We start from the raw sequence: 228,866 nt of genomic DNA, 5'->3' as shown, positions 1-228,866 counted from the left end.
CCTGGACCACGAGCCGTCCTCCGGTCCGGTGTGCACCGACTGCGGCATCCTCGTGCCGCGCCCGGTCCTCACACCGCGGGCGCTGGAGTCCGCCCGCCGGGGGGCACTGCTGATGTCGGCCTGAGCACCAAGCCGCCGGCCAACGGGGGACTTTCTTGAAAAAAAGGGGGCGTGCAGGGGGTGCCGCGCCCTCTGCGCTGCCGGCGTTCCGGCCGGTTGTCGGTGCCGGCTGGCACCATCGGGGCATGGTGCAGGTGTGTCTCAACGGAAGCCGTTCGGCCGCCGAGGGCGCGGTGGTGCCGTTGTCGCCCGAGGAGCTGGCCCGTTCGGCGGCAGAGGCGGTGGCGGCCGGGGCCACGCAGGTGCACGTCCACCCGAAGACGCCGTGCGGGCGGGACAGTCTCTCCCCGCGCGTCCTCGCCGCGACCCTGGAGGCGATACGGTCCCGGGTGCGGGTGCCGGTCGGTGTGACCACCGGCGCCTGGGCGGAGCCCGACCCCGCGGCCCGGCTCGCCCGGGTGCGCAGCTGGTCCGTGCTGCCCGACTTCGCCTCGGTCAACTGGCATGAGCCGGGCGCCGAAGCGGTCGCCGGGCAGCTCCTCGCCCTGGGCGTGGGCGTGGAGGCGGGCATCTGGTCCGGCACCGACGGCGCGGCCCGGTTCACGGCCTCGCCTCTCGGGCCGAGGGTGCTGCGCGTCCTCGCCGAGGTGACCGACCCGGACCCGGCCACCGCCGAGGACTCGGCGCGCTCACTGCTCGCCGCCCTGGGCCCGGCCCACGGCCGCCCGGTGCTGCTGCACGGCGAGGAGGGCGGCGCCTGGCCGGTACTGCGGCTGGCCGGCCGGCTCGGCCTGGCCACCCGGATCGGCCTGGAGGACACCCTGTTCCTGCCGGACGGCCGGCGGGCGTCCGGCAACGCTCAGCTGGTCGCCGAGGGGCTGCTCCAGGACGGGTCGTTCCAGCGCTCGTCGTAGGGCAGCCCGACGAGCCGGGCGCGGATCGCCAGGTCCGTCTCGCCCCGGGCGCGCAGCCGCTCAGGAGCGTGCCGGGCGAGCCAGGACCGGAGTTCGGCGACTCCGGCGGCCTCGTCCTCCGGGGTCCACCAGGTCAGCGGCCAGTCGTCGTCGACCAGGTCGTACAGCCAGGCCCGGGCGCAGTCCACGAGGTGCGCGTCGGCGGCCGGAGCGGCCGGCCAGTGCTCGAGCAGCGGGGTCGTGGTGCGCAGGATGGAGGCGCAGGTCTCGAAGACGTCCTCGGCCCGGTACGGCGGCTCGGACGCGGCGAGCACGTCCTGCCACCAGGCGAGCACGAACGCCTCGACGGCCGCTGCCTGCTCGGCCGGCCAGGCCCGCCAGTCCACCCGGCTCAGCCCGTGCGGCGCCCAGCCGACGGCGTCCAGGGTGCCGTCCGCCATCGCGTGCGCGCACTGGGGCAGCAGGCGCCGCATGACGGCGGCGTGGTCCTCGAAGTGGTCCGGCGCCTTGCGCAGGAAGCGGCTCAGCAGGCCGGGCGGAAGGCGGGTGTGCGGCGTGCGCAGGCAGGCCGTCTCCTCCGGGGTGAAACAGCGCTCGCAACCGGTCTCGGCGGGGGCGGCGAAGCCGTTGAAGACGGTGTCGACATCCGCCAGAGCGGCGGCAAGTGCGAGCGTGCGCAGGGGAGTCCGGTCCCGTTCACTACTCCGTGCCCGGCGTCGCCGCCGACCGAAGAGGCCGACGCTACCAGCGGCAAATCCGCTCGCTCCACCCGATTGCCGTGCGGACAGTGGAGGCGATGAAACCGAACCCATGACCACGGGGAGTCCCATGTCCACGCTGCGGGTCACCGCCGAAGTGCTGACCGTCCACGAGCATCCGAACGCCGACGCGCTGGAACTGGCCCAGGTGGGCCTGTACCGCGCCGTCGTCGCCAAGGGCGCGTACCGCACCGGTGAGGCCGCCGTCTACATCCCCGAGCAGTCCGTGCTGCCGCCCGATCTGATCGAGGAGCTGGGGCTGACCGGGCGGCTGGCGGGCGGCGAGGCCAACCGGGTCAAGGCGGTACGGCTGCGCGGCGAGCTGTCGCAGGGGATCGTGTGCCGGCCGAAGGCGCTGGCGGACGTCGACCTGGCGCGGGCGGCGGCCGAGGGCACGGACTTCGCCGAGCGGCTGGGCATCACCAAGTGGGTGCCGCCGGTCCCGCCGACCATGGACGGCGAGGTGGAGTCCGCGCCGGGTCTGCTGCCGTGGGTCGACATCGAGAACATCCAGCGCTACCCGGACATCTTCGCACCGGGCGAGCCGGTCGTGCTGACGGAGAAGCTGCACGGCTCGGCCTGCCTGCTGACCCATGTCGCCGACGAGGGACGGGTGTTCGTGTCCTCCAAGGGCTTCGGCGCCAAGTCGCTCGCCCTGAAGGAGGATCCGCGGAACCTGTACTGGCGGGCGGTGCGCGGGCACGGCGTCGCCGAGGCGGCGGCGAGGCTCTGCGAGCGGCTGGGCGCCTCGCGCGTCGGCATCTTCGGGGAGGTGTACGGCGCGGGGGTGCAGGACCTGTCGTACGGCGCCGACGGGCGGCGGGACACGCTGGGGTATGCGGCGTTCGACGTATCGGCCGAGGTGGACGGCACCGTGCGCTGGCTGGACGCGGCGCAGCTGCTGGAGGGGGAGCTGCCGGTGGTGCCGCGGCTGTACGCGGGGCCGTACGGCATCGAGCGGGTGCTGGAGTTCGCGAGTGGCCGGGAGACGGTGTCCGGGCGGGGGCTGCATCTGCGGGAGGGCGTGGTGATACGGCCCGCCGTGGAGCGGTACAGCGCGGTGACCGGGGGGCGGGCGATCGCCAAGGCGGTCAGTCCGGCCTATCTGACGCGCAAGGGCGGCACCGAGTACGAGTGAGGTGCGGTCGGCCGGGGCTGCACCCCCTCCTCCGCGGCCGGGCCTCACCGTCCCTCGGCCAGCAACCGCGATCCGGTCAGCCGCTCGCCGAACACGTCGTCCGGGTTGGACAGCACGCAGTTCTCCAGCGAGAGGCACCCGCAGCCGATGCAGTCGGTCAGGTGGTCGCGCAGGCGGTTCAGCTGCTTGATGCGTTCGTCGAGTTCCGAGCGCCACTTCTCGGACAGCCGCGCCCAGTCCTCCCGGGTCGGCGTCCGCTCCTCCGGGAGTTCCGCCAGCGCGTCGCGGATCGTGGCCAGCGGGATGCCGACCCGCTGGGCCGCCCGGATGAAGGCGACCCTGCGCAGGGTGTCGCGGCTGTACCGGCGCTGGTTGCCGGATGTGCGGCGGCTGCTGATCAGGCCCTTGGACTCGTAGAAGTGCAGCGCGGACACCGCGGCGCCGCTGCGCGCGGACAACTGGCCGACGGTCAGCTCATGGATCTTCTCAGGAATCTGCGGCACTCCTCAGAGCCTAGCGGCAGCGTGCCGTTGACAGAGGCCCCGCGCCCGACCATGCTAAGCAGTTGCTTAGAGCAGGAGCGAGACGCGAGCGAGAGGCCGGGACATGGCAGAACCGAGGACCTTCACCTCCCCCGACGAGCTGAAGGCCGCCGTCGGCGAGCAGCTGGGGTACACCGACTGGCTGGAGGTGGACCAGAAGCGCATCGACCTGTTCGCCGAGGCCACCGGCGACCACCAGTGGATCCACGTGGACCCGGAGAAGGCCGCCGCGGGACCGTTCAAGACGACCATCGCCCACGGCTACCTGACCCTCTCGCTGCTGCCGTTCTTCGGACCGCAGCTGATCCGGGTCGAGGGCGTGAAGATGGGCGTGAACTACGGCACCAACAAGGTCCGCTTCCCCGCCCCCGTGCCGGTCGGCTCCCGGCTGCGCGCCACCGCGAAGATCACCGGCGTGGAGGACGTCACCGGCGGCGTGCAGGTGAGCGTCGCGTTCACCGTCGAGCGCGAGGGCGGCGACAAGCCGGTGTGCGTCGCGGAGTCGGTGGCCCGGTACTACCTGTAGCCGCCGGGGCTACTTGACCCCGACCATCCGGAGCACGAGGTCGGCGTAGAGCGCGCCGACCTCCTCGGGGGTGAACGGGCCGTCCACGTTGAACCAGCGGGCCACGTCGATGCACAGCGACAGCACGGCGAGCGTGGTGCCCTGGACGTCCAGCACGTCGAACTCGCCCGAGGCGACGCCGTCCTCGATGATCCCGCGCACCTCGGCGTCGACCTGCCGGCGCAGCGCGACGATCTCCGCGCGGGCCTCGGGGCCGAGCGCGTCCAGCTCGTACTGCACGACCCGCGCGGTGGTGCGCCGCCCCGCGTGCCAGCGGACGAAGGAGCTGACCGCGCCGGCCAGCCGCTCGGTGGCGGTGCCCTCCCGCCGCGCGGCGGTGCGCAGGATGTCGAGGGCCTTGTCGTGGCCGATCCGGCTGATCCGGTGGAGCAGCTCTTCCTTGGTCTTGTAGTGGATGTAGAGCGCGGCCGGGCTCATGCCGGCACGGCCCGCGATGTCGCGGGTGGTCGTCGCGTGGTAGCCGCGCTCGGCGAAGGCCTCCACGGCGGCGACGAGCAGCCGCCGGGCCGCGTCCGGGGTGACCTCTTCCCACGGCTCCACTTCGCCGCCGGTCGTCTCCTCCGCCGTACTCATCGCTTGCTCGCCCCTCTCGGTGACAGGAGCACCACCATACCGCCGACGGTGAGCGAGCGCTTAGCGTGGCTGTCCGGATCGTGCCCTCAGAGCTTCTCGAAGGGGTCGTGCTCGGCGAGGAGCTTCTCCAGCCGGGCCTGGTCGACCCGGCTGACGATCTGCCCGGCCTCCTGGCGGTCCCTGATCACCTTGGCGAGGGTGAAGGCGGAGGTGACCAGGTACAGGACCGCGATCGCGAGGAAGCCCCGGACCCAGGCGCTGGTGTCCAGCTGGTAGATGCCGATGGCCGTGGCCGACATGGCGACCGCGAAGGAGGCGACGGCCTGGCCGTAGAAGGCGGCCGTGCTCTGCTGCTTGACCGGTGTGTCACTCATGGGAAGAGCATCGGCGGACGTGGCCCGCGCCACATCCGCGCGGATACTCAGACCGGCTACTCAGAACGCCGACACCCCGGTCAGGGCACGGCCGATGAGCAGCTTCTGGATCTGGCTGGTGCCCTCGTAGAGGGTCATCACGCGGGCGTCGCGCAGGAGCTTGCCGGCCGGGTACTCGTCGATGTAGCCGTAGCCGCCGAAGACCTGCAGGGCGTTGTTGGCGGCGCGGACGGCGGCCTCGGAGGCGAACAGCTTGGCCTTGGAGGCCTCGACGGCGAAGGGCCGGCCGCGGTCGATCAGATCGGCGACCCGCCAGGTGAGCAGCCGGGCGGCGTCCACGTCGACGGCGATATCGCTGATCAGCTCCTGCACCAGCTGGTGCCGGGCGATGGGTTTGCCGAACTGCTCGCGCTCACCGGCGTAGCGCACGGCCGCGTCCAGTGCGGCCTGGGCGATGCCGACGCAGCCCGCGGCCACCGACATCCGCCCCTTGGCCAGCGCGGACATGGCCACGGAGAATCCCCTGCCCTCCTCGCCGACCATCGCGGACGCGGGCACCCGGACGTCTTCGAGGACGAGTTCGGCGGTGGCCTGGCCGCGCAGGCCGAGCTTGCCGTGGATGGTGCGGCGGGTCAGGCCGGGGGTGTCGGTGGGCACCAGGAAGGCGGAGACGCCCTTGTGGCCGGGGGCGTCGGTGGAGCGGGCGAAGAGCAGGACGACGTCGGCCCAGGTGCCGTTGGTGATGAACATCTTGGTGCCGTTGACGACGTAGTCGTCGCCGTCGCGTACGGCACGGGTGGCGAGGTTACCCGCGTCCGAGCCGGTGCCCGGCTCGGTCAGGCCGAAGCAGCCGACGTACTCGCCGGCGGTCAGCCCCGGCAGCCAGCGCCGCTTCTGCTCCTCGCTCCCCCAGGCGGCGATCGTCTTGGCGACGAGCCCGAGGGACACGGACACGATCCCGCGCACCGAGGAGTCGCCGCGGCCCAGCTCCTCGGTGACCAGGCAGTACGCCAGGTGGTCGCCGCCCGAGCCGCCGTACTCCTCGTCGACGGTCAGCCCGAGGAAGCCGACCTCGCCGAGCTTCTTCACGATGCCCCGGTCGACCTCCTCGGCGCGGTCCCACTCCACGACGTGCGGGGCTATCTCGCGCTGCACGAAGTCCCGGGCGAGCTGCCGTACCGCGGCCTGCTCCTCGCTCAGCTCCAGGTTCACCACGCGATCACCCCACAGAAGAACGGATCCGGGAAGGAATCCGAGCCAGATCTTGAAAGACGTACATTTAAATTAGCACTGCTAGTTTCCAGCCGCAGCCCTACTATGTGCGCCATGGCCCGACCGCGCAAGCCCCTCCTCAGCACCGACCGGATCGTCGAGACGGCCCGGGACCTCGTGGACCGGGAGGGACTGGCGGCCGTCTCCACCCGCCGGCTCGCCGCCGAGCTGGGAGTCAGCGGGCCCTCGCTCTACAACCACTTCCGCACCAAGGACGACATCCTGGAGGCGGTCGCCGACTCGGTCAGTTCCCTGGTGGACCTGTCGATGTTCGAGGACGGCCGCGACTGGCGCACCGCACTGCACGACTGGGCCGTCTCCTACCGGGCCGCCCTGCGCGACCACCCGAACATCGTCCCGGTCCTGGCGCGCGGCCCCGGCCGCAGGCCGGCCGCGCTGCGGCTCGCCGACGCGGTCTACGGCGCGATGGTCGACGCCGGCTGGCCGCCGGCCCAGGCGACCTCCATCGGCGCGCTGATGCGGTACTTCATCATGGGCTCCGCGCTGGGCTCCTTCGCCGGGGGCTTCGTGGACGACGCGAGCGCGTACGACCCCGCCGACTACCCTCATCTCGGCCAGGCCCATCTGCTCGCCGAGCAGCAGGAGAAGATCGACGAGCGGGCCTTCGAGACGGGTCTTACGGCGCTGCTGGACGGGCTGGCGCAGCAGTACGCGCAGGTACGGCAGAGCGTCCGGCGATGATTCGGCGCGGACCGAAGTGTCCCTGCCGCATGCTGGACCTATGACCGCCAAGGATCCGCAGGCCGCGGGCCTCGCCGCGCTGGCCTCACTGATCGCCGACGAGACCCGGGCCACGTGCCTGCTGGCCCTGCTCGACGGGCGGGCCTGGACCGCCGGCGAGCTGGCCCGGCACGCCGGGGTCGCCGCGTCGACGCTCAGCGAGCATCTGGGCAGGCTGGTCGCCGGAGGCCTGATCGCGGAGGAACGGCAGGGCCGGCACCGGTACGTTCGGCTCGCCGGCGCGCATGTGGCGCAGCTCGTGGAGGACCTCGTGGCGCAGCTGCCTCCGGCGGCCGGACGGCGGGCTCCGCGCAGCCTGCGCGAGTCGAGTGCCGGATCGGCCATGGCCCGGGGCCGTACCTGCTACGACCATCTCGCGGGGCGCCTCGGGATCGCCGTCACCGATGCGCTGACCCTGCGGGGGCTGCTGCGGCAGGACACGGGGTTCGCGCTGACGGACGCGGGGCTGGAGTGGTTCGGCGCGGCGGGGATCCCGCTCGAGGTCCCGGGCCGGCGTCCGCTGGCCCGTGCGTGCCTGGACTGGACCGAGCGGCGGCCCCATCTCGCGGGCGCGGCGGGGGCCGCGCTGTGCCGGCACGCGCTGAAGACGGGGTGGTGTGTGCGGATCGGCTCCGAGCGGGCGGTGAAGGTGACCCCGTCGGGGGAGCGGGAGTTGTCGGCGCTGCTCGGCATCTCGCGGGAAGAGCTGTGCTGAATCCGGCTGACCAGAGTGAGGGTTCTGCCCGTTGCCGGGTGCGGGTCCCCCGGGCCAGTGTCCGGTTTCCGCCAGCCACGACACCACGCCACACCTAACCTCGGGAGCATGATGAACACCGCCCCACGTCACCGCCTCCTCCCCGCCGCCGCGGCCGTCGTCACCGTCGTGCTGTGGGCGTCGGCCTTCGTGGCGATCCGGAGTGCGGGGCAGGAGTATGCCCCCGGTGCGCTGGCCCTCGGGCGGCTGGCGTCGGGGGCGCTGGCGCTGGGGGTCCTATGGGCGGTGCGCCGGGAGGGGCTGCCGCCCAGGGAGGCCTGGCGCGGCATCCTGCTGTCCGGGCTGCTGTGGTTCGGGTTCTACATGGTCGTCCTCAACTGGGGCGAGCAGCAGGTGGACGCCGGCACCGCGGCCCTCGTGGTGAACATCGGCCCGCTGCTGATCGCCCTGCTCGGCGCCCGGCTGCTCGGCGATCCGATGCCGCCGCGGCTGCTGGCGGGCATGGGCGTGTCGTTCGCCGGCGCGGTGACCGTGGGCCTGTCGATGTCGGGCGGCGGCGGAGCCTCCGTGCTCGGCGTGGTGCTGTGCCTGCTCGCCGCCGTGGCGTACGCCGCCGGAGTCGTCGCGCAGAAGCCGGCCCTGGGGCGGGCGAGCGCGCTGCAGGTGACGACGTTCGGGTGTCTGGTGGGGGCGGTGGCGTGTCTGCCGTTCGCCGGGCAGCTCGCGCACCAGGCCGCGCACGCGCCGCTGCCGGCCACCCTCGGCATGGTCTATCTCGGCGTCTTCCCGACCGCGCTCGCCTTCACCACGTGGGCCTACGCCCTGGCCCGCACCACCGCCAGCCGGATGGGCGCGACGACGTACGCCGTGCCCGCACTGGTGGTGCTGATGTCCTGGCTGGTGCTCGGCGAGGTGCCGGGCGTGCTGACGCTGGGCGGCGGTGTGCTGTGTCTCGCGGGGGTGGCGGTGTCGCGGTCCAGGGCGCGTGGGGGCCGGACGGTCCGGGTCGCGGCCGGCGAGGAGCCGCGCCCGGAGACGTCCGAGAAGGTCGGCTGAGCCGTCAGAAGACCACCAGTGCGCGGCCGCCCTTGCCCGCGAGCATGTTCTCGAAGGCGGCCGGGATGCCGTCGAGGGCGATGCGTTCGGTGACGAGCGCGGAGAGGTCCAGGCGGCCCTGCCGTACGTGCTCGGCGAGCACCGGCAGGTCGCGTGCCGGGTCGCTGTTGCCGTAGACGCAGCCGGACAGGGTGCGGCCCCAGTGGAAGATCTCCAGGGCGTTGAAGGTGACCTCCTGGTCCTTGCCGCCGATGCCGACGACCGTCGTACGGCCGCCCCGGCGGGTGGACTCCCAGGCGGCGCGGATCGACACCGCGCGGCCCACGCACTCGACGGAGACGTCGACGCCCTGCTTGCCGGTGAGGGCGCGGATCTCCCGGGCGGTGTTCTCCGAGGCGAGGACGTAGTCGGTGGCGCCGGCGGCGCGGGCGAGTTCCTCCTTCGCCGGGGAGACGTCGACGGCGATGATCCGCGACGCGCCCGCGATGCGGGCCGACTGGAGGGTGGCGAGGCCGACCCCGCCCACGCCGAACACCGCCACCGTCTCGCCCTCGCGGACCCGCGCCGAGTGGTGGACGGCGCCGTAGCCGGTGAGGACGGCGCAGCCGAGGAGGGCGGCGTCGGTGAGGGGGACGCCCTGCGGCAGGGGCAGCACGCAGGACGCGGAGACGACGGTCTCCTCGGCGAACGCGGCGACGTTCAGGCCGGGGTGCAGGTCGGTGCCGTCGGCGGTGCGGGCGTAGACGTCGGCGGCGCCGTTCAGGGCGTTGGCGCACAGCCACACCTCGCCGAGCGTGCAGGCATGGCAACTTCCGCAGGACGGGGCCCAGTTGAGGACGACGGGGTCGCCCTCGGCGACCTGCGCGACGCCCTCGCCGACGGCCACGACCGTGCCGGCGCCCTCGTGGCCGAGGACGGCCGGGACCGGGACGCGCATGGTGCCGTTGGACAGGGAGAGGTCGGAGTGGCAGACCCCGGCGGCGGCGAGGCGGACCCGGACCTGTCCGGGGCCCGGGTCGGGCAGCTCGATGCCGGTGATCTCCAGGGGTGCGCCGATGGCGGGCAGGACGGCGGCTCGTACGGCCATGGGTCGCGTACTTCCTTAGAACTGGAGGGACTTGGTCTGGAGGTACTCGCCGAGTCCGTGCGCGCCGAGTTCGCGGCCGACCCCGGACTGCTTGTAGCCGCCGAAGGGGGCCAGCGGATTGAACCGGCCGCCGTTGATGTCGACCTGGCCGGTGTCCATGCGCCGGGCGAAGGCCACCGCCTCGGACTCCTCGCCGGCCCACACGGCGCCCGCGAGGCCGTAGACCGTGCCGTTGGCGATGCGCAGGGCGTCCTCCTCGTCGTCGTACCTCAGGATCGACAGGACGGGGCCGAAGATCTCCTCCTGCGCGATCGTCATCTCGGGGGTGACGTCGGCGAACACCGTCGGGCTGACGTAATAGCCCTTCTCGCGCGGGGACTCGGGGCCGCCCGCGACCAGCCGGGCGCCCTCGGCGACGCCCTTCTCGATGTAACCGCGCACCCGCTGCTGCTGCTTGGCGTTGACCAGGGGCCCGATGCGGTCGCCGTACTTGGCGGCGGCCGCGGCGGCCAGCTCGACGGCCTGGTCGTACTGGTCGCGGTGGACCAGCATGCGGGTCCAGGCGCTGCACGTCTGGCCGGAGTTGGACATCACGTTGGCGACGCCGACGTTGACCGCCCTGGCGAGGTCGGCGCTCGGCAGGATGACGTTGGCGGACTTGCCGCCGAGTTCGAGGGCCACCTTCTTGACGGCTCCGCCGGCCACCGCGCCGATCCGCCGGCCCACGGCCGTGGAGCCGGTGAAGGAGACCAGGTCGACGTCGGGGTGCTCGGCGAGGGCCTGGCCGGCGACCGGGCCGAGCCCGGTGACCAGGTTGAACACACCGGCGGGCACGCCCGCCTCGTGCACGGCCTCGGCGAAGAGCTGCGCGGTGAGCGGCGTGTCCTCGGCGGGCTTGAGGACCACCGTGCAGCCGGCGGCGAGTGCGGGGGCCACCTTGGCGACGATCTGGTGCAGGGGGTAGTTCCAGGGCGTGATCGCGCCGACCACGCCGACGGGCTCGTGCAGGACGGTGGAGTTGCCGACCTTCTCCTCGAAGGAGTGGGTCGCGGCCAGCTCGGCGTAGGAGCCGGCCACCGCGATCGGCACCGCCGCGTGCACGGCCTGGGAGAACTGCAGCGGGGAGCCCAGTTCGGCGGTGACCGTCTCGGCGATCTCGTCCTTGCGGGCCGCGAGGACGTCCCGCAGGGCGCTCAGGCGGGCGGCGCGCTCGGCCGGGGGCGTGGCCGACCAGCCGGGCAGGGCGGCGCGCGCGGCGCGTACGGCGGTGTCGACGTCGAGGGCACCGCCGGCCGGCACGCTCGCGATGACCTGCTCGTCGGCGGGGTTCACGACCTCGATGACGTCCGTGGTCCCGGCGGGGCGCCAGGCGCCGTCGATGTAGAGGCCGTCGTGTGCCTTCATGCTGCTTCCTCCCGGCGGGTCTGCGTCGTCCGGCACACAAACTAGCGGTGTTAGTTTTCTGGCGCCAGAGGTACCAGGACATCATCGCCGGGGCGGGCGGTGCTCACGCGTCCCTGTGCCGGGGCTCACTCGTCCAGGTCGGGCAGCCGGTCCGGGGACGGGCAGATGCGCTCTCCCTGCTGGTCGAAGACGAAGAGATGGGCGAGGTCCACCAGGAGCGGGACCTGCATGCCGTGGTGCAGCCGGAGGTCGGGGGTGGTGCGGACCACCAGGTCGCCGGGGAGCCGGCCCTCCGGGGGCGCGGGCTCGGGTTCGGGCTCGGCGTCCCCGGGGTGGCCGAGCGTCACCACGGGTCCGGCCCGCCGCGCGCCGGCCCGCTCCAGCAGCCGGTCCAGCACCTTCGGTCCCTCTCTGCGGCGCCGCCGCACCGGCCGGGCGGCGGGGCGCGGGGCCTCCAGCTCGGGTACGACGGCGGGCAGGGAGCCGGTGTTGAAGTGGACGAGCATCTCGTGGCCCTGGAACTCCACGTGCTCCACGAGACCGGTGAGCGCGACCTCGCCCGGCCGGGCCGCGCTGTGCTTGGCGATGCGGACCGCCTCCGAGCGCAGCCCGACGATCACCTCGCGGCCCTGCTGCACGCGCAGCAACTGGTGGTCCAGCGAGAGGGGTTCGGGCAGCCGCAGGGCCTGCTTGCCCAGGCTGATGGTCATGGCGCCGTCCAGCGGGGCCCGCACCAGACCGCGCAGCAGGTTGATGCGCGGGGTGCCGATGAAGGCGGCGGTGAAGACGTTGCGGGGCAGTGCGTAGACGGTGCGCGGGGTGCCGACCTGCTGGAGCACTCCCCCGCGCAGCACGGCGACCCGGTCGCCCAGCGACATCGCCTCGGTCTGGTCGTGGGTGACGTACACCGTGGTGACGCCGAGCTCCCGGGTGAGCTGGGAGATCTCGGCGCGCAGGTGGTTGCGCAGCTTGGCGTCGATGTTGGACAGCGGCTCGTCCATCAGGAACGCCGACGGGCGGCGGGCGATGGCCCGGCCCATCGCCACCCGCTGCCGCTCACCGCCGGACAGCTGGCTCGGGAAGCGGTCGAGCAGTTCCTCGATGCCGAGCATGCGGGCGGTGGCGCCGACCCGCGGGCGGGGGTCGGCGCCGGGGTCCTCGATGCGCAGCGGAAAGCCGATGTTGTCGGCGCTGGTCATGTTCGGATAGAGGGCGAAGTTCTGGAAGACCATGGCCATGCGGCGCTCGGAGGGCAGCCAGTCGTTGGCGTACTCGCCGTCGAGCAGCAGCTCGCCCTCGTCGATGTCCTCCAGCCCGGCGATCATCCGCAGCACGGTGGACTTGCCGCAGCCGGACGGCCCGAGCAGGACCAGGAACTCGCCGGGCGCGATGTCCAGCGAGAGCCCGTCGACCACGCGTGGGCCGCGTGCGTAGGCCTTGCTCACGTCGTGCAGTGCGATGGCGCGTGTCATGGCTGCCGCCCCCGGGGACTGTCCGGAGCTACGCCGCTCCGTGGTCCGAAGGCCCCGTGCGGGTCGGACGGGGCCTGTCGGTCACGGAAGTTAACGGAATGTGCCCGGCGGGGGGAAGACTCGTGCGGCACGGCCGGTCACCTGGTCGCGGTCAGGTGGGCGAAGACCACCACGTTGCTCGTGTAGCCGGTCCGCCGGCTGTACAAGCCGCCGCAGGTCAGCACCCGCAGCTCCGGGCGCCGGGTACGGCCGTAGACCTCCCCGTCCGGAAAGCCCGTCTTGTCGAAGACCTTCACCCGGTCCACGGTGTACACGGCGGTACGGCCGTCGGCGCGGCGCACCTCGACGGTTTTGCCGGGTTTGACGAAGGCGAGCGCCGCGAAAACGGCGGGACCGGTGGTGGTGTCGCGGTGGCCCACGGCGACCGCGGTGCCGGACTCCCCGGGCGTGGCGCCGCCCTCGTACCAGCCGACCAGCTTGGGCCGGTCGACGGGCGGTGTCCGAAGACGCCCGTCCTGGTCCAGCCGGACGCCCTCGACCGGGGCCGCGATCCTCAGCGAGGGGATGCGGAAGGAGGTCGGCCGGGAGCGGGGCAGCGGGCGGGGCGGGGGAGTGGGGCGCCCGTCGGACCGCGCGGATCCCGGCCCGGCGGCCGCCGCGGCGTCGGGGCCGCCGCCCCCGGCGGCCCCGCCGTGCCCCCCGCACCGGCCGGTGACCGTCACCAGGACGGTGACCAGCAGGGCCGTCCTGGTGAGGCGGTAGGCGCGGGTCCGGTACCAGGGCCTTCTCCTCCGCCTACGCGGCGCCATGGGGCCGTCGGCGGCTGCGCCGGAAGTACACGGCACCGCCGATCGCGGTGAGGCCCACGGCGCCCGCGGCGGCCACCGGCGTGTAGGCCGCGGCCTTGTCGATCAGGCCGCCGCCGCCCGCGTGCACGCCGCCGCGCGGGTCGTTGTGGGCGCCCCGGCCCCAGGCGCCGTCGTCGCGGTGGTCGTCGGTGATCTGACCGCCCGGCCCGGGCCGCTCGTCGTGCCTCCTGCCGTGGCAGCTGACCCGGAAGATCTTCTGCTTGGTGGTGCTGCTGGGCGTGCCCACGATCCAGCCGAGCGTGTACTTCCCGTCGGCCAGCCCGATGACGTCCGTGCGACCGGCGCCCCCGCCGAGCTGGATGGTGCCGGCGGTGGTGGCCGCGCTGGGCAGCGGAGGCAGCGGGGTGATGGTGTAGGCGATGAGGGGAAGCGAGTCGAAGTTGACGGCGTCCAGCCTGAACTTGCACACCACCGGGGCGTCGTCGGTGCCGTCTTCGGAGTGGTCGCCCACGGGCTGGATCAGGATGTCGCCGTTCTCCCCCTGGGCGGCCGCGGTCGGTGCCACCACCCACGACACGCCCGCCGCGGCGAGGGCGGTGAGGATGACAGTGGCGCCCGCGCGGGGGCGGAGAACACGTGGTGAGGTCGAGGTGGGCATGCACATTCCTCCGCGTCAGACGATTTTCATACAAATCGCTCTTTCGCCTGGACTGTGCTTGATGCGCAGACGATCTGACGACCCGACACCCGGCGAGTCGTCAGAGATCGCTCGTGCGGCGCAATCCACCCCGGCCAGTCCCGCGACCAGGCCCGCGGCGGCCGGCGCCGCCACCTGGCCGAGCCGGTTGCCGGTCAGGTCACAGGCTTGCGTCCAGCTGGACGGGGACGCCGTTGAGGACCGCGTTGCCGGAGAGCGGGTCGAGCAGGCTGCCGTCGAGGAGCTGGTTGACGTTGACGCCCGGGTCCTTCGCGGCGTGGCTGATCCGGCTTCCGGGGCGGTCGTGGCCCCAGCCGTGCGGGAGGCTCACCACGCCGGGCCGTACGGCGTCGGTGACCTCGGCCGGCGCCACCACCTCTCCCCCGGCGCCCTTGACGCGGACGTCCGCCCCGTCGCGGACGCCGAGCCGGGCCGCGTCCTCGGGGTGGATGTGCAGGGTGCAGCGGTTGGATCCGCCGGTGAGGGCCGGCACGTTGTGCATCCAGCTGTTGTTGGAGCGCAGATGGCGGCGGCCCACCAGGACAAGCCCCTCGGGCCGCTCCCGCAGCGCCTCGCGCAGCCGGGGCAGGTCGGCGGCGATCGGCCCGGGCAGCAGCTCGACCTTGCCGCTCGCGGTCTTCAGCGGCTGCGGCAGGCGCGGGCGCAGCGGGCCGAGGTCGATGCCGTGCGGGTGGGCGAGCAGCCTGTCCAGGCTCAGACCGTCGGGCCGTGCGCCGAAGCCGTCGCCGTACGGGCCGAGGCGCAGCATCATGTCCAGCCGCCGCTCGGGACCGTTCTCCCCGGTCAGCTGCCCGGCGAGGTCCTGCGGGTCGCGCCCGTACACGGGCGAGTGCTCCTCCTGTACGGCCTTGGCGAGGGTCTGCTCGATGACCATGGCGTCGACGGCGGCCGGGTCGGCGCCGTGCATGCCGGTGGCCGCGAGGATCAGCCGGGCGAGGATCTCGCTCTCGGCCATCCGGCCCGGCTCCAGCGGGACGGCGGGGCGGCTGTAGCGGACCTGGTTGCGCACGGCGAGGGTGTTGAAGGCGAAGTCGTGGTGCGGGCTCTGGGACGGCGGGGGCGGGGGCAGGACGACGTCGGCGTGGCGTGAGGTCTCGTTCAGGTACGGGTCGACGCTGACCATGAAGTCGAGGGAGTCCAGCGCCTTGTCGAGGCGGTCGCCGTCGGGCGCGGACAGCACCGGGTTGGCGGCGACGACGATCAGCGCGCGGACCGGCTCGCCCTCGTCCGTCGCGGTGTCGATCTCCTCGGCGAGCGCGGAGAGCGGCAACTCGCCCTTGGCCTCGGGCAGTCGGCGCACCCGGGAGTGCCAGCGGCCGAGTTTGAAGCCCCGGCCGGGGCCCGCCGGGCGGGGCGTCCTGTCGGTGGCGGCCTGCGGGAAGAGGGCGCCGCCGGGCCGGTCCAGGTTCCCGGTGAGGATGTTGAGGACGTCCACCAGCCAGCTGGCCAGGGTGCCGTGCGGCACGGTGCAGCTGCCGATGCGGGCGTAGACGGCGGCGGTGGGGGCGGCGGCCAGTTCGCGGGCGAGGGTGCGGATGGTCGGCGCGTCGATGTCGCACGCCTCGGCGACGGCGTCGGGGGTGAAGTCCCTTATCGCCTCCCGGAGTTCGTCGAGGCCCTGGACGTGCGGGGCGAGGTGGGCGGGGTCGGCCAGGCCCTCCTCGAAGAGGGTGTGCGCCATCGCCGCGAGCAGCAGGGCGTCGGTGCCGGGGCGGATCGCCAGGTGCCGGTCGGCGAGCCGGGCGGTGCGGGTGCGGCGCGGGTCCACCACGGTGAGGTGGCCGCCGCGGGCCTTGAGCGCCTTCAGCTTGCCGGGGAAGTCGGGGGCGGTGCACAGACTGCCGTTGGACTCCAGCGGGTTGGCGCCGATGAGCAGCAGGTGGTCGGTGTGGTCGAGGTCGGGCACCGGGATGGCGTTCGCGTCGCCGAAGAGCAGCCCGCTGGAGACGTGCTTGGGCATCTGGTCGACCGTCGAGGCGGTGAACAGGCTGCGGGTGCGCAGGCCGGCGAGGAGCACCGGCGGGTAGAGGGCGCCGGCCACGGTGTGCACGTTGGGGTTGCCGAGGACCACGCCGACGGAGTCCGGCCCGTGCCCCTCCACTACCGGGCGCAGTCCGGCGGCGACCGCGTCGAAGGCCTCCTCCCAGGTGGCCTCGCGCAGTTCGCCGTCCCTGCGCACGAGCGGGGTGCGCAGGCGGTCGGGATCGGAGTCGACGGCTCCGAAGGAGGCGCCCTTGGGGCAGATGAACCCCTTGCTGAAGACGTCCTCGCGGTCACCGCGGGCGGCGGTGACCCGGGTGCCCTCGATGGTCAGGGTCAGCCCGCAGGTGGCCTCGCACAGGGGGCAGATTCGCAGGGCGGTGCGGGACACGGGTCCTCCCGGGGGTCGGCGGCGGTGCCGGGGCGAGCACGGACGGGCTCGGCCCGCCGGGGTGAGCATACCGACCGGTATGCATGGAGGGGAGTCCTTCCGGGGAGTCCTTTCCGGAGTTCTTTCCCGGCCCTTTCCGGAGTCCTTTCCTGGCCCTTTCCGGAGTTCTCTCTCCTGCCGCACCGCGGCGGGGACTCAGTCCAGCACACGCCCCAGATACGCCCGCAGCAGTTCGCGGGTCTCGGTGATGATCGCCTCGTCGCCGTCCGGGTCGGTGCGGAAGGCGAGCTGGACGAGGGTGTCCGCGCTTTCCACGGCGACCAGGAAGACGCGGCGCAGATGGTCGTCGGGGGTGCGGCCGAGGTAGCCGGAGAGCAGGTCGGTGAGGCGGTCGGCGACGCGGGTGTTGGGCTCGGCGTGGCGGGAGCCCACCGGTATCTGGTTGCCGAAGTCGACCAGGGAGAAGCCCGGCGCGGTGCGCTTCATGGCCAGGTACTCGTCCAGGACCGCGTCCATCGCGGCCCGCCAGTCCCCCCTGTCCGCCTTCTTCAGCCGCTCGGTGACCCGCTCGCTGTACCGCTCCAGGTTGCGCTGGGCGAGGGCGTCGGCCATCTGCCGCTTGTTGCCGAAGAACCGGTAGACCGAGCCGATGGGCACACCGGCGCGCTGGGCGACCGCGCGGGTGCTCAGGTCGTCGTAGCCGACCTCGTCGAGGAGTTCGGCGCAGGCGTCCAGGATCCTGGTCAGCCGTTCGGCGCTGCGCCGCTGGACGGGCGCGCGGCGGAGCGATGTCGCATGGGGCACGGACCTCATGATGCCTCCCCGCCGGGGTCGGGTGAACCTCACCCTCCTGTACGGAGAACAGTGGCCGGTGCACTCATCTCCGGGCGGCGGGGGTCGCCGTACCCGCCGGGGGACCGGCCGGGTCCGGGTCCGACACCGTGATGTCGGCGGTGGTCTGCACCGGTTTGCCGTGCACGGCCCAGGCGGTGCCGTCGTCGGCGTACAGGCGCGCGGTGATGTGGTGGGTGCCGTGCGGGACGAGGCCGTCGGGCAGGTGGTGGCCGTGGGAGCGCAGCCGGGCGATCCGGCGGCCGTCGACGAAGAGGTACACGAGCCCGCGCCCGCCGACCGCCGTCGCCCCGGCGCCGGGCGGGGAGCAGCGGAAGTGACGGAACGTCAGCCGGACGTCCCAGCCGCCGGCCGGGTCCGGGGTCACCTCGACGGCGACCTGAGGCGCGTCCTTCTTGCCGACCTCGCGCAGATGGCGGCCGGTGTCGTCGGTGCCGTCGAGGATCTTGCCGACCGGGGAGGGCGAGATCCCGCCGCCGCCGTGGTGACCGGACGCGCAGCCCGCCGCGCCGAGCGGCAGCAGGACGGCCGCCGCGAGCACGGCGAGCGTCCTGCGGGTCCACGACGTCCTGGGCATGCCGGGAGAGTAGGACAACGCGCCGGCCCGCCGAATCCGCCTGAAGTCGGGTTCCGGCAGGCTCCGGACGTCCGCCTGACGGAGTAGGCGCGGCGTCCCGGGAGGCGAGTGCGGGCGCTTGCGGCGGTGGAGCGCGTCTCCCTTCCTACACGGCGTGCGCCTCCCTTCGTACACGGCGTGCGCGTCGTCCTGTTTCGTACGCGGCGTGCGCGTCGTCCTGTCAAGTGGCCCCCGTCGCCCCCGTCGCCCTCTTGCATCCGCCCCCACCTATTCCTACGGTGTTGCATAGGAATAGGGAGCGCAAGGGAGCGATCATGAGCGGGGACGCGCGGAAGACCGCGGCGGGGCTGTCGTACCTGACCGGATTCGGCAACGAGCACGCCTCCGAGGCGGTGCCCGGCGCGCTGCCCGAGGGCCGCAACTCGCCGCAGCGGGCGCCGCTCGGGCTGTACGCGGAGCAGCTGAGCGGTACCGCGTTCACCGAGCCGCGGGCGCACAACCGGCGCTCCTGGCTCTACCGCATCCGCCCCTCGGCCGCGCACCCGGCGTTCACCCGCACCGACAACGGCGCGATCCGCACGGCCCCCTTCACCGAGACCGTGCCCGACCCGAACCGGCTGCGCTGGAACCCGCTCCCCGAGCCGCCGGCCGGCACCGACTTCCTCGAGGGCCTGTGGACGCTCGGCGGCAACGGCGACGTCACCCAGCGCACCGGCATGGCCGTGCACCTGTACCACGCCAACGCCTCGATGGAGCGCGTCTTCTCCGACGCCGACGGCGAACTGCTCATCGTGCCGGAGCGCGGCGGCCTGCTGCTGCACACCGAGTTCGGCCGGCTGGCCGTGGAGCCGGCCCATGTGGCGCTGATCCCCCGCGGGGTGCGCTTCCGTGTGGAGCTGCTGGACGACTCTGCCCGGGGCTATGTGTGCGAGAACTACGGCGCGCCCTTCCGGCTCCCCGACCTCGGCCCGATCGGCGCCAACGGCCTCGCCAACGCGCGGGACTTCCAGGCCCCGGTCGCCGCGTACGAGGACGTGACCGGCCCGGTGGAGGTGGTCAGCAAGTTCTGCGGCAACCTCTGGACGGCGACGTACGACCACTCCCCGCTCGACGTGGTCGCCTGGCACGGCAACCATGTGCCGTACGTCTACGATCTGCGCCGTTTCAATGTGATCGGCACCATCTCCTACGACCACCCGGACCCGTCCATCTTCACGGTCCTGACCTCCCCCTCGGACACCCCCGGCCTGGCCGGTGTCGACTTCGTCGTCTTCGCCCCGCGCTGGCTGGTGGGCGAGGACACCTTCCGGCCGCCGTACTTCCACCGCAACGTGATGAGCGAGTACATGGGCCTGATCGAGGGCGCGTACGACGCCAAGGCGGAGGGCTTCGTGCCGGGCGGCGGCTCCCTGCACAACATGATGTCGGCGCACGGCCCGGACCGGGAGACCTTCGACCGGGCCAGCACGGCGGAGCTGCGGCCGCAGAAGGTGGACGACGGCCTGGCCTTCATGTTCGAGACCCGCTGGCCGGTGACCCTCACCGCGCACGCGGCGTCCGCGGACCACCTCCAGCAGCGCTACGACGACGTCTGGAAGGGGCTCGAGAGCCGTTTCCGCGCCTGACAGCGGCGTGACAGCGCTGTTGCGCCTGACGTTCATCGACCGGTACGGATAGCCGAGTGACCTCCTTCGCCCCGGACTCCATCGTCCTGAACCGCAAGCTGCCGCTGTGGTACCAGGTGTCGCAGTCGCTGCGCGCCTCGATACTCGGCCGCTCCCCCGAGGACCCGCTGCGGCTGCCCACGGAGGAGCGGCTGGCGGAGCACTACGGCGTGAGCGTGCTGACGATGCGGCAGGCGCTGAAGGAGCTGGAGGACGAGGGACTGATCAGCCGGCACCGGCGGCGCGGCACGTTCATCGAGCCCGGCGTCCGGCGGGGCGCGCCGGTACGGCTGCTGGGTTCGGTGGACGCCATCGTGGCCCAGCAGTCGGGGATGACGACCGAGCTGCTGGACCACGGCAACGTGCCCGTGCCGGCCGCTCTCGCCGAGTACTTCCCGGACCTCGCGGAGGTGGCCGCCTACCACCGGCTGCGCAGCGACGAGAAGACCGGCGAGCCGACCAACCACGCCGTCAACCACGTCCGCCCCGAACTCGCCGCGCGGATCCACCTGGAGGACCTGATCCGCTGGCCGATGACGAAGGTGCTGCGGGACGTCGTCGGGGCGGACATCAGCCGTATCACGGACACCGTGGAGGCGCGGCTCGCCGACCCGGAGACCGCCCGGCTCCTGAAGGTGCCGCTGCTGAGCCCGATCCTGCACTACACGGGCGTGACGTACGACAGCGGCGGACGGGTGCTGGACGTCGCGGTCATCCACTACCGCGGGGACCGGTTCTCGTTCACCGTGACCCTGGACGCGACCTGATACGGGGCCCCGGTCAGGCCGTACGATGCCCTGCGTGACGCACGACGACGCTCCGCTGCTGGCGGACCTCATGCCGTGGTCCGTCGCACCGCTGCGGCCGGGCCGCGCCTGGCCGACGGCGCCCGACCCCGCCTGTCTGAAGGCCCGCTGGGACGCCCTGCTGAAGGCCGACGGCCCCGACCGGGAGGCGCTGTTCGAGCCGACCCGCGCCCGCACCCTCGACTCGGCGGTGGGCCAGCTCCCCGGCCAGTCCACCGGCACCGGCCGGCTCGCCCGCGCGGAGGGCCCCTGCGCCGAGCCGGTCCGCGTCCTCGCGGCGCCCTTCGACGAGCAGTGGCTGATCCCGGACCACCGGCTGATCGACGCCGCCCGGCCGGAGCTGTGGCGGGTGGCGGACGCCCACCAGGTCTTCACGGTGGAGACGGGCGGCGACGATCCCCTGCTGGCGACCTCGCTGCTCCCCACCCTCCGCACCGGCCGCATCCGCCCCCTGTACCGCCGCCCCGGCGGCGCGGAACCGAACCTCGCACCCGGCCTGGCGGCCCACCTCTCCGGCCGCCTGGGCGAGCCGGCCGCTCCGGTCGACGTCCTCGCCTGGATCCTGGCGGCCGCCGCCCCCGACCTGACCGTCCCGCTCACCGACGACCCCGCCGTGTGGACGGCCGGCGTCGAGCTCGGCCGCCGCATGCTGTGGCTGATGCGCCGCGACGGCGAACGCCCCAAGCTGCCCGGCGGCCGCCGCCCCTACGTCCGCGCGCCCCTGCCGGCCCGGCCCCTCACCCTGCGCTACGACCCCGACGAGGAGACCCTCCACCTCGACGAGGGCCGTATCTCGCCCGTGCCGCCGGAGGCCTGGGAGTACGAGGTGGCCGGATCCAGGGTGCTGGAGTCCTGGTTCGCGGCCCGCACGACCGCGCCGGAACCGGGCACCCTGGCCGCGATCCGCCCGGCCGGCTGGCCGCAGGCCTGGACGTCGGAACTGCTGGAGCTGATCACTGTCCTCGCCCTGCTGGCCGAACTGCGACCGCTGCGGGCCGAGTTGAAGGTGACCTCCGCGATCGGCGCGGCCGAACTGCGGCGGGCGGGCGTCCTGCCGGTGCCGGAGGCGTCCCGCCGCCCGGCCTCGGTCCTGGACCACCACGAGGAGGGGCCCGAGGGCCAGTTCGCACTGATCTAGCGGCGCTTCGGGGCGGCTTCCAGACGGGCATCATGCGCCTGGTCTCGATATGGGCGAGAGACTGACGATCGGCGCCTCGACGGCACCAGGGTGACGGACAAGGCGAACCGGTCGAGTGCGGGGCTACTGACAAACCCGCCGGTCACGGGCCATGATCCGGGCATGGAACAGCGCACGGACACCCAGCCCCTGCCCCTCGCGGGCCTCACCGTCGTCGCCGTCGAACAGGCCGTGTCCGCGCCGTTCGCGACCCGGCAGCTCGCCGATCTGGGCGCCCGGGTCATCAAGGTGGAGCGGGTCGACGGCGGCGACTTCGCGCGCGGGTACGACACGGCGGCCCGCGGTCTCGCCTCGCACTTCGTGTGGTGCAACCGCGGCAAGGAGTCCATCGCCCTGGACCTGAAGGACCCGCGGGGCCTTCAGGCCGTGCGCCGGCTGATCGCGGACGCGGACGTGTTCGTGCAGAACCTCGCGCACGGGGCGGCGGCCCGGCTCGGCCTCGACGCGGCCACGCTGTGCGCGGCCCATCCGCGGCTGATCGCCGTGGACATCTCCGGATACGGCTCCTCGGGGCCGTACGCGGACAAGCGGGCCTACGACATGCTCGTGCAGTGCGAGGCCGGTCTGGTGTCGGTGACCGGGACGCCGGAGCAGCCGGTGAAGGCCGGGATTCCGGCTGCGGACATCGCGGCGGCCATGTACGCGTTCTCGGGCGTCCTCGCGGCCCTGGTGCGGCGGGGGACGACCGGGCGGGGCGGGCCGGTGGAGGTGTCGATGCTGGAGGCGCTCGCCGAGTGGCTGGGGCACCCGCTGCACCACACGATGCACGGGGGTGAGCCGCCGGCGCGCACGGGGCTGGCGCACGCCGTCATCGCGCCGTACGACGCCTATGCGACGGCGGACGGCGGGCGTGTCCTGGTGTCCGTGCAGAACGACCGGGAGTGGCAGCGGCTGGCCGAACAGGTCATACAGCGCCCTGAGTTGGCGAGCGACCCGGCGTACGCGACGAACGCGGCACGGGTGGCGAACCGGGAGACGACGGACGAGCTGGTGGCGCGGGCGCTCGGCGTGCTGGACACCGAGGAGGCGCTCGCCCGGCTGGAGAAGGCGGGCATCGCCTGCGCCCGGCTGCGGGATCTGCGGGAACTGGCCGCGCACCCGCAGCTCGCGGCCCGGGAGCGGTGGCGTGAGGTGGAGTCGCCGGTCGGGCCGCTGAAGGCGCTGCTGCCTCCCATCACACTGCCGGGCGGGGACGAGGCTCGGATGGGTGAGGTGCCGGCGCTCGGGCAGCACACCGGGCCGCTGCTGCGTGCCGTGGGGATGACGGACGACGAGATCGCAGCGATGCGCCGGGACGGTGTGGCGGCCTGAGCGCGCGGCGCGCTCAGTGCCGGTGGCCGCCGAACAGCGAACGGCGCAGTCGACGCAGCGGGGCGAAGAGCGAGACCCGGCTCACCCGGGCACCCCGGCCCGTACGCTCGTGCGTGGTGTCACGCGCCGTCAGCTCACGCATCAGCGAGGTCGCCTCGACCGTCTCCCGCTGCGGTATGGCGGGGCCCGCCAGCACCGACAGATGGCGGTCGAGGCGCGAACTGGTCGCGCTGCTCCCGCAGGTGATCGCAGGGACCCTGGCCCTGCTGCGCACTGTTATCTGCTCCATGTCACTCCCCACCCGTACGAGTCCACCCGGCCCGGGCAGAGTAACCCTATCGCCCCAGTGGGGCACGCGTGTATCTCGGCCACAGGATTCACCTTCCCTGCAAGGCGGTTGACCATCCGTCGTTGACTACTCTCCGAATCCGACCGATTTCAGGGTGAGTTGGACAATCGGCTGACCAGTGGGCTCTGCTGACCCGCCGTCAGGCTCGACGGTCACGGCGAGTGACGTCGCGGAGGTGCCGAGACCTTTCGCGACCAAGGGCGTGTCGCCCGCGAAGAGCCCGAGGGAGCGCGGTTGCGCGCGGGGGCGCATGAGCCAGAGCTGGTGGACGCGGCCGGCGGGCGGGGCGCCGTATCCGCTGAGGGTGACGACGGCTTCGCCCTCCGCGGCGGAAGCGATCACTCCGATACCGCGGCCCCGGGCGTCCTGGCTGGTGGCGGCGCGGGCGTCGGGGGCGGCGAGAACGTGGGCGATCTCACGTGCCCGCGACCGCTCCGCGTCCAGCCGGCCCTGGCTGCGCTGGGCCTGCACGGCGAAGAGCGAGGCGACGACGAGGGCCGCCGCCGCGGTCGCCGTGGCCAGCGGCACGAACAGAGGGCGCGTGCGGGGCGTACGGGTGCGTCCCGGCGGTGGCTGGGCGCCCCAGACGTGCGGGGGCAGCTGGGCGGTGCGCTCCGGCGCCGGCGTCCGGCCCCGCTCCTGCGGGGTGGTGCGTACGGCGGCCAGCACCCGGTCGCGCAGCGCGGGGGGCGCGTGGGCCGCGGTGGACCAGGCGAGGCGCACGGCGTCCTCGGCCAGTTCCCGGACCTCGGAGGTGCAGCGGTCGCAGCCCCGCAGGTGTTTCACGAACCGGCGCCGCTCGGCCGGTTCGAGGGCGTCGAGGACGTAGGGCGCGGCGAGGGAGTGCGGGCCCTCGCGGCGCAGCAGGCGGCCGAGGACGCTCATACGGCTCCTCCCAGGCACTCGCGGAGCCGGGTGAGGCCGTCGCGCATGCGCGTCTTGACCGTGCCGAGCGGCAGCGAGAGCCGCTCGGCGACCTCACGGTAGGTGTAGCCGTCGTAGTAGGCGAGGGTCACGGACTGGCGTTGCAGGTCCGTCAGGCGGCGCAGGCAGCGGCGCACCCACTCGCGCTCCATGCCGGCCTCGACCTCCTCGGCGACCTGGTCGAAGGCGGGCTCCCCGGCGCGCAGGGCCTCGCGCTGCTCGCGTTCGCCGGCGGCGCGGGCGCTGCGCACCCGGTCGACGGCGCGGCGGTGGGCCAGGGTGAGGATCCAGGACAGCGCGCTGCCCCGGCCGGGGTCGTACCGGGCGGCCTGCCGCCAGGTCTCGAGCAGGACCTCCTGGGCGACCTCCTCGGACTGGGCGGGGTCGCGCACCACCCGCCGTACGAGGCCGTACACCGGCCCGGACACCAGCGCGTACAGGTCCTCGAACGCCCGCTGGTCACCGTCGGCGACCAGCACCAGCAGCTCGTCCGCCCGCTCAGCGGCGGCCTCTTTGTGCCCGCAGCCGGCTCTTCCGCGCACTCCACGCATCCGCACGAACGCACACCTCCCGCGGGTGATACGGATCGGCGGGCCGAAAACGCGGGTCGGAGCGTGCCCAAAGTTTTTTCCGCGGATCTTCTCCGTCCGGCCAATCCGATCGGCGGGGCCGCTCCGAAGACCCGTCCGTCAAAGGCAAGTCGGCACTGAGGACGGACGGCATGACACCTCTCTTCTCCAGGGGGCCCTTCGCACGGAGCGGCACGGGACGCACGGGCCTGGCCGCGCTCCTCTGCGGTGCGCTGGCGGCCGGCGGGCTCGCGGCCGCCGGCGCCGCCGCGCTGGAACCCGGGGCGGCCTCCGCCTCCTCCCACCGCGAGGCCCCGCTGATCTCGGGGACCCCGCAGTACGACAACACCGACCTGTACGCGTTCGTCAGCCCGGACAAGCCCGACACGACGACGATCGTGGCGAACTGGATCCCGTTCGAGGAGCCGGCGGGCGGACCGAACTTCTACACGTTCGCCGACGACGCCCAGTACGACATCCACGTCGACAACAACGGTGACGCCCAGGGCGAGTTGGTGTTTCGCTACACCTTCAAGACCCACACGAAGAACGGCAACACGTTCCTGTACAACACGGGCCCGGTCACCAGCCTGGCCGACCCGGACCTCAACATCACACAGACGTACGACATCGATCTGATCCGGCTGAAGAACCAGCACGTGATGTCGGACACCAAGCTCGCCGACGACGTGCCGGTGGCGCCGTCGGACGTCGGCAAGGCGTCCATGCCGGACTACGGCAAACTGCGTGCGCAGGCCGTGTACAAGACGGCGGGCGGCGCCGCGACCTTCGCCGGGCAGGCGGACGACCCGTTCTTCGCGGACCTGCGCGTCTTCGACCTGCTGTACGGCGGCAACCTCAGCGAGGTCGGCCGGGACACCCTGAAGGGCTACAACGTCAACACCATCGCCCTGCAGGTGCCGAACGACCTGATCCGCGAGTCGGCCGGGCAGCCGGTCGTCGGCATCTGGTCCACCACCCAGCGCCGCAACGCGCAGGGCTACTGGACGCAGGTCTCGCGCCTGGGCAACCCGCTGGTCAACGAGGTGGTGAACCCGCAGAAGGACAAGGACAGGTTCAACGCCTCCCAGCCCTGGTACGACGCCCAGTTCCTGAAGAACGTCACCAACCCCGAACTGCCCAGGCTCATCGAGTCGATCTACAAGATCAAGGCGCCCAGCGAGCCGCGCAACGACCTGGTCGACGTCTTCCTGAAGGGCGTGAAGGGCCTCAACCAGCCGCCGAACGTGCGCCCCGCGGAGGAACTGCGCCTGAACACCTCCATCAAGCCGGCCATGCATCCCAAGCGGCTCGGCGTGCTCGACGGCGACAACGCGGGCTTCCCGAACGGGCGCCGGCTCACCGACGACGTGATCGACGAGGCGTTGCAGGTCGTCGAGGGTGAACTGGTCGGCTCGAAGAACGACTTGGGCGACGCGGTGGACAAGAACGACAAGGGCTTCGAGAAGTACTTCCCGTACGTCGCCGAGCCCACCTCGGGTTCGCGCGGCCCGCTCGCCAAGGGCACGACGGCGGGCACGGACGTCCGAAGCCAGCTGGGCGACGCCCTGCAACCGGCCGGGTCCGGCGGCTCCGGTTCCGGCAACACGGTGCTGATCGCCGCGTCGGCGGCCTCGGGCGCGGCCGGAATCCTGCTCCTCGGCACGGCCGTCGGCTGGTGGCGCCGGCGCATACGCCGCCCGTACTGACCCGCCCCACCCCAGACCGGCGCGGCCCGTATCTTCCCCTCCCCCACGACGGGCCGCGCCTTCCACACGACCGACGCACGCAGGAGACGGCATGGGCCCGCGCAGACAGGACGACGACATGGACGGGCGGAAGGGCGACACCGGGCAGAACGGTGGCGCCGGGCGGAAGGGCAACGCCGGGCAGGAGGCGAGCAGCGGGCGCCAGGGCAACGCCGGGCCTGTGGTGAGCGCCGCCGAGGACGATGCGCCGGACGCTGCCGGCCCGGGCCGCTCCGATGCCGAAGGTGCGGAGGCCGGCTCCGGAACCGTCCCGGCCCCCGGGGCCGATCAGCGTGTGGCCGCCGTTCGGCGGTTCGCCGCTGCCGGGCGGCGTTGGCGGGCCGCTCAGCTCATCGGGTGTGCGGCGCTGCTGGCCGTGGCGGTGACCGGTGCGGCCGTCGCGCTCGGGGCCGGTCGGGCGCCCGTCACCGTGCCGGTCGCCTCGTCCGCCGTGGACCCCGGTGTGCTCGGCGGCGGTGATCTGGACGCGAGCATCGCGGCGCTTCAGGCGCATCTGCGGACCCAGCCCAAGGACTCCGGCGGCTGGGCCACGCTGGGTCTGGCATATGTCGAGCAGGCGCGGACCAAGGGGGACCCCTCGCGCTATCCGCAGGCGGACAGGGCGCTGGGGCGGTCCCTCGCGCTGGTGCCGGACAACGACCAGGCGCTGGCCGGCCGCGCAGCCCTCGCCGCCGCCCGGCACGACTTCAAGGACGCCCTGACCTACGCGGACCAGGCACTGCGACAGAACCCGTACAGCGAGCGCGCGCTGTCCTCCCGTATCGACGCCCTGGTCGAACTCGGCCGGTACGCCGAGGCCTCGAAGGCCGCCGAGACCGCCGACGCCCGCAAGCCGGGGGTGCCGGTCTTCACCCGGTACGCGTATGTGCATGAGCTGCAGGGTGACGTGGTGACCGCACGCCGGGTCCTCAAGCAGGCGCTGGCGGGCGCCACCTCCCCGGGCGACATCGCGTACGTGTCCGCCCAGCTCGGCCAACTCGCCTGGAACCAGGGGGACTACAGGACCGCGCTCACCTGCTACGCCCGTGCCCTCGCCGCCGACGACACCTACCTGCCGGCGCTGGAGGGCCGCGCGCGGGCGCAGGCGGCGAGCGGGGACCGCACGGCGGCGATCAAGGGGATGGAGACCGTGGTGTCCCGGTATCCGTTGCCCGGTCCGCTCGTCGAACTGGGCGAGCTGTACGAGGCGCGCGGCGCGGCCGGCGACCGGGCCAGGGCAAGGCAGCAGTACGCGCTCGTGGACGCCTGGATCGCGCTGGCCCGGGCCAACGGCGTCAACGCCGACCTCGACACCGCGCTGGCCGCCGCCGACCACGGCGACAAGGCGGCCGCCCTGCGCGCGGCCCGCGCCGAATGGGCCCGCCGGCCCACCGTGCACACCGCGGACGCACTGGCCTGGGCGCTGCATGTGAACGGCCGGGACGCCGAGGCGCTGCCGTACGCGCACCGGGCCACCGCCACCGGTTACCGCAACGCCGCCTTCCTGTACCACCGCGGCGTGATCGAGCTGGCCACGGGCCACCGCACGGCCGGCCGCGCCTCCCTCACCGCGGCCCTGCGCCTGAACCCCGGCTTCTCCCCGCTCGGCGCGACCGAGGCCCGCAAAGCCCTGGAGGCCACGCAGTGAAGCTCCGCCTGCCCTTCCTCCTCCTCGCCGGGTGCGCGCTCACGCTGCTGCCGGCCGGCCCGGCGAGCGCGCATCCGCTCGGGAACTTCACCGTCAACCGCTACGACGGCCTGGTCGCCGCCCCCGGACAGCTGCGCGTGGACCACGTCGAGGACCTCGCCGAGATCCCGGCGACCCAGGCCGGGCCCGACCTCAAGCGGTTGGGCACGGCCGAGTGGGCCCGGCAGCGGTGCGCGCGGGCCGCCGAGGGCAGCAGGCTCACGGTCGATGGCCGTACGGCCACGCTGACCGCCGTCGGCGCCACGGCGCGGCTGCGTCCCGGCCAGGCCGGGCTGCACACCCTGCGCGTGGAGTGCCGGCTGACCGCCCCGCTCCCCCGCGCCGCCACCGTGACCCTCGGCTTCCACAGCGCGGGCGGCACCGGCGGACCCGGCTGGCGGGAGATCACCGCGCGCGGCGACCGCATGACACTCACCGGGGCCGATGTGCCGGAGACGTCGGTCTCGCACGAACTGACCACGTATCCGAAGGACTTGCTGTCCTCACCGGCCGACACCACCGCCGCCTCCGTGCGCCTGCGCCCCGGCGGCCCGGCCCTCGCCGAGGAGCGGCAGGCGGCACCGGGGGCCGCGATCCTGCCGCGGGGCGCCGACCGCTGGACCCGCGCGCTGGACGACCTCGTGGCCCGCCACGACCTCACCGTCGGCTTCGCCGCGCTCGCGCTGCTCGTCGCGATCGTCCTCGGCGCGATGCACGCGCTCGCGCCGGGCCACGGCAAGACCCTGATGGCCGCGGCCGCGGCGGCCCGTGGGGGCCGGGCGAGGCTGCGGGACGTGCTGCCGCTGGCCGCCTCGGTCACCGTGACCCATACCCTCGGCGTGGTCGCCCTGGGCCTGCTCGTCACGGCCGGTTCGGCCGCCACGCCGTCGGTGATCGCCTGGCTGGGCATCGCGGGAGGGGTGCTGGTCCTGGCGGCGGGTGCGGGCCTCGTACGGAGGGTGTGGTCCGCCCGCCACCATCACCCCCCGCGCCCTGGAGAGCACACCCATGGAGAGCACACCCATGGGGGACACGCCCACGTGCACAGCCACTCCAGTCACCCCCACACCCACACCCATGAAGGGCACGCCCACACCCACGGCGGCCACACCCACACCCATCCCACTGCCCCCACCCTCCGCGGCACCATCCTGCTCGGTTTCGCCGGTGGGCTGGTGCCCAGCCCCTCCGCCGTGGTGGTCCTCGTCGGTGCCGCCGCGCTCGGGAAGGCCTGGTTCGGGCTGCTCCTCGTCGTGGCCTACGGCGCCGGGCTCGCGCTGACGCTCACGGCGGCCGGGTTCGCGGTGGTGCGGCTGGGTTCGGGGATGAGCCGGGTGCTGGAGCGGCGTCCGCGCTGGACCGCCCACCCGGTGGCCGCGCTGGTGCGCCGCTCGGTACCGCTCGCGTCGGCGCTGGCCGTCATGGCTCTGGGCGCCGGATTGGTGCTCAAGGGGGCCGCATCCGCGCTCGGCTGAGCTAACTTGGGGTGAAATCACGCGACGGGGAGAAATCACGCGACTTGCCTTGGGGGGCGCCGTGTCCGAAGAGCCGGGCCGCGAACGTGTGATCGCGGGCCGCTACCGACTGCTGTCCGCGCTGGGCGAGGGCGGCATGGGCACCGTGTGGCGCGCCCGGGACGAGGTGCTGCACCGGGAGGTCGCCGTCAAGGAGGTGCGGGCCCCGGCCGGGCTGCCGGCCTCCGACGTGGAGCGGATGTACGCACGCCTGGAGCGGGAGGCGTGGGCGGCGGCCCGGGTCGCCAACCGCAATGTGGTCACGGTGTACGACGTGGCCATGGAGGGCGGCCGGCCGTGGATCGTGATGGAGCTGGTGCGCGGGCTGTCGCTCGCCGACCAGTTGGAGGCGGAGGGGCCGCTGTCGCCGCAGCGGGCCGCGCACGTCGGCGCCGAGGTGCTGTCCGCGCTGCGCGCCGCGCACGCCGCCGGGGTGCTGCACCGGGATGTGAAGCCGGCCAACGTGCTGCTCGCCAACGACGGCCGGGTGGTGCTGACCGACTTCGGGATCGCCACGGTCGAGGGCAGCTCCGCGCTGACCATGACCGGCGAGGTGATCGGCTCGCCCGAATTCCTCGCCCCGGAGCGGGCGCTCGGGCGGACACCGGGCCCGGAGTCGGACCTGTGGTCGCTGGGGGTGCTGCTGTACGCGGCGGTGGAGGGCGTCTCCCCGTTCCGGTACGACACCCCGCTCAGCACCCTGCGCGCCGTGGTGGACGAGGAGCTGCCGCCGCCGCGCCGGGCCGGGCCCCTGGCCGGCGTCATCGAGGGGCTGCTGCGCAAGGATCCGGCGGAGCGCATCGACGCCGAACGGGCGGAGCACGACCTGCGGATCGTCGCGGCCGGGGGCGCCCCCTCCGGGGGAGGTACGTCCACGGCGGCCACGATGCCGGTGCCGCCGTACGCCACCCCGACGGTCGCCGCCCCGCACCGACAGCCCTCCCCCACCCCGCCGCTGCCCCCGCCCGGCACCACGGCACCCACGACGGCCACGACGTCCGACGAGCCGCAGCGCAACCGGCGGGCAGGCGCGGTGCTGGTGGCGGGCCTGCTCCTGGTCGCGCTCGCGCTGGCGGGGCTGACGTACGTGCTGCTCAACCGTGACAACGGCGGCGCTCAGAGGAACGCGGGTGACGGCACCCGGGCGAGCGGTGGCGCGCGGAAGCCGACCGCGCACGGCAGCACGGACTCGGGCACGACAGCGCCGCCATCGGCGCGCAACAGCACGTCGGCGAGCACCCGTCCGGCGCAGTCCGTGCAGGTCACCGTGGCCGGTGCGAACACGACGTACTCCGGGAGCTGTCCGCCGCCGGACGCGCAGACGCCCACCTTCACGGCGACGTTCACGGTGGGGCGGCTGCCGGCGCAGGTGGAGTACCGGTGGGTGACGGCACGGGGATCGGTGTCCGACCCGGGGTGGCACACGCTGTCGTTCCCGGAGGGCGGCGGGAAGACCCGGCAGGTGCGGGTGACGCTGACGGTGTACCGGGGTGGCGCTTCGAGCGGTGACCAGGTCGGCGTGAAGGTGCGCGCACCCGTGCAGACCACGTCGAACCTGGTGCCGTTCTCGGTGGACTGCACGACGGCGTCGCCGACGGAGACCCCGTCGGGCACGGCCTCCCCCTCGGGCTCCGGCTCGCCGGAGAGTTCACCCTGAGGGGCGAGGCCGTTCGGGTCAGGCGTTGTTGGTGAACACCGGCAGATAGCCGCCCGACTGGCCGGCCGCGGTGGGGTGGTACGACTCGCTGATGTCGAGCCAGTTCACGCTGTGCAGCCACGAGCTGCCGGAGCAGATCTCGTGGGCGGAGAAGGCGGAGCGGACGTCGCCGAAGACGAAGCCGTGGGCCTGGACGCGCTTCTGGATGGCGGCGTCGATGTAGTCGGCCGCGCCGTTGATCGCGGACCGCTTGGTGTCGGAGAGCCCGAGACAGGTCTGGCCGAGCAGGTAGAAGCGGGGATAGCCGAGGACGACCACCCGGGCGTTGGGGGCCTTGGCGCTGATCGCGTTGTAGACGGTGTCCAGCTTGCCGGGGAGCGTGTTGTCCACGTACGCCTCGGCGGTGGCGATCCTGGCGAGGCAGTCGCTGTCCGACTGGAGCACACAGGTCGTCATGACGTCGGAGAAGCCCGCGTCGTTGCCGCCGATGCTGATGGACACCAGTGAGGTGGAGGAGTTCAGGGAGCCGAGCTGGTTCGCCATGACGTCGTCCGTCGTGGCGCCCGAACAGGCGTTGAACGCGAACGAGGACGGGCTGTGGGCGGCGTTCCACAGGTACGGGTACGCCTTGGTGCTGCGGTCGCAGGAGCCGCTGGAGCCGATGTAGCTGCCCGCGCCGACTCCGGAGGAGTAGGAGTCGCCGAGGGCCACATAGCCGCCGGTCGCGGCCGTCGCGTGACCGGTTCCGGCGAGACCGAGGCCGGCGGCGAGGAGGAGCGAGGTCACGAATCCGGTAAGTCGGGAACGTCTCATGGAACCTCCCTTTAGCAGGATCTCTGCCAGAACTGTGGTAGCAACTACGCGTGTTGACGGGAAGTGTCCATGCCAAAACTTTTGTGGTCTCAACAGGATCAACGCGAAACATTCACCGCTCATCTATTGCACGTACATGTCAGATCTGTTGACGCCGCGTCAACACGGCGGGGCCCCATGAATGTTCAAAGACAGACCGTCCGTCTTGACGCCCTCCCCGGCGCTGGGCCACATTGAAGCCCGGCATCCGGCGCGTCGGGGGGCAAAGTCGCCAATGCAGACCATCCGCATCAAGACATCTTCATTGCCACTGCTCACGGGGGCCGCGACCGCCGTCGCGGGGTGCGGTGCGCTGCTCGCTCTCGCCGATTCCACATCCTGGCTGCGCGGCCCGTGCACCCTGTTCTTCCTGCTGGCTGCGCCGGCCGTGGCGCTCGCCGCGGCGCTGCGCGGGCTGGATCCCTTCGCCCGGGTGCTGTGCGCGCTTGCCGGCTCGGTCGTCGCCGACATGCTGGTTGCCCAAGGCATGCTCGCGGTCCACCGCTGGTCGGTCCGCGGCGGGGTGGTCGCGGTGACCGCGCTGAGCGTGCTGCTCCTGCTCCTGGTCGTACTCCGCGAACGAATTTCCGGAAAACGCACACATAGCCGAGCAACACCGGCCAAAGTTGTGTAACGGCCAAACCAACAAAACCGTGAGCCAGCCCCCAGGGGTTGCCGATACGGTTCAATCGTCAATACCGTCATACATCTCACCCGCACCGGCACGTCGGCACACGGCACCAGGGGAGGGCTCAGGGGCCGCGGCGTCCACCGGCGCGGGGCGCGGTAGGGGGGTGCCGTGCTCGGTGACCGCAACTGTGACCGAGCCGTGCCGCGCGACCGGCTGCCGTCTGGCGGACCGGCCAGCTTTGCCAGCTCATCGTCGTGCACGGAGACCAGTTCACCGCGCCGAAGATGAGAACCCCCCTTTCGAACCGGACACAGATCCGGGCTGCCCGGGGGTGGGCGGCCCACCGGACGAGAGGGAAAAGACTCATGAGTTCCGTCCTGCGCCCGCCGAGTTCCGGGCAAGATCCTTTAATCGCCGCCCACTACCGGCCGATCTCCTCCCACCTGGCGATCACTCCGCCGGTGAGCGTGGTGATTCCCGCCATGAACGAGGCGGAGAACCTGCCCTACGTCTTCAAGACGCTTCCGGACTGGATACACGAAGTCGTCCTGGTGGACGGCAATTCGACGGACGGCACCGTCGACGTGGCCCGCTCCCTGTGGCCGGACGTCAAGGTCGTCGAACAGCAGGGCCGGGGCAAGGGGGATGCCCTGATCACCGGCTTCGAGGCGTGCACCGGCGACATCATCGTGATGGTCGACGCGGACGGCTCGGCCGACGGCGGCGAGATCGTCAGCTACGTCTCCGCGCTGGTCTCCGGCGCCGACTTCGCCAAGGGCTCGCGCTTCGCCAACGGCGGCGGCACCGACGACATGACCTTCATCCGCAAACTCGGCAACTGGGCGCTGTGCACCGTCGTCAACCGCAAGTTCGGGGCCCGCTACACCGACCTGTGCTACGGCTACAACGCGTTCTGGCGGCACTGCCTGGACAAGATCGACCTCGACTGCACCGGCTTCGAGGTCGAGACGCTGATGAACATCAGAGTGGTCAAGGCCGGCCTGAAGGTCCAGGAGATCCCGAGCCACGAGTACCTGCGCATCCACGGCACCAGCAATCTGCGGGCCGTGCGCGACGGGTTCCGGGTGCTCAAGGTCATCCTCAAGGAGCGCTCCAACCGGCGTGAACTGCGCCGTCAGGAACACCACTCGCCGATGCTCGACACGGTACGGGGAGAGGTGTCTTGAGAGATCCCGGCATCTGTGTCGTGATCTGCGTGTACACCGAGGACCGCTGGGAGGACATCCTCGCGGCGGTCTCCTCGGTGCGCGCGCAGTCGTATCCGGCACTGGAGACGCTCCTGGTCGTGGACCACAACCCGGTGCTGAAGGACCGGCTGGAACGCGAGTACAAGGCGACCGAGGGCGTCCGGGTGCTGGCCAACGCCGGACCGCGCGGCCTGTCCGCCGGCCGCAACACCGGCATCGCCGCCTCCCGCGCCGAGGTCATCGCCTTCCTCGACGACGACGCCGTGGCCGAACGGGACTGGCTGCGCCGCTTCGCCGAGGGCTACGCCGACCCGCGCGTCATGGCGGTCGGCGGCCGCACGGTGCCCGTCTGGGCCTCGGGCCGGCGGCCCGCCTGGTTCCCGGAGGAGTTCGACTGGGTGGTCGGCTGCACCTACCGGGGGCTGCCGCCGGGCCGGGTCCGGGTGCGCAACGTGCTCGGCGGGAACGCCTCCTTCCGGCGCACGGCGTTCGAGGCGGCGGGCGGCTTCGCCACCGGCATCGGCCGCGACGGCGACCGCCGCCCCCTCGGCTGCGAGGAGACGGAGCTGTGCATCCGCCTCACCCGCGTCCGCCCCGACGCCGTCCTGCTCATCGACGACCGCGCGGTCATCCACCACCGGGTCCCCGAACCGCGCGAGCACTTCGCCTACTTCCGCACCCGCACCTACGCCGAGGGCCTGTCCAAGGCGCTGGTCGCGAAGAGCGTCGGCGCGGACAAGGGCCTGGAGTCCGAACGCCGGTACACCAGCCGGGTCCTGCCCGCAGGGGTCGCTCGTGGCCTGCGGGACGCCCTGCTGGCCCGGCCGGGCGGCGCGGGCCGTGCGGCCGCGATCGTCGCCGGGGTGCTGAGCGCCGCCGGCGGCTACGCCGTCGGCAGCCTGCGGGCGCGGCGGGGCGGTACGACGTTCTCGGTGGCGCCGCTCGAGGAGGGCGTTCATGGCTGACACCCCGGTGCCCATCCTCATGTACCACTCCGTGGCGTCCGCGCCCAACGACGCCACCCGCGCTCTGTCTGTCGCGCCGGAGGCGTTCGCGGAGCAGATGGCGCTCATCGGCGACCTGGGCCTGACCCCGGTCACCACCGCCGGTCTCGCGGCCCGCTGGCGCTCCGGCCGGCCGCTGCCCGCCCGGCCGGTGCTGATCACCTTCGACGACGGCTACGAGGGCGTGCACCGGCACGCGCTGCCCGTCCTCGCCAAGCACGGTTTCCCGGCCACCCTGTTCGTCTCCACCGGCTGGATCAGGGGCGGGTACGACACCGGGGGCGGCCTGGACACCATGCTGGACTGGCCGCAGGTGCGGGACCTCGCCGCCGCCGGCGTCGAGATCGGAGGGCACAGCCACACCCACCCGCAGCTCGACCAGCTCGACGACGCCGCGCTGCGCACCGAGCTGACCCGCTGCACCGAGATCGTGGCCGGCGAACTCGGCGCCCGACCGGCCTCGTTCGCCTACCCGTACGGCTACTCCGACCGCCGGGTCCGCGAGGCGGTGCGCGCGGGCGGGTACGCCCAGGCGCTCGCCGTCGGCAACGGCCTCGCCCGCCGCCGCCAGGGGCCGTACGCGCTGCAGCGGGTCACGGTCCGGCGCGCCACCGGCGTGGAGGAGTTCGAGCGGCTGCTCCACGGCCGGTCCATCGCCCGCACCTTCGCCAGGGACCGTGCCCTCACCAAGGGGTACGCCCTCGTCCGCAGAGCCCGCCAGGTCCGCCGGAAGGCCATCCGTTCCCGTGTCTGACACGACCACCACGACCGAGTCCGCGACGACCGGTGCCGAGGCGCCCGAGAAGTCCGGGCGCCGCCTGCGGCTGCCCGGCACGGGCCGGTCCCCCGGCGGCAGCCCGCTGTTCCGCAACGCCTACGCGCTGATGCTGAACACCGGCATCTCCGCCGTCCTCGGGCTGGGCTTCTGGCTGGCCGCGGCACGCTGGTACTCCGAGTCGGCGGTCGGCCAGGGGTCGGCCGCCATCGCCGCGATGAAGTTCCTCGCCGGGCTGACAGCGGTCACCCTCACCGGCGCCCTCGCCCGCTTCATCCCGATCGCCGGGGCACGCACCGGCACGCTCATCTTCCGTACGTACGCGGGCAGTTCGCTGCTGGTGGCGGTGGCGGCGGGCGTCTTCCTGGTCACCCTGGACACCTGGGGACCGTCGTACCGCTTCCTGCACGGGACGGTCAACGGGCTCGGGTTCGTCGCGGCCGTCATCGCCTGGAACGTGCTCACCCTGCAGGACGGGGTGCTGACCGGGCTGCGCAGCGCGACCTGGGTGCCGGTCGGCAACACCGTGTTCTCGGCGGTGAAGCTGGCCCTGCTCGTCGCGTTCGCCGTCGCCATCCCGACCAGCGGCGTCTTCGTCTCCTGGGTGGCCGCGATCGCCACCTCGGTGGTGCCGCTGGGCTGGCTGGTGTTCCGGCGGCTCGTGCCCCGGCACACCAAGGCCACCGAGGGCCACGTCCAGCCGCCGACGCTGCGCCAGGTCGGCCGGTTCCTCGCCGGGGACTACACCGGTTCGCTGTTCTCGCTCGCCGTGATCTACCTCGTCCCGGTGATCGTCGCCGCGCAGGTCAGCTCGGCGGAGAACGCCTACTTCTACATCGCCACCACCATCGGCGGCACCACCGACCTCCTCGCCATCAACATGGGCGCGTCCCTGACGGTCGAGGGCTCGCACGACCCGGCCCGGCTGGCCGCCTTCACCCGCGCCGCGCTGAAGCGGATGGCCCGGATCATGCTGCCGATCGCCGCCCTGTGGATCATCGGCGCGCCCTGGATCCTCGGCGTGTTCGGCTCGGGCTACGCGCACGCGGCGACCCCGCTGCTGCGCTGGCTCGCGGTCGGCTCGGTGCTGCGCGTGGTGATCGAGACGTACTTCGCGGTGCTGCGGGCGCGTAGCCGCACCGCGGGACTGGCCTGGCTGCAGGGCCTGCTGTGCGTGCTGGTTTTGGGGCTGACGCTGCTGCTCCTGCCGCGGATGGGGCTGACCGGCGCGGGCCTCGCCGAGGCCGGCAGCCTGGCCGTGGTCGCGGCGATCGCCGCGCCGAAGCTGTGGAAGACGGTCCGCACCGGGGCGGACGCCGTGCCGAACACGGCGCCGCCCGACGGCGACCTCGCCGACCTGGGGGCGCCCGAGGTCCCGGCCGGTTCCCCCGCGCGCCGGCACAGCCCGGCCTGGGCGCTGGACTCCGACACCCTCGCCCTGGGCGTCCACGTCGACTTCGACCATGTGGAACGCCGCCCGGACGTCCGCCCGGGCCCCGGCACCCCGCCCGCCGGCACGCCGGTGCCCCCGCTGGGACTGCCGGTGGAGGAGAGAGAACCGCGCAGCGAGGCCTCGCCGGGCCCGGAGGCGGTGGAGGTGGACGCGCCGTTCACCGAGGAGGAACTGCAAGCGTCGGTGGGCAGGATCGACCCCATGGGGACGACCGACCCGCCCGTGCCGGAGCCCGCGCAGCCGGCCGTACCGGACGCACCCGCGCCCGAGGAGCCGCCGGCGCCGGTGTCCGCGCGGCGGCTGCCGCCCACCCGCAGCGGTGTCGTCCTCGGCTGTCTGCTGATCGCCGCGCTGCTGCTGTACTGGGTGCCCGCGCTGCGGCTCGGCGAGGCCGACCTGGACCGCGTGGGCGGCCTCGGGCTGGTGTCGGTGCTGCCGCTGCCGACCCTCGTCGGAGCGGCCCTGCTGGTCACCGTGTTCGCCGCGCTGCTCTGGCTGCGCCGCGAGCACCGGGCGCTGCTGCTGCTCACGCTGCTCGCCACGGTCGTGTCGCTGCACGCGCTGCCCGCCGTGATCGAGACGGAGCCGCGGTTCCCGACGGCCTGGCAGCACCTGGGGTTCCTCGACTACATCGACCGCACCGGGTCCGCCGTACCCGACCTGGACGCCCGCTGGAGCTGGCCGGGATTCTTCGCGGTGGCCGCGTTCGTCGGCCGGGCCTGCGGGGTCACCGACTTCACCGAGGTGATCCGCTGGTGGCCGACGGCGATCCAGCTGGCCTACCTCGCCCCGATGTTCCTGCTCACCCGGTCGCTGAGGGCGAGCTGGCGGGCGAAGTGGACCGGCGTCTGGCTGTTCGTGCTGTGCGGCTGGGTCGGCCAGGACTACTTCTCCCCGCAGGGCTTCACCTATCTGCTGTACCTGATGTTCGTGGCGGTCCTGCTGGTCTGGTTCCGCCCGCCCCGCGTCATCTGGACGAGGTTCCGGCCGGGCGAGGCCGAGGTGGAACCGGCCGGCCGGCGGCAACGGGCCGTGCTGCTGCTCGTGCTGATCGGCCTGTACGCGGCGAGCGTGCCCGCGCACCAGCTCACCCCGTTCGTCATGCTCGGCGTGCTCGCCGCGCTCGTCCTGCTCGGCCGCTCCGAGCTGCGCGGCCTGCCGCTGCTGTTCGCGGTGCTGGTCGCGGTCTGGGTGGGCTTCATGGCCGAGCCGTACTGGTCCGGGCACTTCAACGACCTGTTCGGCGGGGTCGGCGGCGTCGGCAGCAATGTCTCCACCTCCGTCTCCGGCCGGATCCAGGGCGGCGACTCCACCCACAAACTGGTGCTCTACACCCGGGTGCTGCTGGCCGGCTCGGTCATGGCGTTCGCCTGCTGGGGCTGGTGGCAGCGGCGCTTCCACCGCTACCGCGAACGCTCGCTGCTGGTGCTGACCTTCGTGCCGTTCCTGGGCTTCGGCATGCAGTCGTACGGCGGCGAGATGGCGCTGCGCGTCTTCATGTTCGCGGTGCCGGGCGCGGCCCTGCTCGGCGCCCTCGCCCTCTTCCCGCGCACCGGGGCCACGGCCGAGGAGCGTGCCAGGGACCGGGTGAGCCTCGCCCCGCTGGCCGCGCTGCTCGCCGGGCTGCTGCTGATCGGCGGGTTCCTGGTGGCCCGCTGGGGCAACGAGTCGTTCGAGCGCACCCGGCCCGGCGAGGTCGCGGCCATGAACTGGGTGTACGCCCACGACTGGCCGACCGTACGGCTGCTGTGGCTGACCCAGGACACGGTCAACGACGTGACCCCGGCGATGCCGTGGGGCGCGAAGGACATGGAGCGGGTGGACTATGTGCCCACCCTCGCACCCGTCGACCCGGTGCTGGTGTCGGGCCTGGTCAAGGCGCTCAAGGACGCCGGCCCGAACTCGTATCTGATGGTCAACCGCAGCCAGGTGACCTATCTGCAGCTCGACGCCGGCTATTCGGCGGCCTGGGAGCCCCGGCTGCTCGAGAACCTGGACAACCGGCAGGAGCTGACCAAGGTCCTGGTCAACGACGACGTCACCGTGTACGCGCTGCGCAAGCGGCCGGCGGGCGCCGTACCGCAGCCGCACCCGGGTCCGATCGGGCCGCGGATCACCTGGACCCCGTGGTCGGTGGTCGGCGCGCTGGCCGCCGTCGTGCTGATCCTGCTGCTGGCCGCGCGGGAGGTCGTACGGGTCGCGGTCCGGCCCGGCGTTCGCCGGCTGCGGCTGCTGCAGGGCACGTTCTGGTTCGCGCTGCCGCTGCTGGCGGTGGTGCTGGCCTCGTTGGTGCAGCGGTTCCTGACCCTGAAGTGAGGAAGTGGGGGCGGGTGGCCCGGCCGCTCAGCGGTCGAGCCACTTCACCTCGTACGGCCCCATGTCGAACCGCCTGCCGTCGACCTGGGCGCTGATCGTCCGGTTCAGGGTGTTGACCACCAGCGCCGTCCTGGCGGTGGCCAGGACGCGGACGTTGGGCACGTCGTCCGGTGCGACCGGCACCGTCTCGTATCGGGTGCCGGGCGGGAACGCCCTGGCGAACCGGGACACCAGGTCGAACATGGGCAGGGCCGTGCCGCCGCCCGCGCTGTCGGTGGGCGTCCACAGGCAGCCGGCGCAGCCGGAGCCGGTCTTCTCCTCCGGGTTCCAGTAGAAGCCGGAGTCGGCGCCGCCCTTGACCAGCGCGATCATGCCCGTGGCCTGCACGGCCACCCGGTGCGGCTCGGTCCAGCCCTTGCGGTCGTCCTTGCTGTCGGCGGGCTCCACGTAGTACTCGGCCCACCACAGCGGCAGGTCGTGCGTCTGCCGCCGTACCCACGCGCCGACGGCCGTCAGCTTGCCGGTGGCGGCGAACTCGTCGGGCAGCAGCTCGTCGTCGTTGGTGTAGCTGGAGCCGTCGACCACGGTGAAGTCGGCGCCCGCCTTGTGCGCGTTCCAGTAGGAGAAGGCGTCGAGGACCCGCTGGTCCATGGCGCCCCAGGGCCCCTTCAGCGCGCCGGAGGCGTTCGGGTCGCGCGGGTCGAGGCTGTCCATCACCAGGTACGGCCCGCCGACCATGATGTCCTTGTCGACCTTCTTCAGCGCCCGGTACACGAGGTTGTACATCGTCGTGTAACCCTCGTAGTCCCAGCGCGACTTGGTGTCGTTCCAGAAGCCCTTGAACTCGTTCCAGACGATGAAGTGCTTCACGTCCGGATAGCGCCGGGCGACGGTCGCGGCGAGGTCGGCGAAGTCCCGGTAGTGGCCGGGGGTGGGCGCCGTCTCCAGCGCCGCCTGGCTCCAGTTCGTGTTGTCGACGCCGGGCTTGCCGCCCTTCATCCAGTCCGGGGAGCAGCACAGGGTGATGACCGGGGTGCCGCCGGAGGCGCGGATGAAGTCGACACGGCGGTCCAGCGCGCCGAAGTCGTAGTGTCCCTCGACCGGTTCGGGATTGTCGGCGCCCCAGCCCATGATGGCCTGGTTCTGCGCCAGCCCGCCGTCCTGCGCCAGCAGCTTGCGCACGCGCTCCGTGGCCGCGCCGGCGCCTTCGTCGGCGCTGTACTGGGTGTGCGTGAAGCCCCAGCCGACGTACGGCTCCGGTGTCGCGCGGGGGCTCGCGGGGGTGCCGTGCACCTTGTCGCCGTCGCGGATGGTGCCGGCCGTGCTGGGCCCGCCGGACAGCGTGCCGAACAGGGTCACCGCCAGCGCCAGTACGGCGGCGCCCACACCGAGCAGGGCGGTGAGCCGCCACCGCCGAGTATCAGAATCCCACCCATGACGTCCCATCGGGGACACAGTAACGGCGGAGGCGTGGCCTCCGGCAGGGATTGCGCGGTCTTGAGCCGGACGAGCGGCTCGATCCCGGGATGCCGGCCGCCGTGCCCCGTGCCGGCGGGCCCAGGAAGTCGCTGTAGGGCTTGTGGACTGCTCTGTTACGGCCGGCCGCGGGACTCCGGTGCGACTTGCGGAACCTGCCTGTAAAGCAATGATTCGCAGCTCGTGCCCCCATTCCCCGGCCGGCGTCCGCGCCTACCGGGGAGCGCGCCACGCTGATGCCGCCGGTGCGGGACTTCCGGGCCCGCATCCCCGGCGCGCGCATCCACTCCCTGGCCCGCCTGCGCACGGCGGTTGCGGAACAGGAGCACTCCTGGGCGCGTTTCCACGAGCAAGGGCGGACCCGGGCCGGATGAGAGGGGCGCGGTCAGCCGGCCGGGCGGGAGCGGCGGCCACGGACGGCCCACGGCCGGCGAGCCACTCTTCGCGCCCGAGCCGAAATACCGTGCGCGGAGCGCACCTGTGCCGGATCATGGCCGCATGTCTGCGAACCCACACGACGCTCTGCCGATCCGGCTCAACGTCGACGACTCCGACTCGCCCTCCGACGTCGTCGACGCGCTGTTCCTCGGCCGCTTCGCGACGGGCGAGCAGCCGTACTCGCACGCGGTGAACATCGACCGCGTCCGCTCCGGCGCGACCCTGCTGCCCGACGGCGCCCGGGTGCTCCGGGTCGCCCGCGACGACGACCGCAGCGCCACCCTCGCCGAGGGCGACGGCTGGACCCTGCTGGTGTCCCGCTGGAGCCGCGGCGCGGACGTCACGGTGACCGCGACCAGCGCGGAACTCGCCGAGAAGGTCCTCGACCAGGCCACGGACGGCGCCGCCGACGAGCCCGAGCCCCAGCCCGAGAACGTGACGATGGGCTTCTGGTACGTCTCCCCGCGGCGCGGCCCGCACCGCACCACCCGGCAGATCTCCGCGGGCACCTGGGACGAGGTCCGGCCCAACTACACCGCGCCGGTGGCGCAGGCGATGGACCGGCTGATGCGGACGACCCCCGAGGACATCGCGGGCCGTCTGCTCCTGCTGCACGGACCGCCGGGCACGGGCAAGACCTCCGCGCTGCGCACGCTGGCCCGCTCCTGGCGCGACTGGTGCCAGGTCGACTGCGTCCTGGACCCGGAGCGGCTGTTCAGCGACGTCGGCTATCTGATGGACATCGCGATCGGCGAGGAGGACGGCGCGGGCAAGGGCCGCTGGCGGCTGCTGCTGCTGGAGGACTGCGACGAACTGATCCGCGGCGAGGCCAAGCACACCGCGGGCCAGGCCCTGTCCCGGCTGCTGAACCTCACCGACGGCCTGCTCGGCCAGGGCCGCAACGTCCTGGTCGGCGTCACCACCAACGAGGACCTGGAGCGGCTCCACCCGGCCGTGGTCCGCCCGGGCCGCTGCCTGGCCCGCATCGAGGTGGGCCGGCTGACCCGGCGCGAGGCCGTGGAGTGGCTCGGCACCGAGGAGGGCGTCGGGCGGGACGGGGCGACGCTGGCCGAGCTGTACGCACTGCGCCGGGGCACGGCGCCGGCCTCGGTGCCGGGGGCGCGCGACGGCGCGGACGCGGGCCTGTACCTGTAGTGCTTTGATGGTCCTGTGACCTTGCTCGTCGGCACCTCCGGGTGGCAGTACAAGGACTGGCGGGACCTCGTCTATCCGGCCGGGGTCCCGGCGCGGCTGTGGCTGGAGGAGTACACGCGCCTCTTCGCGACGGTGGAGATCAACAACGCGTTCTACCGGCTGCCGTCCTACGAGACCTTCGCGGCGTGGCGGGAGCGGGTGCCGGAGGACTTCGTGGTCGCGGTCAAGGCCAGCCGGTTCCTCACCCACATCAAGCGCCTGAAGGAGCCGGAGGAGCCGGTCCACCGCCTGATGAGCCACGCGGCGGGCCTCGGCGACCGCCTGGGCCCGGTCCTGCTCCAGCTTCCGCCGACCCTGCGCGCGGACCCGGCCCTGCTGGACGCCTGCCTGGCCTGCTTCCCGTCCGGCACGAGGGTCGCGGTCGAGCCGCGCCACGAGTCCTGGTGGACACCCGAGGTGCGCGCGGTCCTGTCGGCCCGGGGCGCGGCCCTGTGCTGGGCGGACGTCCTGGCCCGCCCGGTCACCCCGCTGTGGCGCACCGCCGACTGGGGTTACGTCCGCTTCCACCAGGGCCGCGCCCAGCCGTGGCCCCGCTACGGCAGGCGGTCCCTGGAGACATGGGTCGACCGCATCAGGACGGTGTGGGAGCGGGGAGAGGACGTGTACGCCTATTTCAACAACGACCCGGGCGGCGCGGCGGTACAGGACGCGGTGGCATTCGGAAGGGCGGCGGAACGGGCGGGGTTGACGGTCACACGCGTTCCGGAGCCCGCGCAACGCCGGTGATGCCCCGCCGCCGGCTCCTCTCCGCCGCAACGGCGCCCGGCCACACCGGTGCGGTCCGGCGGTGCCGGACCCTCCTCAGCCGGCGTCCGGCGAACACCTACCCCCCGTAAGCCGCCCGCAGGGCGTCCCGCACGGCGGCCAGCGCCTCCGGCTCCCCCAGCCCCAGCCGCCGCACCCGCTCGACGTACGCCTGAGCGGCCAGGGACGCCTCACGTTCCGCGGCCGAGCCGGCGGCGGCCACGAACGTTCCGTTGCGCCCCCGCGTCTCGATCACCCCGTCGCTCTCCAGCGCCCGGTACGCCTTGGCCACCGTGTTCACCGCGAGGCCCAGGGACTCGGCCAGCCCCCGCACGGTCGGCAGCCGGTACCCCACCGGCAGCGCCCCGGACCGCGCCTGCTCGGAAATCTGCGCCCGCACCTGCTCGTACGGGGGCGCGCTGTCATCGATGCGGATCTTCAGGCTCACGGGCCGATTGTCCCGTACCCCGCGGAAAATGGGGGGCATGCCCGCGCGCCTGCGCCTAGCGTGCTGACCCATGACTGTGACCGTGCGCGACCTGCGCCCCGACGACCGGTCCGATGTGGAGACCTTCGCACACGTACGGCATCTCGCTCTGCCGTACATCCTGTGGACCCCGGCGGGCATTCTGCACACGCTCACCCGCACCCCGCCCGAGGCCCGCTTCAGGTCCCTCGTCGCGGAGGAGGACGGCGAGGTGCTCGGCACCGCGCAGGTGAGCCTCGCGTACGACAGCCCGGAGCCGGGCCAGGGGCTGCTCAACATCTACGTGCACCCGGACCGTGTCCGGCGCGGAGCGGGCGGGCTCCTGGTCCGCGCGGCCGAGGAACACCTGGCCGGGCACGGTGCGACCAGGTTGTTCGCCTGGCTGCTGGACACGCCGGCCAACCGTGCTTTCGCCGAGCGGCGCGGCTACCACGCCGGCCGCTCGGCCCACTTCCTCCGCCTGGACCTGAGACGCACCCCTCTGCCCCCGCTGCCGGCGCTCCCGGCAGGCGTCGAGCTGCGCACCGCCGCCGACTTCGCCGAGGACCCGCGTCCGCTGTTCGAGCTGGACGCACAGACGACGGCGGACGAACCGAGCGACGTGGACACCGAGTTCACCGACTACCAGGCCTGGCTCGCGGAGACCTGGGAACATCCGCTGCTCGACCGGGAGCTGACGACGGTCGTCCTGGCCGACGGCCGCCCGGCCGCCTTCAGCGTGGCCTACACCGACGGCGGATCACGGTACGGCACCGCCATGACCGGCACCGCCCGCGCCCACCGCGGGCGTGGCCTGGCCAAGCTCGCCAAGATCCACTCGCTGTACCGGGCCCGCGCCGCCGGTCTCGCCGAGGCCTTCACCGGCAACGACGCGGGCAACGGGCCCATGATCGCGATCAACAAGCGGCTGGGGTACGAGATCTGCGCGACGGAGGTGCGCTATGTCCGCGAACTGGCCTGAACCGGCGGACCGGTTGGAGGTCGTCCTGGTCAAGGCTGGCCGGACGAAGATCCGTTACCCGGCCGAGCTGCTCCAGGACGACGGCACCCGCATCGCCGTACGCGCCCCGTGGGCGGGCTCCGGCGTCCGCGACTTCGGCTTCGTCCGCTTCGAGCCGGGCGACCTGTTCACCGAGTACTACTGGCGGAACCGGTGGTACTCGGTGAAGGAGGTGCGCGCCGTCGACGGCACCGTGAAGGGCTGGTACTGCGACATCACCCGTCCGGCCGTCCGCACCGGCGGTGAGCTGGTCGTGGAGGACCTCGACCTGGACCTGTGGCGCTCCGCGGACGGCACGGACGTACGGCGTCTGGACGAGGACGAGTTCGCCGAGAGCGGTCTGGCGCGGACGGATCCCGAGGCCGCGTCCGCCGCCGTGGCCGCCCTCGAGGAGCTGGAGGGACTGGCCCGCACCGCCGGCTTCGACGGCCTGCTCGCCTGACCCGAAAGCCGGGGCCCGGCGCGGAGCACCGGGTCACACCGTCGCCACCAGCGCGTACCGTTCGTCCTCCACCTCCTTCCCCCACAACACCGAGTCGCCGGACAGTCGCTCCACGCGTATGTCCGCGGCGAGCGGCGCCAGGAGGGCGGCGAGCCGGCCGGCGGGGATGCCCACCGGGTGCGCCGCGCCCCAGACGCCCTCGACCAGCACGAAGCGGCCTCGGGGGCGCAACAGGTCGCGCCAGTGCCGCAGCACCCGGTCGGGCCGGGGCAGCGTCCACAGCACGTGCCGTACGAGGACGACGTCGAAGCGCTGCTCCCCGACCGGCGGGGACGCGGCCTGGCCGTGCAGGACGACGGCGTCGCGGCCGGCGAGCTTGGCGCGGGCCCGCTCGACCATCGCCGGTGACGCGTCGACGCCCGTCACCCGGTGTCCCTGCTCGGCCGCGAGGAGCGACAGGCTGCCGGTGCCGCAGCCGAGGTCGAGGACGTCGGCGGGGCGCCCGGGCAGCCAGGAGCCGAGCCGCGCCGCCCAGGCCGCGCGGGTCGCGGGGTCGCGCAGGCCGTGGTCCGGCTCCTCGTCGAAGGCCGCGGCCTCGGCGTCCCAGTCGATCTCGGGGGCACCCGGCGCATCCGTGTTCTCCTGCGGATTCGTCATGCTCACAGAGTGACACCCGCCACTGACAATCCGGCTGCGATGAGGAACTCTCGCCGAAAGCGTCTACCACCGTGACAACACGGAAACCCGGTAGGCACTGAAGGAGGCAGCCATGCGCCGTGTCACCGTGCACAAGCCCCTGAAGAAGACGAACGGCCGCCGCGTCCACGACGAGCCGGAGGACCGCCCCGTGGGCCGTCCCGAGGTGCGCAAGGACATCGCCCGTACCTGGTGGCCCGACGGTTGATCCGGCGAGTGCCCGCAGCGGCCGTCAGTCCAGCCGCTTGCGGTAGTGGATCCGGTCGTAGGGTCCGTCGACACGGCGTTCCACGACCTCGTATCCGTACTTCGGGTAGATCTTCTGGTTCTCCCACATCAACGCGTTCGTGTAGAGCCTGATCTCGCCGAGGCCCAGCTCACGCGCGCGTGCGTCGACGAAGTGCAGCAGACGGCGTCCGGCGCCGGTGCCGTGGGCGTCGGGGTGGACGGCGATGCTGTCCAGGAAGAGATGGCCGGGGCGCGCCTCGATCACGACCAGCCCGTGGACGGGCTCGCCGGTGACGAACACCTTGCCGGCGGCCACGTTCGCGGCGTGGTCGGCCTCCATGGGCTGAGGCACCACGCCGATGCGCTCGGTGTAGGGGCGGTAGGCCGCGTCCGTCACGGCCTCGACGGCCGCCACATCGGCGGCGACGGCCGCCCGGACGCCCTCCGCGTTCTTCTCGATCATGGGCGCACGCTATCTACCTGAGCGCAGCCTGAGCACCCCTTAACGGCACGATAAGATCCAAAGGCCCAGCAGAGCAGCGTTTCCGCAGTTCAGAGACGGGCCTTTGGGGCTCTTCTAGAGGTTGTCCCGTATGGGGCGTGAGTTACCCAGAGAGCGCCACGTTGTGGAGCCGGGCGATGCCGAGCATCGCTTGGTGAACGCCGCGGCCCTTGAGTCGGCAGTCCCGCAGGATCTTCCAGTTCTTCAACCGTGACAGGGCGTGTTCCACCCGCGCTCGCGCCCGGCGGTGGACGGCGTTCTCCGCTTCTTGGTGTGGGGTGAGGTGCGTCTGACCTCGTCGTTTGCGGTGCGGGATGAGCAAGCCGGTGCCCTGGTATCCACCGTCGGCGATGGTCGGTGCACCGCGGCAGACCCCGTCGACTCCGGACTCCGTGAACGCCCTGCAGTCGTTGCGGCTGCCGGGCAGCGGCAGGCCGATCGCCACCACCAGGCGGCTGTTGGCGTCGATCACGACCTGCAGGTTCGTCGAGTACCGATAGTTCTTGCTGGACGCGGCCCGGTTGTGATCACGTGTGGGCACCAGGGTGCCGTCGACGATGTAGACGGTGTCCTTGCGGGGCCGCCGGGCCGGCGAGATGGCCGGCAAGGGCGCCAGGTGATCGAGGATGCGGTCGGCCGCCGACTTCGAGACCCCGAACAACGGCGCCACCTGTCGCAACGTCAGGTTCGTGCGCCATTACGTCGCCACCAGCAACACACGGTCCTCAAGCGGCAGCCTCCACGGCCGGCCGCGCTGCACGTCACCACCACGACGCCGCACCAACGCCACCAGCCTGGCGAACTGCGACTCGCTCAGCCCGGTAAACGGCTCGATCCACCTCGGATCATCCGCTGAGATCACCCCACCCATGCCCAGCCAACGCACCAACTGCCCCACCGGTTACGGGACAACCTCTAGTCGACTCCCTTGTGCCGTCGGCTCGGATGGCGTTGATCGTCGCATCGGCTAACCATGTGCACGCCTGAAGACCGATTTGATAGCAAACTTCACCGCAACTTGAACTCCGCTGCCAGGTGGGGACGACTGGCGAGCAGTAGTTCCAAGTGACTGTCTGGCCACATCTCAATATGCGGGTGCTCGTCGTTCTCGTTGTGCTTCTCGACCCATGCAACAGCATCGGCAGTGAACCGGCCGCTCGTTGCGAACACGAGCGCGTGAACCGCTGGTGGTTCCCAGAGACTCATCTGTGCGGTGGCTTCGGAGATATCAGCGACGGTTACTGACTTGCTCTGCCAGTGCTTCGCCTGAATGATGACCCGCTGATTCTTCGTGCCGCTGAGGCTATCGACGGCGATGCGTTCAACCGAGATGTCACGCCCGCGATCAGGAGCATTGGTGTGCATGAGCCACTGCGGGTTGGTGTAGTCCCTTGCATCCGCGACCAGGTTGAACAACAGTCGTTCAAAGTCGTCAGCAGAGATCGCACTCCAATTCAACTTGATTGTGACCGGCCCAGTTGGCTTTGCAGCGACGAGTGATGCCAGGTTGTCGACTTGCACAGGAAGCGCTTCAAACTCCGAGTAGAGGCTGTTCTGAATCTCCTTCCAAACTGAGGGCCAATCAAGCCTCGCGATGTCGTGCAGGTCTTGTCCCTGACCCCAGGCAATGTGTCTCCGTACATACTGCCAACGAGCCTTCTTGGGCACCGAGCCACCAGTCAGCCGCTCGATCTCGGTGTACGCCCGGACAAAGCTGTGCCAGTCGTCATCCTCTACTGGCTGATTGTCAGAAGCGACGCGATCCTTCAGTTCTGGGAGCAAACTGTTTATCTGGCTCGCCAGCTGCAGCACACGTTCACGGATGAGTTCGCGTCGTGCTTGATTGAGGCGAAAACGGTACTCATCAATCTCCTGCGCGGGTTGGTCGATGCCTTCTTCCACTGATACGAGCGCTTCAGAGAAGCCGACTTCTTGGGCGTCCAGCCGATTCTGTGCAATGACGTTAAGGCTCTCTGGCGCGGATGTGATGCAGAAGTCACCGATTGGTGGGAGGCCGGTCAGGATCTGGCGATAGGCGCGGCAGAGATCTTGGTAGCGGCGATCTTCAGGGCTGCCACCGGCGAACACAACGCCATCGGGGACGAGTTGGCGCAGCTCCTCCCATACCTTTTCGAGTCTCCGAAGGTTGGCGTCTACGGCGTCGAACTGTTCGAGGGCTTGTTCCAGATCCACCCTGTACCCCTATGCGAGTTGGACACGTAGTTCCCCCCACAGGATGCCCAGCACCACTGACAAGCGCTACCAACTGTGCAGGTACGGGTTACGTGATGGCGTCCGGCTACCGCCGCACCGACGTCCACTGGTCGCCCGGTGTCCCTGCGCAAGCACGACACCCTCACACGGATAGCCGCCGGCTTCGGGAACTCCGACCGAACCGCTCACGCTGACGGACTGGCCGACTACTCCCACAAGCACCGTCGGCACGCTGCACCTCCGCCGTGATCGCTCTCCTCGCCGGCCAGGCTCCGAGCCTGCTCAAGGTTCTGCGCGAGAGCGATCCGGAGTGTCGCAAGGTGTAGGCGGCCGGATAGGCATCGGATGCCCGGGAGCACACGGTGAACCAGCGGAACGAGGAAAGGAACTACCTCTACAACCTGCGATGGGGCCGCGGCTGGGCAGGCCGCGGGCAGGGCGGTGCTGGCGCCGGAGGGGTCGGGAAGGCATGCCCGTGCTCAGCGTAGTCACCGCCGATCGCCACCGCCCAACGCTCAACGAGCCAGCCGTACGTGTTCCGGGGCTCAAGGCTGACATCGGGGCAGGCGGGTGGGCTCCAACCGGGCTCAACTCACGAGCTCGTCAGTCAGCCGAACGGCGATCCTGAGCCTCCTTCAAGAAAGAGTGGATCATCCGGGTCAACTCTGTGCTGGATGTAGTGATCTGCGCGCCGAGCCGGTTGCTCTGCTTGACGCGGTTTGGGGTGATCCGGCCGGTGTAGAAGACCGCTGGCCCCAGATAGCGCCCGCTGTCACGCCAGTGCCGGAGCGCGACGAACCCCTCATCCCCGTCCTGGCTGCGCGCGATGTCGGAGAGCAACAGATCAACCCGAGTGCTGGCCAGAACACGCTCGGCCTCCTCTTCATCATGGGCAAGCCACACCCGCACCCCCAGCGACTCCAGCAGCCCCACATGAAAACTGATGCTGTCTGGGTTGTCGTCCACCCAGAGCACGTGAGCTCCGGTGTAGCGGGTCGAAGGGCTGGGGCTCTCCTCATCTGGGGCGAGACGCTCTTCACCGGGGTACGCCCCAGTGACCGACGCGACGCCATGCTGGAGAAGGCGCAGCAGTTCGTCGGCGCCGTCCAGGTCCATCAGCTCCTGAAGTAGCGTCACGAACGTATGGTCCCGCTCCAGTGCCGGGAAGCCAGTGGGGAGATATTCCTCCAGCCGGGCCAGCAACGGCTTCCACTCCTCAGGCTGGTCCCGGACTGGCGCAGACAGGCCGTGCTCCGAGAAGCAGGAGACCGTGATCCGCCAGTCCTCCGGATCCGGCGGCACCGACGGCCGGCTTAGCACCCTGTGGGCCCTGCGGTAGTCCAGGAACTCCCGGACCGCGTCGGGATGATACCGGTCGCCCGTAATCAGGGTCCGGTAGAAATCCGCGTACAGGTGCTGGAGCAGCAACGTCCTGATCACTGCTTCCGGGGCGAACCGGGCCCACACAGGGTTGAGGCTGTATTCCAACCCGAAGCCGTTGATAAGTCGCTTGATTCGGCGCGGGTTGCGGGCAGAGCGCTCGGCAATCAGCTTCACCAAGTCGTTGTCCAACAGCTCACGCAGACCAGAACGGAGCGCGCACCGGCGGACGTACACCTCTACGTCGTCCGGCCCCGGGGCCGGTAGCCGATAGCTCGTCTGGAAGATCTTCTCCATGAAGGCCGACCCAGCCGGTGACAGGTCCCGCAGCAGGCCCGACGGCCCGAGGGCCGAGCGGTCGCAGCCAACCACGAAAGCGAGGCCCGGCACGTCGAGGTAGACCTTCACTGCCTCGCACACCGCGAGCACCGTCTCTTCCGAGCAACGATCCAGATCGTCGACGAAGACGACAAGCAGCCGCCGGGGCACGTAGGTGGCCGACTCTGCCCACTCCGTGGCCAGTTCACGCAGCGCGTCTCGCATCGCATTGCGGGACGTGGCGTCGACGGACAGTTCCTGCCATAACCGATCAACCAACCCGGCCACCCCCAGCGGGGCTGCTGCCACGGCGATCGCCGTACGGGCCGCTGTGATCAGCGTCCGCCGCTCGGTCAGACGGTTCAACGCACGCCTCAGCACCCGTCGGTCAAAGCGCATCAGGACGGACTTGATCAGCCCCTCCAGCGCATCCGCCCCGGTCGAGGTCCACGCGTTGTACCAGACAGTCGCCGTGTCACTCCGTCGGTGCAGCTCCGCCTCGACCAGCCGCATGAGACTACTCTTGCCCATCCCCCACCCGGCGTCGACGGCCAGCGTGAAGGGTGTCGAGTTACGGGAGTCGTGCAGCAGCCGGGCGAGCTCCCCGGCGGCCCGGCCGACGCCGAGCAGGTCGCCGTCCGGCTCAGATACCGGTTCGTCGTTCAACAGCGAGAACTCCATACCTGCCCTCTCCCTCGGCTGGTTCAAGTTACAGGGCTGCACACCTACTTGGACCTCTCATCGGCCCTGTCTTGCTGGCGCACCTTCCAGTTGTGGGACAACCTGCAGGGTCCGAAGGCGTCGCCGGAATGCTGCCCGCCGGTGAATGCGCGGCAAAGTCCGGCACCCTCGACATGCGGCCATCAACAAACGTGCACGTGAGAGGCCTAGTTGAGTGGAAGTGTGCAACTCTCTTCTAAGCGCCCGGTCGCTCAGCGCGAGCCACAACCGTGCCCGTTCGCAGCCAAGGCGCCCACTGCAGGCGCTAGACCGCCGTAGCGCTCACCCTGTGGACCCGACCTCCGAGTGAGCAGCGAGTGAGGGACACTCAGCAAGGCAACACGTGCACGCACTGCCTGGAGCCAATCGGGGAGCCAACCGGGGCGTCCGGCGGCGAACGGACCGAACCGAAGCGGACAGTCGCACTGCTCGGGCGCAGGTGGGCCACCGGGTTCCTCTTCCTGAGCCCCCGGTTAGTCCGGCCTTAACGGCACCATAAGGATCTCCTCCACCGGCCTCCAGCAGGCGATTTCCCGGTTTTCCGGGGCTAGTTTCGGATGCGCCCCCCACGGGCTCCCGCCCCGCCGAAGGACCGTCCGCCGAGGAGTTCCGCATGCCCGCACGCGCCCGCCGTACGCCCGCTCGTGCCCGTCGTACGCCCGCTCGTGCCCGGCGCGGTGCCGCCGTCGCGGCCGTGCTCGGGGCGGTGCCCCTCGCCCTGACCGCGCTGGCCGCCGCCCCGGCATCCGCGCACGGTTCGATGGGCGACCCGGTCAGCCGGGTCGCCCAGTGCTACGCGGAGGGTCCTCAGAGCCCGAGGTCGGCGGCGTGCAGAGCGGCGGTGGCGGCCGGCGGCACACAGGCGCTGTACGACTGGAACGGCGTCCGGATCGGCGACGCCGCCGGACAGCACCGCAAGCTGATCCCGGACGGCAAGCTGTGCAGCGCGGACAACGAGGAGTTCAAGGGCCTCGACCTGGCCCGCGCCGACTGGCCGGCGACGAGCGTCCACAGCGGGTCGTACACCTTCAGGTACCGGGTGACGGCCCCGCACAAGGGGACCTTCACGGTCTACCTGACCAAGCCCGGTTACGACCCCGCCGAGCCGCTGTCCTGGTCCGCGCTGGATCTGGAACACCCGGTGGCGACGGCCACCGACCCGGTCGCCTCGGGCGGCTTCTCCAGCTTCTCCGGCACTCTGCCCGAACGGTCCGGTCGGCAGCTGCTGTACGCGGTCTGGCAGCGCTCGGACAGCCCGGAGGCGTTCTACTCCTGCTCCGACGTGGACTTCGGCGGCTCCGGTGCGCGGGACTCCAGCCCCGCCCCGGCCGCCTCCGCGCCCTCCGACCGGCAGATCGCGGCCGGTGCCGGCCGGTCGACGATGCGGCACCACGGTCACGGCAGCGACCGAACGGCCGCTCCCGCGGCACCGCCCTCCACCGCGCCGAACCGGCCGCAGGCAGCGGGGACTTCGCAGGACCTCGCGGAGACCGGCGCCTCACCCGTCACCTCGTACGTCGCGATCGGCGGCGCGGCGGCGATGGCGCTCGGTTCGGCGGCGCTGTTCCTGTCGGTGCGGAGGCACGCGGCGGACGGCGGCCGCCGCCGGTGAGATTTCCGGGGCCTGTGCGGCGGCTCAGGCCGGACAGGCCCCGGCGGCACGTCAGCTGAGCGCGGACGCGCAGGTGGTGGCGGTGGCGTGGGCCGGGTCGAGCGCGTTGGCCACCTCGTGGAAGGCGATGCGGTCGAACAGGCCGATGACGACGTGCTCGGACAGGTCGACCGGGCACAGGTCCTGCAGCAGGACGTTGCGGACGTCGGAGCCGCTCAGGTACTGGCTCCGCCAGGGCGTCGCCACCTCGTCGTACTTGGTGGCGATGACGGTGTAGTGCACTCCGGGTACGGTGTCGCCGCCCGCGTTGAGCTTGGTGAGGAAGTCGGAGCCGGGGACCTGGTCGGCGAGGCCCGGGGTGGTGGCCTTGATCAGGTCGGAGGCGCCGGGGAAGTACGGCAGCAGGTTGGTGAAGCCGCTCAGGGTGGCGCCGTGGTTGTCGGGGGCGATGCCGACGAGGGCGTTCACCTTGGCGGCTCCGCCGAGGAACTTCAGGTAGTAGCGGGGCATCATGCCGCCCTGGGAGTGCCCGACCAGGTCGGCCTTGGCGGCTCCGGTCGCGGCGAGCACCTTGTCCACATAGGCCGACAGCTGCTGCGCCGACGCGGCGATGGGGCCGAGGCCGTAGAAGACGGGGACGCCGGACAGTTGGCCGTAGTCCAGGGAGTAGACGCAGTATCCGCGGCTCTCCAGGTAGGGGGCGAGGGAGAGCCAGTTGTCGACCGAGTTGCCCAGGGTGCCGTGCACCAGGATCACCGGGCGGGGGTGGGCTGCGGAAGGCCGGCACGAGAAGTCGTTCCAACCGCTTGAGGGGGCGGAGTCGGCGGCAGCGGTGGCGGTGGCGGCGGGGACGGTGAGGGCGGCGGCGGTGAGGAGCAGTGCGGCGAGGGGTCTGAACGCTCGCTTCCAAGGCAGCATCGGGTGATCTCCTTGCGGCTCAAGGGAGGTGGGGGCCTTACCCTGTGATCCGGATCACGGGATGCTGTTCACTCGTCAAGTTACGGGCGAGTAGGGCGCATGTGAAGTTACGTGTCGGTAAAAAACTTCCAGTGACAGCCGAACGCCGACGGATCATCACCAGGCAGGCGCGATCGGACCATAGGGAGTGATCCGCGCCAAACGCGCGGCCGACACGCGCACTTCACCCTCGCCCGGCAGTTCGGCCCGTCCCCTCACGCGGGAGGCGGAGCCGGCCGGCGCACCCGCGTCACGCCGCCCGTGGCCAGTTGACCGACGAGGAGCCCCCGCCGCGGCGCCCCAGCGCCCCCGGCATCACCGCCCTGGGCCCGAACTTGGCCCGCGCGCGGTCCGCGACCTCCTCGACCCGGCGCACCTTCTCGTCCACGGGATCGAAGGTGAGCTGGTAGGAGGCCTGGTCGGCGGGGGCCAGGCCCTCGGCCCGCAGGACGAGCGCGCGGACCCGGGCGCGCTGCAGGCCGAGCGCCTCGTACATGCCGTAGGCCGCCCTGGTCAGGGCCGCCGAGTGCGCGGTCGGCTCCTTCAGGGTGCGGCTGCGGGTGGTCGAGGACCGGTCGGCGTAGCGGACGGTGAGGGTCAGGGTGCGGCAGATCTTCCGCACCGCGCGCAGCCGGGCGCCCAGTTCCTCGGCGGCCGACAGCAGGGCCCTGCGGTGCAGGTCGGGGTTCAGCTCGTCGAGGTCGAAGGCGCGTTCCGTCGCCAGCGACCGGGACACGGCGTTCGGCACGACCCGGCCCCGGTCGACGCCGCTCGCCTTCTCGCGCAGCTCGCGGCCGGCCTTGGCGCCGATCAGCCGCTGGAGCGTGGACAGCGGCGCGGCGGCGACCAGGCCCAGGGTGTCCAGGCCGTACTCGCTCAGGGTGCGGGCGGTCGCCGCGCCGACACCGGGCAGCGCGGCGACGGGCTTGTCGGCGAGGAACTCGGCGACGGCGTCCTCCGGCACCGCGCAGGTCACCCCGGGCCGGGCGTCGCCCAGCGCCACGCGGGCCAGCATCGGCCCCGGACCGGCGCCGATCACGCAGTCGACGCCGAACCGCGCGAGCGCCCGCACCCGGATCACCGAGGCCAGCTCCACCGCGCTGCGCCCGAAGTACCGCTCGGCGCCGCGCAGATCGGCCAGCGCCCCGTCCGGGGGCAGCGCCTCCACGACCGGGGTGAACTCCTCCAGCAGTCCGAGCAGTCCCGGCAGGGCCGCCTCCTGCGCCGGCGGCAGCTGGAAACGTACGCAGAGAATGGTCATCCCGCACTCCCCGGACTCTGGTGCCACAACTTCCGTACGGCAGCAGGCCCTTGCGAGGCCTCCTGCCCCGCGGGCCGCAGGTCGGCCCACGGATGCATCTGGTACCCGGTCGGCAGCTGGATCCGCCGCCCGCCGGTCGGATCGCCGCCCGCGCCCTCGGCCACGGGCTCCGCGAGCCGCGCCGCCACCTCCTCGAGGCCGCCCTCGGCCCGCAGTTCCACCAGCTCGGCGAGGTTCCAGGCGGCGGAGCCCACCACGCTCAGGCTGCGCGGACCGCGCCGCTGCACCACTCCCCGCACCAGCAGCAGCCACGAGTGGAAGACGGTGTGGGCGCAGGCGTCGTGCGAGTCGTCGAAGAAGGCCAGGTCGACCAGGCCCGTGCCGTCGTCCAGCGTGGAGAAGATGACCCGCTTGCCGGAGCGGATCGGCGGCGTCTGGGTGGCCGCCTTGGCGCCGGCGACCAGCACGGTCTCGCCGTGCCGCGCCTCGCGCAGCCGGCGCGCGGAGACCACGCCCAGCTCCTGGAGGAACTCCCGGTGGTCGTCCATCAGATTGCGCGAGGCGTCCATGGACAGCACGCCCAGTTCGGCGCTGAGCCGCTCCGCCGAGGTCAGGTCCGGCAGCCCCGCCGGCGCGGTCTTCCGCCCTCCGGCCAACGGGAGCTGACCGCCACCGCCGCCCCGGGCGCCCCGGTGCAGCTCGGCCAGGTGCAGTTGCAGGTCACGCCGGTTGGCGCCGAAGGCGTCCAACGCGCCCACCTGGGCGAGCCTTTGTGCCAGCGGCCGGCTCGGCCGGGCCCGCTCCCAGAAGTCCACCAGGGAGGAGTACGGCTGTCCGTCCGCGATCCGCTTCGCCTCGGTCTCGCTGATGCCGTGCACGTCGGACAGGGCGAGCCGCAGTCCCCACACTCCTGATTCAGACACCAGTTCGATCCGATGGGCGACCCCGGACACATTGACGTCCAACGGCAGAATCGGCACCCCGCGCCGCCGTGCGTCGGCCAGCAGCAGCCGCTTGGGATACATCCCCGGGTCGTGGGTGAGCAGCCCGGCATAGAAGGCGGCCGGGTGATGGGCCTTCAGCCAGGCCGACTGATACGTGGGCACGGCGAAGGCGACCGCGTGCGCCTTGCAGAATCCGTACGACCCGAAGGCCTCCACGATCTCCCAGGTACGCCGAATCGTTTCCGCGTCGTAGCCCCTGGCCGCGGCCTGCTGTGCGAACCACACCTTGATCCGCCCCTGCGACTCCGGGTCGGACAGCCCCCGCCGCACCCGGTCGGCCTCGCCCCGTCCGCACCCGGTCATGATGGCGACGATGTCGATGACCTGCTCGTGGAAGACGACGACCCCGTACGTCCCCTTCAGCGGCTCCTCCAGATCGGGGTGCGGGTAGCACACCGGCGACCGCCCGTGCCGCGCCTCGATGAACGGCCGCACCATGTCGGCGGCGACGGGCCCGGGCCGGAACAGCGAGATGTCGACGACCAGATCGTGGAAGGTGCTCGGCTGCAGCCGCCCCACCAGGTCACGCTGCCCCGGCGACTCGATCTGGAAGCACCCCAGCGTCTCGGTGGACCGGATCAGCCGATACGTCTCCGGATCCCCGGCCGGCACCGCGTCCAGGTCGATCCGCTCCCCCGTCACCCGCTCCACCTCGGCGACCGCGTGCGCCATGGCCGACTGCATCCGCACGCCCAGCACATCGAGCTTGAGCAGGCCGAGATCCTCCACGTCCTCCTTGTCGAACTGCGACATCGGCAGCCCCTCACCGCTGGTCGGCACCACCGGCGTACGGGCGAGAAGGGAGGCGTCGGACAGCAGCACCCCGCACGGGTGCATGGCGACGCCGCGCGGCAGGGCGTCGAGCGCCTCGACCAGCTCCCACAGCCTGCCGTACCGCTCCTTCTCCGCCGCGAGCCGCTTCAGCTCGGGCAGCTCCTCCAGCGCGGCGCGCGCGTCCCGGGCCCGGATGTGCGGGAAGGACTTGGCGATGCGGTCGATCTCCGCCGGGTCCATGGACAGGGCGGCGCCCACGTCCCGGATGGCGTGCCGCACCCGGTAGGTCTCCGGCATGGACACGGTCGCCACCCGCTCCTCGCCGAACCGGCGGATGATCGCCCGGTACACCTCCAGCCGCCGGGCGGACTCCACATCGATGTCGATGTCGGGCAGCACCACACGCTCCTTGGACAGGAAGCGCTCCATCAGCAGCCCGTGCTCGACCGGATCGGCATGGGCGATACCCAGCAGATGATTGACAAGGGATCCCGCCCCGGACCCCCGGGCGGCCACCCGGATCCCCATCTCCCGCACGTCGTCGACAACCTGGGCAACCGTCAGAAAGTAGGAAGCGAACCCGTGATGGGCGATGATGTCCAGCTCGTGGTGCATCCGCTCCCAGTACTCGCGCCGTCCGCCGTACCCGAGCCGCACCATCCCCGCCACCGCCCGTGAGGCGAGCGCCCGCTGGGCGGTGCGACGGCCGGCCCCCACCAGATGCGCCTCGGGAAAGTGGACGGTCCCGAGCCCCAGATCCCCTTCGGGATCGACCCGGCACTCCTCGGCCGTGGCCAGGGTCTGCTCCACCAGCCGCAGGGCGGTGTCCCGCCGGTACCCGGCAGCCTCCACCACCCGCTCGGCCACTCTCGCCATCGCCTGCGCGTCCTTCAGCCAGGCCTCCCCGGAGTCCAGCTCCCCGCGCGGATCGATCGGCACCAGCCGCCGCGCCGCATCCAGCACGTCGGCGACGGGCCCCGCCCCGGGATCGGCATACCGGACGGCGTTGCTGAGCACCGGCCGCACCCTCTGCTCGGCAGCGAAGCCGACGGTACGGGCGGCCAGCCGCAGCGAGCCGGGCCCCGTACCCTCACGCCCGTGCCAGACGGCCTCCAGCCGCAGCGCGTCGCCGTAGACCTCCCGCCACGCCGCGAGCAGCCGCGCGGCCCGGTCCGGCCGCCCCGCCGCAAGAGCCCGCCCCACATCCGACCCGGGCCCGAGCAGCACCACGAGCCCGCCCCCCTGATGCGCGGACCAGGGCAGCAAAGGCGCACCCTCACCGGCATGCGCAGCCGTGACGATCCGGCACAGATCGGCCCACCCCCGCCCTCCGTCCCGGGCGAGAAAGGTCACGCGAGGAGCCGACTCGTCCACAAAGGCGCCACCCCGCACCGGCGTCTTCCGCCGCGCAGGCCGTACGGCCTCGCCGACCGCCAGATCCACCCCGAACACGGGCCGCACCCCGACCCCGGCACAGGCCTTGGCGAAGCGCACGGCACCGGCGAGGGTGTCGCGATCGGTGAGCGCGAGGACGTCCATCCCCCGCTCCGAGGCACGCTCGGCCAGCCGCTCCGGGTGGGACGCCCCGTACCGCACGGAGAACCCGGAGACGGTGCGCAGATGCGCGAAGCCCGGCACACGCACCTCCCGCACTCGCACGCCTCTCGAACATCAGTTCCCTACTGCCACCCCCACCATACCCCCATTCCCGAACACGTGTACGACATCCGCTCACCCCCCTCCCACCTGCACAAACCCACCGCAAGGCCCCCATGGCCGCAGCCCCGCACGGCGGGGGAGGGGACGTGTCACCCCCGTCAGGCGCGACACCAGCCACCACGGCGAGCGAGAGGCCGCCGCAGGCACACGACGAAGCCCCGCCCCCACATATCCGCGGGACGGGGCTTCATGGACGAACTACGACAAAGCTACCCGATCTGCGCCCCCGTGGCGGACAGCGCGGCGGTCACCGGCTGGAAGAACGTCTCCCCGCCGGAGGTGCAGTCGCCACTCCCTCCGGACGTCAGCCCGATCGCGTTGCTCCCCGAGAACAGCGACCCGCCGCTGTCCCCGGGCTCGGCGCACACGTCCGTCTGGATGAGCCCGCTGACGGAGCCCTCCTGATAGTTCACGGTGGCGTTCAGCCCGGTGACCGTCCCGTCGTGCACATGGGTCGTCGACCCGCTGCGCGTCACCTTCATCCCCACCGTGGCCTCGGCGGCACCGGTGATCTGCTGCGTGGACCCGTTGTACAGGTCGACCTCGCTCGGATGGTCGACCTGCGACGTGTACTTCACGAGCCCGAAGTCCGTCCCCGGGAAGTGGGACTCCGCGTTCTGCCCGATCGCGTTCCCGCTGGAGTCCGACCAGGTGGAGATGGCGGCGGTGCAGTGCCCGGCGGTCAGGAAGTACGGCTGCCCGTCCTTGACCACGTTGAACCCGAGCGAGCAGCGCCCACCGGACCCGCTGATCGCGTCCCCGCCGGCGATGAAGGGCTTGAACTCCCCCTGCGACCGCTTCAGTTCCGCCTTGCCGCCGAGCCCGTCGACGACCTTGCTCAGCTTGGCCCACTCGGCGCCGGACACCGTCTTGTCGGCGGTGACGACGACCTTGTTGCTCACCGGGTCGGTGGCCCAGGACGTCCCCGGTATGGTCGCGTCCTTCTTCAGCGTGGTCCGCGCGCCGTCGAGCGCGGCCAGCGAGTTGGCGACGAGTCTCGCCCTGGCTCCGGCCGCCTCGACGGCCTTCGCCGCGCTCTGGTCGACCACGTCGACGACGAGGTTCCTGGCCGAGGCGTCGTAGTAGCTGCCCGCGGCACGGGATCCGAGGTGGTTCAGCAGCGTCGAGGCGAGGTTTCCGGCCGCCGGAGCGGACAGGACCTTCACCTCCGGAGCCGGCTTCGCAGGCTCGCTGGCGTTCGCGTTCTGCAAGGTGACCCCCGCGGCGACCAGTGCGGCGATTCCCGCACCGGCCACGGCGGCCCGCCGCCTGGGTATGCGTCGGTGCTTCAACTCACGTCCTCCTGTGGGGGGATGGTCCGCGAGTTGTGGGGACTCGACGGACCGGAAGGCTGGTTGACGAGGGCCCACTCTTCCGAACGACACAGGGAGCACACAAGGTTGACTTCCGGACGCGCGTAGAGAGGGCTTGCACGCCCCTGCGTACTTGACTGCACACGGTCACACCAGAGCAATTCGCACAGCAAACACAACCCGCACGGAACCCACACCGAGCGCGTCCGACACCACCTGTCCAAAACCCAACGCCTGCACCCCGCACCCGATATCCGGACCGCCCCACCCCACGAAGAAGCCCCCGCACACCACAAGGGCATGCAGGGGCTCCCGGAAAGCCGGAGTCGGACCCGCTACGGCAGCGTGACGCCGTAGTAGTTCAACGCCTCGGTCACCGGCTGGAAGAACGTCGTACCGCCGGAGGTGCAGTCACCGCTGCCCCCCGACGTCAGCCCGTACGCCACGGTCCCGGCGTACAGCGGACCACCGCTGTCGCCGCCCTCGGCGCAGACCGTGGTCTGGATCAGCCCGTAGACCACGTCCCCGCCGCCGTAGTTCACGGTGGCGTTCAGCGCGGTCACCCGCCCGCTGTGCGTACCGGTGGTGGAACCGCGCCGGTACACGGTCTGTCCCACGGACGGCGTCGCCGCGCTCGTGATGGACTGGCTGCCCACGGCACTCGGGTGCGAGACCGAGGAGTTGGTGTACCGCACCAACGCGAAGTCGTTGCCCGGGAAGCTGTAGCCGACGTTGGTGCCGAGCACGGTGGTGTGGCTGGAGTTGCTGTACCAGGTGGACGCCACCTGGCCGCAGTGCCCCGCGGTGAGGAAGTAGTACGTGCTGCCGCTGTGCACGTTGAAGCCGAGCGAGCAGCGGTACTGGCCGCCGTAGATGGCGTCGCCGCCGCTGATCAGCTTGTTGAACCTGCCGGGGGTGTGCTTGATGGTGAGCGCGCCCGCGTTCGCGCCGGCCTGCTGCTTGATCTTGGCGATCTCGGCCTTGGACACCGTGCTGTCGACGGTGACGACGACGCGGTCGTTCTTGCCGTCCACCGCCCAGGCCGTGCCCGGTATGTCGGCCTTGAGGACGGCGGAGCCGGCCTTGTCGAGCTGGGCGGCGCTGAAGGTGTGCGCGTCGCTCGCGTTCGCCGTGGGGGCGGCGAACGCGCCCGCGGCCAGGAGGCCGGTGGCCACGGCGATCAGCCGGGTCCGTCTCGCGAGACCGCTGCGGGGAGTGGTGCGCTTGATCCTCACGTGTCGTTCCCTCCCAGGGGAAGTCGGGGGCCCGCGTGGGGTCGGGGCCCGGTGAGGCGCAGCCAGGAGGAACGGCGGGGTTCCGAACACATATGCCCCCTGGCAAGCGCTGAGGGGGAGTATTCGGCCGAACGACCGGTCGCCACAAGAGTGCCTTTCGGCCGTTGGCCTTTAAACCACCTTTACGCGGCGACGCCCCGCACCTCCCCGGCCCGCCCTCCGCTCCCCCATCACCCCACCGGCGCCGCCACCCCTCAACTCAACCCCCGCTCCCCCGCCTCGATCGCCACGTCCAGCGTGTTGCCGGGCGGCGGGAAGGGGCACAGGAAGTGGTCGGCGAAGGCGCACGGCGGGAGTTGGGCGCGGTTGAAGTCGACGGTCGTACGCCCCTGCGCGTCCGGCGCGGCCGGGTGGAGGAAGCGGAACCGGAAACTGGTGTCGCCGCTGGTGCCGTCGGCGAACACCGCCCACAGCGACCCGTCGCCCTGCCGCGCGACCCGCAGCGTCAACTCCCGCCCGTCCAGGGCGAAGGCCAGCTCCCCGGCGAGGGCGAGCCCCCGCTCGCGCCCGTCCGCGTTGCCGACCCGCACGACGCGTTCGCCGTCGTACGGCGTGAAACGCCCCGGCACCGACCAGCGGGGATCGTACGGGGTGGCCTCGATGCCCCGGAAGGACCGCCGGGCCGCGGACCCGGGGTCGTAGACCCGCACTCCCCAGACGCCCTCGCGCACCAGTGTGAAGAGCCGCTGCTCACCGAACGCGACGCGTGCCTCCGCCTCCGGCGGACGGTCGGCCGCGAGCCGGACCTCGCCCGCGAAACGCCGCCCGTCCACGGTCAGGCCGTCGCTCTCGGCGGCGGTGAGCACGATTCCGTCGCCGTCCGCCACCCAGATCCCGGGAATGTCCGGAAGTCGGCCCTCCGGATAGTCCTCGACCCAGTGCGTGGCGGTCAGCGCGAGCGGTCCGTAAGGTGCCGAGACCGTCTCGACACGCCGCTCGTGCCACTGCTTCCACGCGTCGGCCGGGTCCGTCGTCATGTCGTGGTTTCCTTCCAGCCAGATGTCTCGTCCGTACAAGCCGTCACCCGTCCGCCCCGTGCCGGGAGCGCCGGCCCGCGCCAGGCCCAGGTGCTCGCGCAGGGTGCTGCCCGGGTAGAACGTGCGGAACAGGCCGCGGTGCTGGAGCACCGCCACCGTGCCGTTGACCAGCCGCTCCAGGTCCCGGCGCGGCTCGACGGGGACGAGGTGGAAGCCGTCGGCGGCCCCCTCGGCGTGCCAGCGGGCGACCAGTTCGGCGAGGTCGACCGGACCGCCCCGGTACAGCGGCCCCCGCGCGGTCGGCCGCGGTCCCCCGCCGCCGTGTCCGGGCGCGGCCGCGTACTCGCCGTCGCCGAGGTCGACCAGCAGGCTCACCAGGACCCGCACGCCGTCCGGGTCCCGCCCCGACTCGGCGGCTCCGGCGCGCAGTTCGTCGCGTACGGCGCCGGCCTGCTGCACGGTCGCGGCGCGGACGAGGGCCACGTCCGCGTGCCGGGCAGCGGCGGTACGGTTCTGGCTCCCGGTGGCGTCGACCAGGCGGACCGGCAGGACGTCGGCGCCCTCCCTCTTCCTTCTCCCCGGCACCGTCTCCGCCGGGCCGTTCCCGGTGTCGCCCGCCTCGATCCGCCACCCGGCCCGCCCACCGGTGAGCCGGTCCAGCGCCGCCACGGCGGCCGGCGCCGGGAACGGCCCGGTGCGGGTGGCCGGGACGGCCGGGACCAGGCCGATGCGCCGGGTGGCGAGCGCCGCCCGGGAGAGCACGGTGAGCGCGTCGGGACCGGTCCGGGCGAGCGTGTCGTCCAGCGTCACGAAGTCCAGCCCGCCGCGCTCGGCCAGCCGGACCAGCTCGACGTACGGTTCGGCGTCCGGACAGTCCGCCATGTCGACGGCGGCGGCGAGATGCAGCAACCCCCGTGGCCCCATCACACCGCCCCCGGGTCAGCGCCCACACCCGGAACCGTGACGCTCATCGTGCGCCGCCCTCCGTCCGTGACCTGCTCAGAAAGGCCAGCGCCGAGCGCGCCGCGGCGTCGTTCTGCCGGAACGCGGGGCCCCCGGTGCGGGGCCGGGTGAAGGCGCCGGGGGTACGGGCGTCGGTGTACGGGCCGAGTGCGAAGCGCCGGGGATGCGGCCGTCCGGCGCCGTCGAGGATCCGGCCGTCGACGGGGTCGACCCGGAGCAGCCCTTCGGGGGTCTCGGCCGCGCCGTCGGCGTGCAGATGGCGCAGCAGGCTGTCGCGGGCCCGCCGGACGGTGGGCTCGGGCAGCCGGGCCTCGACCAGCGCGCGGGTCTCGACGCGGAAGCCGGGCACGGTGGGGCTGCCGGCCCGGAACACGCCGTGCTCGGCGGTGACGGTCATGTCGGCGCCGACGAATCTGAGCAGGCCGGCCCGGGACAGCGCGAGCATCTGCCGCAGCCGGGGTCCGGGCGGCCCGGACGCCAGATGGCTGAAGAAGCCGTGCCACCAGGGGCCGATGTTCCCGAGGCGGACGAGCTGGCCGTAGACGGAGAGCAGCCCGAGGAAGACGCCCAGGTCGGCGCTGTGCGAGGGGTCGTGACGCCGCTTCAGGTCGCCTTCGATGTAGGCGCGCAGGCCGTCCTGGAAGTCCTCGTGCGAGGCGTAGCGCACTCCGTCGAGCGGGCGGTCGAGCGCGGTGAGGTCGAGCCGGTCGGCGGGGTCGGGCACGGCGGCGGCGACGAGCGCCCGGGTCTCGGCGGGGCCTGTGGCGGCCGCGTACTTCTCCTCGAAGTCGGCCCAGGCCATCGCCGTGCGCTCGGCGTGGGCGGTGAACAGCCGGTGGTAGTGGGCGAAGCCCAGTTCCTTCTCCACCAGCGGCCACACATCGCGCCGGAAGTCGAAACCCTCCGGCCTGGCCAGCAGGCCCTCGATCTCGGCCGGCCCCAGGAAGCGGGGCAGCGGGGGGCGGTCGCCGGTCCAGTCGTAGCCGATCTTCGAGTGGTACGGCACTCCGCGCCGGGAGCCGACGTAGAGCACCGGTTCCCGGCCCGAGGGCAGATAGGCGTCGCCCTCGTACCGCCCGCCGCGCCCCTCGGTGAGCAGCACCATGAGGTCGACGAAGGCCAGCCCGAAGCCGCGCACGAGGACGGGTTCACCGGGCCGCAGCGCGCTCAGGTCGGTGTCGGCGGTGAAGTCGGGCGGCAGGTGCACCAGTTTGTGGTCGCGGGCGTAGGCGGCCAACTCGGCCTGTTCGTCGTCGAGTTCGGCGTCGAGGTGGCCGATCGCGAGGATCACGAGGTCGGCGAGGAGGGGCTGCGGCCGGCCCTCCAGCCAGACCTGCTGGCGTGCGTCGCGCGGCCCGCTGATCCGCACGGCGCGCCGGGCGTGGTGGTGGACGGCGATGCTCTCGGGCAGCTCCGCCCGTGCGCGCTCGTACACCCAGCGCAGATAGCGGCCCTGAAGCTGCCGGTCGGCGAAGGCGGCGCCGTCGAGGCCGGCCCACTCGTGCAGGGTGGGGCCCTCGCGCACCGGGCCGTCCATGGTCACCGTCTCGTCGGTGAACATGGTGACGTCCTCGGCGTGCGAGTTCATCCACAGCAGCGGTGACTGGGCCTGGCGCCAGATGCGGCCGCCGCCCGGCGGATGCGGGTCGACCAGATGGATGTCGAGGCCCGGACCGGCGTACAGCTCGGGCGCGTTGGCGGCGATGCGCTCCAGGAGCCCGGTCCCCCGCGGACCGGCTCCGACGATCACCAGCGAGGGCCTCGACGGGGCGTGCGCGGGGTCGGGAGTCCCCGGTGCGGCGGGGGAAGGGGCGAGGGTGTCGGATGACATGCGAAGGCTCCGTGACGCGAAGAGACGTCAGAACGCGGGTGGTGCCTTCACACGGGCGCGCCGTGCGGCGCGGTACGGCCGAGCCCCTCAGCAGGACCGTCCGTCGAGAGTACGCGTGCGTTTCGGTGCACTGTCAAGGCTGTCCATACTGTGAGCCGTACGTCTCATGTCAGTTGACGCGGAACCGGATGCCTGTTCCACTTGGCCCATGCATCCGCAGCAGTGGCTGGTCACGCGCTCCCACATCGACTTCGGTCGCGTGTGGTCCTCTTCCTGTTGAGCCGACCCCCTGCATGCGTCCGTCCCGCGGGCGGGCGCACACGCGTTCCCTCCCTTCTTCCTTCGCCTTCACACGCGCACCCCTCCCCTCGCGCCCGGCAGTTCCCTCACCCGCAGTCACAGCACGAACAGCACTCGCAGCACTCGCAGATCTCGCAGCACGACAGGTCGCAGTCGCCGCAGTCGCAGGTGGCGCAGGCGCCCTCGCGCCGCTTCCGCGACCAGGGGCCCTCGAACTCGTCGGCGCAGCACACCTTGCAGGTGCAGCACAGGCCGAGAGCGGCCGCGCAGCCGGCCCAGAAGCCGCGCCGCTCCGGGCCCTGGTGCTGCCCGCCGAAGGGGTCGCCGTAGGGGTGGCCCGGGGGCGTGGGCGCCTGCCGGCCCGGCGGCGGCCCGAACGCGGCCTCGGGCGCGTGTCCGCACGCCTGCGTGCCGAAGGCCCGGTCGACGGAGCGCCGCAGCTCGTGCACGAGCAGCAGGTGGACCAGCCTTCCGTCGGTGAAGTCGGCGTCGCGCAGGGCGAGCCGGATGCCGTGCACGGCGTCGTCGGCGAGCCTGCGGGCCTCGGCCCGGGAGGTGCCGGTGGCGGTCAGCGGGTTCCAGGCGCCCGACGCGGCGTCGGCCTGCTGGTCCTCCACGGCGTCCAGCAGATGCGCGAGCCGCCCGAAGAGCCGGCCGGTCTCCGCGAGCGGCGCGGCGTTGCCGGGCCGGCCGGCCAGCACCGCGGTGTGGGCGAAGGCGGCGGCGGTCGCGGTCTCGGTCGGCTCGGTGACGGTCAGGATCGGGGTGCCGTACCCGGCGAGGGCCTCCAGGCCGAGCTGCCGGTCCACGGCCTCGACGAGGACGCCGGTGTCGAAGCCGACCGCGGCGCCGCTGTCGGCTCCGGCCCTGCCCCAGCCGGCGGCGACCCGGCGGGCGGCGGCGGCCACGGGCCTGCGGGCCAGCAGTCCGTCCCGGTCGGCGACGTGGTCGCGCACCTTCGCCGCGGCCAGCACCAGCGAGACGGCGGCCGCGAGCCGGGCGCCCTCGCCCCGGGCGACGGACGCGGTGCGCAGCCCGCGCAGGGCGCACGGCCCGGCCGTACGGCGGCCGTCGGCGGTCCGTCCGGTCTGAGCCTCTGTCAGGACCGAGAGGAGCAGCCCGTCGTAGTTCGTCACGACTCTCGCGAACTGTCCGTGGTCGCGACGCAGCGCGAGGCAGAGCCCGCACAAGTGCGCCATCCACTCGGCCTTCAGGCTCTCCCCGAGTCGATGAGCGCACGGTCTGACGATTCCGAACACGACGATCCCCCGTGATGTGGTACGACGTTGACGTTCACCCGGACGCACCGATCATCACCCGTCCGCCGCCGACAATCATATTTCACTCTCAGTCAGCAGCCGTATGAGTCACGACCCTTGGGGCACAAGGACTCTCGACGGATCGGCTGTGCACCAGTACCGTCACAAACCCCCCGCGCGGCGTCTATTCACTTGGCGCGCCGTCCGCATCATGGATGACCATAGGGACGCGGAGAGCAGAAAAAAGACCGCTGTGAGAGGAGGCGTCCATGGGATCGGTACGCAAGGCGAGTGCGTGGCTCGGCCTCGTCGACGACAACGATGACGAGCGTTACTACGACGACGAGTACTCCGAGGGCACCGAGTCCGGGGACGCCTGGGTCACGGACCCCCGGGTGAAGGTGGCGTCGGACACGGCCGAGGAGAAGGGCCGCCGGATCGGCACGGTCACCCCGGACAGCTTCCGGGACGCCCGCGCCATCGGCGAGCTGTTCCGGGACGGCGTCCCGGTCATCATGAACCTCACGGCGATGGAGCCCGCCGACGCCAAACGCGTGGTGGACTTCGCGGCGGGGCTGACCTTCGGTCTGCGCGGCACGATCGAGCGGGTCGCGACCCGGGTCTTCCTGCTGACGCCGGCGAACACGGAGATCGTCAGCGGCGAGCCGGCCGCGCACCGCGAGGACGGCTTCTTCAACCAGAGCTGAGGCAGGGCCGCTCACCGGCCCTGCCTCCGTCAAGGCTCACCGGAAGGCGTCGAGCCCGGTGAGCGCCTTGCCCAGCACGAGCTGGTGCATCTCGACGGTGCCCTCGTAGGTGAGCACCGATTCCAGGTTGGTCGCGTGCCGCATCACGGGGTATTCGAGGGAGATCCCGTTGGCACCGAGGATCGTCCGCGCCGTACGGCAGATCTCGATGGCCTCGCGGACGTTGTTGAGCTTGCCGAAGCTGACCTGCTCCGGGCGCAGGCGGCCGGCGTCCATCCGCCGCCCCAGATGGTGGGCGAGCAGGATCCCCTTGTGCAGTTCGACCGCCATGTCGGCGAGCTTGGCCTGGGTGAGCTGGAAGCCCCCGATGGGACGCCCGAACTGCTCCCGCGTCCTCGCGTAGTCCAGAGCCGCCTCGAAGCTGCTGCGCGCCGCGCCCATGGCGCCCCAGACGATGCCGTAGCGGGCGTGGGACAGACAGCTGAGCGGGCCGCGCAGTCCGGTGACCTCCGGGAGTACGGCGTCTGCGGGCAGCCGTACGTCGTCCAGTACCAGTTCGCTCGTGACGGAGGCGCGCAGGGACCACTTGTGCCTGATCTCCGGCGCCGAGAAGCCGGGGGTGTCGGTGGGGACCACGAAACCGCGGATGCCGTCCTCGGTCTGCGCCCAGACGACGGCCACCCCGGCGACCGAGCCGTTGGTGATCCACATCTTCCGGCCGTTCAGCACCCAGTCCCCACCGTCGCGCTTGGCGTGGGTGCGCATGGAGGCGGGGTCGGAGCCGTGGTCGGGCTCGGTCAGCCCGAAGCAGCCGATGACCTCGCCGGCCGCCATCCGCGGCAGCCACTGCTGCTTCTGCTCCTCGCTGCCGAACCGGTGGATCGCGTACATGGCGAGGGAGCCCTGCACGGAGACCAGGGACCGGATGCCCGAGTCCGCGGCCTCCAGCTCCAGGCAGGCCAGGCCGTACTGCACGGCGCTGGCCCCCGCGCACCCGTATCCGCTGAGCGACATCCCGAGCGCCCCGATCCCGCCCAGTTCCCTGGCCAGTTCGCGGATGCCGGGCAGCTCGCCCCGCTCGTACCACTCGGCGATGTGCGGCAGGACCCGGTCCGCCGCCCAGCTCCGCACGGTGTCCCGTACGGCCAGGTCCTCCGATTCCAGCAGGTCGTCGATCCCGAGCGGATCGGCGGGGTCGAAGGCGGGCGGCTTCGGCGACGCGGACATGGGACACCCTCCGGCACAAGAAAACTAGCACCGCTAGTCACGTTTCGGGGCCGACGTTACGGCGCGCTCTCCCGCACGTCCAGTGCGTCAGGCCGAGACCCTCGGCTCGGCCGCTTCCACTTCCCTCGGCGCGGGCAGCTCCACCGCCGCCGGCGGCTCCGCGCACTGCATGACCCGCGGCAGCCGCAGCGCCATCAGCCCGCCCAGCAGCAACAGGCCCGCGCTCACCAGCAGCGTCACATGCAGCCCGTGCACGAAGGCGTCCCGCGCGACCCGGCGCAGCGCCTCGCCGGTGGGTCCGCCCAGCCGTCCGGCGACCTCGTAGGCCTCGCCGAGCGAGTGACCGGCCGCCCGGGAGGCGTCCCGGGGAACGCCGGGCACCTGGCGCAGATGCGGCGCGTAGGCGGCGTTCATCACGCTGCCCAGCAGCGCGATGCCGATGCCGGCGCCGAGCTGGTACGACGTCTCGCCGATCGCGGCCCCGCCGCCGGCCTGGTCGGCCGGGCACTCGCTGAGCATCGACTCGTACGCCCCGAAGAGCGTGGTCTCCAGACCGAAGCCGAGCAGCACGAAACCGGACAGCAGCAGCGGCGCGTCGTCGGCGGCGCCCATCGCGGTGAGCATCAGCACCGCGGCGGCGGTGAGGCAGAAGCCGAAGCACACCATCCGGCGCGGCCCGAAGCGGCGCAGCATCCGCGCGCCCGCCAGGCCCGCCGCCATCGCCGCGACGGTCAGCGGCAGCAGCCGCAGACCGGTCTCGAGCGGGGAGAGCCCGAGCACCAGCTGCAGGTACTGGGCGGCGATCAGCTCCAGGCCGACGAGCGCGAGCATCGCCAGCACGATGCAGCCCACCGCGGTGCTGAACCCGGGCCGGCGGAACATCCGCAGGTCCACCAGCGGGTGCGCGAGCCGCCGTTGCCGCCGTACGAACAGGACGAGGAGGGCCGTGCCGGCCAGCAGCGGCAGCACGGTGAAGGGGCTCGCCGGCGCCTCACCGCCGCCCAGCCGCTTCACGCCGAGCACGACACCGAAGAGACCGCCGGCCGCCGTCAGGGCGCCGACGACGTCCCAGGGGCCGTCCCGGTCGCCGTACGACTCGGGCAGCAGGATCCGGCCCACCGGCAGGCTGACCAGCATCAGCGGGATGTTGACGAGGAAGACCGCGCCCCACCAGAAGTGCTCCAGCAGGAAGCCGCCGAGCAGCGGGCCGACGGCCGCGCCGACGGCGGCCACCGCGCTCCAGATGCCGATCGCGAGCGCCCGCTCCCGCCGGTCGGGGAAGACCTGGCGCAGGATCGACAGCGTCGCCGGCATGATCATGGCGCCGCCGACGCCGAGCAGCGCACGGGCCAGGATCAGCGCCCCGGGGGTCTGCGCGAGGGCGGCCACCGCCGAGGCGACGCCGAACAGGCCGTAACCGAGCAGCAGGACGCGTCTGCGCCCGACCCGGTCGCCGAGGGTGCCGAAGAGGATCAGCAGCGAGGCGCAGACCAGCGGATAGACGTCCACGATCCACAGCAGCTCTATGCCGCTGGGCCTGAGGTCCTCGGCGACGGCGGGGACCGCCACGTGCAGCACGGTCGCGTCGAGGGCGACGAGCAGCAGGCTGACGCAGAGGACGACGAGGACGACCCAGCGGTTCGCACCGGGCCCGGCCGTCCTACGGCGTGGCCGTACGGCAGCCGTGGTCGTCCCGGACATGTACGTACCTCCCAGATGTGCCTCACGCGGGGCGGACCGACGGGGTGGGGACTCCCTGTCGTACGGCCGGAGAGGAGCGGGGTCTCCGGCCCGCGCAACCCGGCGCGGGTGACTCGTCAGCGTACGCGAGTCCGTGACAGGGGTACGTGGCGGACCTCTCACACGCAGGACGGAACCCGTGTGGCGTACGCCACGTCGGCCCCTCCCGACCACGCCCCGGCGGCCGGTCCGGTTCCGCCGCCCGTCGATAATCGGGTGCGTGACCGATCTTGACACGCGCGTGGCCAGGCCCCACGCCCCTCTCCTGCGGCGCGCCGCCCCGGCCCTGCTGGGCTACGCGGCGGTGCGGGCCCTGGGGCTCGTGGTGCTGGTGCTGTGGAGCGCCGCGCGCGGCAAGAGCGCGTACACCCTGCTGACCGCGCGCTGGGACGCGCTCTGGTACACGCGGGTCGCCGAGCTGGGGTACGGCTACGAGGTACGGCTGCCGAACGGCGACGTGCACTCCAACCTCGCGTTCTTTCCGCTGCTGCCGTGGCTGGAGCGGTCGCTGCACGCCCTGACGCCGCTGTCGTACGCGGACGCGGGTTTCGCCGTGAGCCTGCTCGCCTCGCTCGCCGCGGCCTGCGGGATCTTCGCCGTCGCCGAGCGCGTGTACGGGCCCCGGACGGGGCTCTGCGCCGTGCTGCTGTGGGCGGTGCTGCCGGTCGGGGTCGTGCAGTCGATGGCGTACAGCGAGTCGCTGTTCACGGCGCTGGCGGCCTGGTCGCTGTACGCGCTGCTGACCGGCCGGTGGATCACCGCCGGCGCCCTGGCGGCGCTGGCGGGGCTGACCCGCCCCGTCGGGGTCGCGGTGGTCGCGGCGGTGTGGGTGTCGGGCCTGCTGTCGTACGGGCGAGACCGGAGGGGGATGCGCACGCCCAGCGCGCAGGGCACCGCACACGCCCCAGCGCGCGAGCCGGGCGCGTCCGACGGTCTGCGCGCATCGGTGCGCACGCTGGAGTGCATGGTGGACACACCCCCGCCCTCAGGGGCCACTTCGACCTCCTGGTCAACAGCGGCCCCACAGGCCCCGCCCTGGCGGCGTGCGCTCGGCATGCTCATCGCGCCCCTGGGGGCCGCCGGTTACGTGCTCTGGGTCGGACAGCGGACCGGGAAGGGACCGCTCGGATATCTGGACGTCCAGGCCGGCTGGCGCAACGGGTTCGACGGCGGTTACGCCTTCGCGCGCTTCGTGGCCGACAAGTTCACGTCGATTCCGTCCGCGTTCGCCGGCATAGGGCTGGTCACGGGCGTCGCCCTGCTGCTGTGGCTGTACCTGGCCGGCGTCCGCCGGCGCCAGCCGGTCGAACTGCTGGTGTACACGGGTGTCGTCCTCGCGCTCGCCCTGTGCGCGTCGAGCTACTTCGGTTCCAAACCGCGGCTGCTGATGCCCGCCTTCCCCGTGCTGCTGCCGCTCGCCGGCGCCCTCGCCCGGCTGCGCACGTCCCGATCCGCGCTGGTCACGGCCGTACTGGCGGTCGCCGCGGCGGTCTACGGAGCGTTCTGGCTGAACGGTTCCGGTCCCCCGTGACCGCCCCGGCCGGCCGATGACGCTCCGGAGAATTCCACCCCAGGACCGGGTTAACGCATTCATAAGCGCGATATAAACAACACCCGGCATGATCAAAGGAATTGCAGGGAACCCGCTCACAGGATTGCGGAATCACCGGAATTCGGGCCGCCCTTGAGAGGTTTCCCACATCACATCGTCATCACAAAGCCGCTGTTTCGACCGGGACCACACCTCACTCGCTGTAACGTCGATTGGGTGCGTACCGAACGAAACCTCACCCGGCGTCTGGACCGGGTGTTCGCCAGACTCGACCGTGAGCCGGAACGACCGGCCCACATCGATGTGCCGAGGATGAGCCGGCACCGGGTCGTGCTGTTCACCGCGACCCTGGCTTTCTACCTCGCGATCGTGTGGGCCGTGGTCATCACGTCCTGGCTGGTCCGGCTCGACTGGCAGGTCATGTTCTTCCGGCCGTACCAGCAGTGGCCGCAGATCCACGCCTTCCTCGACTACTACGTGGTGCTCGGTCAGCGCGGCCCCACCGCGGTGATGGTCGCGGCCTGGCTCGGCTGGCGCTCCTGGCGGCAGCACACGCTGCGCCCGCTGCTCACCCTGGCCACCTCGCTGCTGCTGCTGAACATCACGGTCGGCGCCGCCAAGTACGGCATGGGGCGCCTCGGTCCGCACTACGCGACCGTGATCGGCTCGAACGAGATGGGCCTGGGCGGCGATATATTCCCCAGCGGCCACACCGCCAACGCGGTCGTGACCTGGGGCATCCTGGCCTATCTGGCCTCCACCCCGCGAGCGCGCCGCTGGCTGTCGGCGCTGTCCGCGATCACCTCGCTCGGCGTCGGCCTCACCACCGTCTACCTCGGTACGCACTGGCTGAGCGACGTGCTGCTGGGCTGGGCCGCCGGCCTGCTGATCCTGCTCGCCCTGCCGTGGTTCGAGCCGCTGATCGCCCGGGCCGAGGTGGGGCTGTTCGACCTGCGCGACCGCTGGCGCGCCCGCCGCAGCCGGCCCGTGCCCGAACCGGCCGTCCCCGTCACCCCGGTGGTGCTCAGGCCGCGCGGCGGGCCGGCGGAGCAGCCCGCTACGGTGCGCGAACCGGTCGCCTCGGCCCGCGCCGCCAGAGCCCCGGCGCACCTGGCCCCGGGACCGCACACGACCCGCGCGGAGCGCACCCCGGTCACGCCGGCCGGCAGCCGCCGCCCCCCGCACACCGACCACCGCCTGCCCCGCGGGCAGGGGCAGCCGGCCCGCCCGCTGACGGGCGGCTGACCACCCCGGCCTGCAGCGGGCCCGGTACGCACGACGGCCCGCGCACACGGCGAAGGCCCCGCTCCCGGAAGAGGGAGCGGGGCCTTCGCCGTGTGCGCGGGGTGCCCGGTGGCGGCCCTCAGCCCTTCCACGCACGGGCCACCACGCCGTCCCGCACCTCGAAGTTCAGCCGCCCCACCCGGTACTCCATGGTGATGATCGCGCCCGGCGGCAGCGACCGCACCGTCGACCACCCCCGTTGCCGGGCCAGCCGCTCTGCGTTCTCGGCATCCAGGCCGACGTACCCTTCCGGACTGTCCTGGGGCTCCGCTGGCGGAGTGGGAATCGATGCCATGCCGCCACGCTACCGCGCAGCGCCAGGTAAGAGCCGTATCCGGCTCCCGTCACACTTCTGTCACAGCTTCCCGGCCTTCGATTCCCCCGAACCCGGTCACACGTACGGGGGTTTCCGGGCGGCCCGCTGCGGTTATCGGACAGAATTCACGCACGCCGGAGCGACCCGTCGAATTGCCCCGCGGAAAGTTCCGCGACCGCGCCGGGGACGGATCTGCGGATGCGATTACCCGCGCAATCCGGCGGTGATGCGAGGGCACCTGACGCGGCATAGGAATTTTCACGGATTCAGCACATCTGCGCGTACGCCCCCCTGTCGGAGCGGGTGAGCCCGGAGCATCATGGCGGCTGCCCGCGGGTACGCGGGTCGGCGGGCCCGGGCGCGGCGATGCGGAGGGGCGGCGAGCGATGGGGACCGAGACCGTAGGGGCGACGGCAGGGCGGGGGCACGGCTCGAAGCGGGCCGGCCGGGTGGTGGTCGACTGGCTCACCACCACCGACCACAAGAAGATCGGGCACCTGTACCTGATCACGGCGTTCGGCTTCTTCCTGGCCGGCGGCGTCATGGCGCTGCTGATGCGCGCGGAACTGGCCCGGCCGGGGCTGCAGATCATGGGCAACGAGGAGTACAACCAGCTCTTCACGCTGCACGGCACGATCATGCTGCTGCTCTTCGCGACGCCGAGCTTCGCGGGCTTCGCCAACGAACTGATGCCGTTGCAGATCGGCGCGCCGGACGTGGCGTTCCCACGGCTGAACATGCTGTCGTACTGGCTGTTCGCGTTCGGCGGGCTGATCGTGCTGGGCTCGCTGCTCACCCCCGACGGCCCGGCCGACTTCGGCTGGTCCGCCTACGCGCCGCTGAACAACGCGGTGCACTCCCCCGGCATCGGCCCGGACCTGTGGATCATGGGTCTCGCGCTGTCCGGCTTCGGGACGATCCTCGGCGCGGTCAACTTCATCACCACGATCATCGGGATGCGGGCGCCGGGCATGACGATGTTCCGGATGCCGGTCTTCACCTGGAACACGCTGTTCACGTCGATCCTGATCCTACTGGCGTTCCCGGTGCTGGCGGCGGCGCTGCTGGTGCTGGAGGCGGACCGGCGGTTCGGCTCGCAGGTGTTCGAGGCGGCGAACGGCGGGGCGCTGCTGTGGCAGCACCTGTTCTGGTTCTTCGGGCATCCCGAGGTCTACATCATCGCGCTGCCGTTCTTCGGGATCATCACGGAGATCATCCCGGTCTTCAGCCGCAAGCCGGTCTTCGGCTATCTGACGCTGGTCGCCGCCACCATGGCGATCACCGGGCTGTCGGTGGTGGTGTGGGCGCACCACATGTTCGCGACCGGCGCGGTGCTGCTGCCGTTCTTCTCCTTCATGTCGTTCCTGATCGCGGTGCCGACGGGGGTGAAGTTCTTCAACTGGACCGGCACGATGATCAACGGCTCGCTGTCCTTCGAGACGCCGATGCTGTGGGCGATGGGCTTCCTGGTGACGTTCCTGTTCGGCGGTCTGACCGGGGTGATCCTGGCGTCCCCGCCGCTGGACTTCCACGTCACGGACTCGTACTTCGTCGTCGCGCACTTCCACTACGTCGTCTTCGGCACGGTCGTCTTCGCGGTGTTCGGCGGCTTCTACTTCTGGTGGCCCAAGTTCACCGGGAAGATGCTCGACGAGCGGCTCGGGAAGATCCAGTTCTGGACCCTGTTCGCCGGCTTCCACACCACGTTCCTGGTGCAGCACTGGCTGGGCGCCGAGGGCATGCCCCGCCGGTACGCGGACTATCTGGCGGCCGACGGCTTCACCGCGCTCAACACGGTGTCGTCGATCGGCGCGTTCCTGCTGGGCCTGTCGACGCTGCCGTTCCTCTACAACGTCTGGAAGACCGCCCGGTACGGCGAGAAGGTCGAGACCGACGACCCCTGGGGCTACGGCCGCTCCCTGGAGTGGGCGACCTCCTGCCCGCCGCCCCGGCACAACTTCGTCACCCTGCCCCGGATCCGCAGCGAGTCCCCGGCGTTCGACCTGCACCACCCGGAGTACGCGCAGAAGGCGCCGGAGCCGCGGCCCGAGCCGGAGCCGCGCCGAGCCGGTCCCGGATCCACCTGATCTCCTCCGTCAGCGCGGCGGGCCCGATCACCCGGTCCACGACCGGCGGACGGTGCGCGCGGTGACGGCGGGGCTCCCCCGCTGCCTCGAGGGCGTGGGCGGTGCCCCCGGTGGTGGGCCCGGAGGAGCGGGCGCGGCAGACGTGCCGCGGTGTCCGCCATGCGGTGGGGTCTGTCGGGGAACGCGGACAGCCGCTGTCCTCAAGGGGCAGCGGCTGTTTCGCGCGGGTGCCGGCGGTCAGAGCGCGAGACGCTGGCCGGGCACGATCAGGTTCGGGTCGTCACCGATGACCTTCTTGTTGGCGGCGTAGATCCGCTGCCAGGTGGTGCCGTGCCGGAGGGCGATGGTGCTCAGGGTGTCGCCCTCGCGGACGGTGTAGTCACCCGTGCCGCGGGACTCGCTCCGGTTGGTGTGGCCCGTCGGACGCTGCGGGGTCTTCGCCGGAGCGGACTTCGTCGTCACGCTGCCCTTGTCGACGCTCGTACCGGTGGTCGCGGCCGCCGGGGCCGCGCCGGAGGCTCCGGCGCGGGCCGAGCAGACCGGCCAGGCGCCCCAGCCCTGGGCCTGCTGGACCTTGGCGGCGACGGCGATCTGCGCCTGGCGGGAGGCCTGGTCGGCCGTCGGGGCGTAAGCGGTGCCGCCGTACGCGCGCCAGGTGCCGGCGGAGAACTGGAGCCCGCCGTAGTAGCCGTTGCCGGTGTTGATGTGCCAGTTGCCGCCGCTCTCGCACTGGGCGATGCGGTCCCACACTCCGTTGTCCGCCGCGGCGGCGTTGCCGGTGGCGGCGAGCAGTCCCAGCGGGGCGAGCAGCGCGGCTCCGGCCAGCGCGGCGGTCGTACGGCCCTTGCGGGCGCCCTCGGGACGGGCGGTGCTGCGGGTGGTATCGGCACACTCGGACATGTAATTCCCTCTCCACGAACCCGGGCTCCCCCAGGCGGAGCACGCGTCGCCGCGCAGGACCGCGGTTCCTCGTGCCCGCCCCGTCCGCGTGACCGGTGCCGGCGATGGTGCTGTGCCGGTGCCGGGCGTCGGACGTACCCGAGCGGTGCTCGTTGCACACGGCGGAGGAATGTAGGGAGGACGAGCCGCCGGAATCAACCAACACCCCGTCATTCGAGGCCAGTTGCCCGTTACCGCCGGTATCGGCGATTTTCAGCCACCCACTACATTCCCTGATTTCCGGATTTTTCGACCAACGGCCGCAGCGATCTGTGACCCACTTCACCTCTTCAAGTTCCTTGACACAGCGACGAGTTGACCGTGAGTAGCGGATTCCGGAGTTCCGGTGACCGTGTGCGCCGGTTGGTTCGAACAGGTCGCCCGTGGGGCGTGACTCCCACCACAGGACGTCCGTTGTCTTCTTCATGAGCCCGGAACCCCGGGACTCAGCGGCCGGGAGCCACCCGGCCGACCCAGCACCACATCCCGAGGGAGCCACCGTGCCGCGCATGCTCGACGTCAGCGACGCCGTACGCGCCGAGATCGGCGACGAAGAAGCCGACCGGCTGCTCGCCGGAGAGAACGCCCCGGGCAGTTACGACTGCACGTCCTGCCGCACCCCGGGCGACTCCGAGCAGGAGCGCACCAGCACCGTTCTGTTCGTCGGCGACGAGACCGCCGTCCTCGCCTTCGCCCATGCCAGCTGCCTGCCCTCGCAGGTCGTCCAGGTCACCGAGGAGCAGTTGCAGGGCGCCGTCCGCTCCATCGGCGGCGTCGCCGACGGCTCGGGCTCCGCCGCCGCGGCCGAGCCGCGGCGGGCCGTGCCCGAGCAGGCGGTGCTCGGCGTGACCAGCGGACTCGTCCTGGTCGAGGGCGAGTTGCACCCCGCGCTCGTCGTCGAGCCGACCTCCCCGATCGTCCGGCCGGGCTCCACCGGGCCCGGCGACGAGTTCCTTGCGCTGCTCATCGAGCAGGGGTTCATGCCGGTGACCGCGCTGACGTCCGTGCCGCCGGTGCTGCACGGCTGGTCAGTGCTGCTCGCCGTGGGGCAGCTGCACGCGGTGCTGCAGCCCTCGGCGCACGGGGGCCGGCCGGTCGCCTGGTGGCAGGCGCACCAGCCGCTGCAGGTGACGGACAGCTGGCGGGCCGCCGCCAACAAGCACCAGCAGGTGCTGCTGTTCGCGGCGCCGGTGGGGTCGATCGGGCGTCAGCCGCGGGAGGACCTGCTACGGGAGTCCCTCGACAAGGCGGCGGCGAACGGAAGGCTGGTGGCGGCGGCGCTGCCTCTCGCGGGCACGTGAGCCCTTCCGTCCGAGCGCCCGGACGGCCGGGTCGCGCATCCACCCGGCCCCGCGGCCCTGGAAAGTAACAGAACCGCATCTCTTCGGGGATCTGCTCGTTTGGACATACGTGCACGCATACGACACCTCCCCGCCCCGCCGGTCCGCCTTCGTCTCTGTTCCCTCCGCCCGGTTGGCGCAGGACGGGGGTGGTGGAGGCTCGGCCACGCCGATCTACGACTCGCTCTACGCCGAGTGGGTCAAGAGCTTCCGCACACTGCCGGGCGACCGCAGCGGGGAGGAGGGGCTGCGGTTCTGCCCCTTCGGGCACCTCCCGGACCGCACGGGGGGCTACGGCGGGCACCGGGCGGGCTCGTTCAGCAGCTCGTACAGCGCCTACAGCGCGGGGGCCTACAGCGCGCGGCAGCAGTCGCAGTCGCAGTGGCAGCGGGTCGGCACGCTGGGGCGGCAGCAGGACACCGGGATGCAGCACGTCCCGGCGGCGCTGCCGCCGGGACCGCGCCGGGGAGCGTGACCGGCATACGGCGTGAAGGGCGGCTCCTGGAGGACCAGGCGCCGCCCTTCACTCGTACCGGCGTCACTTCTTCTTCGCGCCGCGCTTCTCGCGCACCCGCACCGAGATGTGGATCGGGGTGCCCTCGAAGCCGAACTCCTCGCGCAGGCGGCGCTCGATGAAGCGCCGGTAGCCCGCCTCGATGAAGCCGGAGGCGAACAGGACGAACCGCGGGGGCTTGGTGCCGGCCTGGGTGCCGAAGAGGATGCGCGGCTGCTTGCCGCCCCGGATCGGGTGCGGGTGGGCCGAGACCAGCTCGCCGAGGAAGGCGTTGAGCCGGCCGGTGGGGACGCGGGTCTCCCAGCCGGCGAGGGCGGTCTCGATCGCCGGGACCAGCTTCTCCATGTGCCGGCCGGTGCGCGCCGAGACGTTCACCCGCGGGGCCCAGGAGACCTGGCCCAGCTCGGTCTCGATCTCCCGCTCCAGGTAGTAGCGGCGCTCCTCGTCGAGGGTGTCCCACTTGTTGTAGGCGATGACCAGCGCGCGGCCCGCCTCGACGGCCATGGTGATGATCCGCTGGTCCTGCACCGAGATGGACTCGGAGGCGTCGATCAGGACGACCGCGACCTCGGCCTTCTCCACGGCGGCGGCCGTGCGCAGGGAGGCGTAGTAGTCGGCGCCCTGCTGGAGGTGGACGCGCTTGCGGATGCCCGCGGTGTCCACGAACTTCCAGGTCTTGCCGCCGAGTTCGATGATCTCGTCGACCGGGTCGCGGGTGGTGCCCGCCAGTTCGTTGACGACGACGCGCTCCTCGCCGGCCACCTTGTTCAGCAGCGAGGACTTGCCGACGTTCGGCCGGCCGATCAGGGCGATGCGGCGCGGGCCGCCGATGCCGGTGCCGCCGAAGGTCTCGCGCGGCGCGTCCGGCAGCACCTCCAGGACGGCGTCGAGCATGTCGCCGGTGCCGCGGCCGTGCAGCGCGGAGACGGGGTGCGGCTCGCCGAGGCCGAGGCTCCACAGGTAGGCCGCGTCCGCCTCGCCGCTCGGCCCGTCGACCTTGTTGGCGCACAGCACGACCGGCTTGCCTGCCTTGCGCAGCAGCCGGACCACCGCCTCGTCGGTGTCGGTCGCGCCGACCTTGGCGTCCACGACGAAGACGACCGCGTCGGCCGCCTCGATCGCGTACTCGGCCTGCGCGGCCACGGAGGCGTCGATGCCGAGGACGTCCTGCTCCCAGCCGCCGGTGTCGACGACCTTGAAGCGGCGGCCGGCCCACTCGGCCTCGTAGGTGACGCGGTCGCGGGTGACGCCCGGCCGGTCCTCGACGACCGCCTCGCGGCGGCCGATGATCCGGTTGACCAGGGTCGACTTGCCGACATTGGGGCGGCCGACGACGGCGAGCACGGGCAGCGGGCCGTGGCCCGCCGCCTCGATGGCGCCCTCGACGTCCTCGATGTCGAAGCCCTCTTCCGCGGCGAGCTCCATGAACTCCGCGTACTCGGCGTCGCCGAGAGCCCCGTGGTCGTACTCGTGCTCAGCCGAGTCGCCGGGCTGGATGTCGTCGTTCATGAAGTCCGTACCTCGTCGTTCATTCGTGGTGATCGGTGGAAAAGCCCCGCATGGGCTGATCCACTACTCAAGTGTCGCCTGACGCCCGGTGAGGCGCCTGGCGTTTTCCAGGTGGCTGGTGAGCTGCTTCTGGATGCGCTCGGTCGCCTCGTCCAGCGCCGCGCGGGTACGCCGTCCGCTGCGGTCACCCGCGTCGAAGGGGTCGCCGAAGACCACGTCGATGCGCGAGCGCAGCGGGGGCAGTGCCTTTATCAACCGTCCGGACCGCTCCGCGCTTCCCAGGACCGCGACGGGCACGATCGGCGCCCCGCTGCGGACCGCGAAGTAGGCGAGCCCGGCGCGCAGCGAGGCGAAGTCGCCCTCGCCCCGGGTGCCCTCCGGGAAGATGCCCAGCACTCCCCCGGCCTGAAGCACGCCCAGTGCCTGGCTGATCGCGGCGCGGTCGGCGGACGAGCGGTCCACCTTCAGCTGGCCGATGCCGGTCAGGAAGGGGTCCAGGGGGCCGACGAACGCCTCCTTCTTGATCAGGAAGTGCGTCGGCCGGGGCGCCACGCCCATGACCATCGGGCCGTCGATGTTGTGGGAGTGGTTGACGGCGAAGATCACCGGGCCGGTGGCGGGCACCTTCCAGGCGCCGAGCACGCGCGGCCGGAACAGCCCGTGCATCAGGCCGACGCCGATGCGCCGCCCGACGTCGGCGCCCCTGGCGGAAGGCAGGCTCACTTCCCGGCCCGCTTCTCCTCGACCAGGGTGACGACGCACTCGATGACCTGGGCGAGGGTGAGCTCGGTGGTGTCCACCTCGACCGCGTCGTCGGCCTTGGCCAGGGGCGAGGTCTTGCGGGAGGAGTCGGCCGCGTCCCGCTTGATCAGCGCCTCGCGGGTGGCGTGCAGGTCGGCGCCCTTCAGCTCGCCGTTGCGGCGGGCCGCACGGGCCTCGGGGGACGCGGTGAGGAAGATCTTCAGGTCGGCGTCCGGCAGGACCGTCGTACCGATGTCACGGCCCTCGACCACGATGCCCCGCGCGGCGCCGGCGGCGATCGAGCGCTGCAGCTCGGTGATCCGGGAGCGCACCTCGGGCACCGCGCTGACCGCGCTGACCTTGGAGGTGACCTCCTGGGTGCGGATCGGGCCGGCCACGTCCACGCCGTCGACCGTGATGGTCGGGTTGGCCGGGTCGGTGCCGGAGACGATCTCCGGCTTGCCCGCGACGGCGGCGATGGCGGACGGGTCCTCCAGGTCGATGCCGTTGTTCACCATCCACCAGGTGATCGCCCGGTACTGGGCGCCGGTGTCCAGGTAGCTCAGGCCGAGCTGCGCGGCGACGGCCTTCGACGTGCTCGACTTGCCCGTGCCGGAGGGACCGTCGATCGCGACGATCACGGGCTTGGCGGACGGGGCGGCGCCGTTTTCCACGGAGGGACACCTTCCTGGTGCGGTGCGGGCGGGTGCGAGGGGCGAGAGCGCCCTGCACAAGGTTACTGGGTACGGGTCACTCGTCCGGACGCATGCGCCCGCGTCACCGGGCGCCCCACGGCCGCAGCGCCTGCCCCGCTCGCCGGGCGCCCTACTGCCGCAGCGCCCAGCCCCGCTCCCGCAGCGCCTCCGTCAGCACCGGCGCCGCCTTCGGCTCGACCATGAGCTGCACCAGACCCGCCTGCTGCCCGGTGGCGTGCTCGATCCGCACGTCCTCGATGTTGACCCCGGCCCGTCCCGCGTCGGCGAAGATGCGGGCCAGCTGGCCGGGCTGGTCGTCGATGAGGACGGCGACGGTCTCGTACACGCGCGGCGCGGACCCGTGCTTGCCGGGTACCCGCACCTGGCCCGCGTTCCCGCGGCGCAGCACGTCCTCGATGCCGGCGCTGCCCTCGCGCCGCTTGGCCTCGTCGGAGGACTGCAGGGCACGCAGGGCCTCGACGGTCTCGCCGAGGTCGGCGGCGACGTCGGAGAGCAGGTCGGCGACCGGACCCGGGTTCGCGGAGAGGATGTCGATCCACATGCGCGGGTCGGAGGCGGCGATCCGGGTCACGTCCCGGATGCCCTGCCCGCACAGCCGTACGGCGGCCTCCTCGGCGTGCTCCAGGCGGGCCGCGACCATGCTGGACACCAGGTGGGGCATGTGGGAGACGAGGGCGACGGCGCGGTCGTGGGCGTCGGCGTCCATGACGACCGGCACCGCCCTGCAGTGCGAGACCAGCTCCAGGGCGAGGTTCAGCACCTCGGTGTCGGTGTCCCGGGTCGGGGTGAGCACCCAGGGACGGCCCTCGAAGAGGTCGCCGGTCGCGGCCAGCGGGCCGGACTTCTCCCGCCCGGACATGGGGTGGGTGCCGATGTACGCCGACAGGTCCAGGCCGAGCGCCTCCAGCTCGCGGCGCGGGCCGCCCTTGACGCTGGCCACGTCGGCGTAGCCGCGGGCCAGCCCCCGGCGCATGGCGTCGGCGAGGACGCCGGCGACATGGGCCGGCGGGGCGGCCACGATCGCCAGGTCGACCGGGCCCCCGGGCGCCTCGTCGGTTCCGGCGCCCAGCGCGGCGGCCGTACGGGCCTGCTCGGGGTCGTGGTCGGCGAGGTGGACGGTGACCCCGCGCTGCGTCAGGGCCAGGGCGGCGGAGGTGCCGATCAGGCCGGTGCCGATGACGAGGGCGGTTCTCACTGGGCGATGTCCTTGCGCAGGGCGGCCGCGGCGCCCAGGTAGACGTGGTTGATCTCGGAGCGGGGCCGGTCCGACTCGATGTGCGCGAGGAGCCGTACGACGCGGGGCATGGCGCCCTCGATGTCCAGTTCCTGGGCGCAGATCAGGGGGACGTCGACGATGCCGAGCTTGCGGGCGGCGGCCGCCGGGAAGTCGCTGTGCAGGTCGGGGGTGGCGGTGAACCAGATGCTGATCAGGTCGTCGGTGCCCAGCCCGTTGCGCTCCAGGACGGCGGTGATCAGGGCGCCGACCTGCTCGTCCATGTGCTCGGCCTCGTCCCGTTCGAGTTGGACGGCCCCCCGGACCGCTCGTACCGTCACGGCGCTGCTCCCTGCTGACATGCGGATCTGTTCCTGGTTCGTCAAGCGTAGTCAGCCCGCGCGCCCGAGATGCGCGGCGCCCGATCGCTGAGACGATACGGAGAGTCCTTTGCATCGATTTCTGCAGATATCGACTGATGTACGGAGGCGGCAGTGACCGAGGATGTGAGGCGGCGCACGGTTCTGGTGACGGGTGCGGCGGTGGCGCTCGCCGTGCCCGTCGCGGCATGCGGCAGCAACAAGAGCGGCGGCGGCAGCACCACGGAGAGCGGCAGCGGCGTCAAGAGCGGCGGGGATCTGGGGAAGACCAGTGACATCCCGGAGGGCGGCGGCAAGGTCTTCAAGGACCGGAAGGTCGTCGTCACGCAGCCGAAGAAGGGCGACTTCAAGGCCTTCTCGGCGATCTGCACCCACCAGGGCTGCACGGTGAGCAAAGTCGCGAACGGCACCATCGACTGCCCCTGCCACGGCAGCAGGTTCCGCATCGCCGACGGCTCGGTGGCGCACGGCCCGGCGACCCGGCCGCTCCCCCCGAAGTCGATCAAGGTGCAGGGAAGTTCGATCAAACTGACGTGAGGGAACGTCGTACGCTCCGGGCTTGCGGCCCGAGACCCCGGGACGCGACCACACGGCGGTCAGCTCTCCAGGCGGACCCGGATCACGAAGTCGTGCAGGGCGTCGTGGGCGCTGGGCGCGTCGGGGAGGGGCGATGCCGCCTGCGCCTCGTCGAGCACGGCGTGCAGGCGCTCCACGTCGGCCTCCACGCGCGCGTGGTCGACGTCGGCGGCGCCGTGCTCCCGTTCGCGCTTGGCGGCTATCAGCTCGGGCACGTACGCGGGAGCGCCGACCGTGTCCAGCAGGGTGGGCAGATGGGCCTGCACGTCGCCGCTGCGCATGAGGTGGATGCCGGTGAGCAGCACCCGGAACGTGTAGAGCAGCGGCTTGAGTTCGCCGGTCTTCTCGAACAGCCGCCACTGGGTCACCGCGAAGCCCCGGTAGTGGTGGGCGTGGTGGCTGGAGAGGACGCCGGGGGCGAGCGCGGCCAGCTCGCGGTGGGCCTCACCGGTGTGCACGACCAGCGGCGAGAGCAGCTGCTCCAGCACATGGCCGTTGCGGCGGAGCAGCAGCCGTACGAACTTGCGCAGGTCGTGGGTGACGAGGTCCAGTTCGACGCCGTAGCGCACCCAGGCCCGGGAGCGGGTCTCCTCCGGCTCGCGCAGCCCGACGAGGTCGGCCGCCGGGAGCAGGTGGACGCCGCGCAGGTCCACGTCCGAGTCCTGCGAGGGGAAGCCGTAAAGATGGGCTCCGGAGACGGTCGCGAACAGCAGGGGGTCGGGCTGTTCCGCGACCACGGGCCTCAGGTCGATGTCGAGGTCGTCGATCATGGGCCTAAGCGTCCCAGAGCGCTCCCAGCGCCAACAGGTCGCCCCGGTACTCGATCCGCTCGGCCCAGTCGGCGGGCCAGGCGTCGGCGCCCAGCCAGGCGCCCGCGAAGGCGCCGGTGAGACAGGCGATGGAGTCGGAGTCGCCGGAGGAGCAGGCCGCCCGGCGCAGCGCGGTGACGGGCTCGTCGGGGAAGAGCAGGAAGCACAGCAGCCCCGTGGCGAGGGCCTCCTCGGCGATCCATCCGGCGCCGGTGGCCAGGCACGGGTCGGTCTCCGGGGAGACGGTCCGCACGGCCTCCTGGAGCCGGTCGAGGACGGCCAGGCACTCGTCCCAGCCGCGCGCGGCGAAATGCTCGGGGCTGGGGTCCTGGGCGCGGGTCCACAGGTCGCCGAGCCAGGTGTGGTCGTAGACGGTGCGGTGGTCGAGGGCGTAGGAGCGCAGCCGCCCGACCAGCCCGGCCGGGTCGGTGCCCTGGGCGAGCAGGTGGACGGCGTGGGCGGTGAGCTCGGAGGCGGCCAGCGCGGTGGGGTGGCCGTGGGTGAGCGCGGACTGCAACCGGGCGGCGCCGGCGCGCTGTTCGTCGCTCAGACCGGGGACGAGTCCGACGGGGGCGACCCGCATGTTGGCGCCGCAGCCCTTGGAGCCGGCCTGACTGGCGTCCTGCCAGGCCCGGCCCTCCTCCTTCAGCAGGCTGCACGCGGTCAGGCAGGTGTTGCCCGGGGCCCGGTTGTTGTCCGGGGAGTGGTACCAGTCCACGAACTCCTCGCGCAGCGGCCGCTCCAGCCGCTTCGGGGCGAGATACCCGCGTTGCATGGCCGTCCCGAGCGCGCGCCCGACGGCGAGGGTCATCTGGGTGTCGTCGGAGACGAAGGCGCGCTTCGGCAGCTCCATCTCCCGCCAGGGCCCGCACTTGGCGAGGATCTGCGGCACGTCGTTGAACTCGGTCGGGAAGCCGAGGGCGTCCCCGAGGGCGAGGCCCAGGAGTGCCCCGGTGGCGGCGCGCTTGGACATAGGATCATCATCCCCCTTTATCGTCACCCTGACAATAAAGGGGGATGGTGATCAACGCAAGGCGTTGTGAAGGCCCGCCTAGAGGTCGACCTCCTTCATCAGCATGCCGACCTCGGTGTTGGACAGGCGCCGCAGCCAGCCCGACTTCTGGTCGCCGAGGGTGATCGGGCCGAAGGCGGTGCGGACCAGCTTGTCCACGGGGAAGCCGGCCTCCGCCAGCATGCGCCGCACGATGTGCTTGCGGCCCTCGTGCAGGGTCACCTCGACCAGGTAGTTCTTGCCGGTCTGCTCCACGACCCGGAAGTGGTCCGCGCGCGCGTACCCGTCCTCCAGCTGGATGCCGTCCTTCAGGCGCTTGCCGAGGTCGCGCGGGATCGGGCCGACGATGTGCGCGAGATAGGTCTTCTTCACGCCGTACCGGGGGTGGGTGAGCCGGTGCGCCAGCTCGCCGTGGTTGGTGAGCAGGATGACGCCCTCGGTCTCGGTGTCCAGCCGGCCGACGTGGAAGAGCCTCGTCTCGCGGTTGGTGACGTAGTCGCCGAGGCACTGGCGGCCCTCCGGGTCCTCCATGGTGGAGACGACGCCGGCGGGCTTGTTCAGCGAGAAGAACTGGTACGACTGCGTGGCGACCGTCAGGCCGTCGACCTTGATCTCGTCCTTCTCCGGGTCCACCCGGCGGCCCTGCTCCAGCACGATCTCGCCGTTGACCTCGACCCGCGCCTGCTCGATCAGCTCCTCGCAGGCCCGCCGCGAGCCGTAGCCGGCCCGGGCGAGGACCTTCTGCAGCCGCTCGCCCTCCTGCTCGGCGCCGGGGAAGGTCTTGGGCAGCCTGACGTCCTTCTTGCCGGCGTACCGCTGCCGGTTGCGCTCCTCGACCTGCGCCTCGTACTCGCGCGGGCGCGCCGGGGCCGTACGGCCGCGCTGCTGGGGTTTCTTCGGGCCGCCCTTGGCGCCGCCGCGGGCCGCGCCGCCGCGCCCGGCCTTGGGGCCGTCCTTGGTGGCGCCGGGGCCCACGTCGTAGCGGCGCTCCTCGGGGCGGGGCTTGCGGGGACGGCCCTGCCCCTGCCGCTCGTCCCGGTTGTTGCCGGCGCCGCGGTAGTTACCGCGCCCGCCACTCTTGCCGCTGCCGCTGCTTCGCATCAAAGTTCCGTCTTAGTCGTCTGCGTCCTCTACGCCGGGCGCGTCGGGCGCGTCCGGGTCGAACGACGGAACCCCTTCCTGGGTCTCGGCCTCGATCGCCTCCGCCTCCGGGAGGAAGGGCGCGAGCTCCGGAAGCTCGTCCAGGCCGCGCAGGCCCATCCGCTCCAGGAAGTAGTTCGTCGTCCTGTACAGGATCGCACCTGTTTCGGGTTCCGTGCCCGCCTCCTCGACCAGACCCCGCTGCAGGAGGGTGCGCATGACACCGTCGCAGTTCACTCCGCGTACCGCGGAGACCCGGCTGCGGCTGACGGGCTGGCGGTAGGCGACCACCGCGAGGGTCTCCAGCGCGGCCTGGGTGAGCCGGGCGGTCTGGCCGTCCAGGACGAGCCGCTCCACGGCGGGCGCGTACTCGGCGCGGGTGTAGAAGCGCCAGCCGCCCGCCACGAACCGCAGCTCGAAGCCGCGCCCCTGCACGGTGTACTCGTCGGCCAGTTCCCGCAGCGCGTCCGCGACCTGCCGCCTCGGCCGCTCCAGCAGCCTGGCGAGGTGCTCCTCGGTCGCGGGCTCGTCCACGACCATGAGCATCGCCTCCAGGGCGGGCTTGAGGCCGAGATCGGCGACGCCCCGCAGCCCCGGGGGCAGCTCGGTGGTCTCGCTCATGCCTTCTTCTCCTCCTCGGGCCGCTCGGGCGGGCGGTCGAACTCGTCGGTGACCATCGGCGCCGTGTCGGCGTCGCCGCCGGTCCAGCGCACGAGCAGTTCCCCGAGCGCGGCCTCCTGCTCCAGGGCGACGGCCTTCTCGCGGTACAGCTCCAGCAGGGCGAGGAACCGGGCCACGACGGTCAGGGTGTCCTCGGTGTCCTCGATCAGCGCCCGGAAGCTGGCCTCGCCCAGCTCCTTCAGCCGGGCCACCACGATCCCGGCCTGCTCCTGCACGCTGACCAGCGGGGCGTGGATGTGGTCGACGTACACCTGCGGCTTCGGCTTGGGCTGCATCGCCTTGACGGCGAGCTTGGCGAACCCCTCGGGGCCGATGCTGATGACGACCTCGGGCAGCAGCTCGGCGTGGTGCGGCTCCAGGCCGACGGTGCGGGGCCACCGGCGGGCCTCGTCGTCGAGGCGGGCGCTGAAGATGTCCGCGATCTGCTTGTACGCCCGGTACTGCAGCAGCCGCGCGAACAGCAGGTCCCGCGCCTCCAGCAGCGCCAGGTCGGCCTCGTCCTCCACCTCGGCGGCGGGCAGCAGCCGGGCCGCCTTGAGGTCGAGGAGGGTGGCGGCGACGACGAGGAACTCGGTCGTCTGGTCCAGGTCCCAGTCGGGTCCCATGGCCCGGATGTGCGCCATGAACTCGTCGGTGACCTTGGACAGAGCGACTTCGGTGACGTCCAGCTTGTGCTTGGAGATCAGCTGCAGGAGCAGGTCGAAGGGGCCCTCGAAGTTGGCGAGGCGGACCTTGAAGACACCGTCGGAGGGCGGCTGGTCCCCGGAGGGGGCCGACTCCGGCTCCGGTGCGACGGCCTCCGGAACCGCCTCTTCCGGCTCCGGCTCCGGTGCGACGACCTCCGGAACGACCTCCTCGGGTTCCGGCTCCGGTGCGGCCGCCGGCTCGACCCGCGGAGCGCCCGGTCCCCGCCCCAGCGCACGCCGACGGCCGGCGCCGGCGCCGGGGAGGGGATGGTCGTTCGAGGTCATGGCCCCCGCAGGCTACCCCTACCGCCCGCGCAGCCGCCGTACGAGGATGCTCGCGTCCCCGCGGGACTCCAGGTCGGCCAGGACCACGGCCACCGCCTCGCGGACGATCCGCCCGCGGTCGACGGCGAGACCGTGCTCGCCGCGGAGCACGAGACGCGCGTGCTCCAGGTCCATCAGCTCCTCGGCCGACACATAGACCGTGATCTTCTCGTCGTGCCGTTCGCGTCCGCTGGGCCGCCGTGCCGCCGCCCGCCCGCGCTTGCGCGGCTGCGCGGCGGCGGAGGGGGCGCCGGAGGCGTCCTGCGCCGGCTGCCGCCGCGCCGGGCGGGTGCGGGACTCTCCTGCCCCGTCCTGCTCGGCCTCCGCCGCGACGTGTTCGGCGCCCTCGCCGTCGCCGCCCTGGACCGGCACCGACTGCGGTGCGTCCTCGGCGGCGGCCACGTCGTCGCTCTCCCCCGCCGGTGCCGGCACCCGGGCCTCACCGCCCGCCGCCCGCCGGGGAGTCGACGGCTGAAGCGCCATCCCTCCTGTCGTACGGAAGAGTTCGTCGGCCCCGGGCAGACTCACTCGGCGTGACACCGGGCGAGCACCTCCCTGGCGAGCTGGCGATAGGCGGCGGCACCGACGGAGTTGGAGGCGTAGGTGGTGATCGGCTCGCCGGCGACCGTGGTCTCCGGGAAGCGGACCGTGCGGCCGATGACCGTGTGGTAGACGTGGTCGTCGAACGCCTCGACCACACGCGCCAGGACCTCACGGCTGTGGACCGTGCGCGAGTCGTACATCGTGGCGAGGATGCCGTCCAGTTCCAGCTCGGGGTTGAGCCGCTCCTGGACCTTCTCGATGGTCTCGGTCAGCAGGGCCACACCGCGCAGGGCGAAGAACTCGCACTCCAGCGGCACGATCACCTTGTGAGCGGCCGTCAGGGCATTCACGGTGAGCAGGCCGAGCGAGGGCTGGCAGTCGATCACGATGTAGTCGTAGTCGGGCATCAGCGGCTTCAGGGCGCGCTGCAGCGTCGACTCGCGGGCGACCTCGGAGACCAGCTGGACCTCGGCCGCCGACAGGTCGATGTTGGAGGGCAGCAGGTCCATGTTGGGGACCGCCGTCTTCAGCAGGACCTCGTCGGCGGACATGCCCCGCTCCATGAGCAGGTTGTAGACCGTCAGGTCGAGTTCCATGGGGTTGACGCCGAGACCCACCGACAGCGCGCCCTGCGGGTCGAAGTCCACGAGCAGCACACGCCGGCCGTACTCCGCGAGCGCGGCGCCCAGGTTGATGGTCGACGTCGTCTTGCCGACGCCGCCCTTCTGGTTGCACATCGCGATGATCTTCGCGGGGCCGTGGTCGGTCAGCGGGCCCGGGATCGGGAAGTACGGCAGCGGGCGTCCGGTCGGGCCGATGCGCTCGCGGCGCTGGCGGGCCGCGTCGGGCGCGAGCGTGGCCGCGTACTCGGGATCGGGCTCGTACTCGGCGTCGGGGTCGTAGAAGTGCCCCTCGGGCAGTTCGTCGTAGTCGGCGAAGTGGTTGTGGGGCGCGCCACTTCCGTCGCCGGCCATGGCGTTCACGTGATGGCCATCCATGCTCTGGTGTGCTGTCCCGGCCGCCTGCGGACCGGAACTCTGGTGGGCTGCGAAGGTGCGCACAGCTACGGAGCCGACAGCCTCGAATCCCGCGGGGCCCTGGCCCCGTGCGGGCATTCCTGGTTGACCACCCCCGGGAGAAAATGTCGACTCATTCACAAGTCGTCTTACCTCCTTGGTGACCAGGAAACTTCTAGACAAGGTCAGCGTGGCACCATGCCGACGGTTGGCGACTCTATGGCGTGTCGGCGGTCCGCAGCAACACAATCCGCCGGACCCGGCAGGATGTGTCGGCAATGAAACATCTCGCTGTCAAGGGCGTACGGCCGTCGCACAGCAGGTTTCACCGGTGTACGAATCGGTCGAAGGGTTGCGTTCGAGGCGAGTTGACCAAGAGTCGCCAAGTGACCATACACACATCCGGCCGGACCTTGTCGGGCAAGGTCCGGCCGGGTGCGCGCTGTTGACGAGACGTGTTGACGAATCGCCTTTCACACCCTGGTGATTTAGCGACTCGGCAGGTCAGAGGGTCAGCCGAGCAGAGTCTCCAGCTCCACGTGCTCCAGGCCGTGCGCCTCGGCGACCTCCTTGTAAACGACCTTGCCGTCATGGGTGTTGAGACCCTTGGCGAGCGCGGCGTCACGGCGCAGCGCCTCCACCCAGCCGTTGTTGGCGAGGGAGACGATGTAGGGCAGCGTCGCGTTGGTGAGGGCGTTGGTGGAGGTGTTGGGCACCGCGCCGGGCATGTTGGCGACGCAGTAGAAGACCGAGTTGTGCACCTGGAAGGTCGGCTCGGCGTGCGTGGTCGGGTGGGAGTCCTCGAAGCAGCCGCCCTGGTCGATCGCGATGTCGACAAGGACACTTCCGGGCTTCATGCGGGCCACCAGCTCGTTGGTGACCAGCTTCGGGGCCTTGGCGCCGGGGATGAGGACCGCGCCGATGACGAGGTCGGCGTCGAGGACGGCCTTCTCCAGCTCGAAGGAGTTGGACATGATCGCCTTGACCTTCGTGCCGAAGATCTTGTCGGCCTCGCGCAGCTTGTTGATGTCGCGGTCGAGCAGGGTCACGTCGAAGCCCATGCCGACGGCGACCTGGGTGGCGTTCCAGCCGGAGACGCCGCCGCCGATGACGACGGCCTTGGCCGGGGTCACACCGGGGACGCCGCCCGGCAGCACGCCACGGCCGCCGGCCGCGCGCATCAGGTGGTAGGCGCCGACCTGCGGGGCCAGCCGGCCCGCGACCTCGGACATCGGGGCGAGCAGCGGCAGCGCGCGGTTCGGCAGCTCGACGGTCTCGTAGGCGATGGCCGTGGTGCCGGACTCGATGAGCGCGTCCGTGCACTCCTTGGAGGCGGCCAGGTGCAGGTAGGTGAAGAGGATCTGGTCCTTGCGGAGACGGTGGTACTCCTCCGCGATGGGCTCCTTGACCTTCAGCAGCAGGTCGGCGGTGGCCCACACCTCGTCGGCGGTGTCGAGGATGGCGGCACCGGCGGAGGCGTACTCCTCGTCCGTGATCGACGAACCGAGGCCGGCGCCCCGCTCGACGACGACCTGGTGTCCGTTGCGCACCAGCTCGTGCACACCGGCGGGGGTGATGGCCACCCGGAACTCGTTGTTCTTGACCTCGCGGGGGATGCCGACCTTCACGTCGATCACGGTCCTTGGCTCAGAGGGTATGGGGGTGCTTTACAGACGTACCCAGACATGCGGGGGCATACCGGGAGACACCGCAGGAACGTGCGGCAGAGCCAGTTTAATGAAGGTGTTCCGGCTGTCTAGCCTTTCATTGCATTAATCTTGGCTGGATGCACTACGGATTTCGCAGGCATTAGCGTCCTGTTCCGGGCCTGTCTCGTCCTCCGGAGCCTCTTCGGCCAGCATGCGCTCGGCCGCCACGCGGTGCAGACGGGCGGCGGTGGGGTCGCCGAGGTGCTCGAGGGTGTCGGCGAGCCGGAGCTGCAGCGCCGCGTGCAGTCCCGGGTCGTCGGCACGGCGCGCGCACTCCACCGCCTCGTGGCAGGTGCGCAGCGCCTCCTCGGGCCGCCCCGCGTGCTCCTGCACGCGGGCCAGCTCGCTCAACGCCCGCGCGTGGGAGGCCGCATCGCCGCTCCTGCGGTAGCCGGCGACGGCGGCCCGCCAGTTCCTGAGGGCCTCGCCGTAGCGGCCCGCGTGCGTGTGGGCGGTGGCGATGCGGCCGTAGAGCCGGGCGGCCTGCTCGTCTTCGCCGCGGGCCAGCCGCTCGGCCAGCGCCCGGCCGAACCAGTCGGCGGCCCGGTCGTGGTCCCCCAGCTCCTGGTGGGCGGCACCTACGGATTCCATTGCGCGGCCGATCGCATACGGGTCATGTGCTCTGCGTCCGGCGTCCAGAGCCGACCGGTACCGTGCCAGCGCCTCGCGGGTACGGCCGGTCCGCGCGTCCACGTCGCCCAGGTTGAGCAGGGCCGCCGCCTGCTCCCGGGCCAGTCCCTGCCGCTCGGCGACGTCCAGGACGAGGCCGTGCACGTCGTACAGGTCGGCGGCCGCGGCCTGGGTGCCCTCGTGCGCCACCATGGCCCTGACCAGCTGGGACATCAGCCGTCTCGCGAGGTTGTCCAGCCCTCCGTCGGCCACCGCGAGCCGCGCGGACGCCAGCAGCGCGGGGCGCCGGACGCGCAGCCAGTCGGCGGCGGCCCTGGGGTTCGGGAAGCGGATCTCGCGGGGCATCGCGTTCAGCTTCTCCCGGGCCTGCGGGCTGTCCGTCTCGGTGATCGCCCGGCAGGCCTGCAGCAGCCGTACCGTCCGCTCCAGCATCCGGGCGCGGGCCAGCTGCAGCTCCGCGGGCCGCTCCTCAGCCTCGGCGCGGGCGCGCAGCAGCGGGTGCAGCCAGCCGGGGACGTCGTACTGGGGCAGCGGGGAGGCGACCGTGCGCAGCAGGCCGAGGGCGACGAAGTCGTCCAGGGCGGCGCGGGCGGCGTCGACCGAGCAGCCGGCCAGGGCGGAGGCGGTGTGCGGGTCGACGAGGCCGGCCGGGGCGAGACAGAGCAGGCGCAGTATCCGGGCGGCCGGGGCGGCCAGGTCGGCGTGGACGTGCCGGAAGAGGCGGGCCGGCGGGGCGGCGTCCGTGCCGTCGTCGGTGTTCAGCCGCTTGGCGAGGTCGGACACGGCGGCCTGGGGCCGGGCGGCGAGCCAGCCGCCGGCCAGTACCAGGGCGGCGGGATGGCCCTGGCAGGCCTCGGCCAGGCTCTCGGCGGACCTCGGGTCGACCGTGATGCGCACGCTGCCGGCGTAGCGGGTGAGGAGTTCCACCGCTGACTTGGTGTCCAGGCCGCCCAGGGTGCAGGGGCGGACGTCGGCGATGCCCGTGAGGGGGCCGGAGGAGACGGCCACCACCAGGCAGTCGGGGGCCTCGGGGAGCAGCGCGTCGACCTGCTCGGCGCCGGCCGCGTCGTCCAGGAGCAGCACGGCGCGCCGGCCGGCGAGGGCGGTGCGCAGCGCCTCGGTCAGGTCGTCCTCGGCGGCGCCGGCGGGGGCCGGCAGCTTCAGCGCGGTGAGCAGGTCGCGGGCGGCGCGCCCGAGCGGGACGGGGGTGCCGTCGGGCTCGCTGAGCCGGGTCCGCAGCACCCCGTCGGGGTAACGGTGGGCGACCTGGCGTACGAGTTCCTCGGCGAGGGCGGTGCGGCCGGAGCCGGGGCGGCCCGCGATCAGCAGCACGCGCGCGCGTGGCGCCTTGCGGCCGGAGAGGGTGTCGAGCCCGGCGCGCTCGATGTCCGCGCGCAGCTCCTTCAACTCCCGTACGCGGCCCAGGAAATGGTCGTGCGCGCCGCCCTGCGCCGAGAGTCGTACGCCGCCTGCGTCCACCGCCTGATCCGTCACGGGCCACGCTCCCGTCCCACCTCACGCAAGCCCGCCGGATCTTCCGGGACGAGCCCTTCAGAGCCTAGTTCACGCTCTGCGACGTGCCGTGACGGGCGCGACCGAAACGTCCCCTGATCGGATCGGGCGATCGTCACACCAGTGGGCCGAACGGCCGCGGTTCAGGACGGAAGGGACGCGGTCAGGACTGGAAGGGGCGGGCCGGCCACGGGGCGTCGGCCGGGCGGAGCGCGTCGAGGCCGTCGCCGGCCTGGGCGGCCACCAGGGACAGGACGCCGACGACCAGGCAGTTGTTGTGCACGTCGCCTGCCAGCACCCGGCGCACCAGTTCCTCGACCGGCACGCGCGCGTGCTCCATGTCGGTCTCCTCGTGCTCCGCGGCGAACCGCTCCCCCTCGGCGTCGGACAGGCCGCGGGCGAGGAAGATCCGTACGGCCTCGTCGCAGCCGCCGGGCGTGGTGTACACGTCGGTCAGCACCCGCCAGTCCTCGGCCTTGACGTGCGCCTCCTCGTACAGCTCGCGCTGGGCGGCGTGCAGCGGGTTCTCCCCCGGCACGTCGAGCAGGCCGGCCGGGATCTCCCACAGCTTGTGCCGCACCGGGTGGCGGTACTGGTTGATCAGCAGCACCCGGTCCTCCTCGTCCAGGGCGAGGACGGCGACCGAGCCGGGGTGGACCTGGTAGTCGCGGCGGGCCACCGAGCCGTCGGGCATGACCACGTCGTCGGTGCGCACGGAGGTCTTGTTGCCCCGGAAGGGAATCTGGGTCGCCCGGATCTCCCACTCCTCGGGGGTGTCCTTGATCGTCATGCCCTGTCCTTCCACACGTGCGCGAAGCGGCCGGGGCGCGATCGTTGTGAACCCGCGCGCCCCGGCCACCGTACAACTGTTGTGTTACTGCGAGATCTTCCGCTCGACGGCGGCCTTCACCAGGCCGGCGAACAACGGGTGCGGACGCGTCGGCCGCGAGCGCAGCTCCGGGTGCGCCTGCGTGGCCACCAGGTAGGGGTGCACGTCGCGCGGGTACTCCACGTACTCCACGAGCTTGCCGTCGGGCGAGGTGCCGGAGAACAGGATGCCCGCCTTCTTCTCCAGCTCCGCGCGGTAGGCGTTGTTGACCTCGTAGCGGTGGCGGTGCCGCTCCTCGACGTACTCCTTGCCGTCGTACACCTCGCGCACGATCGAGCCCTCGGCGAGCTTCGCCGGGTACATGCCGAGGCGCATGGTGCCGCCCATGTCGCCCTCGCCGGCGACGATGTCCAGCTGCTCGGCCATGGTGGAGATGACCGGGTGGGCGGTGGCCGGGTCGAACTCGGTGGAGTTGGCGTCCGGGATGCCCGCCAGGTTGCGCGCGGCCTCGATCACGATGCACTGCAGGCCGAGGCAGAGGCCGAGCAGCGGGATCTTGTTCTCGCGGGCGTACTTGATCGCGCCGACCTTGCCGAGCACACCGCGGTCGCCGAAGCCGCCGGGGATGCAGATGCCGTCCACGTCCGCCAGCTGGGCCTTGGCGCCGGCCGGGGTCTTGCAGTCGTCCGAGGTCACCCACTTGATCTTCACGCGGGCGCGGTTGGCGAACCCTCCGGCGCGCAGCGCCTCGGTGACCGACAGATAGGCGTCGGGCAGGTCGATGTACTTGCCGACCAGCGCCAGGGTGATCTCGTGCTCGGGGTTGTGGACGCGGTCCAGCAGGTCGTCCCAGGTCGTCCAGTCGACGTCGCGGAACGGCAGGTCGAGCTTGCGCACGACGTAGGCGTCCAGGCCCTCGGAGTGCACGACCTTCGGGATGTCGTAGATCGAGCGGGCGTCCGGGCAGGCGACGACGGCGGCCTCGTCGACGTCGCACATCAGCGAGATCTTGCGCTTGATGGCGGTCGGGACCTCGCGGTCGCAGCGCAGCACGATCGCGTCGGGCTGGATGCCGATGTTGCGCAGTGCGGCCACCGAGTGCTGGGTCGGCTTGGTCTTCAGCTCGCCGGAGGGGCCGATGTAGGGCAGCAGCGAGATGTGCACGACGAAGACGTTGTCCCGGCCGACCTCGTGGCGGACCTGGCGGACGGTCTCCAGGAACGGCAGCGACTCGATGTCGCCGACGGTGCCGCCGACCTCGGTGATGACGACGTCCACCTCGTCCGTCGCCATACGCCGGATGCGGTGCTTGATCTCGTTGGTGATGTGCGGGATGACCTGCACGGTGTCGCCCAGGTACTCGCCGCGCCGCTCCTTGGCGATGACCGTGGAGTACACCTGGCCTGTAGTGACGTTGGCGGTGCCGTCCAGGTCGCGGTCGAGGAAGCGCTCGTAGTGTCCGATGTCCAGGTCGGTCTCGGCGCCGTCGTTGGTGACGAACACCTCACCGTGCTGGAAGGGGTTCATCGTGCCCGGGTCGACGTTCAGGTACGGGTCGAGCTTCTGCATCACGACGCGCAGGCCGCGGGCCTTGAGCAGCATGCCCAGGCTGGAGGCGGTGAGGCCCTTGCCGAGCGAGGAGGCGACACCCCCGGTGACGAAGATGTGCTTGGTCGTCGTAGATTTCGGCGGCATGGCCAAGAGGGGGCTCCCGTGGTCGCGGTCTGTCGTGCGGTACGGCCTTCGGTCCGGACGAGTCCGGGGGTGCCGTCGCTGCGGTTCGGGGGACGCCCCTTTTTCCTTCGGGGCCCACCGGTCCACGGGCTACCAGGGTATCAGCGCCCGGCCGGGATGGCTCCCGGCCACGCTCCGCGTCCGGCCGGGCACGGGGCGCCTCGCCCGCCGGCGTCCAGGGCCCGCGCGCACCCGGGAGCCGGCCCCGCCCGCCACATGTGTCACAGCAGGCACGCGCAGGTCACACGGCTGTCACCCGCTCCTCACCCGTTCGGCCCACACGGGTTGCCCGGAGCGGCACGCAGATCATCTACGTGCGTCGTATCCTGCTCGGACACTCGCTGCCGAGCCCGGCCGGAACGACGGCACACCCCCGCCACCATCACCCGGAACAACGAGAGCGCGGCAGTTCGTTGAGCAAAGACTGTCGTGTTGCCTCAGGGCTCGGCGGGCTGCTTTGCTTCACCGCTCAACGAGCACAACAAACGACCCCTTGACCGCACTAGCGACAGCCCCCTGCGCGGGGGTGACGTGGCCGTTCGACTGGAGTTGCACGTGGCCGGGCGCATCGAAGACTACGCACTCATCGGAGACATGCAGACCGCGGCACTGGTCTGCCGGGACGGCACGGTGGACTGGCTGTGCCTGCCCCGCTTCGACTCGCATGCCATCTTCGCCGGCCTGCTGGGCACCGAGGAGCACGGCTTCTGGCGGCTCGGCCCGGCCCACGCGGCGGACGCCCAGCCGCCCACGGCCGCCCGGCGCGGCTACCGCGGCGACTCGCTGATCCTGGAGTCCGAGTGGGACACCCCGCGCGGCACGGTCCGCGTGACCGATTTCATGCCCCCGCGCGACGGCGCCCCGCAGCTGATCCGGATCGTGGAGGGCGTCACCGGCCGCGTGCCCATGCGCTCGGCCCTCAGGATGCGGTTCTCCTACGGCCGGGTCATCCCCTGGGTGCACAAGCACGAGGGGCGCACGGTGGCGGTCGCCGGGCCGGACTCCGTGTGGTTCGACACGGAGGCCGAGACCTACGGGAAGTCGCTGACCACGTACGCCGACTTCACGGTCGCTCCGGGTGACCGGATCGCGTTCACCATCTCGTGGGAGCCCTCGCACAAGCAGCCCCCGCCGCTGCCGGAGCCGGAGGCCTCGCTGGAGGCGACGGAGGAGTTCTGGCGCGAGTGGGTGGAGCACTGCACCTACCACGGGCCGTACCGCGAGGCGGTGATCCGCTCCCTGATCACCCTGAAGGCGCTGACGTACGCCCCCACCGGCGGCATCGTCGCCGCGCCGACGACCTCGCTGCCCGAGGACATCGGCGGCGTGCGCAACTGGGACTACCGCTACACCTGGCTCCGGGACGCCGCGATCACCCTGTCGTCGCTGCTGCGCACCGGCTACCGCGAGGAGGCCCGCGCCTGGCGCGAGTGGCTGCTGCGCGCGGTCGCCGGCGACCCGGACAACCTGCAGATCATGTACGGCATCGCCGGCGAGCGGGAGCTGGGCGAGGCCGAGCTGGACTGGCTGCCCGGCTACGAGAACTCGGCCCCGGTCCGGGTGGGCAACGGCGCCGCGCACCAGCTCCAGCTGGACGTGTACGGCGAGGTCACCGAGGCCCTGCACCTGGCGCACATGACGGGCCTGGCCCGCAACGACTATGCCTCGCTGCTCCAGCTGAAGCTGATCCGCTACCTGGAGGACCACTGGCAGGAGCCGGACGAGGGCATCTGGGAGGTGCGCGGCCCGCGCCGGCACTTCGTGCACTCCAAGGTGATGGCCTGGGTCGCGGTGGACCGCACCATCAAGCTGATCGAGTCCGGCGACGCGGACGGCCCGCTGGAGCGCTGGAAGGAACTGCGCGACGACATCCACCGCGACGTGTGCGAGAAGGGCTACGACAAGGAGCGCAACACCTTCACCCAGTCCTACGGCTCCCAGGAGCTGGACGCCTCGCTGCTGCTGATCCCGCAGATGGGCTTCCTGCCCCCGGACGACAAGCGGGTGATCGGCACCATCGAGGCGATCCAGCGCGAGCTGTCCACCCCGGACGGCTTCATCCTGCGCTACCCCACGGAGGGCGCCGACGCGGGCGTCGACGGCCTGCCGGGCGACGAGGGCGCCTTCCTGGCGTGCTCGTTCTGGATGGCCGACGACCTCGCGATGATCGGCCGCGTCGACGAGGCGAGGAAGCTGTTCGAAAAGCTCCTCGCGCTGCGCAACGACCTCGGCCTGCTCGCCGAGGAGTGGGACCCGCGGCGCCAGCGGCAGGTCGGCAACTTCCCGCAGGCGTTCAGCCATGTGCCGCTGATCGACACGGCGCTGCGGCTGACCGCTTCGGGGGCGTACGGCGGCTGAGCCGTGCGCCTAGGCTGAAAGGCAGCACCCTGCTCGAAGGGGGCTGCCATGGCTGTCCGTTCCAAGGCGCACACGGCCCTCGCCGCGCTCCGCGAGGATCTGGCCGGCGAGGTGTTCGCCCCGCCGGACCCGGGCTACGACGAGGCCCGGGGCGGCCGCGGCGCGCGGATCGACCGGCGCCCGGCGGTGATCGCCCGGTGCGCGCACGCGGCCGACGTGGTCCGTGCCGTCCGCTTCGCGCGCGAGCTGGACCTGCACATCGCCGTGCAGGGCGGCGAAGACGGACCGGCAGGGCCCAGGGTCGACGGCGCGCTGGTGGTGGATCTGCGCCGGATGCGCTCGGTGACCGTCGACCCGGCCGCCGAGGCGGTCCGGGTGGAGGGCGGGGCCACGATGAGCGACCTGGACCGGGCGACCCAGCCGTACGCGCTGGCGACCACCGGCGGCCGCGTCTCCACCACCGGCGTCGGCGCACACGCCCTCGGCGGCGGCACCGGCTGGCTGGACCGCGCCTTCGGCCTGGCCGTGGACCATCTGCTGGGCGTCGAGCTGGTGACCGCCGACGCCGAGCGGGTGCACGCCAACGCCGACGAGAACCCGGAGCTGTTCTGGGCGCTGCACGGCGGCGACGGCGCCTTCGGCGTGGTGACGGCGCTCACCCTGGCGCTGCGCGAACTGCCCGAGTTCTCGGCGGCGCTGCTGCTGTGCCCGCCCCAGTCCGGCCCGGCGCTGGTGCGCGCCTTCCGCGAGACCGTCGGTGCCGGGCCCGACGAGGCCGGCGGCGCCGTGCTGTACCTGACCGGCCCGCCGGCCGAGTCGGGGCTGTGGTGCGCCGCCCTGCTGACGTACGCGGGCGGCGAGTCCGGCCTGCGCAGGCTCGCCGAGCCGCTGCTGGCGCTGCCGCACGAGACGGAGATCGTCGGCGCCGTGCCGTACGCGGACGTGCAGTGCCTGCTGGACCCGCCGCCCGGCCTGCGCCGCGAGGGGTCGGCCGAGTGCCTCGCGGACCTGCCCGACGAGCTGGTGGACCTCTTCCACGCCCGCGCGGAGCGCATGCCCGCCTCCCCCGGCAGCCGGCACGCGCTGTTCCCGCTGGGCGGCGCGGTCGCCGCCGGCCCCCGTGAGTACCCGGTGGCGTACCGGGACGCGTCCTGGATCGCGCACCCCTTCGTCTGCTGGGCGGACCCGGCGGACGACGAGCGGGAGACGGCCTGGGTACGGGAGGCGTGCGCGGAGGTACGGCCCTGGAGCACCGGGGACGTCTGCCTGGACTTCGTTGGCGACGAGGGCCCCGAGCGGCTCCGGGCGGGCCTGGGCGCCGGGAACCTGCTGCGCCTGGAGAAGGTCAAGCGGCGCTGGGATCCCGACGACGTCTTCCGGTTCGGCCGCGCCGTCAAGCCGGTGTGACCGGAAGATGTTCTCCGGGCGTCTTCGCAGGTAGCGTCCGCTGCATGGACAGCCGTACGGACAACCGACCCGACAGTCAGGGCGCCGGGATCACCGTTCAGCGGGCGCTGGAGCTGCCCGGACTGCGCAGCGGGCTGCCGGAGATCCTGGCGGGCGCCGACCGGCTGGGGCGCACGGTGCGCTGGGTGCACGCGGGCGAGGTGCCGAACATCGCCTCACTGCTCAAGGGCGGCGAGCTGCTGCTCACCACCGGCTACGGCCTGGGCACCCGCCCCGCCGAGCAGCGGGCGTTCGTGCGCACCCTCGCCGAGCGCGGGATCGCCGCCCTGGTGGTGGAGCTGGGCCCGCGCTTCAGCCGGCTGCCGGCCGCCCTGGTGGACACCGCCCGCGCCGCCGGGCTGCCGCTGGTGCAGCTGCACCGCGAGGTGCCGTTCGTGACGGTCACCGAGGAGATCCACACCGAGATCGTCAACGGCCACTACGCGCTGCTGCAGCGGGCCGAGGAGGTGCACCGGCGTTGCACCGAGGCGCTGCTGGGCGGCGGCGGGGTGCCGCAGGTGCTGGGCATCCTGGCGGACTTCGGCGGCAACCCGGTGTTCCTGGAGACGGCCGACGGCCGCCTGCTGTATGCCGCCGGGGAGGGTCCCGAGGGAGCGGACCCGCTCCAGGTGTGGGAGGGGCTGCGCGGGCCGCGCAAGGACGCCCCGCCGCCCGCCGGCTCGGTGCTGGTGGACGTGCCCGGCGGCGGTCCCGGCACGGCGGGCTCGGTGCGGGCCCGCCTGGTGCTGCTGCCGGTGCGCGGCGCGCTGGCCCCCGTGCACCGGATCGCCGCCGAGCGGGCCGCGGGCATCCTGGCCGTGGTGCTGATGCAGGCCCGGCAGGAGGAGGAGCTGGCGGCCCGCGGGCGCGGCGACTTCCTCACCGACCTCGCCGAGGGCCGCATCACCGCGGAGGACGCCCCGGCGCAGGCCCGGGTCCTAGGCTTCAAGCCCGGCGACAGCCCGCTGCTGCCCGTGGTGATGCGGATCGGCGACAGCCTCTCCCCCGGCGGGGGCTGGGCGGTGCTCGCCCGGGCCGTGTCCGAGGAGCTGGCCGCGGTCGGGGTGCCGGTGCTGCTGGGCGTACGGCCGGTGGAGGGCCGGGTGCTGGTGCTGCTCGGCCTGCGCTCGGAGTCGGAGCGCCCGGCCGTCGCCGACCGGGTGGCGGCGGCGCTGCGCACGGGCGTGGAGCGGGCCGGGATGCGCCGGCCGGGCTCGCCGCCGCCGGTCGTGGTGGTCGGCGTGGCGGGCGGCTGGGCGGCCGCGTCGGCCGGGCTCAGGCACGCGGCGGAGACGGCGACGGCCGCGCAGGGCCTGACGGACCGGCCCTGGTACGACGCCCGCCGCCTCGACATCGACCTGCTGCTGTGGCGGCTGCGCGACCACCCGGACCTGGCCGCGTTCGTGGACCGTGCGATCGGCCCGCTGCGCGACCACGACAACCGCTCCAAGCCGCCGCTGCTGCCGACGCTGCAGACCTATCTGGCGCACGCGGGCCGCAAGGCGGAGACGGCCCGCGAGCTGCACCTGAACCGGCAGACCCTGTACAACCGGCTCGCCCGCATCGGGGAGTTGCTGGGCACCGACCTCGACGACCCGCAGACCGTGCTGGCATTGAGCCTCGCCCTGCGGGCCCGCCGGCACGTGCCCTAGGCCAGCGGTGTCGGCTGGGTCAACTCGTCGTAGACGCTGAGCACTTGGGCCACCGTCTCGTCCTCGGTCGGCCAGGTGGCGGCCTGCCTCAGCCCCGCCGCGGCCAGCTCCTGGCGGCGCTCAGGGTCCGCGAGCAGCCGTACGACGGCGGCGGCGAGCCCCTCCGGGTCGCCGTACGGGACGAGTTCGGCCGCGTCGCCGACGAGGTCCGGGATGCCGCCGACCCGGGTGGCGACGAGCGGCACGCGCGCGTACAGCGCCTCCTGGGCGAGCACGGACCGCGACTCCCATCTGCTCGTCAGCAGCGCCAGGTCGGCGGCGGCGAGCAGCTCGGGCACGTCGTCGCGGTGCCCGACGAGCCGCACCGGAAGGTCCTCGTCCTCGATGCGCCGCTGCAGCTCCGGCCGCAGCGGCCCCTCCCCGGCGATGACGACCAGCGGCACGGGGTCCAGGCCCCGCCAGGCGCGGGCCGCGTCGAGCAGGACGTCGTAGCCGCGGTGCCGCTCGAGGGAGCCGACCGCGAGGAGCAACGGGCGTCCGGTGGCGCCGAGTTCGGCGAGGACCTTGGGGCGCAGCGGGTCGGGGTCGTCGAGGACGGCGGGCCGCCGCTGCCCCGGCAGGCCGACGGCGCCGAGCCGGGCGTCCCGTGCCCCGGTCTGCCTGGCCCGGTCCACCAGGTCGGGGCTGGTGCCGAGGACGACGGCCGCCGTCCGCACCACCCGCCGCTCCAGCAGCCTGAGCAGATGCGCCCGCGGACCGTCGGCCCAGGCCCGGTTGTGCCAGGTGACCACCAAGGGGGTGCGCCGGCCGCTGAGCGCGAGGACGGCCCGGAAGGAGGCGTGCAGCCCGTGCGCGTGCACCAGGTCGGCGTTGGCGCAGGCCGTTCGCAGCGCGGCCACCGCGACGGGGTCGCTGCTGCGCGGCACGTGCACGTGTTCGGCGCCGACGCCGGTGAAATCGTAGGCGCGGTCGGCTTCGGCGGGGGCGCACACCGTCACCCGCACGCCCCTCGCCACGAGCCCCTCGGCCAGCGAGCGCACATGCGCGCTGCTGCCGGCGTTGCCTCCGCCCAGCACCTGCACGGTGCGCAGCGGCTGCTGGCCGTGCGGTGCGTTGCTGCTCAGGGGGCTCACGAGGCCGGGACTCCTGGTTCGGCGTGGGTGGTCACGAGGAAACGTACAGAACGTAGCGGGCTCAGGAGTGCGGAAGGACGTACACCGCGCGCCTCCCGCGCGGACCACATGCTCTTCAAGCATGCCAGGACGCAGAGCCGTTCAGGGAAATCCGGGGGCGCACCGTGCGGCGGGCCGGAGGCAATGCGCCGGAGCACGTCACCCACACGGGGGAACCGAGTCCCGGCGCGGGCGAACCCCGCACTGATACATACCGCGAGGTCAGACGCTCACAGTGCCCGCGCCCAGGCACTCACCCGGTCCCCGTGCACGGCGGCGGCCACAACGGCGACGGCGTGCGCGAGCAGCCCCGCGCGCCGGTTGCCCGCCACGACGGCCGCCCCCAGCGCGGCCCCGAGGGCGTGCGCCCCCGTGTCCCCGATCATGGCGCGTTCGCCCAGGTCGTCGGGGAGGACGGCCGCGGCGGCGCCCATCGCGGCCGCCGACAGCCCGGCGGCGGGCCCCTCGCGGAGCAGTCCGGGCGCCCCCAGCGCGAGTACCGCTCCGGCGGCCCGCCCCGGCCGCACGTCGACGAGGTTCACGAAGTGTGCGGCACCGGCGATGACGACCCCGGCGAGAAGCCTGTCGAGGGGCCGCTCCTTCATCAGCGCCCCCGCGACCAGCCCGGCGGCCGATATCCCGAACAACTTCACGGCCCCGCTGGTGACTTCACCGTCCCTCAGCGCCCGCAGATGCGCCCGGAAGCCGCGCCGGTGGTCCCCGGCGACATCGTCGTACGCCCCGCACACCCCGGCGGCCAGCACGGCGAGCCCCGCCCCGGGACACTCCCGCGCGACGGCGCCGGCCGCACCGAGCGCCGCGGCGGGCCCGGCGTACAGCTCGACGCTCCGGCCCGCGTAGTTCTCACGCTGCCAACGCCGCGCGCCGCCGGGCGGGTTGCCGCGCAGCAGGGCGAGGCCGGCCCGGGTGAGCGCGGCGGACAGCAGGAAGGAGCGGAACTCACGCTTGACGATCATCCCGCCACCCTAAAAGCCGACCACGCCTGCCCTGGAAGCCGAGCCCGTCTACAGGTCCGCCCGGGCCGTCGCCAGTAGTTCCTCCGCGTGGGCGCGGGCCGTCTCGGAGTCCTCCTGGCCGGCCAGCATGCGGGAGAGCTCGCGGATGCGTTCCTCGCCCTCCAGGACCTTCACCCCGGAGCGGGTGACCGAGCCGTCGTTCGTCTTCTCCACCAGCAGCTGGCGGTCGGCGAAGGCGGCCACCTGGGGCAGGTGGGTCACCACGACGACCTGCGCCGTCTTGGCGAGCTTCGCCAGCCGCCGGCCGATCTCGACCGCCGCCTTGCCGCCGACACCGGCGTCGACCTCGTCGAAGAGGTACGTCGGCACCGGGTCGGTGCCCGCGAAGACGACCTCCACGGCGAGCATCACGCGGGACAGCTCACCACCGGACGCGCCCTTGGCGATGGGCCGCGGCGGGGCGCCCGGGTGCGGGGCGAGCAGCAGCTCGACCTCGTCCACGCCCGACGGCCCGTACGCGACCGTGCGCCCGCCGACCTCGACGCCCTCGGGGTCCTCGGTCTGCCGGATGTCGAAGGACACGCGCGCGTGGGGCATCGCCAGCGAGGCCAGCTCGGCGGTCACGGCGGCGGCGAACCGCTCGGCGGCTTCCCTCCGCGCGTCCGACAACGCCTGTGCGAGACCGCCCAGTTCGGCCCGGAGCGCGTCCCGCTCGGCGGTCAGCTCCGCGATCCGCTCGTCGTCGCCGTCCAGCTCGGTCAGGCGCGCGGCGCTCTGCTCGGCCCAGGCGAGCACGGCGTTGACGTCCTCGCCGTACTTGCGGGTCAGCGCGGTCAGCGCGGCCCGCCGCTCCTCCACCGCGGCCAGCCGCAGCGGATCGGCGTCCAGGTCGTCGGCGTACCCGGCCAGCTCGCCGGCCACGTCACCGAGCAGGATGCCGATCTCCCCGATCCGGTCGGCGAGCGAGGCGAGCGCCGGATCGTGGCTCCGAACGGCCTCCAGGGCCCGGTGGGCGCCCGCGACGAGGGTGGAGGCGTCGATCCCCTCGGGGTCCTCGGGATTGCCCGCGAGAGCGGCGTGCGCGGCCGTCGCGGCGGACGACAGCGCCTCCGCGTGCCCCAGCCGCTCGGCCTCCTCGGCCAGCTCGGCGTCCTCCCCGGCGCGCGGCTCGACGGCGGCGATCTCCTCCAGGCCGTAGCGCAGCATGTCGGCTTCCTGCGCCCGCTCACGCGCGCGTGTGGTGATCTCCTCCAGCTCGGCGGAGACGGCCCGCAGCCGCCGGTAGGCCTCGGTGTACTTGGCGAGCGGCACGGCGACGGCGTCGCCCGCGTACCGGTCCAGCGCCTGCCGCTGCCGGGACAGCTTCAGCAGCCCCTGCTGGTCGGTCTGCCCGTGCACGGCCACCAGGTCGTCGGCCAGCTCGGCGAGCAGCCCCACGGGCACGCTGCGCCCGCCCAGGTGCGCCCGGGAGCGGCCCTCGGCGGAAACGGTACGGCTGATCAGCAGGGCGCCGTCGTCCAGCTCGGCCCCCGCCTCCTCGGCGCGTACGACGGCGGCGGCGTCCGCGGGCACGGTGACCCGCCCCTCCACGACCGCCTTGTCCGCCCCGATCCGCACCAGCGCCGGGTCGGCCCGGCCGCCGAGCAGCAGCCCCAGGCTGGTGACCACCATGGTCTTGCCCGCACCCGTCTCACCGGTGACGGCGGTGAACCCCGGCGACAGCTCGACGACGGCGTCGTCGATGACCCCGAGCGACCGTATCCGCATCTCCTCCAACACGGAACAGACCATACGAGGTCCGGGCGGGGGAGCGCACATGGCCCGCCATTGTCACCCGGGCGAGCCAGGGGGTTTCGTTCGGATCAGCCCGGGTCCGACCTGATCCAAACGAAACCCCCTAGTGCGGCGCCCCTCGCCATCCCGTCGTCGGCAGCGCAAACTTCGCGACCAGCCGATCCGTGAACGAAGAGTGATGAAGCCGAGCAAGCCGTACCGGGACCGCGCCCCGCCGCACCTCCACCCGCGCCCCCGGCGGCAGCTCGACGGTCCGCCGCCCGTCGCACCACAGGACGCCCGGAGGGATGTGCGGCAGCACCTCCACCGCCAGCACGGACTCCGGCGAGGTGACCAGGGGCTTGGCGAACAGCGCGTGCGCGCTGATCGGCACCATCAGCAGCGCCTCCACCTCGGGCCACACCACCGGCCCGCCCGCGGAGAAGGCGTACGCCGTGGACCCGGTCGGCGTGGACAGGATCACCCCGTCGCAGCCGAACTCCGACACCGGCCGCCCGTCGATCTCCAGCACGACCTCGAGCAGCTTCTCGGCGCCCGCCTTCTGCACGGCCGCCTCGTTCAGCGCCCAGTCGGTGTGCACGATGTCCCCGTTGCGGTGCACGACGACGTCGACGGTCATCCGCTCCTCGACCTCGTACGACCGCGCCACCACCCGGTCGACCACCCGGTCGAGGTCGTCGCGTTCGGCCTCCGCGAGGAACCCGACCCGGCCGAGGTTGACGCCGAGCATCGGCACCCCGGACGCACGGGCGAACTCGGCGCCCCGCAGCAGCGTCCCGTCACCGCCGAGCACGATCAGCAGCTCGCACCCGTCGAGGCACTGCGGGGTCGCCTCCTTGACCAGCGCCACCTGGTCCGGCAGCGGCAGGTCGCGCGCCTCCTCCTCCAGCACCCGCACCCCGATGCCATGCCGCAGCAGGCCCTTGACGACGAGTTCCGCACTGCGGACCGCCGCGGGCCGCCCGGTGTGGGCGAGCAGGAAAACAGTACGCGCCAGGTTCTGTGTCAACGCGGCCCCTCCGCCACTGCACGGTCGACGTCGGCCGGGTCCACCTGGGGTGCTCCCGCCCGCAGCCAGAGAAAGTACTCGACGTTCCCCGAGGGGCCGGGCAGCGGACTGGCGGTGACCGACTGCACCCCGAGCCCCAGCTCCCAGGCCTTCTCGGCCACACCACGCACGGCCTCCGCCCGCAGCTGCGGACTCCGTACGACACCCCCGCTGCCGAGCCGCTCCTTGCCCACCTCGAACTGCGGCTTGACCATCATCACCAGGTCGGCGTCCGGCGTCACGCACCGCTTCAGGGCGGGCAGCACCAGCCCGAGCGGAATGAAGGACAGATCGCCCACGACAAGATCCACCGGCTCCCCATCGATCGCTTCGAGCGTCAACTCGCGTACGTTCGTACGGTCCTTGACGGTGACGCGTTCATCGTTCCGCAGCGACCAGGCGAGCTGTCCGTAGCCGACGTCCACGGCGACGACGTGCGCGGCGCCCGCGCGCAGCAGCACGTCGGTGAAGCCACCGGTGGACGCCCCCGCGTCCAGCGCGCGCCGGCCCTCGACCACGAGCCCCTGCGGAACGAAGACCTTCAGGGCGCCGGCGAGCTTGTGCCCGCCGCGGGAGACGTAGTCGGGGTCGCTGTCGTCGGCCTGGACCACGATCGCCGCGGCGGTCTCCACCTGGGTGGCCGGCTTGGTCGCCACGGTCTTGCCGACGGTGACCCGCCCGGCGGCGATCAGCTGGCTGGCGTGCTCGCGCGAGCGCGCGAGCTTCCTGCGGACCAGCTCCGCGTCCAGACGGCGGCGTGCGACTCCTGCCACGTTCGGTTCAGCTCCTGCTCTGGTGGTACGAAGGCGGGGGCACCGGAGGTCCCGGGCGGGCGTCGAGCGCGGTGAGCGCGTCGCGCAGCCCCCGGTGTACATCCTCGTACACCTCCATGTGCCCGTCGGTGGCGAGGTGGTCGGCGTCTGCGAGCCGTTCCAGCTGGGCGTCGACCTCCGCGTTGCCGGTGGGGGTGCGCGGGACCCCCAGAGGGGCGGGCGCTGCGGGGTCGTACTCGGGCTCGGCCTCCGTCACGGCTTCCGCCGGGGCCTCGGTCACGGACTCGCTCATGGGCAGACGCTACCCCGAACGGCTGGGGTACGGTCGGTGGCGATGGCCACGATCGAGGAGTGCCGCGCCGCACTGGGAAAGCTTTCGGACAACATGCAGGGCGCCGAGGGCGACGTCCGCGCGGCCGCCGCGCTGGACCGCTCGGTGAGCTGTCACATCACCGACCTGGACGTCACCTTCGCCGGCCGCATGACGGGCGGGCGGATCGAGGTGGACGACACCCACCCCGGCCCGCCGCGGGAGAAGGCGCAGATCAGGCTCGCCTTGGCGGGCGACGACCTGGTGGCGCTGGTGGGCGGGGAGCTGAACTTCGCGACCGCCTGGGGCTCGGGCCGGGTCCGGCTGGAGGCGAGCCTGCTGGACCTGTTCCGGCTCAGGAAGCTGCTGTGAGCCGCTCCCGCCGGGTCCCGCGCGCCGCGGGGACGACCAGCGGGGTGCCGGTCTCCGGGTCGTCGATGACCTGACAGCGCAGCCCGAACACCTCCTCCACCAGCTCGGCCGTGACGATGTCGTTCGGGGCGCCCTCGGCGACGACCTCGCCGCCGCGCAGGGCGATGAGGTGGGTGGCGTAGCGGGCCGCGTGGTTGAGGTCGTGCAGGACGGCGACCAGGGTGCGGCCCTGGGTCTCGTGCAGCTCGGCGCACAGGTCGAGGACGTCGATCTGGTGCTGGATGTCCAGGTAGGTGGTCGGCTCGTCCAGGAGCAGCAGCGGCGTCTGCTGGGCGAGCGCCATCGCGATCCACACCCGCTGCCGCTGCCCGCCGGACAGCTCGTCGACGTACCGGTCGGCCAGCGCCTCGACCCCGGTCTGCCGCATGGATTCCCGTACGACCCGCTCGTCCTCGGCCGACCACTGGCGCAGCAGGCCCTGGTGCGGGTAGCGGCCCCGGCCGACGAGGTCGGCGACGGTGATGCCGTCGGGCGCGACGGCCGACTGCGGCAGCAGGCCGAGGGTACGGGCGACCTTCTTGGCGGGCATCGACTGGATGACCTGGCCGTCGAGCAGCACCCGGCCCTCGCTGGGCCTGAGCATCCGCGACAGCGCCCGCAGCAGCGTCGACTTTCCGCACGCGTTGGGGCCGACGATCACCGTGAAGGAGTTGTCGGGGATCTCCACCGACAGCTGTGCGGCGATGACGCGCTGGTCGTAGGCGAGGGTGACGTTCTCGGCGGAGAGGCGGTTCACGGTGCTCCCGGTCGTCTTCGTGGGGGTGTGGCTCATATCCGGCCCGCCCTGCGCTCGGTGACCAGCAGCCACAGCAGATAGCCGCCGCCGAGGACGCCGGTGACCACCCCGACGGGCAGCTGGTCGGCGCCGAAGGCGCGCTGCGCGGCCCAGTCTGCGGCGACCAGCAGGGCGGCGCCCATGCACAGGGAGGGCACCAGGTTAGGGCCCGGCGAGCGGGTCAGGCGGCGGGCGAGCTGCGGCGCGGTCAGCGCGACGAAGCCGACGGGTCCGGCGGCCGCGGTGGCGGCGGCGGTGAGCAGCACGGCGCAGACCGTCAGCACCAGCCGGACCCGCTGCACCCGCACCCCGAGGGCGCCCGCGACGTCGTCGCCCATCTCCAGCATCCGCAGGCCGCGCGCGTTGACGAGGACCAGCGGGACGAGGACCGCGCACACGGCGAGCAGCGGCCAGACCTGGTCCCAGTCCCGGCCGTCCAGCGAGCCGGTCATCCACACGACCGCGCGGGCCGCGTCGACCAGGTCGGCCTTGGTGAGCAGATAGCCGTTGACGGCGGTGCCGATCGCGGAGACGCCGATGCCGACCAGGACGAGCCGGTATCCGTGCACGCCCTGCTTCCAGGCGAGCAGATAGACGGCGAGCCCGGTCACCAGACCGCCGGCCAGCGCGCCGGCGGTGACCTGGGTGGTGCTGCCGGACAGCAGCACGATCACGACGAGCGCGCCGGCCGTCGAGCCCTGGGACAGGCCCAGCACGTCCGGGCTGCCGAGCGGGTTGCGGGAGACGGACTGGAACAGCGCGCCGCCGAGGCCCAGCGCGGCGCCGACCAGCAGGCCGACCAGCACCCGCGGCAGCCGCAGCTCCTTGACGATGAAGTCCTGGTACGCGTTGCCGTTCCCGGCGAGGGTCCTGAGCACGTCGGCCGCGGGGATCTTCGCGTCGCCGGTGCCGATCAGCGCCACCCCGGCCGCACCGGCGGCGGCCAGCAGCAGCACGACGACGACCAGGGCCCGCAGGTCGAGGCGCAGGGAGAGCCCGCCGGGGGCGCGCACGGCCCGGTGCGTGGTTCGGGTCTTCACAGCTGGGCCGTCCTCCGCCGTCGTACGAGCAGGATGAAGACCGGGCCGCCGATGATCGCGGTGACGATGCCGACCTGGAGTTCCGAGGGCCGCGCCACGACCCGGCCGACGACGTCGGCGCCGAGCAGCAGCACCGGCGACAGGACGGTGGCGTACGGCAGGATCCAGCGCAGGTCGGGGCCGGTGAAGGAGCGCACGACGTGCGGGACCATCAGGCCGACGAACACGATGGGTCCGCAGGCGGCGGTCGCGGCGCCGCACAGCACGGTGGCGGCCAGCATGGCGAGCGCGCGGGTGCGGCCCAGGTGCGCGCCGAGGGCGCGGGCGGTGTCGTCGCCCATCGCGACGGCGTTCAGCGGGCGGGCGAGCGCGAGCGCGAGGACCATGCCGGCCGCGAGGAACGGCAGCACCTGCACGACGGTCGAGTAGCCGGCCGAGGCCAGCGAACCCACCGTCCAGAAGCGCATCCTGGCCAGCGCCACGTCGTCCAGGATCATCACCGCCTGGAGGTAGCCGTACAGGGCGGCGCTGATCGCCGTGCCGGCGAGCGCGAGCCGCACCGGGGTGGCGCCCCGGCTGCCGCCGAGGAACCACACCAGCGCGCCGACCGCCGCCGCCCCGAGGAAGGCGAACCACACATAGCCGGTGAGGCTGGTGACGCCGCAGTAGGTGATGGCCGTGACGACGGCGGCGGAGGCGCCCGCGTTGATGCCGAGCAGCCCGGGGTCGGCCAGCGGATTGCGGGTGAGCGCCTGGAGCACCGCGCCCGCGAGACCGAGCGCGGCACCGGCCAGCAGACCGAGGACCGTGCGCGCGAGCCGCTCGTCCACGACCACGTCGCCGTAGGTCCCCGTGTCGTGGAACAGGCCGTGCCACACCTGGTCCGGCGACAGCGCCTTCGCCCCGACCGCGATGCTCGCCAGGGCGACGAGCAGCAGGAACACGGCGGAGAGCAGGAGCCCAACGGCCCTTGCCGTCCGACGAGTTGGGGGCGCGGGGGAGTTCTCCGCGCGCTGTTCCGGGGGACTGTCGACCAACACGAGGTTAGGTTAGCCTACCCTCGCTGCCGGTTTCGATCCCCGGGGTGGGTCCGCCGCAGTCACGGCCCCCGGCCCCGATCCCCGTCAAGCCATCGCCGTCGCCTGCCCTCAAGGCCCGGTCACAGTCCGAGCCTTCGCCGGCACCTGCTCCTCAGTGCCCGCTCACAGTCCGAGCCGTGCCAGCGCCTTCCCCCCGTCCAGCGTGCAGGAGCCGTCACCGGCCGCCGTCCAGGCCGCGGCGCACAGTGCCCGCAGCCCGTCGAGTGCCTCACCGTCGCCCTCCAGCTCCAGCCGGTCCGCCCGGGCCGTCGCCGTGAACCCGCCGCAGCGGAAGCCGTCGCCGTCGGCGGTGACCTCCGGCTGGCCGGTGAGCAGGCCGCGCAGATCGGCGTCCACATAGGTCGGCCGGTGCCGCGGCGGCGCGGCGAGCAGCTGGGCGGCGTCGGTGACGCCGGTCAGCACCAGCAGCGAGTCGACCCGGCCGTTGAACGCCCCCTCGATGTCCGTGTCCAGCCGGTCCCCGACCACCAGGGGCCGCTTCGCGCCGGTCCGGATGATCGTCTCGCGGTGCATCGGCGGCAGCGGCTTGCCCGCCACCTGCGGCTCCTTGCCCGTGGCGATCCGGACGACCTCCACGGCCGCTCCGTTGCCCGGCGCGATGCCCCGCCCGCTCGGGATCGTCAGGTCGGTGTTGGACGCGAACCACGGCACCCCGCGCGCCACCGCGTACGACGCCTCCGCGAACCGCCCCCAGGTCAGGTCCGGCCCGCCGTAGCCCTGCGCGACCGCCGCCGGATCGTCGTCCGCCGACTCCACCGGCACCAGGCCCCGTTCGCGCAGCGCCACCCGCAGACCCTCGCCGCCGACCACCAGCACCCGCGCCCCGGCCGGCACCTGCTCGCTGATCAGCCGGGCGACGGCCTGGGCGGAGGTGATGACGTCGTCGGCGCCGGTCGGTATGCCCAGCTCCGTCAGATGCCCGGCCACGGTGTCCGGCGTCCGCAGCGCGTTGTTGGTGACGTACGCCAGATGCATGCCGCCGGAGCGCGCCACCGCCAGCGAGTCCACCGCGTGCGCGATCGCCCGGCCGCCCGCGTACACCACCCCGTCCAGATCGAGCAGCGCCGTGTCGTACGCCTCGCTCAGGGGCTGCCCACTGCCCTCGGGCCTCGTCCTGACCGCCTGGCTCATGTCCACATCGCTCCTCGTCCCACCGCGTCGTACCAAGGCGTTCTCCCGCCTTTCCCCCGATCATCCCGCACGCCACTGACACACGTACGATGCCGGGATGAACACTGCAGGTCACTCGGAGGCAACGGCGCGCCGGGGTCTGGAACTCAGCCCGTTCCGCGGCCTTCGCTACGACCCCGACCGGGTCGGCAGCCTGGCCTCCGTCACCTCCCCGCCGTACGACGTCGTCGTCCGTCCCGACGGGGTGCACCACCTCCAGTCCGCCGACCCGTACAACATCGTCCGGCTGATCCTGCCCCAGGCCGGCACCCCGAGCGCCCGTACCGAGCAGGCGGCGGACACCCTGCGCCGCTGGCTGGACGAGGGCGTCCTCACCGCGGACCCGGAGCCCGGCCTGTACGTCTACGAGCAGCGGGACGGCAACGGCCTGCTCCAGCGCGGCATCATCGGCGCGCTGCGGGTGTCGGAGCCGGCCGAGGGCGTGGTGCTGCCGCACGAGGACGTCATGCCGCCCGTGGTCGCCGACCGCGCGGCCCTGATGCGCGCCACGCGCGCGAACCTGGAGCCGCTGCTGCTGACCTACCGCGGCGACGGTACGGCGGACGAGGTCGTCGAGCGCACGGCAGGCACGCCGCCGCTGCTGGCCACGACCACGGAGGACGGCTTCCGCCACCGCCTGTGGTCCGTCACCGACCCCGCCGACGTGGCCCGGATCCAGTCGGACCTGGCCCACCAGCAGGCCCTGATCGCCGACGGCCACCACCGCTGGGCCACCTATCTGCGGCTGCGCGCCGAGCATCCCTCGCCCAGTCCCTGGGACCACGGCCTGGTCCTGCTCGTCGACACCGCCCGCTACCCGTTGCGCGTCCGCGCCATCCACCGTCTGCTGCACGGCATCCCGGTCGCCGACGCGCTCGCGGCCGTGCAGGGCCTGTTCCGGGTGCGGCGCCTCGACACGCCGCTCGCCGAGGCCCTGGAGGCGCTGGCGGACGCGTCCTGCGCGGGCAACGCCTTCCTGCTGGCCGGCGACGGCGCCTTCCACCTGCTCGACCGCCCGGACCCGGGCCTGCTGGCCCGCACGATTCCCGCGGACCGCCCCTCCGCCTGGCGTTCCCTGGACGCCACGGTCCTGCACGCCACCCTGCTCGACCATGTGTGGCACATCCCGGAGGACTCCCCCGCCCACATCGCGTACATCCACGACACGGCCGCGACGGTCGCCAAGGCGGAACGCGACGGCGGTACGGCCGTGCTGATGCACCCGGTCCGCGAGGAGGTCGTACGCGACCTGGCCCGCCAAGGCGTGACGATGCCCCGCAAGTCGACGTCGTTCGGCCCGAAGCCGGCGTCGGGGCTGGTGCTGCGGGCGCTGGAGATCTGACCGCCCCGGACACGAGGAGGGCGGGCTCCCGTGGGGGAACCCGCCCTCGTCTCTCTGAACTCCGTGACGGTCGTCAGTCCTTGTCGTCGCCGTCTTCCACGGACGGCTCGGCGGACTCGGGCTCGCCCGCGTCCTCGCTCTCGTCCAGGGCGTCGAGAAACTCCACGCCGTCCAGCTCGGCGAGCCGGTCGGAGGCGTCCGTGCTGCCGTCCCGGTCGGCCTCGACGGCCTTGGCGAACCATTCGCGCGCCTCGCCCTCGCGGCCGGCGGCCAGCAGGGCGTCGGCGTACGCGTACCGCAGGCGCGCGGTCCACGGGTGTACGGCGTTCGACGCCAGCTCGGGGCTCTGCAGGGTCACGATGGCCGCGTCCAGCTGGCCCATGTCACGCCGGGCGCCGGCCGCGACGAGCCGCATCTCGACCTGCCCGGCCTTGTCCAGCTTGTGCACCTCCGGGGCGCCGGCCATGTCCAGCGCCTTCTCCGGCCGGCCGAGACCGCGCTCGCAGTCGGCCATCACCGGCCACAGGTCCACGGTGCCGGTCATCCGCCGCGCGGCCCGGAACTCGGCGAGGGCCTCGCTGTACTTCTGGTTGGCGTACGCCGCGAACCCCGCCGCCTCGCGCACGGCTGCCACGCGGGACGCCAGGCGCAGGGCCACCTTGGAATAGCCGTAGGCGCCTTCCGGGTCCTCGTCGATGAGCCGGGCGACCATCACCAGGTTCCTGGCGACGTCGTCCGCGAGCGTCTTGGGCAGGCTCTGCAGCTCCTGCCGGACGTCCTTGTCGATCTCCTCACCGGTGACGTCCTCCGGGATGGGCAGCCGCTTGATCGGCTCGCGGTCCCGGTCCCGGTCGCGCTCGCGCTCGTCGCGGAAGCGGCCACCGCCCCGGCGGTCGTCCCTGCGGTCGTCCCGCCCCCGGAAGCCACCGGGCCGCCCACCCCGGTCGTCCCGACGCGGCCCGCGGCCACGGTCGTCCCGGCCACGGAACCCACCGCGGTCGTCGCGCCGGTCATCGCGACGGTCGTCACGCCGCTCGTCACGGCGGAAGCCGCCGCGGTCGTCGCGACGGTCGCCGTAACCGCGCTGGTCGTCACGCCGGCCGTAACCACCACGGTCGTCGTCGCGACGGTAGGACGGACGGTCCCCGCCACGGTCGTCGCGGCCGCGGAACCCGCCCCGCTCATCGCGCCGGTCGTCCCGACGCGGCCCACGGTCACGGTCGTCCCGCTGGAAACCGGGACGCGAACCCCGCTCCCCCTCACGACGATCGTCCCGCCGGCCATAACCACCACGGTCGTCCCGGCCACGGAACCCACCGCGGTCGTCGCGCCGGTCATCGCGACGGTCGTCACGCCGCTCGTCACGGCGGAAGCCGCCGCGGTCGTCGCGACGGTCGCCGTAACCGCGCTGGTCCTCGCGCCGGCCGTAACCACCACGGTCGTCGTCACGGCGGTAGGACGGACGGTCCCCGCCACGGTCGTCCCGGCCACGGAACCCACCCCGGTCATCGGGCCGGTCGTCCCGACGCGGCCCACGGTCACGGTCGTCCCGCTGGAAACCGGGACGCGAACCCCGCTCCCCCTCACGACGATCGTCCCGCCGGCCATAACCACCACGGTCGTCCCGACCACGGAACCCACCCCGGTCGTCCCGACGGTCATCGCGACGGCCGTCACGCCGCTCGTCACGGCGGAAGCCGCCGCGGTCGTCGCGACGGTCGCCGTAACCGCGCTGGTCGTCACGCCGGCCGTAACCACCACGGTCGTTGTCGCGGCGGTCGTTGTCACGGCGGAAGCCGCCGCGGTCGCTCCGGTAGCCGCCGCGATCACCGCGGTCACCACTGTCCCGTCGCCGCTGGTCGCGCTCCGGTCGGTCGTCGGGAGAGTTGGTGGACATGGTGACTCCTGTCTTCGGTACCACAAGCATTGTAAAAACGAAAGGACCCCTGGTCCCAGCTGAACGCTGGTGACCAGGGGTCCTTCCCTAAAGATTGTTCGGCGGCGTCCTACTCTCCCACAGGGTCCCCCCTGCAGTACCATCGGCGCTGTAAGGCTTAGCTTCCGGGTTCGGAATGTAACCGGGCGTTTCCCTCACGCTATGACCACCGAAACCCTAATGGTTTCGAGCGAACAAGCACACTCTGTAGTTATGCGTTCCAGCTCAAAGCCGGCAACTGTTCGTTGCCTCAGAACTGACACAGTGGACGCGAGCAACTGAGGACAAGCCCTCGGCCTATTAGTACCGGTCACCTCCACACGTTACCGTGCTTCCAGATCCGGCCTATCAACCCAGTCGTCTACTGGGAGCCTTACCCCATCAAGTGGGTGGGAGTCCTCATCTCGAAGCAGGCTTCCCGCTTAGATGCTTTCAGCGGTTATCCCTCCCGAACGTAGCCAACCAGCCATGCCCTTGGCAGAACAACTGGCACACCAGAGGTTCGTCCGTCCCGGTCCTCTCGTACTAGGGACAGCCCTTCTCAAGACTCCTACGCGCACAGCGGATAGGGACCGAACTGTCTCACGACGTTCTAAACCCAGCTCGCGTACCGCTTTAATGGGCGAACAGCCCAACCCTTGGGACCGACTCCAGCCCCAGGATGCGACGAGCCGACATCGAGGTGCCAAACCATCCCGTCGATATGGACTCTTGGGGAAGATCAGCCTGTTATCCCCGGGGTACCTTTTATCCGTTGAGCGACGGCGCTTCCACAAGCCACCGCCGGATCACTAGTCCCGACTTTCGTCCCTGCTCGACCCGTCGGTCTCACAGTCAAGCTCCCTTGTGCACTTACACTCAACACCTGATTGCCAACCAGGCTGAGGGAACCTTTGGGCGCCTCCGTTACCCTTTAGGAGGCAACCGCCCCAGTTAAACTACCCATCAGACACTGTCCCTGATCCGGATCACGGACCCAGGTTAGACATCCAGCACGACCAGACTGGTATTTCAACGACGACTCCACACACACTGGCGTGCATGCTTCACAGTCTCCCAGCTATCCTACACAAGCCGAACCGAACACCAATATCAAACTGTAGTAAAGGTCCCGGGGTCTTTCCGTCCTGCTGCGCGAAACGAGCATCTTTACTCGTAGTGCAATTTCACCGGGCCTATGGTTGAGACAGTCGAGAAGTCGTTACGCCATTCGTGCAGGTCGGAACTTACCCGACAAGGAATTTCGCTACCTTAGGATGGTTATAGTTACCACCGCCGTTTACTGGCGCTTAAGTTCTCAGCTTCGCCCACCCGAAAGTGAGCTAACCGGTCCCCTTAACGTTCCAGCACCGGGCAGGCGTCAGTCCGTATACATCGCCTTACGGCTTCGCACGGACCTGTGTTTTTAGTAAACAGTCGCTTCTCGCTGGTCTCTGCGGCCACCCCCAGCTCACGGTGCAAGACCGATCACCAGGACTGGCCCCCTTCTCCCGAAGTTACGGGGGCATTTTGCCGAGTTCCTTAACCATAGTTCACCCGAACGCCTCGGTATTCTCTACCTGACCACCTGAGTCGGTTTAGGGTACGGGCCGCCATGAAACTCGCTAGAGGCTTTTCTCGACAGCATAGGATCATCCACTTCACCACAATCGGCTCGGCATCAGGTCTCAGACTACGTGCAGGGCGGATTTGCCTACCCTGCGTCCTACACCCTTACCCCGGGACAACCACCGCCCGGGATGGACTACCTTCCTGCGTCACCCCATCACTCACCTACTACCAGCTCGGGTCACCGGCTCCACCACTCCGAGACACGTCAAAGACGCGCCCCGGCGGCTTCACGGGCTTAGCATCACTGGATTCGATGTTTGACGCTTCACAGCGGGTACCGGAATATCAACCGGTTATCCATCGACTACGCCTGTCGGCCTCGCCTTAGGTCCCGACTTACCCTGGGCAGATCAGCTTGACCCAGGAACCCTTAGTCAATCGGCGCAAACGTTTCTCACGTTTGTATCGCTACTCATGCCTGCATTCTCACTCGTCAACCGTCCACAACTACCTTCCGGTGCTGCTTCACCCGGCAGACGACGCTCCCCTACCCATCCGTGCACCCGTTAGGGCTATATGCACGAATGACACGACTTCGGCGGTACGCTTGAGCCCCGCTACATTGTCGGCGCGGAATCACTTGACCAGTGAGCTATTACGCACTCTTTCAAGGGTGGCTGCTTCTAAGCCAACCTCCTGGTTGTCTGTGCGACTCCACATCCTTTCCCACTTAGCGTACGCTTAGGGGCCTTAGTCGATGCTCTGGGCTGTTTCCCTCTCGACCATGGAGCTTATCCCCCACAGTCTCACTGCCGCGCTCTCACTTACCGGCATTCGGAGTTTGGCTAAGGTCAGTAACCCGGTAGGGCCCATCGCCTATCCAGTGCTCTACCTCCGGCAAGAAACACACGACGCTGCACCTAAATGCATTTCGGGGAGAACCAGCTATCACGGAGTTTGATTGGCCTTTCACCCCTAACCACAGGTCATCCCCCAGGTTTTCAACCCTGGTGGGTTCGGTCCTCCACGAAGTCTTACCTCCGCTTCAACCTGCCCATGGCTAGATCACTCCGCTTCGGGTCTTGAGCGTGCTACTACAGCGCCCTGTTCGGACTCGCTTTCGCTACGGCTTCCCCACCCGGGTTAACCTCGCAACACACCGCAAACTCGCAGGCTCATTCTTCAAAAGGCACGCAGTCACGAGAAGCACCGAAGTGCTTCCGACGCTCCCACGGCTTGTAGGCACACGGTTTCAGGTACTATTTCACTCCCCTCCCGGGGTACTTTTCACCATTCCCTCACGGTACTATCCGCTATCGGTCACCAGGGAATATTTAGGCTTAGCGGGTGGTCCCGCCAGATTCACACGGGATTTCTCGGGCCCCGTGCTACTTGGGTGTCTCTCAAACGAGCCGCTGACGTTTCGACTACGGGGGTCTTACCCTCTACGCCGGACCTTTCGCATGTCCTTCGCCTACATCAACGGTTTCTGACTCGTCCCACGGCCGGCAGACCGTGGAAGAGAGATCCCACAACCCCGCATACGCAACCCCTGCCGGGTCTCACACGCATACGGTTTGGCCTCATCCGGTTTCGCTCGCCACTACTCCCGGAATCACGGTTGTTTTCTCTTCCTGCGGGTACTGAGATGTTTCACTTCCCCGCGTTCCCTCCACATACCCTATGTGTTCAGGTATGGGTGACAGCCCATGACGACTGCCGGGTTTCCCCATTCGGAAACCCCCGGATCAAAGCCTGGTTGACGACTCCCCGGGGACTATCGCGGCCTCCCACGTCCTTCATCGGTTCCTGGTGCCAAGGCATCCACCGTGCGCCCTTAAAAACTTGGCCACAGATGCTCGCGTCCACTGTGCAGTTCTCAAACAACGACCAGCCACCCGTCACACACCAGCTTCACTGATGCTTCACCGGGGCCGGCGACTGAGGAAAGTTTCGTTCCCTCAGACACCCAACAGCGTGCCCGACACCCTCGCCTCTTCACCGTTCCGTTCCACGCCGAAGCAGTACTAGGAAGAGAAGCAGACCGAGTGTGCCGAGTAGTCAACGTTCCACCCATGAGCTAACCACCGCCAGACACTCGCTGGCGTAGTGGCTCTGGCTGCCTTGCGGCAGCTAGATGCTCCTTAGAAAGGAGGTGATCCAGCCGCACCTTCCGGTACGGCTACCTTGTTACGACTTCGTCCCAATCGCCAGTCCCACCTTCGACAGCTCCCTCCCACAAGGGGTTGGGCCACCGGCTTCGGGTGTTACCGACTTTCGTGACGTGACGGGCGGTGTGTACAAGGCCCGGGAACGTATTCACCGCAGCAATGCTGATCTGCGATTACTAGCGACTCCGACTTCATGGGGTCGAGTTGCAGACCCCAATCCGAACTGAGACCGGCTTTTTGAGATTCGCTCCACCTCACGGTATCGCAGCTCTTTGTACCGGCCATTGTAGCACGTGTGCAGCCCAAGACATAAGGGGCATGATGACTTGACGTCGTCCCCACCTTCCTCCGAGTTGACCCCGGCGGTCTCCCGTGAGTCCCCAGCACCACAAGGGCCTGCTGGCAACACGGGACAAGGGTTGCGCTCGTTGCGGGACTTAACCCAACATCTCACGACACGAGCTGACGACAGCCATGCACCACCTGTACACCGACCACAAGGGGGACCCTGTCTCCAGGGTTTTCCGGCGTATGTCAAGCCTTGGTAAGGTTCTTCGCGTTGCGTCGAATTAAGCCACATGCTCCGCCGCTTGTGCGGGCCCCCGTCAATTCCTTTGAGTTTTAGCCTTGCGGCCGTACTCCCCAGGCGGGGCACTTAATGCGTTAGCTGCGGCACGGACAACGTGGAATGTTGCCCACACCTAGTGCCCACCGTTTACGGCGTGGACTACCAGGGTATCTAATCCTGTTCGCTCCCCACGCTTTCGCTCCTCAGCGTCAGTATCGGCCCAGAGATCCGCCTTCGCCACCGGTGTTCCTCCTGATATCTGCGCATTTCACCGCTACACCAGGAATTCCGATCTCCCCTACCGAACTCTAGCCTGCCCGTATCGACTGCAGACCCGGGGTTAAGCCCCGGGCTTTCACAACCGACGCGACAAGCCGCCTACGAGCTCTTTACGCCCAATAATTCCGGACAACGCTTGCGCCCTACGTATTACCGCGGCTGCTGGCACGTAGTTAGCCGGCGCTTCTTCTGCAGGTACCGTCACTTTCGCTTCTTCCCTGCTGAAAGAGGTTTACAACCCGAAGGCCGTCATCCCTCACGCGGCGTCGCTGCATCAGGCTTGCGCCCATTGTGCAATATTCCCCACTGCTGCCTCCCGTAGGAGTCTGGGCCGTGTCTCAGTCCCAGTGTGGCCGGTCGCCCTCTCAGGCCGGCTACCCGTCGTCGCCTTGGTGAGCCGTTACCTCACCAACAAGCTGATAGGCCGCGGGCTCATCCTGCACCGCCGGAGCTTTCCAACCCGGGAGATGCCTCCCAGGCTCGTATCCGGTATTAGACCCCGTTTCCAGGGCTTGTCCCAGAGTGCAGGGCAGATTGCCCACGTGTTACTCACCCGTTCGCCACTAATCCCCTCCCGAAGGAGGTTCATCGTTCGACTTGCATGTGTTAAGCACGCCGCCAGCGTTCGTCCTGAGCCAGGATCAAACTCTCCGTGAATGCTTCCCCGTGATCGGGGCGACACATCACGAGAGCGGAACAGTCAGGCGGAATAAGCCCGACCGTTCACAGCGTCCTCGCTGTGTTTTTTCAAAGGAACCTCGCCACCGGAAACCATCCGGTAGACGGGGTATCAACATATCTGGCGTTGACTTTTGGCACGCTGTTGAGTTCTCAAGGAACGGTCGCTTCCTTCGTACTCACCCTCTCGGGCTTTCCTCCGGGCGCTTCCCTTCGGTGTTTCCGACTCTATCAGATCCTTTCGGCGTCTGATTCCCGGTCGGCGGGCTGTCGGCGGGGTTTTTCGGCTTTCGCCGTCCGCCCTTTCGACATTCACTACGTTAGCTCATTTCCCCGGCGACTCATAATCGAGTCCGGGAAGTCGAATTCGGGCACGCGAGCGCACCAAAATCGACCCCGTCGAGGGGTGGTAGCTAGGTAGTGGGTTGGCCGCTCCGGCTGCAGGCGATCGCCGTACCCGGTTCAGCGGCTCGGGATACGTTACGCATCTTCGCGGGGCGCGTCAACTTCGGCGGCGCCTCGGCACATGGGCCCGATAGGGGCTCACCGTCGGGTCCCCCGCCACCCAGTAGCGCCAGGGATGGGCGTCGCCGTTCCCGCCCTCGCCGGCGACTCCGGTGCGGGGGCCGTTGCGTACCTGGTCAGTGGCTACCGGCGTACCGGTCAGCATGCGCAGCGGGGTCTCGCCGGAGGCGCACGCGTCCGTGCCGTCCAGGGCCCGGTCCACCTCGAGGGCCGTCGCCAGGCGGGCGGGGCCCTTGGCCAGTTCGTTGTCGTTCCGGGCCGAAACTCGCCGTTTGCGGGCCAGTTCGACGCCCTCGACGACCTCGCCGGCGCGGAGCAGGACGGCGCTCGCCCGGCCCTCGGGACCGCAGACGAGGTTCATGCAGTGCCACATGCCGTAGGTGAAGTAGACGTACACGTGTCCGGGCTCCCCGAACATCACGGCGTTGCGGGCGGTACGGCCGCGGTAGGCGTGGGAGCCGGGGTCGTTCGGGCCGTCGTACGCCTCCACCTCGGTGAGGCGTACGGCGATCGGGCCGTCCGGTGTCGTACGCACCAGGATCCGGCCGAGCAGGTCCGGGGCGACCTCCAGGACCGGGCGGTCGAAGAACTCTCGGGGCAGTGGCGTACGGTCCGGGGGCGCGATCATGCCCTCCGAGGGTAGTGCAGACGCGGAACCGCTCCGGCGGAACCGGTCGGGGGGTGGATCGCGTTTGTAGGGGTCGAGGGTCTTCGTAAAGGGAGAGTCAATGGCGTTCAAGAAGCTGCTCGCGAGCCTCGGTGCCGGTGGGGCGTCCGTGGAGACGGTGCTGACCGAGGTCAATGTCGTGCCCGGCGGTGTCGTCCAGGGCGAGGTGCGGATCCAGGGCGGGTCCGTGAACCAGGACGTCGAGGGGTTGTCCGTCGGTCTGCAGGCCAAGGTCGAGGTGGAGAGCGGCGACCAGGAGTACAAGCAGGACATCGAGTTCGCCAAGGTGCGGCTCGGCGGGGCCTTCGAGCTGCAGGCGGGTGCGGTGCACGCGGTGCCGTTCGGCCTGGAGGTGCCCTGGGAGACGCCGGTCACGATGATCGACGGGCAGGCGCTGCGCGGGATGCACATCGGCGTGACGACCGAGCTGGCGATCGCGCGTGCCGTCGACTCGACGGATCTCGACCCGGTCAACGTGCATCCGCTGCCGGCGCAGAAGGCGATCCTGGACGCCTTCATCCAGCTCGGCTTCCGCTTCAAGAACGCGGACATGGAGCGCGGCCACATCCGCGGAACGCGGCAGACGCTGCCGTTCTACCAGGAGATCGAGTTCTACCCGCCGTCGCAGTACCGGGGGCTGAACCAGGTCGAGCTGAGCTTCGTGGCCGACGAGCACGCGATGGACGTCGTGCTGGAGATGGACAAGAAGCCGGGTCTGTTCAGCGAGGGCTCGGACACCTACCGGTCGTTCCAGGTGGGGCTGAACGACTGGATGGGGACCGACTGGGCGGCTTATCTGAACCAGTGGCTGTCCGAGGTCGGCAGCAAGCGCAACTGGTTCTAGGCTCGGGAACTGCTGGTTCCAGATCATCGATCAGGAGGTACCGAGGTGACCGAGCTCAAGCGGCGGCCGCTCCCCCACGACTTCCATCCGCCCGTGCCGTCGTTCACGGTGACGAGTGACGACGTCCAGGAGGGTGCGACGCTCAAGAGCGCCCAGGTCCACGCCGAGGGCAACACCTCGCCGCACCTGCGCTGGGAGGGCTTCCCGCCGGAGACCAAGAGCTTCGCCGTGACCTGCTACGACCCCGACGCGCCGACCGGCAGCGGGTTCTGGCACTGGGTGCTGTTCGACATCCCGGCCTCCGTGACGGAGCTGCCGGCGGGTGCGGGCAGCGGCAAGTTCGAGGGGCTACCCGAGGGCGCCGTACACGCGCGCAACGACTACGGGACGAAGGACTTCGGCGGCGCCGCGCCGCCGCCCGGGGACGGGCCGCACCGGTACGTCTTCACGGTGTACGCGGTCGACCAGGAGAAGCTCGGTCCGAACGCGGACGCGTCGCCGGCCGTCGTCGGCTTCAACCTGCGGTTCCACACCATCGCACGCGCACAGCTCATCGGGGAGTACGAGAACCCGGCGCAGGGCTGAGCGCGGCGCCGCGATTCAGCCGAGCGTTCACGGAACGTTTGCCCGCCTCCGGTCTTGGAAGTGATCGGAGGCGGGCATTTTTTATTGCGTTGTCCATCACGGCGCGCCCGTCCAGAGTTGATCCAAGCCCGCCGGGGGGTGGGCAGGTGCACACGGGAGGTGGGCTGGATGCGGGACACGCTGGTGCTGAACGCGAGCTTCGAGCCGCTGTCGACGGTGACGTTGAATCGAGCCGTCGTTCTGGTGCTGCAGGACAAGGCCGTCGTCGAGCAGGCCCACCCCGAACTGCGCATGCGTGGCGCCGATGTGGACATACCCGCGCCCCGGGTGATCCGGTTGTGCAGGTACGTACGGGTGCCGTTCCGAAGACAAGCCCCATGGTCGAGGCGGGGAGTGCTGGTCCGGGACCGGCACCGGTGCGCGTACTGCGGGCGCAGGGCCACGACCGTGGACCATGTGGTGCCGCGGGCGCAGGGCGGGCAGGACACGTGGCTGAACACGGTGGCCGCGTGCGCGGAGGACAACCACAGGAAGGCCGACCGGACTCCGGAGCAGGCCGGGATGAAGCTGCTGAGGGAGCCGTTCGAGCCGACGCCGGCGGATGCGATGCTGCTCGCGCTGGGTGCGGACGACTTCGAGGCGCTCCCTGAGTGGCTGGCCCGGGATGCGGCCTGAGCGTCTGCCAGGCGCTCGATGACGGCAACCGCAGGTTGGGTGCGGTTTCTCGCGCAGTTCCCCGCGCCCCTGTCGGGGCGCGGCAGGAACCCGGCGTTCTCCGGTAACCCCTAGTCGATGCTGGGCTTCTCGCGGCGCTCCGTGCTCGGGCCGTTGTTCTGGGCGGGCACGTTGGCTCCGCCGTTGCCCTGGTTGCCGCCGCCCAGGGGGCCGAAGTTGCCCATTGCGCCGGAGAGGCCCTTCAGGGCGTCGCCGATCTCGCTGGGGACGATCCAGAGCTTGTTGGCGTCGCCCTCGGCGATCTTCGGGAGCATCTGGAGGTACTGGTAGGACAGGAGCTTCTGGTCCGGGTCGCCGGCGTGGATGGCCTCGAAGACCGTACGGACCGCCTGGGCCTCGCCCTCGGCTCGCAGGGCGGCGGCCTTGGCCTCACCCTCGGCGCGCAGGATCTGGGACTGCTTCTCGCCCTCGGCGGTGAGGATGGCGGCCTGGCGCGTGCCTTCGGCGGTGAGGATGGCGGCGCGCTTGTCACGGTCGGCGCGCATCTGCTTCTCCATCGAGTCCTGGATGGAGGTGGGCGGTTCGATGGCCTTCAGCTCCACGCGGTTGACGCGGATGCCCCACTTGCCCGTGGCCTCGTCGAGGACGCCGCGCAGTGCGGCGTTGATCTCCTCGCGGGAGGTCAGGGTGCGTTCGAGGTCCATGCCGCCGATGATGTTGCGCAGCGTGGTGACGGTCAGCTGCTCGATGGCCTGGATGTAGCTGGCCACTTCGTACGTGGCCGCGCGGGCGTCGGTCACCTGGTAGTAGATGACGGTGTCGATGTTGACGACCAGGTTGTCCTGGGTGATGACCGGCTGCGGCGGGAAGGGTACGACCTGTTCGCGCAGGTCGATGCGGTTGCGGATGGTGTCGATGAACGGGACGACGATGTTCAGGCCCGCGTTCAGGGTGCGTGTGTAGCGGCCGAAGCGCTCGACGATGGCCGCGCTTGCCTGTGGGATGACCTGGATGGTCTTGATCAGGGCGATGAAGACCAACACCACCAGAATGACCAGGACGATGATGACCGGTTCCATCGTGTTCCCCGTACCCCTCTCCGCCTCGGCGCCTTCGGCAGATCCCGTGCCTGTAGAAGATCTTGCTGGTCGAGTCTGACAGACTTCGCCCAACTCGTGGGCGTGTTGCCTCAGATGACGATGGCGGTGGCCCCTTCGATGTCCACGACGTCCACCTCCTGGCCCACTTCGTAGGCGCGGCCGGTGTCGAGCGCGCGGGCCGACCAGACCTCTCCGGCGAGCTTGATACGGCCGCCGGAACCGTCGACGCGTTCCAGGACGACGGCCTGCCTGCCCTTCAACGCGTCGATGCCGGTGGCGAGTTGGGGGCGCTGTCTGCTGTGCCGGGCCGCGATGGGGCGGACCACGGCGATGAGTGCGACCGAGACGACGACGAACACGAGGACCTGGAGCACGGCGTCGAGGCCGAGTGCGGCGGCGACGGCGGCCGCGACCGCTCCGACCGCGAGCATGCCGAACTCCGGCATGGCGGTGACGACGAGCGGGATTCCGAGTGCCGCCGCGCCGACGAGCCACCACACCCATGCGTCGATGTCGTTCACATGGTCATGGTAGGGCCGGGGTCGGGCGGCGGACAGGGCGCGAAGGGGAAGCGCACGGGGGGTCAGGACAGGGGCAGGCCCTGGGCGGTCCAGCGGTCGCCGACCTGCTCGACGACGAGCGGCAGGCCGAAGCAGCGGGAGAGGTTGCGGGAGGTCAGTTCCAGCTCGATGGGGCCGGCGGCGAGGACCTTGCCCTGGCGGATCATCAGGACGTGGGTGAAGCCGGGGGCGATCTCCTCGACGTGGTGCGTGACCATGATCATCGAGGGGGCGATGGGGTCGCGGGCGAGCCGGCCGAGGCGGCGGACCAGGTCCTCGCGGCCGCCGAGGTCGAGGCCGGCGGCGGGCTCGTCGAGCAGGAGCAGCTCGGGGTCGGTCATCAGGGCGCGGGCGATCAGGGTGCGCTTGCGCTCGCCCTCGGAGAGGGTGCCGAAGCGGCGGTCGAGGAAGTCGCTCATGCCGAGGCGGTCGAGGAAGGCGCGGGCGCGCTGCTCGTCGACCTCGTCGTACTCCTCCTGCCAGTGGGCCGTCATGCCGTACGCGGCCGTGAGGACCGTCTCCAGGACCGTCTGGCGCTTGGGGAGCTTCTCGGCCAGGGCGATGCCGGCCATGCCGATGCGGGGGCGCAGCTCGAAGACGTCGACCTTGCCGAGGGTGTCGCCGAGGATGGTGGCGGTGCCCTTGCTGGGGAAGAGGTAGCTGGAGGCGACGTTCAGGAGGGTGGTCTTGCCGGCGCCGTTGGGTCCGAGGATGACCCAGCGCTCGCCCTCCTTCACCGACCAGGAGACCTGGTCCACGAGAGCCCGGCCCTCGCGGACCACGGATACGTCCTGAAGCTCCAGAACATCGCTCATGAGCGCGTTGTCTCCCCTTGCAGTGTGCCGGTCTCGGCTGGTCGCGTACGCCTGTGGCTCGGTCCGCCGCGCCTGTGGGCGCAGCCCTTATGAAATCTACGCCACGCGCGCGCCGCTCCATTCCTTCGGTCCGGTCCTTAGGGTGGGGGCATGCTCTCGGAACCGCGTTCAGGACGCCTTGCCGCATGGGGAAATGCCCTTTTGGCCGGACTTGTCTCCCCGGATGACGCCGCAATCGCCATTGTGGGCGAGGACACGGTGCACCGGGTGGAGGGGCTGCCCGGGGAGTCCGCGCAGGTCGGGCTGACGCTGGCGCTGGGGCGGCTGCGGGCGCTGGGGGCGACAGGGCTGCGGGTGGCGCTGCCGGCGCCGGGGCATCCGCTGGGGCTGAGCGGTCCGCCCGAGTTCAACGCGCGGGCCCTGGAGGCCGAGGAGGCGGTGGTCTGCTTCGGCGCCGCGTTCGGGCTCGTGCCGGAGGTGTACGAGGCCGGGCCGGAGGGTGATGTGCATGCCGAGGTCGTGTGGCGTGTGCTGCCGGTCCGGGAGGCGCCGCCCGCGGATGTGCCGTCGCTGGGCGAGGCCGAGCGGGAGCTGGCGGAGGCGCTGCGCGAGGCGACCGAGGTACTGGCGAAGCTGGACGTCGCCGGGTCCGGTCCGGTGGCGGAGGCGGCGATCGACGCGTACCGGGCACGGGCCGAGCGGGGCCGTGAGGTGCTGGCGCCGGGATATCCGCCGCGTGCGGTGCGGGTGCTGGAGCTGGCGCAGCGGGTGGCGCTGCTGATCTCGCTGGCGTACGACCACGGGCACGGGGGTGCGGTCAGCTCGTCGGAGATGGCCGCCCGGGCGGAGGCCTTGCGGCCGGTGGAGCGGACGGCCCGCCGGGCGCAGGTGGCGGCGTACAACTCGATCGTGGAGGAGCACGAGCGCGGGGTGCGCTGAGGGCCTGGGCTGCCCGCGCGGTGCCGGTACCGACGGCGGGTGGTGGCCGCCTGCGTCCGGGCGGGGCCATACCGGGGTGGGGAGCGCGGGGAGTGACGACCGGGGCATGCGGTCTGCGGTGCCGTACCGACGTGCGGACCGCGGGATGTGCTGAGCGAGACGTGCGGCCTGCGGGGTCGTACCCCCGCGCGGCCGCGGGATGCGCTGAGCGAGCCGTGCGGCCTGCGGGGAGCAGGGCCGTGCCGGCCTGAGGGATGCGGGGTGGGGGCACAGGGTGCGCCGAAACCGGGCTGTGGAGTCTGCGTGAAAAAAGGCCGCGCTGACCGGGCCATGCCGCCTGCGGGGCTGCGGGGCATACCGGGGTGCGGCTCCGCTGGGAGTCGACCGGCCCGGCGGCCTGCATGGAGCCGGGCCGTGGGCCTGCGTCCCGGAGGGCGACACGGCGACAGGCCTCCCGGGCGGTGCCGGGAGGCCTGGGGTCGGTGTCGGCCGGGACTCAGTGGTTGAGGCCGAGGTTGCCGAAGGCCGGGTTCAGCACGCCGATGACGCTCACGCTGTTGCCGACCGCGTTCACCGGGACGTGTACCGGGACCTGGACGACGTTGCCCGAGCCGACGCCCGGGGAGCCGTGGGCCTCGCCGCAGGCCCAGCTGCCGGTCGTGGCGGAGGCCAGGCCCGCTCCGGCGGCCACGAGGCCACCGGCCACCATCGTCACGGCGGCTGCCTTCTTCAGGTTCTTCACTTTCCAACCCCTCCTAGGCGGTCACCGCGGCGGTCCGCCGCGGCACGCACTGGAGAACGGCGGAGATCGCCGGAGGATGCGCCATCCGGGTGACATTCCCACGACGGTATGAATCTCAGTCCGGAGCGGAACCCTCCGTATTGCCGGTCGCACCTGCGCGCACGGCGCGTTTCAGCCGGTCACGCCGTGGCGCACGGCCCACAACGCGGCCTGCGTGCGGTCGGCGAGGTCGAGTTTCATGAGGATGTTGGAGACGTGCGTCTTGACGGTCTTCTCGGAGAGCACGAGGGCGCGGGCGATCTCCCGGTTGGAGCGGCCGTCCGCGATCAGGCCGAGCACCTCGCGCTCCCGCTCGGTGAGCGAACCGGCTCTGCCCTGGCCCGAGTTGGCCTCCTCCTGGGAGAGCAGGGCGCCGGCGACCTCGGGCTGCAGCAGGACGTGGCCGGCGTGCACGGAGCGGATGGCCCCGGCGAGGGCGTCGGGGTCCACGTCCTTGTAGACGTACCCGGCGGCGCCCGCGCGCAGGGCCGGTACGACGGTGCGCTGCTCGGTGAAGCTGGTGACGATGAGCACGCGCGCGGGGTGGTCGAGCTCGCGCAGTCGGCGCAGGGCCTCGATGCCGTCCATGCCGGGCATCTTGACGTCCATCAGGACGACGTCCGGCCGCAGTTCCTCGGCGCGGGCGACTCCCTCGGCACCGTCGGCGGCCTCGCCGACGACCTCTATGTCGTCCTGCACCTCCAGAAAGGTGCGCAGGCCCCGCCGGACGACCTGGTGGTCGTCGACGAGCAGCACCCTGATCGCGTCAGCCACCGGGCACCTCCATCTCGATCGTGGTGCCCTTGCCGGGCGCCGATTCCACGGTCAGCGTGCCGCCGACCCCGCTCGCGCGGTCCCGCATCGAGACCAGGCCCAGATGCCGTCCGGCGCGGCGGACCGCGCCGGGGTCGAAGCCGCTGCCGTCGTCGGTGACGCGGAGCACGGCTCCGCAGCCGCGCCGCCCGACGCTCACCTCGACGTGTTCGGCGCCGGAGTGGCGCAGTGCGTTGTGCAGAGCCTCCTGGGCGACCCTGAGCATGGCCTCCTCCTGGGCGGCGGGCAGGGCGCGGAAGCCGCTGCTGGTGAAGGTCACGCGCGCGCTGTGGGCCCGGTCGAGGACCTGGGTCTGGGTGCGCAAGGTGGCGACCAGGCCGTCCTCGTCCAGTGCGGCGGGGCGCAACTCCACGACGGCGGCGCGCAGTTCGTCGGCGGCCTCGGCGGCGAGCGCGGCGACCTGGTGCAGCTCGCCCTTGGCGCGGGCGGGGTCGCGGTCGACGAGGGCCACGGCGGCCTGGGCGGTCAGGCGCAGGGAGAACAGCTTCTGGCTGACGGCGTCGTGCAGTTCGTGGGCGAGGCGGGAGCGTTCCTCGGCGATGGTCAGTTCGCGGCTGCGTTCGTAGAGGCGGGCGTTGGTCAGGGCGATGGCGGCGTGCTGGGCGAGGATGGCGAGCAGTTCCTCGTCCTCCTCGGTGAAGCCGCAGCTTCCCTCCGGCTTGGGGCAGCGCTTGTTGGCGAGGAACAGCGCCCCGATGACCTCCTCGCCGTCCTTGATCGGCAGGCCCAGGAAGTCCGCCAGGTCGGGATGGGCGCCCGGCCAGCCCTCGAAGCGGGGGTCCTTGCGCACGTCGGCGAGGCGCTCGACCTTCGCCTCGCGCAGCATCGCGGCGAGGATGCCGTGCTGGCGCGGGAGCGGTCCGATGGCGCGCCACTGCTCGTCGCTGACGCCGTCCACGACGAACTGGGCGAAGCCGCCGTGGTCGTCGGGGACGCCGAGGGCGGCGTACTGGGCGTCGAGCAGCTCGCGGGCGGAGGCGACGATCGTCTTGAGGACGTCGCGCACCTCCAGATGCCTGCTCATGGCCAGCAGCGCGGAACTCACCGCTGCCAGGCCGGACCGGGGGCCTTGACTCATGTCCTCACGGTACCGGCGGGGTGTGACACCGCGGATCGGACCACTGGCCGCCGGACCACGGCCGCTGGTCCTAGGGCGGCGGGTCTAGGGCCCGGGGCCCCGGGCGGGCGGTGTACGCCGAAGGGCCCCTGCGGTTTGCGGCCCGCGCCCGAGGCGGCGGGTGCGGCGCCGTTCCTAGGTTGTGCCCATCGCCCGGTGGGGGCGGTGAGCGACGAGGGGACGGTGGTCATGCCGGTAGGGATCGTCACGGGGGCTTCGAAGGGCCTGGGGCGGGCGCTCGCCGAGGCGCTGGCCGCGCGGGGCTGGGATCTGGTGCTGGACGCGCGGGGCGCCGGCGCTCTCAAGGAGGCGGCGCACAGCGTGGCGGGGCACGGCACGCGTGTGGAGGCGCTGGCGGGTGATGTGACGGACGCCGGGCACCGGGCCGCGCTGGTGGCGGCCGCGCGCGAGCTGGGCGGTGTCGATCTGCTGGTCAGCAACGCGAGCGCGCTGGGCGCCGAGCCGCTGATGCGGCTGGCGGAGCTGCCGGTGGAGGGGCTGCGGCGGGCGCTGGAGGTGAACGTGGTGGCGGCGCTGGGCCTGGTCCGTGAGGCGCTGCCGCTGCTGCGGGAGTCGCCGGCCGGGACGGTGATCGCCGTCAGCTCGGACGCGGCGGCCGAGGCGTACGAGACGTGGGGCGGCTACGGCGCCTCGAAGGCGGCCCTGGACCAGCTCGCGGCGGTGCTGGGCGTGGAGGAGCCCGGCCTGCGGGTGTGGGCGGTGGATCCCGGGGACATGGCGACGGAGCTGTACGCGGCGGCCGTGCCCGGTGACGACGATCCGCGGCCGGCGCCCGCCACGGTCGTACCGGCCTTCCTGCGGCTGCTGGACGAGCGGCCGGCCAGCGGGCGGTACACGGCGCCGGCGCTGCTGGAGAAGCGGTGAGCAGGGGCACGGGGGTCCCTCCGCTCGCGCGGAGGCGGACGTGGGGGAAGGTGCCGGAGGGGCTGTCCGCGCGCGTGCCCGCCGAGCAGCGGGGGCCGGGGCTGGACCGGGACGCCGTACGGCTGCTGGTGTCGCGCGGTGAGGAGGTGACGCATCACGCGTTCGGTGAGCTGCCGCCGCTGCTGCGGGCCGGGGACCTGCTGGTGGTGAACACCTCGCCCACGCTGGCCGCGGCGGTGGACGGGCGGATCGGGCACGCGCGCGTGGTGGTGCATTTCTCCACGCGCGGCGACGACGGCCGGTGGGCGGTCGAGCTGCGGGAACCGGACGGACGGGGTACCACGCGCGCGCGTGCGGGCACGCGTACGGGTACGGAGGTGAAGCTGCCCGGGGCCGGCCGGCTGGTGCTGGAGGAGCCCGTGAGCCCGCGCGGGGAGCGGCTGTGGTGGGCCCGGCCGGATGGTGACGTCCTCGGGCTGCTGCGCGCGCACGGGCGGCCCATCCGCTACGCGTACACGGAGCGGGATCAGCCGCTGTCGGTGTACCAGACGGTGTTCGCGCTGCCGTCGGCGGACGGGTCGGGCAGTGCGGAGATGCCGAGCGCGGCGCGGCCCTTCACCACGCGTCTGGTGACGGAGCTGGTGAGCCGGGGGGTCCTGTTCGCCCCGGTCACCCTGCACACGGGCGTGGCGTCGGCGGAGGCGCACGAGCCGCCGTATCCGGAGCGGTTCGCGGTGCCGGAGGCGTCCGCGCGGCTGATCAACGCGGTGAAGGCGCAGCAGTCGGGGCACGGCGCGTCCTGGGCCGGCCGGGTGATCGCGGTCGGTACGACGGCCGTGCGCGCGGTGGAGTCGGCGACCGGGCCGGACGGGAGGGTGCGGGGGGCCGCCGGCTGGACGGATCTGGTCGTGACGCCGGAGCGCGGGGTGCGGGTGGTGGACGGGCTGCTGACCGGGCTGCACGAGCCGGAGGCCTCGCATCTGCTGATGCTGGAGGCGGTCGCGGGGCGGGCCGCGGTCGACCGCGCGTACGAGGAGGCCGTCCGGGGGCGCTATCTGTGGCACGAGTTCGGCGACGTGCATCTCATCCTGCCGGAGGAGAGCCCTCACTCAGAGCATTGCGATGGCAACACTTGGTGAGTTCATTACCTCTGGGAATGTGAGCCCGCGCATAGGGTCCACATCACGTACGAACAGGCATAGGAGATAAACCATCCCCAGATGAACGGGACAGACGGTCGCGTCTGTCCCGTTTTGCCCTTCCCGGGTCCACTATGCCGGATCGTACGTCACACCTTTGCCTGGACTTTTTGCGCCAGCTAAGAATTGCTCCCGTCGCTCAACGCCGTGGGTTACCGGCCCGCGGCGTTCGTGTGGGAGGAGCCGATTCCCCCGGCGGACGCAGGAGCGACCTCCGCGCCAACGAAGAGGTCCATCAGCCATGCCCAAGAACATCCTCAATCGTGCTCATAGTCTGGTCCTGACCAAGCAGCGCCAGATCGCCGTCGCCGGCGTCGCCGCGCTCGGCACCGCCGCCATCGCCCTCTCGGCCGTCCCCGGCAACTCCGGCACCGTCACCACCGGCGCCTCCGCCGCCGACACCGCCCAGGTCGCCGCCGACGCCCAGGTCGCCGCCGACGCCCAGCTGAAGAACGTCAAGGGCACGGTCACCGACCAGCTCGCTCCCCAGACGGTCAAGCTCGACGCGTTCGCCGCGCAGAAGAAGGCCGCCGACGCCGCCGCCGCCAAGCAGCGCGCCGAGGCCGCCGCGAAGAAGGCCGCCGCCGACGCCGCCGCCAGGAAGGCCGCGCAGGACCGAGCCGCCAAGGAGGCCGCGAGCCGCTCCGCCGAGCGCCCGCAGATGGAGCTGGTGTCCGCCAAGACGTACGCGAACAACCTCGACGGCTGGATCCGGCACTCGCTGGACATCATGCGCGCCAAGGGCATCCCCGGCAGCTACAACGGCATCTACCGCAACGTGATGCGCGAGTCCTCGGGCAACCCCAACGCCATCAACAACTGGGACATCAACGCCCAGAACGGCATTCCGTCCAAGGGTCTGCTGCAGGTCATCGACCCGACGTTCCGTGCCTACCACGTGGCCGGCACCTCCTGGAACATCTACGACCCGGTCGCCAACATCACGGCCGCCTGCAACTACGCGGCGCACCGCTACGGCTCCATGGACAACGTCAACAGCGCGTACTGAGGGCTGGCGCGGACCTCTGACACGTGACGCCGAAGGGCGGCACCCCAGCACGGGGTGCCGCCCTTCTTGTCGTACGCCCGGCTACTTGCGCATGACCTCCGGCTCGTGGCGCCGCAGGAATCGGGCCACGAGGAAGCCGCAGACCACGCCGAGCGCGATCAGCGCGACCATGTCCAGGCCCCAGGCCCCGGCGGTGTGGTTCCACAGCGGGTCGGTGCTGCCCGGGTCGTCGGTGTTCGGGGCGATGTTGTTGAAGTCGAGCGTGGCGCCGGCGGCGGCCACCGCCCAGCGCGACGGCATCAGGTACGAGAACTCGTTGACCCCGAGCGTGCCGTGCAGGGTGAACAGGCAGCCGGTGAAGACGACCTGGATGATCGCGAACATCACCAGCAGCGGCATGGTCTTCTCCGCGGTCTTCACCAGCGAGGAGATCACCAGGCCGACCATCATCGAGGTGAAGCCGAGCGCCATGACCGGCAGGCACAGCTCGAGGAGGGTGTTGCCGCCGAGGACGAGCCCCTGGTCCGGGATCTCGCGGGGCGAGAAGCCGATCACGCCGACCATCAGGCCCTGGAGCACCGTGACGACGCCGAGCACGACCACCTTGGACATCAGATACGCCGACCGGGACAGGCCGGTCGCGCGCTCCCGCTCGTAGATCACCCGTTCCTTGATCAGCTCACGGACCGAGTTCGCGGCGCCCGCGAAACACGCGCCGACGGCGAGGATCAGCAGCACGGTGGTGGCCGTGCCGTTGGGGATGTGCTGGCCGGTCCTGGGGTTGATCGCCTCGTTGACCAGCAGGCCGCGGTTGTGGTCGATCAGCAGGCTGACCGAGCCGAGCACCGCCGGGAGGATCACCGTCAGCGCGAGGAAGCCCTTGTCGGAGACGATGACCGACACATAGCGCCGGATCAGGGTCATCAGCTGCGAACCCCAGGACTGCGGCTTGGGCGGCTTCATGGCCTGCGGCGGAGGCATCGGTACGGACTGCGGGGCCACCGCGTCCACGTCCGCGGCGTACATCTGGTAGTGCTGCGAGCCCTTCCAGCGGCCCGCCCAGTCGTAGTCGCGGTAGTTCTCGAAGGCGGAGAAGACGTCGGCCCAGCTGTCGTAGCCGAAGAAGTTCAGCGCCTCCTCCGGCGGGCCGAAGTAGGCGACGGCTCCGCCCGGCGCCATCACCAGCAGCTTGTCGCACAGCGCCAGCTCGGCCACCGAGTGGGTGACCACGAGCACCGTACGGCCGTCGTCGGCGAGGCCGCGCAGCAGCTGCATGACATCGCGGTCCATGCCCGGGTCGAGACCCGAGGTCGGCTCGTCCAGGAAGATCAGCGACGGCTTGGTGAGCAGCTCGAGGGCCACCGAGACGCGCTTGCGCTGGCCGCCGGACAGGGAGGTGACCTTCTTGTCCTTGTGGATGTCCAGCTTGAGCTCGCGCAGCACCTCGTCGATGCGCGCGTCGCGCTCGGCGGCGGTGGTGTCGGCCGGGAAGCGCAGCTTGGCCGCGTACTTCAGGGCCTTCTTGACGCTCAGCTCCTTGTGCAGGATGTCGTCCTGCGGGACCAGACCGATGCGCTGGCGCAGCTCGGCGAACTGCTTGTACAGGTTGCGATTGTCGTACAGCACCTCGCCCTGGTTGGCGGGCCGGTAGCCGGTGAGCGCCTTCAGCAGAGTGGACTTGCCGGAGCCGGACGGGCCGATGACCGCGATCAGGGACTTCTCCGGGACGCCGAAGGAGACGTCCTTCAGGATCTGCTTGCCGCCGTCGACCGTGACGGTCAGATGGCGCGCGGAGAAGGAGACCTCACCGGTGTCGACGAACTCCTCGAGCCGGTCGCCGACGATCCGGAAGGCGGAGTGGCCGACGCCGACGATGTCGGCCGGGCCCAGCTGCACCGAGCCGCCCTTGGGGATCGGCTGGCCGTTGACGTAGGTGCCGTTGTGCGAGCCGAGGTCGCGGATCTCCAGCCGGCCGTCGGGCGTGGCGTGGAACTCGGCGTGGTGCCGCGAGACCTGCAGGTCGGAGACGACCAGGTCGTTCTCCAGGGCACGGCCGATGCGCATCACGCGGCCGATGGAGAACTGGTGGAAGGTGGTCGGGCTGCGGTCGCCGTAGACCGGCGGCGCCCCCGCGCCACCACCGGGTGTCTTCTGCGCGTACTGGTCGCCGGGCCCCGCCTGCTGCGGGAACGCGGGCGCCTGCTGCTGCCAGCCCGGCTGCTGGGCCTGCGGCTGCGCGGGCGCCTGGTGTGGTACGGCCTGCTGCGGGGCCGCCTGCTGTGGAGCGGCGGCCTGCTGGGCCCAGCCCGGTGCGCCGGCCGCCTGGCCTGCGGCCCCCTGTGCGGCGTACGGCGCCGGCTGCGGGTGGCGGGCCGCGGCCCCGGTCAGATTCAGCCGCGGTCCGTCGGTCGCGTTGCCGAGATGCAGCGAGGCGCCCGGCCCGATCTCCATCTGCTGGATCCGCCGGCCCTGCACGAACGTGCCGTTGGTGCTGCCATGGTCCTCGATGACCCAACTGCGGCCGTTGAAGCTGACCGTGGCGTGCCGCCAGGACACCCTGGCGTCCTCGAAGACGATGTCACCCTGCGGATCGCGGCCGAGGGTGTAGGGCCTGGACGGGTCCAGCGTCCAGGTCCGTCCGTTTGATTCCAGTACGAGTTCCGGCACTCCATGCCCCACTGAGTTGTCCCCCGAGTTACCCCCATCACAGGGAGTCTAGGGATGTCGAACATCGGGGGGAACTATTTCAGGCCCGGCCCTCTGACCGAAACCCGGGCCTTGTCACGGGCGCCCGCGCGCGCTTCAACTCGCCCCCGTTGACGGGGTTGAAAACGGGCCGGAGAGTGGTAATCCCGACGAGGGGGACAGAGACGGCTTCGGTGCCGCACCGCGGATCGGGGGGCTTGCCCATCAGGTCTGCCATATCGGGGGGTCTGTCATGAGGTCAGCCACGAACGCCGGGGCCGCCGCCGGGACCGGACGACACCCCGCGACGGTGCCCTGGAAGGACGTCCTGCTGTCCGCGATCGCCGCGGTGAGCTGGGCGTTGGCCGGGATGGCGGGCACGGCCGCGCTCGGGCTGCACCTGCTCCAGGCGGACTCCACCGCCTCATTGGGCCCCATGACAGCGGCAGTTGTGGCACTCGCGGCGGGTGGTTCGGTCTCGCCGTCGGGCGATGTCTCCGCCTTCGGGCTGAAGGGCGCCGAGGCCCACACCGCCGTCGAGATCACGCCACTCGGGGTCAGTCTCGCGGGTGCCCTGCTGCTGTCGTGGTTCTTCCTGCGGTCCCTGCGCAGGGCGGGAGTTGTCGTCGCGCCCGCCGAACTCCTCGCCCGCGCGGGCACGGTGGTCGTCCTCTTCGTGGCGGTGCTGGGCGGTCTGGCCTGGGCCGGTCATGACGTCGTCACCCTCGACGGCGGCTCGCTCGGCCTGGACAGGCTGCCGGGCACGGGCGGCAAGGGCGGCGGACTGAGCATCCCCGGCATCGGCGACGTCGGCGGACTGCTGCCGGACCGGCTCGGCGACCTCGTCCACGCCAAGGCCTCGGTCGGCTTCACCGTGGACACGACGGCCACGCTGCTCGGCGGCGCCCTCTGGTGCGCCGGTGTCCTGCTGATCGCCCTGCTCGCCTCCCGGCGCGCTCCCCTGCCGCCGGGCTGGTCCGTCGTGCACCGGGCGGTACGGCCGGCGGTGTCGGCGCTCGCCACCGTGCTGCTGGTGGCCGTCGCGGCGGGGCTCGCGGCGGCGGCGTACGCGGCCGCCGGGGACGACCACCCGGCGCGGATCGCCGGCGCGGCCCTCCTCGGCGATCCGAACGGGGTCTGGCTCGGTCTCCCGCTCGGTCTCCTCGTCCCCTGGGACGGCCACGCCACCGGCGCCCTCGCCGCGTTCCTCCCGCACCCGCTGGACCGACTCCTCACCGCGCACGCCGACCGCCCCGTGACACTCGGCCGGCTGGCCGGCCTGGACAGCCGGGTGTGGCTGCTGGCCGTGGCCGCGAGCCTGGCCATGCTGCTGGCGGGCACCCTGACGGCGGTGCGGACACCGGTGGGGCGGTCGGTGGTGGGGCGGCAGGCCGAGGGTGCCTTCGGCTTCGCCGCCCGCTGCGGCCTGCGGCTCGGTCTCACGACCGCGCTCGCCCTGCCCCTGCTCGTCCGGCTGACGGGCGTGTCCGTGTCCTCCTCCCTGTCCGTCCTCGGCTTCGACGCCTTCGACGCGGACGTCGACCTGCACGGCCGCCTCGGCCCGGCCCTCCTTCTGGGCGCGGCCTGGGGCGCGGCCGCAGGGGTCCTCGGCGCCCTCGCGGCGTGCGCGGCGGGCGCGGCGGGGGCGCGTGCGGTGCCGGCGGCTCGGCTGGCGGCGGGGGCCGGCCGGGGCGAACGCGGCGCAACGGCGGAGGCGGCGGCCGCCGGGGCGGGCGGCGACGGGGCCCGGGCGGACCGGGGTGCCCTGGGCGGGGACGGCGGGGACTCGGCGTACGGGGGTGGCGGCGGTGCAGGGCCGTACACGCCGGGTACGCCGTACCGGCCGCCGAACCCGGACACGAATCCCTATCTCCGGGTGCCCGAGGATCCCCGGGCGCCGGAGTACGTGCGCGAGGAGGCTACGGGGGCCGGGCCTGCGGAAGTCCCGGACGACGTCTACGGCGCCCCGACCATCGCGGGGCCCCTCGACGGCGCTCCCCCTCCGCGGCGCCACGGCACGGCACGGCGCCGTGACCGCTCCCAGGGCACGGACGGCACCGAGTGGCCGCCCCCGCCCCCGCCGCCCCCGGCACCACCGGGGAAGCGGAAGCCCCGCGGCTGAGGACCGGGGTTTCCGCCCCGGAGGCACCGCCCGTCCCAGGACCGCTCGTTGCGCTGACCCTCCCTGGCCCTGCCCCGGCCGTGCCCTGGCCCTGCTCGTCAGGGCATCTCGTGGGACAGTCGTGATGGGGCCGCGGGCCGCCGTCTGCCGGTGGGCCGGTGTCTCCCGGTGGCAAGATCCCTGACACCGACGCGCCATCCATTGTTCGGTGTCCGTCAGTCGGACCTCGGCGGCGGACGGCACTGGGTGCCGGATACGGTGGTGACACCATGAGCGCTTCGCAGACCTCCGCCGCACAGAACCCCGAGGCTCCCACTCTCCTCGTCAAGATCTTCGGCAAGGACAGGCCGGGCATCACGGCGGGCCTCTTCGACACCCTCGCCGCCTACTGCGTCGACGTGGTCGACATCGAGCAGGTCGTCACCCGGGGCCGCCTGGTGCTGTGCGCACTGGTGACGCAGCCGCCGGCCGGCCTGGAGGGCGACCTGAGGGCCACCGTGCACAGCTGGGCCGAGTCGATGAAGATGCAGGCGGAGATCATCTCCGGGCACGGCGACAACCGCCCGCGCGGACTCGGGCGCTCGCTGGTGACCGTGCTCGGTCATCCGCTGACCGCCGAGTCGACGGCCGCCATCGCCGACCGGATCGCGAAGGCCGGCGGCAACATCGACCGTATCTTCCGGCTCGCCAAGTACCCGGTGACGGCGGTGGAGTTCGCGGTCTCCGGTGTCGAGACCGAGCCGCTGCGCACGGCCCTGGCCACGGACGCGGCGGCACTGGGTGTCGATGTCGCGGTCGTCGCGGCGGGCCTGCACCGGCGCGCTCAGCGCCTGGTGGTCATGGACGTGGACTCCACGCTGATCCAGGACGAGGTCATCGAGCTGTTCGCGGCGCACGCGGGCTGCGAGGACAAGGTCGCCGAGGTGACGGCGGCGGCGATGCGCGGGGAGCTGGACTTCGAGCAGTCGCTGCACGCGCGCGTGGCGCTGCTGAAGGGGCTGGACGCCTCCGTCGTGGAGAAGGTCCGCAACGAGGTCCGGCTGACGCCGGGCGCCCGCACCCTGGTCCGCACGCTGAAGCGGCTCGGCTACCAGGTCGGCGTCGTCTCCGGTGGCTTCACCCAGGTCACCGACGATCTGAAGGAACGGTTGGGCCTTGACTTCGCGCAGGCCAACACGCTGGAGATCGTCGACGGCAAGCTCACCGGCCGGGTCACCGGCGAGATCGTGGACCGCGCGGGCAAGGCACGGCTGCTGCGCCGGTTCGCCGCGGAGGCCGGGGTGCCGCTGTCCCAGACGGTGGCGATCGGCGACGGCGCCAACGACCTCGACATGCTGAACGCGGCCGGCCTGGGCGTCGCCTTCAACGCGAAGCCGGTGGTCCGCGAGGCCGCGCACACGGCGGTGAACTTCCCCTTCCTCGACACGGTCCTGTATCTGCTGGGCGTCACCCGGGAAGAGGTCGAGGCGGCCGACACGCACGACGAGGGCTGAGCAGGCCCGGATGCGTGAGGGCCCGGCGCCCGAGCGGTGCCGGGCCCTCACGCCTGGGTCGCGTCACTCGGCGGGCGCCCAGTAGTCCGTGAGCGTGGCCACGGCCGGCTCCAGGCTCTTCCAGGGGCCCTCGAAGGACAGCAGCGCGAAGGCGGCGGCGGGGAAGCCGCGCCGGTTCATCCGCGCGCGGGCCTCCCCCTCGGCGCTGCCCGACAGGATGTCGGCGAGACCGTGGATGCCGGGGTTGTGGCCGATCAGGATCACGTTCCGCACGTCGTCCGGAATCTCGTTCAGCACGGCGATCAGCTCGCCGGGCGAGGCCTCGTAGACCCGCTCCTCGTAGACGGTCTTCGGCCGGTGCGTCAGTTCGTGGACGGCGAGCTTCCAGGTCTCGCGGGTCCGGACGGCGGTGGAGCACAGGGCCAGGTCGAAGGTGATGCCGGTGTCGGCCAGCTTGCGTCCGGCGACCGCGGCGTCCATGCGGCCCCGCTCGGCGAGCGGGCGTTCATGGTCGGACACCTGCGGCCAGTCGGCTTTCGCATGCCGGAGGAGGACGATGCTGCGAAGGTCTGCGGCGCTCATGCGTCCCAGCTTCGCATGAAACAGGCCATGCGGGCGCGGGGAGTTGGCATGGGGATTCACCCCTGCGCGAGCTGAGGATTCACCGTCGGCACGAGCTCCGGACCCGCCCTCGGCGCAGGCTCCCGATCAGCGTATGAGGAGCTGCTGGGCGCGGGTGAGGAGGTGGGTGATCGCCGGGTCGCCGCTCGCCGCGTGGGCGTCGGACGGGTTGAGTATCAGCATCAGCAGGGCGACGAAGGCGAGCGCGGGCAGGGCGAGGGCCCACCAGGGCAGCCGGATGTCCACGCCGCCCGTGGTCGCCGGGTGGGGCCGGGAGTGGGTGCGGGCCGACATGATCTCCTCCGTGGGTCTTCGAGCGGGTCCGTGACCGTGTGCCGCGGTCACATCTCGACGCTACGGAATCCGGGGCCGCCAACCCATCCGGAGTTCCACCCAGTTGACCCTGACCCTTACCCCCTAGGGGATGGTGGAGCTAGCCCCACCATCCGCCGGGGGCCGTGGCCGGGAGCCCACGGTCCGGAAGGTGGCCGTCACGGGGAGGCGAGGGTCGCGATGACGGCGATGACGGCGAAGATGGCGAAGAACGCGCCGAAGACGAGCAGCATCTTCTTCTGGCCGTTCTGCGGATTCGGGTCGAGCACAGGCTGCATGCGCCCAGTCTCGCACCCTCCGCTCCGCGGGGTTCGGCCGGGGCGCGTGTCCCGGAGGCCGGCCGGGAACGGCGTACCGTGCGGCCTGCCGACCCCGCGCGCTCCCGGCACAAGCCGGGCCACCCGGCCGCCGGTCCGGGAGCCGTGCTTCCCCGAACCGGGCTGCCTCCGCAGCTTGGCCCTCCCCGGGCCCACCCCGAGCCGGCCGCATCCCAAGTCGGGCGCACCCCGAGCCAAGCCGTCCCTGGGCCCAACCCCCAGCCGGGTGCACCCCACGTCGGGCGCACCCCGAGCCGGGCCGCACCCTGAGCCGGAACACCGCGTGCCGGGCCCATACCAGGCCAAGGCCGTCCCAGGGCTCTCAAGCCAGGCCGCCCCAGGGTCCGAGCCAGGCCGTCCCAGGGTCCCCGAGCAGGCCGTCCCAGGCCTCCGAACCAGGCCAACCCGAGCCAGGCCGTCCCCCGGCCCACCCCGAGCCGCCCGCCCCGGGACGGGGTCCGTCCCGGTCCCGGCCGACCGGGCCCCGCCGGCCCCCGTCAGCGGTTCGCTTCGTCCTCCACCGTGCGGTCGCGGCCTGCCAGGAAGCCCACCGCCATCTGGGGCAGCATCAGGCCGGTCATCAGGGCGATCGGCAGGCCCCAGCCGCCGCTGTGCTGGTAGAGGACGCCGACCAGCAGCGGGCCGGGGATGGAGATGAGATACCCGGTGCTCTGCGCGAACGCGGACAGCTGGGCCACGCCCGGACCGCTGCGGGCCCGCATGCCGACCATCGTCAGGGCCAGCGGGAAGGCGCAGTTGGAGACGCCGAGCAGCAGGGCCCAGGCCCAGGCGCCGGCGGCCGGGGCGAGGTACAGGCCGGCGTATCCGACGAGGCCGCACGCGCCCAGGACCAGCGCGATCGGGCCCTGGTGGGGCAGCCGGGCGGCGACCCTGGGGATGACGAAGGCCAGCGGCACGCCCATCACCATGGTGACGGCGAGCAGCACGCCCGCGGTGCCGGCCGGGACGCCGGCGTCACGGAAGATCTGCGGCATCCAGCCCATGGTGATGTAGGCGGCGGTGGCCTGGAGGCCGAAGAAGACGGCGAGGGCCCAGGCGGTGCGGCTGCGGGCGATACGCAGGGGCGCATGCCGCTCCGGCCCCGCTTCTCGCTGCGCCCCGGCGTCTCGCTGCGCCCCGGCGCCTGGCTGCGTCCCCGCTTCTCGCTCCGCCGTCCCGCGCTTCGGGTCCGCCGTGCGCTCCCCCTCCCCCGGCCGCGCGGGCGCCGTACCGCGGTCGCGGTCGCGGACGAGCGGCAGCCAGGGCAGGACGGCGGCGCCCGCGAGGGCGGCCCACACGGTCAGACCGGGCTGCCAGCCGCCCAGGGCGTGCGCCACGGGCACGGTCACCGCGGCGGCCGCGGAGGTGCCGAGGGCGAGGGCCATGGAGTACAGGCCGGTCATGGACCCGACCCGGTCGGGGAACCAGCGCTTGACGATGACCGGCATGAGCACATTGCTGACGGCGATGCCCATCAGGGCGAGCGCGCTGGCGGCCAGGAAGCCGGCCGTGCTGCCGGCGTACGGCCGTATCAGCAGGCCCGCGGTGATGGCGGCCATGCCGGCGCACACCACGGCGGCCGGGCCGAAGCGCCGGGCCAGCCGGGGCGCGGTGACGCCGAAGACCGCGAAGCACAGCGGCGGCACGGACGTGAGCAGGCCGGCCACGCTGCCGCTCATGCCGAGGCCGTCGCGCACCTCCTCCAGGAGTGCGCCGAGGCTTGTGATGGCCGGGCGGAGGTTCAGCGCGGACAGCACGATGCCGACGACGACCAGCCGCGTGGCCCACGCGCGCGTGCGTCCGGCGCCGGCGGTCGTCTCGGGGGTGCTCGTCGCGGCGGCCGCACCGCGTCCGGCCGGTGTCATCGCCGTACGGATCTCCACTGTCCGGGTTTCCTCACGTGCCATAAGATCCATCATAGAATGATGGGATGATTGGCTGTCCATTCCCACGGCGTCTGCGCCCGGGCCTCGCCTGCGAAGGTGTGCCATGCCCCTGAGCCACCCGCGCCGTTCGGCCTTGTCCGAGCAGGTCATCGCCGAACTGCGCAACCAGATCACGTCCGGCGAGTGGCCGGTCGGCTCGCGCATCCCGACGGAGCCGGAACTCGTCGAACAGCTCGGCGTCGCCCGCAACACCGTCCGCGAGGCCGTCCGCGCCCTGGCCCACAACGGCCTGCTGGACATCCGGCAGGGCTCCGGCACCTATGTGGTGGCGACGAGCGAGCTGGCCGGCGTGATGCACCGCCGGTTCGCCGGCGCCGACCCCCGGCACATCGCGGAGCTGCGGGCCGCGCTGGAGTCGGCAGCGGCGAAGCTGGCAGCCGAGCGGCGCACCGAGAAGGACCTCAAACAGCTGGACGCCCTGCTGGAGCGGCGCGAGCTGGCCTGGGAGACCGGCGAGACGGAGGCCTTCGTGACCGCCGACGCCACCTTCCACCTGGCCGTCGTGGCCGCCTCGCACAACGACGTGATGACGGCCATGTACGCCGATCTGGGCGAGGTGCTGCGGGACTGGCTGCGCGCGGACGTGGGCGCGGAGCTGACGCCGGAGACGCACATGGACCACACGGGTCTGCTGGACGCCATCCGCGCCCAGGACGCCGAGGCGGCGGCGGCCGAGGCCGCGAGCTATCCGTTCCTGTGCCGCCCGGGCCGCTTCAGCGCACCTTCTGGTGGCTGATCCACACCGAGCGGACTTCCTTCCAGCACCGGCCGGTGAGCCGTACGGTCATGGCCGGCGCGGCGTCCACCGGTGCGCTGTCCGTGTCGATGTCCCACCAGCGGGCGCACTCGATGTGCAGACGCACGCGATCGGTGTCCACATAGGGGTTGTGGCAGTAGACCACCACATGGGAGCCCTGGACGGTCGTACGGCAGGCGGCTCCGAAGAGGTCCGGCGCGGAGTGCTCCGCGTCGCCCACGCGCGCGTGGGGCATCGCGTCGTACGGCAGCGACAGCGCGAGGGCGAGGGCCACGGTCACCGGGGCGAGGCTGCGGGACAGGCGCACAAGGGGGACCTCCTCGGCCGGGCTGGGGAGGGACGCGCGGATGGACGCGTAGGTCCAGGGTGTGCCGCGCGGGGCGGTGGGCGCCCGGCGGGTGGGCCGAACGGGTGACGCGGCCCGGCCCCGGCCCGCCCTCGTGCACGGCGAAGGCCCGCACCCCCGAAGGAGTGCGGGCCTCGGCTGTCCGTCCGGTCCCGGCGGGGGTCAGGCGCCGATCGCGTGCAGACCGCCGTCGACGTGGATGATCTCGCCGGTGGTCTTCGGGAACCAGTCGCTGAGCAGGGCGACGATGCCGCGGCCGGCCGGCTCGGGGTCCTTCAGGTCCCACTCGAGCGGGGAGCGGGTGTCCCAGACGGAGGCCAGCTCGCTGAAGCCCGGGATGGACTTGGCGGCCATGGAGCCGATCGGGCCCGCGGAGATGAGGTTGCAGCGGATGTTCTGCTTGCCCAGGTCGCGCGCCATGTAGCGGTTGGTGGCCTCGAGAGCGGCCTTGGCCGGGCCCATCCAGTCGTACTGCGGCCAGGCGTACTGGGCGTCGAAGGTGAGGCCGACGACCGAGCCGCCGTTCTGCATCAGCGGCAGGCAGGCCATGGTGAGCGACTTCAGGGAGAACGCCGAGACGTGCATGGCGGTGGCCACGGACTCGAACGGCGTGTTGAGGAAGTTGCCGCCCAGCGCGTCCTGCGGAGCGAAGCCGATGGAGTGCACGACGCCGTCGAGGCCGCCCAGCTCCTCGCCGACGAGGTCGGCCAGCCGGCCGAGGTGCTCGTCGTTGGTGACGTCCAGCTCGATGACCTTGGTGGGCTTGGGGAGCTTCTTGGCGATGCGCTCGGTCAGCGTGGGCCGCGGGAACGCGGTCAGGATGATCTCCGCGCCCTGCTCCTGCGCCAGCTTGGCCGCGTGGAAGGCGATGGAGGACTCCATCAGCACGCCGGTGATCAGGACGCGCTTGCCCTCGAGGATTCCGCTCATGGTGATCAGTGACCCATTCCCAGTCCGCCGTCAACGGGGATGACGGCTCCAGTGATGTACGAGGCGTCGTCCGAGGCGAGGAACCGCACCGTCGCGGCGATCTCCTCCGGCTGCGCGTAACGGCCGAGCGGCACCTGCGAGACGATGCTCTGGCGCTGCTCGTCGCTGAGCACCTTGGTCATGTCGGTGTCGACGAAACCGGGCGCGACGACGTTGAAGGTGATGTTGCGCGAGCCCAGCTCACGGGCGAGGGAGCGCGCGAAGCCGACGAGGGCGGCCTTGGAGGCGGCGTAGTTCGCCTGGCCGGCGGAGCCGAGCAGGCCCACCACCGAGGAGATCAGGACGACGCGGCCCTTCTTGGCGCGCAGCATGCCGCGGTTGGCCCGCTTGACGACACGGAAGGTGCCGGTGAGGTTGGTGTCGATGACCGAGGTGAAGTCCTCCTCGGACATGCGCATCAGGAGCTGGTCCTTGGTCACGCCGGCGTTGGCGATCAGGACCTCGACCGGACCGTGCTGGTCCTCGATCTCCTTGTAGGCCTGCTCCACCTGCTCCGGGTCGGTGATGTCGCACTTGACCGCGAGGAAGCCGGCCGGCGGCTCCCCCGAGCGGTACGTGATCGCGACCTTGTCGCCTGCGTCGGCGAACGCGCGGGCGATGGCGAGGCCGATGCCCCGGTTTCCTCCGGTGACGAGAACCGAGCGGCTCAACGGATCACCCTTTCGATAGCGGTCTGCAGATACCGGACAACCCGCCCGGACACCTGGATGACAGGCGGCTTCATCGGAAACCTATCGGTACGGCCGGGCCCGTGGGCAATCGGGCACCGACAGTGGCGGAGGACAGTCGCTGTCGGATCCCTACAGAATGCTCCCGGTCACGGCGTGAAACGTGTGGTCCGCCGGCTGCCGCCACGACATGATCGGAGCCGACAGGCCACGACAGCAGGGAGACCTCCGTGCCTCATTCCATCGACGAAGCCTTCACGGCGCTTCCGCTCAGGTCCCTCGCCGACGCGGCGCTGGCACGCGCGCGTGCGCTGGGTGCCGAGCACGCGGACTTCCGGTTCGAGCGGGTGCGCAGCGCGGCCTGGCGGCTGCGGGACGCGAGGCCGTCCGGGTCGTCGGACACCACCGACCTCGGGTACGCGGTGCGGGTCGTGCACGGCGGCACGTGGGGCTTCGCGTCCGGGGTGGACCTGACCATGGACGCCGCCGCCCGGGTGGCCTCGCAGGCGGTCGCGATGGCCAAGCTGTCCGCGCAGGTCATCAAGGCCGCGGGGTCGGACGAGCGGGTGGAGCTGGCGGACGAGCCGGTGCACGCCGACAAGACGTGGGTGTCGTCGTACGAGATCGATCCGTTCTCCGTGCCCGACGAGGAGAAGGTGGCGCTGCTCACGGAGTGGAGCGCGCGGCTGCTGGCGGCGAAGGGCGTCGACCACGTGGACGCCTCGCTGCTCACCGTGCACGAGAACAAGTTCTACGCCGACACCGCCGGGACCGTGACGACCCAGCAGCGGGTGCGGCTGCATCCGCAGCTGACGGCCGTGTCGGTCGACGAGTCGAGCGGGGAGTTCGACTCCATGCGGACCCTCGCGCCGCCCGTGGGGCGCGGCTGGGAGTACCTGACCGGTACCGGCTGGGACTGGGACGGGGAGCTGGAGCGGATCCCGGAGCTGCTCGCCGAGAAGATGCGCGCGCCGAGCGTGGAGCCGGGCCTGTACGACCTGGTGGTCGACCCGTCCAACCTGTGGCTGACCATCCACGAGTCGATCGGCCACGCCACCGAGCTGGACCGCGCCCTCGGCTACGAGGCCGCCTACGCCGGCACCTCCTTCGCCACCTTCGACCAGCTGGGCAAGCTGAAGTACGGCTCCGAGCTGATGAACGTCACCGGTGACCGCACCGCCGAGCACGGCCTGGCGACCGTCGGGTACGACGACGAGGGCGTCGAGGCGCAGTCCTGGGACCTGGTGAAGGACGGCACGCTGGTCGGCTACCAGCTGGACCGCAGGATCGCCCGGCTGACCGGGTTCGACCGGTCCAACGGGTGCGCGTACGCCGACTCCCCCGCGCACGTGCCGGTGCAGCGCATGGCCAACGTCTCGCTGCAACCCGATCCGGCCGGGATGTCCACCGAGGACCTGATCGGAGGCGTCGAGCGGGGCATCTACGTGGTCGGCGACCGGTCCTGGTCGATCGACATGCAGCGGTACAACTTCCAGTTCACCGGGCAGCGGTTCTTCAGGATCGAGAACGGGCGGATCACCGGCCAGCTGAAGGACGTGGCCTACCAGGCGACCACGACGGACTTCTGGGGCTCGATGACCGCGGTGGGCGGCCCGCAGACCTACGTCCTCGGCGGCGCCTTCAACTGCGGCAAGGCCCAGCCGGGGCAGGTGGCCGCCGTGTCGCACGGCTGCCCGTCCGCCCTCTTCCGGGGCGTCACCATTCTGAACACCACGCAGGAGGCCGGCCGATGAGCGCCCGTACGAACAAGCCGCACGAGATCGTCGAGCAGGCGCTGGCGCTGTCCCGGGCCGACGGCTGCGTCGTCATCGCCGACGAGCACTCCACCGCCAACCTGCGCTGGGCGGGCAACGCGCTGACCACGAACGGCGTGACCCGCGGCCGTACGCTCACCGTGATCGCGACCGTGGACGGCGCCGAGGGCACCGCCTCCGGCGTGGTGTCCCGGTCCGCGGTCACCGCCGAGGAGCTGGAGCCGCTGGTGCGGGCGGCGGAGGCCGCCGCGCGCGGCGCCGGGCCCGCCGAGGACGCGCAGCCGCTGGTCGCCGGCGTGCCCGCGTCGCCGGACTTCACGGACGCGCCGGCCGAGACCTCCTCCGCCGTCTTCGCCGACTTCGCGCCGGCGCTGGGCGAGGCGTTCGCACGCGCGCGTGCCGGCGGCCGGGAGCTGTACGGCTTCGCCAACCACGAGCTGGTGTCGACGTACCTGGGCACGTCCACCGGGCTGCGGCTGCGCCACGACCAGCCCACCGGCACGCTGGAGCTGAACGCCAAGTCGCCCGACCGCACGCGCTCGGCCTGGGCGGGCCGCTCCACCCGGGACTTCAAGGACATCGACCCGGGCGCGCTCGACGCCGAGCTGGCGGTGCGGCTCGGCTGGGCGGAGCGGCGCGTGGAGCTGCCCGCCGGCCGCTACGAGACGCTGCTGCCGCCCACGGCCGTCGCGGACCTGCTGATCTACCAGCTGTGGTCGGCGTCGGGCCGGGACGCGGCCGAGGGCCGGACGGTGTTCTCCAGGCCGGGCGGAGGCACGCGGGTGGGCGAGAAGCTGTGCGAGCTGCCGCTGACCCTGCGCAGCGACCCGAACGAGCCGGGCCTGGAATGCCCGCCCTTCGTGGTCGCCCACTCCTCCGGCGGCGACCAGTCCGTGTTCGACAACGGGCTGCCGGCCCATGCCACGGAGTGGATCTCCGAGGGGGTCCTCACGCGTCTGACGACCACCCGGCACAGCGCGGGCCTGACCGGGCTGCCGGTGGCTCCCGCCCTCGGGAACCTCGTCCTGGACGGCGGGGAGGACCGCTCGCTGGAGGAGATGGTCGCGGCCACCGAGCGCGGTCTGCTGCTGACCTGCCTGTGGTACATCCGCGAGGTCGATCCGGCGACGCTGCTGCTCACCGGCCTGACCCGGGACGGCGTGTACCTCGTGGAGAACGGCGAGGTGACCGGGCAGGTGAACAACTTCCGGTTCAACGAGTCGCCGGTGGACCTGCTGCGGCGGGCCACCGAGGCGGGCCGGACCGAGAGGACCCTGCCGCGCGAGTGGAGCGACTGGTTCACCCGGGCCGCGATGCCGCCGCTGCGCATCCCGGATTTCAACATGAGCTCTGTCAGTCAGGGCGTATAACCTCGTAGGCGTTCGTGGTCGGGTGTCACCCGGCCGCCCGAAGATCATCGAGGAGACACGAGAACCGTGACGGACATCGTCGACGAGCTGAAGTGGCGTGGGCTCATCGCCCTCTCCACGGACGAGGACGCACTGCGCAAGGCGTTCGCGGACGGCCCCGTCACGTTCTATTGCGGCTTCGACCCGACCGCGCCCAGCCTGCACCTGGGCAACCTGGTGCAGATCCTCACGATGCGCCGCATCCAGGAGGCCGGGAACCGGCCGCTGGCGCTGGTCGGCGGTGCCACGGGTCTCATCGGCGACCCCAAGCCGACCGCCGAGCGCACGCTGAACGCGCCGGAGGTGGTGGCCGGCTGGGTCGAGCGGCTGCGCGCCCAGATCGAGCCGCTGCTGCACTTCGACGGGCCGAACGCCGCCGTCATGGTCAACAACCTGGACTGGACCCAGGGCCTGTCGGCCATCGAGTTCCTGCGGGACATCGGCAAGCACTTCCGCGTCAACAAGATGATCGCGAAGGAGGCGGTCTCCCGGCGGCTGAACTCGGATGCGGGCATCAGCTACACCGAGTTCAGCTACCAGATCCTGCAGGGCATGGACTTCCTGGAGCTGTACCGGCGGTACGGCTGCACGCTGCAGACCGGCGGCAGCGACCAGTGGGGCAACCTCACGTCGGGCACCGACCTGATCCACCGGGTCGAGCCGCACGCCGTGGTGCACGCGCTGGGCACCCCGCTGATCACCAAGGCGGACGGCACCAAGTTCGGCAAGACCGAGTCCGGCACGGTCTGGCTCGACCCGGAGATGACCACGCCGTACGCGTTCTACCAGTTCTGGGTCAACGCGGACGACCGTGACGTGTCGAAGTTCCTGCGCATCTTCAGCTTCAGGTCCCGCGAGGAGATCGAGGAGCTGGAGCGGCAGACCGAGGAGCGGCCGCAGGCACGGGCCGCGCAGCGGGCGCTCGCCGAGGAGCTGACGACGCTGGTGCACGGCGCCGACCACACGGCCAAGGTGATCGCCGCGTCGCGCGCCCTGTTCGGCCAGGGCGAGCTGGCGGAGCTGGACGGACGGACGCTGGCGGCCGCGCTGTCCGAGGTGCCGCACATCCAGGTCGCCGAGCTGGGCGCGGTCGTGGACCTGTTCGCCGAGGTCGGGCTCGTCGCCAGCAAGTCCGCCGCGCGGCGGACGGTCAAGGAGGGCGGGGCCTACGTGAACAACGTGAAGGTCGCCTCCGAGGACGCGGTGCCCTCGTCCGAGGACCTGCTGGACGGGCGGTGGCTGGTGCTGCGCCGCGGGAAGAAGAACCTCGCCGCGGTGGAGGTCGTGGGCGCCTGAGCGTCGTCGGGGCGTGGGTGATCCGGCGGCTGCGGCTTCGCCTGCGCTGGTTGCTCCCCCAGGTTCTCGGCTTCGCTCGACCCCAGGGGACCCCCATCGCGGCGGAGCCGCATACCGGCACAGCCCCGCGCCTGTGGCGGGGGTGCCGCCCGCACGGCGTTGTCAGGCTCGGGCGCGCTGCTGCTTGCGCTTGCCGAGGGTCGCCATGTAGAGCGCGTCCACGGCAGCGACGATGATGATCGCGGCCACCAGCTGGAAGATGTGCCGGCTCCAGTCGATGCCGCGGGTGGAGGCGACGCCCACGGCGCGGGCGACCGCGTTGCCCACGATGGCGCCGAGCATGCCGCAGATGGTGGTCAGCCACAGGGGGCTGTGCTGCTTCCCCGGGATGACGGCCTTGGCTATGACGCCCAGCACGAATCCCACGATGATCGCCCACAACCAGCCCATGGCTGCCTCCTCGTACGGCTCGACGTGAGCATTACGGCCAGTGTGGGTCGGTCGCCCGTACGGCGCATGTCGTGGTCCCCCGTACGGGCGCCGGCCACGCATCACCGCAGGCAGCGGGTGACCCGGTCTCGTGAGCGGTGCGGGCGCGGCGTAACGTTGGAGGGTCGGGGAGATTCCGATGCGGGCGGATGGTGGACTGTGATGCGGAAACAGCACGGCGGCGTCCAGGTGTTCCGGATCACCGGAGCCCGGACGGGTCTCGCCGAGGACGTGCGGGGCCGGCAGCGGCGGTACGTCATCTCGATGACGATCCGTACGGTGTCGGTGATCCTCGCGGTCTCCTTGTGGAATGTCGAGCGGTACGTCGCCATCGTGGCGCTCGTCGCCGGGGCGGTGCTGCCCTATGTCGCCGTGGTGATCGCGAACGCCGGCCGGGAGCGGCCGCCGTCCCTTCCCTCGACGTTCATCACCACGCCGATGCGGCCGATGATCACGCCGCCGCGGGCGGAGGAGACGCGGGCGGAGTCCGTCCCCGGGGACACGGCGGCGCACCCGACGGGGGCGGGTGAGCGGAGCGACCCCGGGTGACCACGGCGCATGCGCGGGAAGCGGAACGTCGTCGCCCGGCAACCTCAAGAAATGCTCAGATCGATGTGCCGTTCCAGTGCCGGGCGGCGGGGTTGCCGTGACATACTGCATACGCGCTCCGCATCCCCCGTCGGAGCGACGGACCGACGCCGGGCAGCTCCCCCCGTGGCTGCTCGGCGTCGCCTTGTTTGAGCCCTGTTCCGTCGACAGACCAAGACACAGACCAAGACGACAAGCCGAAACGACAACCGAGACGAACCCGTGAGTGCCGAGACCCCGATCTGCTCCGCCAAGGGCTGCCGTGCCGACGCCGTGTGGGTGCTGGCGTGGAACAACCCGAAGATCCATACGCCGGAGCGGCGCAAGACATGGCTCGCGTGCGAGGAGCACCGCGAGCATCTCTCGCAGTTCCTCGGGGTCAGGGGCTTCCTGAAGGACGTGGTGAAGTTCGCGGACTGGCAGGAGCCCGAAGGGGCCTAGAGGGCTTGCCCCTAGAGGGCTTGCTCCTAGCCGCCGATCGCCGACATCGGCCGGTCCGGCTGCACGAACGACGGGTCGTCCAGGCCCGCCCCCGCCTTCTTGCCCCACATGGCCAGCTTCCAGATGCGGGCGATCTCCTCGTCCGGGGCGCCGGAGCGCAGGGCCGCGCGCAGGTCGGTCTCCTCGGTGGCGAACAGGCAGGTCCGTATCTGGCCGTCGGCTGTGAGCCGGGTGCGGTCGCAGGCCGCGCAGAAGGGGCGGGTGACCGAGGCGATGACGCCGACCCGGTGCGGCCCGCCGTCCACCAGCCAGCGCTCCGCCGGGGCCGAGCCGCGTGCCTCGGCGCCTTCGGGGGTGAGGTCGAAGCGGGTGCGCAGGGAGGCGAGGATGTCCCCGGCGGTGACCATCCCCTCGCGCTTCCAGCCGTGCTGGGCGTCGAGCGGCATCTGCTCGATGAACCGCAGTTCGTAGTCGTGCTCCACGGCCCAGGCGAGCAGGTCGGGGGCCTCGTCGTCGTTCAGGCCCGGCATCAGGACCGAGTTGACCTTGACGGGGGTCAGACCGGCGTCGCGGGCGGCCTGGAGTCCTTCGAGGACGTCCTTGTGGCGGTCGCGGCGGGTCAGGGTCTTGAAGACGCCCGGGCGCAGGGTGTCCAGGGAGACGTTGACCCGGTCCAGGCCCGCGGCCTTCAGGGCGGCCGCGGTGCGCCTGAGGCCGATGCCGTTGGTGGTGAGGGACATCTGGGGACGGGGGGTCAGCGCCGCCACGCGCTCGACGATCCCGACCAGGCCCGGCCGCAGCAGGGGCTCACCGCCGGTGAAGCGGACCTCCTCGATGCCGAGCGTGCGCACGGCGATGTCGATGAGGCGGACGATCTCGTCGTCGGTGAGCAGGTCGGGCTTGGCGAGCCACTGCAGGCCCTCCTCGGGCATGCAGTACGTGCACCGCAGGTTGCACCGGTCGGTCAGCGAGACCCTCAGGTCGGTGGCCACTCGGCCGTAGGTGTCGATGAGCACGCAGGCCCCCTCCCTGAAGTCCCGGCCATCGTGTTCCGTCACCTGCGAGCCTACGTGACGCCACCGACAACGACAGCAGCTTGATCCGACGAGGTGCGGCGCGGCCGCGTCGTAGGACCGTACAGTCCCTTGCCGACGCGGCCGCGGAAGGTCAGTGTGCCCCGGTGCCGGTCAGGGACCGCACCTCCAGTTCGGCGTACTTGCCGGTGTCCGGGACCTCCTTGGAGAGGAGGGTGCCCAGGACGCCGAGCAGGAAGCCGACCGGGATGGAGATGATGCCGGGGTTCTCCAGCGGGAACCAGTGGAAGTCGACGTCGGGGAACATCGAGGCCGGGCTGCCGGAGACCACCGGGGAGAACAGCACCAGGCCGACCGCGGTGACCAGGCCGCCGTAGATCGACCACAGGGCGCCCGCGGTGGTGAACCGCTTCCAGAACAGGCTGTAGAGGATGGTCGGCAGGTTGGCGGAGGCGGCGACGGCGAAGGCGAGGGCGACCAGGCCGGCCACGTTCAGGTCGCGGGCCAGGGCGCCGAGGAGGATCGAGACGGCGCCGATGCCGACGGTCGCCCAGCGGGCCGCGCCGATCTCCTGTTTCTCGGTGGCCTGCCCCTTCTTGATCACGTTCGCGTAGATGTCGTGCGCGAAGGACGAGGAGGAGGCCAGGGTGAGACCGGCGACGACGGCGAGGATCGTGGCGAAGGCGACCGCCGAGATGGTGGCGAGCAGGATCGCGCCCCAGTTGGAGTCCACCCCGCCGAGGTGGAGGGCGAGCAGGGGCGCGGCGGTGTTGCCGGCCTTGTTGGAGGCGATGATCTCGTCCGGTTTGATCAGCGCGGCGGCGCCGAAGCCGAGGGCCAGGGTCATCAGGTAGAAGACGCCGATCAGGCCGATCGCCCAGATGACCGACTTACGGGCGGCCCTGGCCGAGGGAACGGTGTAGAAGCGGATCAGGATGTGCGGCAGGCCCGCGGTGCCGAGGACCAGGGCGATGCCGAGCGAGATGAAGTCCAGCTTGGTCGTGCCGGTGGCGCCGTACTTCAGGCCCGGTTCCAGGAACGCCGCGCCCTTGCCGCTGTTGTCGGCGGCCTTGCCGAGCAGGTCGGAGACGTTGAAGTGGAACTTCAGCAGGACCAGGAAGGTCAGCAGCACGGCGCCCGCGATCAGCAGCACCGCCTTGACCATCTGGACCCAGGTGGTGCCCTTCATGCCGCCGATGGTGACGTACACGATCATCAGGACGCCGACCAGGGCGACGATGCCGATCTTGCCCGCGTCGCTGGTGATGCCGAGCAGCAGCGAGACGAGGACGCCGGCGCCGGCCATCTGGGCGAGCAGGTAGAAGATCGAGACCACGATCGTGGAGGTGCCGGCGGCGGTGCGCACCGGGCGCTGGCGCATCCGGTAGGCCAGCACGTCGCCCATGGTGTAGCGGCCGGAGTTGCGCAGCGGCTCGGCGACCAGGAGCAGCGCGACGAGCCAGGCGACGAGGAAGCCGATGGAGTACAGGAAGCCGTCGTAGCCGAACAGGGCGATGGCGCCGGCGATGCCGAGGAAGGACGCGGCGGACATGTAGTCGCCGGAGACGGCGAGGCCGTTCTGGAAGCCGGTGAACTGCCGTCCGCCGGCGTAGAAGTCGGCGGCGTCCTTGGTCTGGCGGCCCGCCCAGACGGTGATGACGAGGGTCGCGGCGACGAACACCGCGAACAGGGTGATGATCAGCGGCCGGTGCTGGCTCGCCTCACCGGCGGCCAGGGTGATCGCGGGGTTCATGCGCCGCCCTCCATCCGGGACTTGATGGCCTGCGCCTTGGGGTCGAGCTTGGCGGCGGCGTGCCGGGCGTACCACCAGGCGATGAGGAAGGTGGTGAGGAACTGGGCGAGGCCCAGGACGAGGGCCACGTTGACGTTGCCGGCCACCTTGGTGCCCATGAAGCCGCCCGCGTAGTTGGAGAGCAGCACGTACAGCAGGTACCAGGCGGTGAAGGCGAGGGCGAGCGGGAAGGCGAACGAGCGGTGGGCGCGGCGCAGTTCACCGAACTCCGCGCTCTGCTGCACCTCGGTGAACTCCTCGGTGGAGGGAAGTGGGGCCCCCGGTGTGGCGGGGGGCGGTGTCTCGGTGGCCACGGAGTCTCCTCGCGTTGCGGAAGCGGTCTCGGACGGGGGCTCGATGGTGCTGGCGGTCCCCGTCCAAGGTCCACGGCGCCACGCGAGGACCGGTTCAAGTCCTATGAGTTGTTTCCGCAAGCCGACTTGTCGAGCCATTGCCAACTCATTGCCGTCCGGTGGGCCGTGGGATAGCTTCTGCCTGCACCACCGTCATGTACCTGCCCGAGCGCCACCGTGTCTCGGGCTGTTCTGTACCCGGATGATGTGGAGATCCCATGGCTCATCTGCGCTCCAGACGCCGGCTCGCGCTCGCCGTGCCCGTCGTGCTGTCGCTGACCGCCTCGCTCGGCTTCCTGCCGGCGGCGGCCTCGGCGGCGCCCGCCACGGCCGGCGCGGTGCGGGCGGCGGACGCCGGTCCGAACCTCTCGTACGTGGTCAACACGCGTACGGACCGCCGCACGATCGAGTCCGTGCGGCGGGAGATCTCCCGCAACGGCGGCTCGGTGGTGGCCGCTTACGACACGATCGGCGTGATCGTCGCCCACTCCGCCGCCCCGGACTTCGCCGCGCGGATGCGCGCGGTGCACGGGGTGGACTCGGCCGGGGCCACGCGCAACGCGCCGCTGCCCGCCCAGTCCACCACCGACGTGGGCACGCCGAAGGTGCTCGGCGCCGAGCAGGCAGCCGAGGCCGGCGCACAGGCGACGGCGGGGCAGGACCCGCTGGAGCCGCTGCAGTGGGACCTGCCCGCCATCAAGGCGGACAAGGCGCATGAGAAGACACTGGGCAGCCCGGACGTCACGGTCGCGGTCATCGACACCGGCGTGGACGACACCCACCCGGACATCGCGCCCAACTTCGACCGCGCGGCCTCCGCCAACTGCGTCTCGGGCAAGGCCGACACGACGGACGGCGCCTGGCGGCCGAGCGCGTCGGAGAGCCCGCACGGCACGCACGTGGCCGGGGAGATCGCGGGCGCCAGGAACGGCGTCGGCATCACGGGCGTGGCGCCGGGCGTGAAGGTGGCCGGCATCAAGGTCGCCAACCCGGACGGGTACTTCTACACCGAGGCCGTGGTCTGCGGCTTCATGTGGGCGGCCGAGCACCACGTCGACGTGACCAACAACAGCTATTACACCGACCCGTGGTACTTCAACTGCACCACCGACCCGGACCAGAGGGCCCTGGTGGACGCCATCACGCGGGCCTCGCGGTACGCGGAGAAGAAGGGCACGGTCAACGTCGCCGCGGCCGGCAACGAGAACTACGACCTCGCGTCCGACTCGATCACCGACCCGGTCTCCCCCAACGACGGCACCCCGTCGGACCGCGTGATCGACCCGCACACCTGCTACGACATACCGACCCAGCTGCCGGGTGTGGTGACGGTGGCCGCGACCGGCGCGAAGGGCCTGAAGTCGTCCTTCTCCAACTACGGCCTCGGCGTGATCGACATCGCCGCCCCCGGCGGCGACTCGACCGCCTACCAGAAGCCGGCGCCACCGGCGACCAGCGGTCTCATCCTGGGCCCGCTGCCGGGCGGCAAGTGGGGCTACATGGCCGGTACGTCGATGGCGACGCCGCACGTGGTGGGTGTCGCCGCATTGATCAAGTCAACCCACCCGCACGCCCCGGCCGCCGCCGTCAAGGCGCTCCTGTACGCGGAGGCCGACGCCACGCCGTGCACGGACCCGTACGACATCAACGGTGACGGCAAGGTCGACGCGGTGTGCGAGGGGCCGACGAACCGCAACGGCTTCTACGGCTTCGGCACGGCGGACGCGCTGGCCGCGGTGACCAGGTAGGAGTTGCCGCCCGGGCGGACACATATTGAGTCAATCAATATTGATTGATCCATGATGCATAGTGAAGCCATGACTGCTGACATCGAGGTGGCATGGTCTTCGCTGGGCGGCGACCCCGCCCTCGTCTCCCGGGTGGCCACGGTCGGCCGACCGGGTGCTCTTCCCGCGCGGCTGCCGGTGCGCGAGCTGGCACGCGCGTGCGTCGGGGCCTGCGCGCTGGCCGCCGCGGAGCTGGGGGCGCGGCGCGCGGGGCTCGGCGAGGTGCCCGAGGTGCGGGTGGACGACGGGGCCGTGGCCGCCGCCTTCCACAGCGAGCGGCTGCTGCGGGTCGACGGGCGCGCCCCGGCCGTCTTCGCACCGCTGTCGCGGTTCTGGCGGACGGCCGACGGCTGGGTGCGCACCCACGCCAACTACCCGCACCACCGGGCCCGGTTGCTCACCCGGCTGGGGCTGCCCGCGGACGCCTCCGTGGCGGCGGTGGCCGCCCGGCTCGCCGAACGGCCGTCCCTGGGCGTCGAGGAGGCGGTCTGCGACGCCGGCGGTCTCGCCGTGGCCCTGCGCACGCCCGAGGAGTGGGCGGCCACCGGGCAGGCCGCCGAGCTGGCCGCACGGCCGCTCGTCGAGCGGGAGCGCCTGGGCTCCGCGCCGCCGCGCGCGCTCACCCCCCTCGATCCGGCCGCCTCTGCCCTGCTGCCCGCCGCCGGGCTGCGCGTGCTGGACCTGACCCGGGTGCTCGCCGGCCCCGTCGCCACCCGCACCCTCGCCCTGCTCGGCGCGGACGTGCTGCGCGTGGACGCGCCGTGGCTGCCCGAACTGCCCGACCTGCACGCCGACACGGGTTTCGGGAAGCGGTCGGCGGCCGTCGACCTCGCCGCCGACCGCGACGCCTTCGAGGCGCTGCTCGCCTCGGCCGACGTCGTCGTCACCGGCTACCGCCCGAGCGCCCTGGACCGGTTCGGTCTCTCCCCGCGGGCGCTGGTCGCGCGCCGCCCCGGCCTGGTGGTGGCGCAGATCTCGGCGTGGGGCGCGTACGGCCCGTGGGGCGGGCGGCGCGGCTTCGACAGCCTGGTGCAGGCCGCGACCGGCATCGCCGTCACCGAGGGCTCGGCGGCGGAGCCCGGCGCGCTGCCCGCGCAGGCGCTGGACCACGGCACCGGCTATCTGCTGGCGGCGGCCGTCCTGCGGGCGCTGACCGAGCAGTCGTACGACGGGGGCGGCCGGATGGTGCGGCTGGCGCTGGCCCGGACCGCGCACTGGCTGACGGATGGGATCCGGCCGGGCACGGCCACGGGTGCGCCGTACGACGGGCCGGATCCCTGGCTGACCGAGACGGACGGCCCGCTGGGCCGGCTGCGGCACGCCCTGCCACCGGTGTCCTTCGCCGGCGGCCCCGCGAACTGGGCGCGGCCCCCAGTGCCGTGGGGGTCGGACGCCGCCCGCGGGTGGTGAGCGGGCGGGCGGCCGGAAACGTGCGGCGGGGCGGAATGCCGTACTGCCAGTTGTTTTCGGGCACTTGCCCGGTTCTGCCACACCTCGCGAAGATCGCGGGGTGAGGCTGACCGGACCGACCGCCGAAACGACCGGCGACGAAGGCGTCCGCGCCCGGCGACCGGGCTTCGGGCGTGCCGCCGCCCTGCTGGCCCTGGTGACCCTGGGCGCCCTGATCCCGCTGCTCGGGCCGTCCGCGGCGCTGCACGGCACCGGGGAGGCCGCCGCGCCGGGCGCCGGCGGCATCGGGCTGCTGCGCGCGGTGCTGTTCGCCGGCCTGAGCGTGCCTCTCGGCGAGCTGTTCGTGCACCGGCTCGCCCGGCGGCTGCCCGGCATCCCGCCCGAACGGCCGTACAGCTGGGCGCCGTTGGCCGCCTGTGCCGGTTTCGTCGCCGCGCTGGCGCTCGCCGCGGTGGTGTCCGCCGGCGATCTGATCCCGCGCGGCCCGGGCGACATCGACATCGGCGGCCTGTACGGCTCCCGGGACGGCAGGCTGGCGCTGCTGGAGGTCAACGCCTTCCTGCTGGCTGCCCTGTGCGCGTTCCTGCGGCGTCCTGCGGCGCAGATGGGGGCGCTGGCCGCGGTGGTGGCCGCCGAGGCGCTGCGCGCGCATCCCACGACCGAGCAGAGTCCGCTGACCGGCTCGGGTCTGACGCTGGTGCACCTGACGTGCGCGGCCCTGTGGGCCGGCGGCCTGCTGCACGCCCTGCGGCTGCTGAGGCTGTGGCGCGGGGGTCCGGCGGGCGCCGTGCTGCTCGGCCGCTACGCGCGCGTGGCGGCCGTTCTGCTCGCGGCCATCACCGCGACGGGCGTGTGCAGTTCGCTGCGCCGCATGCCGCCGGGCACGGTCCTGGACCAGCTGACGAGCACGGCGTACGGGCGCACGCTGCTGGCCAAGACGGTCCTGGTCGCCGCCGTCGCCCTGCTCGCGCTGTGGGCGCGCATCCGGCTGCGCCGGGCCCCCGACCCGCTGACCGCGTACACGCCCGCGCGGGCGGAGCTCATCGCGCTGGGCGCGGTCGTCGCGGTCTCCGGCCTGCTCACGGCGCTGCCGCTGCCGATCCGCTGGACCTAGGCCTGTCGTCGAACTCCCTCCCCCAGAGCACGCACCTGCGGCATGCATCAGCTGCTCCGCAGCGGGCGCGAGGCCCGCCCTCCGGGCGGACGGCGGGAGTCTGACGACACCGCCCAGACCGCTCGCCGGCGACCGGTGACCTCAGGGCGGCGACGCCGGGGAATGGCGGGTCAGACGCCGGTCGCGCCCAGCAGGCGGCCCGCCGCGTAGGTGACCGCCATCGCCAGCGCGCCGCCGACGACGTTGCGCAGCACCGCCCGTTTCGGGTGCGCCGCGCCGAGCCGGGCGCTGGTCCAGCCGGTGAGGACGAGCGCGGCCAGTACGGAGCCGACGGTGACGCCCAACCGCCGGCCTGCCGGGGGCAGGACGATGGCCAGCAGCGGCAGCAGCGCGCCCACCGTGAAGGCGAGGAAGCTCGCCCAGGCCGCGTGCCAGGGGTTGGTCAGCTCCTCCGGGTCGATGCCGAGTTCCACGCGCGCGTGCGCCCTGAGCGGGTCCCGCGCGGTGAGCTGTACGGCGGCCTCCCGGGCCACCTCGTGGGACAGTCCGCGCTCTTCCAGCAGCGTCGTCAGCTCCCGCAGCTCGGCGTCCGGCTGCTCGCGCAGTTCACGTCGCTCCACAGCCAGCGCGGCCATCTCGGAGTCGCGCTGGGTGGAGACGGAGACGTACTCGCCGGCCGCCATGGACATCGAGCCGGCGAGCAGGCCGGCCAGTCCGGCGGTGAGCAGCGCGGACCGGCTCGGTGTCGCGCCGGCCACGCCGACGACGATGCCCGCGGTGGAGACGATGCCGTCGTTCGCGCCGAGCACGGCGGCCCGCAGCCAGTTCAGTCGCGAGCCGAGCGCGCCCCCGTGGGCCTCTTCGTGGGTGGGTTCGGTCACACCGGCGAGGATCCCACTGCCCGGGCCGCCCGCGCCGCACCGACGCTCCTCACCGGGGTCCGCTGCGGGGCGCCGGGGCCGGGACGCTCGTCTCCGCGGGTGCCGTGTGCCTGGGCGCTCGTAACGGCGGTCGCCGGGGGCCGGGGCGCTCGTATCGGCGGCCGCCGGGGCGGCGGTGAAACCGCGTCACCGTTCCTGCGGCGAACGCGCGTGCGGTGCCGGCGGCGCCATCGGTACCTCTGGGACCGCGCTGTCAGTCGTGGCCCGTATCCTCAGTGACCATGCTCGAAGACCGTGCGACCGCAGTGTCCTCCCCCACCCAGTGGCCGGCCGCGTATCCCAAGGGATACGCGGTCGTTGACGTGGAGACCACCGGCCTGGCCCGGGACGACCGCATCATCTCGGCGGCCGTGTACCGGCTGGACGAGCGCGGCGAGGTGGAGGACCACTGGTACACGCTGGTCAACCCGGAGCGCGATCCGGGACCGGTGTGGATACACGGCCTGACGAGCGAGGTACTCGAAGGGGCCCCGCTCTTCGCGGACATCGCCGAGGAGTTCGCGGCCCGGCTGGAGGGCCGGGTGCTGGTCGCGCACAACGCGGTCTTCGACTGGCAGATGATCGCCCGGGAGTACGCGCGCGCGGAGCGCCAGGCGCCGGTGCGTCAGCGGCTGTGCACCATCGCGCTGTCGAAGGAGCTGGGGCTGCCGCTGCCCAACTTCAAGCTGGAGTCCCTGGCGGCGCACTACGGCGTCGTCCAGCAGCGGGCGCACCACGCGCTGGACGACGCGCGCGTGCTCGCGGAGGCGTTCCGGCCCAGTCTGCGGGCCGCGGCGGCGGGCAACGTCCGGCTGCCGCTGCTGGAGTGCCGGCCGCTGACGGAGTGGTCGGACCGTCCGGTGCCCCGGCAGGCGTCCGGCGGCTACGGCGGCTACCGGCCGGGCAGTTGGCGCCCCTCCCGCAGAAGGCCGGCGTGCCCCTATCCCAACCCGGGCCGCTACGAAGACGGCAAACCCCTCAAACAGGGCATGCGGGTGGCGTTCTCCGGGGACACCTCCGTCGACCGCGAGCTGCTGGAGGACCGGGCCACCGAGGCGGGCCTGCACGTGGCGTCCAGCATCTCCCGGCTGACCAGCCTGCTGGTGACCAACGACCCCGACTCGGGCACGTCCAAGGTGGCCAGAGCCCGGCAGTTCGGCACCCCGATCGTGGACGAGGCGGCGTTCGGGCAGCTGCTGCGGGACGTCGAGCCGGCCGACGGGTGAGGCACCGCTCGGCGCCGGAGGACGGTCATCGTACGAACGGGTGGTTGCCGGACGACTCACCCGCCGCCCGCTCGCCCGTGCGCCGGGGACGGCCCACCCTGTGGCGCATGGCGAAATGTGAAGTTTGCGGCAATGACTACGGTATGGCCTTCGAGGTCCACGCACAGGGCGCGGTGCACGTCTTCGACTGCTTCTCCTGCGCGATCCACCGGATGGCCCCCATCTGCGAGCACTGCCGGGTGCAGATCATCGGGCAGGGCGTGGAGGCCGACGGCAAGTTCTACTGCGGGGCGCACTGCGCCCGCGCCGAGGGAAAGGTGGGGATCGTCGACCGGGTGTGACCCGGTACCCGCCTGAATGCACCCCACGGCCCGGAGGTACCGTCGTGGGGTGCACCGCTACCGCTTCCTGTTGTCCCGCCAGTGGGTGATCCTCACGCTCGTCGCGATCGCGCTGATCCCGACGATGATCAGGCTGGGTTTCTGGCAGAAGCACCGGTACGAAGAACGCACCGCCCGCAACGACCTGGTCTCCGCCGCGCTGCACGCCAGGCCCGTCCCGGTCGAGCGGCTGTCCTCCCCCGGGCACGCCGTGACCCGCACCGAGCGGTACCGCACGGTCACCGCGACCGGCACCTTCGACACCGCCCGGCAGGAAGTGGTCCGGCGCCGGACCAACTCCGACGGCGAGGTCGGCTTCCACGTGCTCACCCCGTTCGTCCTCACCGACGGCAAGGTGCTCCTCGTCAACCGCGGCTGGATCCCCGCGGACGGCGCGCAGACCGCGTTCCCGAAGATCCCCGCCCCGCCGTCCGACCGGACCACCATCACCGGGCGGCTGATGGCCGACGAGACGACCGCGGCGAGCGGCATCAAGAACGTCAAGGGCCTGCCCGACCGGCAGGTCATGCTGATCAACAGCGAGCAGGAGGCGCACCGGCTCGGCGCGCAGGTGCTCGGCGGCTATGTCGAGCAGACCGCGCCCACGCCCAAGGGCGGCCCGGAGCAGATCTCCGATCCCGGCAGCGAGGACGCCCCGCTGAACTACGCCTACATGATCCAGTGGTGGCTGTTCGCCGCGGGCGTCCCGGTCGGCTGGTGGTTCCTGGCCCGCCGGGAGATCCGCGAGCGCGAGGAGGCCGCGGCGGAGGCGAAGCCGGAGGAGAGCGCACCGGCCGCCGTGTGACCCGGCACCGCCGCACGCCCCTCACCCCCCCCGGCGCACCGCTGATTGGCCCCCTGATCCGCCGGGAAACCGCATCCCGTGAACGCGCGCATCGAGGACTACGCCCTCATCGGTGACGAGCAGACGGCCGCACTGGTCGGCAGGGACGGCTCGATCGACTGGCTCTGCCTGCCCCGCTTCGACTCCGGCGCCTGCTTCGCCCGGCTGCTGGGCGACGAGGACCACGGCTACTGGCGGATCGCCCCGAAGGGAGCCGGCACCTGCGCCCGGCGCGCCTACCGGCCCGACACCCTCGTCCTCGACACCGAGTGGGAGACCCCCGACGGCTCGGTCCGCGTCACCGACCTGATGCCGCAGCGCGACCGGGCCCCCGACGTCGTACGCATCGTCGAGGGGACCGGCGGCCGGGTCACCGTCCGCAGCACCCTGCGGCTGCGCTTCGACTACGGCTCGATCACACCGTGGGTGCGCCGCTCGGACGGGCACCGGGTGGCCGTCGCGGGACCCGACTCGGCGTGGCTGCGCTCCGAGCCGGCCGTGCACACCTGGGGCGAGGACTTCGGCACCCACTCCGAGTTCACCGTCGCCGAGGGCGAACGGGTGGCGTTCGTGCTCACCTGGCACCCCTCGCACGAGCGCCGCCCGCCGCTCGCCGACCCCTACGAGGCCCTCGAGAGCAGCGTCACCGACTGGCGGTGCTGGGCCCGGCAGTGCCGCTACGCCGGCCCCCACCGGGACGCGGTCGTCCGCTCCCTGATCACCCTGAAGGCGCTCACCTACGCCCCGACCGGCGGGATCGTCGCGGCCGCGACCACCTCCCTGCCGGAGAAGCCGGGCGGCGTGCGCAACTGGGACTACCGGTACTGCTGGCTGCGCGACTCCACCCTCACCCTCGGCGCGCTGCTCAGCGCCGGCTACCACGAGGAGGCGTCCGCGTGGCGCGACTGGCTGCTGCGCGCGGTCGCGGGCAACCCGGCCGACCTGCAGATCATGTACGGCGTCGCGGGCGAGCGGCGGCTGCCGGAGACGGAACTGGACTGGCTGCCCGGCTTCGCCGGCTCCGCCCCTGTGCGCATCGGCAACGGCGCCGTCGACCAGCTCCAGCTCGACGTGTACGGCGAGGTGATGGACTCCCTCGCGCTGGCCCGCAGCGCGGGGCTGTCTCCCCGCCCGCACATGTGGGCCATGCAGCGGTCCCTGATGGGGTTCCTCGAGACGGCGTGGCGGCAGCCGGACGAGGGCCTGTGGGAGGTGCGCGGCGGCCGGCAGCAGTTCGTGCACTCCAAGGTGATGGTGTGGGTGGCCGCCGACCGGGCCGTGAGGACACTCGAGCGGTACCGGGACCTCGACGGCGACCTGGAGGGCTGGCGCAGGCTGCGCGAGGAGGTCCACCAGGAGGTGTGCGAGAAGGGGTTCGACCCCGGGCGCAACACCTTCACCCAGTACTACGGCTCCCGGGAACTCGACGCGGCGCTGCTGCTCATTCCGCGCGTCGGTTTCCTGCCGCCCGACGACCCGCGGGTCGTCGGCACGGTCGACGCGATCCGCGAGGACCTCGGACACGGCGGCTTCCTGCGCCGCTACGACACCGAGGACTCGGTGATCGACGGGCTGCCGAGCGGCGAGGGCGCCTTCCTGGCCTGCTCGTTCTGGCTGGCCGACGCGCTGCACATGACCGGCCGGACCAAGGAGGCGAGGGACCTGTTCGACCGGCTGGTGGGCCTGTGCAACGACGTGGGCCTGCTGGCCGAGGAGTACGACCCGGTCGACGGCTGCCAGCTGGGCAACTTCCCGCAGGCGTTCAGCCACATCGGCCTGGTGAACACCGCCCTCACGCTCCACGGGGACGAGCAGGCAGGATAGGGGCCATGGATCTTGGACTGAAGGACCGGGTGTACGTCGTCACCGGGGCGACCCGCGGGCTGGGCAACGCCGCCGCGCGGGAACTCGTCGCCGACGGGGCGAAGGTCGTGATCAGCGGCCGGGACGAGAAGCGGGTGGCCGAGGCCGCCGCGGAGCTGGGCCCGAACGCGGCCGGCGTGGCCGTGCACAACGCCGACCCCGAGGCGCCGGAGCGGCTGATCGCGGCCGCCCGTGACTCCTTCGGCGCGTTCCACGGCGTACTGGTGAGCGTGGGCGGCCCGGCGCCGGGGTTCGTGGCCGACAACACCGACGAGCAGTGGCGGGACGCGTTCGAGTCGGTGTTCCTCGGTGCGGTACGGCTCGCCCGTGCGGCGGCGGCCGAGCTGGCGGAGGGCGGGGTCATCGGCTTCGTGCTCTCCGGGTCGGTGCACGAGCCGATCCCGGGGCTGACCATCTCCAACGGGCTGCGGCCGGGGCTCGCCGGCTTCGCCAAGTCGCTCGCCGACGAGCTCGGGCCGCGCGGCATCCGGGTGGTGGGCCTGCTGCCGGCGCGGATCGACACCGACCGCGTGCGCGAGCTGGACGCGCTGTCCGCCGACCCCGAGGCCACCCGCGCCGCCAACGAGTCCCGGATCCCGCTGCGCAGGTACGGCACGCCGCAGGAGTTCGGCCGCGTCGCGGCGTTCCTGCTGTCGCCGGCCGCCTCCTATCTCAGCGGGATCATGCTGCCGGTGGACGGGGGCATGCGGCACGGGTTCTGACCGCCGGGCCCGCGCCGCATCGTGCGGGTCGGCCGACGCACGACGCGCGCCTTCGGGCGGGCCGGCCGGCGCGCCGCGAGCGACGGCCGCACCGCGCCGGACGGCCCGCACGGCAGCGCGTCACAGGACCCGCTCCGCGCGGTGCCCGACCGCCCGAAGGTGCACGTGCGCCGGAAGCGCGGCCAGACCCGCCGACTCGCGGGCGCGCGCCAGGGTCTGCGTGGTGAACGCGTGCAGGGCCTTCGCCGGGTCCACGTACGGCTCCAGCTGGAGCCACACCCGCGCCACGGGCGCCGTACGGCTGCCGTGCAGCAGGATCTCGGCGTGGGCCACCCCCTCCTGCCGTACGGCGTCCTCGGCCAGCGCCGACTCCAGGGCGCGGGCGCGCAGCAGGGCGGACGCGCCGTCGCCGGTGTCGACCACGACCTCGGTCAGCCGGCGGCGGCGCAGGGCCGTCGTCAGCCACCACAGGGCGAGCAGGAGCACCAGGGCCGGCGCGGCGATGACGGCCGGCCACCACCAGCCGGCGGTCCGCCAGTGGGTGCGTTCCGACCTGCTGAGCAGCACGTCGTGCGGGCCGGTGTGGATCCACCAGGACGGCGGCGGCGCGCCCAGGCCGACGGCCAGGACCGCACCGCCGACCGCGAGCAGGACCAAGCCGACGAGGGCCAGCAGCAGGCGGTGGAGGACTGCGCTGCGCATCGCCTCACCCCTTGCGCCCTGGCCGGGCCACCCGCACGGACAGCGTGGGCGGCCGGGGCAGGCCGAGCCCCTGGAGGGCTTCCCTGAGCACCGTGTTCAGGTCGGCGCCCACCTCGTCCAGACCGCGGAAGTGCGCCAGGACACGCACGTCGGCCTTCCTGCGGCGCATCCGCACCCGGACCGACCGGACGCCGGAGACGTCCATGGCCCGGTCGCGCAGCACGAGCGCGGCCGTGTCCCGCCGGAGGGCGGCGCGGACCTGGGGGTGCGGGCGCCGCATGGGCAGCAGGCCGCGCAGACCGGGCGTGAGCGCGAGGACGATCAGCCACAGGCCGAGCACGGCGGCGACGGCCGCGCCGGCCAGCACCCAGGCGTCGTCCAGCGGCCGTTCGGCCAGCTGCCGGGCCAGTGCCCGGCGCCAGCGCATGGCGGGGCGGTGGGCGCGCACGGCGACGATGTCGTACAGCAGCAGGCCGGCGCCGCCCAGCAGCAGGACCGCGACGACGGCGGCCGGGACGCGGCGCGGCGACCAGAAGCGGCCGCTGCCCTCGGCGGGGGCGGGCGGGGCGCTGCCGGGGCCCTTCTCGAGGGTCGGTGCGGTCGGCTGTGGCTCGCTCATCACGCCCTCCCGTGCGGTGCCAGGTGGAGCCGTTCGACCCGGACGGCGACCTCGGGCACCTCCATGTCCGTCAACGCGCCTACCCGCTCGGTGACTTGGCGACGCACGGCGGCGCAGCGGGCGCCGACGTCGCAGGGGTACCCGAGTTCGACGCGGACGCTGACGCGGGCCGTGCCGCGGTGGACGACGACCGTGGCGTGCGGGGCGGCCGCGTCGGCGGACGGCGGGGACAGTGCCTCGCGGGCGGCCTGCGCGGCGATCTTGGCCACCACCCGGTCGGCGATCCGCAGGGCGCCGCGCTCGCCGGGCGGCACCAGGTCCGCCGGCGGGCGCACCGCGCCCGTCCGGGCGGTCATCGTCGTCTCACCGCCGGTCGCGCCGGGTGTCGCGGGTGCGGAAGAAGTCACGCGGTTCCAGGTCGCCGTCCGCGAACCGGCCTACGACGAAACCGACCGCGCCCAGCGCCGCCACCAGCAAAAACGCGCTGAAGCCGCCGAAATACCCGGCGAATCCCAGCGCCATTCCGGCGATCATGCCGGCCACGGCCATGCTCATGCAGCGCTCCTCAGCTCATCGGGGTGTGCGGGGCGAGGTCACTGGATCCGGGGCGTTTCGGGCTCCTCTTCCTCCTCGGGCAGTTTGACGTCGCTCACGGCGATGTTGACCTCGACCACCTCCAGTCCGGTCATGCGTTCCACCGCCGCGATCACGTTCTCCCGTACGGCGCGGGCCACGTCGGCGATCGCGACGCCGTAGTCCACGACGATCTCCAGGTCGAGCGCGGTCTGCACCTCGCCGACCTCGGCCTTCACTCCCCGGGCCACCGACTTGGAGCCGCCCGGCACCCGGTCGCGCACGGCGCCGAAGGTGCGGGCCAGGCCGCCGCCCATGGCGTGCACGCCGACGACGTCCCGGGCCGCGAGACCGGCGATCTTCTCCACGACGCCGTCGGCGATGGTGGTCCGGCCGCGGGCGGCCGGATCGCCGCCGCCGCGCCGGGTGGTCTTGCGGGCCGAGGCCGACACCTGCGTCTCGGGCTCACCCTCGGGGGTGGTCGTCAGGTCGGTCATCGCCGTCCGTCCCTTCGGTGGTCGTCCCCTTCGATGTCCTCCGTCCACCGTATGCGGGCTTCCCCGGCGGCGCGCCCGCGATACGGCAGGCTGGAGGAATGACGGCGCAGGAGTGGGTACAGGCGGTGCGACGCCAGGTGGGGCTGGGCAGGCTGCTGCCGCTCGGCGGGCCCGGTGACGGCGCGTGGATCGCGGAGCCCGCGGCCGCGGCGGTGCTGCGGCGGGCGGCGGAGGGGATGTCCGGGGTGCGGCTGGGCGGGCTGCGGCTGGGACTGGCCGATCCGGAGGAGGCGCCGGAGTCCGTCGTGCCGGCGCCGCCGAGCGCGCTGCCGCCCGGCGCGCTGCGGCTGACGGCGGACTTCGCCGCGACGGCCGCCGAGCCGCTGCCGGCGGTGGCGTCCCGGCTGCGGCGGGCACTGGCGACGGCCGCGGCGGAGCGGCTCGGGCTCACGGTGACGGAGGTGGACCTGCGGGTCACCGACCTTCTGGAGGCGGGGGCGCCGGCCGCGGACGTACGCCCACCGCGGCCGGCGCCCGCACGGGAACCCACGCACCCCGAGGAGGCCCGGGTGGCCGCCGCCGCGCTCTCCGTGCCCGGGGTGACCGCTCTGACGGGTTCCCTCGGCGGGCTCGGCCGGGCGGTGCACCTGGAGGAGCGCACCGCCGGCACCGCACAGCCCGGACTGCCGCACCGGCACGCGCGCGTGGAGCTGACGGCGAGCGCGGACCACCGGGCCCTCGACGTGGCCCGGCAGGTCCGCTCGGCCGTACGGGACGCGCTGGAGGACAGACCCACGGTGGCGGTACTGGTGACGGCGGTGGACTAGGCCGCGTCGCGGGGTCGTCCCGGCCGTCGCGGAGTCGTCCGGGCCGTCGTGGGATCCGGCGGCCGGGAGGCGCCGTGACGTAACGCCGCCGGTTCCGGACGACGGCCTCAGCCCGTCTGCGGTGCGGGGCTCATTCGCCGAGGCCCGCCAGGTCCCTGAGGCGGCGGGCCTGAGCGGCGCGCTCGGCCGCGCGCTGGGCCTGGAAGTCCCGGTCCTGGGCACCGCGCAGGAGTGCCTTGGTCTCCACCACGGCGTCGCGCGGTGCGGCCAGCAGCGCGGCCGCCAAGTCCCGTACGGCGTCGTCGAGTTGGTCCGCGGGCACGGCGACGTTGGCCAGTCCGGACGCCACGGACTCCTCGGCGCCGACGAACCGCCCGGTCGCGCAGATCTCCAGCGCGCGGGCATACCCGACGAGACCGACCAGCGGGTGCGTGCCGGTCAGGTCGGGCACGAGGCCGAGGCTGGTCTCGCGCATGGCGAACTGCACGTCGTCCGCGACGACGCGAAGATCGCAGGCGAGCGCGAGCTGGAAGCCGGCCCCGATGGCGTGCCCCTGGACGGCGGCGATGGACACGATGTCGCTGCGCCGCCACCAGGTGAACGCCTCCTGGTATTCGGCGATGGTCGCGTCGAGCCCGGCGTCGTCGCGGCGCGCGAGCTCGATGAAGGTCGGCTCGCCCGGAATCCCCTCCGGGGTGAACATCTGCCGGTCCAGCCCGGCGGAGAAGGACGTGCCCTCGCCGCGCAGCACGACGACGCGGACGGAGCCCGGCAGCAGCCGGCCGGCCTCGGTCAGCGCCCGCCACAGAGCGGGGCTCTGCGCGTTGCGCTTGGCCGGGTTGGTCAGCGTCACCGTGGCGAGCGCGTCGTCGACGGTGAGCCGTACGCCGTCCTTGTCGAGTACAGGAGCGAGGTCCTGGTCGGGCGAAGCCATGGGGCGCCTCCGATGGGTGCGGTCATCACGCAGTGCCGTTACGGCATGCTAAGTGACTGCACAGTAACCACCCGGCCGGTCCGGAGTGCCCCCGGGCCCCTCACAGGCCCGGCGGTGAGGCCGGCCGGATGGCCACCATCGAAGCCGGTGGGCCGCCCGGGGGTCAGGACGATGCGGCCTTCTTGCCCCGGGTCGCTCCGCCACGCCCACGAAGCGTGACGCCCGACTCACTGAGCATCCGGTGCACGAAGCCATACGAGCGGCCGGTCTCCTCGGCCAGTGCTCGGATGCTCGCACCGGAGTCGTACTTCTTCTTCAGGTCTGCCGCGAGCTTGTCGCGCGCGGCGCCGGTCACCCGGCTGCCCTTCTTCAGAGTCTCGGCCACCCGTGCCTCCTCATGGGAAGTGCGCTCTGGTCTCCTCATGATCACCCCTCCCGGGCGTGATGGCCACCCATTCGGCAAGGTCCGTGAGACATCGTTGTGACGACAGGAGTGGATCCCCACAAGCGGAATCAAGGATTCCAAAGGGTGGTGTCGGTGGGGCCGAACGGGTGGATTCGCGAAGTGCCAGGTCAGGGACGCGAAACGGCCGACCCCTTGGCGCGCAAGGGATCGGCCGGAAAATGCGTGTAGGACACACCCCGATACGAGGAGATCTCACACAGATGATGGATCACGGATGAGCCGAATGATCCATACGCAGTGGATCACGCCAGGGCGACGAGGTCCGCGTAGTCGGAGCCCCACAGGTCCTCGACGCCGTCCGGCAGCAGAATGATCCGCTCCGGCTGCAGCGCCTCGACGGCGCCCTCGTCGTGGGTGACGAGGACGACCGCGCCCTTGTAGGTGCGCAGGGCGCCGAGGATCTCCTCGCGGCTGGCCGGGTCGAGGTTGTTGGTCGGCTCGTCGAGCAGGAGCACGTTCGCCGAGGAGACGACCAGGGTGGCGAGCGCGAGCCGGGTCTTCTCGCCGCCCGAGAGCACCCCGGCGGGCTTGTCGACGTCGTCGCCGGAGAACAGGAACGAGCCCAGCACCTTGCGCACCTCGACCAGGTCCATGTCGGGCGCGGCGGAGCGCATGTTCTCCAGGACCGTGCGGTCGGGGTCCAGGGTCTCGTGCTCCTGGGCGTAGTAGCCGAGCTTGAGGCCGTGGCCGGGGACGACCGCGCCGGTGTCCGGCTGCTCGACGCCCGCCAGGAGCCGCAGCAGGGTGGTCTTGCCCGCGCCGTTGAGACCGAGGATCACGACCCGCGAGCCCTTGTCGATGGCCAGGTCGACGTCGGTGAAGATCTCCAGCGAGCCGTACGACTTCGACAGGCCCTCGGCCATCAGCGGGGTCTTGCCGCAGGGCGCGGGCTCCGGGAAGCGGAGCTTGGCGACCTTGTCGGACATGCGGACCTCTTCGAGGCCGGCGAGCAGCTTCTCGGCACGGCGGGCCATGTTCTGCGCGGCGACCGTCTTGGTGGCCTTGGCGCGCATCTTGTCGGCCTGGGCGTTGAGCGCGGCGGCCTTCTTCTCGGCGTTGGCGCGCTCCCGCTTGCGGCGCTTCTCGTCGGCCTCGCGCTGCTGCTGGTAGAGCTTCCAGCCCATGTTGTAGATGTCGATCGTGGCCCGGTTGGCGTCCAGGTAGAACACCTTGTTGACGACCGTCTCGACCAGGTCGACGTCGTGGGAGATGACGATGAAGCCGCCGCGGTAGGTCTTCAGGTAGTCCCGCAGCCAGATGATGGAGTCCGCGTCGAGGTGGTTGGTCGGCTCGTCCAGCAGGAGGGTGTCCGCGTCGGAGAACAGGATCCGGGCCAGCTCGATACGGCGCCGCTGACCGCCGGAGAGCGTGTGCAGCGGCTGGCCGAGTACGCGGTCGGGCAGGTTGAGCGCGGCGGCGATGGTGGCGGCCTCGGCCTCGGCGGCGTACCCGCCCTTGGTGAGGAACTCCGTCTCCTGGCGCTCGTACTGCCTGAGGGCCTTCTCGCGGGTGGCGCCCTTGCCGTTGGCGATCCGCTCCTCGTTCTCCCGCATCTTGCGGATCAGCACGTCGAGGCCGCGCGCGGAGAGGATCCGGTCCCGGGCGAGCACGTCCAGGTCGCCGGTGCGGGGGTCCTGCGGGAGGTAGCCGACCTCGCCGGAGCGGGTGATGGTGCCGGCGGCGGGGATGCCCTCACCGGCCAGGCACTTGGTGAGGGTGGTCTTTCCGGCGCCGTTGCGGCCGACGAGGCCGATGCGGTCGCCCTTGGCGACACGGAAGGTGGCGTTCTCGATGAGGACGCGCGCACCGGCGCGCAGCTCGATACCGGAGGCGGAGATCACGGACAGACTCCAGGGCGTACAGGGATTGGCGGGTGGGCGGCTGAGGACGTTCCCGCCGTCTAATGCGCGAGGAGAATGGCCATGGGAGGAAGTCTAACGGGGCCGTGCAAGCGGTTTTTCTACGTCCGCGCGTTCGGTGAGGGCCCGGGAGATCGTCGCGGGCGCGCGCGGTGGATCCGTGCGGCATGCGGCGAGGCGGGCGCCGCGCACCGGGCGTTGTCAGTGGCCGCTGCCACACTGAACGGGACGCCCCATACCCGAGGCACGAGGGAGTGATCGGCATGGCAGGGACGAGCGGCGGACGGCCGAGCCTCTACCCCACGCTGCTGTACGCGGACGCGAAAGCGGCGATCAAGCAGCTGACGGAGGCGCTCGGCTTCACCGAGCTGTCGCTGTACGAGACGGAGGACGGCACGGTGATGCACGCCGAGCTGGTCCAGGGCAACGGCGCGGTGATGATCGGCTCCAAGGGCCGCGGCGGCCTGTTCGACACGGTGATGAAGGACGCGGGGCCCGCGGGGGTGTACGTGGTCGTGGACGACGTGGACGCCCACCACCAGCGGGCCGTGGAGCACGGCGTGGACATCCTGATGCCCCCGACCGACCAGGACTACGGCTCGCGGGACTACATGGCCCGGGACGTCGAGGGCAACGTGTGGAGCTTCGGGACGTACGCCCCGGAGATCGCCGGCTGACCTCCGGGCCGGCTCAGCCTCCGGTGTGCACCTGGAAGGCGGCCCGGCGCACGGCCTTGGCCAGGGCCGGGTCGGGATGCGCGGCGGCGAGCGCGACCAGGACCTGCACGGTGCGCGGGTGCCCGACGGCGCGGACCTCGTCGAGCAGCTGCGGGACGGTGGGCTGCACCGCGGCCTCCAGATGCCGGACCAGCATCGAGGCCTCTCCGTGGTCGGCGACGGCGGCGGCGGTGTCCACCCACAGCCAGGTCGCCTCCTCCCGGGTGAGGACCTCGTGGGCGTCCTCCGGGTCGATCCCGTCGTGCTCGGCGAGCCACAGCAGGGCGTAGGGCCTGAGCGCCGGTTCGTCCACGACGGCGCGTACGTCGGGCTCGGCGGGGGCGCCCACGACGCGCAGCGCCTCGAAGGCCAGGCCGCGCAGGAGGGCGTCCTCGCCGCGTGCGGCGTCGATCAGTTCGGTGACGGCGTCGCCGACGGTGCGGGCGGCGAGCCAGGCGCGGTACTCGGCGCGGGCGGCGTTGGGGCGGAGCTGGGCGCAGCCGCGGAGCATGTCCTCGGCGGACTGCTCGATGTTGCCGGCCGGGCTCTGCGCGGCCACGCAGATCTGCTCCAGCTTGACCCACACCGCCCAGCTGCCCAGCGGGGTGAGGGTGGCCTGGCCGTCGCCGTAGGTCAGCGCGCCGACGGCGGCGAGGGCCCGCAGCGCCCAGTCGAGCAGCGGCGCGAGCGCGGCGTCGCCGGTGGCGGGGGCCTCCGGTGCGGCCACGGCGAGGTCACCGGCCGCCGCGACGGCCGGGCGGGTGGCCGCGGAGCCGGCGGGCCGCGCGGCGCCCGGTTCGGCGGGCTGCCGGGCTCCCGGCACCGCCGGCCGGGCGGTGCCGGGGTCGGTGGGCCGGCCGGTGCCGGGGTCGAGGGGGACCTCGCAGCGCTCGGTGCGCAGTTCGGTGACCCGCTGCTGGAGCAGGTCGAGCAGCTGCTCGACCGGGACGGGCCCGGCGGACAGCTGGAGGAAGGAGAGCACCTGGGGCATGGCCGAGACGACCTCGGCGACGGCTGCCGGCTCGAACTCCTCGGGTTCCGGGGAGGCGAGCGACCAGGCGTCGAAGAGGGCGACCCAGCCGCGCAGTACGGCGCTGTCGTCGCGGTCCCAGGCGCGCAGCCGCCAGCCGGGGCGCGCCCGGTCGCCGTGCACCTCGACGAGTCCGGCGAGGCGTGCCGTGTCCCAGTCGGCCCGCACCTGGGCGACGCTCAGGCCGAGGTCGGCGGCGGCGCGCCGGGCGGTGGCGTCGGAGAGGGTGGCCTTGCCGTCGGCGGTGGCGCCGTCGCTGCCGGGGCCGAGTGCGGCGTCGGCCCAGCGGGCCACCCGGACCGGGCCGGCCAGTCCGGCGCGGGCCATTCCGGCCAGTTCCGCGGGGGCCGGGGTGCCCTCCGGCGGCCGGGGTGCGGGGCGGCGTGGGCGCCGCTGGTTCACAGCTCTGGGGGCGGCGGCCAGGGGTCGCGGTCGGACGAGTCGGAGCCTGGAGTCGCGCGGGATACGGGACGTCACGGGTGCAGTCTTCCGGTTGACGGTCCGAAAACCCAAACGGAATGTCACGGCGGGCGACGGGGCAGGCCAGAGCACGGCGTCCGGAGCCCGGTGAGGAGGGGGATCAGGCCAGCCGTACGGCCGTAAACGGAATCCTCGCCGCCGGGCCGCCGGGGCCGGGGCCCGGCGCCGTCACACCAGCGGGGTGAGGAAGCGGCGCAGCCGTTCCTGGTACTCCTCGGGGCCGGCGTTCCACATCGCCGCGTGCGGGGCCTCGGGCACGGTGTGCAGGGCGACCAGGTCGGGTCGGCGGCGGGCGAGCCTGCGGGAGAACTCCCAGGGGGCCACCCGGTCGTCGGGGCCGTGGAAGATCAGGGTCGGCACGCTGAGCCGGCCCGGGTCGGTGATCTCGGGGACCCGGTCGGCGTACAGGCCGGTCCGGCCCTGGGCGGCGCGCACGGCGAGCGGCAGCAGCGGCGGCGGGGTGTGCCGGGCGCGGGCGAGGGCGCGCAGCGTGGCCTCCCAGCTGAGCACCGGCGAGTCCAGGACCAGTCCGGAGATGTGCTCGCGCAGCGCGGAGTGCTCGGCGGCGCGCAGGGCCATCGTGGCGCCGGTGGACCAGCCGAGCAGGACGACCCGGCGGGCGCCGCTGCGGACGGCGTGGCGGATCGCCGCGTCCAGGTCGCGCCACTCCGTCTCGCCGAGGTGGTTCAGGCCGTCCGGCGGGCGCGGGGCGCCGGGGTCGCCGCGGTAGGCGAGCGCGAGGACCGGCATCCGGCGGGCGTGCAGGGCGGGCATGAGGTTCATGGCCTGTTCGCGGGTGGCGCCGAGGCCGTGCACGGCGATCAGCCAGGTGTCCCGGGCGCCGGGCAGGAACCAGGCGGGCAGGTCGCCGAGTTCGCCGGGCACCTGGACGTCGGCGTGGTCGAGGCCGAGGGCGGCGGACGGATCGCCGACGTACAGGTTCGGGGTGAACCACACCGCGTCGCCGGAGGAGAGGGTGCCGTGCGTGACGCGCTCCAGGCGGCGTACGACGGTGTCGGCGGTGTGCCGGGCGCTGTCCAGGACGGGGCCGACGACCGCGTGGGAGCCGTTGCCGGCGAGGCCGTAGGTGCCGGGGCGCAGCGAGGCCAGGTCGCGGGTGAGGGTGATCTGGCCGGCGGCGGTGCCGTGCACGGTGAGGCGGGGTTCGGTGGGCAGCGGGCGTCCGGCGGGCGCCTTCAGCGCGGCGTCGCTGGCGAGGCGGCCGGCGGCGACGGACGCCACGGCCACGCCGGCGGCTATGGCCGTGGTGAGGGCGGTCGCTTTGACGGGGCGCACGGGTCCAGTGTCCCGGGGGTTGCCGTCACCGGCCAGTGGAGCGGCGGGGGCAGGTGAGGAGCGTCGCGGTGCGGGCGGATCCGGAACCGCCGGGGTGGTCCGTCGCGGCCCGGCGCCGTTGCGGATCCGGCGGACCGGCGTGAGGCGGCGCCGGCGGCGGGAGAGGCGGTCGACGAGGCGTCGGAGCAGGGTGCTGTGCGGCAAGGTGTCACCTCCGTTGGCCGTACCCCCTCAACCGTTCCCCGGTCTCGGCGAGTTGTGCCTCCGTCAGCAGGGACGGGGTCAGGCCGGGCACCGAGGACGCCGTCAGCCACAGGCGGCACATCCACTCCAGCTGGGCGGTGCGGTCGTAGGCCTGGTCCAGGCCGGCGCCGTAGGTGAGCGTGCCGTGGTTCTGCAGCAGGCAGCCGGAGCGGCCGGCCAGGGCGCGCAGCATGTTCTCGGCGAGTTCGTCGGTGCCGTACGTGGCGTAGGGGGCGACGCGGACGGGGCCGCCGAGGGCCGCGGCCATGTAGTGGACCAGGGGCAGCTCGGGCACGAGCGTGGACACCGCCGTCGCGTGCACGGCGTGGGTGTGGACGACCGCGCGGGCGTCGGTGGTGCGGTACACGGCGAGGTGCATGGGCAGCTCGCTGGTCGGCACCAGGGTGCCGAGCACCTGTCGCCCGGTGAGGTCGACGCCGGTGATGTCCTCCGGGGTCAGCCGGTCGTACGGCACTCCGGAGGGGGTGACCAGCACCAGGTCGCCCACGCGCGCGGAGACGTTCCCGGAGGTGCCGACCACCAGCCCGTCGGCCACACTCCGCCGCGCCGTCGCGACCAGCTCCGCCCAGATCCGCTCCTGCTCCGCGTCCCGCCGCTGCTCAGCCATACAGCGATCTTGCCAGTCAGGGCCCGCGGGAGGGAGGCGGACCCTGATTTCTCCGGCCGCGAGCACGGTCCCGCCGGCGGCGTCCATGAGGAGGAGCACGCCGGGTGCCCTTCCGGCCGCGAGCGGGGCTGCAGGGGAGCACGGGCCGTGAGCTTCGGGCCGCGGGGCGAGCCTGCACAGGAGCACGAACCGTGACCTTCGGGCCGCGGGCGGCGCTTCTCGCCGACCGCGTCCACGGTAAGAGCGCGGACGGTCTCTCTCCGGCCGCCACCGACGACCCCGCAGGCCGCACCCACAGGCCGGACATCGCCTGCCAGCCACGACCGCACTCGGCGCCAACCGCACCCACGGGAAGAGCGCGGGCTGTTGTCGCCCGGCCGCGAGCGCGGTTCCGCAGCCCGCCGCGCCGCGAGTGCGGAGCACCGTTCTTCCGGCCGCGCGCGGCGATCCTGCCGGCCGGGCCCGGCGTATGCGGGCGGTCCGGGGTTGACCGCCACGGCGCCGGCCCGCCGCCGTCGGGCGCATCCACGGGAGGAGCGCAGCCCCCGGCGTTCCCGGCTTCCGCCGAGCACAGCGTTGCGTCGGCCGTGCCCCCGTAGGACCCCCCGTCCAGCCACCACAAAGCCGCACCCCCGATCGGGCGAAATCAGTCTGAATCGCCGTAAATAGCCACCGTTTCGGATGATCAGCAGGCCTTCAATGGTCCCTCTTGCCCGCCGGACGACCCGTCCGTCCGCAGACCCCGGGGAGACACATGGCCCGTGAACGCACCCTGCTCCGTCGCCGCGCCGGTGTCCTCGCGGCGGCCATGGCGGCGCTCGCTCTCGCGGGCACCGCGTCCGCCGCCGCCGGACCTCCGGCGCTGGTCGCGGGACTGCCGCGGGGGCACGACGTCTCGTCGCACCAGAAGTACGTCGACTGGCAGGGCGCCCGGTCCGCGGGCGCGCGGTTCGTCTACGTCAAGGCGACCGAGTCCACGGACTACGCCAACCCCTACTTCTCCGGGCAGTACGACGGCGCGGGCGGCGCGGGCCTGTACCGGGGCGCGTACCACTTCGCGCTGCCGGACAGGTCCTCCGGCGCCCGGCAGGCCGCCTACTTCGTGCAGCACGGCGGTGACTGGGCGGCGGACGGCCGCACCCTGCCGCCCGCGCTGGACATCGAGTACAACCCCTACAGCAGCAAGCACCGGTGCTACGGGCTGGGCTGGAAGCGGATGGTCGGCTGGATCCGGTCGTTCAGCGACGAGGTCAGGCAGGAGACCGGCCGCCGCCCGGTGATCTACACGACCGCCCAGTGGTGGCGGCAGTGCACCGGCGACAGCCACGCGTTCTCGAAGAACCACGCCCTGTGGATCGCCCGGCACAGCGCCTCGGGGCCGGGCAGGCTGCCCGGCGGGTGGCGGTACTGGACCTTCTGGCAGTTCGCGACCAAGGGCCGGCTGCCGGGTGACCAGAATCTCTTCAACGGGTCCGCGAGCCGGCTGAAGATCCTCGCCCGGGGCCGGTAGCCAAGGGGCGCCTGGGCCGATGAGGCCGGGCCGGGGAAAGCGGAAGCCCGACCCTCCCCTTTCGACACCCCCACGCCTGCCTCAGTTCATCTTCCGTTCACCCAGGTTGCCTACGTTCGTCCAGCCAATGACCTCGAACGATTGCCTGGGCAAATGGAAAGCTTCTCGCTGATCCTCGCGATAGTGGTGGTGACCGCTCTCGCGTTCGATTTCACGAACGGTTTCCACGACACCGCGAACGCGATGGCGACAACCATCTCCACCGGCGCTCTGAAGCCCAAGATCGCGGTGGCCATGTCCGCCGCCCTCAACCTGGTGGGCGCCTTCCTCTCCGTGGAGGTCGCGAACACGATCTCCAAGGGTCTCGTCGACGAGACCGGCATCCGTCCCGAGGTCATCTTCGCCGCCCTGGTCGGCGCGATCCTCTGGAATCTCGTGACCTGGCTGGTGGGCCTGCCCTCCAGCTCCTCGCACGCCCTGATGGGCGGTCTGATCGGCGCCGCCGTCGCCTCCGCCGGCTTCGGCGCCGTGCACGGTGACGTCCTGGTCACCAAGGTGCTGCTGCCCGCGGTCGCCGCGCCGGTCGTGGCCGGCGTCGCCTCGATGGTGGCCACCCGGTTCTCCTACGGCATCGGCGGCAAGGCCGAGGGCGAGGCCACCCGCAAGGGCTACCGCGCCGGCCAGATCGCCTCCGCCGGCCTGGTCTCCCTCGCCCACGGCACCAACGACGCCCAGAAGACGATGGGCGTCATCACGCTCGCGCTGATCGCCGGCGGCGCCATCGCGCCGGGCTCGAACCCTCCCACCTGGGTCATCCTCTCCGCCGGCCTGGCCATCGCGCTCGGCACCTACATCGGCGGCTGGCGGATCATCCGCACCATGGGCACGGGCCTGACCGAGCTGGAGCCGCGCCAGGGCTTCGCCGCCCAGACCAGCGCCGCCACCGCCATCCTCGCCTCCTCCCACCTGGGCTTCTCGCTGTCCACCACGCACGTCGTCTCCGGCTCGGTCATGGGCGCGGGCCTCGGCCGCAAGGGCGGGGTGGTCCGCTGGTCCACCGCGACCCGCATGGCCGTAGCCTGGGTGCTCACCCTCCCGGCCGCCGCGCTGGTCGGCGCGGGCGCCGAGACCGTCACGGCTCTCGGCGACTGGGGCACTGCGGTGGTCGCCGTCTTCCTCGTCGCCGCGAGCGCCGGGATCTGGAAGCTCTCCCGCCGCGAGGTCATCGACCACACCAACGTCGTGGACCCGTCCGCGGAGCCGGCCGGTGTGGTGACCACCGCCATCGCCGCCGTGACCCCGCCCCCGGCGGGCACGATCGGCGAGGACCTGACGGCCACCATCCCGGCCCCGGCCGCCGCCGAGCCCACGCCCGAGGCCGTCCCGCCGGCCGCCACCGTCTGACCCCGGCCACACCGGTACCCAAGGAAGCAACCCCATGAAGATCGACTGGTCGGCCCTCGGCTCCGTCTTCGGCGTCAGCCTCGCGTTCACGGTGGGCCTGGTCGCCCTGTTCACCCTCGGCGTCAACGGTCTGGCGCGGCGCGAGAAGGCCGCGGCGCAGGGCGGCTCCGCCGCCCTCGCGGTCACCGCCGCCTACGTCTGCTTCGCCGCGTGCGCGGCGGCGGTGGCGTACGGCATCGTCCTCATCGTCTCCAAGTCCTGACCGTCATCGTCTCCACGTCCTGACCGGAGTCGTCTCCGCGTCCTGGCCGAGCCGCACGCATCGGGCATCCCGAAGGCTCCCCTCCGCCGCTGACGGAGGGGAGCCTTCGCCGTGCCCAGCCGTCACGGGCGTCCCGCAGTGTGGGGATCGGCACACTCTCCCCGCGCAGGTCAACGGCAAGTTGACGGCCGTTCCGGGCCCGTGGTGGACTGCCCAGGCCATGTACGGCGGCAAGAGAGGAAGCCGGTGCGAATCCGGCGCGGTCCCGCCACTGTCACCGGGGAAGAACCCGGGAGCCAGGAACTCTCACCGCCGAATCTCGTCGAACCAGGGCGCGGACACCCTGAGTGAGGACATCGATCGCCATGCCCGGCTGCCGAAGGACAAGGACCGCTACCAGGCCCGCACTTCACCCCACGGCCGGCTGAGCCGATGGGTGCCGATCGCACGTACGCGTACGGCGCCGCCGCCGGCCTTCTCGGAGACCTGCTCCTCGGCGATCCGCGCCGCGGGCATCCGGTCGCCGTGTTCGGGCGTGCGGCCGCTGCCGTGGACCGCGCGTTGTGGCACGACCACCGCGGCTGGGGCGCCCTGCACACCACCGTGTGCGCCGGTGGCGCCGTCGCACTCGGCACGCTGGCCGCACGCGTCGTACGCCCCTCCCCCGCCGCCTCCGTCGCGCTGACCGCCGCCGCCACCTGGGCGGTCGTCGGCGGCACCTCGCTCGCCCGCGAGGCCCGCGCGATCGGCCGCGCGCTGGAGTCCGGGGACGTCGAGGCGGCGCGGGCGCGGCTGCCGCATCTGTGCGGCCGGGACCCGCAGGCGCTGGACGCCGACGGAATCGCCCGGGCCGTGGTGGAGTCCGTCGCCGAGAACACCTCCGACGCCGTCGTGGGCGCCCTGGTGTGGGGGGCCGTGGCCGGGGTGCCGGGGCTGCTGGGCTTCCGGGCCGTCAACACCCTGGACGCGATGGTGGGTCACAGGTCCCCCCGCTACCGGCGCTACGGCTGGGCTTCCGCCCGCCTCGACGACGTGGCCGGCTGGCCGGGGGCGCGGCTGACCGCCGTCCTCGCCGCCGTCGCCGGCCCCGACCCGCGCGGCGCCCTGCGCGCCTGGAAGGCCGACGCGGCCCGGCACCCGAGCCCCAACGCCGGCCCGGTGGAGGCGTCGTTCGCGGGCGCCCTCGGCGTCCGGCTGGGCGGAACCCTCTCCTACGGCGGCCGGATCGAGCACCGGCCGGTCCTCAACGGGGCCGCCGGGCGCGCCGTCCGGGTCACCGACATCGACCGGGCCGTACGGCTCTCGCGCCGCGTCGGCCTGCTCGCGCTCGGCGTCACCCTCGCCGCGCGCCGACTCGTGAAGGGACACACGGCATGACAGGGGGCGGGCTGCTGGTCGCCGGGACCACCTCCGACGCCGGGAAGAGCGTCGTGACGGCCGGGATCTGCCGGTGGCTGGTGCGTCAGGGCGTGAAGGTCGCGCCGTTCAAGGCGCAGAACATGTCGCTCAACTCCTTCGTGACCCGCGAGGGCGCGGAGATCGGCCGGGCGCAGGCCATGCAGGCCCAGGCCTGCCGGATCGAGCCGACCGCGCTGATGAACCCGGTGCTGCTCAAGCCGGGCGGCGAGCAGAGCAGCCAGGTGGTGCTGCTGGGCAGGCCGGTGGGCGAGCTGAGCGCGCGCGGCTACCACGGCGGGCGCCAGCAGCGGCTGCTCGGCACGGTGCTGGACTGCCTCGCCGAGTTGCGGGGCACGTATGACGCGGTGATCTGTGAGGGGGCGGGCAGCCCGGCCGAGATCAACCTGCGCCGGACCGACATCGTGAACATGGGGATCGCGCGGAACGCGCGGCTGCCCGTGCTGGTGGTCGGCGACATCGACCGCGGCGGCGTCTTCGCCTCCTTCTTCGGGACCGTGGCCCTGCTGTCGCGGGAGGACCAGGAGCTGGTCGCCGGGTTCCTGGTGAACAAGTTCCGGGGCGATGTCTCGCTGCTGGAGCCGGGGTTGGAGATGCTCAAGGGCCTCACCGGGCGTCGTGCGTACGGCGTGCTGCCGTTCCGGCACGGTCTCGGCATCGACGAGGAGGACGGCCTCAGGGTGTCGCTGCGCGGCACCGTCCGCGAGTCCGCCGTGGCTCCCCCGGTCGGCGAGGACGTGCTGCGCGTCGCCGTGTGCGCGATCCCGCTGATGTCCAACTTCACGGACGTGGACGCGCTGGCCGCCGAACCGGGCGTCGTGGTGCGGTTCGTGGACCGCCCGGAGGAGCTGGCCGACGCCGACCTGGCGGTGATCCCGGGCACCCGCGGGACCGTACGGGCGCTGCAGTGGCTGCGGGAGCGGGGGCTCGCTCAGGCCCTGGTGCGCAGGGCCGCGGAAGGACGCCCGGTCCTCGGCATCTGCGGCGGCTTCCAGATCCTCGGCGAGCACATCGAGGACGAGGTCGAGTCGCGGGCCGGCGCGGTCGACGGCCTCGGTGTGCTGCCCGTACGGGTGCGGTTCGCCCGCGAGAAGACCCTGACCCGGCCGGCCGGCGAGGCCCTCGGCGAGCGGGTCGAGGGATACGAGATCCACCACGGGGTGGCCACGGTCGACAGCGGGGAGCCCTTCCTCGACGGCTGCCGGGTCGGCCAGACCTGGGGCACCCACTGGCACGGTTCGCTGGAGTCGGACGGCTTCCGGCGGGCCTTCCTGCGCGAGGTGGCCGCCGCCGCGGGCCGCCGCTTCGTGCCCGCGCCGGACACCTCCTTCGCCGCGCTGCGCGAGGAGCAGCTCGACCGGCTCGGCGACCTGATCGAACAGCACGCGGACACGGACGCGCTGTGGCGGCTCATCGAGTCGGGCGCGCCGCAAGGACTGCCTTTCATCCCACCGGGAGCGCCTGCATGAGCACAGTGTTGTTGTTGTCGACCGCCGACACGGATCTGCTGGCGGCCCGGGCGTCCGGCGCGGACTACCGCATCGGCAACCCGACCCGGGTGGACGTCGGGCAGGAGCTGCCGGCGCTGCTCGACGGCGCCGACCTCGCCGTCGTACGGCTGCTGGGCGGCAAGCGCGCCTGGGAGGAGGGGCTGGCCGCGCTGAAGGCGTCCGGGATCCCGACCGTGCTGCTGGGCGGCGAGGCCGTGCCGGACGCCGAGCTGATGGCCGAGTCGTCGGTGCCGGCCGGTGTCGTCGCGGAGGCGCTGAAGTACCTGGTCGAGGGCGGTCCCGCGAACCTGCTGGAGCTGTCCCGGTTCCTGTCGGACACCGTGCTGCTGACCGGTGAGGGCTTCGAGGAGCCGCGGAAGATGCCGGAGTACGGCGTCCACGGCGCGTACGAGGTCCACGAGGGCCGCCCGACCGTGGGCGTGCTCTTCTACCGGGCGCACGAGCTGAGCGGCAACACCGCCTTCGTGGACACCCTGTGCGCGGCGGTCGAGGCGCAGGGCGCCAACGCGCTGCCCGTGTACTGCGGTTCGCTGCGCGGCGCGGACGCCGGGCTGTACGAACTGCTCTCGAAGGCCGACGCGCTGGTCGCGACCGTGCTCGCGGCGGGCGGCACGCACGCCTCGCAGGCGTCGGCGGGAGGGGACGAGGAGTCCTGGGACATCGGCGCGCTCGCCGACCTGAACGTGCCTGTCCTGCAAGGGCTCTGCCTGACCTCTTCGCGGGCCGCCTGGGAGGAGTCCGACGCGGCCCTGTCCCCCATGGACGCGGCGATGCAGGTGGCGATCCCGGAGTTCGACGGACGGCTCGTCACCGTGCCGTTCTCCTTCAAGGAGCAGGGCCCCGACGAGGTCCCGGTGTACGTCGCCGACCCCGAGCGGGCCGCACGGGTGGCGGGGATCGCCGTACGGCACGCCCGGCTGAAGCACAAGCCGAACGCGGAGAAGAAGATCGCGCTGGTCTTCACCGCCTACCCGACCAAGCACTCCCGGGTCGGCAACGCGGTCGGCCTGGACACGCCCGCGTCGGCGGTCCGGGTGCTCGACGCGCTCCGGGACGCGGGCTACTCGCTGACCGAGTACCCCTCCGGCGGCGACGAGTTGATCCACCGGCTGATCGAGGCCGGCGGCCACGACGTGGAGTGGCTGACCGAGGAGCAGCTGGCGGCCGCGCCCGCGCGGGTGCCGCTCGCGGACTACCGGGCGTGGTTCGACCAGTTGGACCCGGGGCTGCGCGAGGCGATGACCGAGGCGTGGGGCGAGCCGCCGGGCAGCCTGTACGTCGACGGCGACGACATCGTGCTCGCCTCGCTGCGGTTCGGGAACGTCGTCGTGATGATCCAGCCGCCGCGCGGCTTCGGCGAGAACCCGATCGCGATCTACCACGACCCGGACATGCCGCCCTCGCACCACTACCTGGCGGCCTACCGCTGGCTGGAGAACAGCTTCGGCGCGGACGCCGTCGTGCACATGGGCAAGCACGGCACGATGGAGTGGCTGCCCGGCAAGGGGCTGGGTCTGTCGCGCGGCTGCGCGCCCGACGCGGTCCTCGGCGACCTGCCGCTGGTCTACCCGTTCATCGTGAACGACCCCGGCGAGGGCACCCAGGCCAAGCGGCGCGGGCACGCCACGGTGGTCGACCACCTGGTGCCGCCGATGGCACGCGCCGACACCTACGGTGATCTCGCCAAGCTGGAGCAGCTGCTGGACGAGTACGCGCTCGTCTCCGACCTGGACCCGGCGAAGGCCCCGGCCGTCCGCGCCCAGATCTGGACGCTGGTGAAGGCGGCCGAGCTGCATCACGACCTGCATGTGGACGAACAGCCGGACGACGAGGAGTTCGACGAGTTCGTCATGCACATCGACGGCTATCTGTGCGAGATCAAGGACGTGCAGATCCGCGACGGCCTGCACATCCTGGGCGGCGGCCCGGTCGGCGAACCGCGCGTGAACCTGGTGCTCGCCGTGCTGCGCGCCTCCCAGGTGTGGGGCGGCCGGGCGAACGCCCTGCCGGGGCTCAGGGCCTGCCTCGCCGCCCGTTTCGGCCTGGACGAGAAGGAGTTGCTGGCCGAGCCGGGCGCCCCGGTGAAGGTGCCGGTGGAGCTGACCGACCTGGCGGAGGGGCCGGCGCGCACCGCGTCCGACGCGATCGACCTGCTGGAGCAGCTGTGCCGGCGGATCGCGGAGGGCATGGAGGAGCGGGCCTGGGACCGGACGGCCGTACCGGCGGTGCTGCGGGACGCGCTCGGCGCCGAACTCCCGGACGCGGTCGCGGTGCTGGAGTTCGCGTGCGAGGAGGTCGTGCCGCGGCTCGCCCGCACCACCGACGAGATCGGGCACATCCTGCGGGCCCTGGACGGCGGTTACGTCCCGGCGGGTCCCTCGGGGTCGCCGACCCGCGGCCTGGTGAACGTGCTGCCGACCGGCCGGAACTTCTACTCCGTCGACCCCAAGGCGATTCCGTCCCGGCTGAGCTGGGAGGTCGGGCAGTCGCTCGCGGACTCCCTGGTGCAGCGGTATCTGCAGGACACGGGCGCGTACCCGAAGTCCGTCGGCCTCACGGTGTGGGGCACCTCCGCGATGCGCACCCAGGGCGACGACATCGCGGAGATCCTGGCGCTGCTGGGCTGCCGCCCGGTGTGGGACGACGCCTCCCGCCGGGTCACGGGCTTCGAGGTGGTCCCCCTGGAGGAGCTGGGCCGGCCGCGCATCGACGTCACGGTCCGCATCTCCGGCTTCTTCCGGGACGCGTTCCCGCACGTCGTCGGCCTGATCGACGACGCGGTGCGGGCGGTGGCCGAGCTGGAGGAGCCGGCCGAGAGCAACTTCGTGAAGGCGCACGCCGACGAGGACACCGCCGAGCACGGCGACCGGCGGCGCGCGACGGCCCGGATCTTCGGCTCCAAGCCGGGCGCGTACGGCGCCGGCCTGCTGCCGCTGATCGACGCCCGCAACTGGCGCTCCGACGCCGACCTGGCCGAGGTGTACGCCGTGTGGGGCGGCTACGCCTACGGGCGCGGCCTGGACGGGCGGGCGGCGCGCGGGGACATGGAGACCGCGTTCAGGCGGATCGCGGTCGCCGCGAAGAACGTCGACACGCGCGAGCACGACCTGGTCGACGCCGACGACTACTTCCAGTACCACGGCGGCATGGTCGCCATGGTCCGCCACCTCACCGGCGCCAACCCCGAGGCGTACGTGGGCGACAGCGCCGTACCGGACCAGGTGAGGACGCGCACGCTCGGCGAGGAGACCCACCGGGTCTTCCGGGCGCGTGTGGTCAACCCGCGCTGGATGGCGGCCATGCGGCGGCACGGCTACAAGGGCGCCTTCGAGATGGCGGCGACCGTGGACTACCTGTTCGGCTACGACGCCACCGCGGGCGTCGTCGACGACTGGATGTACGAGAAGCTCAGCGCGGAGTACGTCTTCGACCCGGAGAACCGGGACTTCATGAAGCAGTCCAACCCGTGGGCGCTGCGCGGGATCACCGAGCGGCTGCTGGAGGCGGCGGACCGGGGCCTGTGGGCCGAGCCGGACGCGGACACGCTGGAGCGGCTGCGCGCCACCTACCTGGAGCTCGAAGGCGACTTGGAGGGCGACGACCAGTGACCACCCCCTTCCCCTTCACGGCCGTTGTCGGCCAGGACGACCTGCGGCTCGCGCTGCTGCTGAACGCCGTGTCCCCGGCGGTCGGCGGTGTGCTGGTGCGCGGCGAGAAGGGCACCGCGAAGTCCACGGCCGTGCGTGCCCTGTCGGCGCTGCTGCCGGAGGTCGCCGTCGTGCCCGGCTGCCGGTTCTCCTGCGACCCGGCGGCCCCGGACCCGTCCTGTCCCGACGGCCCGCACGAGCCGGGGCCGGGCGCGCACCGGCCCGCGCGGATGGTCGAGCTGCCGGTCGGCGCCTCCGAGGACCGTCTCGTCGGCGCCCTGGACATCGAGCGGGCACTCGCCGAGGGCGTGAAGGCGTATCAGCCGGGCCTGCTGGCCGACGCGCACCGCGGGATCCTGTACGTCGACGAGGTCAACCTGCTCCACGACCACCTGGTCGACCTGCTGCTGGACGCGGCGGCGATGGGCGCCTCGTACGTCGAGCGGGAGGGCGTCTCCGTGCGGCACGCCGCCCGCTTCCTGCTCGTCGGCACCATGAACCCCGAAGAGGGCGAGCTGCGGCCGCAGTTGCTGGACCGGTTCGGGCTGACCGTGGAGGTCGCCGCCTCGCGGGAGCCGGAGAAGCGGGTCGAGGTGGTGCGGCGCCGGCTGGCGTACGACGACGACCCGGCAGGTTTCGCCGCCCGGTGGGCCGAGGAGGAGGCCGCCGTACGGCGACGGATCGTCGCGGCACGGGAGTTGCTGCCGCAGGTGCGCCTCGGCGACGGCGCGCTCCGGCAGATCGCGGCGACCTGCGCGGCCTTCGAGGTGGACGGCATGCGCGCCGACATCGTGATGGCCCGTACGGCGACGGCGCTGGCCGCGTGGGCGGGACGGACCGACGTGCTCGCCGAGGACGTCCGGCAGGCGGCGCTGCTGGCGCTGCCGCACCGGCGCCGTCGTAACCCCTTCGACGCGCCGGGTCTGGACGAGGACAAGCTCGACCAGACGCTGGAGGAGTTCTCCGGGGAGTCCCCGGACGACGATCCCGGCCCGGACGGGCCGGGCGGGGGCGGCGGGCAGCCGCAGCCGGATTCCGGTCCGCAGGGCGGCGGGGACGCCTCCGCCCGCCCCGAGGCCGGCGAGGGCGGCGAGCCGCAGGCGTCCGGCGCACGGGAGCAGTCCGCCGTACGGGCCGCCGAACCGTTCCGCACCAAGGTGCTGAGCGTTCCCGGGATCGGCGAGGGTGCGGCCGGGCGGCGTTCCCGGGCGCGCACCGAGCACGGGCGCACCACCGGGGCGCGCCGGCCGCAGGGTGCGCTGACCAAGCTGCATCTGGCGGCGACCGTGCAGGCCGCCGCCCCGCACCAGCGGGCCCGGGGCCGGTCCGGGCCGGGTCTGGTGATCCGCCGGGACGATCTGCGGCAGGCGACCCGGGAGGGGCGCGAGGGCAACCTCGTGCTGTTCGTGGTGGACGCCTCCGGGTCGATGGCGGCGCGGCAGCGGATGAGCGCGGTGAAGGGCGCCGTGCTGTCGCTGCTGCTGGACGCCTATCAGCGGCGGGACAAGGTGGGGCTGGTGACCTTCCGGGGCTCCGGCGCCGAGGTGGCGCTGCCGCCGACCTCCTCCGTCGACGCCGCCGCCGCACGGCTGGAGTCGCTGCCGACCGGCGGCCGTACACCGCTGGCCGCCGGGCTGCTGAAGGCGCACGAGGTGCTGCGGGTGGAGCGGCTGCGGGATCCGGCGCGGCGCGCGCTGGTCGTGGTGGTGACCGACGGGCGGGCCACGGGTGGTCCGGAGCCGGTGGCGCTGGCGGGGCGGGCCGCGCGGATGTTCGCGGCCGAGGGCGTCGCGTCGGTGGTCCTGGACTGCGAGTCGGGGCCGGTGCGGCTGGGGCTCGCCGGGCAGCTCGCCGGTGAGCTGGGCGGTACGGCCGTCACGCTGGACGAGCTGCGGGCGGACTCGATCGCCGGGCTGGTGAAGGGCATGCAGAGCAGGAGGGCCGCGTAATGCCGCAGGGACAGCCGAGTGTCATCCCCGACGACGGTCTGACGACGCGTCAGCGGCGCAACCGGCCGCTCGTCGTCGTGCACACCGGGGTCGGCAAGGGCAAGTCGACGGCCGCGTTCGGGCTCGCGCTGCGCGCCTGGAACCAGGGGTGGCCGATCGGGGTGTTCCAGTTCGTCAAGTCGGCGAAGTGGCGGGTCGGCGAGGAGCGGGCGCTGCGCGTGCTCGGCGACTCCGGCGAGGGCGGCACCGTCGCCTGGCACAAGATGGGCGAGGGCTGGTCCTGGGTCCAGCGGGACGCCCAGATGGACAACGAGGAGAAGGCCCGCGAGGGCTGGGAGCAGGTCAAGCGGGACCTGGCCGCCGAGACGTACCGGCTGTACGTGCTGGACGAGTTCGCCTACCCGATGCACTGGGGGTGGGTGGACACCGACGAGGTCGTCGACGTGCTGCGGAACCGGCCGGGCACCCAGCATGTGGTGATCACCGGACGGAACGCACCCGGGAAGCTCGTCGACTTCGCGGATCTCGTCACCGACATGTCCAAGGTCAAGCACCCCATGGACGTGGGGCAGAAGGGCCAGAAGGGCATCGAGTGGTGACCTCCGTCCCCCGGCTGGTCGTCGCCGCGCCGTCGTCCGGCAGCGGCAAGACCACCGTCGCCACGGGGCTCATGGCCGCGTTCGCCGCGCGGGGGCTCGCCGTGTCCCCGCACAAGGTCGGGCCGGACTACATCGACCCCGGGTACCACGCGCTCGCCACCGGGCGGCCGGGCCGCAACCTGGACGCGTACCTGTGCGGGCCGGAACTGGTCGCCCCGCTGTTCCTGCACGGGGCGCGGGGCTGCGACCTGGCCGTGGTCGAGGGCGTGATGGGGCTGTACGACGGGGCGGCCGGGGAAGGCGAACTGGCCTCCACCGCGCAGGTGGCCAAGCTGCTGGGCGCGCCGGTGGTGCTGGTCGTGGACGCGTCGTCGCAGTCGCGTTCGGTGGCGGCGCTGGTGCACGGGTTCGCCTCCTGGGATCCGCGGGTGCGGGTCGGGGGCGTGATCCTGAACAAGGTCGCGTCCGACCGGCACGAGGAGCTGCTGCGGGAGGCGCTGGACTCGGCGGGTGTGCCGGTGCTGGGTGCGCTGCGGCGGGCGGCCCGGGTGGACACGCCCTCGCGGCACCTCGGCCTCGTACCCGTGGCCGAGCGGCGGTCCGACGCCGTGGACGCGGTGGCGGCGATGGCCGCGCAGGTCGAGCAGGGCTGTGATCTCGAGGCTCTGCTGGCGCTGGCCCGCAGCGCGGGGGCGTTGTCCGGCACTGCGTGGGAACCGCCCGCGGGCACGGCGGACAAGCGTGAGGTCGTCGCCGTCGCCGGTGGTCCCGCGTTCACCTTCTCCTATGCCGAGCACACCGAGCTGCTCGCCGCCGCCGGCGCCGACGTCGTCACCTTCGATCCGCTGCGCGACGAGCAACTGCCCGAAGGGACCGCCGGGCTGGTCGTCGGCGGCGGGTTCCCCGAGGTGTACGCCGCCGAGCTGTCCGCCAACGAGCCGCTGCGCAAGGCCGTCGCCGACCTCGCGCTGTCCGGCGCCCCGGTCGCAGCCGAGTGCGCCGGGCTGCTCTATCTGTGCCGCGAGCTGGACGGGCAGCCGATGTGCGGGGTGCTGGACGCCACCGCGCGGATGACCGAGCGGCTCACGCTCGGCTACCGGGACGCCGTGGCCGTCACGGACAGTTCGCTGGCCGTCGCCGGGACGCGGATGCGGGGGCACGAGTTCCATCGCACGGCCGTGGAGCCCGGCGCCAGCGCGGCTCCCGCCTGGGGGGTCCGCCACCCTGCCAGGCGGGTCGAAGGTTTCGTACAGGGCGGTGTGCACGCGAGCTATCTGCACACCCACTGGGCGTCCGAGCCCGGTGTCGCCCGTCGGTTCGTGGAGAGGTGCCGGACGTCATGAGCAGCAGGCTGATCGGGGTCGGAGTCGGTCCGGGCGATCCGGAACTGGTGACCGTCAAGGGGGTCAACGCCCTGCGGGCCGCCGACGTGGTCGTCGTCCCCGTGATGGACACCGGGGAGCGCGGGCGGGCCGAGGCGACCGTGTTGCACTACGTGCCCGAGGACAAGGTGGTCCGGGTCGTCTTCGCGCTGAACGAGCGCACCGACCGGGCGCGCCGGGAGGCGGCCTGGGACGCGGCCGGGGAGCGGGTGGCGGCGCTGCTGCGGCAGCACGGCACGGTGGCCTTCGCGACGATCGGCGACCCCAACGTGTACTCGACGTTCACCTACCTCGCGCAGACGATCGCCGGGCTGGTGCCCGGCACGGCCGTGGAGACCGTGCCCGGGATCACCGCCATGCAGGATCTCGCGGCGCGTTCCGGCGCGGTGCTGACCGAGGGCACCGAGCCGCTCACCCTGGTGCCGGTGACGGCCGGGTCGGCCGTGCTGAAGGAGGCGCTGGCCGGGCCCGGGACCGTCGTGGCGTACAAGTTCGGGCGGCAGGCCGGCGAGGTCGCCGAGGTGCTGAAGGAGACCGGGCGGCTGGCCGACGCCGTGTGGGGGTCGGCGCTGGGTCTGCCGGAGGAGTCGGTGCGGCCGGCCGCCGAGCTGGACGGGACGCCGCTGCCGTATCTGTCGACGCTGATCGCGCCCCCGCGTCGGGACGCCGGACGGGGCGGAAAGCTGTGACAGGCACCAGGCGGCCGGGACGGGAAGCCGGCGGATGTGCCGGGCGGCCGGGGCCGGAGGCCGGCGGATGCACCAGGCAGCCCGGACGGGAAGCCAACGGATACACCAGGCAGCCCGGACGGGAAGCCGACGGATGCGCCGGGCGGCCGGGGCCGGAGGCCGGCGGATGTGCCGGGCGGCCGGGCGGCTCAGCCGCCCGACAGGCCAACCACCAGCCAGATGAAGGCCGCGCCCGCGACCGTGCACAGCAGGGTGGAGCGGGAGGGGTGTTCGTGGTGCGCCTCGGGGAGGATCTCGGCGGCGGCGAGATAGAGCAGGACGCCGCCGAAGAAGCCCAGATAGCCGCCCAGCAGCGCTTCGGGGATGCGGAAGAAGGCGGTCGACAGGGCGCCCAGCAGGGGTGCGCAGGCGTCGGCCACCAGCATCGCCACCGCACGGCGGCGGGCGTTGCCGTACAGGCTGGTGATGGTGAAGGTGTTGAAGCCGTCGGCGAAGTCGTGCGCGATCACCGCGAGCGCGACGGCCGCGCCCATGCCGCCGCCCACCTGGAAGGCCGCGCCGATCGCCACGCCGTCCATGGCGCTGTGCCCCACCATCGCCCCGGCCGCCGCCAGGCCCACCTCGGGCGCCCGGTGGTTGTGCCCCTCGGCGCCGCCGTGCGCGGCCTTGCGGGCGGCGAGCGTGTGCTCCACCAGATGGGCCACCAGAAAGCCGGCCACGAACAGCAGCAGGGCGACGGGTACGCCGAAGACCGAGCGGCGGGCGGCGTGCAGCGCCTCCGGCAGCAGGTCCAGGCCGACCACGCCCAGCATCAGGCCGCCGGCCAGGCCCAGGACGAGATGGCGACGGTCGGTCACGCGCTGTGCCGTCCAGCCGCCGGCCAGCGTCATCAGGAACGCGCCGAGCGCGACGAAGACCGCCATAGGCCCTTGCTATCCGATCGAGGGGCCTTCGCGCACATCGGGCGCCTGCCGCACTCCCCCAGACCCTGACATTTCGCCGATTCCGCCTCGCGTCTTCCCGGTTCCGGTGGCCCCCGCGGGCTGTCGCCGTTCCCGTGGTCGCCGAAGTCCCCGCAGTTCCCGCAGTTCCCGCAGTTCCGCAGTCTCCGTACGAGAGGACCCTTCCCATGGCCGTTGCCCCCACCGGCAAGGTGACGTTCGTCGGTGCCGGCCCCGGCGCCGCCGATCTGCTGACGTTCCGCGCCGCCCGCGCCATCGCGGAGGCGGACGTGGTGATCTGGGCGGCGAGCCTGGTCCAGGCGGAGGTCCTGGAGCACGCGCGCGCGGACGCCGAGATCCTGGACTCGGCGACCATGCCCCTGGAGGAGGTCGTCGCCGTCTACCGCCGTGCCCACGCCGAGGGCCTGAAGGTGGCCCGGATCCACTCCGGCGACCCCGCGCTGTGGGGCGGCACGCAGGAGCAGCTCGACCGGTGCGCCGAGATCGGGATCGCCACCGAGGTCGTACCGGGGGTCTCGTCGTTCTCCGCGGTCGCCGCGCTCGCGCAGCGCGAGCTGACCATCCCCGAGATCGCGCAGTCCGTGGTGCTCACCCGGCTGGGCGGCGGCAAGACGCCGATGCCGCCCGGCGAGGAGGTACGGGAGTTCGCCCGGCACGGGACGACGATGGCGGTCTTCCTCTCCGCCGCGCGCAGCGGGCAGCTGGTGCGCGAGCTGCTGGAGGGCGGCTACCCCACGGACACCCCCGTGATCGTCGCCTACCAGGCGACCTGGCCGGAGGAGCTGATCGTGAAGTGCACGGTCGGCACGCTGGAGGAGACGGTCAAGGAGCACAAGCTCTGGAAGCACACGCTGTTCCTGGTCGGCCCGGCGCTGGACGCACACGGCACGCGCTCGCACCTGTACCACCCGGGTCACTTCCACGGGTACCGCAAGGCGGACCCGGAGGCCCGGCGGGCCCTGCGCGAGCGGGGGGCGAGCAGGTGATCACGGTCGTCGGCACGGGGACGGGGGCGCCGGTTCCGGAGGATCTCCTCGCCGGGGCCGCCCTCGTCGTCGGCGGGCGCCGGCACCTGGACGCGGTACGGCTGCCCGACGGCGCCGAGCGGGTCGTGCTCGGGCCGCTGGCGCCCGCCCTGGACACGATCGCCGAGTACGTCGACAAAGAGCTTCCGGTGCTGGTGCTGGCCTCCGGGGACCCGGGGTTCTTCGGGATCGTGCGGGCGCTGACCGAGCGGTTCGGGTCGCGGCGGCTGCGGGTGCGCCCCGGTGTCTCGTCCGTCGCCGCCGCGTTCGCGCGGGCGGGGCTGCCGTGGGACGACGCCGTGGTCGTCAGCGCACACGGCCGGGATCTGCGCACGGCGGTCAACGTGTGCCGGGCGCGTCCGAAGACGGCGGTGCTGACGGGCCCGGGCGCCGGCCCGGCGGAACTGGGCGCGGCGCTGCTCCACGAGACGGCCGAGCCGGGAGCCGCACCACCCGAACCGGGGGCCAAACCCGCCGAAGCGGGCCGCGTGCCGGGACCGGGGGCCGGAGCCACCACATCGGAGGCCGGCCCCACGGCCGAGTCCGCCGCGCCTGCCACCCCGGCCGCGCCTGCCACCCCGGCCGCGCCTGCTGACCGAGCCACCTCAGCCACCCGGGCCACCTCAGCCGCGCCTGCTGACCGGGCCGCCCCTGCCCCCTTGCCCGCGCCTGCCACCCCGGCCACGCCGGTCGCCCCGGTCGCGCCGGGGCGTGTGCTCGTCGTCGCCTCCGCCCTCGGCTCCCCGCACGAGCGCGTCGAACGGGTCACCCCCGCCGAGGCCGCCGCCCGGGACTGGGGCCCGGACGTCAGCGTGGTGCTGTGCCTCGACGAGACGCGCGCGCTCGGCGGGGTGCGGACGGTCGCCGGGGCGCCGGCCGGACCCGGCCGATGGGCGCTGGACGAGAGCGAGTTCGCGTACCGGGACTCGATGATCACCAAGTTCGAGGTGCGGGCGCTGGCGCTGGCCCGGCTGGGGCCGCGCCTGGGCGACCTGGTGTGGGACGTGGGCGCCGGCTCGGGCTCGGTGGCGGTGGAGTGCGCCCGGCTCGGCGCGGCCGTCGTCGCCGTGGAGAAGGCGGCGGACGGGGTGCGGCGGATCCACGCCAACGCCCGCGCCCACGGTGTCGACGTGCGGGTGGTGCACGGTGCGGCGCCGGAGGCCCTGGACGGGCTCGACGATCCCGACGCGGTGTTCGTCGGCGGGGGCGGCCGCGACCTGCCCGCCGTCGTGGACGCGTGCGCGCGGCGGGCCCGGCGGACCGTGGTCGTCGCCATGGCCGCGCTCGACCGGGTGCCGGCGGCGCGCGAGGCGCTGACGGCCGCCGGGTTCGCCTGCGACGGGGTGCTGCTGCAGTCGTCGCGCCTGGCGCCGCTGCCCGGGGACGTGACCCGGCTCGCGGCGACCAATCCCGTGTTTCTGCTCTGGGGCGACAGAACCCCGGCGTCTAGAGAAGGAGTTGCTCAGTGATCGGCCTGATTTCCGCCACCGCGGCGGGCGCGGCGGCACGCGACCGGCTGGCCGCGGCCTGGCCGGACCGGACGCGGGTGTACGAGGGGCCCGTCGGGGAGGCGGTGCGGGCCGCGTTCGCCGAGTGCGAGCAGCTGGTGTGTTTCCTGGCGACGGGCGCGGTGGTGCGGCTGCTCGCGCCGCTGCTCGGCGACAAGACGGCCGACCCGGGTGTGGTGTGCGTGGACGAGGGCGGCCGGTTCGCGGTGTCGCTGGTCGGCGGGCACGGCGGCGGCGCCAACGAACTCGCCCGCGAGGTCGGCGCGTTGCTGGGCGCCGAGCCGGTGGTGACGACCGCGACGGACTCCGTCGGACTGCCGGGCCTGGACACGCTGGGACTGCCGTACGAGGGTGCGGTCGCCCAGGTCTCCCGGGCGCTGCTGGACGGCGAACCGGTCGTCCTCGAGGCCGAGGTGCCGTGGCCGCTGCCGCCGCTGCCGGTCTCGCCGCAGGGGGCGTACACCATCCGGGTCACCGACCGGGACGTCGCGCCCGGCGAGCGGGAAGTGCTGCTCAGGCCGCCGTCCCTGGTGGTCGGGGTCGGCGCGTCCAAGGGGGCGCCGGCGGAGGAGATCCTGGGGCTGATCGAGGAGTCGCTGGCGCAGGCGGGGCTCTCCCCGAAGTCGGTGGCCGAAGTCGCCACCGTGGACGCCAAGGCGGACGAGGCGGGCATCGTGGCCGCCGCCGGGCGGCTGGGGGTGCCGCTGGTGACGTACGGCGCCGACGAGCTGGCGGCGGTGGCGGTGCCCAACCCCTCCGCGGCGCCGCTCGCGGCCGTCGGCACGCCGTCCGTGGCGGAGGCCGCCGCCCTGCTGCGCGGCGGGGAACTCCTCGTGCCCAAGCGGAAGTCGGCCATGGCGACCTGTGCCGTCGTACGGCGTCCGGGGCGCGGGCGGCTCGCCGTGGTCGGGCTCGGTCCCGGCGCCCGGGACCTGCTCACCCTGCGCGCGGCGGCCGAGCTGCGCCGGGCGTCGGTGGTGGTGGGGCTCGACCAGTACGTCGACCAGATCCGCGACCTGCTGCGGCCGGGCACCCGGGTGCTGGAGTCGGGGCTCGGCGCGGAGGAGGAGCGGGCGCGCACGGCGGTAGCCGAGGCGCGCGAGGGGCACGCGGTGGCGCTGATCGGCAGCGGGGACGCGGGCGTGTACGCCATGGCCTCCCCGGCGCTCGCCGAGGCCTCCGACGACATCGACGTGGTCGGGGTGCCCGGGGTGACGGCCGCGCTGGCCGCCGGGGCGATCCTGGGCGCGCCGCTGGGCCACGACCACGTGTCCATCAGCCTGTCCGACCTGCACACCCCGTGGGAGGTCATCGAGCGGCGGGTGCGGGCGGCGGCCGAGGCGGACCTCGTCGTCACCTTCTACAACCCGCGCTCCCGGGGCCGCGACTGGCAGCTGCCGAAGGCGCTCGGCATCCTCGCCGGGCACCGCGAGCCGACGACGCCCGTCGGGGTGGTGCGCAACGCCTCCCGGCCGGACGAGTCGAGCCGGGTGACCACGCTCGCCGCACTGGACCCGGCGACCGTCGACATGATGACGGTCGTCACCGTGGGCAACACGGCCACCCGGACCATCGCCGGGCGCATGGTGACCCCGCGCGGCTACCGCTGGCAGGAGGGCAACCGGTGAACCGGATCGTGCACCCCATCGAGCAGGAGTCCTTCCGGCGGCTGCGCGCCCGGCTGGACACCTCGCACTTCCCGCCGCTGACCCGGGCGGTGGTGGAGCGGGTCATCCACTCCGCCGCCGACCTGGAGTACGCGACCGATCTCGTCATGGCCGAGGACGACCTGGTGACGGCGCACGCGGCGCTGCACGCCGGGGCGCCCGTCGTGGTCGACGTGGAGATGGTCGCGGCCGGCATCACCCGCCGGGAGACGGTCTGCCGGCTCAAGGACGCGAAGTCCGGCCCGGGGCTGACCCGTTCGGCCCACGCCGTGCGGCTCGCCTACGAGCAGGTCGGGCCGGGCGCGCTCTGGGTGATCGGCTGTGCGCCGACCGCCCTGGAGGAGCTGCTCACCCTGGACGCCTCCCCCGCACTCGTCATCGGCCTGCCCGTCGGCTTCGTCGGCGCGGCCGAGTCCAAGGCCGCACTGCGCGCGAGCGGGCTGCCCGCCGTGAGCAACGTGTCCGAGAAGGGCGGCTCGGCGGTCGCCGCCGCCGCGCTCAACGCCCTGCTGTACCACCCCGTTTCACCTGAGGAGACCCCGTGACCACCCCGCCCGCCCTGCTCATCGCCGGACACGGCACCCGTGACGACGCCGGAGCCGAGGCGTTCCGCGACTTCGTACGCCGGCTGCAGCTGCGCTCCGACATGCCCGTCGCGGGCGGCTTCATCGAGCTGTCCGCGCCGCCGCTGGGCGAGGCCGTCGCCGGGCTGGTGGCGCGAGGGGTACGGCGGTTCGCCACCGTGCCGCTGATGCTGGTGTCCGCCGGGCACGCCAAGGGCGACATCCCGGCCGCGCTGGCCCGCGAGAAGGAACGGCACCCGGGCATCTCGTACACCTACGGCCGTCCGCTGGGCCCGCACCCGGCGCTGCTGCGCGTGCTGGAGCGGCGGCTGGACGAGGCGCTGGGCTCCGTGCCGCGCGGGGAGGTGACCGTGCTGCTGGTCGGGCGCGGCTCGACGGACCCCGACGCCAACGCCGAGGTGTTCAAGGCGGCGCGGCTGCTGTGGGAGGGCCGCGGGTACGCCGGGGTGGAGACGGCGTTCGTGTCGCTGGCGGCGCCGGACGTGCCGAGCGGCCTCGACCGGTGCCGGGCGCTGGGGGCGCGCCGGATCGTCGTACTGCCGTACTTCCTGTTCACCGGCGTGCTGCCGGACCGGGTGCGACGGCAGACCGAGGAGTGGGCCGCCGCGCACCCGGAGACCGAGGTGCGGTCGGCGGAGGTCATCGGGCCCGAGCCGGAGCTGCTCGACCTGGTGCTGGAGCGGTACGCGGAGGCCGTCAAGGGCGATCTGCGGATGAACTGCGACGCGTGCGTGTACCGGATCGCGCTGCCGGGCTTCGAGGACAAGGTGGGGCTGCCGCAGCAGCCGCACTACCACCCCGACGACGACGGCCACGGGCATGACCACGGACACGGCCACGGGCACCACCATCACGGGGGGCACTCGCACAGCCATGCGCACTGAGGGCACGGAACCGGATCTGCGGCACCACGGGGACGCGGAGGTGCGGGACGACGGGGCCGCGCTGGTCGACCTCGCCGTCAACGTCCGCGCGGACACGCCCCCGTCGTGGCTGCGGGAGGAGATCGCCGCCTCGCTGTCGTCCCTCGCGGCCTACCCGGACGGGCGGGCCGCGCGGGCGGCGGTGGCGGCGCGGCACGGGCTGCCGGTGGAGCGGGTGCTGCTGACCGCGGGCGCGGCGGAGGCGTTCGTGCTGCTCGCGCGGGCGCTGAAGGTACGGCGGCCGGTCGTGGTGCATCCGCAGTTCACCGAGCCGGAGGCGGCGCTCAGGGACGCCGGGCACACCGTGGACCGGGTGCTGCTGCGGGAGGAGGACGGGTTCCGGCTGGACCCGGCGGCGGTGCCGCGGGACGCCGACCTGGTGGTGATCGGAAACCCGACCAATCCGACGTCGGTACTGCATCCGGCGTCGACCATCACGCAACTCGCCCGCCCTGGACGGGTGCTGGTCGTCGACGAGGCGTTCATGGACGCGGTGCCGGGTGAGCGGGAGGCGCTGGCCGGGCGGACCGATGTGCCGGGGCTGGTCGTGCTGCGCAGCCTCACCAAGACGTGGGGGCTGGCCGGGCTGCGGATCGGGTACGTGCTGGCTGCCGCCGAGATCATCACCGCGCTGGAGCGGGCGCAGCCGCTCTGGCCGGTCTCCACGCCGGCGCTGGCCGCGGCGGAGGCGTGTGTCACGCCTCGGGCGCTGGCGGAGGCGGGACACGCGGCGCACCGCATCGCGGCGGACCGGGGTCACCTGGTGGCGGGACTGTCGGAGCTGGCTGCGCGCGGCGTGCGGGTGGTGTCGCCTGCGGAGGGGCCCTTCGTACTGGTGCGCATGCCGGACGCGGGGGGTGTGCGGCACCGGCTGCGGGACCTGGGGTACGCGGTCCGGCGGGGAGACACGTTCCCGGGGCTCGGCGAGGAATGGGTACGGGTGGCCGTGCGGGACCGGGTGACGGCGAGCGGCTTCCTGAAGGCCCTGTCGGCAGCGCTCCCGTGGCCCGGAGCCTCCGGCTGAGAAGGCGAAGCCGAAGGAGACTACGAGATCACCCTGAGCCGCGGGCGTTCCCGGAGCCGCTCGACCGCTGTCGCCGTCTCCTCGTCCGCCGGCAGGAACACCACGAGTTGCCGGGCGTCCGCCGAGGCGTCCAACATCTCCCGGGTGAGCCTGAGTTCGGGGCCCGTGGGGTGGTTCAGGCGGAGTACGCCCCGCTGGGCACGGCATGGCGGTTCATGCGGCGGCCTCCGGCGTCAAAGCGGCCCTTGCGACGGCCGGCCGCACCGAGGCCAGCCAGTGCGGCAGCCACCCGCACCGAGGTCAGCCGTTGCGGCAGCCGGCCGCACCGAAGCCAGCCCTTGCGGCGGCTCCCGGCGGCGGGGTCAGCCCCTGCGGCGGCGGGCCAGTGTCGCCGCTCCCCCGCCGACCAGTACCAGCGCCAGGGCGGCGCCCGCGATGTACGGGGTCGCGGAGCTGCCGCCGGTCTCGGCGAGGTCGTTGCGGGCGCCCTGGGGCTGCACGGCGGCGGCCGGGTCGTGGCTCGGCGCCGGGTGGCCGGTGGGCGGCACCATCGGGGACTCGCAGGTGGCCTTGGCCAGGGTGACGGTGCCCTCGACGTCGGCCACGTTGAGCTTCAACGGGTTGACGGAGACCCGGAGTTCGAGGGCGGTGGCGGCGGCGGTGCGGGTCGTGGTGCGGCGCTGGGCGAGGTCGAGGCGGACCTCGCCGACGCCGGGCACCTTGACCTCGGTGGGGCCGCCGGCGGTGAGCGTGACGCGCTTGCCGAGCACCGTGACAGCGCCGAGGACGTTCGCCGAGGCCGCCGGCGCCCTGCCGGCCTCGCAGGTCGCGTCGGCGGTGACGGTGCCGACCTCGATCAGGGACAGCAGGGGCAGTCCGGGGACGTGCAGGCGGGCGTTCACCAGCCGGACCGAGCCCTCGGCGCGCCGCGCGGTCACGGTGGCCTTCGCGGAGGCGGCGTCGGCGCGGAGGACCGAGAACGGTCTGCCGCCGGCCACGCCGTCGAGCCGGGCGGACAGCGCGGTCCGGTCGGCGCTCCGCGGTGCCTGGACCTCGTTGAGGGAGACCGCGAGCGGGACGTCGACGGTCTTGTTCAGCAGGGAGACGTCGAGGCCGGTGCGGAGCACGACGGCGGAGGCGCGACCGTGGTCGGTGGTCGCGTGCGCGGCGCTCGCGCCCAGCACCGCGGGCGCCAGGGCGAGGGCGGCGGCGATCGCCAGGGCGGCCGTACGGTGTGCGGGCATGCGGAAGGTGTCGCTGTTCAAGGCGTGGGACCCCCAGTGGAAACCGGCTTGGGACCCGTCAACCTTGTACGCACTGTGGGTGAACGGTCAGCTATCCTGGGTCACTTCACTCAAACGTGGATTTCCCGCACGCCGATTCGAATCACCGGGCACGGGCGTTCCCGTGCGCCCCTGGGGGCTACTCGACGACGATGCCGTTCAGCACCACCCGGCGCGGCGCCGCCAGCACCCGTACGTCCGCCCGCGGGTCGCCCTCGTACACCACCAGGTCGGCCGGTGCGCCCTCCTCGAGGCCGGGGCGGCCGAGCCAGGCGCGGGCGCCCCAGCTGGTCGCGGAGACGGCGTCCACGGCGGGGATGCCCGCGGCGACCAGCTCGGCCACCTCGGCCGCGACCAGGCCGTGGGCCAGTGAGCCGCCGGCGTCCGTGCCGACGTACACCGGGATCCCGGCGTCGTAGGCGCCGCGCACGGTGTCGTAGCGGCGCTCGTGCAGCCGGCGCATGTGCGCGGACCAGCGCGGGTACCGGCTCTCGCCGCCCGCGGCGAGCTGCGGGAACGTGGCGATGTTGACGAGGGTCGGCACGATCGCGACGCCCCGCTCGGCGAACAGCGGGATCAGGTCCTCGGTCAGGCCGGTGGCGTGCTCGATGCAGTCGATGCCCGCCTCGACCAGGTCGCGCAGGGAGCTCTCGGCGAAGCAGTGCGCGGTGACGCGGGCGCCGAGCCGGTGCGCCTCGGCGATGGCGGCCTCGACCGCCTCGCGCGGCCAGCAGGGGGCGAGGTCGCCGAGGTCGCGGTCGATCCAGTCGCCGACCAGCTTGACCCAGCCGTCGCCGCGCCGGGCCTCCTGGGCGACGTACGCGACGAGGTCGCCGGGCTCGATCTCCCAGGCGAAGTTGCGGATGTAGCGGCGGGTGCGGGCGATGTGCCGGCCGGCCCGGATGATCTTCGGGAGGTCCTCCCGGTCGTCGACCCAGCGGGTGTCGGAGGGCGAGCCGGCGTCCCTGATCAGCAGGGTGCCGGCCTCCCGGTCGGTGAGCGCCTGCTTCTCCGCGGTCGCGGCGTCGACGGGGCCCTCGGCGCCGAGGCCCACATGGCAGTGCGCGTCGACCAGGCCGGGCAGCGCCCAGCCCTCGACGGTACGGACGTCACGGGCGCCGGCGGGGCGGTCGTACGACACCCGGCCCCCGACCACCCACAGCTCGTCGCGGACGTCCTCGGGTCCGGCCAGGACCCGCCCCTTCACGTGCAGCACGGCGCCATCGCTCATGCCCCCGACCTTAACGAGCTACGGCTGCCCGTCACCCACCTGGTCGGAGGTCTCCTCCTCCACCTCGGCCATCGCCGGGTCGAGCAGGCGGGAGAGGAAGTGGCGGGTGCGTTCGTGCCGCGGGGCGCCGATGACCTGTTCGGGGCTGCCGTCCTCGACGATCACGCCGCCGTCCATGAAGACGACCCGGTCGGCGACCTCGCGGGCGAAGGTCATCTCGTGGGTGACGACCATCATCGTCATGCCGTCCTGCGCGAGCATCCGCATGACGGCCAGGACGTCGCCGACCAGCTCGGGGTCGAGCGCGGAGGTCGGCTCGTCGAAGAGCATCACCTCCGGGCCCATCGCCAGCGCCCGGGCGATGGCCACGCGCTGCTGCTGCCCGCCGGAGAGGGAGGACGGGTAGGCGTCCGCCTTCTCGGCCAGGCCGACCCGGGCCAGGTTCTCGGCGGCGATCCTCGCGGCGGTCGCCTTGTCCCGGCCGAGCACCCGGCGCTGCGGCAGCGTGAGGTTCTCGGTGACGCTGAGGTGCGGGAAGAGGTTGAACTGCTGGAAGACCATGCCGATCCGGCGGCGTACGGCGTCGATGTCGACGTCCGGGTCGGTCAGCTCGGTGCCGCCGACGAAGACCTGGCCCTTGGTGGGCTCCTCCAGCAGGTTCACGCAGCGCAGCAGCGTGGACTTGCCGGAGCCGGAGGGGCCGATGACGCAGACGACCTCGCCCTGGCCGATCTCCAGGTCGATGCCGCGCAGGACGTGGTTGTCGCCGAAGGACTTGTGCAGATCCGTCACGCGGATCTCGGGGCGGGTCACCGGATCTCCCTCCGCGCCCTGGTTTCCATGCGGCGCACGACGAGGCTGAGCGGGATCGTGATCAGCAGGTAGCACAGGCCCGCGACCAGGATCGGGGTGGAGTTGGCGGTCGAACTGGCCAGGTCGTTGCCGAACTTGGACAGTTCGCGCTGTTCCAGGGTGACGCCGAGGAACAGCACCAGCGAGGAGTCCTTGAAGAGCAGGACGAGTTCGTTGGTCAGCGGCGGCAGGATGATCCGGAAGGCCTGCGGCAGGATGATGGAGACCATGGCCCGCCCGGGCGAGAACCCGAGCGAACGGGCCGCCTCCATCTGCCCCTTGGGCACGGCCTGGATGCCCGCGCGGATCGTCTCCGCCATGTAGGCGGCGGAGACCAGTCCGAGGGCGACGGCCACCTTGCCGTAGACACCGCCCGGGTACTCGATGCTGGGGAAGGCCAGGGGCACGCCGGTGCCCACGAAGATGAAGATCAGCAGCGCGGGCAGGCCGCGGAAGACCTCGATGTAGACGCCGGCGAGCCAGCGGTACGGCCCCACGGACGACAGGCGCATCAGGGCGATGAGCATGCCGAGGGCGAGGCCGACGGCGAACCCGGACAGGGTGTACAGCACGGTGTTCTTCATGGCCACCGTGATGAGGTCCGGGAACAGCTGTCTGGCGATGCGGCCCTGCGCGAACTGGTTCTGCAGCCGGCCCCAGTCCGCGGTGACCGCGAAGGCGATCACCGCGGCGGCGAAGACCACGTACTGCGCCCCGCGCGACAGCCGCTGCTTCTGACGGCGTGTCAGGCCGCTCTTCCTGGGCTGTATGGGGGTGTCCGTGTCGGTGGTCATGGGGTCAGGAGGCGGAGGGGGCCGGGGAGGCGGCGGAGGAGTTGTACGGGCCGATCCACTGCTCGTAGATCTTCTTGTAGGTGCCGTCGGCCTTGGCGTCCCGCAGGGCCTTGTTGATGGCGTCGAGCAGGGCCTTGTTGCCCTTCTTCACCGTGAAGCCGTACTGCTCGCCGGTCTTGAGGTTGTCGACGACCTTGAACTTCGCCGCGTTGTCCTTGTCCTTCAGCCAGCCCTGGACCACCGGGTAGTCGATGATCACGGCCTGGACCTGCCCGGTGCGCAGGCCGTTGAGGACCGCGTCGGAGGAGGCGAAGGAGACCGGGTCGAAGCCCTTGCTCTTGGCGAAGTCCTCGCCGGTGGTCTGCGCCTGGGCGCCGAGCTTCCTGCCCTTGGCCTTGACGTCGGCGAGCGAGGTGATGCCGCTGCTCTTGCCGACGAGCACGGCCTGGGTGGCCTCGAAGTACGGGTCGGAGAAGTCGACGTTCTTCTTGCGCTCCGGCGTGATCGTCATGCCGGCGGCGGCCAGGTCGCACTGGCCGGAGTTGAGGAAGGCGCCGGTCTTGAAGTTCTCGAACGGCGTGTCGAGGATCTGCTGCTTCACGCCGAGGTTCTTGGCGACCAGGTCGATCAGGGAGACGTCGAAGCCCTGGACCTTGCCGTTGATCTCCGACTGGAACGGCGGGTACGGCAGGTGGGTGCAGGTGGTCAGCTGCCCGGCCTTGACCAGGTGGACCCCGTGGACGGTGGTCTTGCCGCTCCCCGATCCGCTGGAGGAGCAGCCGGCCGCGACGAGCACGAGGCCGGCGGTCGCGGTGGTGGCAGCCAGCAGGCGGGTCCGGCGTCCGAGGAGCGTTTTCATGGGGGATCTTCTCTGTGGGGGAACGGTGGGTTCCGATTATAAGGAAGAGTTTGAGGGTCTCAAATCAAACCGATGGTCACCGGGGCGTCGGACCTAAGATCGGTGGAGTTCGCCCCGGCATCGGCCCCGAGAAACGAAGAGAGGGCTGCTGGGCACCCGGCAGGACGTGCTGATCACCCAGGGCGAGGCGCTGCTGCCGCTGGAGGGCGCGATCCGGGCCGCGGCCGGTCCGGGCACGGTGGCCCTGAACGTGATCACCGGTCCGTACGGGCAGACCTTCGGCAACTGGCTGCGGGACTCCGGCGCGACGGTGTACGACCTCGCCGTCCCCTTCCACACGGCGGTGACCGCCGGGCAGATCCGGGAGGCGTTCGCCGAGCACCCCGAGATCGACTTCGTGTCCCTGGTCCACGCGGAGGCGGCGACCGGCAACACCAACCCGGTCGCGGAGATCGGCGAGGCGGTGCGGGAGCAGGGCGCGCTGTTCCGTCTGGACGCGGTCGCCTCGGTGGGCGCCGAGCCGGTGCTGCCGGACGCGTGGGGTGTGGACCTGTGCGTGATCGGCGCGCAGAAGGCGATGGGCGGCCCCGCGGGGGTGTCGGCGATCTCGGTGAGCGAGCGGGCCTGGCCGCGGATGGCGGCGAATCCGAACGCGCCGCGCCGCTCCTGTCTGTCCCTGCCGGACTGGAAGGAGCGCTGGATCGATGCGGGCCGCAGGGCGCTGCCGCACGCTCCGGCGCAGCTGGAGATGCTGGCGCTCGAAGCGTGCCTGGAGCGGATCGAGTCGGTGGGCCTGGAGACGGTGATGGCCCGGCACCGGGAGGCCGCCCGGGCGGCGCGGGCGGGCGCTCTCGCCCTGGGCCGGGGGCCTCGAGCCGTACGTGTACGAGGAGAAGGACGCGGCGCCGGTGGCGACGACATTGCGGGTGCCCTCCGGGGTGGTGGCGTCGGAGCTGGTGGCCCGGGTGCTCGCGAGCGATCCCGCGCTGCCGGTCGCCGCCGGCGGCGGGGCGCTGGCCAAGGAGATGATCCGGGTCTACCACTACGGGGCGGACGCCTCGCAGGAGACCGTGGAGAGGTGTCTGGCTGCCATCGGTGCGGCGCTCGGCGTCTGAATTCGACGGCGCCATCGCATTCCGAATTCAAAATTCAGATTGATTTCACAATTCCCGCCAATTTTCTCGGTGATAGCTTCCCGTCTTCTTCTGCCCGCTTTTTGCGAGGCTAAACAGGGAAGTTTTCCGGCAGGTTTCGAGCGGTTTCCGTGGTGTGACGTACTCCACAGTAGGGTCGCTATGTCCCGGTTTGCAGCGGGATAACTCGGGCATTTCTCCGCTCTTCCGGTACAGCACAGCGACGGCGCCCGTGCATTTCCTAATTCGCCTCGCTAAATTCGTGCCGCATGACTGCCGCACCCGCAGAACTGATCGTCGAACAGCCGGCGCTGAGCGACGGAGCAGCGCTCTGGCGTCTCGCCAAGGACTCGAAAACCCTCGACCTGAACTCTTCGTACAGCTATCTGCTGTGGTGCCGGGACTTCGCCGGCACCTCAGCGGTGGCGCGCGGTGCGGACGGGGAGCCGGTCGGATTCGTCACCGGCTACGTACGGCCGGAGCGCCCCCGCACGCTGCTCGTCTGGCAGGTGGCCGTCGACTCCGCCCAGCGGGGCCGCGGCATCGCCGCCAGGCTGCTGGACGGGCTGGCCGCACGGCTCACCGCCGAGCGCGGCGTCACCGACGTGGAGACCACCATCACCCCCGGCAACACCGCCTCCGAGCGGCTGTTCACCTCGTTCGCCGCCCGGCACGGCGCGCGCCTGGAGCGTGAGGTGCTGTTTCCCTCCGAGCTGTTCCCGGACGGCCCGCACGACCCCGAAGTCCTGTACCGCATCGGCCCGCTGACCGCCTCCACCCCCCACTGAGGAGCGACCACCGTGACCATCACCCAGCCCGACCTCAGCGTTTTCGAGACCCTCGAGTCCGAGGTGCGCAGCTACTGCCGCGGCTGGCCCACGGTCTTCGACCGCGCGCAGGGCAGCCGGATGTTCGACGAGGACGGCCATGCCTACCTCGACTTCTTCGCCGGGGCCGGCTCACTCAACTACGGCCACAACAACCCGGTGCTCAAACGGGCGCTGATCGACTATCTGTCCCGGGACGGGGTGACCCACGGCCTGGACATGTCCACCACGGCCAAGCGCTCCTTCCTGCAGGCCTTCCAGGACCTGGTGCTGCGCCCCCGCGATCTGCCGTACAAGGTCATGTTCCCGGGCCCGACCGGCACCAACGCCGTGGAGTCGGCGCTGAAGCTGGCCCGCAAGGTGAAGGGCCGGGAGTCGATCGTGTCGTTCACCAACGCCTTCCACGGCATGTCGCTGGGCTCGCTCGCCGTGACCGGCAACGCCTTCAAGCGGGCCGGCGCCGGGATCCCGCTGGTGCACGGCACGCCGATGCCGTTCGACAACTACTTCGACGGCAAGGTCCCCGACTTCCTGTGGTTCGAGCGGCTGCTGGAGGACCAGGGGTCCGGCCTGAACAAGCCCGCCGCCGTGATCGTGGAGACCGTGCAGGGCGAGGGCGGCATCAACGTGGCCCGGCCGGAGTGGCTGCGCGCCCTGAAGGAGCTGTGCGAGCGGCAGGACATGCTGCTGATCGTCGACGACATCCAGATGGGCTGCGGCCGCACCGGCGCCTTCTTCTCCTTCGAGGAGGCCGGGATCGTGCCCGACATCGTCACGGTGTCCAAGTCGATCAGCGGCTACGGGCTGCCGATGTCGCTGTGCCTGTTCAAGCCGGAGCTGGACATCTGGGAGCCGGGCGAGCACAACGGCACCTTCCGGGGCAACAACCCGGCGTTCGTCACCGCCGCCGCGGCCCTGGAAACGTACTGGACCGACGGCTCGGCCATGGAGAAGCAGACCCGCACCCGGGGTGAGCAGGTCGAGCAGGCGCTGATCGCCATCACCGAGGAGAACCTCGCCGACGTCAAGGAGTACCGCGGCCGGGGCCTGGTGTGGGGCATGGAGTTCCACGACAAGAGCCGCGCCTCGAAGGTCGCCCGGCGGGCCTTCGAACTCGGGCTGCTGATCGAGACGTCCGGCCCGGAGGGCGAGGTCGTCAAGCTGCTGCCCGCCCTCACCGTCACCCCCGACGAGTTGGACGAGGGCCTGAGCGTCCTCGCCCGCGCCGTCCGGGAAACCGTCTGAACCGCGAGCCGACCAGGAGGAAGCACCACCGTGATCGTCCGATCGTTCAAGGACATCGAAGGCACCGACCGGCACGTCAAGTCCAAGTCCGGTACCTGGGAGAGCAAGCGGATCGTCCTCGCCAAGGAGCGGGTCGGCTTCTCGCTGCACGAGACCATCCTCTACGCCGGCACCGAGACGTCGATGTGGTACGCCAACCACATCGAGGCCGTCGTCTGCACCAAGGGCGAGGCCGAACTCACCGACCACGAGGCCGGGAAGACGTACACCATCACGCCCGGCACCATGTACCTCCTCGACGGGCACGAGCGGCACACCCTGCGCGTCAAGGAGGACTTCCACTGCATCTGCGTGTTCAACCCGCCGGTGACCGGACGGGAGGACCACGACGAGAACGGCGTCTACCCGCTGCTCACCGAGCCCGAGGAGGTGTGAGAACCCATGACCACTGCCCCCGTGAAGGATCTCTACCCGACCCGCGGCACCACCGAGGTGACCGTCCCGCGCCAGGACCCGGTCGTCTGGGGCTCCCCGGACACGCCGGGCCCGATCAGCACGGCCGACCTGCAGGCGTACGAGCGTGACGGCTTCCTCGCCATCGACCAGCTGCTCACCCCCGACGAGGTCGAGGTCTACAAGCGCGAGCTGGACCGGCTGGTCTCCGACCCGGCGATCCGCGCCGACGAGCGCTCCATCGTGGAGCCCAAGTCGAAGGAGATCCGCTCGGTCTTCGAGGTCCACAAGATCAGCGAGGTGTTCGCGAACCTGGTGCGCGATCCGCGCGTGGTCGGCCGCGCCCGGCAGATCCTCGGCTCCGACGTGTACGTCCACCAGTCCCGGATCAACGTCAAGCCCGGCTTCGGCGCGAGCGGCTTCTACTGGCACTCGGACTTCGAGACCTGGCACGCCGAGGACGGCCTGCCGAACATGCGCACGGTGTCCGTCTCGATCGCGCTGACCGAGAACTTCGACACCAACGGCGGCCTGATGATCATGCCGGGCTCGCACCGGACGTTCCTGGGCTGCGCCGGCGCCACGCCCGAGGACAACTACAAGAAGTCGCTGCAGATGCAGGACGCGGGCACGCCGTCCGACGAGGCGCTGACGCAGCTGGCGAGCGAGTACGGCATCCGGCTGTTCACCGGCAAGGCCGGCTCGGCGACCTGGTTCGACTGCAACTGCATGCACGGCTCCGGCGACAACATCACGCCCTACCCGCGCAGCAACGTGTTCATCGTGTTCAACAGCGTGGAGAACAAGGCCGTCGAGCCGTTCGCGGCGCCCGTACGGCGCCCGGAGTTCATCGGCGCCAGGGACTTCACCCCGGTGCGTTGATCCCCTTCCGGCACCGGGCCGGGGCCTCCTCGTGCGGGACGGGGGGCTCCGGCCCGGTCATGCCGTCAGCCGGCCAGGACGTCCAGCAGACGGTCCACATCCGCTTCCGTGTTGTACAGGTGGAAGGACGCGCGGAGGTTGCCGGCGCGGTTGGAGACCTCGATGCCGGCACGGCTCAACTCGGGCTGACGGACGCCGAGTCCGGGCACGGAGACGATGGCCGAGCCGGGCGCGGGCAGCGGTTCGTGGCCGAGCGAGACGAGCCCGGTGCGGAACCGGTCGGCCAGGGCCAGGTCGTGCGCCTGTACGGCGGCCACGCCCAGCTCCTCGATCAGGGCGAGCGAGCAGGCCACCCCGGTATAGGTGAACAGGGCCGGGCTGACGTCGAACCGCCGTGCGGAGTGGGCGAGTCGGGTCACCGGGCCGTAGCAGCTGTTCCACGGCTCCTCGGCCGCGACCCAGCCGGCCAGCAGCGGCGACAGCGCGCCGAAGTCCTCGGGGACGACGAGGAAGGCGGCCCCGTGCGGGCCGAGCAGCCACTTGAAGGTGGTGGAGACGGTGAAGTCGTAGGCCTCGGCCTCGATCGGGAGCCAGCCGGCGGCCTGGGAGAAGTCGACGTAGGTACGGGCACCGTGCGTGCGGGCCGCCTCGCGCAGGGCCGGCAGGTCGGCGATCCGCCCGTCGGCGGACTGGGCGGCGCTGACCGCGACCAGGGCGGTGCCGGGACGGACCGACTCGGCGAGCCGTTCCAGCGGCACGGCGCGCACCTTGAGGTCGCCACGCACATGGAACGGGTTCAGCACGGAGGTGAAGTCGTCCTCGGCGGTGAGCACTTCGGCGCCGGCGGGCAGGGAGGCCGCGATCAGGCCGGTCTGGGCGGAGACCGACGGGCCCGCCGCCACCCGCTCGGTCGGCACTCCGGCGAGCCGGGCGAACGCGGCCCGGGCGGCCTCCACGTCGTCGAACAGCGGATCGAGCGGCCGGCCCGCGGCCCGGATGGCCACCGCCTCGTGCAGCGCGGCGACCGTACGGGCCGGGAGCAGGCCGCTGCTCGCGGTGTTCAGGTAGGTGTTCTCGGGGGCGAACTCGGCGCGGACGAGGCGGTCGAAGGTCTCCGTGGACTCCGTGGTCTTCATGCGTCCACTCTGCGGCCCTGCGAAGTCCCCGTCCATTGCGATTTTTTGCGTGGCTCCGCCTAGGACTCGTTATACATCCGCCCCGACCTGCGGTTTCAGCCCCGCGGCACCGCGCACCCGTCCGGCCCGCAGGCGTCGGCGCCCCTCTCCTCGGCCTGCTTCAGCGGGGCGCGTTCGCCCCAGGCCTGGGCCAGCGCCCGGGCGAACACCTCGGCGGGCTGGGCGCCGGAGACGCCGTAGGTCCGGTCGAGGACGAAGAAGGGCACGCCGGTCGCACCGAGCCGGGCGGCCTCGCGTTCGTCGGCGCGGACGTCGTCGGCGTAGCGGGACGGGTCGGCGAGCACCGTGCGGGCGGCGTCGGCGTCCAGCCCGGCCTCCACGGCCAGCTCGACGAGCCGCTCGTCGCCCTCGGTGAAGACGGACCGCTCCTCGGCGAAGTTGGCCCGGTACAGGATCTGGATCAGCTCGTCCTGCCGGCCGTGCTCCTTGGCGAAGTGCAGCAGGCGGTGCATGTCGAAAGTGCTGCCGTGGTCGCGGCCCCGGGTGCGGTAGTCCAGGCCCTCGGCGGCGGCCTGGGCGCCGAGGTTGTCCTCACCGGCCTCGGCCTGCGCCTGGCTCATGCCGTACTTCCGGGTCAGCATGGTGATCACCGGCTGCACGTCGCCCTTGGCGCGGTCCGGGTCCAGCTCGAAGGAGCGGTGCACGACCTCGACCTGGTCGCGGTGCGGGAAGGCCGCCAGCGCCTTCTCGAAGCGGGCCTTGCCCACGTAGCACCAGGGGCAGGCGATGTCGCTCCAGATCTCGACGCGCATGTCTTCGGCTCTCTCCGGGTCGTACGGGTGCGGAGGCTCTCTCCACGACCGGTACGTGAACGTTCAATCAGCCGGTTCCATTCCCTGCCCGGTACCTCGTACCGCAGGAGGAGGTGGTGGTCGCCCTCGGCGGGCGGGCCGGCGGGGTCCGGGACCCAGCCCTGGCGGGTGCAGAAGGCCTGGGCGCGGCGGTTGTCCACGTGTACGTCGAGGACGGCCGTCCGCTTGCCGTCGGCGCGCCACTGCTCGACACAGGCGGCGTGCAGGGCGGTGCCGACGCGGGGCCGCGGTCGCTGGTGCGGACCAGGCGCAGCGCCGTGGGGTCCTGGTCGGTGGGCGAGCGTGGGGTTCGTCGTGGCTGGTCGCGCAGTTCCCCGCGCCCCTGGGGAGCCGCCGTCGCCGCTCCGTGCGAAGCGCCCCGGAACTCGGCCCGGCCACTCAGCCGGGGCCCGCCAGGCGTGTCCGGGGTCAGCTGCCGTCCCGGAGGTCGTTCGGCCAGGCGGGGTGGTAGGTGAGGTGGTCGTAGGTCACCACGCAGCCCTCTCCCAGGGGGGACTGGGTCATGAAGCCGACCAGCGCGTCGCCGGTCTCCTTCTCGTCGCCGAGGGTGAACAGCCGGACGAAGGTCCAGCGTGCGCCGTCCCGGGAGGCGTGGAAGGCGAAGGCCCGCCCGGTCCGGCTGACCCGCAGCCAGACGGAACTGCCCTCGACGGTGAAGGAGTTGGCGTCGTCGGAGTGGCCCCGGGTGACCACGGTGCAGACGGTGGGCACGTCCGGGGAGTACTCCAGGCAGAGCTTGGCCCAGGCCCGGTCGCCGACGTGGACGTACAGCACGCCGGCGTCGAAGGCGGCCCGGAACCCCACGGTCACCCGGGCGATCAGCTGGAAGTCCCCGTCGGGCGCCCCCAGCAGCCGGGGGGCGTCGCAGGCGGGGTCCAGCGCCTCCCCGGTGGGCGGCACGAACCGGTCGTGCCGGGGCCCGGCCCACCCGGTGAGCACGCCGTCCTCGTACGACCAGTGCCCGTCGGGGCCGTAGGTGCGCAGCGCGAAGGGCAGTTCGGGGAGCTCCACGTCCATGGGGTGAGTCTCTCAGGTTCCCGCCCTGCGGCTTGCGGTGTTCAGCGTTCGAGGCGGCCGTTGAACCGCCGGGGAAGCCCCAGCGGGTTCTCGTCCCTCAGCTCGGCCGGCAGCAGCGCGGTGGGCGCGTTCTGGTACACGACCGGCCGCAGCCACCGCTCGATGGCCGTACCGCCCACGGACGTGGACGTCGAGGTCGTCGCCGGGTACGGCCCTCCGTGGTGCTGGGCCGGCGCGACCGCGACCCCGGTCGGCCAGGCGTTGACCACCACGCGCCCCGCCAACGGGGTCAGCCGGGCGAGCAGTTCCGGCCCCCGCCCGTGCCCGGCGGCCTCCTGCGAGGACAGCTGGACCGTGGCCGTGAGGTTGCCCGGCAGCCGGGACAGCACCGCCGCGGCCTCCTCCTCGTCGGCGTACCGGGCCACCACGGTGACCGGCCCGAAGCACTCCTCCAGCAGCAGGTCGTGGGCGCCCTCGTCCACGAGCCGGCTCGCCGGCACGGTGAGGAAGCCGGCGCTCACCGAGTGCTCGCCGCCCGCGCCCGGGGTGACCGGGGAGTCCACCTCGGGGAGCCGGAGGCGCTCGGCGACCCCGGCGAGGAAGTTGTCCCGCATCCGGTGGTCGAGCAGCACGCCCGCCTCGGTGTCGCTCACCGCGTCCGTCAGGGACTTCACGAGGCCGTCGCCCGCCGCGCCGGACGGCACGAGCACCAGGCCGGGCTTGACGCAGAACTGCCCGACGCCCATCGTCATGGACCCGGCGAGACCGGCGCCGATCTCCTCGGCGCGCTCGGCGGCGGCGGCCTCGGTGACCAGCACCGGGTTCAGCGAGCCGAGTTCGCCGTGGAACGGGATCGGCACGGGACGCGCGGCGGCGGCGTCGAACAGGGCCCGGCCGCCCCGCACGGAGCCGGTGAAGCCGGCCGCGGCGACCAGCGGGTGCTTGATCAGCTCGACGCCCGCCTCGAAGCCGTGCACGAGTCCGACGACGCCGTCGGGGATGCCGTGCTCGGCGGCGGCCCGGCGCAGCACCTTGGCGACCAGCTCGGACAGGGCCGGGTGGTCGGGGTGGGCCTTGACGACGACCGGGCAGCCCGCGGCCAGCGCGCTCGCGGTGTCGCCGCCCGCGACGGAGAAGGCGAAGGGGAAGTTGGAGGCGGAGTAGACGGCGACGACGCCGAGCGGGACCTTGTAGCGGCGCAGGTCCGGGATGGGCGGGGTCGCGGTCGCGTCGGGGTGGTCGATGACGACGTCGAGGAAGGCGCCCTCGTCGACGATGCCGGCGAAGGCCCGCAGCTGGAAGCTGGTGCGGGCGAGTTCGCCGGTCAGCCGGACCGGGCCGAGCGCGGTCTCCGCGTCGGCGGTGTCCACCAGGCCGTCCCTGGCCGCGTCCAGGCCCGCGGCGGCCGAGCGCAGGAACGCGGAGCGCACCGCCCGGTCGGCGAGGGCGCCGCGCGCGGCGTGGGCCGCCCTGACCACGGCGTCCACCTCCTGGGCTGTGGCCTCCACCGCAACCTGTTCACGCTGCTTCCCGGTACGCGGGTCGACACTCCAGACTGGTGCTGCTGCCACCGCGGGATCCCTCCACATGTCATGCCGCAGTACTGGCTCATCCATCAGCGGTGTTCGATATACTGAACGCTGTCTCTGATGATGAATATGCTGTCGGAGACTATGTGGCGTCCAACGAAGGGGTCAAGGGCGATGTCGGCAGCCGAGACAGGCGGCGGGGCGCAGGTCAAGTCCGCGGTGCGGACGGTGGAACTGCTCGAGTACTTCGCCGGAAAGCCCGGAATGCACTCCCTGGCGGCGGTGCAGGAGGCCGTGGGCTATCCCAAGTCCAGCCTGTACATGCTGCTGCGCACGCTCGTGGAGCTGGGCTGGGTGGAGACGGACGCGACGGGCACGCGGTACGGCATCGGGGTGCGGGCGCTGCTGGTCGGCACCTCCTACATCGACGGCGACGAGGTGGTGGCCGCCGCCCGGCCGACCCTGGACCGGCTCTCCGACGACACCACGGAGACCATCCACCTGGCCCGGCTCGACGGCACCAACGTCGTCTACCTGGCCACCCGCCAGTCCCAGCACTATCTGCGTCCCTTCACCCGGGTCGGCCGCCGGCTCCCGGCCCACTCCACCTCCCTCGGCAAGGCCATCCTCGCCACCTACAGCGACGAGCAGGTGCGCAAGCTGCTGCCCGAGACGCTGCCCGCGCTCACCGAGAACACCATCACCGACCGGGAGAAGCTCATCGAGGAGCTGCACCAGGTGCGCGAGCAGGGCTTCGCGGTGGACCGCGAGGAGAACACGCTGGGCCTGCGCTGCTTCGGCGTGGCGATCCCGTACCGCACCCCGGCCCGGGACGCGATCAGCTGCTCGGTGCCGGTGGCCCGGCTCACCCCCGCCCACGAACAGATGATCAAGGACGCGCTGTTCGACGCCCGCGACCGGCTCACGCTGGCCACCCGCCGGCTCTGAGCGCGCGCGGTGGTGAGCGCCGCGCCCGGGCCGTCGTAGGCTCGGGCCCATGGAGATCGCACTGCGTGCCGTCCAGGACAGCGATCTGCCGGCGGTCTTCCGGCAGATGACCGACCCGGAGTCCGTCGAGATGGCCGCGTTCGGACCGGAGCGGCCCTACGACGAGGAGTCCTTCGCGGCCCACTGGGAACGGCTGCGCACGACCGCCGACGTCCGGCGCACGGTCCTGGCCGACGGACACGTGGTGGGCACCGCGGCGGTCTACGGAGCGGCCGGCGAGCGCGAGGTGACGTACTGGATCGACCGCTCCTACTGGGGCCGCGGTGTCGCCACGGCGGCGCTGCGGGCCCTGCTCGCCGAGGTGCCCGAACGGCCGCTGTACGCGCGGGCGGCGGCCGACAACGCCGCGTCGCTGCGGGTTCTGCACAAGTGCGGCTTCCGCGAGACGGCCCGGGCCCGCGGGTACGCGAGCGGGCGGGGCCGGGAGATCGAGGAGGTCGTGCTCGTCCTGGAGGCCTGAACCCCGCCACTGCGTACGAGGCGGGTTTTCTGAGCACAGGATGAGAAATCGGGGCGTACGGGAACGACCGGCCCCCTCCCGCTCGTCTTCGGAGCGGGATGAACAAGACGATCAGGCGGGCGTCCGTCTTCGCACTGCTGCTCGTGCTCGCCCTGCTGGCCAGGGCGACATGGGTGCAGTTCTACGACGGCAAGGCCCTCGCGGACGACAACGACAACCGGCGGAACGCGATCCAGACGTACTCGCGGCCGCTCGGCAACATCATCGTGGCCGGAAACGCGATCACCGGCTCCACGCGGACGAAGGGGAGCGACCTCGCGTACAAGCGGACGTACACGGACGGCCCGCTGTACGCGCCGGTGACGGGCTACGCCTCGCAGGCCTACGCCCCCACGCAGCTGGAGGGCGTCTACCAGGACCTGCTGAACGGCACGGACAACCGGCTGAAGACGGTGATGGACACGCTCACCGGCGAGCGCGCCGATCCGGGCGACGTGCTCACCACGATCGACCCGGACGTGCAGAAGGCGGGCTATCGCGCGCTCGACGGCAAGAAGGGCGGAGCCGTCGCGATCGACCCGAAGACCGGCAGGATCCTCGCGGTGGTGTCCACGCCGTCGTACGACCCGTCCGCGCTGACCGACGCGAACACCGCCGGGGCCGCATGGAAGCGGCTCAACGCGGACAAGGACAAGCCGCTCACCAACCGCGCGCTGCGCCAGCCGCTGCCGCCGGGCTCCACCTTCAAGCTGGTCGTCGCCGCGGCCGCGCTGGAGGACGGGCTGTACAAGAACGTGGACGAACCGACCGACAGCCCCGACCCCTACACCCCGCCGGGCACGACGCACGTGCTGGAGAACGAGAACAAGTCGGCGCCGTGCAGGAACGCGCCGATCCGCGTGGCCCTGCAGTACTCCTGCAACAACGTCTTCGGCCACATGGCCGTCCAGCTCGGCCAGGACAAGGTGCGGGCGATGGCCGAGAAGTTCGGCTTCGACGACGACAAGCAGGACGTGCCGGTGCGGGCCTACGCCAGCGTCTACCCCTCGGGCATGGACAAGGCGCAGACCGCGCTGTCCGGCATCGGCCAGTTCGACGTCACCGCCACCCCGCTGCAGATGGCCATGGTGTCCGCGGCGATAGCCGACGGCGGCAAGCTGGTCTCGCCGCACATGGTGGCGCAGATCACCGACAGCGGCGGCGATGTGCTGCGGAACTACGACGACAGCGCGGACACCCGGCAGATCGTCAGCGCCTCCACCGCCGAGCAGCTCCAGTCGGCGATGGAGACGGTGGTCAAGGAGGGGACGGGCACCAACGCCCTGATCGACGGGGCCACGGTCGGCGGCAAGACCGGCACCGCGCAGCACGGCGAGAACAACAGCAAGACGCCGTACGCCTGGTTCACGTCGTTCGCCAAGTCCGGGACCAACGGCAAGGAGGTGGCCGTCGCCGTGATGGTGGAGCAGTCCGACGCGGCCCGGTCGGAGGTCAGCGGCAACGGCCTGGCGGCACCGGTGGCGAGGGCGATGATGCAGGCGGCGCTGAAGTAGCGCCGCTCGCCTCACCCCGTGGCTTCGCCCCCTCGCCTCGGCCCCCTCACTTCACCCCGAGCACCTGCTCGACGGGGTCGATGGCGAAGTACACGAGGAACAGCGCCGAGACCCCCCACAGCAGCCAGTTCACCTCGCGTGCCCTGCCCAGCACCGTCTTGATGACGACGTAGGACAGGAAACCCGCGCCGATCCCGTCGGTGATGGAGTAGGTGAACGGCATCGCGGCGATGGTGAGGAACGCCGGGATGGCGATGTCGTAGCGGTCCCAGTCGATGTGCTTGACGTGGGTCATCATCAGGAAGCCCACGGCGATCAGTGCGGGCGCCGCCGCCTGGAGCGGGACGATGGTGAGCAGCGGGGTGAGGAAGAGCGCGAGGCCGAACAGGCCGCCGGTGACGACGTTGGCGAGGCCGGTGCGGGCGCCCTCGCCGACGCCGGCGGCGGACTCGATGTAGGCGGTGTTGGAGGAGGCGGAGCCGAGCCCGCCGGCGACGGCCGCGGCGCCGTCGATGAACAGCACCCGGCCGATGCCGGGCACCTGTCCCTGCTCGTCGAGCAGCCCGGCCTCCGCGCTGATGCCGACGATGGTGCCCATGGCGTCGAAGAAGTCGGACAGCACCAGGGTGAACACGAGCAGGACCGCGGTGAGGACGCCCGCCTTGGCGAAGCCGCCGAAGAGGCTGACGTGACCGATGAGCCCGAAGTCCGGGGCGGCGACGACCTTTTCGGGGACCTTGGGCGTGGTCAGGCCCCAGCTTCTGACGTCCGCGACGGCGTCGATGACGATCGCCACGACGGTCATCGTGACGATGCTGATGAGGATCGCGCCCTTCACCTTCCGGGCGAGCAGCGCGATGGTCAGCAGCACACCGAGGCAGAACACGAGCACGGGCCAGCCGGTGAGGCGTCCGACGGCGCCCAGCTGGACGGGCACGGTGGTGTGCGCGGCGTCCGGGATGCGGCTGACGAACCCGGCGTCGACGAAGCCGATGAACGCGATGAACAGGCCGATGCCGACGCCGATGGCCTGCTTCAGCTGCTGCGGGATGGCGTTCATGATGGCCTGCCGCAGCCCGGTGAGCACCAGCAGGCAGATGACCAGACCCTCCAGGACCACCAGGCCCATCGCGTCGGCCCAGCTCATCAGCGGGGCCAGCTGGAAGGCGACGACGGCGTTGAGGCCGAGGCCGGCGGCGATGGCGAGCGGGAGGTTGCCGCCGACGCCCATCACGATCGTCATCACGCACGCCACCAGCGCGGTGGCGGTGACCAGTTGGCCGGTGTCCAGGGCGTGGCCGTACTTGTCCTTGGCGCTGCCCAGGATGACCGGGTTCAGGACCAGGATGTAGGCCATGGTGAAGAACGTGGCGAAGCCGCCGCGTATCTCCCGCCCGAACGTGGATCCCCGCTCGGAGATCCTGAAGTACCGGTCCACTGACATGAGTCCCACTCCTCGTCACCTGATGATCGGCGTGCGGATGCTGGCTGGATTGTTCCCCTGTTCAACCGGTTTCAGGTTTTCCCCGTGTTACGGAATCGGCTTCGGCGGACCAGCGGCTCATCCCAGCACGGCGAGCCCGAGAACCGTCGGGACGGCCGGGTACAGGGAGGCGAGGACGACGGCGCCGGACAGGGCGCCCCCACAGCAGGTCCGGGAAGCGCACCGCGTGTGCGGGTACGGCGAGGGCGGCCGTCCCCGCGAAGAGGAGGCCGCCCAGCCGGCCGAGGAACGTGACGACGGCGAAGTGCGCACGGCGGGAGAGCATTCCGCCGGCGAATCGACGAGGGCCGTAGCCGACCGCGGAGGCCGGCGCGAGGAAGGCTCCCATCCCCTCCGGGTGCCCTCGCACCGGCGCCCCGGTCCCCCGTCCCCCGGGGCTGCCGCGCTCCGCCTGACCCGCCTCCGGCCGATCAGGCCGTACGGGCGGGGCTCAGCTGACGAAGTACGTCGGGTTCGGCAGCTTGTAGGTGCGGTCGGCGTAGCCGCCGTCGAGGTCCGAGTACTGGTCGCCGAAGTCGGCGATGATCTCGTACCCCAGGTCGTCCTCGATGTGCTTGCGCGTCCCGGACTTGTACTGCACGGTCGTGCAGTTCCAGGCGTTCGGGGTGGCGCAGTCGCTCAGGTAGGCCGGCGGGTTGGCCTTGTCCTTGAGGAACATGTGGTCGGCGTCGAGGTTCACATCGGCGCCGACCTTCTTCAGGTTCTCGACGGCGGCGGTGCGCTGGGCCTCGCTCAGGCCGGAGTTGTAGAAGACCTCGACGCCCTTGGACTCGGCGTACTGCACCAGTTCGGGGCTGCCGAAGACGGCCGGGCGGTCGGCGCGGTTCACGTAGTCGTTCCACGTGGTGGAGTTGTACGTGTAGTTGTAGCGCTTCTCGTAGTCGAGGCTGAGCAGCAGCGTGTCGTCGATGTCGAACACCACGGCCGGCTTCTCGCCGTGCCGGTGCGCCTGGCGCGCGGCCTTGTCGATGTACCGCCTGGCGTCCGCGTCGATGTCCGCCAGGTCCTTGGCGTACGGGCTGTCCGGGGACGCCTGGTAGACGCCGTTGCTGTCGGCCTTCGTGCCGTAGTAGGTGTCGATGTCCTTCACCAACTGCCCGATGTTGTAGGGCTCGTGGGTGGAGTTCGCCGTCGACTGCCCGGCGGTGGCCGCACCCGCGCCGTACAGTGCGACACCGGCGAGGGCACAGGCGGCACCGGCGGCGACGACTCTGTGGGACTTCCGCATGGATTCTCCGGATCTGGTGAGGAGAGTGGATGTACCAGGCCAGGGACTGTCTACGCGCATAACAACTCCCACTGCGAGCCCTGTTACCCGATCGATACACAGAGCGCCGGTGTCGGGTGCCGGTCGCCGAGGTCTGCGGCGGGGGTGCGCCGGGCCGCCTCGGCGTCGGTGAGCTGGGGATGGTTCTCCGGGACGGTGATTACACCGCCGTCGCCCGGGCGGAGACGAAGTCGACGTCGCCCTGGAGGGTGAAGCGCTTCACCTCTCTGCGTGGGTCAGCCGGCGTACGGGTCCGGCACGTGGCCCGGACGGGCCAGGAACTCGAAGTCGCAGCCGGTGTCGGCCTGGGTGATCTGGCCGTTGTAGAGGACGCCGTAGCCGCGCTCGTAGCGGGCGGGCGGCGGGGTCCACGCGGCGCGCCGGCGCTCCAGCTCCGCGTCGTCCACGTGGAGACGGAGGCTGCGGGCCTCGACGTCCAGGGTGATGAGGTCGCCGGTGCGCACGAGCGCCAGCGGGCCGCCGACGTACGACTCCGGGGCCACGTGCAGCACGCAGGCGCCGTAACTCGTGCCGCTCATCCGGGCGTCGGAGATCCGGACCATGTCCCGCACGCCCTGCTTCAGCAGATGGTCGGGGATGGGCAGCATGCCGTACTCGGGCATGCCGGGGCCGCCCTTGGGGCCGGCGTTGCGCAGGACCAGGACGCTGTCGGCGGTGATGCCGAGCCCGGGGTCGTTGATGGTGCGCTGCATGGTCTTGTAGTCGTCGAAGACGACCGCCGGGCCGGTGTGCTTGAGCAGGTGCGGTTCGGCGGCGATGTGCTTGATGACCGCGCCGTCCGGGCAGAGGTTGCCGCGCAGCACCGCGACCCCGCCCTCGCTCGCCACCGGGTTGTCGCGGGGGCGGATGACGTCGTCGTCGTACACCCGGGCGCCGTCCAGCTGCTCGCGCAGGGTGTCGTGCGCCACCGTCGGCCGGTCCAGGTGGAGCAGGTCGGTGATCCGGGACAGGAAGCCGGGCAGGCCGCCCGCGAAGTGGAAGTCCTCCATCAGGTACTTCTGTCCGCCGGGGCGGACGTTGGCGAGGACGGGCACGGTCCGGGCGATGCGGTCGAAGTCGTCCAGGGTGAGCCGCACCCCGGCGCGGCCGGCCATGGCGATCAGATGGATGACGGCGTTGGTGGAGCCGCCGAGCCCGAGGACGGTGGTGACCGCGTCCTCGAAGGCCTCCCGGGTGAGGATCCGCGACAGCCTGCGGTCGTTGCGTACCAGCTCCACGGCCGTCATCCCGGCCTTGGCGGCCATCCGGTCGTGCCCGGAGTCGACGGCGGGGATGCTGGACGCGCCCGGCACGGTCACCCCGAGGGCCTCGGCGGCGGCGGTCAGCGTGGACGCCGTGCCCATGGTCATGCAGTGCCCCGGGGAGCGCGCGAGCCCGCTCTCCAGCTCGGTCATCTCGCAGTCGCCGATGAGGCCCGCCCGCTTGTCGTCCCAGTACTTCCACATGTCCGTGCCGGAGCCGAGCACCTCGCCGCGCCAGTGCCCGGGCAGCATGGGTCCGGCGGGCACGAAGACGGCGGGCAGGTCGGCGCTGGCCGCGCCCATCAGCAGGGCGGGCGTGGACTTGTCGCAGCCGCCCATCAGCACGGCCCCGTCGATCGGATAGGACCGCAGGAGTTCCTCGGTCTCCATCGCGAGCAGGTTGCGGTAGAGCATTGGGGTCGGCTTCTGGAAGGTCTCGCTCAGCGTGGAGACCGGGAACTCCAGCGGGAACCCGCCCGCCTGCCAGACCCCCCGCTTCACCGCCTGGGCGCGGTCGCGCAGGTGGACGTGGCAGGGGTTGATGTCGGACCAGGTGTTGAGGATCGCGATGACCGGCTTGCCGAGGTGCTCCTCGGGGAGGTAGCCGAGCTGACGGGTCCGGGCCCGGTGGCTGAAGGAGCGCAGCCCGTCGGTGCCGTACCACTGATGGCTTCTCAGCTTCCTCACATCGACCACCCGGCGGCGATGGCGGCGACCTCGGCGCGCTCGTCCTCGGGCAGCGGCTTGCTGGGCGGGCGGACGTCCCGGCGGCACAGGCCCAGCGCGGCGAGGGCCTCCTTGACGACGGTGACGTTGTTCGCGGAGCCGTCGGCGGCGCGGAGTTCCTCGAAGCGGCGGATCTGCTCCCAGACCTTCATGGCGGCCGGGTAGTCGCCCGATCGCAGCGCCTCGATCATGTTCAGGGAGACGGCCGGGGCGACGTTCACGAGGCCGGAGGTGAAGCCGGTGGCGCCGGCCGAGAAGTAGGAGGGGGCGTACGGCTCGGCGAGGCCGGCGACCCAGGTGAACCGGTCGAGGCCGGCGTCGCGGGCGAAGGCGGCGAAGCGGGCGGCGTCCGGGACGGCGTACTTGACCCCGATGACGTTCGGGCAGTGGCCGGCGAGTTCGGCGAGCCGGGCGCCGGGCAGCCGGTCGTTGCGGACGTACGGCACCACGCCCAGTTCGGGCACCGCCTCGGCGATGGCGCGGTGGTAGTCGACCCAGCCGGCCGCCGACACATAGGGGTGGACGGGCTGGTGGACCATGACCATCCCGGCGCCGACGTCGCGGGCGTGCCGGGCGGAGGCCACGGCGGTGGGCACGTCGTGGCCGACGCCGACCAGGACCGCGGCCCGGTCGCCGGCCTCGTCGACGGTCGTCTCGGTGACCAGGCGGCGCTCTTCGGGGGTGAGGGCGTAGAACTCGCCGGTGTTGCCGTTCGGGGTGAGGGTGCGGATCCCGCCGTCGAGCAGGCGACGCAGCAGCGCCCGGAGGGTGCCGGTGTCGACGGAGCCGTCCTCGGCGAAGGGGGTCACCGGGATGGCCACCACGTCGGCCAGGGCCGCCCGCCCGGTCTCGAACGTCACGCTGTTCATGAATGACCTTCCTGTGGGTGGGGGCCGGTGTCCGAGGGGAACGCGCGCTCCACGAAGGAGGCGATGTGGGCGTGCAGGGCGCTCGCGGCGCCGTCGGCGTCCCCGCCGAGGGCGAGCCGGAGGATCTCCCGGTGCTCGGCGGCCTCCCGCTCCCAGGAGGGGTCGGCGGCCCAGGCGACGGCGGAGACCAGGGCGGCCTGGTCCCGCACCTCGTCCAGCATCCGGCCGAGCAGCGGGTTGCCGCACGGCAGGTACAGGGCGCGGTGGAACTCCCGGTTGGCGAGGGAGCGTTCGGCGGTGTCGGTGGCGGCGTCGGCCCGGTGCAGCGCGTCGCGCGCGGCCTCCAGGGAGGCGCCCCGCCGGACGGTCCTGCGCAGCGCCTCCGGTTCCAGCAGCAGCCGCACGTCGTAGACCTCGCGTGCCATGTCCGCGTCCACCATGCGCACCGTGGCGCCCTTGTACTGGCTCATCACGACGAGTCCGGTGCCGGCGAGCGTCTTCAGCGCCTCGCGCACGGGGGTCTTCGACACCCCGAACTGCGCGGCCAGTTCCGTCTCGACCAGCGCCTGACCGGGTGTCAGCCGCCCGGTCAGGATGCGGTGTCTGATCGCGTCCAGCACGTACTGGGTGCGGGACGGGATAGGGGTGGGCACAGAGGTCATGCGGCCCTCTCGGATCTCACATATCGCGTCTCATATATGACGTACGAAATACGACGCGGTTGAAGGTAGGAGGGGGCCCGGGTTTCGTCAATGCTTCTGACAGGAAACGCTTTCTGTACGTGCGGACGAGCCTCAGCAGGTGTGGGTCTCGCCTTCCATCGCGGCGTCCGTGGGCCGGCCGGAGACCGCGGCGGCGCGGGCGGTGGCCGTCTCTCGGGTGAGCGTGGGGCCGACATGGGTGACGAGCAGCCGGCGCACGCGGGCCTGGTGGGCGATGCGCCCGGCGTCCTCCGGGGTCAGGTGGACCTGTTCGCCTTCGCGATGGGCGTCGAGGTCCGCCTCGCACAGGAACAGATCGGCGCGCACGGCGAGTTCGCCGAGCGCGGGGCACGGTCCGCTGTCGCCCGAGTACGCGAGGACGCTGCCCTGGCACTCGGCGCGCAGCCCGTACGCCTCGGTGTCGTGGGCGACGGCGCGGGCCGTGAGGCGGAGGTTCCAGTGCCGCACGTCATGGCCGTCGTACAGGGCCCGGAAGTCGAGGACGTCCTTGAGGAAGTCCACGTCCGCCCGCCCGAGGAAGCCGGCCAGGCGGCGGGCGCAGTCCTGCGGGGCGTACACCGGGACGGGTGCGGGCGGGGTCATCCCGCCGTGGGCGAACGCGTAGGCGGCCGACAGCAGATCGGAGCTGTGGTCGGCGTGCAGATGGGAGATCCAGATCGCGGTCAGCCGCGCCGGGTCCGTGTGCTGCTGCAACGCGGCGAACGTGCCGGGGCCCGCGTCCACCCACACCTCGGCGCCCCCGCCGGCGAGCAGGTATCCGGAGCAGGGCCGGCCGGGGCCGGGGTGCGGGGACGCGGTGCCGAGGACGGTGAGCGTGAGAGGCATGGGGGGAGATTACGGCCCCGGGCGGCGCCGCCGTCGCCCGACCGGACAAGCGGTACCGGGGCTTTCGGCGGCCGTGCCCCGCTCACGGTGCGGGCAGGGTGAACACCAGGCACAGCACCCCGGCGGGCGGCACCAGTGCGAGGGCCGCCGTCCAGGCGCGCGTCACGGCCCAGCGGCGTTTCCAGGGCAGGGCCCAGGCCGTGGCCAGGGCGGCGAGGCACAGGGGGCCGCCGAAAAGGAGCAGGCCGAAGATCCAGGACAGGGCGGTGTTCAGCGCGGCCGAGCAGTCGTCGGGTCCGCAGCTGTCCGTCGCCATCACGGAGAACCCGGCGAACACGACGGCGGCCGGGCCGAGCACGCCCATCAGGACGGTGGCGATCACCGGCGCGACCCAGGCCCGGGGATCCCGCTCATCCCGGTCGGCCGGCCCCGGCAACGGTGCGATGCGCTGTGTCGTCATGCGAGCAGTGAACCGGCGCGGAGCGGGCCGCCGCACCCGTGCACGTACTCAGGCCGCCCCTGCCCTCCTACTCGGTCATGGACGCCACATCGGGTCCCGGCCGCTCAGTCCCACCGCCCGTTCCAGCAGCGGCGCGTCCTGCGGCACCGGGACGACCGGGCCGAAGAGGCCGCCGCCACGGTGCGGGTCCTCCGCGGCCGCGAGCAGGAAGCGGTGGGCCGCCTCCAGGGCGGCGGGGTCGGGGGCGTAGGGCCGGCCGAGGGCGCGGGCCAGGTCCCAGCCGTGGACGACCAGTTCGTCGGCGACGACGGCGCCGGCGACGTCACCGGGCAGCTCCACCCCGCCCGCGCGGGTCATGCCGGTCCAGGCGTCCGGATCGCGCCAGGCGTCGGCCAGCTCGTCCAGGGCCTTGGGCAGCTGAGCCCGCCAGCCGGGGCCGATGTCCGGTACGGCGGCGTCCGGGCTGGTGCCGGTCCCCGCGCCGAGATCCTTGCGGGCGGCGTCCCGGAAGGCCATCGAGAGCATGTGGAGGTGGCCCAGCAGATGCCGCACCGCGTACTTCGGGCACGGGGTGGGGGCCGCCAGCCGGTCGTCGGTGACGGACTCGGCGAGATGCGCCAGGATCCGGGTCTGCGGGCCGAGGTCCACCATCGTCATGGCTCACTCCTTCACGATCGCGCTCCTGTTCCGCAGGGAAGACCGGCCGGCGCCCCGGAACTCATCGGTCCCCCGCCGCCGCGCCCACGGCGAGCGGCCGCCGCCGAGGCACCAGACCGCGATCACCGGGTCGCACAGCGCGCAGCCGAAGGAGGAGTCGTGTGCGAACGGGATGATCGGGTGGCCCTTGAGGCGGTGCACGGCGTCGTCCTGCTGATGTCCCTGATACCGGAGCCGCACCGGCGCCGCTTCAGCGCGGATGGGGGCACCGCCCGGTCGAGCGAGACGAGACCGATCACGATCGGGGCGAGGTAGCGCATGCGGATGACCGTATGCAGCGGCCACCGCGCGCCCCAGGCACATGACTGACGGGTTCCGGCGGATTGTCGCCGCCGCGCCCGGCCGGATAAGGCACCTTACCGATCCGCGCCCGCCCTCCTCAGACCCACGATGAGCGGGCATGACGACTTCCTGGACCCTGCTCCGCGTGCTGCGTGACCGCAACGCGGGGCTGTATCTGGCAGCCGTGGTGGTGTCGGGTTTCGGCAACTCCGCGCTGTTCCTGGCCTCGGGCGTGTGGGTGAAGGACCTCACCGGGTCCGACGGCCTGGCCGCGCTGTGCATGCTCGCCATGTGGGCCCCCACCCTGGCCGGCCCGCTGCTCGGCACGATCGCCGACCGCGTGCGGCGGGTGCCGCTGCTGGTGGGCCTGAACGCGGGCCTGGCGGCCCTGCTGCCCATCTTGTGCACCGTGCGCTCCGCGGGCGGCGTGTGGCTGCTCTTCGCGGTGCTGCTGGCCTACGGCGCCGCCGAGGTCGTGCACGACGCGGCCGAGTCGGCGCTGGTGACCGCGGCCGTCGGCGCGCAGCGCCTCGGCGACTTCAACGGGCTGCGCATGGCCGTCACGGAGGGCATGAAGCTCGTCGCCCCGCTGACCGGCGCCGGCCTCTACACGGCCTTCGGCGGTCCGGCCGTCGCCTGCCTGGACGCGGCCACCTTCGCGGTCGCCGCCGTGCTGTACGCCCTGCTCAGGGTGGGCGAGGAACCCCCGGCCCGGGCGGGCGGCACCTGGCGCGAGGAGACCGCGGAGGGCGTACGGCACCTGTGGGGGCACCCGCGACTGCGCCCGCTGGTCCGGGCGGCCGGGGCGGCCATGCTCCTCGCCTCCCTGAGCAGCACGACGCTGTACGCCGTCGTCGACCGGCTCGGCCACTCCCCCGCCTACACGGGCGTGCTCTACTCCGTCCAGGGCGCCGGTTCGGTGACGGCCGGGCTGTTCTCGGGAGCCGCGCTGCGCCGGCTGGGCGCGCGCCGGTTCGCGGCGGCGGGGATCGTGCTGACGGCGCTGTCGGTGGCCGCGCGTGCCGTGCCCGCGGACGCGGAGGCGCTCGCGGCGTCCCTGGCGGGCGGGCTGGGCCTGCCCTGTGTGCTCGTCGCGGCGTTCACCGCCGTGCAGCGGGAGACGCCCGGCCCGCTGCTCGGCCGGGCGACGGCCACCGCCGGCACCCTGGTCTTCACGCCCAACGTGATCGGCCTGGGCGCGGGCGCGGGTCTGATCGAACTCGCCTCCCCCGTCCTGCTGCTGCCGCTGTACGCCGTGGCCCTGCTGCTGACGGCGGCCTCGCTGGCTCAGCGCGCCGACAGCGCCTCGCGCACCGCTGCGAGGTCGTCGTCCGACGCCAACCCGGCGTGATAGAGCCGCAGTTCCGTCGCGCCCCGGGCACGCGCGCGTGCCGCGTCCGCCGCGAGCGTTCCGGGGCTGCCGCCCATGCCGGAGACGACGGTGAGGTTGGCGGCCAGCACCGTCTGCTGCCGGGCCTGCTCGGCGAAGGGCGCCAGCAGGGCCGTACCGTCCGTGCAGGGCACCACCACGCCGTCGGCGGCGGCGAGGACGCGGGCGGGGTCGACGCCGGCGTTGGCGCCGCAGTGGTAGGAGACCGGGTCGGCGTGCAGCAGGACCTGGAAGCCGGCGGGCGCGGCGGCGCGCACGGCGGCGACGGCCTCCTCCTGGAGGCTGCCGGCGACCTCGTCGCGCCACGCGCGCGTGCGGGCCGCCGTGTCCTCGCCGAGCAGCTTCGCGACCGTCGGCCAGCCCGCGTCGTCCGCCGCGCCCCGCCACAGCGGCTCCAGCGCGGCCCGCACCGAGGCCGCCAACTCGTCGGCGTCCAGGCCCTGTCCGCCGTACCCGGCGCGGCAGGACGGGCAGAAGCACAGGGACATCAGGTACTGCCCGGCCTCGCCGAGGGCGACCCCGGAGGTCTTGTCGTGGGCGTGCAGGTGCTGCAGCCCGTACCAGCCGAGGGACTCCAGCTCGGTGCCGTGCGCGCCGGGGCGTACGGCGGCCTCGGCGGCCAGGTCGACCAGGTACGCGCGCGTGGCGGGCTGGGCGATGCAGGGCGCCCACGGGTAGCGGTCGCCGTAGGCGTTGACCACCGAGGTGTCCGGGTGCTCGGCGCCCATGCGGGAGTTGTGGGCGAGCACCACCCAGGTGTGCACCTCCAGGCCGGCCGCGGCAAGGGCGCGCGCCGCCTCGCCGTAGGCGTCGCCCAGGGCCCAGCGGCCGGCGCGGTACGGCCTCAGTCCCCGGCCCGCCCAGCGGTCGCCCGGGGGGTAGAGGACGGCCGCGTACTCGGCGGTGACGATGCGGTGGCGGGGGTGGCGGGGGGTCAGGGCGCGGGTGGAGTGGTAGGCGGCGGCGAGGGTCACCTGTGCCACGCCGAGCCCGGCGATGCGCGCGGGGGCCTCGGGGTCCCCGTTGACGTCCCAGGGGTAGACGAACGCCGACGCCTTCACGCGGCCTCCCGCACGCCGCACGGACCTGCGCTCACGCGTCCTCCTCCAGCAGCTCGTAGCCCCGCTCGATGAGCTGGGCGAGTTGTTTGACGTGGTCCTCCGCCGGCTCGTGCAGCGGGGGCCGGACCTCGCCGACGTCCAGGCCGCGCAGCCGTACGCCCGCCTTGACGAGCGAGACGGCGTAGCCGCGGCCCTGGGCGCGCAGCTCGGCGAACGGGCGGTAGAAGCCGTCCAGCAGGCGTCGTACGGTCGCTGTGTCGCCCGTTTCCAGCGCCCGGAAGTACGCGAGGGCGATCTCGGGGGCGAAGCAGAAGACGGCAGAGGAGTACAGGGTGACGCCGAGGGCGCGGTAGGCGAGCTGGGTCTGCTCGGCGGTGGGCAGGCCGTTGAAGTACAGGAAGCCGCCGGGGGCCTCGGTGCGCTGGGCGCTGATGATCCGCTGCATCAGGTCCAGGTCGCCGAGGCCGTCCTTGAGGCCGGCGATCCCGTCGGTGCGGGCGAGTTCCACCACCGTCGGCGGGGTGAACACGGCGTTGTCGCGCTGGTAGACGATCACCGGCAGCGCGGTGCCCGCGGCGAGCTCCCGGTAGTGCCGCAGCAGCCCTTCCTGGCCGGCGAGTACGAGGTACGGCGGCATGGCGAGGAGGCCGTCGGCGCCGGCCCGCTCGGCGAGCCGGGCGTAGCGTACGGCGAGCGCGGTGCCGTAGCCGGCGCCCGCGACCACCGGGATGCGCCCCTCGGCCGTCTCCACGGCCACCCGGACGCAGGCCTCGAACTCCTCCGGCAGCAGCGCGTGGAACTCCCCGGTGCCGCAGCAGGCGAACACGGCGGCGGCGCCGGCGGCGACGCCCCGGCGGACATGGGTGCGGTAGACGTCGAGGTCGACGGAGCCGTCGGGGCCGTAGGCCGTGACGGGGAAGAAGAGCGGCCCGCGCGGTGCGCTGAGCCGTTCGGTGAGAGGGGCTGGCGTCACGGACTCTCCCTTGGGACACGCCGGTGCATGTCTCTGATCCACGTCTATATTTCTGAACGCGACCACGCTACGGGGCCTTTTCACCGCAGGTCAAGCGGTCGAACTCGCAACAGTCGGGGCGAATTCACGGAGATCACGCGACACTTGACGGTGCACGGGGAGAGTCTCTAGCGTGTCCACGTATGTGAATATCGGCCACAAGGAGAACCGAGGATGCCCGCTCCCCGCACCGTTCTGCTCACCGGCGCCGCCGGCGGCCTCGGCACCCTGATGCGGTCCCTGCTGCCCCAGTACGGCTACACGCTCCGCCTGTTCGACGTACGCCCCGTCGAGGGCGAGCCGGACGCCGTCACCGCCGACCTCGCCGACACGGCGGCGCTGCGCGAGGCCGTACGAGGCGTGGACGCCGTCCTGCATCTCGCGGGCATCTCCCTGGAGGCCCCCTTCGAGAAGATCCTGAAGTCGAACATCGAGGGCACCTACAACCTCTACGAGGCCGCCCGGCAGGAGGGCGTGCCCCGGATCGTGTTCGCCTCCTCCAACCACGCCGTCGGCTTCACCCCGGCCCCCCGCCCGGGCGAGCCGCCGATCCCGGTAGACACCCCGCGCCGCCCGGACACCTTCTACGGCCTGTCCAAGTCCTTCGGCGAGGACCTCGCCCAGCTGTACTGGGACAAGCACGGCCTGGAGACGGTCTCGGTGCGCATCGGCTCCTGCTTCCCGGAGCCGACCAGCGTGCGCATGCTCTCGCTGTGGATGAGCCCGGCCGACGGCGCCCGCCTCTTCCACGCGGCCCTGACCGCCGAGAACGTCGGCCACACGGTCGTCTACGGCTCCTCCGCCAACACCCGGCTGTGGTGGGACCTCACCAGCGCGCGGGCGCTCGGCTACGAGCCGCAGGACGACTCCGAGCCGTACGCCGGGAAGCTGATCGCCGAGCAGGGCGAGCTGGACCCGCAGAACCCGGCGCACAGCCGCCTCGGCGGGCACTTCGTGACCGACCCGCCGATCTGGCCGCACTGAGCCCGCCGGAGGCTCCGCACGACGGAAAACGATCGCTCAGCGCACGGGCGGGCACCGAACGGGCCCGCCCGTCGGCGTGTTCGGGCATGAGAGGTGCCCGTTCCCGCACGGCCGGACACGGCCGCGCAGGTCCGCGCCGGGCACCGCCGTCCGTGAACGGACACAAACGGGCAGTATCGGGCCCGTAACAGACCTGGTCACTGCCGCCCCCTCGCTGTAGAACTTCCCCCATGAAGCCCGAACGGGCAGTTCCGCGGAAGGTGGGTGACGACATGGGCGCAAGGACGGCGGAAGAACGCCAGCGCGAGATCGTGCGGGCCGCGCGCGCCACCGGCTCGGTCGACGTCACCGCGCTCGCCGTCGAGCTGGGCGTGGCCAAGGAGACCATCCGGCGCGACCTGCGTGCCCTGGAGGACCACGGGCTGGTCCGCCGCACGCACGGCGGCGCCTACCCGGTGGAGAGCGCCGGCTTCGAGACGACGCTCGCCTTCCGCGCCACCAGCCACGTGCCCGAGAAGCGCCGGATCGCGGCCGCCGCGGCCGAGCTGGTCGGCGACGCCGAGACGGTCTTCGTGGACGAGGGCTTCACCCCGCAGCTCATCGCCGAGGCCCTGC

Annotated in this window: 205 protein-coding genes, 3 rRNA genes, 4 pseudogenes and 1 riboswitch (2 of these 213 cut by a window edge); of the genes and pseudogenes, 91 read left to right on the top strand and 121 right to left on the bottom strand. The window is 72.4% G+C overall.

Annotated elements, in window-relative coordinates; all coding sequences use genetic code 11:
- Nucleotides 1-124, top strand: the end of a protein-coding gene (locus OG956_RS29105; RefSeq protein WP_330340973.1) for a hypothetical protein. Its footprint begins 479 nt before the window's first position; 124 of the gene's 603 nt are visible here — the last part of the coding sequence; the start codon falls outside the window, past its left edge; it ends in the stop codon at nt 122-124.
- A 121-nt stretch (nt 125-245) separates the two neighbouring features.
- Entirely contained in the window at nt 246-974 is a 729-nt protein-coding gene (locus OG956_RS29100) for a 3-keto-5-aminohexanoate cleavage protein (RefSeq protein ID WP_330340972.1), read from the top strand.
- On the opposite strand, the gene OG956_RS29095 is transcribed toward OG956_RS29100, so the two are convergent.
- A complete protein-coding gene (locus OG956_RS29095) occupies nt 920-1,822 on the bottom strand; it encodes a hypothetical protein (RefSeq protein ID WP_330340971.1) in 903 nt (300 codons plus the stop codon). The two genes, OG956_RS29100 and OG956_RS29095, sit on opposite strands and share 55 nt — an antisense overlap.
- Here OG956_RS29095 and OG956_RS29090 point away from each other — a divergent pair.
- Entirely contained in the window at nt 1,803-2,870 is a 1,068-nt protein-coding gene (locus OG956_RS29090) for an RNA ligase (ATP) (RefSeq protein ID WP_330340970.1), read from the top strand. The two genes, OG956_RS29095 and OG956_RS29090, sit on opposite strands and share 20 nt — an antisense overlap.
- Before the next feature lie 44 nt (nt 2,871-2,914).
- Here the strand turns inward: OG956_RS29090 and soxR are convergent, their stop codons facing one another.
- Nucleotides 2,915-3,373 carry a redox-sensitive transcriptional activator SoxR gene (gene soxR, locus OG956_RS29085; RefSeq protein WP_330340969.1) on the bottom strand — a complete coding sequence of 153 codons (459 nt, stop codon included), beginning with the start codon at nt 3,371-3,373 and terminating at the stop codon, nt 2,915-2,917.
- A 103-nt stretch (nt 3,374-3,476) separates the two neighbouring features.
- On the opposite strand from soxR, the gene OG956_RS29080 reads away from it, so the two are divergent.
- Nucleotides 3,477-3,938, top strand: a complete 462-nt coding sequence (locus tag OG956_RS29080; protein ID WP_330340968.1) for a MaoC family dehydratase — start codon at nt 3,477-3,479, stop codon at nt 3,936-3,938.
- A gap of 9 nt (nt 3,939-3,947) precedes the next feature.
- Here OG956_RS29080 and OG956_RS29075 read toward each other — a convergent pair whose 3' ends face one another.
- The 3 genes from OG956_RS29075 to OG956_RS29065 form a co-directional block, all read right to left on the bottom strand.
- The gene (locus tag OG956_RS29075; protein ID WP_330340967.1) at nt 3,948-4,571 is read right to left on the bottom strand and encodes a TetR/AcrR family transcriptional regulator; all 624 of its coding nucleotides are present in this window, start codon (nt 4,569-4,571) and stop codon (nt 3,948-3,950) included.
- An 86-nt stretch (nt 4,572-4,657) separates the two neighbouring features.
- A complete protein-coding gene (locus tag OG956_RS29070; RefSeq protein ID WP_330340966.1) occupies nt 4,658-4,945 on the bottom strand; it encodes a YiaA/YiaB family inner membrane protein in 288 nt (95 codons plus the stop codon).
- 60 nt (nt 4,946-5,005) lie between these two features.
- Entirely contained in the window at nt 5,006-6,157 is a 1,152-nt protein-coding gene (locus OG956_RS29065; protein WP_330342980.1) for an acyl-CoA dehydrogenase family protein, read from the bottom strand.
- A 114-nt stretch (nt 6,158-6,271) separates the two neighbouring features.
- Here OG956_RS29065 and OG956_RS29060 point away from each other — a divergent pair, with 114 nt between their 5' ends.
- The 3 genes from OG956_RS29060 (at nt 6,272) to OG956_RS29050 (ending at nt 8,729) form a co-directional block, all read left to right on the top strand.
- Complete coding sequence (locus tag OG956_RS29060; protein WP_330340965.1) at nt 6,272-6,919, top strand: TetR/AcrR family transcriptional regulator; 648 nt, start codon at nt 6,272-6,274, stop codon at nt 6,917-6,919.
- A gap of 40 nt (nt 6,920-6,959) precedes the next feature.
- Nucleotides 6,960-7,673, top strand: coding sequence for an ArsR/SmtB family transcription factor (locus OG956_RS29055; RefSeq protein ID WP_330340964.1), 714 nt, complete (start codon nt 6,960-6,962; stop codon nt 7,671-7,673).
- 111 nt (nt 7,674-7,784) lie between these two features.
- Nucleotides 7,785-8,729, top strand: a complete 945-nt coding sequence (locus OG956_RS29050) for a DMT family transporter (protein ID WP_443065697.1) — start codon at nt 7,785-7,787, stop codon at nt 8,727-8,729.
- 4 nt (nt 8,730-8,733) lie between these two features.
- Here OG956_RS29050 and OG956_RS29045 read toward each other — a convergent pair whose 3' ends face one another.
- The 8 genes from OG956_RS29045 to OG956_RS29010 form a co-directional block, all read right to left on the bottom strand.
- A complete protein-coding gene (locus OG956_RS29045) occupies nt 8,734-9,816 on the bottom strand; it encodes a Zn-dependent alcohol dehydrogenase (protein WP_330340962.1) in 1,083 nt (360 codons plus the stop codon).
- Between the two features lie 15 nt (nt 9,817-9,831).
- Complete coding sequence (locus OG956_RS29040; protein ID WP_330340961.1) at nt 9,832-11,220, bottom strand: aldehyde dehydrogenase family protein; 1,389 nt, start codon at nt 11,218-11,220, stop codon at nt 9,832-9,834.
- Between the two features lie 125 nt (nt 11,221-11,345).
- On the bottom strand, nt 11,346-12,692 hold the full coding sequence (locus OG956_RS29035; RefSeq protein WP_330340960.1) for an ABC transporter ATP-binding protein: 1,347 nt from the start codon (nt 12,690-12,692) through the stop codon (nt 11,346-11,348).
- 137 nt (nt 12,693-12,829) lie between these two features.
- Nucleotides 12,830-13,501: a class F sortase gene (locus OG956_RS29030; RefSeq protein ID WP_330340959.1), complete on the bottom strand. Its 672-nt coding sequence runs from the start codon at nt 13,499-13,501 to the stop codon at nt 12,830-12,832.
- Complete coding sequence (locus OG956_RS29025) at nt 13,488-14,159, bottom strand: hypothetical protein (protein ID WP_330340958.1); 672 nt, start codon at nt 14,157-14,159, stop codon at nt 13,488-13,490. Before OG956_RS29025 ends, OG956_RS29030 begins: the two co-directional genes overlap by 14 nt.
- 199 nt (nt 14,160-14,358) lie before the next feature.
- A complete protein-coding gene (locus OG956_RS29020; protein WP_330340957.1) occupies nt 14,359-16,590 on the bottom strand; it encodes a molybdopterin oxidoreductase family protein in 2,232 nt (743 codons plus the stop codon).
- A 195-nt stretch (nt 16,591-16,785) separates the two neighbouring features.
- Nucleotides 16,786-17,403 carry a TetR/AcrR family transcriptional regulator gene (locus tag OG956_RS29015; protein WP_330340956.1) on the bottom strand — a complete coding sequence of 206 codons (618 nt, stop codon included), beginning with the start codon at nt 17,401-17,403 and terminating at the stop codon, nt 16,786-16,788.
- 64 nt (nt 17,404-17,467) lie between these two features.
- Nucleotides 17,468-18,019 (bottom strand): hypothetical protein, encoded by a 552-nt coding sequence (locus OG956_RS29010; RefSeq protein WP_330340955.1) that lies wholly within the window; start codon nt 18,017-18,019, stop codon nt 17,468-17,470.
- Between the two features lie 314 nt (nt 18,020-18,333).
- On the opposite strand from OG956_RS29010, the gene hmgA reads away from it, so the two are divergent.
- The 4 genes from hmgA to OG956_RS28990 all read left to right on the top strand — a co-directional run bounded on the left by hmgA (nt 18,334) and on the right by OG956_RS28990 (nt 22,998).
- Nucleotides 18,334-19,644, top strand: coding sequence for a homogentisate 1,2-dioxygenase (gene hmgA, locus OG956_RS29005; RefSeq protein ID WP_330340954.1), 1,311 nt, complete (start codon nt 18,334-18,336; stop codon nt 19,642-19,644).
- A gap of 56 nt (nt 19,645-19,700) precedes the next feature.
- Nucleotides 19,701-20,450 (top strand): GntR family transcriptional regulator, encoded by a 750-nt coding sequence (locus OG956_RS29000; RefSeq protein WP_330340953.1) that lies wholly within the window; start codon nt 19,701-19,703, stop codon nt 20,448-20,450.
- 25 nt (nt 20,451-20,475) lie between these two features.
- Entirely contained in the window at nt 20,476-21,627 is a 1,152-nt protein-coding gene (locus OG956_RS28995; protein ID WP_330340952.1) for a type ISP restriction/modification enzyme, read from the top strand.
- Between the two features lie 162 nt (nt 21,628-21,789).
- Complete coding sequence (locus OG956_RS28990; protein WP_330340951.1) at nt 21,790-22,998, top strand: CaiB/BaiF CoA transferase family protein; 1,209 nt, start codon at nt 21,790-21,792, stop codon at nt 22,996-22,998.
- Nucleotides 22,999-23,011: 13 nt separating this feature from the next.
- Here OG956_RS28990 and OG956_RS28985 read toward each other — a convergent pair whose 3' ends face one another.
- From OG956_RS28985 to OG956_RS28975, 3 genes are all read right to left on the bottom strand, one after another.
- Entirely contained in the window at nt 23,012-23,287 is a 276-nt protein-coding gene (locus OG956_RS28985; RefSeq protein ID WP_330340950.1) for a hypothetical protein, read from the bottom strand.
- Nucleotides 23,288-23,413: 126 nt separating this feature from the next.
- On the bottom strand, nt 23,414-24,232 hold the full coding sequence (locus OG956_RS28980) for an anti-sigma factor (RefSeq protein ID WP_330340949.1): 819 nt from the start codon (nt 24,230-24,232) through the stop codon (nt 23,414-23,416).
- Complete coding sequence (locus OG956_RS28975; protein ID WP_330342979.1) at nt 24,229-24,822, bottom strand: sigma-70 family RNA polymerase sigma factor; 594 nt, start codon at nt 24,820-24,822, stop codon at nt 24,229-24,231. The genes OG956_RS28980 and OG956_RS28975 overlap by 4 nt, the downstream gene beginning before the upstream one ends.
- 170 nt (nt 24,823-24,992) lie before the next feature.
- On the opposite strand from OG956_RS28975, the gene OG956_RS28970 reads away from it, so the two are divergent.
- From OG956_RS28970 to OG956_RS28955, 4 genes are all read left to right on the top strand, one after another.
- Nucleotides 24,993-26,549: a DUF4331 domain-containing protein gene (locus OG956_RS28970; protein WP_330340948.1), complete on the top strand. Its 1,557-nt coding sequence runs from the start codon at nt 24,993-24,995 to the stop codon at nt 26,547-26,549.
- A 91-nt stretch (nt 26,550-26,640) separates the two neighbouring features.
- Entirely contained in the window at nt 26,641-28,236 is a 1,596-nt protein-coding gene (locus OG956_RS28965; protein ID WP_330340947.1) for a tetratricopeptide repeat protein, read from the top strand.
- Entirely contained in the window at nt 28,233-29,750 is a 1,518-nt protein-coding gene (locus tag OG956_RS28960; RefSeq protein WP_330340946.1) for a nickel transporter, read from the top strand. The genes OG956_RS28965 and OG956_RS28960 overlap by 4 nt, the downstream gene beginning before the upstream one ends.
- 61 nt (nt 29,751-29,811) lie before the next feature.
- A complete protein-coding gene (locus tag OG956_RS28955) occupies nt 29,812-31,446 on the top strand; it encodes a serine/threonine-protein kinase (RefSeq protein ID WP_330340945.1) in 1,635 nt (544 codons plus the stop codon).
- A gap of 18 nt (nt 31,447-31,464) precedes the next feature.
- Here the strand turns inward: OG956_RS28955 and OG956_RS28950 are convergent, their stop codons facing one another.
- The gene (locus OG956_RS28950) at nt 31,465-32,259 is read right to left on the bottom strand and encodes an SGNH/GDSL hydrolase family protein (RefSeq protein ID WP_330340944.1); all 795 of its coding nucleotides are present in this window, start codon (nt 32,257-32,259) and stop codon (nt 31,465-31,467) included.
- Between the two features lie 274 nt (nt 32,260-32,533).
- Between OG956_RS28950 and OG956_RS28945 the strand changes: the two genes are divergently transcribed.
- The 5 genes from OG956_RS28945 (at nt 32,534) to OG956_RS28925 (ending at nt 39,685) form a co-directional block, all read left to right on the top strand.
- Nucleotides 32,534-32,932: a hypothetical protein gene (locus OG956_RS28945; protein ID WP_330340943.1), complete on the top strand. Its 399-nt coding sequence runs from the start codon at nt 32,534-32,536 to the stop codon at nt 32,930-32,932.
- A 362-nt stretch (nt 32,933-33,294) separates the two neighbouring features.
- Nucleotides 33,295-34,116 carry a glycosyltransferase family 2 protein gene (locus tag OG956_RS28940; RefSeq protein WP_330340942.1) on the top strand — a complete coding sequence of 274 codons (822 nt, stop codon included), beginning with the start codon at nt 33,295-33,297 and terminating at the stop codon, nt 34,114-34,116.
- Nucleotides 34,113-35,102, top strand: coding sequence for a glycosyltransferase family 2 protein (locus tag OG956_RS28935; RefSeq protein WP_330340941.1), 990 nt, complete (start codon nt 34,113-34,115; stop codon nt 35,100-35,102). The genes OG956_RS28940 and OG956_RS28935 overlap by 4 nt, the downstream gene beginning before the upstream one ends.
- On the top strand, nt 35,095-35,895 hold the full coding sequence (locus OG956_RS28930; protein WP_330340940.1) for a polysaccharide deacetylase family protein: 801 nt from the start codon (nt 35,095-35,097) through the stop codon (nt 35,893-35,895). The genes OG956_RS28935 and OG956_RS28930 overlap by 8 nt, the downstream gene beginning before the upstream one ends.
- Entirely contained in the window at nt 35,888-39,685 is a 3,798-nt protein-coding gene (locus tag OG956_RS28925) for a lipopolysaccharide biosynthesis protein (protein ID WP_330340939.1), read from the top strand. The genes OG956_RS28930 and OG956_RS28925 overlap by 8 nt, the downstream gene beginning before the upstream one ends.
- A gap of 27 nt (nt 39,686-39,712) precedes the next feature.
- On the opposite strand, the gene OG956_RS28920 is transcribed toward OG956_RS28925, so the two are convergent.
- Nucleotides 39,713-41,131 carry a GH39 family glycosyl hydrolase gene (locus OG956_RS28920; RefSeq protein ID WP_330340938.1) on the bottom strand — a complete coding sequence of 473 codons (1,419 nt, stop codon included), beginning with the start codon at nt 41,129-41,131 and terminating at the stop codon, nt 39,713-39,715.
- Between the two features lie 266 nt (nt 41,132-41,397).
- On the opposite strand from OG956_RS28920, the gene OG956_RS28915 reads away from it, so the two are divergent.
- The 3 genes from OG956_RS28915 (at nt 41,398) to OG956_RS28905 (ending at nt 43,540) form a co-directional block, all read left to right on the top strand.
- The gene (locus tag OG956_RS28915) at nt 41,398-41,535 is read left to right on the top strand and encodes an ARPP-2 domain-containing protein (protein WP_330340937.1); all 138 of its coding nucleotides are present in this window, start codon (nt 41,398-41,400) and stop codon (nt 41,533-41,535) included.
- Between the two features lie 124 nt (nt 41,536-41,659).
- On the top strand, nt 41,660-42,754 hold the full coding sequence (locus tag OG956_RS28910; RefSeq protein WP_330340936.1) for a DUF5925 domain-containing protein: 1,095 nt from the start codon (nt 41,660-41,662) through the stop codon (nt 42,752-42,754).
- 15 nt (nt 42,755-42,769) lie between these two features.
- A complete protein-coding gene (locus OG956_RS28905) occupies nt 42,770-43,540 on the top strand; it encodes a DUF72 domain-containing protein (RefSeq protein WP_330340935.1) in 771 nt (256 codons plus the stop codon).
- Between the two features lie 97 nt (nt 43,541-43,637).
- Here the strand turns inward: OG956_RS28905 and OG956_RS28900 are convergent, their stop codons facing one another.
- Nucleotides 43,638-44,006 carry a GntR family transcriptional regulator gene (locus OG956_RS28900; RefSeq protein ID WP_330340934.1) on the bottom strand — a complete coding sequence of 123 codons (369 nt, stop codon included), beginning with the start codon at nt 44,004-44,006 and terminating at the stop codon, nt 43,638-43,640.
- Between the two features lie 70 nt (nt 44,007-44,076).
- Here OG956_RS28900 and OG956_RS28895 point away from each other — a divergent pair, with 70 nt between their 5' ends.
- Both OG956_RS28895 and OG956_RS28890 read left to right on the top strand, forming a co-directional pair.
- Nucleotides 44,077-45,006 carry a GNAT family N-acetyltransferase gene (locus OG956_RS28895; protein WP_330340933.1) on the top strand — a complete coding sequence of 310 codons (930 nt, stop codon included), beginning with the start codon at nt 44,077-44,079 and terminating at the stop codon, nt 45,004-45,006.
- Entirely contained in the window at nt 44,987-45,487 is a 501-nt protein-coding gene (locus tag OG956_RS28890; RefSeq protein WP_330340932.1) for a DUF402 domain-containing protein, read from the top strand. The genes OG956_RS28895 and OG956_RS28890 overlap by 20 nt, the downstream gene beginning before the upstream one ends.
- 33 nt (nt 45,488-45,520) lie before the next feature.
- Here OG956_RS28890 and OG956_RS28885 read toward each other — a convergent pair whose 3' ends face one another.
- The gene (locus OG956_RS28885) at nt 45,521-46,144 is read right to left on the bottom strand and encodes a class I SAM-dependent methyltransferase (protein WP_330340931.1); all 624 of its coding nucleotides are present in this window, start codon (nt 46,142-46,144) and stop codon (nt 45,521-45,523) included.
- Nucleotides 46,145-46,256: 112 nt separating this feature from the next.
- Here OG956_RS28885 and OG956_RS28880 point away from each other — a divergent pair, with 112 nt between their 5' ends.
- Entirely contained in the window at nt 46,257-46,391 is a 135-nt protein-coding gene (locus tag OG956_RS28880; RefSeq protein ID WP_330340930.1) for a hypothetical protein, read from the top strand.
- A gap of 24 nt (nt 46,392-46,415) precedes the next feature.
- On the opposite strand, the gene OG956_RS28875 is transcribed toward OG956_RS28880, so the two are convergent.
- From OG956_RS28875 to OG956_RS28855, 4 genes and pseudogenes are all read right to left on the bottom strand, one after another.
- A complete protein-coding gene (locus OG956_RS28875; RefSeq protein ID WP_330340929.1) occupies nt 46,416-46,874 on the bottom strand; it encodes a GNAT family N-acetyltransferase in 459 nt (152 codons plus the stop codon).
- A gap of 142 nt (nt 46,875-47,016) precedes the next feature.
- Nucleotides 47,017-47,784: pseudogene (locus OG956_RS28870) on the bottom strand (transposase).
- Between the two features lie 137 nt (nt 47,785-47,921).
- The gene (locus tag OG956_RS28865) at nt 47,922-49,106 is read right to left on the bottom strand and encodes a restriction endonuclease (RefSeq protein ID WP_330340928.1); all 1,185 of its coding nucleotides are present in this window, start codon (nt 49,104-49,106) and stop codon (nt 47,922-47,924) included.
- 624 nt (nt 49,107-49,730) lie between these two features.
- Nucleotides 49,731-51,506 (bottom strand): P-loop NTPase fold protein, encoded by a 1,776-nt coding sequence (locus tag OG956_RS28855; RefSeq protein WP_330340927.1) that lies wholly within the window; start codon nt 51,504-51,506, stop codon nt 49,731-49,733.
- Nucleotides 51,507-52,158: 652 nt separating this feature from the next.
- Here OG956_RS28855 and OG956_RS28850 point away from each other — a divergent pair.
- A complete protein-coding gene (locus tag OG956_RS28850; protein ID WP_330340926.1) occupies nt 52,159-53,157 on the top strand; it encodes a lytic polysaccharide monooxygenase auxiliary activity family 9 protein in 999 nt (332 codons plus the stop codon).
- A gap of 51 nt (nt 53,158-53,208) precedes the next feature.
- On the opposite strand, the gene OG956_RS28845 is transcribed toward OG956_RS28850, so the two are convergent.
- From OG956_RS28845 to OG956_RS28805, 9 genes and pseudogenes are all read right to left on the bottom strand, one after another.
- On the bottom strand, nt 53,209-54,075 hold the full coding sequence (locus OG956_RS28845; RefSeq protein WP_330340925.1) for an esterase/lipase family protein: 867 nt from the start codon (nt 54,073-54,075) through the stop codon (nt 53,209-53,211).
- A gap of 289 nt (nt 54,076-54,364) precedes the next feature.
- A complete protein-coding gene (locus OG956_RS28840) occupies nt 54,365-55,375 on the bottom strand; it encodes a DNA polymerase Y family protein (protein WP_330340924.1) in 1,011 nt (336 codons plus the stop codon).
- Nucleotides 55,372-58,791 carry a DNA polymerase III subunit alpha gene (locus OG956_RS28835; RefSeq protein WP_330342978.1) on the bottom strand — a complete coding sequence of 1,140 codons (3,420 nt, stop codon included), beginning with the start codon at nt 58,789-58,791 and terminating at the stop codon, nt 55,372-55,374. Before OG956_RS28835 ends, OG956_RS28840 begins: the two co-directional genes overlap by 4 nt.
- Before the next feature lie 290 nt (nt 58,792-59,081).
- Nucleotides 59,082-60,164, bottom strand: a complete 1,083-nt coding sequence (locus OG956_RS28830) for a S1 family peptidase (RefSeq protein WP_330340923.1) — start codon at nt 60,162-60,164, stop codon at nt 59,082-59,084.
- A 356-nt stretch (nt 60,165-60,520) separates the two neighbouring features.
- A complete protein-coding gene (locus OG956_RS28825) occupies nt 60,521-61,420 on the bottom strand; it encodes a S1 family peptidase (protein ID WP_330340922.1) in 900 nt (299 codons plus the stop codon).
- A gap of 254 nt (nt 61,421-61,674) precedes the next feature.
- Nucleotides 61,675-62,457: a DUF1684 domain-containing protein gene (locus tag OG956_RS28820; RefSeq protein WP_330342977.1), complete on the bottom strand. Its 783-nt coding sequence runs from the start codon at nt 62,455-62,457 to the stop codon at nt 61,675-61,677.
- A gap of 75 nt (nt 62,458-62,532) precedes the next feature.
- Nucleotides 62,533-63,381: pseudogene (locus OG956_RS28815) on the bottom strand (LLM class flavin-dependent oxidoreductase); the annotation flags it as partial.
- A 43-nt stretch (nt 63,382-63,424) separates the two neighbouring features.
- The gene (locus tag OG956_RS28810) at nt 63,425-65,251 is read right to left on the bottom strand and encodes an FAD/NAD(P)-binding protein (RefSeq protein WP_330340921.1); all 1,827 of its coding nucleotides are present in this window, start codon (nt 65,249-65,251) and stop codon (nt 63,425-63,427) included.
- Nucleotides 65,252-65,637: 386 nt separating this feature from the next.
- Nucleotides 65,638-66,810 (bottom strand): DUF5685 family protein, encoded by a 1,173-nt coding sequence (locus OG956_RS28805; RefSeq protein ID WP_330340920.1) that lies wholly within the window; start codon nt 66,808-66,810, stop codon nt 65,638-65,640.
- Between the two features lie 269 nt (nt 66,811-67,079).
- Between OG956_RS28805 and OG956_RS28800 the strand changes: the two genes are divergently transcribed.
- Nucleotides 67,080-67,517: a cell division protein SepF gene (locus OG956_RS28800; RefSeq protein WP_330340919.1), complete on the top strand. Its 438-nt coding sequence runs from the start codon at nt 67,080-67,082 to the stop codon at nt 67,515-67,517.
- 36 nt (nt 67,518-67,553) lie between these two features.
- On the opposite strand, the gene OG956_RS28795 is transcribed toward OG956_RS28800, so the two are convergent.
- Both OG956_RS28795 and OG956_RS28790 read right to left on the bottom strand, forming a co-directional pair.
- A complete protein-coding gene (locus tag OG956_RS28795; RefSeq protein WP_330340918.1) occupies nt 67,554-68,744 on the bottom strand; it encodes an acyl-CoA dehydrogenase family protein in 1,191 nt (396 codons plus the stop codon).
- 87 nt (nt 68,745-68,831) lie between these two features.
- Nucleotides 68,832-70,445, bottom strand: coding sequence for an MFS transporter (locus OG956_RS28790; RefSeq protein WP_330340917.1), 1,614 nt, complete (start codon nt 70,443-70,445; stop codon nt 68,832-68,834).
- Between the two features lie 259 nt (nt 70,446-70,704).
- Here OG956_RS28790 and OG956_RS28785 point away from each other — a divergent pair, with 259 nt between their 5' ends.
- Both OG956_RS28785 and OG956_RS28780 read left to right on the top strand, forming a co-directional pair.
- Complete coding sequence (locus OG956_RS28785) at nt 70,705-72,015, top strand: glycosyltransferase family 39 protein (RefSeq protein ID WP_330340916.1); 1,311 nt, start codon at nt 70,705-70,707, stop codon at nt 72,013-72,015.
- Between the two features lie 237 nt (nt 72,016-72,252).
- On the top strand, nt 72,253-73,281 hold the full coding sequence (locus tag OG956_RS28780) for a phosphatase PAP2 family protein (RefSeq protein ID WP_330340915.1): 1,029 nt from the start codon (nt 72,253-72,255) through the stop codon (nt 73,279-73,281).
- 118 nt (nt 73,282-73,399) lie between these two features.
- Here the strand turns inward: OG956_RS28780 and OG956_RS28775 are convergent, their stop codons facing one another.
- Complete coding sequence (locus OG956_RS28775) at nt 73,400-73,615, bottom strand: I78 family peptidase inhibitor (protein WP_330340914.1); 216 nt, start codon at nt 73,613-73,615, stop codon at nt 73,400-73,402.
- Nucleotides 73,616-74,022: 407 nt separating this feature from the next.
- Between OG956_RS28775 and ctaD the strand changes: the two genes are divergently transcribed.
- Nucleotides 74,023-75,723 (top strand): aa3-type cytochrome oxidase subunit I, encoded by a 1,701-nt coding sequence (gene ctaD / locus OG956_RS28770; RefSeq protein ID WP_330340913.1) that lies wholly within the window; start codon nt 74,023-74,025, stop codon nt 75,721-75,723.
- Between the two features lie 237 nt (nt 75,724-75,960).
- On the opposite strand, the gene OG956_RS28765 is transcribed toward ctaD, so the two are convergent.
- Entirely contained in the window at nt 75,961-76,623 is a 663-nt protein-coding gene (locus OG956_RS28765) for a transglycosylase family protein (RefSeq protein WP_330340912.1), read from the bottom strand.
- 539 nt (nt 76,624-77,162) lie between these two features.
- Here OG956_RS28765 and OG956_RS28760 point away from each other — a divergent pair.
- Together OG956_RS28760 and OG956_RS28755 are read left to right on the top strand one after the other, a co-directional pair.
- The gene (locus OG956_RS28760) at nt 77,163-77,963 is read left to right on the top strand and encodes a hypothetical protein (RefSeq protein WP_330340911.1); all 801 of its coding nucleotides are present in this window, start codon (nt 77,163-77,165) and stop codon (nt 77,961-77,963) included.
- 109 nt (nt 77,964-78,072) lie between these two features.
- Nucleotides 78,073-78,477 carry a hypothetical protein gene (locus tag OG956_RS28755; RefSeq protein WP_330340910.1) on the top strand — a complete coding sequence of 135 codons (405 nt, stop codon included), beginning with the start codon at nt 78,073-78,075 and terminating at the stop codon, nt 78,475-78,477.
- A 63-nt stretch (nt 78,478-78,540) separates the two neighbouring features.
- Here the strand turns inward: OG956_RS28755 and der are convergent, their stop codons facing one another.
- The 5 genes from der to aroH all read right to left on the bottom strand — a co-directional run bounded on the left by der (nt 78,541) and on the right by aroH (nt 83,036).
- Nucleotides 78,541-80,025, bottom strand: a complete 1,485-nt coding sequence (der, locus tag OG956_RS28750; RefSeq protein ID WP_330340909.1) for a ribosome biogenesis GTPase Der — start codon at nt 80,023-80,025, stop codon at nt 78,541-78,543.
- A 63-nt stretch (nt 80,026-80,088) separates the two neighbouring features.
- Nucleotides 80,089-80,691, bottom strand: coding sequence for a lysophospholipid acyltransferase family protein (locus OG956_RS28745; protein ID WP_330342976.1), 603 nt, complete (start codon nt 80,689-80,691; stop codon nt 80,089-80,091).
- 53 nt (nt 80,692-80,744) lie between these two features.
- Nucleotides 80,745-81,440: a (d)CMP kinase gene (gene cmk, locus OG956_RS28740; RefSeq protein ID WP_330340908.1), complete on the bottom strand. Its 696-nt coding sequence runs from the start codon at nt 81,438-81,440 to the stop codon at nt 80,745-80,747.
- 151 nt (nt 81,441-81,591) lie between these two features.
- Complete coding sequence (locus tag OG956_RS28735; RefSeq protein ID WP_330340907.1) at nt 81,592-82,677, bottom strand: prephenate dehydrogenase; 1,086 nt, start codon at nt 82,675-82,677, stop codon at nt 81,592-81,594.
- A complete protein-coding gene (gene aroH, locus OG956_RS28730; protein ID WP_330340906.1) occupies nt 82,674-83,036 on the bottom strand; it encodes a chorismate mutase in 363 nt (120 codons plus the stop codon). The genes OG956_RS28735 and aroH overlap by 4 nt, the downstream gene beginning before the upstream one ends.
- A gap of 153 nt (nt 83,037-83,189) precedes the next feature.
- Between aroH and OG956_RS28725 the strand changes: the two genes are divergently transcribed.
- Complete coding sequence (locus OG956_RS28725; RefSeq protein ID WP_330340905.1) at nt 83,190-83,612, top strand: Rieske (2Fe-2S) protein; 423 nt, start codon at nt 83,190-83,192, stop codon at nt 83,610-83,612.
- A gap of 59 nt (nt 83,613-83,671) precedes the next feature.
- On the opposite strand, the gene OG956_RS28720 is transcribed toward OG956_RS28725, so the two are convergent.
- The 11 genes from OG956_RS28720 to OG956_RS28670 form a co-directional block, all read right to left on the bottom strand.
- Entirely contained in the window at nt 83,672-84,421 is a 750-nt protein-coding gene (locus tag OG956_RS28720) for a nucleotidyltransferase domain-containing protein (RefSeq protein ID WP_330340904.1), read from the bottom strand.
- 4 nt (nt 84,422-84,425) lie between these two features.
- Nucleotides 84,426-85,433 carry an ADP-ribosylglycohydrolase family protein gene (locus tag OG956_RS28715; RefSeq protein ID WP_330340903.1) on the bottom strand — a complete coding sequence of 336 codons (1,008 nt, stop codon included), beginning with the start codon at nt 85,431-85,433 and terminating at the stop codon, nt 84,426-84,428.
- Nucleotides 85,434-85,511: 78 nt separating this feature from the next.
- Nucleotides 85,512-86,573 carry a pseudouridine synthase gene (locus tag OG956_RS28710; protein WP_330340902.1) on the bottom strand — a complete coding sequence of 354 codons (1,062 nt, stop codon included), beginning with the start codon at nt 86,571-86,573 and terminating at the stop codon, nt 85,512-85,514.
- A gap of 12 nt (nt 86,574-86,585) precedes the next feature.
- Nucleotides 86,586-87,233, bottom strand: coding sequence for an SMC-Scp complex subunit ScpB (scpB, locus tag OG956_RS28705; protein ID WP_330340901.1), 648 nt, complete (start codon nt 87,231-87,233; stop codon nt 86,586-86,588).
- A complete protein-coding gene (locus OG956_RS28700; protein WP_330340900.1) occupies nt 87,230-88,264 on the bottom strand; it encodes a segregation and condensation protein A in 1,035 nt (344 codons plus the stop codon). Before OG956_RS28700 ends, scpB begins: the two co-directional genes overlap by 4 nt.
- Before the next feature lie 18 nt (nt 88,265-88,282).
- Complete coding sequence (locus OG956_RS28695) at nt 88,283-88,843, bottom strand: hypothetical protein (RefSeq protein ID WP_330340899.1); 561 nt, start codon at nt 88,841-88,843, stop codon at nt 88,283-88,285.
- Entirely contained in the window at nt 88,828-89,961 is a 1,134-nt protein-coding gene (locus OG956_RS28690; protein ID WP_330340898.1) for a ParA family protein, read from the bottom strand. Before OG956_RS28690 ends, OG956_RS28695 begins: the two co-directional genes overlap by 16 nt.
- Nucleotides 89,962-90,374: 413 nt before the next feature.
- Nucleotides 90,375-91,490, bottom strand: coding sequence for an alanine dehydrogenase (gene ald / locus OG956_RS28685; protein ID WP_330342975.1), 1,116 nt, complete (start codon nt 91,488-91,490; stop codon nt 90,375-90,377).
- Nucleotides 91,491-91,634: 144 nt separating this feature from the next.
- Nucleotides 91,635-93,695: a tetratricopeptide repeat protein gene (locus OG956_RS28680; RefSeq protein ID WP_330340897.1), complete on the bottom strand. Its 2,061-nt coding sequence runs from the start codon at nt 93,693-93,695 to the stop codon at nt 91,635-91,637.
- 181 nt (nt 93,696-93,876) lie between these two features.
- Nucleotides 93,877-94,503 carry an NUDIX hydrolase gene (locus tag OG956_RS28675; RefSeq protein ID WP_330340896.1) on the bottom strand — a complete coding sequence of 209 codons (627 nt, stop codon included), beginning with the start codon at nt 94,501-94,503 and terminating at the stop codon, nt 93,877-93,879.
- Between the two features lie 84 nt (nt 94,504-94,587).
- Nucleotides 94,588-96,237, bottom strand: a complete 1,650-nt coding sequence (locus OG956_RS28670; RefSeq protein ID WP_330340895.1) for a CTP synthase — start codon at nt 96,235-96,237, stop codon at nt 94,588-94,590.
- A gap of 594 nt (nt 96,238-96,831) precedes the next feature.
- Here OG956_RS28670 and OG956_RS28665 point away from each other — a divergent pair.
- From OG956_RS28665 to OG956_RS28655, 3 genes are read left to right on the top strand one after another with little or no spacing between them, the layout of a single operon-like run.
- The gene (locus OG956_RS28665; RefSeq protein ID WP_330342974.1) at nt 96,832-98,634 is read left to right on the top strand and encodes a glycoside hydrolase family 15 protein; all 1,803 of its coding nucleotides are present in this window, start codon (nt 96,832-96,834) and stop codon (nt 98,632-98,634) included.
- 48 nt (nt 98,635-98,682) lie between these two features.
- Nucleotides 98,683-100,041 carry an FAD-binding oxidoreductase gene (locus OG956_RS28660; RefSeq protein WP_330340894.1) on the top strand — a complete coding sequence of 453 codons (1,359 nt, stop codon included), beginning with the start codon at nt 98,683-98,685 and terminating at the stop codon, nt 100,039-100,041.
- A gap of 44 nt (nt 100,042-100,085) precedes the next feature.
- Nucleotides 100,086-101,732 (top strand): PucR family transcriptional regulator, encoded by a 1,647-nt coding sequence (locus tag OG956_RS28655; protein ID WP_330340893.1) that lies wholly within the window; start codon nt 100,086-100,088, stop codon nt 101,730-101,732.
- Here OG956_RS28655 and OG956_RS28650 read toward each other — a convergent pair.
- From OG956_RS28650 to OG956_RS28625, 6 genes are all read right to left on the bottom strand, one after another.
- Nucleotides 101,729-102,865, bottom strand: coding sequence for a glycosyltransferase family 4 protein (locus OG956_RS28650; protein ID WP_330340892.1), 1,137 nt, complete (start codon nt 102,863-102,865; stop codon nt 101,729-101,731). The two genes, OG956_RS28655 and OG956_RS28650, sit on opposite strands and share 4 nt — an antisense overlap.
- Before the next feature lie 269 nt (nt 102,866-103,134).
- Nucleotides 103,135-103,881 carry a hypothetical protein gene (locus tag OG956_RS28645; RefSeq protein ID WP_330340891.1) on the bottom strand — a complete coding sequence of 249 codons (747 nt, stop codon included), beginning with the start codon at nt 103,879-103,881 and terminating at the stop codon, nt 103,135-103,137.
- A gap of 48 nt (nt 103,882-103,929) precedes the next feature.
- Entirely contained in the window at nt 103,930-105,672 is a 1,743-nt protein-coding gene (gene recN, locus OG956_RS28640; protein ID WP_330340890.1) for a DNA repair protein RecN, read from the bottom strand.
- 106 nt (nt 105,673-105,778) lie between these two features.
- Complete coding sequence (locus OG956_RS28635) at nt 105,779-106,684, bottom strand: NAD kinase (protein ID WP_330340889.1); 906 nt, start codon at nt 106,682-106,684, stop codon at nt 105,779-105,781.
- On the bottom strand, nt 106,681-107,496 hold the full coding sequence (locus OG956_RS28630; RefSeq protein WP_330340888.1) for a TlyA family RNA methyltransferase: 816 nt from the start codon (nt 107,494-107,496) through the stop codon (nt 106,681-106,683). Before OG956_RS28630 ends, OG956_RS28635 begins: the two co-directional genes overlap by 4 nt.
- A 7-nt stretch (nt 107,497-107,503) precedes the next feature.
- A complete protein-coding gene (locus tag OG956_RS28625; RefSeq protein ID WP_330340887.1) occupies nt 107,504-107,788 on the bottom strand; it encodes a hypothetical protein in 285 nt (94 codons plus the stop codon).
- Nucleotides 107,789-107,830: 42 nt separating this feature from the next.
- Between OG956_RS28625 and OG956_RS28620 the strand changes: the two genes are divergently transcribed.
- Nucleotides 107,831-108,178 (top strand): sterol-binding protein, encoded by a 348-nt coding sequence (locus OG956_RS28620; RefSeq protein ID WP_330340886.1) that lies wholly within the window; start codon nt 107,831-107,833, stop codon nt 108,176-108,178.
- Here the strand turns inward: OG956_RS28620 and OG956_RS28615 are convergent.
- The 4 genes from OG956_RS28615 to OG956_RS28600 all read right to left on the bottom strand — a co-directional run bounded on the left by OG956_RS28615 (nt 108,162) and on the right by OG956_RS28600 (nt 112,284).
- Nucleotides 108,162-109,010 (bottom strand): ABC transporter ATP-binding protein, encoded by an 849-nt coding sequence (locus OG956_RS28615; protein ID WP_330340885.1) that lies wholly within the window; start codon nt 109,008-109,010, stop codon nt 108,162-108,164. The two genes, OG956_RS28620 and OG956_RS28615, sit on opposite strands and share 17 nt — an antisense overlap.
- Entirely contained in the window at nt 109,007-110,053 is a 1,047-nt protein-coding gene (locus OG956_RS28610) for a FecCD family ABC transporter permease (RefSeq protein ID WP_330340884.1), read from the bottom strand. The genes OG956_RS28615 and OG956_RS28610 overlap by 4 nt, the downstream gene beginning before the upstream one ends.
- Entirely contained in the window at nt 110,050-111,093 is a 1,044-nt protein-coding gene (locus OG956_RS28605) for a FecCD family ABC transporter permease (RefSeq protein ID WP_330340883.1), read from the bottom strand. Before OG956_RS28605 ends, OG956_RS28610 begins: the two co-directional genes overlap by 4 nt.
- A 162-nt stretch (nt 111,094-111,255) precedes the next feature.
- Nucleotides 111,256-112,284 carry an HAD hydrolase-like protein gene (locus tag OG956_RS28600; RefSeq protein ID WP_330340882.1) on the bottom strand — a complete coding sequence of 343 codons (1,029 nt, stop codon included), beginning with the start codon at nt 112,282-112,284 and terminating at the stop codon, nt 111,256-111,258.
- A gap of 97 nt (nt 112,285-112,381) precedes the next feature.
- Between OG956_RS28600 and OG956_RS28595 the strand changes: the two genes are divergently transcribed.
- Nucleotides 112,382-113,665, top strand: coding sequence for a DUF1015 domain-containing protein (locus tag OG956_RS28595; RefSeq protein WP_330340881.1), 1,284 nt, complete (start codon nt 112,382-112,384; stop codon nt 113,663-113,665).
- 73 nt (nt 113,666-113,738) lie between these two features.
- Here the strand turns inward: OG956_RS28595 and OG956_RS28590 are convergent, their stop codons facing one another.
- From OG956_RS28590 to OG956_RS28565, 6 genes are all read right to left on the bottom strand, one after another.
- A complete protein-coding gene (locus OG956_RS28590; protein ID WP_330342973.1) occupies nt 113,739-114,485 on the bottom strand; it encodes a hypothetical protein in 747 nt (248 codons plus the stop codon).
- A complete protein-coding gene (locus OG956_RS28585) occupies nt 114,377-115,504 on the bottom strand; it encodes a hypothetical protein (RefSeq protein WP_330342972.1) in 1,128 nt (375 codons plus the stop codon). The genes OG956_RS28590 and OG956_RS28585 overlap by 109 nt, the downstream gene beginning before the upstream one ends.
- A 154-nt stretch (nt 115,505-115,658) precedes the next feature.
- Nucleotides 115,659-115,775: ribosomal RNA gene (gene rrf, locus OG956_RS28580) — 5S ribosomal RNA — on the bottom strand.
- 106 nt (nt 115,776-115,881) lie between these two features.
- A 23S ribosomal RNA gene (locus tag OG956_RS28575) occupies nt 115,882-119,003 on the bottom strand.
- Nucleotides 119,004-119,300: 297 nt separating this feature from the next.
- Nucleotides 119,301-120,827 (bottom strand): 16S ribosomal RNA (locus OG956_RS28570).
- Together the 16S, 23S and 5S rRNA genes form the textbook arrangement of a ribosomal RNA operon.
- A 523-nt stretch (nt 120,828-121,350) precedes the next feature.
- Complete coding sequence (locus OG956_RS28565) at nt 121,351-122,001, bottom strand: DNA-3-methyladenine glycosylase (protein ID WP_330340880.1); 651 nt, start codon at nt 121,999-122,001, stop codon at nt 121,351-121,353.
- Between the two features lie 100 nt (nt 122,002-122,101).
- Between OG956_RS28565 and OG956_RS28560 the strand changes: the two genes are divergently transcribed.
- The 3 genes from OG956_RS28560 (at nt 122,102) to OG956_RS28550 (ending at nt 124,144) form a co-directional block, all read left to right on the top strand.
- A complete protein-coding gene (locus OG956_RS28560; RefSeq protein ID WP_330340879.1) occupies nt 122,102-122,884 on the top strand; it encodes a sporulation protein in 783 nt (260 codons plus the stop codon).
- Between the two features lie 45 nt (nt 122,885-122,929).
- On the top strand, nt 122,930-123,469 hold the full coding sequence (locus tag OG956_RS28555; RefSeq protein WP_330340878.1) for a YbhB/YbcL family Raf kinase inhibitor-like protein: 540 nt from the start codon (nt 122,930-122,932) through the stop codon (nt 123,467-123,469).
- Nucleotides 123,470-123,637: 168 nt separating this feature from the next.
- Complete coding sequence (locus tag OG956_RS28550; protein WP_330340877.1) at nt 123,638-124,144, top strand: HNH endonuclease; 507 nt, start codon at nt 123,638-123,640, stop codon at nt 124,142-124,144.
- Between the two features lie 110 nt (nt 124,145-124,254).
- On the opposite strand, the gene OG956_RS28545 is transcribed toward OG956_RS28550, so the two are convergent.
- The 3 genes from OG956_RS28545 to OG956_RS28535 form a co-directional block, all read right to left on the bottom strand.
- The gene (locus tag OG956_RS28545) at nt 124,255-125,223 is read right to left on the bottom strand and encodes an SPFH domain-containing protein (RefSeq protein ID WP_330340876.1); all 969 of its coding nucleotides are present in this window, start codon (nt 125,221-125,223) and stop codon (nt 124,255-124,257) included.
- Nucleotides 125,224-125,333: 110 nt separating this feature from the next.
- The gene (locus OG956_RS28540) at nt 125,334-125,765 is read right to left on the bottom strand and encodes an NfeD family protein (RefSeq protein WP_330340875.1); all 432 of its coding nucleotides are present in this window, start codon (nt 125,763-125,765) and stop codon (nt 125,334-125,336) included.
- Nucleotides 125,766-125,827: 62 nt separating this feature from the next.
- The gene (locus OG956_RS28535; protein WP_330340874.1) at nt 125,828-126,619 is read right to left on the bottom strand and encodes an ABC transporter ATP-binding protein; all 792 of its coding nucleotides are present in this window, start codon (nt 126,617-126,619) and stop codon (nt 125,828-125,830) included.
- A 150-nt stretch (nt 126,620-126,769) separates the two neighbouring features.
- Here OG956_RS28535 and OG956_RS28530 point away from each other — a divergent pair, with 150 nt between their 5' ends.
- Nucleotides 126,770-127,558, top strand: a complete 789-nt coding sequence (locus OG956_RS28530; RefSeq protein ID WP_330340873.1) for a hypothetical protein — start codon at nt 126,770-126,772, stop codon at nt 127,556-127,558.
- A 496-nt stretch (nt 127,559-128,054) separates the two neighbouring features.
- Here OG956_RS28530 and OG956_RS28525 read toward each other — a convergent pair whose 3' ends face one another.
- The 3 genes from OG956_RS28525 to OG956_RS28515 all read right to left on the bottom strand — a co-directional run bounded on the left by OG956_RS28525 (nt 128,055) and on the right by OG956_RS28515 (nt 130,251).
- On the bottom strand, nt 128,055-128,300 hold the full coding sequence (locus OG956_RS28525; protein ID WP_330340872.1) for a chaplin: 246 nt from the start codon (nt 128,298-128,300) through the stop codon (nt 128,055-128,057).
- Between the two features lie 171 nt (nt 128,301-128,471).
- Nucleotides 128,472-129,113, bottom strand: a complete 642-nt coding sequence (locus tag OG956_RS28520; RefSeq protein WP_330340871.1) for a response regulator transcription factor — start codon at nt 129,111-129,113, stop codon at nt 128,472-128,474.
- Nucleotides 129,106-130,251, bottom strand: a complete 1,146-nt coding sequence (locus tag OG956_RS28515; RefSeq protein ID WP_330340870.1) for a GAF domain-containing sensor histidine kinase — start codon at nt 130,249-130,251, stop codon at nt 129,106-129,108. Before OG956_RS28515 ends, OG956_RS28520 begins: the two co-directional genes overlap by 8 nt.
- A gap of 228 nt (nt 130,252-130,479) precedes the next feature.
- Here OG956_RS28515 and OG956_RS28510 point away from each other — a divergent pair, with 228 nt between their 5' ends.
- From OG956_RS28510 to OG956_RS28500, 3 genes are all read left to right on the top strand, one after another.
- Nucleotides 130,480-131,175 carry an SDR family NAD(P)-dependent oxidoreductase gene (locus OG956_RS28510; RefSeq protein ID WP_330342971.1) on the top strand — a complete coding sequence of 232 codons (696 nt, stop codon included), beginning with the start codon at nt 130,480-130,482 and terminating at the stop codon, nt 131,173-131,175.
- Nucleotides 131,172-132,314 carry an S-adenosylmethionine:tRNA ribosyltransferase-isomerase gene (locus OG956_RS28505; protein ID WP_330340869.1) on the top strand — a complete coding sequence of 381 codons (1,143 nt, stop codon included), beginning with the start codon at nt 131,172-131,174 and terminating at the stop codon, nt 132,312-132,314. The genes OG956_RS28510 and OG956_RS28505 overlap by 4 nt, the downstream gene beginning before the upstream one ends.
- A 301-nt stretch (nt 132,315-132,615) precedes the next feature.
- Nucleotides 132,616-133,383, top strand: coding sequence for a transglycosylase SLT domain-containing protein (locus tag OG956_RS28500; protein WP_330340868.1), 768 nt, complete (start codon nt 132,616-132,618; stop codon nt 133,381-133,383).
- Between the two features lie 81 nt (nt 133,384-133,464).
- On the opposite strand, the gene OG956_RS28495 is transcribed toward OG956_RS28500, so the two are convergent.
- On the bottom strand, nt 133,465-136,050 hold the full coding sequence (locus OG956_RS28495; RefSeq protein ID WP_330340867.1) for an ABC transporter ATP-binding protein/permease: 2,586 nt from the start codon (nt 136,048-136,050) through the stop codon (nt 133,465-133,467).
- A 271-nt stretch (nt 136,051-136,321) separates the two neighbouring features.
- On the opposite strand from OG956_RS28495, the gene OG956_RS28490 reads away from it, so the two are divergent.
- Together OG956_RS28490 and serB are read left to right on the top strand one after the other, a co-directional pair.
- Nucleotides 136,322-138,190 (top strand): streptophobe family protein, encoded by a 1,869-nt coding sequence (locus OG956_RS28490; RefSeq protein WP_330340866.1) that lies wholly within the window; start codon nt 136,322-136,324, stop codon nt 138,188-138,190.
- Between the two features lie 269 nt (nt 138,191-138,459).
- Nucleotides 138,460-139,683: a phosphoserine phosphatase SerB gene (gene serB / locus OG956_RS28485; protein WP_330340865.1), complete on the top strand. Its 1,224-nt coding sequence runs from the start codon at nt 138,460-138,462 to the stop codon at nt 139,681-139,683.
- 63 nt (nt 139,684-139,746) lie between these two features.
- Here the strand turns inward: serB and OG956_RS28480 are convergent, their stop codons facing one another.
- The 4 genes from OG956_RS28480 to OG956_RS28465 all read right to left on the bottom strand — a co-directional run bounded on the left by OG956_RS28480 (nt 139,747) and on the right by OG956_RS28465 (nt 142,861).
- Nucleotides 139,747-140,265, bottom strand: a complete 519-nt coding sequence (locus OG956_RS28480; RefSeq protein WP_330340864.1) for a SixA phosphatase family protein — start codon at nt 140,263-140,265, stop codon at nt 139,747-139,749.
- 126 nt (nt 140,266-140,391) lie between these two features.
- Nucleotides 140,392-140,598, bottom strand: coding sequence for a hypothetical protein (locus OG956_RS28475; protein ID WP_330340863.1), 207 nt, complete (start codon nt 140,596-140,598; stop codon nt 140,392-140,394).
- Nucleotides 140,599-140,795: 197 nt separating this feature from the next.
- Nucleotides 140,796-140,915: an SGM_5486 family transporter-associated protein gene (locus OG956_RS28470; RefSeq protein ID WP_330340862.1), complete on the bottom strand. Its 120-nt coding sequence runs from the start codon at nt 140,913-140,915 to the stop codon at nt 140,796-140,798.
- Nucleotides 140,916-141,451: 536 nt separating this feature from the next.
- Nucleotides 141,452-142,861: a CynX/NimT family MFS transporter gene (locus OG956_RS28465; protein ID WP_443065622.1), complete on the bottom strand. Its 1,410-nt coding sequence runs from the start codon at nt 142,859-142,861 to the stop codon at nt 141,452-141,454.
- A gap of 82 nt (nt 142,862-142,943) precedes the next feature.
- Here OG956_RS28465 and OG956_RS28460 point away from each other — a divergent pair, with 82 nt between their 5' ends.
- Entirely contained in the window at nt 142,944-143,636 is a 693-nt protein-coding gene (locus tag OG956_RS28460; protein WP_330340861.1) for a FadR/GntR family transcriptional regulator, read from the top strand.
- Here the strand turns inward: OG956_RS28460 and OG956_RS28455 are convergent.
- The 3 genes from OG956_RS28455 to fabG all read right to left on the bottom strand — a co-directional run bounded on the left by OG956_RS28455 (nt 143,614) and on the right by fabG (nt 145,643).
- On the bottom strand, nt 143,614-143,964 hold the full coding sequence (locus OG956_RS28455) for a hypothetical protein (protein ID WP_330340860.1): 351 nt from the start codon (nt 143,962-143,964) through the stop codon (nt 143,614-143,616). The genes OG956_RS28460 and OG956_RS28455 overlap by 23 nt on opposite strands.
- Before the next feature lie 201 nt (nt 143,965-144,165).
- Nucleotides 144,166-144,933, bottom strand: coding sequence for an enoyl-ACP reductase FabI (gene fabI / locus OG956_RS28450; RefSeq protein ID WP_330340859.1), 768 nt, complete (start codon nt 144,931-144,933; stop codon nt 144,166-144,168).
- A gap of 5 nt (nt 144,934-144,938) precedes the next feature.
- Nucleotides 144,939-145,643: a 3-oxoacyl-[acyl-carrier-protein] reductase gene (fabG, locus tag OG956_RS28445; RefSeq protein ID WP_330340858.1), complete on the bottom strand. Its 705-nt coding sequence runs from the start codon at nt 145,641-145,643 to the stop codon at nt 144,939-144,941.
- Nucleotides 145,644-145,891: 248 nt separating this feature from the next.
- On the opposite strand from fabG, the gene OG956_RS28440 reads away from it, so the two are divergent.
- From OG956_RS28440 to tyrS, 3 genes are all read left to right on the top strand, one after another.
- On the top strand, nt 145,892-147,415 hold the full coding sequence (locus OG956_RS28440; protein WP_330340857.1) for a TldD/PmbA family protein: 1,524 nt from the start codon (nt 145,892-145,894) through the stop codon (nt 147,413-147,415).
- Nucleotides 147,412-148,806, top strand: coding sequence for a metallopeptidase TldD-related protein (locus OG956_RS28435; protein ID WP_330340856.1), 1,395 nt, complete (start codon nt 147,412-147,414; stop codon nt 148,804-148,806). The genes OG956_RS28440 and OG956_RS28435 overlap by 4 nt, the downstream gene beginning before the upstream one ends.
- 66 nt (nt 148,807-148,872) lie before the next feature.
- A complete protein-coding gene (gene tyrS / locus OG956_RS28430) occupies nt 148,873-150,141 on the top strand; it encodes a tyrosine--tRNA ligase (RefSeq protein WP_330340855.1) in 1,269 nt (422 codons plus the stop codon).
- Between the two features lie 162 nt (nt 150,142-150,303).
- Here the strand turns inward: tyrS and OG956_RS28425 are convergent, their stop codons facing one another.
- On the bottom strand, nt 150,304-150,591 hold the full coding sequence (locus OG956_RS28425; RefSeq protein ID WP_330340854.1) for a GlsB/YeaQ/YmgE family stress response membrane protein: 288 nt from the start codon (nt 150,589-150,591) through the stop codon (nt 150,304-150,306).
- A gap of 201 nt (nt 150,592-150,792) precedes the next feature.
- On the opposite strand from OG956_RS28425, the gene OG956_RS28420 reads away from it, so the two are divergent.
- Together OG956_RS28420 and OG956_RS28415 are read left to right on the top strand one after the other, a co-directional pair.
- Complete coding sequence (locus OG956_RS28420) at nt 150,793-151,179, top strand: DUF3099 domain-containing protein (protein ID WP_330340853.1); 387 nt, start codon at nt 150,793-150,795, stop codon at nt 151,177-151,179.
- A gap of 261 nt (nt 151,180-151,440) precedes the next feature.
- Entirely contained in the window at nt 151,441-151,659 is a 219-nt protein-coding gene (locus tag OG956_RS28415; protein ID WP_330340852.1) for a hypothetical protein, read from the top strand.
- 26 nt (nt 151,660-151,685) lie between these two features.
- Here the strand turns inward: OG956_RS28415 and moaA are convergent, their stop codons facing one another.
- From moaA to OG956_RS28400, 3 genes are all read right to left on the bottom strand, one after another.
- Nucleotides 151,686-152,675: a GTP 3',8-cyclase MoaA gene (moaA, locus tag OG956_RS28410; RefSeq protein WP_330340851.1), complete on the bottom strand. Its 990-nt coding sequence runs from the start codon at nt 152,673-152,675 to the stop codon at nt 151,686-151,688.
- 151 nt (nt 152,676-152,826) lie between these two features.
- Nucleotides 152,827-154,446: a solute symporter family protein gene (locus OG956_RS28405; protein WP_330340850.1), complete on the bottom strand. Its 1,620-nt coding sequence runs from the start codon at nt 154,444-154,446 to the stop codon at nt 152,827-152,829.
- Nucleotides 154,443-154,799, bottom strand: a complete 357-nt coding sequence (locus OG956_RS28400) for a DUF485 domain-containing protein (RefSeq protein ID WP_330340849.1) — start codon at nt 154,797-154,799, stop codon at nt 154,443-154,445. Before OG956_RS28400 ends, OG956_RS28405 begins: the two co-directional genes overlap by 4 nt.
- Nucleotides 154,800-155,056: 257 nt before the next feature.
- On the opposite strand from OG956_RS28400, the gene OG956_RS28395 reads away from it, so the two are divergent.
- From OG956_RS28395 to OG956_RS28385, 3 genes are all read left to right on the top strand, one after another.
- Nucleotides 155,057-156,586 (top strand): S8 family peptidase, encoded by a 1,530-nt coding sequence (locus tag OG956_RS28395; RefSeq protein WP_330340848.1) that lies wholly within the window; start codon nt 155,057-155,059, stop codon nt 156,584-156,586.
- A 69-nt stretch (nt 156,587-156,655) separates the two neighbouring features.
- Complete coding sequence (locus OG956_RS28390) at nt 156,656-158,035, top strand: CoA transferase (RefSeq protein WP_330340847.1); 1,380 nt, start codon at nt 156,656-156,658, stop codon at nt 158,033-158,035.
- 100 nt (nt 158,036-158,135) lie between these two features.
- Entirely contained in the window at nt 158,136-159,149 is a 1,014-nt protein-coding gene (locus tag OG956_RS28385; protein WP_330340846.1) for a CopD family protein, read from the top strand.
- Between the two features lie 170 nt (nt 159,150-159,319).
- On the opposite strand, the gene OG956_RS28380 is transcribed toward OG956_RS28385, so the two are convergent.
- Nucleotides 159,320-160,030, bottom strand: a complete 711-nt coding sequence (locus tag OG956_RS28380) for a VIT1/CCC1 transporter family protein (RefSeq protein WP_330340845.1) — start codon at nt 160,028-160,030, stop codon at nt 159,320-159,322.
- A gap of 281 nt (nt 160,031-160,311) precedes the next feature.
- On the opposite strand from OG956_RS28380, the gene OG956_RS28375 reads away from it, so the two are divergent.
- The 5 genes from OG956_RS28375 (at nt 160,312) to OG956_RS28355 (ending at nt 165,104) form a co-directional block, all read left to right on the top strand.
- Nucleotides 160,312-161,295 carry a DEDDh family exonuclease gene (locus tag OG956_RS28375; protein ID WP_330340844.1) on the top strand — a complete coding sequence of 328 codons (984 nt, stop codon included), beginning with the start codon at nt 160,312-160,314 and terminating at the stop codon, nt 161,293-161,295.
- Between the two features lie 107 nt (nt 161,296-161,402).
- Nucleotides 161,403-161,636, top strand: coding sequence for a hypothetical protein (locus OG956_RS28370; RefSeq protein WP_330340843.1), 234 nt, complete (start codon nt 161,403-161,405; stop codon nt 161,634-161,636).
- A gap of 49 nt (nt 161,637-161,685) precedes the next feature.
- Nucleotides 161,686-162,480, top strand: coding sequence for an SURF1 family cytochrome oxidase biogenesis protein (locus OG956_RS28365; RefSeq protein ID WP_443065621.1), 795 nt, complete (start codon nt 161,686-161,688; stop codon nt 162,478-162,480).
- Between the two features lie 78 nt (nt 162,481-162,558).
- Entirely contained in the window at nt 162,559-164,343 is a 1,785-nt protein-coding gene (locus tag OG956_RS28360) for a glycoside hydrolase family 15 protein (protein ID WP_330340841.1), read from the top strand.
- A gap of 5 nt (nt 164,344-164,348) precedes the next feature.
- Entirely contained in the window at nt 164,349-165,104 is a 756-nt protein-coding gene (locus OG956_RS28355; protein WP_330340840.1) for an SDR family oxidoreductase, read from the top strand.
- Nucleotides 165,105-165,224: 120 nt separating this feature from the next.
- Here OG956_RS28355 and amaP read toward each other — a convergent pair whose 3' ends face one another.
- The 5 genes from amaP to OG956_RS28330 are packed head-to-tail and all read right to left on the bottom strand — an operon-like array spanning nt 165,225 to nt 167,495.
- Nucleotides 165,225-165,806 carry an alkaline shock response membrane anchor protein AmaP gene (gene amaP, locus OG956_RS28350; RefSeq protein WP_330340839.1) on the bottom strand — a complete coding sequence of 194 codons (582 nt, stop codon included), beginning with the start codon at nt 165,804-165,806 and terminating at the stop codon, nt 165,225-165,227.
- 4 nt (nt 165,807-165,810) lie between these two features.
- A complete protein-coding gene (locus OG956_RS28345; RefSeq protein ID WP_330340838.1) occupies nt 165,811-166,425 on the bottom strand; it encodes a DUF6286 domain-containing protein in 615 nt (204 codons plus the stop codon).
- Entirely contained in the window at nt 166,425-166,781 is a 357-nt protein-coding gene (locus tag OG956_RS28340) for an Asp23/Gls24 family envelope stress response protein (RefSeq protein ID WP_330340837.1), read from the bottom strand. The genes OG956_RS28345 and OG956_RS28340 overlap by 1 nt, the downstream gene beginning before the upstream one ends.
- A 7-nt stretch (nt 166,782-166,788) precedes the next feature.
- On the bottom strand, nt 166,789-166,980 hold the full coding sequence (locus OG956_RS28335) for a hypothetical protein (protein ID WP_330340836.1): 192 nt from the start codon (nt 166,978-166,980) through the stop codon (nt 166,789-166,791).
- 38 nt (nt 166,981-167,018) lie between these two features.
- Nucleotides 167,019-167,495: an Asp23/Gls24 family envelope stress response protein gene (locus OG956_RS28330; protein WP_330340835.1), complete on the bottom strand. Its 477-nt coding sequence runs from the start codon at nt 167,493-167,495 to the stop codon at nt 167,019-167,021.
- Nucleotides 167,496-167,593: 98 nt separating this feature from the next.
- Between OG956_RS28330 and OG956_RS28325 the strand changes: the two genes are divergently transcribed.
- Entirely contained in the window at nt 167,594-168,322 is a 729-nt protein-coding gene (locus tag OG956_RS28325) for a nucleopolyhedrovirus P10 family protein (RefSeq protein ID WP_330340834.1), read from the top strand.
- A 130-nt stretch (nt 168,323-168,452) separates the two neighbouring features.
- Here OG956_RS28325 and OG956_RS28320 read toward each other — a convergent pair whose 3' ends face one another.
- From OG956_RS28320 to OG956_RS28310, 3 genes are all read right to left on the bottom strand, one after another.
- Nucleotides 168,453-169,256 carry an enoyl-CoA hydratase/isomerase family protein gene (locus tag OG956_RS28320; RefSeq protein ID WP_330340833.1) on the bottom strand — a complete coding sequence of 268 codons (804 nt, stop codon included), beginning with the start codon at nt 169,254-169,256 and terminating at the stop codon, nt 168,453-168,455.
- 163 nt (nt 169,257-169,419) lie between these two features.
- Complete coding sequence (locus OG956_RS28315) at nt 169,420-169,641, bottom strand: helix-turn-helix domain-containing protein (RefSeq protein WP_004002281.1); 222 nt, start codon at nt 169,639-169,641, stop codon at nt 169,420-169,422.
- 323 nt (nt 169,642-169,964) lie between these two features.
- The gene (locus OG956_RS28310) at nt 169,965-171,563 is read right to left on the bottom strand and encodes an ABC-F family ATP-binding cassette domain-containing protein (RefSeq protein WP_330340832.1); all 1,599 of its coding nucleotides are present in this window, start codon (nt 171,561-171,563) and stop codon (nt 169,965-169,967) included.
- Nucleotides 171,564-171,844: 281 nt separating this feature from the next.
- Here OG956_RS28310 and OG956_RS28305 point away from each other — a divergent pair, with 281 nt between their 5' ends.
- Nucleotides 171,845-172,258: a VOC family protein gene (locus OG956_RS28305; RefSeq protein ID WP_330340831.1), complete on the top strand. Its 414-nt coding sequence runs from the start codon at nt 171,845-171,847 to the stop codon at nt 172,256-172,258.
- A 13-nt stretch (nt 172,259-172,271) separates the two neighbouring features.
- On the opposite strand, the gene OG956_RS28300 is transcribed toward OG956_RS28305, so the two are convergent.
- The 3 genes from OG956_RS28300 to OG956_RS28290 form a co-directional block, all read right to left on the bottom strand.
- Complete coding sequence (locus OG956_RS28300) at nt 172,272-173,654, bottom strand: hypothetical protein (RefSeq protein ID WP_330340830.1); 1,383 nt, start codon at nt 173,652-173,654, stop codon at nt 172,272-172,274.
- Nucleotides 173,655-173,975: 321 nt separating this feature from the next.
- On the bottom strand, nt 173,976-175,103 hold the full coding sequence (locus OG956_RS28295; RefSeq protein WP_330340829.1) for an alpha/beta hydrolase: 1,128 nt from the start codon (nt 175,101-175,103) through the stop codon (nt 173,976-173,978).
- A 208-nt stretch (nt 175,104-175,311) separates the two neighbouring features.
- Nucleotides 175,312-175,974: a class II aldolase/adducin family protein gene (locus OG956_RS28290; protein ID WP_330340828.1), complete on the bottom strand. Its 663-nt coding sequence runs from the start codon at nt 175,972-175,974 to the stop codon at nt 175,312-175,314.
- Nucleotides 175,975-176,728: 754 nt separating this feature from the next.
- Here OG956_RS28290 and OG956_RS28285 point away from each other — a divergent pair.
- The 10 genes from OG956_RS28285 to cobI all read left to right on the top strand — a co-directional run bounded on the left by OG956_RS28285 (nt 176,729) and on the right by cobI (nt 190,343).
- Nucleotides 176,729-177,484: a lysozyme gene (locus tag OG956_RS28285; protein ID WP_330340827.1), complete on the top strand. Its 756-nt coding sequence runs from the start codon at nt 176,729-176,731 to the stop codon at nt 177,482-177,484.
- A 153-nt stretch (nt 177,485-177,637) separates the two neighbouring features.
- On the top strand, nt 177,638-178,888 hold the full coding sequence (locus OG956_RS28280; RefSeq protein WP_330340826.1) for an inorganic phosphate transporter: 1,251 nt from the start codon (nt 177,638-177,640) through the stop codon (nt 178,886-178,888).
- A gap of 34 nt (nt 178,889-178,922) precedes the next feature.
- Nucleotides 178,923-179,150: a hypothetical protein gene (locus OG956_RS28275; protein WP_330340825.1), complete on the top strand. Its 228-nt coding sequence runs from the start codon at nt 178,923-178,925 to the stop codon at nt 179,148-179,150.
- Nucleotides 179,151-179,338: 188 nt separating this feature from the next.
- Nucleotides 179,339-179,475: riboswitch (cobalamin riboswitch) on the top strand.
- Nucleotides 179,476-179,582: 107 nt separating this feature from the next.
- A complete protein-coding gene (locus OG956_RS28270) occupies nt 179,583-180,527 on the top strand; it encodes a cobalamin biosynthesis protein (RefSeq protein ID WP_330340824.1) in 945 nt (314 codons plus the stop codon).
- On the top strand, nt 180,524-182,035 hold the full coding sequence (locus OG956_RS28265; protein ID WP_330340823.1) for a cobyric acid synthase: 1,512 nt from the start codon (nt 180,524-180,526) through the stop codon (nt 182,033-182,035). The genes OG956_RS28270 and OG956_RS28265 overlap by 4 nt, the downstream gene beginning before the upstream one ends.
- Nucleotides 182,032-185,685, top strand: coding sequence for a cobaltochelatase subunit CobN (gene cobN / locus OG956_RS28260; RefSeq protein ID WP_330340822.1), 3,654 nt, complete (start codon nt 182,032-182,034; stop codon nt 185,683-185,685). The genes OG956_RS28265 and cobN overlap by 4 nt, the downstream gene beginning before the upstream one ends.
- Complete coding sequence (locus OG956_RS28255; RefSeq protein ID WP_330340821.1) at nt 185,682-187,673, top strand: putative cobaltochelatase; 1,992 nt, start codon at nt 185,682-185,684, stop codon at nt 187,671-187,673. The genes cobN and OG956_RS28255 overlap by 4 nt, the downstream gene beginning before the upstream one ends.
- Complete coding sequence (cobO, locus tag OG956_RS28250) at nt 187,673-188,272, top strand: cob(I)yrinic acid a,c-diamide adenosyltransferase (RefSeq protein ID WP_330340820.1); 600 nt, start codon at nt 187,673-187,675, stop codon at nt 188,270-188,272. The genes OG956_RS28255 and cobO overlap by 1 nt, the downstream gene beginning before the upstream one ends.
- Nucleotides 188,266-189,615: a cobyrinate a,c-diamide synthase gene (locus OG956_RS28245; protein WP_330340819.1), complete on the top strand. Its 1,350-nt coding sequence runs from the start codon at nt 188,266-188,268 to the stop codon at nt 189,613-189,615. The genes cobO and OG956_RS28245 overlap by 7 nt, the downstream gene beginning before the upstream one ends.
- Nucleotides 189,612-190,343, top strand: coding sequence for a precorrin-2 C(20)-methyltransferase (gene cobI / locus OG956_RS28240; RefSeq protein WP_330340818.1), 732 nt, complete (start codon nt 189,612-189,614; stop codon nt 190,341-190,343). The genes OG956_RS28245 and cobI overlap by 4 nt, the downstream gene beginning before the upstream one ends.
- A gap of 188 nt (nt 190,344-190,531) precedes the next feature.
- Here the strand turns inward: cobI and OG956_RS28235 are convergent, their stop codons facing one another.
- A complete protein-coding gene (locus tag OG956_RS28235; protein ID WP_330340817.1) occupies nt 190,532-191,266 on the bottom strand; it encodes a ZIP family metal transporter in 735 nt (244 codons plus the stop codon).
- 206 nt (nt 191,267-191,472) lie between these two features.
- Here OG956_RS28235 and cobM point away from each other — a divergent pair, with 206 nt between their 5' ends.
- From cobM to cobC, 6 genes are read left to right on the top strand one after another with little or no spacing between them, the layout of a single operon-like run.
- Nucleotides 191,473-192,291, top strand: coding sequence for a precorrin-4 C(11)-methyltransferase (gene cobM, locus OG956_RS28230; protein WP_330340816.1), 819 nt, complete (start codon nt 191,473-191,475; stop codon nt 192,289-192,291).
- On the top strand, nt 192,288-193,799 hold the full coding sequence (gene cbiE, locus OG956_RS28225) for a precorrin-6y C5,15-methyltransferase (decarboxylating) subunit CbiE (RefSeq protein WP_330340815.1): 1,512 nt from the start codon (nt 192,288-192,290) through the stop codon (nt 193,797-193,799). Before cobM ends, cbiE begins: the two co-directional genes overlap by 4 nt.
- Entirely contained in the window at nt 193,796-195,466 is a 1,671-nt protein-coding gene (gene cobJ, locus OG956_RS28220) for a precorrin-3B C(17)-methyltransferase (protein ID WP_330340814.1), read from the top strand. The genes cbiE and cobJ overlap by 4 nt, the downstream gene beginning before the upstream one ends.
- Nucleotides 195,463-196,050: a precorrin-8X methylmutase gene (locus OG956_RS28215; protein ID WP_330340813.1), complete on the top strand. Its 588-nt coding sequence runs from the start codon at nt 195,463-195,465 to the stop codon at nt 196,048-196,050. The genes cobJ and OG956_RS28215 overlap by 4 nt, the downstream gene beginning before the upstream one ends.
- Nucleotides 196,047-196,973: a sirohydrochlorin chelatase gene (locus OG956_RS28210; RefSeq protein WP_330340812.1), complete on the top strand. Its 927-nt coding sequence runs from the start codon at nt 196,047-196,049 to the stop codon at nt 196,971-196,973. Before OG956_RS28215 ends, OG956_RS28210 begins: the two co-directional genes overlap by 4 nt.
- Nucleotides 196,963-198,036, top strand: coding sequence for an Rv2231c family pyridoxal phosphate-dependent protein CobC (gene cobC, locus OG956_RS28205; RefSeq protein WP_330340811.1), 1,074 nt, complete (start codon nt 196,963-196,965; stop codon nt 198,034-198,036). The genes OG956_RS28210 and cobC overlap by 11 nt, the downstream gene beginning before the upstream one ends.
- A gap of 362 nt (nt 198,037-198,398) precedes the next feature.
- On the opposite strand, the gene OG956_RS28200 is transcribed toward cobC, so the two are convergent.
- From OG956_RS28200 to OG956_RS28180, 5 genes are all read right to left on the bottom strand, one after another.
- Nucleotides 198,399-199,301, bottom strand: a complete 903-nt coding sequence (locus tag OG956_RS28200; RefSeq protein WP_330340810.1) for an SCO1860 family LAETG-anchored protein — start codon at nt 199,299-199,301, stop codon at nt 198,399-198,401.
- Between the two features lie 157 nt (nt 199,302-199,458).
- The gene (locus tag OG956_RS28195) at nt 199,459-200,550 is read right to left on the bottom strand and encodes an amidohydrolase family protein (protein WP_330340809.1); all 1,092 of its coding nucleotides are present in this window, start codon (nt 200,548-200,550) and stop codon (nt 199,459-199,461) included.
- An 18-nt stretch (nt 200,551-200,568) separates the two neighbouring features.
- The gene (locus OG956_RS28190; protein ID WP_330340808.1) at nt 200,569-201,363 is read right to left on the bottom strand and encodes an amino acid ABC transporter ATP-binding protein; all 795 of its coding nucleotides are present in this window, start codon (nt 201,361-201,363) and stop codon (nt 200,569-200,571) included.
- Nucleotides 201,360-202,196 carry an amino acid ABC transporter permease gene (locus tag OG956_RS28185; protein WP_330340807.1) on the bottom strand — a complete coding sequence of 279 codons (837 nt, stop codon included), beginning with the start codon at nt 202,194-202,196 and terminating at the stop codon, nt 201,360-201,362. Before OG956_RS28185 ends, OG956_RS28190 begins: the two co-directional genes overlap by 4 nt.
- A 4-nt stretch (nt 202,197-202,200) precedes the next feature.
- Nucleotides 202,201-203,055, bottom strand: coding sequence for a transporter substrate-binding domain-containing protein (locus tag OG956_RS28180; protein ID WP_330340806.1), 855 nt, complete (start codon nt 203,053-203,055; stop codon nt 202,201-202,203).
- 145 nt (nt 203,056-203,200) lie between these two features.
- On the opposite strand from OG956_RS28180, the pseudogene OG956_RS28175 reads away from it, so the two are divergent.
- From OG956_RS28175 to thpD, 5 genes and pseudogenes are all read left to right on the top strand, one after another.
- Nucleotides 203,201-204,170, top strand: a pseudogene (locus OG956_RS28175) (aminotransferase class V-fold PLP-dependent enzyme); the annotation flags it as partial.
- Between the two features lie 287 nt (nt 204,171-204,457).
- Nucleotides 204,458-204,976, top strand: coding sequence for a diaminobutyrate acetyltransferase (ectA, locus tag OG956_RS28170; RefSeq protein WP_330340805.1), 519 nt, complete (start codon nt 204,458-204,460; stop codon nt 204,974-204,976).
- Between the two features lie 12 nt (nt 204,977-204,988).
- Nucleotides 204,989-206,260 (top strand): diaminobutyrate--2-oxoglutarate transaminase, encoded by a 1,272-nt coding sequence (gene ectB, locus OG956_RS28165; protein ID WP_330340804.1) that lies wholly within the window; start codon nt 204,989-204,991, stop codon nt 206,258-206,260.
- A gap of 30 nt (nt 206,261-206,290) precedes the next feature.
- On the top strand, nt 206,291-206,695 hold the full coding sequence (locus tag OG956_RS28160) for an ectoine synthase (protein ID WP_330340803.1): 405 nt from the start codon (nt 206,291-206,293) through the stop codon (nt 206,693-206,695).
- Between the two features lie 6 nt (nt 206,696-206,701).
- Nucleotides 206,702-207,595, top strand: a complete 894-nt coding sequence (gene thpD / locus OG956_RS28155) for an ectoine hydroxylase (protein WP_330340802.1) — start codon at nt 206,702-206,704, stop codon at nt 207,593-207,595.
- Between the two features lie 65 nt (nt 207,596-207,660).
- Here thpD and OG956_RS28150 read toward each other — a convergent pair whose 3' ends face one another.
- From OG956_RS28150 to OG956_RS28130, 5 genes and pseudogenes are all read right to left on the bottom strand, one after another.
- The gene (locus OG956_RS28150) at nt 207,661-208,767 is read right to left on the bottom strand and encodes an aminotransferase class V-fold PLP-dependent enzyme (protein WP_330340801.1); all 1,107 of its coding nucleotides are present in this window, start codon (nt 208,765-208,767) and stop codon (nt 207,661-207,663) included.
- 59 nt (nt 208,768-208,826) lie between these two features.
- The gene (locus OG956_RS28145; RefSeq protein ID WP_330340800.1) at nt 208,827-209,543 is read right to left on the bottom strand and encodes a DsbA family oxidoreductase; all 717 of its coding nucleotides are present in this window, start codon (nt 209,541-209,543) and stop codon (nt 208,827-208,829) included.
- 86 nt (nt 209,544-209,629) lie between these two features.
- Nucleotides 209,630-209,830, bottom strand: a pseudogene (locus OG956_RS28140) (GNAT family N-acetyltransferase); the annotation flags it as partial.
- Between the two features lie 181 nt (nt 209,831-210,011).
- On the bottom strand, nt 210,012-210,620 hold the full coding sequence (locus tag OG956_RS28135) for a DUF1349 domain-containing protein (protein ID WP_330340799.1): 609 nt from the start codon (nt 210,618-210,620) through the stop codon (nt 210,012-210,014).
- A gap of 41 nt (nt 210,621-210,661) precedes the next feature.
- Nucleotides 210,662-212,191, bottom strand: coding sequence for an aldehyde dehydrogenase (NADP(+)) (locus OG956_RS28130; protein ID WP_330340798.1), 1,530 nt, complete (start codon nt 212,189-212,191; stop codon nt 210,662-210,664).
- A 132-nt stretch (nt 212,192-212,323) separates the two neighbouring features.
- Here OG956_RS28130 and OG956_RS28125 point away from each other — a divergent pair, with 132 nt between their 5' ends.
- The 3 genes from OG956_RS28125 to OG956_RS28115 all read left to right on the top strand — a co-directional run bounded on the left by OG956_RS28125 (nt 212,324) and on the right by OG956_RS28115 (nt 215,170).
- On the top strand, nt 212,324-213,097 hold the full coding sequence (locus OG956_RS28125) for an IclR family transcriptional regulator (RefSeq protein WP_330340797.1): 774 nt from the start codon (nt 212,324-212,326) through the stop codon (nt 213,095-213,097).
- A 49-nt stretch (nt 213,098-213,146) separates the two neighbouring features.
- Nucleotides 213,147-213,617, top strand: a complete 471-nt coding sequence (locus OG956_RS28120) for a GNAT family N-acetyltransferase (RefSeq protein ID WP_330340796.1) — start codon at nt 213,147-213,149, stop codon at nt 213,615-213,617.
- 98 nt (nt 213,618-213,715) lie between these two features.
- Nucleotides 213,716-215,170 (top strand): peptidoglycan D,D-transpeptidase FtsI family protein, encoded by a 1,455-nt coding sequence (locus OG956_RS28115; protein WP_330340795.1) that lies wholly within the window; start codon nt 213,716-213,718, stop codon nt 215,168-215,170.
- Nucleotides 215,171-215,216: 46 nt separating this feature from the next.
- Here the strand turns inward: OG956_RS28115 and OG956_RS28110 are convergent, their stop codons facing one another.
- The 9 genes from OG956_RS28110 to OG956_RS40280 form a co-directional block, all read right to left on the bottom strand.
- Complete coding sequence (locus tag OG956_RS28110; protein WP_330340794.1) at nt 215,217-216,614, bottom strand: NCS2 family permease; 1,398 nt, start codon at nt 216,612-216,614, stop codon at nt 215,217-215,219.
- 490 nt (nt 216,615-217,104) lie between these two features.
- The gene (locus tag OG956_RS28105; RefSeq protein ID WP_330340793.1) at nt 217,105-217,902 is read right to left on the bottom strand and encodes an HAD family acid phosphatase; all 798 of its coding nucleotides are present in this window, start codon (nt 217,900-217,902) and stop codon (nt 217,105-217,107) included.
- A 275-nt stretch (nt 217,903-218,177) separates the two neighbouring features.
- A complete protein-coding gene (gene araD / locus OG956_RS28100) occupies nt 218,178-219,899 on the bottom strand; it encodes an L-arabinonate dehydratase (RefSeq protein ID WP_330340792.1) in 1,722 nt (573 codons plus the stop codon).
- A complete protein-coding gene (locus OG956_RS28095) occupies nt 219,887-220,798 on the bottom strand; it encodes a dihydrodipicolinate synthase family protein (RefSeq protein ID WP_330340791.1) in 912 nt (303 codons plus the stop codon). Before OG956_RS28095 ends, araD begins: the two co-directional genes overlap by 13 nt.
- Entirely contained in the window at nt 220,795-221,460 is a 666-nt protein-coding gene (locus OG956_RS28090; RefSeq protein WP_330340790.1) for a GntR family transcriptional regulator, read from the bottom strand. The genes OG956_RS28095 and OG956_RS28090 overlap by 4 nt, the downstream gene beginning before the upstream one ends.
- A gap of 132 nt (nt 221,461-221,592) precedes the next feature.
- Nucleotides 221,593-222,345, bottom strand: a complete 753-nt coding sequence (locus OG956_RS28085; protein WP_330340789.1) for an MBL fold metallo-hydrolase — start codon at nt 222,343-222,345, stop codon at nt 221,593-221,595.
- Nucleotides 222,346-222,427: 82 nt separating this feature from the next.
- Nucleotides 222,428-222,805: a hypothetical protein gene (locus tag OG956_RS28080; protein WP_330340788.1), complete on the bottom strand. Its 378-nt coding sequence runs from the start codon at nt 222,803-222,805 to the stop codon at nt 222,428-222,430.
- A 75-nt stretch (nt 222,806-222,880) separates the two neighbouring features.
- Complete coding sequence (locus OG956_RS28075) at nt 222,881-223,462, bottom strand: TIGR03086 family metal-binding protein (protein WP_330340787.1); 582 nt, start codon at nt 223,460-223,462, stop codon at nt 222,881-222,883.
- Between the two features lie 3 nt (nt 223,463-223,465).
- On the bottom strand, nt 223,466-223,663 hold the full coding sequence (locus OG956_RS40280; protein ID WP_443065620.1) for a DUF6010 family protein: 198 nt from the start codon (nt 223,661-223,663) through the stop codon (nt 223,466-223,468).
- Between the two features lie 259 nt (nt 223,664-223,922).
- Between OG956_RS40280 and OG956_RS28065 the strand changes: the two genes are divergently transcribed.
- Nucleotides 223,923-225,155, top strand: a complete 1,233-nt coding sequence (locus OG956_RS28065) for an MFS transporter (protein WP_330340785.1) — start codon at nt 223,923-223,925, stop codon at nt 225,153-225,155.
- On the opposite strand, the gene OG956_RS28060 is transcribed toward OG956_RS28065, so the two are convergent.
- Nucleotides 225,092-226,255, bottom strand: coding sequence for a hypothetical protein (locus OG956_RS28060; protein WP_330340784.1), 1,164 nt, complete (start codon nt 226,253-226,255; stop codon nt 225,092-225,094). The genes OG956_RS28065 and OG956_RS28060 overlap by 64 nt on opposite strands.
- Nucleotides 226,256-226,286: 31 nt before the next feature.
- Nucleotides 226,287-227,228: a 5-dehydro-4-deoxyglucarate dehydratase gene (locus OG956_RS28055; protein ID WP_330340783.1), complete on the bottom strand. Its 942-nt coding sequence runs from the start codon at nt 227,226-227,228 to the stop codon at nt 226,287-226,289.
- A 213-nt stretch (nt 227,229-227,441) separates the two neighbouring features.
- Between OG956_RS28055 and OG956_RS28050 the strand changes: the two genes are divergently transcribed.
- Nucleotides 227,442-228,251, top strand: a complete 810-nt coding sequence (locus OG956_RS28050; protein ID WP_330340782.1) for an NAD-dependent epimerase/dehydratase family protein — start codon at nt 227,442-227,444, stop codon at nt 228,249-228,251.
- A gap of 272 nt (nt 228,252-228,523) precedes the next feature.
- Nucleotides 228,524-228,866, top strand: the beginning of a protein-coding gene (locus OG956_RS28045; protein ID WP_330340781.1) for a DeoR/GlpR family DNA-binding transcription regulator. The gene runs 428 nt beyond the window's last position; the window shows 343 of its 771 coding nt (coding positions 1-343); it begins with the start codon at nt 228,524-228,526; its stop codon lies beyond the right edge, outside the window.

Origin of the sequence: Streptomyces sp. NBC_00557 (assembly GCF_036345995.1) — a bacterium.
Lineage (GTDB): Bacteria > Actinomycetota > Actinomycetes > Streptomycetales > Streptomycetaceae > Streptomyces.
This window is presented reverse-complemented; position numbering and strand designations above follow the sequence as displayed.

Bases quoted from the DNA above. Each gene is read 5' to 3' on its own strand.
- OG956_RS28355 (WP_330340840.1), top strand. From the start codon at position 164,349: ATGGATCTTGGACTGAAGGACCGGGTGTACGTCGTCACCGGGGCGACC.
- OG956_RS28500 (WP_330340868.1), top strand. From the start codon at position 132,616: ATGCCCAAGAACATCCTCAATCGTGCTCATAGTCTGGTCCTGACCAAG.
- OG956_RS28880 (WP_330340930.1), top strand. From the start codon at position 46,257: ATGCGCCGTGTCACCGTGCACAAGCCCCTGAAGAAGACGAACGGCCGC.
- OG956_RS28300 (WP_330340830.1), bottom strand. From the start codon at position 173,654: ATGGCCCGCGCCGGACTGGCCGGCCCGGTCCGGGTGGCCCGCTGGGCC.
- OG956_RS28075 (WP_330340787.1), bottom strand. From the start codon at position 223,462: ATGACGATGGTGGACCTCGGCCCGCAGACCCGGATCCTGGCGCATCTC.
- OG956_RS28965 (WP_330340947.1), top strand. From the start codon at position 26,641: ATGGGCCCGCGCAGACAGGACGACGACATGGACGGGCGGAAGGGCGAC.
- OG956_RS28845 (WP_330340925.1), bottom strand. From the start codon at position 54,075: ATGCTGCCTTGGAAGCGAGCGTTCAGACCCCTCGCCGCACTGCTCCTC.
- OG956_RS28275 (WP_330340825.1), top strand. From the start codon at position 178,923: ATGAAGATCGACTGGTCGGCCCTCGGCTCCGTCTTCGGCGTCAGCCTC.
- OG956_RS28840 (WP_330340924.1), bottom strand. From the start codon at position 55,375: ATGACCATTCTCTGCGTACGTTTCCAGCTGCCGCCGGCGCAGGAGGCG.
- OG956_RS28395 (WP_330340848.1), top strand. From the start codon at position 155,057: ATGGCTCATCTGCGCTCCAGACGCCGGCTCGCGCTCGCCGTGCCCGTC.
- OG956_RS28690 (WP_330340898.1), bottom strand. From the start codon at position 89,961: ATGCCCGCACGGGGCCAGGGCCCCGCGGGATTCGAGGCTGTCGGCTCC.
- OG956_RS28945 (WP_330340943.1), top strand. From the start codon at position 32,534: ATGCAGACCATCCGCATCAAGACATCTTCATTGCCACTGCTCACGGGG.
- OG956_RS28655 (WP_330340893.1), top strand. From the start codon at position 100,086: ATGGACAGCCGTACGGACAACCGACCCGACAGTCAGGGCGCCGGGATC.
- OG956_RS28565 (WP_330340880.1), bottom strand. From the start codon at position 122,001: ATGATCGCGCCCCCGGACCGTACGCCACTGCCCCGAGAGTTCTTCGAC.
- OG956_RS28405 (WP_330340850.1), bottom strand. From the start codon at position 154,446: ATGAACCCCGCGATCACCCTGGCCGCCGGTGAGGCGAGCCAGCACCGG.
- OG956_RS28345 (WP_330340838.1), bottom strand. From the start codon at position 166,425: ATGAGCGAGCCACAGCCGACCGCACCGACCCTCGAGAAGGGCCCCGGC.
- OG956_RS28475 (WP_330340863.1), bottom strand. From the start codon at position 140,598: ATGTCGGCCCGCACCCACTCCCGGCCCCACCCGGCGACCACGGGCGGC.
- OG956_RS28990 (WP_330340951.1), top strand. From the start codon at position 21,790: ATGGAACAGCGCACGGACACCCAGCCCCTGCCCCTCGCGGGCCTCACC.
- OG956_RS28340 (WP_330340837.1), bottom strand. From the start codon at position 166,781: ATGACCGCCCGGACGGGCGCGGTGCGCCCGCCGGCGGACCTGGTGCCG.
- OG956_RS28325 (WP_330340834.1), top strand. From the start codon at position 167,594: ATGACGGCGCAGGAGTGGGTACAGGCGGTGCGACGCCAGGTGGGGCTG.
- OG956_RS29040 (WP_330340961.1), bottom strand. From the start codon at position 11,220: ATGAAGGCACACGACGGCCTCTACATCGACGGCGCCTGGCGCCCCGCC.
- OG956_RS28675 (WP_330340896.1), bottom strand. From the start codon at position 94,503: ATGACGATCAAGGACACCCCCGAGGAGTGGGAGATCCGGGCGACCCAG.
- OG956_RS29075 (WP_330340967.1), bottom strand. From the start codon at position 4,571: ATGAGTACGGCGGAGGAGACGACCGGCGGCGAAGTGGAGCCGTGGGAA.
- fabI (WP_330340859.1), bottom strand. From the start codon at position 144,933: ATGAGCGGAATCCTCGAGGGCAAGCGCGTCCTGATCACCGGCGTGCTG.
- OG956_RS28150 (WP_330340801.1), bottom strand. From the start codon at position 208,767: ATGGACGGGGACTTCGCAGGGCCGCAGAGTGGACGCATGAAGACCACG.
- OG956_RS28515 (WP_330340870.1), bottom strand. From the start codon at position 130,251: ATGAGTCAAGGCCCCCGGTCCGGCCTGGCAGCGGTGAGTTCCGCGCTG.
- OG956_RS28285 (WP_330340827.1), top strand. From the start codon at position 176,729: ATGGCCCGTGAACGCACCCTGCTCCGTCGCCGCGCCGGTGTCCTCGCG.
- OG956_RS28820 (WP_330342977.1), bottom strand. From the start codon at position 62,457: ATGACGACGGACCCGGCCGACGCGTGGAAGCAGTGGCACGAGCGGCGT.
- OG956_RS28105 (WP_330340793.1), bottom strand. From the start codon at position 217,902: ATGCGGAAGTCCCACAGAGTCGTCGCCGCCGGTGCCGCCTGTGCCCTC.
- OG956_RS28115 (WP_330340795.1), top strand. From the start codon at position 213,716: ATGAACAAGACGATCAGGCGGGCGTCCGTCTTCGCACTGCTGCTCGTG.
- OG956_RS28085 (WP_330340789.1), bottom strand. From the start codon at position 222,345: ATGCCTCTCACGCTCACCGTCCTCGGCACCGCGTCCCCGCACCCCGGC.
- OG956_RS28620 (WP_330340886.1), top strand. From the start codon at position 107,831: ATGGCCACGATCGAGGAGTGCCGCGCCGCACTGGGAAAGCTTTCGGAC.
- OG956_RS28670 (WP_330340895.1), bottom strand. From the start codon at position 96,237: ATGCCGCCGAAATCTACGACGACCAAGCACATCTTCGTCACCGGGGGT.
- OG956_RS28470 (WP_330340862.1), bottom strand. From the start codon at position 140,915: ATGCAGCCTGTGCTCGACCCGAATCCGCAGAACGGCCAGAAGAAGATG.
- OG956_RS28600 (WP_330340882.1), bottom strand. From the start codon at position 112,284: ATGAGCCAGGCGGTCAGGACGAGGCCCGAGGGCAGTGGGCAGCCCCTG.
- recN (WP_330340890.1), bottom strand. From the start codon at position 105,672: ATGGTCTGTTCCGTGTTGGAGGAGATGCGGATACGGTCGCTCGGGGTC.
- OG956_RS28795 (WP_330340918.1), bottom strand. From the start codon at position 68,744: ATGTCCGCGTCGCCGAAGCCGCCCGCCTTCGACCCCGCCGATCCGCTC.
- OG956_RS28375 (WP_330340844.1), top strand. From the start codon at position 160,312: ATGCTCGAAGACCGTGCGACCGCAGTGTCCTCCCCCACCCAGTGGCCG.
- OG956_RS28790 (WP_330340917.1), bottom strand. From the start codon at position 70,445: ATGTCCGGGACGACCACGGCTGCCGTACGGCCACGCCGTAGGACGGCC.
- OG956_RS28320 (WP_330340833.1), bottom strand. From the start codon at position 169,256: ATGGCTTCGCCCGACCAGGACCTCGCTCCTGTACTCGACAAGGACGGC.
- OG956_RS29090 (WP_330340970.1), top strand. From the start codon at position 1,803: ATGTCCACGCTGCGGGTCACCGCCGAAGTGCTGACCGTCCACGAGCAT.
- OG956_RS28920 (WP_330340938.1), bottom strand. From the start codon at position 41,131: ATGGGACGTCATGGGTGGGATTCTGATACTCGGCGGTGGCGGCTCACC.
- OG956_RS29060 (WP_330340965.1), top strand. From the start codon at position 6,272: ATGGCCCGACCGCGCAAGCCCCTCCTCAGCACCGACCGGATCGTCGAG.
- OG956_RS29080 (WP_330340968.1), top strand. From the start codon at position 3,477: ATGGCAGAACCGAGGACCTTCACCTCCCCCGACGAGCTGAAGGCCGCC.
- OG956_RS28550 (WP_330340877.1), top strand. From the start codon at position 123,638: ATGCGGGACACGCTGGTGCTGAACGCGAGCTTCGAGCCGCTGTCGACG.
- amaP (WP_330340839.1), bottom strand. From the start codon at position 165,806: ATGCGCAGCGCAGTCCTCCACCGCCTGCTGCTGGCCCTCGTCGGCTTG.
- OG956_RS28765 (WP_330340912.1), bottom strand. From the start codon at position 76,623: ATGTCCGAGTGTGCCGATACCACCCGCAGCACCGCCCGTCCCGAGGGC.
- OG956_RS28980 (WP_330340949.1), bottom strand. From the start codon at position 24,232: ATGAGCGTCCTCGGCCGCCTGCTGCGCCGCGAGGGCCCGCACTCCCTC.
- OG956_RS28185 (WP_330340807.1), bottom strand. From the start codon at position 202,196: ATGACCACCGACACGGACACCCCCATACAGCCCAGGAAGAGCGGCCTG.
- OG956_RS28545 (WP_330340876.1), bottom strand. From the start codon at position 125,223: ATGGAACCGGTCATCATCGTCCTGGTCATTCTGGTGGTGTTGGTCTTC.
- OG956_RS28700 (WP_330340900.1), bottom strand. From the start codon at position 88,264: ATGACCTCGAACGACCATCCCCTCCCCGGCGCCGGCGCCGGCCGTCGG.
- OG956_RS28850 (WP_330340926.1), top strand. From the start codon at position 52,159: ATGCCCGCACGCGCCCGCCGTACGCCCGCTCGTGCCCGTCGTACGCCC.
- OG956_RS28095 (WP_330340791.1), bottom strand. From the start codon at position 220,798: ATGAACAGCGTGACGTTCGAGACCGGGCGGGCGGCCCTGGCCGACGTG.
- OG956_RS28180 (WP_330340806.1), bottom strand. From the start codon at position 203,055: ATGAAAACGCTCCTCGGACGCCGGACCCGCCTGCTGGCTGCCACCACC.
- OG956_RS28125 (WP_330340797.1), top strand. From the start codon at position 212,324: ATGTCGGCAGCCGAGACAGGCGGCGGGGCGCAGGTCAAGTCCGCGGTG.
- OG956_RS28660 (WP_330340894.1), top strand. From the start codon at position 98,683: ATGGCTGTCCGTTCCAAGGCGCACACGGCCCTCGCCGCGCTCCGCGAG.
- cobC (WP_330340811.1), top strand. From the start codon at position 196,963: ATGCGCACTGAGGGCACGGAACCGGATCTGCGGCACCACGGGGACGCG.
- ectA (WP_330340805.1), top strand. From the start codon at position 204,458: ATGACTGCCGCACCCGCAGAACTGATCGTCGAACAGCCGGCGCTGAGC.
- OG956_RS28195 (WP_330340809.1), bottom strand. From the start codon at position 200,550: ATGAGCGATGGCGCCGTGCTGCACGTGAAGGGGCGGGTCCTGGCCGGA.
- OG956_RS28560 (WP_330340879.1), top strand. From the start codon at position 122,102: ATGGCGTTCAAGAAGCTGCTCGCGAGCCTCGGTGCCGGTGGGGCGTCC.
- OG956_RS28970 (WP_330340948.1), top strand. From the start codon at position 24,993: ATGACACCTCTCTTCTCCAGGGGGCCCTTCGCACGGAGCGGCACGGGA.
- cobO (WP_330340820.1), top strand. From the start codon at position 187,673: ATGCCGCAGGGACAGCCGAGTGTCATCCCCGACGACGGTCTGACGACG.
- OG956_RS28145 (WP_330340800.1), bottom strand. From the start codon at position 209,543: ATGCGCGTCGAGATCTGGAGCGACATCGCCTGCCCCTGGTGCTACGTG.
- OG956_RS29015 (WP_330340956.1), bottom strand. From the start codon at position 17,403: ATGAGGTCCGTGCCCCATGCGACATCGCTCCGCCGCGCGCCCGTCCAG.
- OG956_RS28710 (WP_330340902.1), bottom strand. From the start codon at position 86,573: ATGCGAAGCAGCGGCAGCGGCAAGAGTGGCGGGCGCGGTAACTACCGC.
- OG956_RS29055 (WP_330340964.1), top strand. From the start codon at position 6,960: ATGACCGCCAAGGATCCGCAGGCCGCGGGCCTCGCCGCGCTGGCCTCA.
- OG956_RS28930 (WP_330340940.1), top strand. From the start codon at position 35,095: ATGGCTGACACCCCGGTGCCCATCCTCATGTACCACTCCGTGGCGTCC.
- OG956_RS28330 (WP_330340835.1), bottom strand. From the start codon at position 167,495: ATGACCGACCTGACGACCACCCCCGAGGGTGAGCCCGAGACGCAGGTG.
- OG956_RS28645 (WP_330340891.1), bottom strand. From the start codon at position 103,881: ATGATCGTCAAGCGTGAGTTCCGCTCCTTCCTGCTGTCCGCCGCGCTC.
- OG956_RS28975 (WP_330342979.1), bottom strand. From the start codon at position 24,822: ATGCGTGGAGTGCGCGGAAGAGCCGGCTGCGGGCACAAAGAGGCCGCC.
- cobM (WP_330340816.1), top strand. From the start codon at position 191,473: ATGGCCGTTGCCCCCACCGGCAAGGTGACGTTCGTCGGTGCCGGCCCC.
- OG956_RS28875 (WP_330340929.1), bottom strand. From the start codon at position 46,874: ATGATCGAGAAGAACGCGGAGGGCGTCCGGGCGGCCGTCGCCGCCGAT.
- OG956_RS28775 (WP_330340914.1), bottom strand. From the start codon at position 73,615: ATGGCATCGATTCCCACTCCGCCAGCGGAGCCCCAGGACAGTCCGGAA.
- OG956_RS28810 (WP_330340921.1), bottom strand. From the start codon at position 65,251: ATGTCATCCGACACCCTCGCCCCTTCCCCCGCCGCACCGGGGACTCCC.
- thpD (WP_330340802.1), top strand. From the start codon at position 206,702: ATGACCACTGCCCCCGTGAAGGATCTCTACCCGACCCGCGGCACCACC.
- OG956_RS28950 (WP_330340944.1), bottom strand. From the start codon at position 32,259: ATGAGACGTTCCCGACTTACCGGATTCGTGACCTCGCTCCTCCTCGCC.
- OG956_RS28050 (WP_330340782.1), top strand. From the start codon at position 227,442: ATGCCCGCTCCCCGCACCGTTCTGCTCACCGGCGCCGCCGGCGGCCTC.
- OG956_RS28480 (WP_330340864.1), bottom strand. From the start codon at position 140,265: ATGAGCGCCGCAGACCTTCGCAGCATCGTCCTCCTCCGGCATGCGAAA.
- OG956_RS28120 (WP_330340796.1), top strand. From the start codon at position 213,147: ATGGAGATCGCACTGCGTGCCGTCCAGGACAGCGATCTGCCGGCGGTC.
- OG956_RS28290 (WP_330340828.1), bottom strand. From the start codon at position 175,974: ATGGCTGAGCAGCGGCGGGACGCGGAGCAGGAGCGGATCTGGGCGGAG.
- OG956_RS28595 (WP_330340881.1), top strand. From the start codon at position 112,382: ATGAACACTGCAGGTCACTCGGAGGCAACGGCGCGCCGGGGTCTGGAA.
- OG956_RS28985 (WP_330340950.1), bottom strand. From the start codon at position 23,287: ATGGAGCAGATAACAGTGCGCAGCAGGGCCAGGGTCCCTGCGATCACC.
- OG956_RS28530 (WP_330340873.1), top strand. From the start codon at position 126,770: ATGCTCTCGGAACCGCGTTCAGGACGCCTTGCCGCATGGGGAAATGCC.
- OG956_RS28885 (WP_330340931.1), bottom strand. From the start codon at position 46,144: ATGACGAATCCGCAGGAGAACACGGATGCGCCGGGTGCCCCCGAGATC.
- OG956_RS28720 (WP_330340904.1), bottom strand. From the start codon at position 84,421: ATGATCGACGACCTCGACATCGACCTGAGGCCCGTGGTCGCGGAACAG.
- OG956_RS29045 (WP_330340962.1), bottom strand. From the start codon at position 9,816: ATGGCCGTACGAGCCGCCGTCCTGCCCGCCATCGGCGCACCCCTGGAG.
- OG956_RS28940 (WP_330340942.1), top strand. From the start codon at position 33,295: ATGAGTTCCGTCCTGCGCCCGCCGAGTTCCGGGCAAGATCCTTTAATC.
- OG956_RS28745 (WP_330342976.1), bottom strand. From the start codon at position 80,691: ATGCACGGGCTGTTCCGGCCGCGCGTGCTCGGCGCCTGGAAGGTGCCC.
- OG956_RS28995 (WP_330340952.1), top strand. From the start codon at position 20,476: ATGCCCTGCGTGACGCACGACGACGCTCCGCTGCTGGCGGACCTCATG.
- OG956_RS28080 (WP_330340788.1), bottom strand. From the start codon at position 222,805: ATGACGACACAGCGCATCGCACCGTTGCCGGGGCCGGCCGACCGGGAT.
- OG956_RS29100 (WP_330340972.1), top strand. From the start codon at position 246: ATGGTGCAGGTGTGTCTCAACGGAAGCCGTTCGGCCGCCGAGGGCGCG.
- hmgA (WP_330340954.1), top strand. From the start codon at position 18,334: ATGAGCGGGGACGCGCGGAAGACCGCGGCGGGGCTGTCGTACCTGACC.
- OG956_RS28895 (WP_330340933.1), top strand. From the start codon at position 44,077: ATGACTGTGACCGTGCGCGACCTGCGCCCCGACGACCGGTCCGATGTG.
- OG956_RS28135 (WP_330340799.1), bottom strand. From the start codon at position 210,620: ATGGACGTGGAGCTCCCCGAACTGCCCTTCGCGCTGCGCACCTACGGC.
- OG956_RS28435 (WP_330340856.1), top strand. From the start codon at position 147,412: ATGAGCGCCCGTACGAACAAGCCGCACGAGATCGTCGAGCAGGCGCTG.
- OG956_RS28280 (WP_330340826.1), top strand. From the start codon at position 177,638: ATGGAAAGCTTCTCGCTGATCCTCGCGATAGTGGTGGTGACCGCTCTC.
- OG956_RS28270 (WP_330340824.1), top strand. From the start codon at position 179,583: ATGGGTGCCGATCGCACGTACGCGTACGGCGCCGCCGCCGGCCTTCTC.
- OG956_RS28465 (WP_443065622.1), bottom strand. From the start codon at position 142,861: ATGGCACGTGAGGAAACCCGGACAGTGGAGATCCGTACGGCGATGACA.
- OG956_RS28235 (WP_330340817.1), bottom strand. From the start codon at position 191,266: ATGGCGGTCTTCGTCGCGCTCGGCGCGTTCCTGATGACGCTGGCCGGC.
- OG956_RS28800 (WP_330340919.1), top strand. From the start codon at position 67,080: ATGGGATCGGTACGCAAGGCGAGTGCGTGGCTCGGCCTCGTCGACGAC.
- OG956_RS28490 (WP_330340866.1), top strand. From the start codon at position 136,322: ATGAGGTCAGCCACGAACGCCGGGGCCGCCGCCGGGACCGGACGACAC.
- scpB (WP_330340901.1), bottom strand. From the start codon at position 87,233: ATGAGCGAGACCACCGAGCTGCCCCCGGGGCTGCGGGGCGTCGCCGAT.
- OG956_RS28425 (WP_330340854.1), bottom strand. From the start codon at position 150,591: ATGGGCTGGTTGTGGGCGATCATCGTGGGATTCGTGCTGGGCGTCATA.
- OG956_RS28390 (WP_330340847.1), top strand. From the start codon at position 156,656: ATGACTGCTGACATCGAGGTGGCATGGTCTTCGCTGGGCGGCGACCCC.
- OG956_RS28510 (WP_330342971.1), top strand. From the start codon at position 130,480: ATGCCGGTAGGGATCGTCACGGGGGCTTCGAAGGGCCTGGGGCGGGCG.
- OG956_RS28535 (WP_330340874.1), bottom strand. From the start codon at position 126,619: ATGAGCGATGTTCTGGAGCTTCAGGACGTATCCGTGGTCCGCGAGGGC.
- OG956_RS28110 (WP_330340794.1), bottom strand. From the start codon at position 216,614: ATGTCAGTGGACCGGTACTTCAGGATCTCCGAGCGGGGATCCACGTTC.
- OG956_RS29030 (WP_330340959.1), bottom strand. From the start codon at position 13,501: ATGGCGCCGCGTAGGCGGAGGAGAAGGCCCTGGTACCGGACCCGCGCC.
- OG956_RS28090 (WP_330340790.1), bottom strand. From the start codon at position 221,460: ATGACCTCTGTGCCCACCCCTATCCCGTCCCGCACCCAGTACGTGCTG.
- OG956_RS28615 (WP_330340885.1), bottom strand. From the start codon at position 109,010: ATGAGCCACACCCCCACGAAGACGACCGGGAGCACCGTGAACCGCCTC.
- OG956_RS28335 (WP_330340836.1), bottom strand. From the start codon at position 166,980: ATGAGCATGGCCGTGGCCGGCATGATCGCCGGAATGGCGCTGGGATTC.
- OG956_RS28370 (WP_330340843.1), top strand. From the start codon at position 161,403: ATGGCGAAATGTGAAGTTTGCGGCAATGACTACGGTATGGCCTTCGAG.
- cobI (WP_330340818.1), top strand. From the start codon at position 189,612: ATGAGCAGCAGGCTGATCGGGGTCGGAGTCGGTCCGGGCGATCCGGAA.
- OG956_RS29010 (WP_330340955.1), bottom strand. From the start codon at position 18,019: ATGCCCAGGACGTCGTGGACCCGCAGGACGCTCGCCGTGCTCGCGGCG.
- OG956_RS28305 (WP_330340831.1), top strand. From the start codon at position 171,845: ATGGCAGGGACGAGCGGCGGACGGCCGAGCCTCTACCCCACGCTGCTG.
- OG956_RS28855 (WP_330340927.1), bottom strand. From the start codon at position 51,506: ATGGAGTTCTCGCTGTTGAACGACGAACCGGTATCTGAGCCGGACGGC.
- OG956_RS29035 (WP_330340960.1), bottom strand. From the start codon at position 12,692: ATGACACGCGCCATCGCACTGCACGACGTGAGCAAGGCCTACGCACGC.
- cobN (WP_330340822.1), top strand. From the start codon at position 182,032: ATGAGCACAGTGTTGTTGTTGTCGACCGCCGACACGGATCTGCTGGCG.
- OG956_RS28460 (WP_330340861.1), top strand. From the start codon at position 142,944: ATGCCCCTGAGCCACCCGCGCCGTTCGGCCTTGTCCGAGCAGGTCATC.
- OG956_RS28065 (WP_330340785.1), top strand. From the start codon at position 223,923: ATGACGACTTCCTGGACCCTGCTCCGCGTGCTGCGTGACCGCAACGCG.
- OG956_RS28890 (WP_330340932.1), top strand. From the start codon at position 44,987: ATGTCCGCGAACTGGCCTGAACCGGCGGACCGGTTGGAGGTCGTCCTG.
- OG956_RS28715 (WP_330340903.1), bottom strand. From the start codon at position 85,433: ATGTCCAAGCGCGCCGCCACCGGGGCACTCCTGGGCCTCGCCCTCGGG.
- OG956_RS28910 (WP_330340936.1), top strand. From the start codon at position 41,660: ATGTCTGCGAACCCACACGACGCTCTGCCGATCCGGCTCAACGTCGAC.
- OG956_RS28915 (WP_330340937.1), top strand. From the start codon at position 41,398: ATGCCGCCGGTGCGGGACTTCCGGGCCCGCATCCCCGGCGCGCGCATC.
- OG956_RS28625 (WP_330340887.1), bottom strand. From the start codon at position 107,788: ATGAGCGAGTCCGTGACCGAGGCCCCGGCGGAAGCCGTGACGGAGGCC.
- serB (WP_330340865.1), top strand. From the start codon at position 138,460: ATGAGCGCTTCGCAGACCTCCGCCGCACAGAACCCCGAGGCTCCCACT.
- der (WP_330340909.1), bottom strand. From the start codon at position 80,025: ATGAACGACGACATCCAGCCCGGCGACTCGGCTGAGCACGAGTACGAC.
- OG956_RS28420 (WP_330340853.1), top strand. From the start codon at position 150,793: ATGCGGAAACAGCACGGCGGCGTCCAGGTGTTCCGGATCACCGGAGCC.
- ctaD (WP_330340913.1), top strand. From the start codon at position 74,023: ATGGGGACCGAGACCGTAGGGGCGACGGCAGGGCGGGGGCACGGCTCG.
- OG956_RS29025 (WP_330340958.1), bottom strand. From the start codon at position 14,159: ATGCCCACCTCGACCTCACCACGTGTTCTCCGCCCCCGCGCGGGCGCC.
- OG956_RS29050 (WP_443065697.1), top strand. From the start codon at position 7,785: ATGAACACCGCCCCACGTCACCGCCTCCTCCCCGCCGCCGCGGCCGTC.
- OG956_RS28265 (WP_330340823.1), top strand. From the start codon at position 180,524: ATGACAGGGGGCGGGCTGCTGGTCGCCGGGACCACCTCCGACGCCGGG.
- OG956_RS29070 (WP_330340966.1), bottom strand. From the start codon at position 4,945: ATGAGTGACACACCGGTCAAGCAGCAGAGCACGGCCGCCTTCTACGGC.